Raw genomic sequence first — 224,418 nt, 5'->3', positions numbered from 1 at the left:
GGTGATCCGGGAGACCAATCCCGATTCCATGGCGGTTCTGGCCAAGGCCACAGGACGGCAACCGGGCAACCTGTCGCGCACCTTGAAGACGCTGTCGCGCTACGGGCTGGTGGAGCTTCAGCGCGAGAGGACCCACGTCAGGCCGGTCGTGAAGGCGACCGAGTTCAAGATCCTGGTCGCCGCTTGAGATCGCGTGCTCGCCTGTTTCGCAGAAGAGTCACTGCTGTACGGCGGGGCAGGGCGGAGTAGGAAGGGCAGCCGCATGCCAATCTTGGCTGCGCCGGGCGATCCGGCCCTGCCAGATCGTTCGCCGAGAGCTGTGTTCAAGTCAGCGGATCTCGATGGAGTCCCTCAATCGCACCGCTCGTGCGGCACCGTGGCGGTAAAAACATGGGCGAAAAGTCTTGCGGGACAATGATTTAGCGTGATTGATGTCGGCCCCTTTTGGGGTGCTTACCCGACCGGCACGGGCGGGCGCCGATAGCGCTGGCAGCCGTCATCGGAGTCGATAGATGTCGATAGATCTCGAAAGGTGAGTTTTCGCAGAACCGACCGGAAACCCGCGCCAATGCTGGTGCCTGACAGGTTGACGGTAAAAATGACGGTAAGAGTCTGCGAGGCAGGGGCAAGCACCTTACAAATCAACAGCTTAGAAGTCTCGTTGATGATTGAGTGGGAGTAACCCAAGTCATATGCAAAACGCTTGATTTTCTGTCGAGTTTTGCGTATGTTTTGGCATGGCTTCTCTCGAGTCCTACCTCGACGATCTGCTCGCCCGCGGCCGAGCCTACTTCTCCCGGGATGAGATAGCCGCAGCGCTTGGCCTGAACCCCTCGGCACTCGCGGCGGCGATCACCCGTTCGGTCAACAAGCGCCGCCTCGCGAACCCCAGGCACGGCTTCTATCTCATCCTGCGCCCTGAAGATCAGGTCGCCGGCGCGCCGGACCCGGTGAAGTGGATCGACCCGCTGATGAGACATCAGGGAGTCGACTACCGTATTTCGCTGCTGCGCGCGGCGGCGTTCCACGGCGCCTCGCACCAGGCCAGCATGGTCTTCCAGGTCGTCGTCCCGAGGCAGTTGCGCGACTTCGACCTCGGCCGCCATCGACTGCAGTTTCTGTATCAGGCGCCGACGATCTTCAGCCAGGTCAATCAACCGGCGTTGGTCGGACAGATGAAGAGCGACGCCGGCTTCGCCAACGTGGCTGGCATCGAGCTGACGCTGCTCGACTGCGTGCGCTACTTCCACAAGGCGGCGGGCATCAACGGCGTCGCACAGATCGTCAAGGACATTGGCGCCAAGGCCAGCCCGCGCTTGCTGCAGAAGGCTGCCGGCGCCTACGAGAACTCGGCGGTCCGTCGGCTTGGCTACCTGCTCGATCTCGCGGGACACGCGCGCCAGGCCGATGCGTTGCAAGGGTTCGTGAAACGTGCCAGGACGGCACTGCCGCTCGATCCGGCCGCGAGGCCGCTCGTGAAAGCCTTGGCAGGGGCCGCCGAGCGAAATCTACGGTGGCGGCTCCTGATCAATGAAGCGGTGGAGATCGCAGAGTGATTCCCACCGCCTTCCTGCAGGCGTGGAGTACGAAAGCGCCGTGGCCGGACGTGCGTCAGGTCGAGCAGGACCTGATCATCTGTCGCGCCCTGTGCGACCTGTTCAATGCGCCGACGTTGGCGGGGAAGATCGCATTCCGCGGCGGTACGGCGATCCACAAGCTGCTCCTCGAGCAACCGCTGCGCTACTCGGAAGACATCGATCTGGTCCAGACGCATCCCGAGCCCATCGGTGGCACGGTCGACGCGATACGCGCGGCGCTGTCGTGGCTCGGGAAATGCAGCCGGGAGCAGGCCGGGCACTCGATGCACCTGGTGTTCAAGTTCACGCCCGAGATCGATGCGCAGGCGACGCTCAAGCTGAAGGTCGAGATCAACACCCGGGAGCACAAGAGCTTGCTTGGCGTTCGACGGTATCCGTTTGCCGTGGAAAACGACTGGTACCGCGGAACGGCGGAGATCGGCTCCTTCGAGCCCGAGGAACTGTTCGGCACGAAGCTGCGCGCACTGCTGCAGCGGCGCAGGAACCGTGACCTGTTCGATCTGCACCAGGGGCTCGAACAGCTGCACCTGGACCCGCAGAAAGTCATCGCCTGCTTCGACCACTACCTGGCCCTCGAGGGCAAGCCGATCACGCGAGCGATGGCGGAGCAGCGCATGCTGGAGAAGTTGACCCGAAGCCTGACCGAAGACGTCGCGCCGATGCTCCCGGCGGGCGTGCACTGGACCAATGAGGATGCGATCCGGGCATTCGAGCGCGTCTGGACGGAGGTGATCGCGCGAATCAGCGGAGACGGATGGAAGCTCTCCGGTGAGGTCATCGCGGAACTGAGTGCAAAGCGGTATCCGGCGTTGCTCATGCCCCGAGATCGGCAACGGTCGCAATGAAGGCTTCCGTGCGACCGCTACCCAGCAAGGAATCGACTTCGGGGCCCGACTCCTTGGCCGTGCTGCAGGCGGAGAACCGGCGACTGATCGCGCTCCTGGAGGCAAACGGAATCGAGTGGCGTCTGACGCCTGAACCCGCAACGTCACCTCCGCGACCCGAATCGTCGCGACTCTCCACCGAGGCGAAAGTGGCACTCTTTCGCCGGCGGTTTCGGGGTCGCACGGACGTCTACCCTGTGCGCTGGGAGAGCAGGACGACCGGCCGGTCAGGTTACGCACCTGCCTGTGCGAACGAGTGGCGCGCTGGAGTTTGCGAGAAGCCACGAATCAAGTGCGGCGACTGCCCGAATCGCTCGTTGATCCCGCTTTCGGACGCTGCCATCTACGCCCACCTGGCCGGTGACCAGACGATCGGTGTCTACCCGCTGTTGGAGGACGACAGCTGTTACTTCCTCGCGATCGACTTCGACGAAGCCGAGTGGAGAAAGGATGTTTGAGCTTCCCCTCGAATTTCGTCTTCCAAGGGTCTTTGGATAGGATAGGCGAAATGGAGGTTGGGAATGTTCAAGGTACCGAAGCAGGAATTCACGGCGGAGTTCAAGGAACTGGCGGTCAAGCGGGTTCGCAGCGGCCAGGGGGTCGCGGTCGTGGCGCGCGACCTGGGGTTGGTCGAGCAGACGCTGCGAAACTGGGTGAAGGCGGCGAAGGCGGGGAAGCTCAATCCGCCGGGAGCCAAGGCGATTACGCCGGAGCAGATGGAGCTCTCGCGGGTGCGGGCCGAGAACGCGCGGCTGCGGATGGAGAATGAAATCCTAAAAAAAGCGACGGCGTACTTCGCGAAAGATGCACTGTGAAGTACGCCTGGATCGACACGCAACGGAAGAACTTTCCGCTGCCGACGATGTGCACCACGCTGACGGTGAGCATCAGCGGGTATCGGGCCTGGAAGGGTGGCGGCAGGCCGGATCGCACACGGCTGACCGATGGGCAACTGCTGGCGCTGCTGCGCAGCGTGCACGCGCAGTACAAGGCGGCCTACGGCTCGCCGCGGATGTATCGGGAGCTGCGGGAGCGCGGCTACCAGGTGAGCAAGGCGCGGGTCGAGCGGCTGATGCGGGAGCATGACCTGAGGGCGCGGCACAAGCGCCGGTTCAAGGCGACGACCGATTCCAGGCACGCGCTGCCGGTGGCGGACAACCTGCTGGCCCGGGAGTTTGCGCCGGCGTCGCCCAATCGGGTGTGGACGGCCGATCTGACGTACATCTGGACCGATGAGGGTTGGCTGTACCTGGCCGTGGTGCTCGATCTGTTCAACCGCGAGGTGGTCGGCTGGTCGATCAAGCCGCGGATGACGGCGGATATCGTGGTCGATGCACTGACGATGGCGTGGTTTCGCCGCAAGCCGGCGCCTGGATTGATGCATCACTCCGATAGGGGCAGCCAATACGCGAGCGGCGTGTTCCAGGACAAGCTGGTCGAGTTCGGCATGACCTGCTCGATGAGCCGCAAGGGGAACTGCTGGGACAACGCGCCGACCGAGAGCTTCTTCAACAGCTTGAAGAACGAGCGCGTGCATGGCACCCGGTACGCGACGCGCGAGGCGGCGATCGCCGATCTGTTCGACTACATCGAGGTGTTCTACAACCGCAGGCGCAAGCACTCGACGCTCGGCTATGTTTCGCCGGCGCGGTTCCTGGCCGGTTGGATCAGCAGTCAGCACGAGCAAGCCGTGGCAGCATGACCCCGTTCCCTTGGCGGACGAAAAACAGAGGGAAGCTCAGTTCGGGCCTTCGCCGGTTCGTGCACCGATCTCGGCGTACCGGTGGCGGTCGAGATTTCCCGCTCGGGAAACGGGGCGCACGCCTGGATCTTTTTCGCCAACCGCGTATCGGCCCGGGACGCCCGTCGGTTGGGCACGGCCATCATCAGTCACACCTGCGCGCGCACGCGGCAACTGGAACTCTCGTCTTACGATCGACTGTTTCCCAATCAGGACACCATGCCCAAGGGCGGCTTTGGCAATCTGATCGCCTTGCCGCTGCAGAAGAGGCCGCGGGAGAACGGCTTCACTGTGTTTGTCGACTCCGACCTGCGACCACACCCCGACCAGTGGGAGTTCCTGGCGTCGATCCAGCCGATGTCGCCGCACGACATCGAGCCGACGATCGTTCGGGCGACAGGTGGCGTGCATCCCCTCGACGTGACCTTCATCGACGATGAGGATCTGGCGACGCCGTGGAAGCGCACGTCGCCACCGCCTGCGAAGATTGCGGGCGCGATGCCGATGTCACTCACCGTGACCCTGGCGAACCTCCTCTACTTCGAGAAGGCTGGGCTCCCCCAGCCATTGGCCAACCGCCTGATCCGCCTCGCGGCGTTTCAGAACCCCGAGTTCTACCGGGCACAGGCCATGCGGCTGTCGGTGTGGGACAAGCCGCGGGTGATCGGTTGCGCCGAGAACTATCCCCGTCACATTGCACTGCCGCGCGGCTGCCTCGATGCCGCGCAGGACTTGCTGCGCCAAAACTCAATCCGCTGTGATCTGAGGGACGAGCGCAACGCCGGCGAGCCGATTGGTGCCCGTTTCGTCGGGACGCTTCGAGCTGATCAGGAAGCGGCTGCTGCCGCGATGCTCCATTACGACGTGGGCGTGCTGTGCGCCCCGACCGCATTCGGCAAGACCGTTACCGCTGCCGCGATGATCGCGCGCCGCGGCGTAAACACCCTGGTGCTGGTGCATCGAACCGAGCTGCTCAAGCAGTGGCAGGAGCGATTGCAGACGTTTCTTGGTGTGTGCGGGGACGTGGTCGGGACCCTCGGCGGCGGCAAGGCGAAGCCCACCGGCAAGATCGACATCGCGGTGATGCAGTCGCTGTCCCGCCAAGGCGAGGTCAAGGCCCTGGTTGAGAACTACGGCCACGTCATCGTGGACGAGTGCCACCACGTCGGCGCCGTGTCTTTCGACGCCATCCTGAAGCGATGCAAGGCCAAGTACGTGCTCGGCCTGACCGCCACGCCGATCCGGCGTGATGGTCAGCAGCCGATCATCTTCATGCAGTGTGGACCGATCCGGCACACGGCGGCGAGGCCTGTGGACGCTCCCCACGACCTGGAGGTGCTGCCTCGATCATGCTTTGCTCGAATCGATCTGTCGCCGGCGTCTGGGATTCAGGAGGTGTTTCGGCACCTCGCGAACGATCGGGCGCGGACAGCGGCAATCGCCGCAGAAATCAGGAATGCGTTCGATCAGGGCCGCAAGGTGCTGGTCCTGACCGAGCGCACTGAGCACCTCGACGCCATCCAGGTGGCGTTGGGTGCAGAGGCCCCGCAGCGTTTCGTTCTTCACGGACGGATGTCCAGGAAACAGCGCGCTACGCTCATCGCAGAACTCGATGCGCTGCCACCCGATGCGCCGCGTATTCTGCTCGCCACCGGCAAGCTCGTCGGCGAAGGATTCGACCATCCGCCCCTCGATACCCTGGTCCTGGCGATGCCCGTCTCGTGGAAGGGAACGTTGCAGCAGTACGCTGGCCGGTTGCATCGAGAGCACGCCGACAAGGCCAGCGTTCGGATCATCGACTTCGTGGACGCCGGGCACCCGGCTCTACTGCGAATGTGGGACAAGCGCCAGCGCGGCTACCGTACGATGAGCTATCGGATTGCCGAAGCGCAGACCGTCATGCAGGTCATGCCTCAATCGATACATCCGAACGCGCCTTGATTGATGCACCTGGCGGCAACACTCGGGACGCTCACGCCGACGCCGCTGGTTCCAAGGAGCGGGGCCACCGTGCGGTGGTCTGATTCCTAACGACGAGTTCCGCTTGACAGAACCTGTATTGCGGATCATCATGCAGCATGATTCGCTCGTTCGCGTGCGCCGATACCGAGGCCCTGTTTCATAGCCACTCGATAGCCCGCTTCCGCAACATCGAGCGCGTCGCTCGGCGAAAGCTGCTCCAGATCCACGCCGCCACCGAGCCATGCCTGCGAATCCCGCCGGGCAACCAGCTGGAGGCACTGAAGGGCGACCGCAGGGGCCAGCACAGCATTCGCATCAACGACCAGTGGCGGGTCTGTTTCGTCTGGAAGTCGGACGGAGCGCACAGCGTCGAGATCGTGGACTACCACTAGGAGTTCTAGAAATGCCCAAGTTGCTCGAGGAGATTCATCCCGGCGAGATCCTCCTAGAGGATTTCATGAAGCCCATGGGCATCAGCGCCCGTCAGCTTGCGGCGGACATCGACGTCTCGCCGAGCCGGATCAGCGAACTGGTGAATGGTCAGCGCCCCATCACGGCGGACACCGCGCTTCGGCTCGGGATCTTTTTCGGCATGGAGCCCAGGTTCTGGCTGAACCTGCAGTCCGAGTACGACATGCGGGTCGCAGACCGAGAATTGCGCGCGAAGCTCGCGCCGAGGATCCGCATCTTTCAGCCGACTGCGGCGTGACCGTCCGCGCGCGATACGGCGCGCAATCCGGAGGGTGGGAGCCGTCCCGCGTTCGCAACTAGTTCACTGAAACGGAAAAATCGGCGTGATATCGACGTCTGGGATTGTCGTACTTCCACTTGATGGGCCGAGCGTCCTTGTTGTACTGGCGGATGAATCGCATGATTTTCTTGTCGAGATCCTTGACGCTGGTGAACACGCCACGGGTGATGACACTGCGCTGGATGCGCGAGAACCAGTTCTCGACCTGGTTGAGCCACGACGAGTAGGTGGGCGTGTAGTGCATCTGCACATTCGGGTTGGCCTGCAGGAACGCACGCACCCGCTCGGTCTTGTGGCTGCTGACGTTATCGCAGATCACATGGATTTCCCGGTCGGCCGGTTGCGAAGCCTTGATCTCTTCGAGAAAGGTGACGAACTGCTCGCTGGTGTGGCGGGCGGCGGTCTTGCCGATCACCTCGCCGGTGCGGGTATTCAAGGCAGCGAACAGACTCAGCGTCCCATTGCGCTTGTACTCGAAGCCGTGACTCTCGGCGCGCCCCGGGGAGAGCGGCAGCATCCGGTCCTTGCGGTCGAGGGCCTGGATCGCCGTCTTCTCGTCGACGCTGAACACCGCCGCGTGCTCGGGCGGGTTGAGGTACAGGCCGATCACGTCGGCCGCCTTGGTCTCGAAATCCGGATCGTTGGACATCATGTGGCGGCGCAGCCGATGCGGACGCAGACCGTGCTTCTGCCAGATGCGCTGCACGCTCATGAAGCTGATGTCGCCCAACTCGGCCGCGAGCTTGCGGTTGCTCCAGTGCGTCGAGCCGTCGCGCGGCGTGCGCTTGAGGGTGTAGTTGAGCACTCGCGCCTCGATCTTCTCGGCCGGCTGGCGCGGCGCGCGTCCCGGGTAGTACGACACCAGTCCCGGCAACCCCTGTTCGGCATAGGCACGGGTCCAGCGGGTAATGAAGCCGTCGTTGCACGCCAGTTTGTCGCGGATGTCCACCCGTCGCTCTCCCGCCGACCACAACAAGATGCAGCGCGCCCGACGCACCACCGCCGCACTGCCGTGGCGCGAGCGCGTCAAAGATTGCAAATCCGCCCGATGTTCTTCGCTCAAAGTGATTCGTTCCATACCCCATCATGTGGGGACAATACATCCGATTTCAATGATTCAATGAACTAGGGCGCCTCCGTATCTTCACTGAACAGCAAATGTCGCGATCTCGTCGAATTTGAGATCCGGATTCGCCCTGCGTCAAGGCGACGAACGCTGCTTTGGCACGCCAACAGTGCCGATGTTGGCGTGCGAGCGTCGCGTTAACTGTGTGGGGCCGCCACGCACCGCGCGACAGCGCACGCCCGGAACGTCAAGCGCCCGCCTGCCGCTGCGCCGGTCCTGCGGCGGCCTGCAGATGTCGAGGCCGGGGCCAGCGTCAGGGATTCTCGCCGGCGGCGAGCCTGCGGTCGACGTCCGCGATCACCGCGGGAAGGTCGCGCAGGTCGTCGATCACGTAGTGGGCGCCGCTCTCGCGGATGAGCTTCTCCTTCGAGGCGCGCTCGCGCGCCTCGAGCTCGGCCGGGCTCATCTTCCGCACGGCGTCCCAACTGTCGGCGACGTAGTTGCTCCACTTGGACACGCCCACGCGCCAGCACAGCGGCGCTCCTTCGCCCGCTCCGGAAACCGTGTCGTCCACCTTGACGGTGCGGCGCATGGCGTTCTCGAGGTTGACGACGCCCATGCGTTCGAGGTTCTTGATCACCATGTAGGGCATCGGGCGCGGCATCTCGACATCGTCCCCGGCGCACGAGGTGTCCGGATGGAAGCCCTGCTTGCGCCCTCCCTCGAGGAGGATGTCGAGCATCGCTCGCGTGAACCCCGTGGTCACCCCGATCTTGATGTTCCGCTGCTGCAGGCCCCGCACCACCTCGGCGACACCCGGTAGCAGCTCGTGGTAGTTGCCCTTGCGCAGGAGATCGAGCTGCGTGGGTACGAAATCGGCGAACATCGCGTCGACGTCGCCCTGGTTCGGCTCGCGCCCGAATCGGGCCTTGAAGCGCTCGCGCACCGAGGGCGTTTCGGTGATCGCCTTGATGTGCAGGTCCTTGCGCAGGCCCATCGGCGCGCGCGCCTCGGTCATCGAGATCTCCAGGCCGTACTTCCTGAACACGGCGACGAACACGATCGCGGGCGCGTCGACGTACCGGTCCATCACCGTGCCCGAACAGTCCAGCATGACGTAGCCCACGCTGCGCTGCGTGTTGTCCTGGTCGAACTTCTGCTGTTGCGCCGCGGCGCGGCGGAGGTCGTCCGGCACGCGGCCGACCGGGGAGACGCGATCAATCAGCGATGCAGTCATTTCCAGCCCCTATGGGTTTCTCGAAGGAAGAGTCGCACTGTCGCGGTACGGAGACCGGCGATCGACGCGGCTTCGAGCACACTCTGTTGCCGGTTCAGGAGGCCATCGCTCCTGTGATCGTCGCCGAGAGCCTCGCGTCCTCGAACCGATACGGTATCACGGCCTCCGCGAATGCCCGCCGGAAATCGAGCGTCCTGTCGAGGAACGTTTCCCTGTCCTCGCACTGCACGAGGGTCGTCCTGGCAGCCTTGACGAACGCGGGCGCGCATTCAGGCATGCGCCGCGCCGGAGTCACCCAGCGGCGGCGACGGCCTTGATCTCGATGAGCAGGTTCGGTCGGGCCAGCGCGGCCACGCCGAGAATGGTCCACGTCGGGAAGTCGCGCGTGACGTAGCGCTCCTTGATTTCCCGGAACCGGGCCAGCTGCTCGTCGATGCGCACGTGGTACGACACCAGTTCGACCAGGTCATCGAAGCCCAGGCTCTCGTGTTCGAGGATCGCGCCCAGGCGCTTGAACGCCAGATCGATCTGCTCCTCGGCGGTGTCCGGCACCGTGCCGTCGGGACGAATGCCGACCTGGCCGGCGATGAAGACCAGACCCCCCGCCTTGACTGCGGGCGAATACTGGAAGAGGTCGAACACCTTGTTGCTGCCGAACGTGGGATCGTTCTCCGGCAGGCGAAGGCGTTGGATGTTGTTGGACATGATGGCCGGGACCTTTCAGGACTCGGAAAATCGACACAGGCGACGGACGCACCGGAGCCGGAGTCAGCGCAATGCGCGGAGCGGAGGACGCCGTACGCTCCGTTGGCCGGGTCAGGGCCTCCGCCGTTGACGGCCGGACGTCGTGCCATCCATCTGCGAGCCGGCTGACGATGGCAGCCTGACTCAGGTCCGGTGGCCTTCGGAAGCGCCGGGGCGGCTCCGATCCCGGCCGCCATGCGCATGCGCGGTTCGCGACGCGCGCGGATTGCCGCTCGACCCGGCGTTCGATCAGTAGCACCACGACCGCAGCCGCGAGCGTCCGGCGACCAACACCTCGAGTTCCGCCCGCGCGCCCTTCGGCGTGTCCGGGCTGCACCCCGGTTCGCTGAGCACGTACTCGGTATCGCCGTTGCGAAAGCGCCAGATGCGGTGGAAGCACGACCCGCTGCCTTCGCCGTCGGCCTTGCCGACGAGATCGAGCGCGGGCGGGTCGGGTGGCGCGTGCGGTCTGTTCCACGAGCGGTAGCGCGGGGCCGCGTCGTCCCGGCCGTCGATCACCACACGATGCTGGTCGGTGCTGCAGGCGACGCGCGGCTTCGGCGCAGTCTCGGCTCGCGCCTTCGCCGCCGCGCCGGCGGGCACGTTGACGGTGGTGACGCGAAACTGTCGGCCTCGCCCGACGTCGACCCGATCCACCCAGACTTCGCCGTCGCCGTACATCACGCCGCCGTCGGCCTTGCAGAACAGCGATTCGGACTCCTGCCGGGTGACGGCTGAGCGCACCGCCGGGTCGAACGCCTGCGCGAAGTGCGATTGCAATGCAGCGACGTTGTCGAGCGAGATCCGGCCGCCGTCCGCGTGGTTCACGCGCAGCGGAAAACGCACCAGCAGCGCGAGCGCCGCCGCGTCCTGGGCGTCGAGCGCGGTCTTCAAGGCGCGGTCGAAGCGCAGGAACTCGGCAGTGTCCGCGACTCCGAGGACGGCAAGGTCGCAGCCATCGCCGAGCCGGGTCTCGGCGCGCGCAGGCGACCCGGCGGCGGACGCGAGGAGCGCCAGCAGGATCGCGAGGCATCGTATGCGCATGGAACGCGTGCCTTCCGGAAGCGGCCGTGGCGATACTACAGGAAGGGCGTCCGTCGTTGCCCTCGAACCCGAGGGCGCCGCGCTCGAGGGTTCCCGCGCGATGCGCGGCGACGGCGGCGAGATCCTGCTTTGCGGCGTTCGATTCGCCGCACGCCGAACGGCGTGCTTCGCGGCTCGGCCGCCGCGAAACCTCCATCCAGCGCTGACCGGGCCGGGCGCGTCCGTCGGAAGGTGCCGGATGGCCCATTCCCGCCTTCGCACGACAACGCGACGACCGTGCGGCCGATCGGTCAGCGATCGGTGAGCGGGCGGCGCAACGCCCCCCGATCCGTCAGCGATTCGTTGGCCGCCGCCGATCAGGATGCGCGCCACGACGCCTGGTCCCTGGTATCCGGGGCAGGCAAGAGTCTCTCAGACCACGCTTCGAGGACGACGCCATGAACGCACTTGCCCTGCCTGCCATCCTGGCCTGCGCCGTGCTGCTCCCGCTGCACGCGCACGCCGACGCCGTGAACCCGCAACATGCCGCTGCCGAGCTTCGTCCGGCCGCGGCGCCATCCGCCGGAGCGTCTGCCGCGCAACCGCCCGCGCCCGGTGCGCAGGCCTCCGAGTCGCCGGCTGCGGCGTTCCAGCGGATGTTCGCCCATGCGCCGGCGAGGCCGTCGTCCCCGTTCGGCGCGCCCGTGGACCCGCTGACCCGTGCGTTCAACGATGCACTGTGGGATACGCCCGGCCCGATGATGGGACACGCATCGGTCCGGCTGAACCCGGGGCGCGGCACGCGTTGAGCGACGGGGCGCTCGTGGCCGGGCATCGGCCGTGTGCCGCTCCGGCGGACTACAAGCTGGACGCCGATCACACCTATGCCACGTTCGCCATCGACCACAACGGCGCCTCGATCAACCGCGGACGCTTCGGCGACGTGGCGGGCACCGTGCGCTTCGACAAGGAAGCGCGGACCGGAGCCATCGACATCACGGTGCAGGTGGCGAGCGTCTACAGCGGCTCGAAGGGCTTCGACGAGCATCTGCGCTCGGCCGATCTGTTCGACGTCGCGAAGCACCCCACGATGCGCTTCGTATCGGACCGGCTGGTGTTCGACGGCGAGCGCCTCGTCGAGGTGCCCGGCCAACTCACGCTGTTGGGTCGCACGCACCCGGTCACGCTGAAGGCGGCGCAGTTCCGCTGCTACCCCAACCAGCGCACGAAGACCGAAGCCTGCGGCGGTGACTTCGAGGCCGTGCTCGACCGCACGCAGTGGGGCATGGACTACCTGGTGAAGGCGGGCATGCCGAAGACGGTGCGCATCGGCGCCACGATCGAGGCCTTCAGGCAATGAGTCTGGCGAGGACCTGATTCCGTCGGATGTGCATGGCGCCGGAGGCCAGGCGTCAGGGGGCTGCGCAACATGCCGCGCGCCGCGGCAGTCAGCGCATCTGCAACCGTTCCTGATGGAATCGCGCGGCCGGCAGGTCGTGCGCGATCAGGTCCGCGCGCATCAAGCTCCTTTCGTCATGTAGCCCATCCAGGGCCAGTACGTCAGGCCGAAGACCACCAGCAGCGCGAACGCCGCCACGGTGATGACCGATCCGGTGCGCACGAAGTCGCGCGCCTCGAACGTGTCGGTGCCGTACGCGATCATGTTCTGCGGCGCGTTGACCGGCAGGATGAACCCGAAGCTGACGACGAACTGCAGCAGCATCGTCATCCCCACGGCGTTGATGCCCGGCGTCTCTACGCTGCCGAGCACGCTGATGACGATCGGGATCATCGTCGAGGCGAGCGCGGTCGCGCTGGCGAAGCCCAGGTGGATGACGATCAGGAACACCGACAGCAGCATGAGGATCGCGAAGGCGCTCGCCTGCTGAAGGCCGAGGTGCGTGACGATCAGGGTCGCGAGCCAGCCGGCGGCCTGCGTGCGCAGCAACGCGGTGCCGACGCTGATGCCGACCGCGAAGAGCACCACGGTGCCCCAGGGAAAGCCCTTCTGCGACGCCTTCCAGTCCATCACGCCGACGCGCGGCAGCAGCATCAGCGCGATGGCGGCGATCGTCGTGGACGAAGTGTCGAAGTCGTGCAGCACCTTCTCGGTCGACCAGAAGCCCAGCAGTACGAGCACCACCGTCAGGAGCTTCCACTCGCGCATCGTCATCGGCCCCAACGCGTCGAGCTGCTCGCGGATCGCCGCCCGGCCGCCGGCGATCTCGTCCATCTCGGGCTTCATCATCCGGGTCATGATGAAGTAGAGCGCAATCGTCAGCAGCGCAGAGAACGGCGCGCCGGCGACGAACCACTCGGTCCAGGTGATCGTGCCGCCGAACTGCTTCTCGACGAAGCCCACCGCGACCATGTTCTGCGCCGCCGCCGTCTTGATGCCGATGTTCCACACGCTCGCGGTCTGGGCCGCGGTGATGACGAGCAATCCGGCGAAGCGGCTGCGCCTGTCGACCTTGAAGGCGAGGATGAAGCCCATCATGATCGGCATCAGGCAGGCGACCCGCGCCGTCGTGCTCGGCACGACGAACGAGAGCAGCAGGCCGACCACCATCGCACCGATGACGATCTGGCCCGCACGCGCGTCGACTCGCGAGAGCACGACGAGCGCGATGCGCCGGTCGAGCCCGGTCGCGGTCATCGCCGCGGCGATGAAGCACGCCGCCGCCACCAGCGCGACTGCGCTGCTCGCGAAACCCGACAGCGCGAGGTTGAGCGCTGCACCCGATCCCATCGCTGGCCCGCCAGGCTTCGCGACGTCGGGCGCGAAGGCGAGGCCGAAGATCATCAACGCGCCGATGACGATTGCGCTCACCGCATAGTCGAGCGCCTCGGTCATCCAGACGATGACGGCGAAGGCCAGGATCGCCAGCATCACCTGGCCGGCGGGCGGCAGGCCGGATGCGGGAGGGAGCGCCATGATCGCGACCAACGCGACGACGGCGGCGACGAGTCCGGCGCGTTGCGCGAAGGACGCAGCAGGCGCGGCAGGGGGCACGGAATGGACGAGCGTGGTCATCGGGACTCCGGTTCAGTTGGAACCTGCTGTGCTCATGCTCGGGGCGGGCCGCCGTTCGAGGTGCGGCCCCACCCGTTCTTCGAACCATTCGATGAACGCCGACAGCCGACGCGAGCGCTACCTGCGGTGCGGATAGAGGAACGCGACGTCCACCGGCGCTGCGCGGGCGTCGGGCATCACCTCGACCAGTTCTCCCGCCTGCGGCATCGGCAGCACGCCGAACCGGGAAATCTGGATCATTCCCATCCCCGCGAGGCAGCACGCGATGTAGCCCTCGGCGTTGTTGCCGATCACCCGGCTCGGCACCGCGGTGGTGAGGATCCGGCTGGACACGAGCGTCTCCCAGAGGAGCTCGCGGTCCGTGGAAGTCGACGCGTATCCGACCGCCAGGTGACCTTTCGCGAGGTCGTCGATTCTTCATGCGTGTCGTGCTCGTGCAGGTAGGCGGGGTTCAGGCAGTTGATGAGCGCGAACCGTCCGATCGGGCGCAGCGCGAGGCCACGAACTTGCACGCTGCCGACCCGCACCGCGCAATCGACGCCTTCCTGCGCCGGGTCGATTGCGCGGTCGGTCGAGCCCAATCCGAGCACAAGCCGCGGATGACGTCGCATCACGGTGGGCCGCGAGGGTGCGATCAGGCGCCGGGCGATGCGGCTCGGTACGTCGACGTTGAGCCGCCCGGAAACCGGACGTTCCCGAGCCTGGAACAATTGATCGACGTCCCCGACATCGGAAAGGAGCGCGCGCAGGCGCTCGAGCAGCAGCGCGCCATCGGTAGTGAGGTGGACCGCCCGCGTCGTGCGATGCAGTAGTCGGGTGCCGACGCTCGTCTCGAGTTGCTGCACTGCCGCCGAAACGGATGCGCGCGGCAGTTCGAGTGCGTGCGCCGCGCGGATGAAGCTCCCCTTCTCGGCCACCTGCACGAAGACGCGGTACTGGTCGAGCTTGTCCATCGGATCGCATTGTGGACTGTTCCGCGCACTCCTGTGCGCAACGCGCGACCAGCCGGCGAACCCATCCGCGTCCAGGAAGGCGCGTTCCTCGGGCGTGGTGAGATGCCCCAGCAGCACGTTGCGGTGCGGGAAGCGGCCGAAGCGGCGGACGATTTCGCGGTGCCCGCGGGCGTGTGACATCCATGGCTCGCCCAGCGGTTCGTGCAGCCGCACCGACAGTTCCTGGTCGGACAGGTTCTCGGAGTGGGCGAACGGCAGCAGGAAGAACAGGCGCATCGATCCTTGGAGGTCAAGGGCGCGAGAAGTACCAGATCGCCATCGCCGCGACGGCTGCCGGCGCGACGAAGACGATGGCGAGGATCGGCAACTCCTCGCGCACGGTGTAGCCGGCGTGGCTCACGCCGACCCAGAGGTTGGTGACCGCGACAAGCAGCCAGGCCGGCAGGAACACCTTGCCGGCGAACGCGACCGCCTGCGCCGTGGCACCCCAGAGGTGCCCGAAGAGCAGGAACACGCCGAGCAGGAGCACGCCGCCGACGATAGTGAGGAGCATGTGCATGGAAGTTCCTCCGTCAACCGGAGCATACGCCGGATGCTCGCGATGCCCGGTCTACTTCGTCGTGTATCCGCCGTTGATCAGGATCGTCTGGCCGGTGGTCCACCAGCCGTCGGACACGAGGAAGCGGATGAACGGCACCACGTCCTCGATGTTGGTGAGGCCCGTCTTCGAGAACTTCGACCGCGCCGCCGCCGTCTTCTGGTAGGCGACGGCGTCCGCGCTCTCGGCCGGATAGAAGAATGGCCTGTCCATCGGACCCGGACCGACGGCGGTGGCCGAGATGCCGCGGTCGCCGAAATCCTTCGACGCGGCGCGCGCGCCTTGTTTCGCGAGGTCGCGTGCGATGAGTCTGCCGAGGTTCTTGGAGCCACCGGCGATGAGTACGGTCTTGCCCTTGATCGAATGGTCGGCCATCGGAGTCTCCGGGTAAAGGGACGAACCCGGAGTCCAGGGGGGGCCGCGCGCGATCAGCCGCCGCTGCCGGGATGGATCATCCAATGTGTGCGAACAATCCGCTGTGCGCCTGTGCCCCCGCTTGCCGAAGGTGGGACCCCAAGTCACCGACGGTTGCGATCCGCCCGGCAATACAGCGGAATGGCCTATGCTGGAGGGCGTTGGACGTTGGACTGAGGACAACGGACGAATCGAGGTGACCATGCAGTTCCCGCTCGAAGGCAGGCAGGTCGTCGTGACCGGCGGCGCCGGCGCGCTCGGAACAGTCGTCGTCGGGCGGCTGGTCGAGGCCGGCGCGACCTGCCACGTGCCGAGCCACGGCGCGCGCCGCGCGTCGGCAGGCGGCGGCGACGAGCGCATCCGGATCGTCGAAGGCGTCGACCTCGCCGACGAGGCATCGGTCGACCGCTTCTACGCCGCCGTGCCGTCGCTCTGGGCTTCGGTGCATCTCGCCGGTGGCTTCGCGATGGCGCCGTTCGCCGACACCACGCGCGCGGAAGTGCTGCGCATGTTCGAGACCAACGCGCTGACCGCGTTCCTCTGCTGCCGCGCGGCGGTGCGCGCGATGCGCAAGTCCGGCGAAGGAGGGCGCATCGTGAATGTCGCGGCGCGTCCGGGGCTCGATCCGCGGCAGGGCGCGCGCATGGCGGCCTACGCGACGAGCAAGGCCGCGGTGGTCGCGCTCACGCTCGCGCTCGCCGAGGAGGTGAAGGGCGAGCGCATTCTCGTCAACGCGATCGCGCCCTCGACGCTCGACACGCCGGCCAACCGGGAGGTGATGCCCGCCGCCGACCCGGCGAAGTGGCTCGCGCCCGAGGCGGCGGCGGAAGCGATCCTGCAGCTCGTCTCACCCGCCAACCGAGAGATCAGCGGCGCGGTGCTGCCGATGTACGCCCGCGCCTGACCGGCCGCGTCGCTCGGCGCGCCGGTTTCGAACCCGGCGCGCATGCGCAACCGCCGGAGGGAACCTCCGTCTCCGGCCTAGACCGAGACGGTCACGCGCAGATACGTCGCCGGGATCGACGTCGTGTCCTTGCGCGGGCTGCGGTTGTGCGCCTCGAACAGCCGCTCGAGCTCGCCCTGCAACTCCGCGGCGCGGCCCTTGCCGTCCGCGGCCTCGAACGCGTTCATCGTCGGTCCATAGTACCGGCGGAAGTCCGCGACGAGCGCCTTCGGCGACTGCGGCGAGTCGAAAGTCCAGGTTTCGCGCGAGAACGCGAACTTCTCCCTCGGTATGCCCGCGGCCGCGAAGCGCTCGACGACGTTGCCCTCGACGCCCCAGGTCATCGGGCTCACGAAGCCGTCCGGCGGCGGCGGCGAGTACGCCGAGCTGATCTTGAGGATCTGTGCGACGAGCGTCGGATCACCGGGGATCCAGTTGCCCATCACGATGCGCCCGCCCGGACGCGTCACGCGAACCATCGACTTCGCGACGTCGAACGGACGCGGCGCGAACATGGCTCCGAAGATCGAGACCACGACGTCGAACGACCGGTCTTCGAGCCCGGCGAGGTCGCAGGCGTCGCCTTGCTGGAAGCGGACGTTCGCGAGACCGGCCGCTTTGGCGCGCCGGTTGCCCGCCGCGACCAGGTTGTTCGCGATGTCGACGCCGAGCACGTCCGCGCCGAGCTTCGCCGCGGGCAGTGCGGTGGTGCCGTCGCCGCAGCCGAGGTCGAGGACCCTGTCCCCCTTCGAGATGCCGATGCCCTTGACGAGCGCGTCGCCGCTCTCGCGCATCGTCGACGCGATCCGCGTGAAGTCGCCCTTCTCCCACAGCGCCTGATTCGGATTCATGCTGTCCCTTTCGCGTGTCCCTGGTTGACGGAGGCGCGCACGATGAACGCGCGGCGGGCGAGCGTCAATCGTTTCGGGAGCCGGCGAGACAAATGAAACAGAACACGACGGGGAGTCCGCGCATTGTTTCGCGGCGGAGCGGCGTCAGGCGCAATGCCCCCGGGGTGCGCTGCGCGAAACACTCGGTCCGCGCGCGGCGTCAGGCGCTGGCTGCGAGCGCTCGCGCTTCGTCGAGCGCCTGCCGGTCGCGTCCGACCGTGGCGAAGGCGGTCGTCCTGCCATCCTTCACGTAGCGGAACGCGGCGTCGCGGGCATTGAGGTCGCCCTCGACCCGGATCTCGTCCCACGCGAGCGCGTGGCCGACGTAGCGGATCGTCACGTCGTGGTGCGCGCTCCAGAAGAACGGCACGTCGCGGTAGCGCTCGCGCGCGCCGAGCATGTTTCGCATCGCGACCTGACCCTGCCGCTCGGCGACCACCCAGTGTTCGACGCGCATCGTCTCGCCGCCGGGGCCGCCCGGCCAGCGGGCCACGTCGCCGGCGGCGTAGATGCCCGGATGGGACGTCTGCAGGTACTCGTTGACGACGATGCCGCGGTCCACGGCGAGGCCCGCGGCCTGGGCCAATGCGAGGCGCGGCTTCACGCCCACGCCTACGACGACCAAGTCGGCGGCGATCTCCTTGCCGTCGGCGAGCGTGACCGAACGCGCGCCGATCGAGGCGATCGACGTGCCCATGTGGAAGGTCTCGCCGTGACCCTCGTGCACGCGCCGGATGAAGTCGCCCAGATGCGCGCCCAGCACGCGCTCGAGCGGGTGCGCGTCGAGCGAGACGACGTGCAACCTGAGTCCCCGCGCCGAGAGCGCCGCGGCGACCTCGAGGCCGATGAAGCCCGAGCCCAGCACGACGGCCGACTTCGCTCCCGCGGCGCGCGCGATGATCGCGCGGCTGTCGGCGAGCGAGCGCAGCGTGAAGACATGCGGTGCGTCGGCGCCGGGTATGGGCAGGCGCACCGGCTCCGCGCCGGTCGCGAGGAGGAGGCGATGGAAGGGGTGGCGCGTGCCGTCGGCCATGACCACGGTGCGCGCGAGCGTGTCGATGCGGCTTGCGCTCGTGGACAGGCGCAGGTCGATGCGCTGCTCCGCGTAGTATTCGGGGGGCCGCAGCGGAATCCATTCCTCCGGCGCGCTGCCCGCGAGGTAATCCTTCGAGAGATTCGGGCGGTCGCAGGGGGCGTCGGACTCCGCGGACAGCACGGTGATCTGCCCTTGCCAGCCGCGCCGGCGCGCCATCTCCGCCGCGGCGAAGCCCGCTGCGCCGCCGCCGACGATCACGATGCGCGCAGGCTCTTCCGGAGCGAGCGCGTGCATCGGCCGGGGCGCGGGAGGGGCCTTTTCGCGCACGATGTACCGGTCTTCGTGACGCTCGACCTTCCAGCAGGCGATCGGATCGAACGCGGGCGCACCCAACGCCTCCCCGGTACGAAGCGAGAACGAAGCGTGGTGCCACGGGCAGCGCACGCACTCGCCTTCGATCGCGCCCTCATCGAGCGGCCCTCCGTAGTGGGTGCACGACGCACCGACCGCGAGCACCTCGCCGCCGACGCGCGCGAGCAGCACCGCCTCATCGCCGACGTGGCCGCGCAGCATCGGGCGGCCGCCGAAGTCGGCGAGCGTCACGCCGAGGGTGAAATCGGGGCCCGCGTCGGGACTGTCGTGAGAACTCATGGTCGTGCTCCGTCGCCTGCGCGCAGACGCCGGCAGCGTCGCGCCCGTTGGGTTCCCTGATCCCTCACGTCCCGCTCGCCAGTCCCTCCACCCGGCCCCGTTCCAGCACGCTCGCGACGATGCGGTCGCAGCGCTCGCCGTCGAACGAGAACGCTTCGCCGAGAGTCGCGTCCACCTCGCCCGCGAGTCCTTCGCGCAGCAGGCTGCGGGCGCGGAAATGGCGGCTGCGCACGGTGGCGTCGGGGATGGAGAGCGCCTGCGCGACGTCCTCGACGCTCATCTCCTCGACCTCGCGCAGTACGAACACGGTGCGGTACACCTCGGGCAGGAGGTCGATGCGCGACTCGATCAGCGCGCGCATCTGCGCGCGCATGGCGAGCGGTTCGGGACCGCGTTCAGGCGCGTCGGTGAGCGCCGACTGGACGTCGGGATCGGGAGAGGTCATGGCGGCCTCCAGTGGAATGACCTGCGCGCCGCTCCTGCGCAGGCGCCCCAGGGCCTGGTTGGCGGCGATGCGCACGAGCCAGGTCGAGAGCCGGCTCTGCGCACGGAACGTCCCGAGCGCACGCCAGGCATGGAGCCACGCCTCCTGCACCGCGTCCTCGGCCCGCGCGTCGTCCTTGAGGATGCTGCGCGCGGTGCGGAACAGGAGCCGGTTGTAGCGCCGCATCAAGAGCTCGAACGCGCGGCCATCGCGCGCGGTCGCGCGGGCGACGAGTTCGTCGTCGGAAGCGTTCGTCGACAGCGGCGCGGGCGCCGGCCGGGACACGGCGGTCATGGCTCCTGTCCTCCTGAGTCTGGTCCGATTGTCGCGCGTTCGACGGCCGCGTGCGAGAACACGCCCACTTACCCCTGCCCGCGCTTCATGAGCCCGAGGAACTCGCGCCGCAGGCTCGCGTCGGTGAGGAAGGCCCCGCGCATGACCGAGTTGGTCATCGCGGGCTCGGCGTCCTTCACGCCGCGCCAGTGCATGCAGAAGTGGTCGGCCTCCATGACGACCGCGAGGCCGTCGGGGCGCACGCGGCGCTCGAGTTCGTCGGCGAGCATCACGACCGCCTCCTCCTGGATCTGGGGCCGGCTCATCACCCAGTCGCACAGGCGCGCGTACTTCGACAGCCCGATCAGGTCGGAGTCCGCGTTCGGCAGCACGCCGATCCAGACCCGGCCCATGATCGGGCAGAAGTGGTGCGAACACGCGCTGCGCACCGTGATCGGGCCGACGATCATCAGTTCCTGCAGCTTCGCGGCATTCGGGAACGTGGTGACCGCCGGCGGCGCCTCGTAGCGTCCGCGGAACACCTCGTCGACGAACATCTTCGAGATCCGCCGCGCGGTCTCGGCGGTGTTGTGGTCGCTCCTCGTATCGATCACCAGCGCCTCGAGCACCTCGTGCATCCGCGCCTCCACTTCGCCGCGCAGCTCGTCGAGTTCGCCCGGACGCAGGAACGCGGCGATGTTGTCGTTGGCGTGGCAGCGCTGGCCGGCCTCCGCGATCCGCCTGCGGATGCGCTCGGAGGCGGGGCCGGCGAGGCTCGAACCTTCCCGGCGGAAGACCGGGGTGGCGACGTTGGCGATCATCTCGGGGCTCCTGACGTTGTGGTCATCGACGCATTCCCTGCGGGGGGCAGGGCGGCATCACGTCATCGACGGACCGCCGATCCCGGCACCAGACGGGTGGGGTCGGTGGAAGGAGGATGCTCATGACCATTGGATGCAGGAGTCGCCCGCTGCGTTTCCAGCCGATGCGCACGTTCCATTGCCAAGCGGGGCCGCGGTCCGTGTGCCGGGTCGTACCGTCGCCACCCGGGGCTTCGTCGACGTCTCATCGCGGAATACGCGGCGCGGGTCTTCGGTTAACCTTGTTCTCCACGCGGAATGACGCGCCGCGCGGCTTCCTCCGACGAACCTGCGGACGAGTCCGCCCATCCATGCTCCGCAACACGACGACGCAATGGGGTTGGGTCGCCAAGGGGTTCCACTGGGTCATGGCGGCCCTCATCCTCGTGCAGGTTCCGCTCGGCGTCGCGGCGAGGGCGTGGCGCGTGTCGCCGGCCAAGATCGAGCTCTTCTTCTGGCACAAGTCGCTCGGCGTGCTGCTGCTGGCGCTGATCACCCTGCGTCTGGTGTGGCGCATCGCCGACCCGGCACCGGCGCTGCCCGCGGAACTTCCGGCGTGGGAGCGCGCGGCCGCGCGCGCGAGCCACGCGCTCCTCTACGTCCTGCTCGTCCTGCTGCCGCTCACCGGCTGGGTGGTCAACGCCGCGGCGAACATCCCGTTTCGCGCCTTTCGCGTGTTGCCGCTGCCTGCGATCGTCGGGCCCGACGAAGCCCAGGCCGACGCGTTCGCCCGCGTGCATGTCGGACTCGCCATCGCGCTCGTCGTCGTGCTGGTCGTGCACGTCGCCGCGGCGCTGCGGCACCACGTCGTGCGGCGCAACGACGTCCTCGAACGCATGCTGCCCCGGTGGGGCAGGTCGCGATGAACGCTCGCCCATGGACGCTCCTCGTCGCGGCGATGGCGGTCGCAGCGTCCACCGGCGTCGCGCGCGCGGCCGAGTGGCGTAGCGATCCCGCGGCGAGCCGGCTCGCGATCGCCGCGACCTTCGAGGGCGCGAGCGTGCCGGGTGCCTTCCGCGCGTTCGACGTCCGGCTGCGGCTGGATCCCGCGAATCCGGCAGCGGGCAGCCTCGAAGCGACGATCCAGGTGGCGAGCGCCGACTTCGGCATCGCCGACGTGAACCGGGAGATCGTCAAGCGCGAGTGGTTCGACGCCCTCGCGCATCCGCAGGCGGTGTTCCGTTCGCGCGACCTCGCGCGCCTCGATGCCGACCGCTTCCGCGCGCGCGGAACGCTGACGCTGAAGGGCGTCGCCCGACCGGTCGAGTTTCCGTTCACCTTCGTCGTGCGTCCGGATGGCGCGGCGCTCGAAGGGGCGCTCGTGCTGCAGCGGGGCGCCTTCGGCATCGGCCAAGGCGAGTGGGCGGCGACGAACGTGATCGGCGCCGACGTCAAGGTGAACTTCGCCGTGAAGCTGGTGCCGATGCCATGAACCGGCGCCGGTTCATCCGCGCCGGGATGGCGGCGGCGGTGGCGGCGTTGCTCGCGGCCTGCGCGCCGGTCGCCACGCGGGAGCCGCCGGCGCGCGAAGCCGCGCTGCCGCCCGACTTCCCGGTTGAGTACTACCGCGCCGCCGCGGCGCGCGGCGAGCGCGTCCTCCGCATCGATACCGCGAACTCCCGTGTCGTCATCGAGGTGCGGCGCGAGGGATCGCTCGCGCATCTCGGCCACGACCACGTGGTCGCGAGCCGCGACGTCGCGGGCTACGTCCTCGCCGATGCAGGCCGCGCGGACCTCGCGATCCCGCTCGCGAAACTCACCGTCGACGAGCCCGAGCTTCGCACGGAAGCCGGCCTCGACACGCAACCGTCCGCGGCCGACATCGCCGGCACGCGACGCAACATGCTCGCGAGCGTGCTCGACGCCGAGCGCCACCCGTATGCGGTGATCCATGTGGTACGCGCCGAAGCGCGTTCGGACCGGCTCGCGGTGGCGATCACGCTCCACGGCGTGACGCAGCGCTTCGACGTTCCCGCCCGCATCGAGGCGGACGCCGGGGGGATCGTCGTGTCCGGCCGGCTCTCGTTCGACCAGAGCGCGTTTCGCATCGTGCCGTTCTCGGTCCTGGGCGGCGCCCTCGCGGTGCGCGACCGGCTCGACCTGCGGTTCCGGGTCCGGGCGGTCGTCGACGCCGATCTTCGCTGACCGGGCGGTTCGTCGACACGGTTCGCCTGCTGTCGCACAATGGGCGCATGACTCGCCGCAACCTGTCGTCGGGGGCGCCCTGGGAGCCGATCGTCGGCTACTCGCGCGCGGTGGTCGTCGGCGACCGGGTCTTCGTCTCCGGCACGACTGCGACCGACGGCCTCGGCGGCATCGTCGGCGCGGGCGACGCCTATGCGCAGGCGAAGCAGGCGATCGCGAACATCGCCGCGGCGCTGGCGCAGGCCGGCAGCGGCCTCGAAGACGTCGTGCGCACCCGCATCTACGTCGTCGACATCGCGCATTGGGAAGCCGTCGGCCGCGCGCACGGCGAGGCGTTTCGCGCGATCCGGCCGGCGGCGACGATGGTCGAGGTCTCGAAGCTCATCGCCCCCGAGCTCCTGGTCGAGATCGAGGCGGACGCGGTGATCGGCGCGGGGCGATGATCCCGTTGCATGCGTTCGAACGGCGCCGCCAGAGGCTCGCGCCGCCCCGGGTGTTCTGGAGGCGGTTCGGCATCTTCGCGGGCATCGCATCGTTCGCGATGCTGGTCTGGGTGGGCATCGGAACGGTCCTGTTCCACGCGGAGATCGAGCGGGGGAACTGGTACGACGCGTTGAGCAACGCCGCGCTCATCGCGTCCGGCATGGGTCCCGCCCCCGACCTCAGGGTGAGCACCGACCTGGGCAAGGTGCTCGAGTCGCTCTACGCGCTCTTCTCCGGCTTCGTGCTGCTCGCCGCGGCCGGAGTGGCGGCCTCGCCGATCGTCCATCGCGTGTTCCACCACTTCCATGTCGACGACACCGGCGACTGACGACGAGCGCTGGATGGGCGAGGCGCTCGCGCTCGCGCGCGCGGCCGGCGATCGCGGCGAGGTGCCGGTGGGCGCGATCGTCGTGCAGGACGGCGTCGTCGTCGGACGCGGCGGCAACGCGCCGATCGCGGCGTCCGACCCGACGGCGCACGCGGAGATCGCCGCGCTGCGCGACGCCGGGCGTGCGCTCGGCAATTACCGCCTGCCGGGATCGACGCTCTACGTGACCCTCGAGCCCTGCGCGATGTGCGCGGGGGCGATCATGCACGCGCGCGTCGCGCGCCTCGTGTTCGGCGCGCGCGACCCGAAGACCGGCGCCTGCGGATCGGTCGTCGATCTCTTCGCGGAGGCGCGGCTCAACCACCACGCGACCGCGACCGCCGGCGTGCGTGCCGACGAATGCGGGGCGCTCCTGTCCGCGTTCTTCGCCGCCCGCCGCTGACCGGCCGGACTTCGCTTCACGTTGCCGGCGTGTCCCCGCGCCATGTCAGAATCCGCCGATGCGTCCGCTCGACATCGGCGTCTACGCTCCGGCCGGCGCCGCGGCCGATCCCGCCGCCGTGACGCGCGGCGTCGAGCGCCTCGCTGCGCTCGGCCACCGCGTGGTCCTCGACGAAGGGGTGCTCCGCCGCCACACGAGGTTCGCGGGCACCGACGAAGAGCGCCTGGCCGCGATCGGACGCATCGCCGCGCGCGGCGACGTCGATGTCGCCGTCGCGCTGCGCGGCGGTTACGGCACGACGCGGCTCCTCCCCCGGCTCGACTTCGCGTCGCTCGCGCGCTCGGGCAAGCGCTGGCTCGGGCACTCGGACTTCACTGCGTTCCAGATGGCGGGACTCGCGCGCGCCGGCATGGTCAGCTATGCGGGACCCGCGTTCGCCTACGACTTCGGCGCGGCCGAGGCGAGCGAGTTCACGCTCTCCCATTGCTTCGGCCTGCTGGATGCGCGCAGCTACGAAGTGCGCTGCCCGCTCGACGGGCCCTCGCGCCTCGACACGGACGGCACGCTGTGGGGCGGCAACCTCGCGATGGTCGCCTCGCTCGCGGGGACGCCGTACCTGCCGTCGATCGACGGCGGGATCCTCTTCCTCGAGGACGTGGGCGAGCACCCGTATCGCCTCGAGCGCATGTTCCACCAGCTCGCGTACGCCGGCATCCTCGACCGCCAGAGCGCGGTGCTGCTCGGAGAATTCACCGAGTACGCGCTCGCGCCGCACGACCAGGGCTACGACCTCGCCGCCGCGGTCGCGCGCCTGCGCGCCATCACGCCGACGCCGGTCTTCACCGGCCTGCCGTTCGGCCACGTGCGCGACAAGCTGACGCTGCCGGTCGGCGGCCGCCTCGCGCTCGCGGTGCGCGACGGCGACGCACGGCTCGCGTTCCACGACTACGCGGTCGGCGCGCGATGAATCCCGGGTTCGCGGTGCGCCCCGCGGACTTCGAGCACGACGCCGAGGCGCTGCGCGAGATCCGCATCGCGGTGTTCTGCATCGAGCAGGACGTGCCCCCGGAACTCGAGTGGGACGGCGTCGATCCGCGCTGCGAGCACGCGCTCGCGGTCGACGCCGGCGGGCGCGCGATCGGCTGCGGAAGGCTCCTGCCCGACGGCCACATCGGCCGGATGGCGGTGCTGCGCGAGTGGCGCGGGCGCGGTGTCGGCGGCGCGCTGCTCGAGCACTTCGTCGCCCTGGCGCGCACGCGCGGGCACACGGTCGCGCGCCTGAACGCGCAGGTCCACGCGATCCCGTTCTATCGGGCGCACGGCTTCGCGGTCGAGGGTGACGAGTTCGAGGAGGCGGGCATTCCGCACCGCGCGATGGCGCGATCGCTCGGGTAGTTCAGGGCGCGACTCGGAAGCGTTCGTCGACTTCGCCCGCGGGCCTCCCCGCTTCGTCGAACTCGCGCTCGACGAAGCGGGCTTCGCCGTCGCGGCCCACGACGAACACGGTCGAGCAGCGGGTGCCGTAGCGCTCGCTCACGATGAACGGCGCGGAGAGCATGCGTTCGCGGTCGAGCGGCACGCCGGTCGACGGCAGTTCGCGATCCGGCGCCATGCTGCGGTCGGCCAGCGCGTCGAACAGCGGGTCGAGCGTCGCCGTACCCCGCGCCGACCAGTCCGCCATCGCGGCGCGGATGCGCCCGGTCTTGGGCCAGGGCGTGTCGAGCTGCGCGTTCGACAGCGCGTGGATGCCTCCGGTGAGCGCCAGCGGATCGCCGTGCCGGTTCGACTGCCACAGCGCGCGACGCGCGTCGCCGGTCACGAGGTTGTAGCCGTTGTAGCGCCCTCCCGCGGTGCCGAGGCCCGCGGCGTAGCGCTCGACCGCGGGGGCGGCGAGCGCGCCGGTGACGAGTTCGCCGCGCGAAACGGCGGCCGCCTCGCGCCGGCCCCCCTCGCGCACGTTGGTGACGAGCGCGAAGCGACCGTCCCGCCGCACGCCGAACCAAGCGCCGCCGGCTTCGAGGTCGCGCCCCGCGAACCATCCCTCGGTCCACCAGTGCGCGTGTTCGGCCGCGCGCGCGTGGAACTCGTCGCGGTTGGCGGCGATCGCGAGCGCGTAGCGCGGATGGGTGTCTAGGGCGAATGCGACGAGGCACATGACGGGTCGGCCGGCCGCGCTCAGGCGTCCGGGTCGAGCGCGCCGCAGGCGACGAAACGTTCGACGTGGCGTCCGCCGTCGGCGAACAGCACCGCGTCGTGCTGCGCGACCGCGAGGGCGAGCGCATGCTCGAACGACGGCGGATCGTCGACCGACTCGTAGATCTCCATCCAGGTCGACGGGTCGTCGGCGCGCTTCATCAGCCTGCCGACGATGCCGCAGTCCTCCGCGAGGTCGAGCATCATCGCGGTGACGGCGGCGCGCGCCTCGCAGGCGTCGCCGGCGACGCGGTACCAGACGTAGAACGTGGTCGTCATCGTCCTGCCGAGGCCGCGCGGACCGGAGCGCGGTCCGGTCAGAGCTTGACCCGCTTCGGTGCGCTGACCGGCAGGGCGTAGGGGAGCGGCAGGCGCCGCAGCGCGGGGCCGTCTCCCGAGCCGAGCCGGAGGTCCTGGTCGAGCGCGATCGTGTGGACGACGGCGATCAGGTCCGTGCCGCCTCCCGGAAGGGCGACCGCATCGACGACGAGGCCCACCCCCTGGTCGGTTCCGGCGAGCAGGATCCGCGTGTTGGGCTCGGGCAGCGACGCCTCGACATGGAACGGGTGCGCCCGCTCCTTCAACACGCCCAGGTAATGCATCCGCGCGATGATCTCCTGGCCCGGATAGCAACCTTTGGTGAAGCTCACCGCGCCGACCACGTCCCAGTTGGCGGTCTGCGCGATGTGTTTTTCCTGCGTCGCCTGTCGGACGTCGACCACGCCGGCGCGGATCGCGAGCCAGCGCCATGCCGACTCGTCGGCGGGGGCGGCGTGCGCTGCCAGCCGTTCGAACAGGGCGTCCGCGCGATCGCGCGCGACCGCGACGAGGACGCGCCCGTCGGGAAGCCCGATCGCCTCGCCGGCATCGAACGTCGCGACGGCAAGGGGCGCGACGTCGACGCCCAGGACCGTGCCGACGGCTTCCCGCGCCCGCGGCCCTCCGACGCCGAGAGCCGCCAGCGGCGGGGCGCCGAGGACGACCTTCGAACGGAGCACGTACATGGCGAGGCGCTTGCGGATCGCCTCCGCGACATCCGACGCCAGGGCGAACCGGTAGGCCGGTCCGACGGTGGGCCGCCACAGGAGGAGCGTGGCGAGCATTCTCCCCTTGGGCGTGTTGTAGGTCGCCCACAGGGATCGGCCCGGGTCGAGGGCCGCGACATCGTTCGAGAGCTGGCCCTGCAGGAAGGTCGTCGCGTCGGCGCCGCCGGCCTCGAGGATGCCGGTGCCCGGCAATGGGGTGACGAAGGCGCTGTCGCGGGCCGCCCGGAAGGCGGCGACGGGGTCGATCGGCGGACGGGGCATGGTCGGGATTCCGGGCAGGGTAGCGTAGGACGAACGCCGCAAAACCGTGCTAGAATATCAAGTTAGCTCGATCCGGGCCCGGGGGGTGACACGTTCCCCGGCGCCAGGACCGGGCAATCCGCGCGCCCGCGGGGTTCAGGGTGCCGGGAGGAAGCCTCCTTCCGGCCAGATTTGTCCCCGGGCGACGCTCTTCAACCCTGAGAACGAAGGAAACCGTCATGTCCGTCACGATGCGCCAGATGCTGGAGGCCGGGGTCCACTTCGGCCACCAGACCCGCTACTGGAACCCGAAGATGGCCGAGTACATCTTCGGCCACCGCAACAAGATCCACATCGTCAACCTCGAGCGCACGCTCGAGAAGTACGACGACGCGATGAAGTACGTGCGGCAGCTCGCCGCGAACAAGGGAACGATCCTCTTCGTCGGCACGAAGCGCCAGGCGCGCGACATCATCGCCGAGGAGGCGCGCCGCGCGTCGATGCCCTACGTCGACCAGCGCTGGCTCGGCGGCATGCTGACCAACTTCAAGACGGTCAAGCAGTCGATCAAGCGCCTGAAGGATCTCGAGCAGATGGCCGAGGACGGCACCTTCGACCGCATGAGCAAGCGCGAGGCCCTCGGGCACAAGCGCGAACTCGCGAAGCTCCAGCAGAGCCTGGGCGGCATCAAGGACATGAACGCGCTGCCCGACGCGATGTTCGTCATCGACGTCGGCTTCCACAAGATCGCGGTCACCGAGGCGAAGAAGCTCGGCGTGCCGGTCGTCGCGGTGGTCGACACCAACCACTCGCCGGACGGCATCGCGCACGTGATCCCGGGCAACGACGATTCGAGCCGCGCCATCCGGCTCTACGCGCGCGGCGTCGCCGACGCGGTGCTCGAGGGCCGCAGCACGGTGATCCGGGAGATCGTCGAGGGCGGCGATGAATTCGTCGAGGTCGCCGACGAGGCGGCGAAGGCCTGACCGGATGCACGAAGGGGGCCGCCGGCCCCCTTCCTTCGAGAACCCTCCCGGCCGGACGCCGGTCGGGAAGGCGGACACGATGCCCCCTCGGGCGTCGCGATCCGCGCAGAACGTGGAGCAGCAAGCATGGCGGAGATTGCCGCGAGCACCGTGATGGAACTGCGCAGCCGCACCGGGCTGGGCATGATGGAATGCAAGAAGGCGCTGGCCGAGACCGGCGGCGACCTCGCGAAGGCGGAGGAGTTGCTTCGCGTCCGGTCGGGCGCGAAGGCGTCGAAGGCCGCGTCGCGCATCGCCGCCGAAGGCGTGGTCGGCGCGTGGCTCGCCGCCGACGCGAAGTCCGGCGCCATGGTCGAGGTCAACTGCGAGACCGATTTCGTCGCGCGGAACGAGGACTTCGTCGCGTTCGCGCGGAAGCTCGCCGAACTCGTCGCCGGGCGGAACCCCGCGGACGTCGCGACGCTTTCGGCGCTCCCGCTCGACGGCGGCACGATCGAGACCGTGCGCCAGGCGCTGGTGCAGAAGATCGGCGAGAACATGACGATCCGGCGCTTCCGGCGCTTCCAGACCTCCGGGAGGCTCGCGAGCTACGTGCACGGCGGCGGGCGCATCGGCGTGCTGGTCGAGTTCGACGGCGGCGACGAGGCGCTCGGCAAGGACATCGCGATGCACATCGCGGCGTCGGGCGCGCCCGGCGCGATCCGGCCGGTCGCGGTGTCGCGGAACGACGTGCCCTCGGACCTGATCGCGAAGGAGCGCGCGATCTTCGCGCAGCAGGCGGCGGAATCGGGCAAGCCGGCGGAGATCGTCGCGAAGATGGTCGAGGGCCGGGTGGCGAAGTTCCTGTCCGAGGTGACGCTGCTCGGCCAGCCGTTCGTCAAGAATCCCGACGAGACGGTCGAGAAGGTCCTGAAGGCGAAGCAGGCGAGCGTCAGGGCGTTCGCGATGTTCGTCGTCGGCGAGGGGCTCGAGAAGAAGAAGGACGACTTCGCGGCCGAAGTGGCCGCGATGGCGAAGGCGTAGCGTCGCGATGGGACCGGATACCGGTCCCGTCGTCGAGTCCGGGACGGTTCGGCGCGCGGCCCGGGCGTTCGGATCGCGCGCCGGATCGGTTCCGCCCCGGAGACCTGCGATGACCCCGCCCACGCCTTCGACCGCGCCGCTCGCCGCGGTCACCTCCGCGGCGCCGTCGCCCGCGTACCGGCGCATCCTGCTCAAGCTCTCCGGTGAAGCGCTGATGGGCGACGACGCCTACGGCATCAACCGCGAGACCATCGACCGCATCGTCGCCGAGATCGGCGAGGTGCACGAACTCGGCGTGGCGATCGCGATCGTCATCGGCGGCGGCAACATCTTCCGCGGCGTCGCGCCCGGCGCTGCGGGCATGGACCGCGCGACCGCCGACTACATGGGCATGCTCGCGACGCTGATGAACGCGCTCGCGCTGCAGGACGCGCTGCAGCGCGCGGGCGTCGAGGCCCGGGTGCAGTCGGCGCTGCGCATCGACCAGGTCGCGGAGCCCTACATCCGCGGGCGCGCGCTGCGCCACCTCGAGGAGCGCAAGGTGGTGATCTTCGCGGCCGGCACCGGCAACCCGTTCTTCACGACCGACACCGCGGCGGCGCTGCGCGGACGCGAGATGGGCGTGGACATCGTGCTCAAGGCGACCAAGGTCGACGGCGTCTACACGGCGGACCCGAAGAAGGATCCGCAGGCGCGGCGCTACGCGGAGCTGACGTTCGACGAGGCGATCGTGAAGAACCTCAAGGTGATGGACGCGACCGCGCTGGCGCTGTGCCGCGACCAGGACATGCTGCTCAAGGTGTTCTCGATCTTCTCGCCGGGCGCGTTGAAGCGCGCCGTGATGGGCGAGGACGAGGGCACGCTCGTGCATTGCTGAACGACGGAGGCTGCCGATGATTGCGGAGATCAAGAAGGGCGCCGAGCAGAAGATGGCGAAGACGATCGAGTCGTTGAAGACGGACCTCGGCAAGGTGCGGACCGGACGCGCGCACGCCGGCCTGCTCGACCACGTGATGGTCGACTACTACGGCACGATGACCGCGGTCCCGAAGGTCGCCAACGTCCAGCTCGCCGACGCGCGCACGATCACCGTCCAGCCGTGGGAGAAGAAGCTCGTCCCGGCGATCGAGCGGGCGATCCGCGACTCCGACCTCGGGTTGAATCCCGCGACCTCCGGCGACCTGATCCGCGTGCCGATGCCCGCGCTGACCGAGGAGCGCCGTCGCGACCTGATCAAGGTCGTTCGGCACGAGGCCGAGAACGCCCGCGTCGCGGTGCGCAACGTCCGGCGCGAGGCGAACGAGCAGTTGAAGAAGCTCCTCAAGGACCACAAGGTCGCGGAAGACGACGAGCGCCATGCGCAGACCGACGTGCAGAAGCTCACCGACCGGTTCGTGGCCGAGATCGACAAGGTGCTGCACCAGAAGGAAGCGGACCTGATGGCGGTCTGAGCGCGGCCGCGCGCCTCCCGGACCGGCGAGGTGCGCGGCGCGTCCCGCGACCTGAACGACACGTGTTCACATCCTCCACGCGCGAGATCCCCGGGGACCGGGACATGCCGCGGCACGTCGCGATCATCATGGACGGCAACGGCCGCTGGGCGAAGAAGCGGATGCTGCCGCGCGTCGCCGGGCACAAGCGCGGCGTCGAGGCGGTGCGCGTCGTCGTGCGCGCGGCGGTCGAGCGGGGCATCGACTACCTGACGCTGTTCGCGTTCTCGAGCGAGAACTGGCGGCGCCCCGCGGACGAGGTCTCGATCCTGATGGAGCTGTTCCTGCGGGCGCTCGAAGTCGAGGTCGGCAAGCTGCACGAGAACGGCATCCGGTTGAAGGTCATCGGCGACACGGCGCGCTTCGACCACCGCATCCGCGCGCAGATCGCCGCGGGCGAACTGCTGACCGCGACGAACCCGCGGCTCACGCTCACGATCGCCGCCAACTACGGCGGCCGCTGGGACATCGCGCAGGCCGCGCGTGCGTACTACCGCCGGCATCCCGAGGCGCTGGCCGACGGCGCGCCGCTCGACGCCGACGCGATCGCGCCGTACCTCGCGCTCGCCTACGCGCCCGAGCCCGACCTCTTCATCCGCACCGGGGGCGAGCAGCGCGTCTCGAACTTCGTGCTGTGGCAACTCGCGTACTCCGAACTCTGGTTCACCGATCGCCTCTGGCCCGACTTCGACGCCGCCGCGCTCGACGAGGCGATCGCGTCGTACCGGACGCGCGAGCGCCGCTACGGCCGCACCAGCGAACAGCTCGACAGGCCGGCGGCGGCGGCGTCATGACGCCGCTCGCAACGCGCGTCGCGACGGCCGCCGTGCTCGTGCCTTCGGTGCTCGTGGCGCTCTTCGCGCTCACGCCGGTCCTGTGGGCCGGCGTGGCGCTCGCCGTGGTGTTCGCGGCCGCGCTCGAATGGGCGGGCCTCGCGCGTCTTTCGGGCGGGGTTCGCCTGGCGTACGCGGTCGCCGCCGCGGCGCTCGGCGCCACGCTCCTCGCCGCGGCGCCGCCGCTGCCGTCGACCGGCTGGCCCGACGGCATCCTCGTCGCGGTGTGCGGCGTCGCGACGCTCTTCTGGCTCGCGCTCGCGCTGCCGTGGGTCGTCCAGCGCTGGCCTGCGCGTTCGCGCGCGGCGCTCGCCGCCGCCGGCGTGGTCGTGCTGGGGGGCGTGTGGATCGCGCTGGTCGAACTCCAGGCGCGGTCGCCCTGGCTCGTACTCGCGGCGATGGCCATCGTCTGGATCGCGGACACCGCCGCCTATTTCACCGGCCGGGCGTTCGGACGGCGCAAGCTCGCGCCGCTCGTGAGTCCCGGCAAGACCTGGGAAGGCGTATGGGGTGCGCTCGCCGCGGTCGTCGTCTACGCGTTCGCGCTCGTGCCGTTCGCCCGAGCCGCGGGCTACGACGGGCCCACCGGTCCGATCGCGGTCGTCGCGTGGATCGCGCTCGTGCTCGCGCTGGCGCTCATGTCGGTGCTGGGCGATCTCTACGAGTCGTGGCTGAAGCGCGAGGCCGGCGTCAAGGACAGCGGCCGGCTCCTGCCCGGACACGGCGGCGTCCTCGACCGCGTCGATGCGTTGCTCGCCGCGATGCCGCCGGCGGCGCTCGCGGCGCACCGCTTCCTCGCGGGATGACGATGCAGCGACGCGTGAGCCTGCTCGGTGCGACCGGATCGATCGGCGATTCGGCGCTCGACGTCATCGCGCGCCATCCGGACCGCTATGCGGTCGAGGCGCTCGCGGCGCACCGCAACGCGGGCAGGATGGCGGCGCTGTGCCGCCGGTTTCGCCCCGCGCTCGCCGCGATGCTCGACCCGGACGCCGCGCGGACGCTCGGGCGCGACCTCGCCGGCGCGGGACTTCCCACCCGCGTGGTCGCGGGCGCGGAGGGGCTCCTGGAGGCCGCCGCCTCGCCGGCCGCCGACACGGTCCTCGCGGCGATCGTCGGGGCCGCCGGCATCGGGCCGACGCTCGCGGCCGCCCGGGCGGGCAAGCGGGTGCTCCTCGCGAACAAGGAGGCGCTCGTCGTCGGTGGCGGCGCGTTCATGCGCGCCGCGCGCGACGGCGGCGCGACGCTGCTGCCGATCGACAGCGAGCACAACGCGCTGTTCCAGTGCCTGCCCGCGGACTATGCCGGCGATCCGGCGCGCGCCGGCGTGCGGCGCCTCGTCCTGACGGCGTCGGGCGGACCGTTCCGCACCCGTCCGGTCGCGGAACTCGCGGGCGTCACGCCGGACGAGGCCTGCGCGCATCCGAACTGGCGCATGGGACGGAAGATCTCGGTCGACTCGGCGACGATGATGAACAAGGGCCTCGAGGTGATCGAGGCGCACTGGCTCTTCGGCGTGCCGATCGTCATGATCGACGTGGTCCTCCATCCGCAGAGCGTCGTGCATTCGCTCGTCGAGTACGTCGACGGCTCGGTGCTCGCGCAACTCGGGCACCCGGACATGCGCACGCCGATCGCGCAGGCGCTGGCGTGGCCGGAGCGCATCGAGAGCGGCGTGGCGAGGCTCGACCTCGCGCGGCTCGCTTCGCTCTCGTTCGAGGCCCCCGACCGCGCGCGCTTTCCCTGCCTCGGCCTCGCCTACGACGCGCTCGCCGCGGGAGGCACGGCGACGGTGGTGCTGAACGCGGCGAACGAGATCGCGGTGGCGGCGTTCCTCGCCGGGCGCGCGCCGTTCCCCGCGATCCACGCGACCTGCGCCGAGACGCTCGAACGCATGCCCGCGCGCACGGTGGCCGCCCTCGACGACGCGCTGGAGGCGGACGCCGCGGCCCGCGGCGTCGCGCGCGGGATCCTGAAGCTTCCCGCTGACGCCCCCGGCGTCGCGGTCACCGCATGATCGATCTCGCCTGGAAGATCGGCGCGTTCCTCGTGGTGCTCGGCGTGCTCGTCGTGTTCCACGAGTTCGGACACTTCGCGGTCGCTCGGCTCGCCGGAGTCAAGGTGCTGCGCTTCTCGGTGGGGTTCGGGCGCATCGTGTGGTCGCGGCGGCTCGGTCGCGAGCGCACCGAATGGGCGCTGTCGGCGATACCGCTCGGCGGCTACGTGAAGATGGCCGACGAACGGGAGGACGCGCTCTCGCCGGAGGATCTGCCGCGCGCCTTCAACCGCCAGAGCGTCGGCAAGCGGATCGCGATCGTCGCGGCGGGTCCGATCGCGAACCTCCTGCTCGCGGTCGCGATTTTCACCGCCACGTTCGTGGTCGGCGTTCCGGGCCAGATTCCGGTGCTCGCGCCGCCGGCGCCGGGCACCCCCGCCGCGGCGGCGGGATTCGCCGACCGGGACCGGGTCGTGGCGGTCGACGGCGAGAAGGTGGCGACGCTGCAGGACCTCCGTTGGCGCATCGTGAAGGCGCAGGGCCATGCCGCCGCGGACGTCGAGGTCGAACGCTCCGACGGCAGCCGCGCGACGCGTTCGCTCGCGCTCTCCTCGCTGTCGAACGCCGACTGGGAGAACCAACCGCTCGCGGCGCTCGGCCTGCGACCCGATCTCGGTGCTCCGATCGTCGACCAGGTCGCGCCGGGCAAGCCCGCCGAGGCGGCGGGCATGCGCGAGGGCGATCGCATCGTCGCGGTGGACGGCCGGGCGGCGCGCTCGCCGTCCGACGTGGCGTCGGCCACGCACGCGAAGCCGGGGGCGCCGGTGGTCTTCCGCATCGCGCGCGACGGCGCGGAGATCGATCTCGCCGTGGTGCCCGAGGCGCAGGAGCAGGGCGGGCGCCGCATCGGACTCGCGGGCCTGCGCCTCAAGGCGGATGCCTCCGCGGTCGCGAGCGTGACGACCACGGTGCGCTCGAATCCGGTCGAAGCCCTCGCCGCGGGCGTGCGCAAGACCTGGGAGTTGTCCGCGTTCACGCTGCGCATGCTCGGCCGGATGATCACCGGCGACGCGTCGCTCAGGAATCTGTCCGGACCGATCACGCTCGCCGACTACGCGGGCCAGTCGGCGCAGGCCGGCATGCTGACCTTCGTCGGCTACCTCGCGCTCATCAGCATCAGCCTCGGCGTGCTGAACCTCCTGCCCATCCCGCTCTTGGACGGCGGGCACTTGCTGTATTATCTCGCCGAAATCGTCCTGGGCCGACCGGTGTCCGACCGGGCCTTCGAGGTCGGGCAGCGCATCGGCATGGCGCTCCTCGCCGTGCTGATGACCCTCGCGCTCGTCAATGATGTCTCCCGTCTGTTCTGACCGCAGGGCCGTGTCCCGCATCGCCCGCTGGCTCGGCGCGGCGCTCGCGCTCGCCGCCGCGCTGGCGCCGCTCCCCTCGCGGGCCGCCGATCCGTTCGTCGTGCGCGACATCCGCGTCGAGGGCGTGCAGCGCACCGAGGCGGGCACGATCTTCAGCTACCTGCCGATCAAGGTCGGCGAGCGCGTCGACGACGAGAAGCTCTCGGCCGCGGTGAAGGCGCTCTACGCCACCGGATTCTTTCGCGATGTGCAACTCGAGCGCGAGGGCGACGTGCTGGTGGTGCTGGTGCAGGAGCGGCCGACGATCAGTTCGCTCACCTTCGTCGGCAACAAGGAGTTCGACACCGAGACGATACGCAAGGCGCTGAAGGACATCGGCCTCACCGAAGGCCGCATCTTCGACCGCTCGGCCCTCGACCGGGCCGAGCAGGAGCTGAAGCGCCAGTACATCTCGCGCGGCCTGTACGCGGCCAAGGTGCAGACGACGGTGACGCCGCAGGAACGCAACCGCGTCGCGATCAACTTCACCGTCGACGAAGGGTCGGCCTCGCGCATCGCGCGGATCAACATCATCGGCACCAAGGCGTTCACCGAGGCGCAGCTCAGGCACGAGATGCTGCTGACCACGCCCGGCTGGCTCACCTGGTACACGAAGAACGACCAGTACAGCCGGCAGAAGCTGCAGGGCGACCTCGAGGCGCTGCGCAACTTCTACCAGAACCGAGGCTACCTCGAGTTCGACATCACGTCGACGCAGGTGTCGATCTCGCCCGACAAGGAAGACATCTTCATCACCGTCAACATCAACGAGGGACCGCGCTACACGATCAGCGACGTGCGCCTCGGCGGCGACCTCGCCGTCGACGCGTCCGAGCTCCGCGGCCTCGTGGCGATCGCGCCCGGGGAGGTGTTCTCGCGCGAGAAGGTGCAGAAGACCACGAAGGCGATCTCGGACCGGCTCGGGGCCGAGGGCTACGCGTTCGCCAACGTGAACGCGGTGCCGGAGATCGACCGCGAGAAGGCGACCGCGGCGTTCACGATCTACGTCGACCCCGGCCGCCGCGTGTACGTCCGCCGCATCAACGTGAGCGGAAACTCCAAGACGCGCGACGAGGTCATCCGCCGCGAGGCGCGCCAGCTCGAGAGCGCCTGGTTCGACAGCGGCCGCATCGACCGCTCGAAGGTGCGGATGAAGCGGCTCGGATACTTCGACGACGTCAACGTCGAGACCCCGCCGGTGGCCGGCGCCACCGACCAGGTCGACGTCGAGTTCTCGGTGACCGAGAAGTCGACCGGCAACCTGCTCGCGGGCCTCGGATACTCGAACGCGGAAGGCCTCGTGTTCAGCGGCACGGTGTCGCAGCAGAACGTGTTCGGCTCGGGCAACGCGCTCGCGCTCAACGTCAACACGAGCAAGGTGAACCGAACCTACTCGATCGCGTTCACCGAGCCGTACTGGACGGTGAACGGGGTGTCGAGGACGCTGGAGGCGTACGTGCGCCGCCTCGACCCGACCTCGCTGTCGGTGTCCCAGTACGCCTCGGACACGATCGGCGCGGCCATCGGCTTCGGCATCCCGATCACCGAGACGGACACGGTCAACCTGGGCTTCCGGTTCGACCGCACCGAACTGACGCTGTTCCAGGACTCTCCGCCGGCGTACATCGACTTCGTCGACGAATTCGGCGCGACCACCAACGCGTTCGTGGCGACGCTGGGATGGGCGCGTGACACGCGCGACGACATTCTCTATCCTAACCAGGGTCGGCTGCAGAGCTTCCTGCTGGAACTGGGACTGCCGCCCGGCGATCTGTCGTACTACCGGGCGCAGTACGTGCAGCAGTGGTTCTGGCCGGTCTACCGGCCGTTCGTCCTGATGCTGCGCGGCGAACTGGGGTACGGCGACGGCTACCAGGGCAAGCCGCTTCCGTTCTTCAAGGCGTTCTACGCCGGCGGCGTCGGCTCGGTCCGGGGATTCGAGACGAGTTCGCTCGGGCCGCGCGACGTGTACGGCAACGTGCTCGGAGGCAAGCGCAAGATCGTGGGCAACGCCGAACTGTTCTATCCGCTGCTCGCCGGGCAACAGGCGGTGCGGCTGTCGGTGTTCGGCGACATGGGCCAGATCTACCTCGACGGCCTCCAGCCGGATTTCGAGTCGTTCCGCTTCTCGGCCGGCGTCGGCCTCGCCTGGAACTCGCCGATGGGGCCGCTCAAGTTCAGCTACGCGATTCCGTTGAACGAGGAGCCGGGCGACAAGATCCAGAAGTTCCAGTTCCAGATGGGCTCGGTGTTCTGACCCCGGGCGATCCCGTGCAGGAGACCCACGTGAAACGACCCTTCTTCCTCGTCGCGGCCATGCTGCTCGCGGCGGCTTCGGGCACCGCAGCGGCGCAAGGCGCGAGCGCGACGACGCCCGCGGCGTCCGCGTTCCGCATCGGCTTCGTCAACACCGAGCGGCTCTTCCGCGAGGCCGCTCCGGCCAAGCGCGCGCAGGCCAAGCTCGAGAAGGAGTTCGCGACGCGCGACGCCGAAGTCCAGAAGCTCACCAAGCAGACCCGCGACCTGCAGAGTTCGCTCGACAAGGACGGCGCCACGATGGCCGAGTCCGAGCGCCGCACGAAGGAACGGGACCTCGCCAACCTGTCCCGCGACCTGCAGCGCGCCCAGCGCGAGTTTCGCGAGGACCTGAACCTGCGGCGCAACGAGGAGCTCGCGCAGCTCCAGGAGCGCGCGAACAAGGTGATCCAGCAGATCGCCGAGACCGAGAAGTTCGACCTCATCCTGCAGGATCCGGTCGTCTATGCGAGCCAGCGCATCGACATCACCGAGAAGGTGATCAAGGCGCTCGCCGACAAGTAGCGCGGCCGTCCGCCTTCCCGCGCCGATGGCGCCGACCGATTCCCGCGACGGCATGACGCTCGCCGAACTCGCGCGGCGGACCGGAGCGTCGACCGAGGGCGACACCGCGGTCCGGGTGCATCGCGTCGGGACCCTCGAACGCGCGCAGGCCGGCGCGATCGCCTTCCTCGCCAATCCGCGTTACGCGCCGCAACTCGCCACGACGCGAGCCTCGGCGGTCATCGTGTCGCCCGCGGATGCCGGGCGGACCTCGCTGCCGAGGCTGGTGTCGGCGCAACCCTACCTCGTCTACGCGCGGGTCGCGGCCTTGCTGCACCCCGCCCGCGCCGCGCCTCCCGGCATCCACGGGAGCGCGGTCGTCGACGTCACGGCCTCGATCGGCGACGGCGTGTCGATCGGCCCGCACGTCACGGTGAACGCGCGCGCGATCCTGGGCGCGGAGGTCGCACTCGGGCCGGGCTGCGTCGTGGGCGAGGGCGCGAGCATCGGCGCGCGTTCCCGCCTCGGTGCCAACGTCGTCGTCGGCGACCGGTGCGTGATCGGCGAGGACGCGCTCGTCTACGCCGGGGCGGTGATCGGGGCCGACGGGTTCGGTCTCGCCGAGGACGGCGGGCGCTGGCTGCGGATTCCGCAGGTGGGCCGCGTCGTCGTCGGCGACCGGGTCGAGATCGGAGCGAACACGACCATCGACCGCGGCGCGATCGAGGACACGCTGATCGGCGACGACGTCAAGCTCGACAACCAGATCCAGATCGGGCACAACTGCGAGATCGGCGCGGGGACGGCGATCGCCGGTTGCGTCGGCATCGCCGGATCGACCCGGATCGGGAAGCGCTGCAGGATCGGCGGCGCCGCGATGATCTCCGGGCACCTCTCGATCCCCGACGGGACGACGCTCGGCGGGGCCGCCGTCGTGATGTCGTCGATCGTCTCGCCCGGCGCGTACAGCAGCGCGTTCCCGGTGGTGCCGTTCACCGAGTGGCAGCGCAACATGGCTCGGCTCCGCCAGCTCGACCATCTCGCCGAGCGCCTGATCCAAGTCGAGCGCGCGCTGCGCGCCCTTCGATCCGGCGACTGAAACGAAGGAATCATGGAAACGCTCGACATCCAGGCCATACGCGCGACGCTGCCGCACCGCTACCCGATGCTCCTCGTCGATCGGGTGCTCGAACTCGAGCCGGGCGTGCGCATCAGGGCGCTCAAGAACGTCACGATCAACGAGCCGTTCTTTCCCGGCCACTTCCCGCATTTCCCGGTGATGCCGGGCGTGCTGATCATCGAGGCGCTGGCCCAGGCTTGCGCGATCGTCGCCTACCGCGGGGATCCGGACGCCATGGGCGGAAGGAAGCTCTTCCTGTTCGCCGGCATCGACGAGGCGCGCTTCAAGCGCCAGGTCGTGCCGGGCGACGCGCTGATCCTCGAGTCGACGTTCCTCAAGGGGATGCGCGACGTCGGACGCTGGGCGGTGCGCGCGACCGTGGACGGGCAACTCGCCTGCGAGGCGACGCTCCTGTCCGCGCTTCGTCCGGTGCCGGGCGTCTGACGCCGCTTCGATGGCCCGTATCCACCCTGCGGCGCTGGTCGATCCGAAGGCGTCGCTCGACGCCGACGTCGAGGTCGGGCCGTACTCGGTGATCGGCGCCGCGGTGTCGATCGGCGCAGGGACGACGGTGGGTCCGCACGTCGTGATCGACGGCCGCACGACGATCGGGAGGCGGAACCGGATCTATCCGTTCGCGTCGGTCGGACTCGCCGCGCAGGATCGCAAGTACGGCGGCGAGCCGGTGTCGACGACGATCGGCGACGAGAACGTGATCCGCGAGTACGTCTCGATCCACGCCGGCACGGCGCAGGACCGTGCCGAGACGACGATCGGAGACGGCAACTGGTTCCTCGCCTACACGCACGTGGCGCACGACTGCGTGGTGGGCAACCGAACGACCTGGTCGAACAACGCGCAGGTCGCGGGGCACGTACGCGTCGACGACTGGGCCGTCCTCGGCGCCTACGCAGGCGTCCACCAGTTCTGTCGCGTCGGCGCCCACACGATGCTCGCCGCCGGCACCATCGTGCTGCAGGACGTGCCGCCCTACACGGTCGTGCAGGGCTACCCGGCGGTGCCCAAGGGCACCAACAACGAGGGTCTGCGGCGCCGCGGATTCTCGCCCGGGGAGATCCTCGCCGTGCGTCGCGCCTACAAGACGCTCTACCGCGAAGGGCGATCGCTCGAAGACGCGCGCGCGAAGCTCGCGCAGGACGCCGGCCGGGAGCCGGTGCTCGCGCCGCTCGTCGAGTTCCTCGCGGTGGCCGGGCGCGGCATCGTCCGCTGAGGCGTCCGGATGCATGATGCGCCGGGGGCTTCGGCGACGACCACCGTCGGCATCGTCGCGGGCGAAGCCTCCGGCGACGCGCTCGCGGCCACGCTGATCGTCGCGGCGCGCGCGCGCCATCCGGACCTGAGGTTCGTCGGCGTCGCGGGGCCGAAGATGGTGGCCGCCGGCTGCGAGCAGTGGGTGTCGACCGAGCGGCTCGCGGTGCGCGGCGTGACGGAGGTCGTCCGGCACCTTCCCTCGCTCGTCGCGCTGCGGCGGGAGCTCGCGGCCCGGTTCATCGCGGAGCAGGTCGGCGCATTCGTCGGCGTCGACGCGCCGGACTTCAACCTCGGGCTCGAGCGACGGTTGAAGGCGCGCGGCGTGCGCACGATCCATTTCGTCAGTCCATCGGTGTGGGCGTGGCGGCGCGGACGGATCGCGACGATCGGCCGCGCGGCCGATCGCGTGCTCGCGCTCTTCCCGTTCGAGCCGCCGCTCTACCGGGAGGCCGGAGTATCGGTGACCTACGTGGGCCATCCGATGGCCGCGCACGCGGCCTCCGACTGGAGCCGCCGGACGATGCGCGAGCGCCTGCGCCTGGGTCTCGCGAGTCCGGTGTTCGCGCTGCTTCCGGGAAGCCGTCTGTCCGAAGTCGAGATGCACGCGGCGGTGGTGATCGACGCCGCGCGCCGCATCGCGAAGTCGCGTCCGGACGCGCGCTTCCTCGTGCCGCTGGTCTCGCGCGCGACGCGCGAGGCGTTCGAGCAGGCGATCTGGCGCGAGGACGCCCGGGAGCTGCCGATGACGCTGCTCTACGGCCATGCGAACGACGCGTTGCGCGCCGCGGACGTGGGCATCGTCGCCTCCGGGACGGCGACGCTCGAGGCTGCGCTCGCTCGCTGCCCGCACGTCATCTTCTATCGCGTGTCGGCGATCACCGCGAGGCTCGTGCGGCCGAGGCTCCTCGTCCCATGGGTCGGCCTGCCGAACGTGCTCGCCGGCCGGTTCGTGGTGCCCGAACTCGTCCAGGAGGACGCGACCGGCGAGAATCTGGCAGTCGCCGCGCTCAACCTGTTCGACGACACCGTGGCGCGCCATGCGATCGAGGGCGTGTTCGCATCGTTCGCGCGGGAGCTCGCGGCCGATACCGGCGCGCTCGCCGCGGAGGCGCTGGCCGGCGAACTCGGTCGCTCCGGAGCTACGGCGTGAACGCGCAGCGCGCGCTCCTCGTCGCGGGCGTGGACGAAGCGGGACGTGGCCCGCTCGCCGGTCCGGTCGTGGCCGCGGCGGTCATTCTCGATGACGGGAGACCGGTCGCCGGTCTCGCCGACTCCAAGACGCTGTCGGCGCGGCGGCGGGCGGAGCTCGCCTCCGCGATCCGCGAGCGCGCCGCGGCATTCGCGGTCGCGCATGCCGAGGTGGAGGAGATCGACGCCGCCGACATCCTGCGCGCGACGATGCTCGCGATGCGCCGAGCGGTCGAGGCGCTCGCCGTCGCACCGCAGCAGGTGCTCGTCGACGGCAACCGCTGCCCCGAACTCGGGTGTCCGGCGCGCGCGATCGTCAAGGGCGACCGCGACGTGCCGGCGATCTCGGCGGCGTCGATCCTCGCGAAGACCGCGCGCGATGCGATGCTGGTCGAACTCGACGCGCGCTTCCCGCTCTACGGCTTCGCGCGCCACAAGGGCTACGGCACCCCCGAGCACCTCGCCGCACTCGCGCGCCATGGCCCCTGCGCCGCCCATCGCCGCAGCTTCGCGCCGGTCGCGCAGCGCGACCTCGCCTGGTAGCCCCGCAGGAGATCGGGCGCGGCGGCGCTATAATCGGGGGGCATCCGGGCGCGCCACGTCGGCGCGCTCCCGTACCGGAGACTCCCGATGATCCATTGCGTGCTGCACGATCCGCACGACTCGGTCGCCGTCGTCGTGGTCGAGAACCTGAAGGCCGGCACGAAGCTCACCGGCCTCATCCTCGACGACGACAGGACGATCGAACTCGACTGCATCCAGGACATCCCGATCGGCCACAAGGTCGCGCTGAAGGACCTCGCCGTCGGCGACACGGTGATCAAGTACGGCATCGACATCGGCAAGGTCGTGAAGCCGATCCGCAAGGGCGAGCACGCGCACGTGCACAACATCAAGACCAAGCGCTGGTGAGGGAGAGGCGATGAACACGACTTTCTGGGGCTACCGCCGCGAGAACGGCCGCGTCGGCGTCCGCAACCACGTCATCGTGCTGCCGGTCGACGACCTGTCGAACGCGGCGTGCGAAGCGGTGGCGAACAACGTCAAGGGCGTCCTCGCGATCCCGCACCCCTACGGCCGGCTGCAGTTCGGCGCCGACCTCGACCTGCATTTCCGCACGCTGATCGGGACCGGGTCGAATCCCAACGTCGCGGCGGTCGTCGTGATCGGCATCGAGGACGGCTGGGCGAAGAAGGTGGCCGACGGCATCGCGGCGACCGGCAAGCCGGTCTCGAGTTTCGGCATCGAGGGCCACGGCGACCACGACACGATCATGCGGGCGTCGAAGGCGGCCCGCGAACACCTGCAATGGGCGACCGAGAAGCACCGCGTCGAGTGCGAACTGCGGGAGCTGTGGGTCTCGACCAAGTGCGGCGAATCCGACACGACCTCGGGCTGCGGAGCGAACCCGACCGTCGGCGACGCGTTCGACAAGCTCTACGCCGCGGGCTGCACGCTCGTGTTCGGCGAGACCACCGAATTGACCGGCGGAGAGCAGATCGTCGCGGCGCGCTGCCGCGACGACAAGGTGCGTGCCGAGTTCATGCGCATGTTCGACCGCTACCAGCAGGTGGTCGAGCGCCACAAGACCTCCGATCTCTCCGAGTCGCAGCCGACCAAGGGCAACATCGCCGGCGGACTCACGACGATCGAGGAGAAGGCGCTCGGGAACATCCAGAAGATCGGACGCAAATGCGTCGTCGACGGGGTGCTCGACAAGGCCGAGGTGCCGACGCATCCCGGGCTGTGGTTCATGGACTCGAGTTCGGCGGCCGCGGAGATGGTCACGCTGTGCGCGGCCTCGGGATTCGTCGTTCACTTCTTCCCGACCGGGCAGGGCAACGTCATCGGCAACCCGATCCTGCCGGTGATCAAGATCTGCGCGAACCCGCGCACCGTCCGCCTGATGAGCGAGCACATCGACGTCGATACGTCCGGGCTGCTGCAGCGACAGATCACCATGTCGCAGGCCGGCGACCGTCTGATCGACATGATGTTCCGCACCGCGAACGGCCGATTCACGGCGGCGGAAGCGCTCGGGCACCGCGAGTTCGTGCTGACGCGGCTCTACGAGAGCGCGTAGCGTCCGCCCGCGCATGAACGACCGCCTCGATACCGCCCTGACGCTGCCCGATCTCGCCGCGATCCGCGCGGCGCACGCGCGCATCCGCGCGCACGTGCACCGTACGCCGGTCTTCACCTGCGCCGCGATCGACGCGGAGGCGGGCGCGAGGATCTGGTTCAAGGCGGAGAACCTGCAGCGGATCGGCGCGTTCAAGGCGCGTGGCGCGTCGAACGCCGTGTTCTCGCTCGCCGACGGCGTAGCGGCGCGGGGCGTGGTCACGCACTCGTCGGGCAACCACGGCGCGGCGATCGCCTACGCCGCCTCGCGGCGGGGCATCCCCGCCTGGGTCGTGATGCCGGAAGGCTCGGCGAAGGTGAAGCAGGCGAACGTCGCGCGCCTCGGCGCGACGATCCGGTTCTCCGGCATGGACGCGGCGTCGCGCGCGGCGGTGTGCGCGGAGGTCGAGCGCGAGACCGGCGCGACGATGATCCATCCGTTCGACCACGCTCATGTCATCGCGGGACAGGGCACCGCCGCGCTCGAACTCCTCGAGGATGTGCCGGACCTCGACGCCGTGATCGCGCCGGTCGGCGGGGGAGGGCTCCTCTCCGGCACGGCGATCGCCGCGAAGGGCATGAAGCCGGCCGTGCGCGTCTTCGGGGCGGAACCGGCGCACGCCGGCGACGCGACGCTCGCGTTTCGCAGCGGCAAGGTCGAACCGCTGCCGGCCGGCCTGTCGCCGACGATCGCCGACGGGCTGCGCACGCCGCTCGCGCCGCGCACGCTCGCCGCGATTCGCGCGAACGTCGACGGGGTCGAATCCTGCAGCGAGGAGGCGATCGTCCGTGCGATGCGCATCACCTGGGAGCGCGCCAAGCTCGTGATCGAGCCTTCGGCCGCCGTGCCGCTCGCCTGCCTGCTGGAGCGACGCTTCCCCATCTCCGGCATGCGTGTCGGCATCATCGTCTCCGGCGGCAACGTCGACCTCGAACGGCTGCCCTGGCAATGACCGGGCGGGCGCCTCGCCGCCCGCCACCTGTTACCTGTTACCTGTTACCTGTTACCTGTTACCTGTTACCTGTTGCCTGACGCATGGCGCTGCCGACCACTCCGTATCCGCGCTTCCACCTGGCGTTCCCGGTGACCGACCTCGCCGTGGCGCGCCGGTTCTACGGCGACTTCCTCGGGTGCGCCGAGGGGAGAAGCTCGGAGGACTGGGTCGACTTCGACTTCCATGGCCACCAGATCGTCGCGCACCGCGTGGCGGCCACCGACATGGCGGAGGCGACGAACCTCGTCGACGGCAAGGAGGTCCCGGTCCGTCACTTCGGCGTCGTCGTCGACCTCGCGACCTTCGACGCACTCGCGGCGAAGTTCCGGGCCGCGGGCGTGCGCTTCGTGATCGAGCCGCACCTGCGTTTCCGCGGCGAGGCGGGCGAGCAGGCGACGATGTTCTTCCTCGACCCGTTCGGCAACGCGCTCGAGTTCAAGGCGTTCGCCGACATGAACCGCCTCTTCGCGACCTGACCGGCCGCGAGCCGCCCGGCATGCGCATCGTCATCTCCGAATTCATGGACGCGGACGCCCTCGCGCGCCTCGCGGCGGTGCACGACACGCACCATGCGAGCGACCTCGTCGACCGGCCGGACGACCTCGCGGCGATGCTCGCCGATGCGGACGCGCTGATCGTGCGCAACCGCACCCAGGTGCGCGGAGCGCTGCTCGCGGCGGGTCGCAGGCTGCGCGTGGTCGGACGCCTGGGCGTCGGTCTCGACAACATCGACCTGCCGGCCTGCGCGGCGCGCGGCATCGAGGTCATCCCGGCCACCGGCGCGAACGCGCTCGCGGTGGCCGAGTACGTGATCGCGACCGCCATGATGTTGCTGCGCGGTGCCTACGCCTCGTCGGCGGAGGTCGCGGAGGGCCGCTGGCCGCGCGTGGCGCTGTCGTCCGGGCGCGAGATCGCCGGGAAGACGCTGGGACTCGTCGGCTTCGGCGACATCGGGCGGACGACCGCGCGGCTCGCCCGAGGCCTCGGCATGCGCATCGTCGGACACGACGCGATGCTCGCTCCCGGCGACCCCGCGTGGCGCGACGCGCACGCCGAGCCCCTGTCGCTCGACGCGTTGCTCGCGCGTGCCGACGTGGTGTCGCTGCACCTGCCGCTGACCGCGACGACGCGCGGCATGGTCGACGCGTCGCGCCTCGCGGCGATGCGGCCGGGCGCGATCCTCGTCAACACGTCGCGCGGCGGCATCGTGGACGAGGCGGCCCTCGCCGCCGCGTTGCGCTCGGGAAGCCTGGGCGGCGCCGCGCTCGACGTGTTCGCGCGCGAACCGTTGCCGGCCGGCTCGCCGCTCGCCGGCGCACCGCGGCTGCTGCTCACGCCGCACATCGCCGGGCTCACGGCGGAGTCCAACGCTCGCGTTTCGATGCTGATCGCCGAGCGCGTGCTCGCCGCACTCGCGCGGCGCTGACCATGCCGACCTTCGCCCCCGACGACCTGCTGGCGCTGGCGACGCGCGCGCTGGAGCGCGCCGGGGCGAACCCCGCGATGGCCGCAGCGACCGCCCGCGCCCTCGTCGACGCCGATCTGCAGGGCATCGCCTCGCACGGCGTCTCGCGCGTCGCCCAGTATGCCGCGCACCTGCGCAACGGCCGCGCGGACGGCAACGCGGTGCCGCAGGTCGTGCGCGAGCGCGGCGGGGCGTGCCTCGTCGACGCCGGTTGCGGACTCGCGTTCCCCGCCTGCGCGCTCGCGGTGGACGAAGCGATCGCGCGCGCACGCACGCACGGGGTTTCGTTCGCGGGCGTGACCAACAGCCACCATTTCGGCGTAGCCGCGCGTCACCTGATGCCGGTGGCCGCTGCGGGGATGGTGGGTCTCGCGTTCTCGAACTCGCCTTCGGCGATGCCGGCCGCGGGCGGTCGCCACGCGATCTTCGGAACCAATCCCGTCGCCGCGGTGTTTCCGCGCCGCGACGCACCGCCCTTGGTGATCGACCTGTCGCTCTCGGAAGTCGCGCGCGGCAAGCTGATGGTGGCCGCGCGCGACGGCAAGCCGATCCCGGAGGGCTGGGCGCTCGACCGCGACGGCCGCCCGACGACCGACCCGAAGGCGGGGCTCGAAGGCTCGATGCTGCCGATGGGCGGGGCGAAGGGCGCGATGCTCGCGCTCGTCGTCGAACTCCTCGTCACCGCGCTGACCGGCGCGGCGATCGGCTTCGAGGCGAGTTCGTTCTTCGTCGAGGAAGGCAATCGCCCCCGTCTCGGGCAGGCGTTTCTCGTCGTCGATCCCGGCGCGCTCGCGGGGAGCGAGGTCTACGCCGCGCGGGTCGAAGTCCTGGTGGCCGAGATGCTGCGCGATTCCGGAGTGCGACTGCCCGGTGCGCGCAGGACCGGACTCGCCGAACGCGCCGCCCGCGAAGGCATCGAAATCCCGCAGGCCCTCGCCGACCTGCTGCGGGCGTGAGGATCTCCGCGGGGCGCCTCGTGCGCCCGCCGCGGTGGTAGAGTGATGCCGGAACGGCCCCGCGCCGCACGCGCACCGGGGCCCTGACGAGGGAACGATGTCGTTCGCGTGGCCTTCGGTCCTCTGGCTGCTCCTGGCGGTGCCGGGCCTCATCGCCGTGTACCTGTGGCTCGGCCGCAGGCGCAAGCGGGTGTCGCTGCGCTACGCGAGCCTCGCCGCCGTGCGCGAGGCCGCCGGGCGCGCCCCGGGCTGGAAGCGCCACGTACCGCCCGTGCTCCTCCTCGTCGCCATCGTCGCGCTGGTGATCGCCGCCGCCCGTCCGGGTGCGCGGATCACGCTGCCCTCCGACCACCGGACGATCGTGCTCGCCATCGACGTGTCGCTGTCGATGCGCGCGAACGACATCGAGCCTTCGCGCATCGAGGCCGCGCAGGCCGCTGCCAAGGCGTTCGTCAAGGCGCAGCCGGGCGACGTGCGGCTCGCGTTGGTCTCGTTCGCGGGTTCCGCCGCCATCCTGCAGCCGCCCACGCGCAATCGCGACGACCTCGTCACCGCCATCGATCGCCTCGAACTCCAGCGTCACACGGCGATCGGCACCGGCATCCTGACCTCGCTCGTCGCGATCTTCCCCGAACAGGCCGACGAGTTGGCCGCGGCGAACGTCCCGAGCGGGGCGATGCGCGCGTTCAACGAGGCGCAGGGGCGCTCGCTCGACGAGAAGCCGGCGGCGCCGAAGTCCGCGTTCGTTCCGGTACGGCCCGGGTCGAACAAGTCGGCGGCGATCATCCTGCTCACCGACGGGCGGCGCACGACCGGCCCGGATCCGGTCGACGCGGCGCGCATGGCCGCCGACCGCGGCGTGCGCGTCTACACGGTGGGCTTCGGCACCGCCGAAGGGGCGTCGGTCAGCTTCGACGGATGGTCGATCTACATGCGCTTCGACGAGGAGGCGCTGAAGGCCATCGCGGAGGTGACGAAGGCGACGTACTTCCACGCGAAGTCGGCCGCCGACCTCACTCAGGTCTACGAGAACCTCAACGCCCAGTACGTGTTCGAGCGCGCGCACACCGAGATCTCGGCGCTGTTCGTCGCGCTCGCGGCGGTCCTCACCGTTACCGCGGCGGCGCTGTCGGTGCTCTGGTTCCAGCGGCTCGCCTGAGATCCAGCGGCCCTCCGGCTTCGCACGGCCGATCCTCGACGCTCCTGCGCGCCCGCGACCGCGCTCCCGGGGGATGGCCTCAGGTGCGGGCAGCGGCGATCGTCTCGCGCAGCGGCGCGAACAGGCCGGGCGCCGCCGCGATCACCTCGCTGCCGCGCAGGAACTCGGTTCCGCCGGCGAAGTCCCCGACACGACCGCCCGCCTCCTTGACGATGAGCGCGCCGGCGGCGATGTCGCCCGGCTTGAGGCTCGTGACGAAGAAGCCGTCGAGTCTCCCCGCAGCGAGGTAGGCGAGGTCGAGCGAACCGGCTCCGGATCGGCGCAGGCCCGCGCAGCGGGACATCACGGCGGTCAGCGTCGCGAGATAGGGCGCCGCCTTCGCACTGCGACGCTCCGGGAAATCGGTCGCGACCAGCGCATCCTCGAGCCGCGTGCACGCCGAGACGCGGATCGGCGTCCCGTTCAACTGTGCGCCCTTGCCGCGCACGGCGGTGAAGAGTTCCTCGTGCACCGGGTCGAGCACCGCCGCATGCGTGATCTCGGCGCCGTGCGCGAGGGCGATCGACACCGCGTAGTGCGGATAGCCGTGCGCGAAGTTCCGCCGGCCGTCGATCGGGTGGACGACCCACTGGTAGGGCGAGGGTTCGTGCCCCGCGGGCGGCGTTTCCGCGGCTTCGCCGAGAACGCGATGCTCGGGGAACGCCGCGCCGAGCGTGGCGACGATCGCCGCGCGGGTCTCGTCGCTCGCGGCCGACGCGATCTCGTCGTGTTCCTTCGAGAAGGTCGGGAGGCGCTTCAGATCGCGCGCGGCGTCGACGAGCACCGACGAGGCGCGCCGCGCGGCACGCACGGCCACCGCGAGCACCGGATCGCCGATCATCGGAAGGTCGGCCATCAGGGCTTCCCGGCCCCGAGCGCCTCCTGCTCCATGCGGAGGTAGGTGCCCCAGGCATTGATGCGATTGGCGGACTCGAAGGCGGGGAGCGCGCGGAAGCGCGACCAGTCGGTCCTCGAGTACGCCTCGTCGAACGGTTCGAAGTCGGCCACGGCGCGGCCCATCGCGTCGCGGAGGAAGGAGAGATAGTCGCGCGTGAGCACGAGGTCGCGCGCGACGTCGCGGGACGCCGCGCCGTGCCCGGGTACGACGACGCGCGGCTCCATCGGAATCAGGCGTTCGATCGCCGCGAGCCAGCGCTTCGAGTCGGCGTTGCCGACGAAGGGCAGCCGGCCGGCGAACAGCAGATCCCCCGCGTAGAGCACGCGGTCGCCCTCGACGAGCAGCATCAGGTCGTCGGGCGCGTGCGCACCGCTCATGTCGATGATTCGGAAGTCGAGCGTTCCCATGCGAAACGACGTGTCGCCGTCGACGAGGACGTCGGGCCGGACGAGTTCGGTCGAGTCGTCGACCCAGGGGAAGAGTTCGGCGCGCCGCTGGGCCAGGCGCTCGGCGGCGACCTCCGACGCGAGGTAGTCGAGCGAGCGGCGATGCGCCCAGATCTCCGCGCCGGCGTCCTTGAACGGCTTCAGCCCGTAGAAGTGGTCGGCGTGGTAGTGCGACACGATCACGCGACGGATCGGCTCGCGGGTGGTCTTGCGGATCGCCTCGATCATCGCGCGGCCGAGCGCGGGCGTGCCGAGCGCGTCGAGGACCACGACGCCGTCGCCGGTGACGACGAAGCCCGCGTTCGACATGAAGCCGCGGTTCGCCGCGCTCGCCGCGCCGGCCTCGCCCTGGAAATACCACTCGTGCGGGCCGACGCGGATCGGCGTCAGCGCGGGGGCATCGGATGCGTCGACGCGCGCAGCGCCCGAGAGCGCGACCAGGGCGGCGACGGCGAGCACGGCGCGGCGGAACCGGGACATGGCACGCAGGAGTGTAGCGCGCCTGTACGATTCACGCGCCAGTCGCGCCGTGCGTGTGCGTGGCCCCGGCGCCCGGCCCGTCCGGTCCGGCGCGCCGGCACCGAAGGTCGGTGAATCGGGCGTCGCGTTGCCGGAGCGGAGGCGCCGCAGTATAGTCGCCGTTCGCCGGCCGAACCCAGGACCGGTCCCGCCCTTTCGCAACGCCATCGAAGGAGGAGCACGTGGCCGTCACGATTTCGCTGACCGTCAACGGCAAGCCCGTCAACGCGACGGTCGACCCGAGGACGCTCGTCGTCGAGTTGCTTCGCAACCACCTCGGTCTCACCGGCACGCACGTCGGGTGCGACACCGCCCAGTGCGGCGCGTGCACGGTCCTCGTCGACGATCGCGCGGTGAAGGCCTGCAACCTGCTCGCCCTGCAGGTGGCGGGCGCGAAGGTCGTCACCATCGAGGGCATCGCCGCCGCCGACGGCACGATGCACCCGATGCAGGCGGCGTTCAAGGAGTGCCACGGCCTGCAGTGCGGCTTCTGCACGCCGGGCATGGTGATGAGCGCGATCGACCTGGTGAACCGGCACCCGAAGGCCACCGAGGCGAAGATCCGCGAGGAACTCGAGGGCAACCTGTGCCGCTGCACCGGCTACCACAACATCGTCAAGGCGGTGGCCCACGGCGCCGCCGCGATGGGAAAGTGAGGACGCCATGGGCGCGAACGAGCACGGCGTGATCGGCAAGTCGGTGAGGCGCAAGGAGGACGCGCGTTTCCTCACCGGGGCCGGCCAGTACACCGACGACGTCGTCCAGCCGAACCAGGCGCACGCGTTCTTCCTGCGTTCGCCGCACGCGCACGCGCGCATCCGGAAGATCGACACCGCGGAGGCGAAGGCCTCGCCCGGCGTGGTCGCGGTCTACACCGGCGCGGACCTGGAGGGCGTCAACGGGCTCCCCTGCGGCTGGCTCATCCACGACATCGACGGCACTCCGATGAAGGAGCCGCCGCATCCGGTGCTGGCGAAAGGCAAGGTGCGCTACGTGGGCGACCAGGTCGCGCTGGTGATCGCCGAGACCGTCACGCAGGCGAAGGACGCCGCCGAACGGATCGAAGTCGACTACGAGATCTTGCCGTCGGTCGTGAATCCGGTCGACGCGTTGAAGAAGGGTGCACCGCAGATCCACGACGAGGCGCCCGGCAACAAGTGCTACACCTGGGCGCTCGGGGACAAGGCGGCGGTCGACGCCGCGTTCGCGAAGGCGGCGCACGTCACGAAGCTCGACCTCGTCAACAACCGGCTCATTCCCAACGCGATCGAGCCGCGTGCCGCGGTCGCCTCGTACAGCCGCGCCGACGACGCCTACACGCTCTACGTCACGAGCCAGAATCCGCACGTCGAGCGCCTGCTGATGACCGCGTTCGTGCTGGGACTTCCCGAGCACAAGGTGCGCGTGATCGCCCCCGACGTCGGCGGTGGCTTCGGCTCGAAGATCTACCTGTACGCCGAAGAGACCGCGATGGTCTGGGCGTCGAAGCGCGTGAACCGTCCGATCAAGTGGGCGTGCGAGCGCAGCGAGTCGTTCCTCACCGACGCGCACGGCCGCGACCATGTGACCCATGCGGAACTCGCGCTCGACCGGGACGGCAAGTTCCTCGGACTGCGCGTGCACACCGTCGCCGCGATGGGCGCGTACCTCTCGACCTTCGCTTCCTGCATTCCGACGATCCTCTACGCGACGCTGCTCGCCGGGCAGTACACGACGCCGGTGATCTACGCGGAGGTGACCGCGGCGTTCACCAACACGTCGCCGGTCGACGCCTACCGCGGCGCCGGACGGCCGGAGGCGACCTACGTGGTCGAGCGCATCGTCCACCAGGCGGCGGTCGAGACCGGCATCGCGCAGGACGAGTTGCGGCGGCGGAATTTCATCCGCACGTTTCCCTACCAGACGCCGGTGGCGCTCCTCTACGACACCGGCGGCTACGACGCCTGCCTCGACGAGGCGAACCGCATGGCGGACGTGAAGGGTTTCGCCGCCCGCAGGGCCGAGTCCGCGAAGGCCGGGAAGTTGCGCGGCCTGGGCTATGCCTCGTACATCGAGGCCTGCGGCCTCGCCCCGTCGAACATCGCCGGCGCGCTCGGTGCGCGCGCGGGACTCTTCGAGGCAGGCGAGGTCCGGGTGCACCCGACCGGCAGTGTGACCGTGTTCACCGGATCGCACAGCCACGGGCAGGGCCACGAGACGACGTTCGCGCAGGTCGTCGCCTCGCGTCTCGGGATCCCGGTCGAGAACGTCGACATCGTGCACGGCGACACCGGGCGCGTGGTGTTCGGCATGGGCACCTACGGATCGCGTTCGCTCGCGGTCGGCGGCACGGCGATCGTGAAGGCGGTCGACAAGGTCATCGACAAGGGGAAGAAGATCGCGGCGCACCTGCTCGAGGCGGCCGAGACCGACATCGAGTTCAAGGACGGCAGGTTCACCGTCGCCGGCACCGACCGCAGCAAGGCGTTCGGCGAGGTCGCGCTCGCGGCGTACGTGCCGCACAACTACCCGCTCGACCGCCTGGAGCCGGGCCTGAACGAGACCGCGTTCTACGACCCGACCAACTTCACCTTCCCGGCGGGCACGCACGTCTGCGAGGTCGAGATCGACCCGGACACCGGCGTCGTGCGGGTCGTGCAGTTCTGCGCCTGCGACGACTTCGGCAACATCATCAATCCGATGATCGTCGAAGGCCAGGTGCACGGCGGGCTCGCGCAGGGCATCGGCCAGGCGCTGCTCGAGCAGTGCGTGTACGACCCGGCCTCGGGGCAGCTCCTGACCGGCACCTACATGGACTACGCGATGCCGCGCGCCGACGACCTGCCGTCGTTCAAGGTCGGCACGAAGGTGACGCCGTGCACGCACAACCCGCTGGGCGCCAAGGGTTGCGGCGAGGCGGGCGCGATCGGCGCACCCGCGGCGCTCATGAACGCCGTGATGGACGCGCTCCACGGCGTCGGCGTCCGGCATTTCGACATGCCGGCGACGCCGCACCGCGTGTGGCAGGCGATCCAATCCGCGAAACGGGCCTGACGGAGACGACCATGTACGCATTCGAACTGCACCACGCGAAGTCGGTCGCCGACGCTTCCGCCCTGCTCGCGAAGACCGGCGGCAAGGCGCTCGCCGGCGGCCAGAGCCTCGTCGCCGCGATGAAGCTGCGCCTCGCCCAGCCCGGCCACCTCGTCGACCTGTCGGGCATCGCCGAGCTGAAGGGCATCCGGAAGGAGGGCGATCACGTGACGATCGGCGCGATGACGCGTCACGCGGAGATCGCGTCCTCCGACGTCGTGAAGGGCGCGATTGCCGCACTGGCGTCGGTCGCGGAAGGCATCGGCGACCGCCAGGTCCGCAACATGGGCACGATCGGCGGGTCGCTCGCGAACAACGACCCGGCCGCCGACTGGCCGGCGGCGGTGCTCGGCCTCGGTGCGACCGTGGTCACGAACCGGCGCAAGATCGCCGCGGACGATTTCTTCAAGGGCATGTTCGAGACCGCGCTCGCCGATGGCGAGATCATCACCTCGGTGAACTTCCCGATCCCGAAAAAGGCCGCGTACGCGAAGTTTCCGAATCCCGCATCGCGGTTCGCGCTCGTCGGCGTGTTCGTCGCGCAGGCCGGGTCGGGCGTCCGCGTCGCGGTGACGGGCGCCGGGTCATCGGTGTTCCGCTGCAAGCCGCTCGAGGACGCGCTCGCGAAATCCTGGGGGGCGGCCGCGGCGAAAGCGGTCAAGGTGGATGCCGCCTCGCTCAACAGCGATCTCCACGGTTCGGCCGCCTATCGCGCGCATCTGGTCGCGGTGATGGCATCGCGGGCGGTCGAGGCGGCACGCTGACGACGACGCGATCGCGGATGTGGCATCCTCGGGGGCGACGCCCGTCGGGCGCCGCCCCCGCCGTTTCGACCGCCTGACGACGATTCCCCCTTCGCGATGAACGCGCCGCGCGCCCCGGTTCCGCCGCCCGCATCGGTCGATGCGACGCTCGACATGCTGGCGTCTCAGGACTACGTCGCCGACCGCCGGCTCGCCACAGCGGTCTACCTGTCGCTGAAGCTCGGCCGGCCGCTGTTCCTCGAAGGCGAGGCGGGCGTCGGCAAGACCGAGATCGCGAAGGTCCTCGCCGCGTCCCGGAACCGCAGGCTCGTTCGGCTGCAGTGCTACGAGGGCCTCGACACGGCGTCGGCGGTCTACGAGTGGAACTATCCGCGGCAGATGATCGAGATCCGGCTCGCGGAGGCGGGCGGACACGTGGTGCGCGACGACCTCGCCCACGACATCTTCACCTCGCGCTTCCTGCTGCGCCGGCCGATCCTCGAGGCGCTCGCGCCGCACGACGGCGTGGCGCCGGTGCTGCTGATCGACGAACTCGACCGCGCCGACGAGCCGTTCGAGGCCTACCTGCTCGAAGTGCTCGCCGAGTTCCAGGTGACCATTCCCGAACTCGGGGCGATCCGCGCCGCCGAGCCGCCGGCAGTCGTGATCACGTCGAACCGGACGCGCGAGATCCACGACGCGATCAAGCGCCGCTGCCTCTACCACTGGGTCGACTATCCCGACGCCTTGCGCGAACTCGAGATCGTCCGGCGCAAGTGTCCTCGGGCGCCGGAGTCGCTCGCGCGCGAGATCGTGGCGTTCACTCAGAAGCTCCGCGCGATGGACCTGTTCAAGTCGCCCGGCGTGGCCGAGACGCTCGACTGGGCGGAGGCGCTCGTCGCGCTCGACCGCATCGCCCTCGACCCCGCGGTGGTCGGCGACACCGTCGGCGTGCTGCTCAAGTACCAGGACGACGTCGGCGCGATCACGCCCGCGGTCGCCGCCCGGCTCGTCGCCGAGGTGCAGGAGGGCGGGATCCGGCTGTAGGCTCCAATCCGTTGCAGCGCGAAAATTCGCCTTCGGGCCCGCCGTGTGGATTCCGCGTGGGCGTTGCGCTACGCTTGGAGGTTCCCCGAGATCCCACGATGCGTTCCGGATTCGCCTCTGCCGTCGCCGCCGTCCTCGCCCTGCCGTTCGCCGCGTCGCTCGCGGCGGCGCAGGGCTTCAAGTTCGGCCAGCCCGACGACACCGACCGGCTCGAACGCGAGGCGCGCGAGGACCGCATCGCCGTGCAGTTGTCGACGCCCTGCCGCGCCGACCTCAAGAACAAGAAGATCATGGTCGTGATCGGCGAGGAGCGGAGCAACGGCTGGGTCTACTGGCATCAGCAGAACCATGGCCCGGTCTACGAGGCAATCAACCGCCGGCTCCGCGCGCTCGGCCTGCGCACCTTCACGCCCGAGGAGATCCGCCGCCAGATCGCGCAGGCGGAGGTCGAGGCGGCGATGCGCAACGATCCCGATGCCGCGCTCAACGCCTCGAAGCGCCTCGGGGCGAGCTTCGTGCTGCGCGGTCACGTGACCTCGCAAGCGACGCGCAATCCGATGATGGCGGTGAACCAGGTCGCGGTGAACCTGGATTTCACGCTGAACGGCAGCGACGGCCGGCCGGTGTCGCACGCGGAGGCGCACTCGGCCTCGTACGCCGGGGCGGACGTCGCGCGCATGGCGCTGACGCTCGTGAACGAGCAGGCCGACGAGATCGTCGCGCAGCTCTATGCCGACTACTGCCGCAAGGCGGGGATGGGCGCTCCCGCGAAGCCCGCGCCGAAGAAGCCCTGACCGGACGAACGAACCGCAGGAGAACCATGATGACGCTCATCGCCTCGATGTCGACGCTCGCCGCGATCGCCGCGGTCGCGCTCTCCGCCGCGCCCGCGGCCGCGCAGCCGAAGTTCGGCAATCCGTCCCCGACCGCCGGCAGCACGACCTCGCAGCAGGCGAACCAGTCCGCCGACCAGGCGCTCTACCAGTCGGTCGACTACGTGAACAAGAACAAGAAGGGGCCCGCGCTCGTCGTCATTCCCGGCGAGATCAAGAGCAACAACGCGACGTTCCTGCAGAAGTTCACCGCCAACAACATCGCCGACTACGGCGAGATCGAACTCGCAGCCGCCAACTTCCCGGTGCTCGAACGCACGAACCTCGGCGGCGCGCTGCGCGAGTTCGAACTCGCCTACAACCTGGGCGACCCCGACCAGGCACGCAAGTTCCTGCGGATGGGCAAGTTGAAGAGCACCAAGTACGTCGTCAAGTTCGACATCCTGAAGACCGAGCAGATCGCGCAGGCGCAGCAGGGTTTCGACGGCCGTGCGATCGGCGCCATCGCGTCGACGCTCGGTGCGTTCAGCGGTTCCTGGGGCGGTGCGCGGGCGGGCGCGGTCGGCGGCCAGGCGATCGGCTCGGTGCAGACGAACGAGGCGACGAGCGTGTGGATCATCGGCATGCGCTACAAGATCATCGACGCCGAGACGACCGAACAGGTCGCGACCGGCTACACCGAGGAGAAGATGGAACTCGGCGCGACCGGCACCTCGGTGCTCGGCGTGTCGCAGAGCCAGAAGGGCGGCGTCGGCCTCGACACGATGGTCCAGCGCCTCGTGCAGAAGTCGGTCTGGGAGATCGACTCGAAGTACAAATGACGTCCCCCCGAAGCGAACTGCGCGCCGCTCCGTTCGCCTCCCCCCGGGGGGCACGCGCGCCCTTGGGGCGGCCCTGCGGGCGCGCGATGACGTCCCCCCGAAGCGAACTGCGCGCTGCTGCGTTCGCCTCCCCCCGGGGGGCGAGCGGACATTGCAACGGGCGATAGGCGAGAAGGCGAAGGGGATGGCGGACATCGAGAACCTCAGGCGCTACGAAATCCGGCGCGAACTCGGACGCGGCGCGATGGGCGTGGTCTACGAGGCCTACGACCCGATGATCAAGCGCCGGGTCGCATTGAAGACGATCCGCGCCGACCGGCTCTCGCCCGACGAGGCCGCGACGATCGTCGCGCGCTTTCGGCGCGAAGCCGAGGCCGCGGGCCGCCTGCACCACCCGAACATCGTCTCGATCTTCGACTTCGGCGAGGACGGGGGAACCTCGTACATCGCGATGGAGTTCGTCGAGGGACGCGACCTGAAGGCCCGCTTCGACGCGGGCGAGCGGTTCTCGACCGCCGATGCCGTGGCGCTGACCGCGCAGGTCCTCGACGCGCTGCAGTACTCGCACGAGCACGGCGTGATCCATCGCGACATCAAGCCCGCCAACGTGTTCGTCCGCGAGGACGGCACGGTGAAGGTGGCCGACTTCGGCATCGCGCACCTCGAGTCGTCCTCGCTCACCCAGGCGGGGTCGGTGATGGGAACGCCGAGTTCGATGTCGCCCGAGCAGGTGCTCGGATTGCCGGTGGACGCGCGTACCGACGTGTTCTCGACCGGCGTGGTCCTCTACCAGTTCGTCACCGGCGAGCGCCCGTTCGGCGGTGCGCAGTCGACGACGACGATGCAGAAGGTGCTGAAGGAGGATCCGCTGCCTCCGACGACGCTCAACGTCCAGCTTCCGGACCTGATGGACGAGATCGTCCGCAAGGCGCTCGCGAAGAAGCCGGAGGATCGCTACGGATCCGCGGCGGAGTTCGCGAAGGCGTTGCGCGCGCTCGCGATGCCCGCGCCCGCCCGGAGCAAGGCGGCGAGCGCTGCGGCGCCGGCATTCGATGCGGAGGCGACGGTCGTGGCGTCGACGGTCGCGCGGGCGCCGTCGCCGAGGCCCGCGAGCCCACCCGCGCCGGAGGCGACCGTGGCCCCGACGCCGGCCTACGCGGCCCGCCCGTCGCTCGACGCGCCGACCACGACCGTGTCACGTCCGAAGTCGCAGCTTCCCGCCGTGCTGATCGTCGTCGGCGTCGCGGCGCTCGCGATCGCGGCGGGACTGTGGTGGTGGATGCAGAGCGTCGCGAGCCAGGCGGGGCGCCACGTGTCGTCGGACACGACGCAGGTGGCGTCCGTCGCGCCGCCGCCCGTTGCGGCGCCTGCCGCCGTGCCTTCGGCCGCACCGGCGCCCGGTCCGGTTCCCGTGACGCCCGCGCCCGCCGAACCCGGCACGCTGCTGATCGCCGCCGCAGGCTACGCGGACGCGAGCGACCCGCGCTACAAGTCCGATCCCGCGAAGCTCGCCGGCGACCTTCGGGCGGACGCGCGCGGCCAGCTCGTCGAGAAGGCGTTGGCGCTCCTCGTGGAGCCGACGTCGCTCGCCGCCAACTACGATGCGCTCAACGCGAAGCTCGTCGCGAAGAGCGGCGACTTCATCCGGACCGTCGTGCGCGAGAGCGAGCCGGTGGTGGGGGCGAGCGGCGTCGCCACGATGACCACCGAGGCCGTCGTCAACGTCAAGGCGGTGCAGAAGTCGCTCAACGCGATGACGCGGGACGAGCGGCTCGACGTGATCCGCGCGAACGGCGACCCGAAGGTGTCGATCGCGATCGCGGTGCGCGACGCGGAGCGGCCCGACCTGCCGCCGCAGCGCTCGCCGGTCGCCGAGAACCTGCTGGCCGAGCGCATCCGGTCGTTCGGCTTCCGCGTCGTCGACCCGGCGGCGGCCGACGTGTCGATCGCGGGCGAGGCCGCGGTGAAGCGCCTGTCGACGCGCCTCGAAGCCTCGGGCATCGTGGTCACCAAGTACGCGCTCTCGTCGTGGACGCTGAAGGCGCTCGACCGCACGACCGGCGAGGAGATCTACCACGCGACCGCGCTGCCGAAAGGCGCGGGAAGCTGGCCGAGCGAGGAGGAGGCGCTGAAGGCGATCGGCACCGGCGTCGCCGACGCGTTCTCGCGCGAGTTCTTCCTGCAGCACGCGAGCGCGACCGCGAAGCGCGTGACCCTGGTCATCGAGGGACTGCCGTCCGCCGACGTGGCCGCCAAGCTCGCGCGTGAGTTCATCGGATTGCCCGCGGTGATCTCGTCGGGCGCCCGCGCTGGCGCGCCCGCCGGGACGTTCGACCTCGAACTCTCCGGCGGCGGCGCGCCGGCCGATCTCGTCGCCTCCGGCGTGCTCGCGCCGTTGAACGCGAAGCTCGGCAAGGCGTGCTTCTTGTCCGGCGCGACCGCCGGCAGCGAGGTCCGCGTGCGCTTCGACGCGGCCTGCAACGATGCGGCGGTCGTAGGCCGCCTCGATACGAAGCCGCCGGCCGGCCTCTACGGCGCACCGGAGTCGCGCCAGCGCTCGGTGCTGCGCGACCCCGACGCGTTGCGGAAGCTCTCGATCTGACCTCGACTCCGACGCCCGGCGCCCCCGGCGCGCGCGCGCCCTTCGCGCCGCTGCAACCGAAGGGGCACCTCGCGGAGAACGTGCTGCACTTCGTGCGCGTGCTGCGCGCGACCGGCGTGCCGGTCGGGCCGGCGAAGACGATCGACGCCCTGGCCGCGGCCGAGGCGGTCGGGCTCGAGAACCGCAGCGACTTTCGCGAGGCGCTCGCCTCGGTGCTGTGCTCGCGGCGCGAGCACCTCGACCTGTTCGAGCAGGCGTTCGAGCTCTTCTGGCGCAACCCGAAGCTCCTCGAGAAGATGGCGGCGGCGCTGCTGCCGCAGGTCCAGGGGCGCACCGGCGAGGAGCAAGCGCCTCCCGACGTCCCCGCGCGACTCGCGGAGGCGCTGGCTCCGCCGCGCGAGGACGCGCCCGCGCGCGCGGGCGACGACGAGGTGACGCTCGACGCGGCGTTCACGTTCTCGCCGCGCGAGGTGCTGCAGCACCACGATTTCGCGACGATGACCGCCGGGGAACTCGGGCAGGTCCGGCGGATGATCGCGCGGCTGCGACTGCCGCTCCCCGAGGTCGCGTTGCGCCGGATGCGCCGCGACGACCGCGGCCGCCGCGTCGACCTTCGCGCCACGCTGCGGCGCATGGCCGGCGCGGCGGGGCGGGCGGCGCCGCTCGCGTTCCGCGCGCGCAGGCGCGCGCCGCCGCCGCTCGTCGTGCTCTGCGACATCTCCGGATCGATGGACCGCTACTCGCGGATGATGCTGCACTTCCTGCACGCGATCACCAACGATCGGCACCGCGTCCACGTGCTGCTGTTCGGCACGCGGCTCACCAACGTCACCCGGCACCTGAAGCACCGCGACGTCGACGTGGCGCTCGCGCGCGTGGCGGCGTCGGTCGAGGACTGGGCCGGAGGGACGCGCATCGGCGCATCGCTCGCCGAGTTCAACCGGCGCTGGTCGCGCCGGCTCCTCGGGCAGAACGCGGTCGTGCTCTTGATCAGCGACGGCCTGGACGCGGAGGCGGGCACCGGACTCGACGCCGAGATGGAGCGGCTCGCGAAGTCCTGCCGGCGGCTCGTCTGGCTGAATCCGCTGTTGCGCTACGCCGACTTCGAGGCGCGGCCGGCCGGCATACGCGCGATGCTGCCTTGGGTCGATGACTTCCTGCCGGTCCACAACCTCGCCTCGCTCGAAGCGCTCGCGGAGACGCTCACGCGGGGCGCGGAGGCGACGCGGGACGATCCCGGACGCCCGGTTGCCGGGCGGGGGCGTGGCAGGCGTGCCGCGGCCGGCCGGCCGGGTCAGCGGTCGAACGAGACCGGTGCGGTCAGCCCGACAGGTCGAAGGTGACCTGTCCGCGACCGGCCATCGCCACCCGTTCGAGGTCGGCGGTGGAACGTTCGTGGGCGCCGCGCAGCGTCAAGGCGGCGCCGCGTTCGGCCGCCTGCTGGGCGAGCGCGATTAGGTCGGCCAGCGGCAGCGAGGCATGGACGACGACTCCGGCGCCCAGTCGCAGCAGCGCCTGGGCGAGGCGGACGTCGCGGCTGCCCCGGCTGGCTTGGGCATCGCGGGGCGGCTGGGTGTCGGTATCGAGGCTCATGCGCTAAAGTTAGCACATTGCGTGCCCGGCGCCGGGCGCGGCCCTTGGGCGAATGAACGTGGACCTCTCGAGCAGCCGGCTCGTCCCGGCCCCTCCCTCCCGCGTCTGGGAAGCGTTGAACGACCCGGAGACCCTCAAGGCCTGCATTCCGGGCTGTGATTCCTTCGTCCGCGAGGCGGACGGAACCTGGGCGACGAGCGTGCTGGCCAAGGTCGGTCCGGTGTCCGCCCGATTCGGCGGGCGGATCGAACTCGCCGACGTGAACCCGCCGACCGGGTACACGCTCAAATTCCAGGGGCAGGGCGGAGCTGCCGGGTTCGCGAAGGGGGAGGCGAAGGTTGCGCTCGCCCCGGCCGACGGCGGCACGACGCTGAGCTACACGGCGTCGGCTCAAGTCGGCGGCAAGCTCGCGCAGGTGGGCTCGCGGCTGATCGACGGTGCGGCGGCGAAACTCGCGGACGACTTCTTCGCGCGGCTTTCCGAACGGCTCGGCCCGGCGTCCCCGGCCGCGCCGGAATCGGCAGCGCCGACGCTGCCCGCGCCCGCCGGTGGTGCGCGCTGGATTCGCTATGCGGCGCTCGCCGCGATCGTCGCGCTGCTCCTGTGGCTCGCGACCAAGGGGGGCTTTCGCTCCTGAAGGGAACCGTGATGGACAGCGTCGATCTCGAATGCCTGAAGAAGAGTGCCGAATGGGTGGAGGCGGGCCGTCGGGTGCTGCTCGTCACCGTCGTCAAGACCTGGGGGAGTTCGCCCCGGCCCCCGGGCGCGATGCTCGCGGTGCGCGATGACGGCCACGTGGTGGGCTCGGTGTCCGGCGGCTGCATCGAGGACGACCTGATCGACCGCGTGCGGCGCGAAGGCCTGACGACGCACAAGTGCGAGACGGTGACCTACGGCGTGTCGGCCGACGAGGCGCGGCGCTTCGGACTGCCCTGCGGCGGCACGATCCAGCTCGTGCTCGAGCCGCTCACGCGCGAGTCCGGCATCCTCGCGCTCTTGCGCGAGATCGAGGTCGGGCACCTGGTCGCGCGCAAGCTCGACCTCGCCTCGGGTTTCGCGACGCTGCATCCGGCGCGCGCGAACGACGGGCTCGCGTTCGACGGCAAGACGCTCGTGACGATTCACGGCCCGCGGTACCGGATGCTCGTGATCGGCGCCTCGCAGCTCTCGAAGTACCTCGCGACGATCGCGGTCGGACTCGACTACCAGGTGACGGTCTGCGATCCGCGCGAGGAGTACACCGAGACCTGGGACATCCCCGGCGTCACGCTGGTGCGCACGATGCCCGACGACACCGCGCGCGCGATGAACCTCGACGAGCGCTCGGCCGTGGTCGCGCTGACGCACGACCCGAAGCTCGACGACCTCGCGCTTCTGGAGGCGCTCAAATCGAATGCGTTCTACATCGGCGCGCTCGGCTCGCGCGCGAACAACGAGAAGCGCCGCGAGCGGCTGCACGAGTTCGACCTGACCGACGAGGAGATCGCCCGGCTGCACGGCCCGATCGGCCTGTTCATCGGCAGCCGCACGCCGCCCGAGATCGCGATCTCGATCCTCGCGGAGATCACGGCGGTGAAGAACGGCGTCCCGGAGGACGTGCGCATCAACGTCGCGATCGCGAAGGCGAGCCAGGCGAAGACGGCCGCCTGCGCGGTCGCCACCGGGGCCTGATCGACGGCGCACGAGGCGCGGGCACGGGCGGCCAGGCCCGTCCGAGGTGGCGGATCGCCTTCGTAATGCCGTTCGGGCCGGGATGCGACGCCGCTCGCCGTTCGGACGTCAGTGGAAGTCGCGCGAGCGCGTCGGCAGCGATCCCAGGAGCGGCGTGAGGTCGACCAACCGTCCCGCGATCAGATGCACGACCTCGCCCTCGCGCTCGACCTTGCCGTAGACCGCGAGGAGTCGTGAGCCCAGGAGTTCGCGGCGCTGGCGGTCCGCGAGGTCGCGCCAGACGATCACGTTGGTCGCGCCGGTCTCGTCCTCGAGCGTGACGAACACGACGCCGCTCTTCGTGTCGGGCCGCTGGCGGCCGATCACGATGCCCGCGGCGCGCGCGAGGCGGCCGTGCGGCGTGCGCCGGATCTCTTCCGAAGTCGAGAGCCGCCGCTTCGCGAGTTCGCGGCGCAGCAGGGCGGCGGGGTGGCGGCGCAGCGTGAGGCCGAGCCTGCGGTAGTCGGCGACGACGTCCTCGCCTTCGGTCGGCGCGGGCAGCGCGGGCGCCGCTTCGTCGAACGTGCCGCCGTCGAGGAGGGCGGGGAGCTTCTCGACGCCGGCGACCTCCCAGGTCGCGGCGTGGCGATGGCCGGCGAGCGAAGCGAGCGCGCCCGCGTCGGCGAGCGCCTCGAGGTCGCGGCGGTCGAGGCGTGCGCGGTGCGCGAGGTCGGCGACGCCGGCGAACGCGCGCGCCCGGCGCGCTTCCTCGATCCGCTGCGCGCCCGCCTGCGAGAGCCCGCTCACCATGCGCAGGCCGAGACGCAGCGCGGGGGAAGCACCGCTTTCCAGCGCACAGTCCCAGCCGCTCGCGGTGACGTCGGGACCGCGCACCTCGACGCCGTGGCGGCGCGCGTCGGCGACGAGCTGCGCGGGCGCGTAGAAGCCCATCGGCTGCGAGTTCAACAGCGACGCGGTGAACGCGGCCGGGTGGTAGCGCTTCAACCACGACGACACGTAGACGAGGAGCGCGAACGACGCCGAGTGCGATTCGGGGAAGCCGTACTCGCCGAAGCCCAGGATCTGCTGGTAGATCTGGCGCGCGAACGCCTCGCCGTAGCCGCGCTTGCCCATCCCCTCGACCAGCCGCTCCTCGAACTTCTCGAGGCCGCCCTTGCGCCGCCACGCGGCCATCGAGCGGCGGAGCTGGTCGGCTTCGCCCGGCGTGAAGCCCGCCGCGACGATCGCGAGCTGCATCACCTGCTCCTGGAAGATCGGCACGCCGAGCGTGCGCGCGAGCACTGCCTCGACCGCGGGGCTCGGGTAGGTCACCGGTTCCCTGCCCTGGCGGCGCTTGAGGTAGGGATGCACCATGCCGCCCTGGATCGGTCCGGGGCGCACGATCGCGACCTCGACCACGAGATCGTAGAAGCACGCGGGTTTGAGGCGCGGCAGCATCGACATCTGCGCGCGCGACTCGATCTGGAACACGCCGATCGTGTCGGCGCGCTGGATCATCGCGTAGACCTCGGGATCCTCGGCGGGGATGTCCTGCATGCGCCCGATGCCGGCCATGTCGAGCGAGCGCCGGATCGCCGAGAGCATGCCGAGCGCGAGGCAGTCGACCTTGAGGAGCCCCATCGCGTCGAGGTCGTCCTTGTCCCACTGGATGACGGTGCGGTCGGCCATCGCGGCGTTCTCGACCGGCACCATGCGCTCGATCTGCCCGCGCGCGATCACGAAGCCGCCGACGTGCTGCGAGAGGTGGCGCGGGAAGCCCATCAGCGCGCCGGTGAGCGCGACGAGGCGGCGCATCAGCGGGCTTTCCGGGTCGAAGCCCGCTTCGCGGAGGCGCTCGGCGTGGATCGCGCGGCCGTCCCACCACGCGAACACGCCGGCGAGCCGGTCGACCTCGGCGAGTCCGAGCCCCAGCGCGCGGCCGACGTCGCGCACCGCGCTCTTCGGACGGTAGGTGATGAGCGTCGCGGCGAGCGCCGCGCGGTCGCGGCCGTACTTCGCGTAGACGTACTGCATCACCTCCTCGCGCCGCTGGTGCTCGAAGTCGACGTCGATGTCGGGCGGCTCGTTGCGCTCGCGGCTGATGAAGCGCTCGAACAGCATCGACATGCGCGCGGGATCGACCTCGGTGATGCCGAGCGCGTAGCAGACCGCCGAGTTCGCCGCCGATCCGCGGCCCTGGCACAGGATGCCCTGCGAACGCGCGAACGCGACGATGTCGTGCACGGTGAGGAAGTAGGGCTCGTAGCGGAGCTCGGCGACGAGCGCGAGTTCGTGCTCGATCAGTTCGCGGACCTCGGGCGGGGCGGCGAGGCAGCGGAAGGTCGCGTCGCCGTGCAGCCATCCGCGCCCGGTGTCGGAGGTCGAATAGCGCCGCGCGAGGCCTTCCTCGACCAGCTTGCGCAGGTGCGAGACGGGTGTCTCGCCGGGCGGCACGACCTCGTCGGGATACTCGTAGCGGAGTTCATCGAGGGAGAACCGGCAGCGCTCCGCGACCGCGAGCGTTTCTTCGAGCAGCGCCGGCGGGTAGATCGTCGCGAGGCGTCCGCGCGAGCGCAGGTGGCGCTCGGCGTTGGAGAAGAGCGCATAGCCGCACTGCGCGACCGGCGTGCGCAGACGGATCGCGGTGAGCGTGTCCTGCAGCGCGCGCCGCGCGCGCGCGTGCATGTGGACGTCGCCCGCGGCGACGAGCGGCAGCCCGAACTCGCGCCCGACTGCTTCGAGCGCGGAGAGCCGCGCGTCGTCGCCCGCGCGCGCGAAGCGCTCGACCGCGAGCCACGCGCGGCCGGGGAACGTGTCGGCGATCCAGCGGATCAAGGGGGTCAGACTCGATTGATGATCAAAGGGGTCAGACTCGATTGATCGGCTTCGTCCGGAATGATGCGATCGGTCCTTGCAATCAATCGAGTCTGACCCCTTTGATCCGGCAATCAATCGAGTCTGACCCCTCTGATCTCCCCCGAACAGCAGCGCGAGGCAGCTCGATGCGAGCGCCTCGACGTCGCCGCGCGAGAGCCGGTAGCTGCCCTTGGCCGCCTGCCGCCGGCCCCGCGTGACGAGTTGCGCGAGGTCGCCGTAGCTCGCGCGGTCGGTCGCGTAGAGCGCGAGCCGCGTGCCGTCGTCGAGCGTGAACTCGCTGCCGACGATAAGCGCGATGCCCGCGTCCTTCGCCGCGAGATGCGCACGCACGATGCCGGCGAGCGAGCACTCGTCGGTGAGGGCGAGCGCCGCGTAGCCCAGTTGCGCGGCGCGCTCGACCAGCTCCTCCGGGTGCGACGCGCCGCGCAGGAAGCTGAAGTTCGAGACGCAGTGGAGTTCGGCGTAGCGGGGGAGCAGGTCGACCGGCATACCGAACGAATATACGGTATTCCGGTGAACGAGGGAAACTCCCGCTGAAACGTCCCGCGCTTGACGCGGCCGCGTGGCGGCCCCGACACTCTCGCTCCCTTCGTCCGCTGGCTTCCGTCATGCCCGACCTGCGCTTCGACCGCTTCCTCCGCTACGCCGACCTGACCGACGCCATCCAGGTCTTCGCCCGTGAGCACCCCGACCTGTGCAGTGTCGCCTCGATCGGCCGCAGCCATGAGGGCCGCGACCTGTGGCTCGTCACGCTCACCAACGCCAAGACCGGGCCGGCGAGCGAGAAGCCGGCGTACTGGGTCGACGGCAACATCCACGCGACCGAGGTCACGGCTTCGGTCGCGGCGCTCTACCTCGTCAATTCGCTGCTCTCGCGCTACGGCAAGGACCCCGACGTCACGCGCGCGCTCGACACCCGCGCGTTCTACGTGCTGCCGCGCATGAACCCCGACGGCGCCGAATGGGCGCTCGCCGACAGGCCGCGCTGGATCCGCTCGAGCACGCGCCCCTATCCGCACGACGAGGAGGACATCGAGGGGCTCTTCGTCGAGGACGTCGACGGCGACGGCCGCATCCTGCAGATGCGCATCCCCGACCCGAACGGCCTGTGGAAGGCGCACCCCGAGGATGCGCGCCTGATGATCCGGCGCGACCCGGTCGAGACCGGCGGCGCCTACTACCGGATCGTGCCGGAGGGCCGCTACGAGGGCTACGACGGCCACACGCTGCGGATGAAGAAGCGCAAGGAGGGCCTCGACCTCAACCGCAACTTCCCCGCGTCGTGGCGCCAGGAGTTCGACCAGCAGGGCAGCGGCCCCTATCCGGTGTCGGAGCCCGAGGTGCGCGCGGTCGTCGACTTCATCGTCAACCACCGCAACATCACCGGCGGCACGACCTTCCACACCTGGAGCGGCGTGCTGCTGCGCCCGTTCGAGCACCAGAGCGACGACGAGATGCACGCCGAGGACCTGTGGGTGTACCAGGCGGTCGGCAGGGAAGGGGAGAAGCGCACCGGCTATCCGGCGATCTCGGTCTACCACGAGTTCCGCTACCACCCGAAGAGCGTCATCAGCGGCACCTTCGACTGGCTCTACGAACATCTGGGCGCGTTCGTGTGGGTGGTCGAGGTGTGGTCGCCGATGCGCGAGGCGGGCATCGCGAACTACAAGTACATCGACTGGTTCCGCGACCACCCGCCCGAGGACGACCTGAAGCTCCTGCGCTGGAGCGACGAGAAGCTCGGTGGCGCGGCGCACCACGGCTGGCGCGCGTTCGACCACCCGGACCTGGGCCCCGTGGAGATCGGCGGCTGGGACCGCTTCCACGCGTTCTCGAATCCGCCGCCCGCGTTCCTCGAGCGCGAGGTCGCGCGCTTTCCCGACTGGATCGTCTGGCAGGCGCTCGCGTCACCCAAACTCGAACTCGTGCACGCGGGCGCGAAGCGCGTCGGCGACGACACCTGGAAGGTCGAGTTCGTCGTGCAGAACACCGGCTGGCTGCCCGCGTACGTCTCGAAGCGCGCGCTCGCTCAGAAGACCGTGCGCGGACTCGTCGCCGAGATCGCGCTGTCCGCCGGCGCGACGCTCGTCTCGGGCAAGTCGCGCGAGGAGCACGGGCAGCTCGAGGGCCGCGCGCACAAGCACACCGGCGTCTCGTTCTGGCCGGACACGGTCGTCACCGACGATCGCATGAAGCTCGAATGGGTCGTGCGCGCGAAGCCGGGCGCGAAGGTCGACCTCGTCGCGCGCCACGAGCGCGCGGGCACCGTTCGCGCGGGCGTCGTGCTGGCCTGACCCACGACGCAGGGCGATCGGTCGCGTCGTTTCGAACGCGAGGTGTCGGCCTGAAGGCCGACCTACCGCGGTGGAACGCGATGTCGGCCTGAAGGCCGACCCACAAACTCTCCCGTGGGTCGGGCTTCAGCCCGACGGGATCCGTGCCGATTCTCGGGGCCTTGCGTTGGCCTGAAGGCCGACCTACCGCGGTGGAACGCGATATCGGCCTGAAGGCCGACCCACAAACTCTCCCGTGGGTCGGGCTTCAGCCCGACGCAGTCGTCGCCGCTGAAAAGAAAAGCGCCGGGCGGAAACACCCGCCCGGCGTCCTTCTCCCCCTTGCCTCCGTCAGCGGCCCGGGCGCCGGCGCAGCGTCGCAACCGCGATCGAACCGAGCATCAGCGCCATCAGCAGGAGCCCCCACTCGCTCAACGTCGGGATCCGCGTGACCGGGATGACGGCCACGGACTCGTTCGCGTCGTTGCACGCGCCCGAGATCGCGGGGTTGTTGGCGTCGCCCGAGTAGCTCGCGATCCAGCGGTAGGTTCCGATCGCGTTGGGCGTGAACGACGGCGAAGCGTACGACCCGTTGCCGTTCACCGCGACGTTGCCGGACGTGAAGACCGGCGTGTTCGAGCAGGTCGCGTCGTTCGGACCGTAGAGCCGGAACATCAAGTTGCCCGTCGGATTGACACCGCCCGCAAGCGTCGCGGTGTCGTGGATCGGCGTTCCGAGCTGGACCGTCGACGCCGTCATGGTCACGAGCGTCAGGTCCGACTTCGTGAGCACCACCGATTCGCCCGGGTCGTTGCAGGTGCCGGCGACCGCCGCGTTGCCGTCATCGCCGCTGTAGCTCGCGATCCAGCGGTAGGTGCCCGCGGCCGACGGCGTGAACGACGGCGACGTGTAGATGCCGTTGCCGTTCACCGCCACCGGACTCGACGTGAAGACCGGCGAGTTGGCGCAGGTCGCATCGTCCGGACCGTAGAGCCGGAAGGTGATCGAGCCGGTCGGGTTGGTGCCGCCGGTGAGCGTCGCCTGGTCGGTGACGCTCGTCGGCCCGACCGTCCCGCCCGCGGAGGCGGTGGTCGCGATCGCGGGCGTCGCCTGGGTAACGACCGAGGACTCGCCCGGATCGTTGCACGCGCCGGCGACGGCGTTGTTGTTGGCATCGCCCGAGTAGCTCGCGATCCAGCGGTAGGTGCCCACCGCGGTCGGCGTGAACGCCGGTGCCGAGTTGTAGACCCCGTTGCCGTTGACCGCGACGGCGTTCGACGTGAACACCGGCGTCGCGCAGGCCGCGTCGTTCGGCCCGTAGGCGACGAAGGTGATCGACCCGGTCGGATTCACCCCGTCGGACAGCGTCGCCTGGTCGGAGATCGACGCGCCGAGCTTCACCGGACCCGCCGTGGCGGACGTGACGATCTTCGGTGCTCCCTTGCTGATGGTCACCGTCTCGCCGGTCGCGCCGCAGGTGCCGTCGACCGCGGAGTTGTTGGCGTCGCCCGAGTAGCTCGCGATCCAGTAGTAGTTCCCCGGCGCGGTCGGCGCGTACGCATTCGACGGCCCGTAGTTGCCGTTGCCGTTGACCGCGATCGCGTTCGACGTGAACACGAGGGTCGTGCACACCGGTGTCGCGCTCGGACCGTAGAGGCGGAAGGTGATCGATCCGGTCGGGCTCGAACCGCCGGACAGCGTGGCCGAGTCGGTGACTTGCGTGCCGACGGGTCCGCCGGCCGAGGCCGTCGTCGCGATGGTCGGGTTCGACTTGCCGATCGTCACCGTCTCGCCGGTCGCGCCGCAGGTGCCGTCGACTGCGGCGTTGTTGGCGTCGCCCGAGTAGCTCGCGATCCAATAGTAGTTTCCCGGCGCGGTCGGCGTGTACGGGTTCGACGGCCCGTAGTTGCCGTTGCCGTTGACCGCGACCGCGTTCGACGTGAACACGAGGTTGGTGCAGACCGGCGTCGCGCTCGGGCCGTAGAGGCGGAAGGTGATCGAGCCGGTCGGGCTCGAACCGCCGGACAGCGTGGCGGAGTCGGTGACCTGCGTGCCCAGCGAGCCGCCGGCCGACGCCGTGGTTGCGATCGTCGGCCGCGTCTTGTCGATCGTCACGGTCTCACCCGTGGCGCCGCAGGCGCCCACGGCCGGGTTGTTGTTGGTGTCGCCCGAGTAGCTCGCGATCCAGTAGTAGTTGCCCGCGGCGGTCGGTGTGAACGCGTTCGACGGCCCGTAGTTGCCGTTGCCGTTGACCGCGATCGCGTTCGACGTGAACACGAGGTTGGTGCAGACCGGCGTTGCGCTCGGGCCGTAGAGGCGGAAGGTGATCGTGCCGGTCGGATTCGAACCGCCGGACAGCGTGGCGGAATCGGTGACCTGCGTGCCCAGCGAGCCGCCGGCCGACGCCGTGGTCGCGATCGACGGCGACGACTTGGTGATCGTCACCGATTCGTTCGCGGCGCCGCACGCGCCGGTGACGCTGGCGTTGTTCGCATCGCCGGAGTAGGTGGCCCTCCAGCGATAGGTGCCCGCGACCGTCGGCTGGAACGAGCCCGACGGACCATAGTTGCCCGGGCCGTTGACCGTGATCGCCGGCGAAGTGTAGACGAGGTTGCCGGCGTTGCAGACGTTGGTCGCGCTCGGCCCGTAGAGGCGGAACACGAGGTTGCCGGTCATCGAGTAGCCACCGGTGAGCGTCGCCGAGTCGGTCACCGAGACGCCGATCACACCGCCTGCCGAAGCCGTCGTCGAGAGTCCCGGCGTCGCCTTGTTGACGATGACCGTCTCGTTCGCGTCGCCGCAGGCGCCGGACTTCGCATCGTTGTTCGCGTCGCCGCTGTAGCTCGCGATCCAGCGGTAGGTGCCGGGCGCCGTGGGCTGGAACGCGGGCGTCGACGGTCCGTAGCTGCCGTTGCCGTTCACCGTGATCGGGTTCGACGTGAACACGAGGTTGGCGCCGGCGCCGGCGTCGATGCAGGTATTGCCGGTGGCCGGGCCGTAGAGCTTGAACACGACCGTTCCGGTCGGGTTGTAGCCGCCGGTGAGGTTCGCGCTGTCCGTCACCGTCAGGCCGATCGTCGTGGAACTCGGTGAGGCGGTCGTCGAGAGGTTCGGCGTTGCGGGGCTCACGACGACCGACTCGTTCGGATCGTTGCACGCGCCCGCGATCGGATTGTTGTTCGCGTCGCCGCTGTAGGTCGCGATCCAGCGGTAGGTTCCGGGTGCTGTCGGCGAGAAATTGGCCGACGGATAGTTGCCGTTGCCGTTGACGGCCACCACCGAATTGAAGATCGGGGTGCTCGCGCAGGTCGCGTCGTTCGGGCCGTAGAGGTTGAAGGTGATCGTGCCGGTCGGGCTCGCGCCGTTCGAGAGCGTCGCGGTGTCGTGGATCGGATTGCCGAGCTTGACGGCGGGGGAGGCCATCGTGGTCAGCGACGGATTGCCGTTGGTCACGACCACCGATTCGCCGGAGTCGTTGCAGGCGCCGGAGACCGCGGCGTTGTTGGCGTCGCCGCTGTAGGACGCGATCCAGCGGTAGGTGCCGGGGAGCGTGGCGAAGTAGTTGGCCGACTGGTAGGCGCCGTTGCCGTTGACGGTCACCTGGGTCGTCGAGATCGCGGTCGCGCAGGTCGCGTCGTTCGGTCCGTAGAGCTTGAACGTGATCGTTCCGGTCGGATTGACGCCACCGGTGAGCGTGGCGGTGTCGTAGATGTTGCCGGGGGCGGCCAGCGTCGGCGACGCGGTGGTCGAGAGCCCGGGGGTCGTCGGATTGACCGTCACGATCGTGGTGCCGAAGCCCTGGCCGATCGACCCGTCGCTCGCTTCACCGTCCACCCGGGTTCCCGGACGCGTCTGGGCGCCGGGCAGGGGAACGCTGACGTCGACCGGCGACTCGAGCACGTCGAACGTGAAGTCGATGCGGCAGGACGCCGTGGCGGATCCCGCGACGCCCAGCACGATGTCGGCCGGGGGGACGAGCCAGACGCTGCCATCGGCCTCGCCCGTCGGCGTGACGGTGAACGACACGCCGGCGCAGGCGGTGCCCGCGGCGCCGGTCGCAGGGGAATCGATGCTGAAGACGCCGAGGTCGGGGGTCGTGCAGAACGGCGCAGCGTAGACGGTGCAGCTCGGGATCAGCCGGATCAGGTCCTTGTCGATCGTGAAGGTGAGACCGACGTCGGAGGTATTCGTGTACACGACGAAGCCGGCGGCGTTGGTCTGTCCCACCGTCAGCGGCGACTGGAAGTTCACCTGCGCGCCGATGCCGGCATCCGCCATCGCCGGCGCGCTCGCCGCGAACAGCATCGCGGCGGATGCGACTGTGGCGATACCGCGCGCGACGGCGGCGAATGCGGGGAAACGGCGGGACGAGACGGATCGGGACATGGGAACTCCGGGAAGAACGGCAACACGTGCGCAGGTGCCGGCGCTCGATTTCGAAACGATCAGGGAAGCCGAACACGCAGGTGGAAACCTGCGGCGAGGAAGGCCGTCGGGCGCGCCGATGTCACGCCCCGTTGCGGCTGCGGAAATGCGCGTTCCGGGCGGAACCCGCGATCGGGGTGACGATGGCGATGACACACGAGCCTCCGCGCCGCAGGGCGGCAAGACATGTCGACCGGCCGCTTGCACGGCCCGTAGCTCGCGCTCCGGTGCGGTGCCCGAAGCGTCACCTGTTGTCGCGTGTCCGTTGCAGCCGAAACCGCCCGCATCCGGACCGCATCCGCGTGCGCGAGGCTCGTGTTCCATTCGCCTCCGCGCCGCCGATTTGACGACGGTCATCCCTGCCAACGCAGCGGACGTTAGCACGTGATTCCGAGATCGCGCAGCCTCCACTCGTCGGTGCATTCGCGTGTCGCAACGCTTGTGTTGGACAGCTTCACCCGCGATGTGCGCATGGTCTTCGAACTGCGCGCGGATGCACGGATCGCTCATTCTGACTGGAGGGCGCATGTATCCATTCTCATGCGGTGGCGCTGCCGGTCGCCATCGAGCGAGTTCATGACAATGGGATGTACTGAACAGCGCTGTTGCAAATATTTCTCGTGCAACTTCACACCGGCCGTGGTAGGCGGGCGCGCGTGGGACGCTGTCCGTTCGCCGCGGCGGATGCAACGTTCTGACGGAGTCGACAGCCGCACGGTCCGCGCGGCGCTCGCGAGCCGCGACGGATGACGCGGGAAGCGGGACGGACTACGGCGCCGCGAGCGGCGGGTCGTCCATCGCACCGATCTGCTCGCGCAGTTCGAGAATGCGGTCCTGCCAGTAGCGCGTGGTGCCGAACCACGGGAACGCCGCCGGAAACGCGGGGTCGTCCCAGCGCTCCGCGATCCATGCGCAGTAGTGCAGGAGGCGCAGCGTGCGCAGCGCCTCGACCAGATGGAGTTCGCGGCGGTCGAACGCGTGGAACCGCTCGTAGCCCTCCAGCACCTTCGCCATCTGGTGCTCCATCGAGGCGCGGTCGCCGGCGAGAAGCATCCAGAGGTCCTGGACCGCGGGACCGGAGCGCGCGTCGTCGAAGTCGACGAAGTGGGGGCCGCGCATCGCGCCCGAGTCGATCCACAGCACGTTGCCCGGGTGCACGTCGCCGTGCAATCGCAGCGTCCGTACCGCGCCGGCGCGCGCGAACGCGCGCTCGACCCCATCGAGCGCGAGCGCGGACGCGGCGCTCCATGCCTCGCGCAGGTCGTCGGGCACGAAGCCGCCTTCGAGGAGGAAGCGGCGCGGCGCGGCGCCGAACGACTCCGAATCGAGCGCGGGACGGTGCGTGAATGCCCCGGCCGCGCCGACCGCGTGCAGGCGTCCGAGGAAACGCCCCAGCCATTCGAGCACGTCGTCACGGTCGAGTTCGGGCGCCCGCCCGCCGCACTTGTCGTAGACCGCGAACCGAAAGCCCCGATGCACGTGAAGCGTGCGGCCATCGATGTCGCGCGGCGGCACCGAGGGCACTTCCGCCTCGGCGAGCGCCTGGACGAAGGCGTGTTCCTCTCCGATCTGGGCGTCGGACCAGCGCCCCGGGCGGTAGAACTTGGCGACGACCGGCGGTCCGTCGTCGACCATCGCCTGGTAGACGCGATTCTCGTAGCTGCCGAGCGCGATCAGGCGGCCGTCGCCGCGCACGCCGACGACGTCGAGCGCGTCGAGCACGAGGTCGGGCGTGAGCGATGCGTAGGGGTGGGCGGGCGCGGCATCGGGCATCGAACGATCTTACGCGAGGGGAGCGGGCCGGACCGGAGGGAGGAGGCGCGCGAGGCGCCGGATCCCCTCGCGCGGCGGCGCGTCCTCCCGCATCGCAGCACCCGGCCGAAAAGATGGATAGCAAAGGTATCTTTGATCCGGGTCAAGGAACCGGCCCGCGTCCGGGCGAATGATCCAAATCGGTATCGCAATACCGATTTAGCCTCCGGAGGCGCCGACCATGTCCACCGCATCGCCGAAGTTCCACGACGCCGGGCTCGACGACATCCTCGAGCACTGCAACGACCTGCGCCAGTCGGGCGTCCCCGACGACGCCTCGCTCCCGACCGGCTACACCGGCACGCTCGGGCACTTCCCGGTGTACTTCCCCGAGGAACTCGCGCACGGCGTGGGCCTGCTGCCGGTCGGCGTGCTGGGCGGCGGCAACAAGCTCGAACTCAAGCACGCGGACGCCCACATGGGCTCGTTCGTGTGCTCGATCTGCCGGTCGACCACCGAACTCGGCCTGAACGGGTCGCTCGGCGGCCTGTCGGGCTTCGTCACGCACCCGATCTGCGACGCGGCGAAGCACTTGGGCGGCATCTGGGCGCGGAACTTTCCCGAGCAGCTCGCCCAGATCCTCTACCTGCCGCAGAACGTGAACACGCCGGGCGTGGTGCGCTTCATCGCGGCCGAATACCAGCGGCTGCGCGGCGAGCTCGAGAAGAAGGCCGGTCGTGAAGCCGACGACGAGCGCCTGCGCGAGAGCGTGCGGATCTACAACCGCAACCGCTCGCTCGTCCGCGAGCTCTACGCGATCCGGCGCGACGAGCCCTGGAAGCTCTCCTGCACCGAGTCCTGCCTCCTGACCCGCGCGCGCACCCGCATCCCGGCCGAGGAGCACAACGCGCTGCTCGAGCGCGCGATCCCGGCGATCCGCGCGCGGAAGCGAGCCGCGCAGGACAAGCCGCGCGTCGTGTTCGTCGGGGGCTTCTGCGAGCAGCCGCCGCTCGAGATGCTCGAGGCGATCGACGACAACTGCTACGTCGTCGACGACGACCTGCTCATCGGCCTGCGCTGGATCACCTCGGACGTCCCCGAGACCGGCGACCCGGTGCGCGCGCTCGCCGAGAGCTTCGTCGAGCGATCGGCGGCGAGCCCGGTCCAGCACGACGAACGCAAGACCAAGGAAGGCTACCTGATGGAGATGCTGCGGCAAAGCCGCGCCGACGCGGCGATCGTCACCGCAGCCAAGTTCTGCGAGCCGGGCCTGGACGAGCAGGTCGCGTGGTCGAAGCACCTCGATCAGGTCGGCGTGCCCTACCTCGTGCTCGAGTTCGAGGAAAAGATGACGTCGTTCGAGCAGATGGCGATGCAGCTCGAGACCTTCGCCGAGTCGCTCCTCTTCGCCACCGCCTGACCGGAGAATCGCCATGACCACCGCTGCCCTCCTGAAGCCGGCACCGACCTCGGCCGCGGAGTTCAACGCGCACCAGGCCGGCCAGCAGCTGATGAAGGACTGGTACGCCGACCTCGCCCAGGCGCGCGAGCGCGGCCAGAACGTCGCGAACGTGTTCGTGATGGGCAATGCGGTCGAGATCCTGCGGACCTTCGACTTCCAGCTCGTGTTCCCCGAAATCAACTCGCTGCAGACCGGCGTGCGCAAGGTCTCCGAGAGCTACCTGCGCGCGTCCGAGGACTACGGCTACTCGCCCGACGTGTGCTCGTACGTGAAGGCGGACGTCGGGCTGATCCTGCGCGAGCAGCAGCACCCGGCGGGGACGATCCCGAAGGCGGACATCGCGATCGCGTCGAACATGTGCAGCACGTTCATCAAGTGGGGCGAGATCTGGGAACGGATGCTGAAGACGCCCACGTTCGTGCTCGACCTGCCCGGGCAGCGCGCGGGCGCCTGGCAGGTGCGCCGCGGCGACGCGCAGCACATGGCCGACGCCCAGTGGGTCGAGGCGCAGTTCCGCGATCTGATCGAGCGCTGCGAGAAGATCACCGGGCGGCGCTTCGACCTCGATCGTCTGGCCGAAGTCGAGGACCGGGTGAACCGGATGGTGGCGCACTGGAACGCCGTGATGGCGCTCAACCGGAGCTGCCCGGCGCCGTACAACGCGATGCTCGACGGGCTCACCTACATCGGCATCATGAACGTCTACCGCGGCACCGAGGAGGGCGTCACGTTCATGCGCCGCCTCGAGGAGCAGCTGCGCGCGAAGGTCGCGCGCGGCGAGGGCCGGGTCCCGCAGGAACGCTTCCGGCTGCTGTTCTCGGGCACGCCGTGCTACGTGTCGATGCGCCGTCTGGTCGAGCTCTTCGAGAGCTGGGGCGGGGTGTTCGCCTACTCCGACTACCTGACCTTCGCCGCCGGCGGCATGGACGCGGGCGAGATGGTCTACGACACCTCGCGACCGCTCGAGAGCCTCGCCGAGATCACCGCGCTCGCCGCGCAACGGGGCCTGTCGAACCAGTTCTTCGCGCACGAGCGGCTCGCGCAGCAGATCCGCGACTACGACGTGGACGGGATCGTGTTCCACGGCATCAAGAGCTGCCGGTTCGTGTCCTCCGGCATGGCCGACACGCGCAACTACCTGAACCAGCGTCTCGGCATGCCGAGCCTGTACATCGAGTCCGACCTGATCGACCCGCGCTACTGGTCGGACGCGCAGATCAAGAACCGGGTGGACGCGTTCTTCGAGTCGCTGCAGCAGCGCGGCGGCGCGGGACCGGGAACGAAGGGGCACGCCGCCCCGGGAGAGGAGGCGCGGCCATGAAGTACACGGCAGGAGTCGACGTCGGATCCACGCAGACCAAGGCGGTCATCCTCGACGAGGACGGCAAGGTGGTCGGCCGTGCGCTCCTCGACATGGAGACCAGCATGGTGACGATCGCCCAGGACGCGTTCCGGGCGGCGCTCGCCGATGCGGGTCTCGAGGAGGCGCAGGTGGCGCGCGTCGCGAGTACCGGCTACGGCCGCTACAACGTCTCGTTCGGCCACGAGCAGGTGACCGAGATCAGCTGCCACGCGCGCGGCGCGGTGGCGCTCTTTCCCGGCACGCGGACGGTGATCGACATCGGCGGCCAGGACACCAAGGCGATCGCGGTGAAGCCGGACGGGCAGGTGGCGGACTTCACGATGAACGACAAGTGCGCCGCGGGCACCGGGCGCTTCCTCGGCGCGGCCTCCTACGCGCTCGAGATGCCGCTCTCCGAACTCGGGCCGCTCGCGCTCCGGTCGCAGAACCCCGTGCGCATCACCACGACCTGCACGGTGTTCGCTGAGTCCGAGATCATCAGCCACCTCGCCAAGGGCATCCTGCCCGAGGACGTGCTGATGGGCGTGCACCAGGCGATCACGAGTCGCTGCGTCTCGCTCGCGCGGCGCGTCGGCGTCCACGCGGAGGTGACGTTCACCGGCGGCGTCAGCCGCAACGTCGCCATGGTGGCCCTGGTCGAGAAGGCGGTGGGCATGAAGATCAACGTGAGCCCGGACGCGCACTTCTGCGGCGCGCTCGGCGCGGCGCTCGTCGCGCGCGAGCACGCGTTCGGCGGAGCCGGACGGACGGCCGAGGCGTTGGCATCGGAGGGCGCATGATCCACGTGGCCGGAATCGACGTCGGATCCACCTACACGAAGGCGATCGCCCTCGACGCCGACCGCAAGGTGGTCGGCACCGCGGTGCGCCGCACCGGGTTCAAGCTTGCACAAGCGTCCGAGGGCGTCTTCGACGACCTGATGAAGAACTGCGGGCTCGAGCGCTCGCAGGTGGTCTACGTCGGCGCCACCGGCTACGGCCGTTACACCGTGGCCTTCCGCCACGCGCAGATCACCGAGCTGACCGCGCACGCGCAGGCGGCGGTGCACCTCTTCCCCGGCACGCGCACCATCCTCGACATCGGCGGGCAGGACATCAAGGCGATCAAGGTCGACGGCGACGGGCGCGTGAAGGCGTTCCGCCTGAACGACAAGTGCGCGGCCGGCACCGGGGCGTTCCTCGAGAAGACCGCGCGCTACCTCGGCCTCGCCACCGAGGACATCGGACCCTACGCGATGCGGTCGACGTCGCCGAAGGCGATCAGCAGCGTGTGCGCGGTGTTCGCCGAGTCCGAGGTGATCAATCACCTGTCGAACGGCATCGCGGCCGAGGACATCATGATGGGCGCGATGGTGTCGCTCGGCGGGCGGGCGATCCAGCTGATGCGCCGCGTCGGCCTCGAGCCCGGCTACATGCTGACCGGCGGCATGACCCGCAACGAGGCGATGGTCTCGGCGCTCGAGACCGCGCTCGGCGAGCGCTTCCACGTCGCGCCGGGCGGGCTCGGACAGTTGAACGGCGCCTACGGGGCGGCCTACCTGGGGCTGCGGCGCGTGGAGAAACTGCTCGCCGACGGCAGGCCGATCCCGCCCACGGCGGCGGAACAGGGCGAGGCTCCGGCGACGGCCGTGCGCCGCTGGTCGGCGATGGCGGCGACGCGCAAGCGCTTCGAGCCCTGCCAGGACGGCGGATCGTGCACGGTCGTCGTGCATCGGCCCGCGGCGAAGGCCGCCGCGACCGCGTGACCCGGCCGCATCGCGCCCACGAACCCACGCGGCACCGGCGAACGGTGCGTCCCCCACGACAGGAGCGCCCGATGGAAACGATCACCGGCTACATGCAGCGCGACCACGAAGAGATCGACCGCATCCTCGAGCGTGCCCACGCGGCTGCCCGGGCGGGCGACGCAACGACGCTCGCGCGCGCAGCCCACGAGTTCGCCGAGCGACTCGAGCGGCACATCGAGATGGAGGAGCGCGTGCTCTTCCCTGCGTTCGAGGAGCGCACCGGGATGACCTCCGCGGGGCCGAGCGTGCAGATGCGCGAGGAGCACGTGCAGATGCAGGAGATCTTCCGGCAGCTCCGTTCGACGGCGGCCGCCCATGACGCCGCGGGGTTCCAGCGCGCCGCGCAGGCGCTCGTCGAGGTGCTCGTCCCGCACAACGCGAAGGAGGAACAGATGATGTATCCGATGCTCGACGACGCGATGGGCGCGGACGGTGCCTCGCTGCTGTCCGACGTGAAGGCGATGGCCGCCTGACCGGGTGCGCGGGTGCGTCGCGCGGCCGCGACCGCGCCGGGGTTCGGTCAGAGCAGCACGTCCTCGTCGCGGGCCATGAACCGGAACAGGATCACGATGGGCACGAGACTCACCGCGATCAGCACCGTGCCGACGACGGACGCGCTCGCGAAGTTGCCCTGCAGCACCTGCGCGAACACCTCGACCGGCAGCGTGCGCGTGGCGCCGCTGTAGAGGATCACCGTGGAGCTGAACTCGCGCGCGATGGTCGCGAAGGTGAGGAGCGCGCCCGACAGGAGTGCGGGCGTCACCATCGGGACGGTCACGCGCCAGAACGTGCGGCCCGGCGGAACGCCCAGGTTGACCGACGCTTCCTCGGCCTGCGTCCCGATCTGGCCCAGCATGCCGGCGACCGAACGGATCGAGTAGGGCAGGCGCCGGATGAAATAGGCTGCGACGAGGATCGCCACGGTCCCGCCGAGGTAGAACGGCTTGCCGCCGAAGGCGACGGCCATCGCGATCCCCATGACCACGCCCGCCACGGCGTACGGGACCATCGAGAACGCGTCGAGCGCGCCGACGAGGCGTCCCCGCCTGCGCGCCACGACGTAGCCGACGAGCGCGCCCGCCGCCACGCACAGGAGCGTGGACACGCCCGACAGCATCACCGTGTTGGCGAGCGCGTGCGGCAGACGCAGCGCGTTGGCGTAGCCCTCGAGCGTGAACTCGCCGGTGATCAGCGGCCCGCGGGCCTTCAGGAACGACGACACGACGATGGTCAAGATCGGGAGGCTCGCCGCGAGCACCAGCGCGTAGACGTAGAGCGTCGCGGCGACGCGGCCGCCGCGCGACAGGCTGCGGACGGCGAGCGGGCGCACCGTTTCCTGACCGTAGGAGCGCTTTTTCACCCAGGCGCGCTGCCACAGCAGTGCACCGACCGTGATCGCGAGCAGGATCAGCGACAGCGCGCTCGCGACCACCGGATTGCCGCCGTGCTCGTTGACGAACTCGGTGTAGATCTGGCTCGCGAGCACCCGAAAGCTCTCGCCGATGATCATCGGCGTGCCGAAGTCCGACAGCGAGGTCACGAACACGAGGAGCGCCCCGGTGGCGAGCGAAGGCACGATCAGCGGCGCGACGACCGTGAGCGCCACCGCCGACGGGCGCCGGCCGAGGTTGATCGCGGCGTCCTCGACGCTCTGGTCGACCGTCTTGAGCCCCGCGCTCACCATCAGGAACACGAACGGCAGCGCCTGCAGCGTGAACACCAGGACCACGCCGTTCACGCCGTAGATCGGCGGCAGGGCGAGCCCCAGTTGCGCGAGCCACCCGGTGATCACGCCGTTGCGTCCGAGGAGCAGGATCCACGCGTAGGCGCCGATGAACGGCGGCGAGACGAAGGTCAGCACGATGAGCGCGCGCAGCAGGAGCTTGCCCGGAATGTCGTGGCGGTTCACGAACCAGGCGAGCGGCGCGCCGAGGAGCGTGGCGAGCACCGTGGCGAGCGTGCTGACGACGAGGCTGTTGACGAGCGTCTCGTAGTAGTAGCGGCGGGTGAAGAACTCGCCGTAGGTCCGCAGCATCGTCGCCACGCCGCCGTCCTCGCCGGCGAGGCTCGCGGCGAACAGGCGCACGAGCGGGTAGACGAGCAGCAGCACGAATACGCCGAGCGCGCCGACGGTCACCGCGCTCCAGAAGTCGACGCGCGCCCGGCGCGGCGCGGCCGACGCGAGCGCGCCGGCGTCTCGGCTCACAGGTCCGCCTCGGCGTCCTGGCCGGGGAAGAGCATCACCCGGGACGGATCGACCGCGAGTTCGACCGACGCGCCTTCGCCGAGCGCACCGGCCATGCCGCTCGCGGACACCTGCGCGCAGACGAGGCGGTCGAGCCCGCAGTCCACGTCGTGGCGCACCTGCGAACCGAAGTAGGTGCGTGACCGGATCACGCCGCGAAGAGCGTGCTGGGTTCGCACGGCTCCTTCGGCCCCATCGGCCGCGGCGGTACGCGAGGCGTCCGGCGCGCGAGCACCGCCCGCCGTCGCGCGCACCGACACGTCCTGCGGTCGAAATCCCGCCCACACCTCGCCGCGCAGTTCCGCTCCGGTGCCCGCGGCCGCGAGACGCGCGCCATTGGCGAGCACGACTTCGCCGCGTTCCTGCACCCGCCCGCGCAGGAAGTTGCCCTCGCCGATGAACTCCGCGACGCGCAGCGCCGCCGGACGGGTGTACACCTCCTCCGGGCTCCCCACCTGCAAGATCGCGCCTCCACTCATCACCGCGATGCGATCGGAGAGGCAGAGCGCCTCCTCCTGGTCGTGGGTCACGTAGATCGTGGTGATGCCGAGGCGCCGCTGCAGCCGACGCAGGTCGTTACGCAGCCTCACGCGGAGCTTCGCGTCGAGGTTCGCGAGCGGCTCGTCCATCAAGAGCACGCGCGGGCGCACCGCGACCGCGCGCGCGATGACCACGCGCTGCTGCTGGCCGCCCGAGAGTTGCTTGGGCATGCGTTTCTCGAGGCCGGTCAGGTCGACCATCGCGAGCGTCTCCGCCACCCGGCGCTCGGCCTCCGGGCCGGTGACGCCGCGGTGGGCGAGCCCGTAGGCGACGTTGTGCCACACGTCGAGGTGTGGAAAGATCGCGTAGTTCTGGAACACCATGCCGGTGTCGCGGTGCCACGCCGGGAGGTCGTCGACTGCGACGCCGCCGATGCGGATCGTCCCCTGCGACTGCCGGCAGAAGCCCGCCACCGCACGGAGCAGCGTCGTTTTGCCGCAGCCCGACGGGCCGAGCAGCGTGAAGAACTCGCCGCCGGCGATGGCGAGCGTGGCATGGCGCACCGCCGCGACGTCGCCGAAATGGATGCTGACGGCCGAGAGCTCGACGCCGGCGGCCGCGGAAGGAGATCCCTTCATGAGCGCCGCGGCCCGTCAGCGCGTGGCGATCATGATCTCCTTCCAGCGGGCGAGCCATTCCTTCTGGTTCTTCTTGGCGTCGTCGATCGGGTAGGGCAGCACCTTGAGCTGCGAGACCGCGGGCATGCCTTCCGGATACTTGACCGTGGTGTTCGCCGGGCGGCGGCCGGTGAAGCGGTCGACGAGCGTCTGCTGCTGCGGCGTCGAGAGCACGAAATCGGCGAACTTGCGGGCGTTCACCGCGTTCGGGCCGTCCTTGATGAGGAAGAGACCGCCCGGCTGGAAGATCACGCCGTCGGAGGGGTAGACGATGCCGACCTTGCCGGTCTTCTGCACGCGGTAGGCGCCCTCCTCGTAGGCGACGCCGAGCGGCGCCTCGCCCTGCGCCACCGCGGTGAACGGCGCGCTCGAACTGTCGTCGATGATCATGTTCTTCGCGAGACTCTCGATCATCGCCCAGTCGCCGATCAGCTTCCAGTTGATCATCGCCGCGTACGACGAACTCGACGAAGACGGGTTGGCGAAGCGCACCTTCCCCTTCCACTTCGGGTCGGCGAGGTCGGCCCAGGTCTTCGGCGCCTCGGCTTCCGGCACGAGGTCCTTGTTGTAGACGATCACCATCGCGAACGCGTCGAACGGCGCGTTGTAGCCGGCCGGGTCGTGCAGCTCCTTGCTGATGTCCTTCAGCGCCGGCGAGTCGTACTTGACGAAGAGCTCCGGCGCGCTGCCGCCGGTGGTCGAGCTGCCGCCCCACAGGACGTCGCCGCGCGGGCGGTCCTTCTCGGCCTTGACGCGGCCGAGGAGGTCGCCGGTGCCGCCGGTGATGAGTTCGACCTTGACGCCCGGGTTCTCCTTCTCGAAGGCCTTGACGAAGGTGTCGACCATCTCGGTCGGATGCGACGCGTAGAGCACCAGCGCGTTGGTCGCGGCGGGCTTCGACGGGCTGCCGCTGTCCGAACAGCCGGCGACGAGGGCGAGGGCGGCGACGGCAGCCGCCGCCGAGCGGATTGCGCACTTCATGATCGTTCTCCCAGAGGCAAGCGAAGGCGGGTATCGCGGGGTTCCGTCGGCGTCCGTGGTCGTGCACGCGAAGCGCATGCGGTGCGCCGGGGATGCCCGATGGTACCTGCATTCGCCTTCGCTGCGGCGCCCCGCGGCGCATCGGGTATCGTGGCGGCATGGGCCGGGTCCGCGAGCACTGCCAATGAGACGCGCTCTCATCATCGGCTGCGGAGCCATCGGACGACTGGTGCTCGCGCGCCTTCGCGCTGATGCGTCGCTCCGCGTCACCCATGTGCTCGAGCGGGCGTCGCGGCGCGATGCGTTGCAGCGCTCGCTCGGCGATGCGGTCCGGGTGATCTCGGAATTGGACGAACTCGACGCGCCTCCCGACTGCGCGCTCGAATGCGCCGGGCACGCGGCGGTCCGCGAGGTCGTCGTGCCGCTGCTCGAGCGCGGCGTGAACGTGGCCATGGTGTCCGTCGGTGCGCTCGCGGAGGACGCTCTCGCCTCGCGCCTGGAGGCGGCGGCAACCGCGGGCCGGTCGCAGCTCACGCTGGCGGCGGGCGCGATCGGCGGCATCGACGCGATCGCCTCCGCGCGGCTCGCCGGCCTCGACGACGTGGTCTACACCGGGCGCAAGCCGCCGCTCGCCTGGCGCGGTACGCCGGCGGAGCAGGCGTTCGACCTCGCGGCGCTGGGAGCGGCGACGGTGGTCTTCGAGGGCAGCGCGCGGAAAGCGGCGGAGCGCTACCCGAAGAACGCGAACGTGGCGGCGACGGTGGCGCTCGCGGGCCTGGGCCTCGATCGCACGCAGGTGCGGCTGGTCGCCGACCCGGGCATCGAGCGCAACCTGCACCACGTCGTCGCGCGCGGCGCCTTCGGCGACCTGGAGGTGTCGATGGCCGGGCTGCCGCTGCCCGACAACGCGAAGACCTCGTCGCTCGCCGCCTATTCCGCGCTGCGCGCGCTCTCCAACTTCGGAGCCGCCGTGCGGTTCTGACGCGTGCTTCGCGCCGCCTTCCCCGACGCGGCACCCAGGTGATCGGTCAGGTAATCGACGAACGCACGCGCGCCGGGCGAGAGCGTGCGTCCGGCCCGGGTCACCAGCGTCGACGGGTGCGCCACGGCCGGATCGACGAGCGGCCGCCAGCAGACTGAACCGCTGCGCGCGAGCGCGGCGGCACGCTCGGGCAGGATCGCGACACCGAGCCCGGCCTCCACCAGCGCGACGGCGGTGCCCATGTAGCCGACTTCGAAGCGGGGCCGCTCGACGGCGACGCCCGCCGCCGCGAAGGCGTTGTCCACCAGCGGTCGGAACGCGCTCGACGGCGACATCGAGATGCGGGGGGCGAGGGCGAGCTCGCGCCAGGCGAGCCGGCGTTTCGCCGCCAGCGGAGAGGCCGCGGGCATCACGACACCGAGACGGTGCTCGAACAGCGTGACGAACGCGACGTCGGGAATCGACCGCTGGAAGGTGCCGATGCCGAGTTCCGCCGCGCCGTTGCGCACCTCCTCGAGGATGCCGTCGGTGAGGATGTCGTGCAGCTGCACGCGGACGAACGGGTGCAGCGCGGCGAACCCGGCGATCGCCCCGGGCAGGAACGTCGACGACGACATCGGCGACGCGGCGATCGAGACGAGCCCGCGACGCTTGTGGACGAGGTCGTGGGTGTCGGCCACGGCGTGGGCGACGTCGGCCAGGATGCGCTCGGCGCGAGCGAGGAACTCCTCGCCGCCGCGCGTCAACCCGACGCTTCGCGTCGTGCGGTCGAGAAGAACGAGACCCAGGCGCTCCTCGAGTTCCTTCACCAGCGCGCTCGTCGCCGACTGCGTCAGGTGGAGCGCCGCGGCCGCGCGCGTGAAACTCGCCTGACGGGCCACCAGGACGAACGCCTGCATCTGGCGCAGCGTGACCGTGGGCGGGGCATTCATCACAATAAGTGTTGAATTGAGAAAATGATTGCGTTTGCATTGTAAACCCCTCGCGCCTGTAATGGCAGGCGGGGCCCGGAGGCGGGGATCGGAGCGTGACGCGTGCGACAAGCTGCGGGGATGGCCGGCGTGCCGCTCGGTGAGCGGGAAGTCGCGGTGACGCCATCGCGCGACGGCATCGGCGCGCCGCTGCGGCGGGTCGAGGACGACGCGCTGTTGCGCGGCGCGGGCCGATTCGTCAGCGATCTCGCGCCCACCGGATGCCTGCATGCCGCATTCGTGCGGAGCCCCTGGGCGCGCGCGCGCCTGCGCTCGGTCGACACCTCGGCGGCCGAGCGGATGCCGGGCGTGCGGCTGGTGCTGACCGGCGCGAAGCTCGCGCAGCTGCCTCCGCTGCCGGTCAACCCGGTCATCGACGGCATCCGTCCGTTCGCGGTGCCGATCCTCGCGGTCGACCGCGTGAACCACGTCGGCGCCCCGGTGGCCCTCGTCGTCGCCGACGACGCCACGCTCGCCCGCGACGCCGCCGAAGCGGTCGCACTCGACTTCGAACCGCTCGATCCGGTGATCGACGTCGCGCATGCCCGCGATGGCGACGCGCTCCTCGCCGGTTGGCCCGACAACCTGGCGTTCGAGCGCCGCTGGGCGAGCGGCGACTTCGCGGCGGCGACTTCCTCGGGGGCGTGCACGGTCGAGGTGACGATCGCCTGTCCGCGCGTGGCGCCGCTCGCGCTCGAGCCGCGGGCGTTCGTCGCCGACGGCACGGGCGGCCGTCTCACCGTGTGGCTCCAGTGCCAGTCGCCGCACCGCGCGCGCGACCACCTCTCGGCCATCCTCCGCATTCCGAAGGAATCGGTGCGGACCATCGCACCGGACGTGGGCGGGGCGTTCGGCGGCCGCGCGTCCCTCTACCCCGAGGACGTGGCCGTCGCGCACGCGGCGCTCGCTCTCGCGCGGCCGGTGCGCTGGGTCGCCCTGCGCAACGAGGACATGATCGCCGCCTCGCACGGGCGCGGCGGTGTGCTTCGCGCGAGCGCGACGTTCGACGCGGACGGCCGGCTGCGCGCCCTCTCCGCCGAACTGGACTTCGCGCTCGGGAGCTGGGCCACGTTCAGCGCCGCCGTCCCGGCGATGAACGCCGGGCGTATCCTGCCCGGTCCCTACCGCGTCGACGCGGTGGACATCGTCGCGCGCGGCTACGTGACCAACACCGCGCCGGTCGGCATCTACCGGGGCGCGGGCCGCCCGGAAGCCGCGCTCGTCATGGAACGGCTGATGGACGCGGCTGGGCGTGAGCTCGCGCTCGACCCCGCCGAGATCCGCAGGCGCAACCTCATTTCCCGCGACGCGATGCCGTACCGCACGCCGACCGGCCAGGCGATCGATTCGGGCCGCTACGCGGATCTGCTCGCGTCCGCCCTCGAACGCGCGGACTACCACGGACTGCGCGAAGAGCAGCGACGGCGACGCGCGTCGGGCGAGATCGTCGGCGTCGGTCTCAACGTCTACGTCGAGCCCTGCGGCAGCGGTTTCGAGAGCGCGCGGGTCACCCTGCTGCCCGACGGACGCTTCCTCGTGGCGAGCGGCAGCAGCGCGCAGGGCCAGGGGCACCGTACCTCGTACGCGCAGGTGGCGTCAAGCGTCCTCGACGTGCCGGTCGACCGCATCGTGGTCGTCGAAGGCGACAGCGACACTTCGCCAGCGGGCATCGGCGCGGTGGCGAGCCGCAGCATGGCGATCGGCGGCAGTGCGGTGAAGCTCGCAGCCGAACGACTGAAGGCGAAGCTCGCGGAGCGCGCGTCCGCCGCCGGCGAGGCCGCGATCGGCGAAGCGATCTACACGGCGCCGGCGGAAGCGTGGAGCGCGGGCTGCTGCATCGCCGCGATGGCGATCGACCGCGACACCGGTGTGCCGACGCTGGAGCGGGTCGTGTGGGTCGACGACGCCGGCGTGGTCGTCAACCCGCTGCTCGCCGAAGGCCAGCTCGCCGGTGGCTTCGCGCAGGGCCTCGGCACCGCGCTGATGGAACGCATCCACTACGATGCGGACGGGCAGATCACGACCGGAACGCTGCTCGACTACGCGCTGCCGCGCGCCCGCGACGTGCCTCCGCTCGTGCTCGAGAGCCTGTCCAGCGCCACCGCGGCCAACGCGCTGGGCGCCAAGGGCATCGGCGAGTCCGGGTGCATCGCCGCGCCGGCGGCGATCCTCGGCGCGGCGCTCGATGCGCTCGCGCCGCATGGCGTGACCGACCTCTCCTTCCCGCTGACCAGCGAGGCGCTCTGGCGGGCACTCCATCCCGATTGCGAGGAACCGGCATGACGATGAACTACGCACGCGCGGACGCGAAGGCCTGGGCGCAGCAGCACCTGCGCGGCGTCTGGGCCGCGGTGCCGACGCCGTTTCGGGCCGACCTCGGCCTCGACGAGGCCGGCTGGCGGAAGAACCTGCGCCATTGGATCGTGGACCTCGAACTCGGCGGGTTCTTCGTCGGCGGCAAGCAGGGCGAGTTCTTCTCGATGTCGGTCGCCGAGCGCAAGCGCATCTTCGACATCGCGGTGGAGGAGACCGCGGCGCACGGCCATCGCAGCGGCACGATCCTGTCGTGCTCGGACCAGAACCTCGACACGGTGATCGACCTCGCCCGCCACGCGGAGGCGATCGGCGCCGATTACATCGTCGTGCACGCGCCGGTGCTGCACTTCGGCAAGGACGTCGACAGCACGGTCTACGAGTACTACCGCCACGTCGCGAGCCAGGTCGGCATCGGGATCGCGATGTGGAGCCACGAGGATTCGGGCTACCTGATGAGCCCGGAGCTCTGCGCGCGCATCGCGCGCGACATCCCGAACATCGTGGCGATCAAGTACAGCGTGCCGCGCGAGATGTACGCGCGGTTGACGCGGATGACGCGCGGCACGCTCATCGTCAGCACCTCGTCGGAAGCGGAGTGGCTGGACAACATCGTCGAGCTCGAATGGCAGGTCTACCTGTGCTCGATCCCGCCGATCCTGTTCCAGACGAAGGACGACCGGCGCATCAACGACTACACGCGGCTCGCGATGGCGGGCCGCATCGACGAGGCGCGCCGGGTTCGCGACAGCCTCGCGCCGGTGCGCGAATCGCTGCGCCGCGCGCTCCCGCCGGGCACCCCGCAAGCCTGCCAGAAGTACTGGCAGGAACTCCTCGGGCAGGTGGGCGGGCCGGTGCGCCGACCGCTCTTGCCGCTCACCGAGGACGACCGCGCGCGGGTGCGCGACGCCTTCGAGTCGAGCGGCCTCGCGGCGCCGGCGGCGCGTGACGCACGGGTGGCCGGATGATTCGGCGAGGAACGAGAATCAGGGTATCGACGGCGCCTCGCGGCCGCGTCGATGCGCTACAGTGGCACCGCCCGCGACCCGTGGAGCCGATCGCGTGCGCGGCATGAGATTCACGCACCCGGCGGACCGCATCCCCGCGCAAGACTTCCACCACGACAGGAGGCATCGAGCATGACCTTCACCCGTTCGCGCGTCCTCGCGCTCGCGTTTTCGGCCGTCGTCGCCGGCGTCGCGCACGCCGACGTCAAGATCGGCTTCCTCGGCACCTTCTCCGGCCCCGCCGCGGCGCTCGGGCAGGACCAGTACGACGGCTTCATGCTCGCGGTCGCGGAGAAGGGCGGCAAGCTCGGCGGCGTCGCCGTCGACATCGTCAAGGAGGACGACCAGCTCAAGCCCGATCTCGGCGTCCAGCTCATGGGCAAGCTCCTCGAGAAGGACAAGGTCGACATCGTCACCGGCGTCACGTTCTCGAACGTGATGATGGCGGTCGCGAAGCCGCTCGCCGCGTCCGACGTGCTCTTCGTCGGCTCCAACGCCGGGCCGGCGCCGCTCGCCGGCAAGCAGTGCAGCGCGAACTTCTTCTTCACTTCGTTCCAGAACGACAACCAGGCCGAAGTGCTGGGCAAGTTCGCGAACGACCGCGGGTTCAAGAAGATGATGCTGCTCGCCCCGAACTACCAGTCGGGCCGCGACCAGGTGGCGGGCTTCAAGCGCTACTTCAAGGGCGCCGTCGCCGCGGAGGTCTACACCCAGTTGAACCAGCCCGACTACTCCGCCGAGATCGCGCAGATCCAGGCGGCGCAGCCGGATGCGATCTTCGTGTTCTTCCCCGGCGGCATGGGCGTCAACTTCGTCAAGCAGATGAACCAGGCGGGGATGCTGCACAAGGTGCCGGTGCTCTCGGTGAGCACGGTCGACGGCACGACGCTGCCGGCGGTCAAGGACGCGGCGCTGGGCGTGCTGGCAGGCGCTCCGTGGGGACCGGACCTCGACAACCCGGCCAACAAGGCCTTCGTCGCCGCGTTCGAGCGGAAGCACCACCGCATCCCGTCGCAGTATGCGGCGCAGGGCTACAACGCCGCGCTGGCGATCGACGCCGCGCTCGCGAAGACGCGGGGGTCGACCGCCGACAAGGCGGCGCTGCGCAGTGCGATGCGCGCGGCCGACTTCCGCGCGGTGGTCGGGGGCTTCAAGTTCAGCACCAACGGCTTCCCGATCCAGGATCTGCACGTGTTCGAGGTCGCGAAGGACACGCAGGGACGCGTGTCGCTCAAACGGATCGCCACGCCGCTGCCGGCGCTGCACGACGCCTACGCGGCGGAATGTCCGTTGAAGTGACGATGGGTCGCGGCACGGCGCCCGGCGGACGCCGTGCCCGCGGCCGACGGGGGCGTGGCGCGATCCGCGCGCCGCGCCCCGGCGAAATCCTCCCTGCCCGCCGCCCGGCGCCGAGGTTCGTTCCGTGACTCCGGAGTTCCTGCTCACGCAACTCCTGAACGGGATCCAGTTCGGAGTGCTGCTGTTCCTGATGGCCGCCGGGCTGACGCTCGTGTTCGGCATCATGAGCTTCGTCAACCTCGCGCACGGGTCGCTCTACATGGCCGGCGCCTACGTCGCGGCGCTGACGGCCGCGCGCACCGGATCGTTCACGCTCGCGCTCGTCGCCGCGGTCGCCGGGTTGTTCGTGCTGGGGCTCCTGCTCGACCGGCTGGGATTCGCGGCGCTGCATCGGCGCGACCACCTCGACCAGGTGCTCGCGACCTTCGGCGTCGTGCTGTTCGCCAACGAGGCGGTGCGCATGCTGTTCGGGAACGCGCCGCTGTACATGGATGCGCCCGCCGCGCTCGCGCAGCCGGTGGTCATCGCCGGATTCAACTACCCGGCGTACCGGGGTTCCATCATCGTCGCGGGCCTGGCCGTGGCGATCGGCCTGCATGTCCTGATCGAGCGCACGCGCCTCGGCATGCTGATCCGGGCCGGCGCGAGCAACCGCAGGATGGTTTCCGCGCTGGGCGTCAACGTCGGCTGGCTCGCGCGTCTGGTCTTCGCGCTCGGCGCGGCGCTCGCCGGCCTCGCGGGCGCGATGGTGGGCCCGATCCTGTCGATCCAGCCGGGCATGGGCGAACCGGTGCTGATTCTCACGCTGGTGGTCATCGTGGTCGGCGGCATCGGTTCGATCCGCGGCGCGCTGTTCGGCGCGCTCGTCGTCGGCATCGTCGACACGCTGGGCCGCGGCGTGCTGCCCGGCCTGCTGCATCTCGTCCTGTCGCCGGCGCTCGCGTCCGCAGCGGGTCCGGCACTCGCGTCCGTCGGCGTCTACCTGCTGATGGCGGCGGTGCTGGCGTTCAAGCCCGACGGCCTGTTTCCGGTGCGACACGCGTGAATCCCGACGACCCCTCGTCGCCCGCATCCGGGCCGGCCGCCGCTCCACGACCGTCGCACTGGCCCGCCATCGCGACGGCGCTGCTCCTCGTCGCCGGACTCTCCGTGCCGCTGTATGCGACGGCGACCGGCGACACCTATCTCGTCACGCTGGCGAGCCGCATCCTCGTCTACGCGCTCGCCGCGCTCGGGCTCAACATCGCGCTCGGATTCGGCGGCATGGTGAGCTTCGGCCACTCGATGTACATCGGGCTCGGTGCCTACGCGGTACTGATCCTTTCCGGCAGCGGCGTCACCGAAGGCTGGCAGCAGCTCGCGGTCATCGCGGTGACGGTCGGCATCGTCGCGGCGATCGTCGGCGTCATCTCGCTGCGCACCCAGGGCATCGCGTTCATCATGATCACGCTCGCGTTCGCCCAGCTCTTCTTCTTCCTGTTCGTGAGCCTCAAGGTCTACGGCGGCGACGAGGGCATGTCGCTCGCGGCGCCGAGCGGTTTCGGCGGGCTGACCGGCTCCCGCCTCGGACTCTACTTCGCGCTCCTCGCGACGCTCGCGGCGGCGGTGTTCGGATCGCATCGACTCGTGCGTTCGCGTTTCGGACTGGTGCTGCGCGCCACCCGCATCAACGAGCGCCGCGTGCGCACGCTCGGCATCGCGACGCTGCCCTACCGGCTGGCGGCCTACGTGCTCTCCGCGCTGCTGTGCGCGCTGGCGGGCTTCTTCCTCGCCAACCTCACCGGCTTCGTTTCCCCCGCCTACCTGGCGTGGACCGTGTCCGGCGAGTTGATCGTGATGGTCGTGCTGGGCGGGGCGGGCACGGTGGTCGGTCCGGTCGCCGGCGCGATCGGACTGCTCGTGCTGGAGGAGGCACTGAAGTCGCTGACCGAGCACTGGATGGCGATCCTGGGGCCGCTGATCGTGGCGATGGTGCTGCTGCTGCGGCGCGGCCTGTGGAGCCTGCTGCCCGGCGGCGTGGACGACGACGCGAAGCGGGGGACGTGATGGCCGCGCCGCTCCTCGCCGTGCACGGCCTCGTCAAGCGATTCGGCGGACTGCTCGTGACCGACCATGTCGATCTCTCGCTCGCGGCGGGCGAGGTGCACGCGATCATCGGCCCCAACGGCGCGGGCAAGACCACGCTCATCAACCTGATCGCCGGCGAATGGCCGTGCGACGAGGGGCGCATCGAGTTCGGCGGGCGCGACGTGACCGCCTGGCCGGTGCATGCGCGGGCGCGCGCCGGACTCGGACGTTCCTTCCAGATTACCTCGATCATCCCGGAGTTCTCGGTGCTCGAGAACGTGCTCCTGGCGACGCAGGCGGTGCAGGGACACAGCTTCCGCTTCTGGCAGAGCGCCACGTCCGTGCGCTCGCTGCTGGAACCCGCGGAGCAGTGCCTCGCGCTCGTGGGACTGCTGCCGCAGCGCGACCGTGCCGCGGGACTGCTCGCCTACGGGCAGCAGCGCCAGCTCGAACTCGCGATGACGCTCGCGATCGAACCCTCGGTGCTCCTGCTCGACGAGCCGATGGCGGGGCTCGGTCCGGCGGAGACGCAATCGCTGATCGGCGTACTGCAGGAGATCCGGTCCCGCTACGCGATCCTCCTGGTCGAGCACGACATGCACGCGGTGTTCGCGCTCGCGGACCTCTGCAGCGTGCTGGTCTACGGCAAGGTGGTGTTCCGGGGCAGCCCGGACCAGGTGCGACGGAGCACCGTCGTGCGCGAGGCGTACCTCGGTGACGAGGAGATTCCGGCGTGAGCGCGCGGACGCCGCTCCTCGAGGTGTCGGCGATCGACGCCGGCTACGGCAAGAGCCAGGTCCTGTTCGGCATGTCGCTCGCCGTCGACGCCGGTTCGTGCACTTCGCTCCTCGGTCGCAACGGCATGGGCAAGTCGACCACGATCCATGCGCTGATGGGTCTCATCCGGCCCGCACGCGGCGAGGTGCGCTGGCGCGGGAAGCCGGTGGCAGGCCGGCCGCCGCACGCGATCGCGCGGCTGGGCATGGGGCTCGTTCCGGAGGGACGCCAGGTGTTCCCGAACCTGACGGTGCGCGAGAACCTGGTCGCGACCGCGTCGCTGCGCGGGACGACCCGGCCGCCGTGGACGCTCGAGCGCGTCTACGCGATGTTCCCGCGGCTCGCCGAGCGCAGCCGCAACTTCGGCAACCAGCTCTCGGGCGGCGAGCAGCAGATGCTCGCGATCGGTCGCGCGCTCATGACCAACCCGGAGCTCCTGATCCTCGATGAAGCGACCGAGGGGCTCGCGCCGCTGATCCGCCAGCAGATCTGGACCGCGCTCGCCGCGATCAAGGCCGAGGGCGTCGCGATCCTGCTGGTGGACAAGAACCTCGTGCCGCTGCTCGGGCTGGCGGACCGTCACTACGTGGTCGAGAAAGGGCGGGTGGTGTGGAACGGCAGTTCCGATGACCTCCGCGCGGACGCCACGGTGCTGCAACGCTACCTGTCGGTCGACGGCCCCGGGGAGCGCACCGGCGCCGCCGCGCCCGCCGTCCCGGCATCCGCGCGTGGCGATGCCACGGCGCCCCGGGGCGCGGTGACGGGCGACACCACCCTCCTCGAATCGCTCTACGCCGAGCACCGCTCGATCACGGCCGTGCTCGATACCGTCTCCGCGCTCGTGCGGAGCGCGGCGGAGGAGGGCGCGCCGTTCGAAGCGGCCTCGTTCCACGCGATGCTGCACTACCTCGAGATCTTCCCCGAGCGCCATCACCATCCGAAGGAGGAGGAGTTCCTCTTCCCCGCGATCCGCGCGCGCACCGCCGAGGCGAACGACGTGCTCGATCGCCTGCAGCGGCAGCACGGGGCGGGCGAGGAGGCGTTGCACGTGCTGCAGCAGAAGCTCGTCCGCGCCGAGCACGGCGGTGCCGCCGACCTGGCGTCGTTCGCCGAGGCGGCGCGCACGTTCGTCGAGCGCTATCGTGCGCATCTCGCCATCGAGGAGTCCGAACTGATGCCGATCGCGCGCCGCGCGCTCTCGCGCGTCGAGTGGGCGGAGATCGAGCGGCAGTTCCGCCGGCGCCCCGATCCGCTCGGCGACGCGGCGGTCGAGCCCGACATGCGAGCGCTGCTGCAGCGGATCACCTCGCTCGCCCCCGCGCCGCTCGGATTCGGCGGCCTGCCGCGTTGAACCGGATCCGCGCATTCGAACCCTGATCTCCGGGAGACACGACCCATGACGAAGCTCGACCTCCGGTTCGGCCGGCCGCTCAACTTCCAGCGCTGGATCGACGACCACGCGCACCTCCTGAAGCCGCCGGTCGGCAACCAGCAGGTGTGGCGGGACGCCGACTTCATCGTGACCGTGGTGGGCGGGCCGAACCAGCGCACCGACTTCCACGACGATCCGGCCGAGGAGTTCTTCCACCAGTTCAAGGGCAACGCGCACCTGATCCTCTGGGACCGCGGCCGCTACGAGAAGGTGGACCTGCACGAGGGCGACATCTTCCTGCTGCCCGCGCACGTGCTGCATTCGCCGCAGCGGCCCGAGCCGGACAGCCGCTGCCTCGTCATCGAGATGCAGCGCCCCGCGGGCGAGAAGGACGGCTTCCTGTGGGGTTGCGCTGCCTGCGGCGAGACGATCGTGCGCCACGACGTGCTGCTGCAGAGCATCGTCGACGACCTGCCGCCGCTCTACGAGCGGTTCTACGCGAGCAGCGAGGCGGAGCGGCGATGCCGCAACTGCGGCGAGGTCCATCCGGGCCGCGACTACCGCGCGTGGCACCGCAGGCGGGAGGCGGCGGGGGCCTGAACATCGCCCTAGGTGCGCTGTCACGCGAACCATCCGTGCAGCCACCAGTCGCCGTCGTCGGCGCCGCGGCGATGGTCGCGGAAGATCCACGCGCGCGCGCCCTGCGGCGTCTGCGCGACGTAGTAGTCGCGGCGCACGTCGTCGCCGTCCCACCAGCCCGACTCGATGCGCTCGGGACCGTCGTGGAGCGCCCAGGGCGCCGCCGCGAGCGCGTCGCCGATCGACATCGGATCAGCGAGGAGCCAGAGCGGACGCGGCGCGTCGGGAAGCGACGCCGGCGTGCCGGGCGCGGCTTCGGCCGCCTCGGACTGCGCGCGCTCGGGCCGGTGCTCGGCGTGCGTCGCGTAGCCGACGACCGCGCCGTCGCCGAGCCGCGCGCGCAGCCGGTCGACGAGCGGTACGAGCGGAGTGTCGGCGCCATCGCCGGGCAGGAGCCCTAGCGGCCGGCTCGCGAGCGGCGCGGTCGCGCGCGTCGCGAGCGCGAGCGCGTCGACCGGCGCCGGCAGCACGACGCGCGCGAGCCGCTCGTTCATCACCGCCGACAGGTGGCCCAGGGCGCGCGCCGGCGCGGCGAAGCGCAGATCGAGCGTCGTCGCGGGACGACCGGTGCGCGCGCGCTGCCAGGGCTCGTGGGCGAGCGCGAGTTCGGCGTCGAGCACGCCCAGGCCGCGCGCGAGGAGCCACGCGGCGAGGTCCTGCGCGAGGCGGTGCGCGGCGAAGCCGAGCGCGGCGGCGTCGTGCGCGGGCGCGGGCAGCGCGAGCTTTCCGGCGAACGACGGTGGCGGCGCGTAGGGCATGCGCGGGTCGGGGACGCGCGCGTGGGCGCGGTCGAGCGCGTCGACGAGCGCGGCGCCGAAGCGGCGCGCGAGGCCGTCGCGCGGCAGCGCCTGTGCCGCGCCGATCGTGCGCACGCCGGCGGCGGCGAGCGTGTCGAGCGAGCGCGGATCGAGGTCGAGCGCGGCGAGCGGGGCGTCGGCGAGCGCGGCGGGCAGGGCGCCGGGCGTCAGCACGGGGCTGTGCCGGCGCGTGCGCGCGAGCACGAGCGCGGCGAGCGGCGTCGGCGCGGCCGCGACGAGCGGCGCGTGACCCAGCGCCTCGATGCCGCGCGTCATCGCGGCGAGCAGGGGATCGAGGCCGCCGAAGAGCTTCAGGCTCCCGCCGATCTCCGCGAGTACCGCGCGCGGCGGCGCGAGGCTCGCCGTCGAGGTGAACGAGAGCGCGAAGGTCGCGACCGCCTCGAGCGCGCGCGCTTCCGCCGCGGGATCGCGGTCGCGCAGCGCGAGGTCGGGCGCGAGCGCGAGCGCGGCGGCGACCGGCGCTCCCCGCTTGACGCCGCGTTCGCGCGCGGCCGCGTTCGCCGCGACGACCTGCGGGCGCGAGCCGCCGCTCCCCACCGCGAAGGGCCGCCCCGCGGCGTCGGCGTCGAAGCCGCGCGCGTAGACCTCGAGCGGCAGGTCGGGAAAAAGAAGGCAGCCCCAGAGCATGGGTCGGCCGAGGGTGCGGGAAGGTCCCGCGCTACGACGCCGCCTGCCGCGCGTGCCGCATCGACGTCGTGCGAACGGCTTCGTGCGCGGCGACCGTGCGCGGGTCGGGCCGGCACGGCGGCGAGGGCAGCGGACGGGCGCGCACGACGATGCCCGGCGCGGCGACGCTGCGCGCCTCGAGGTCGAGGACGACCGGACGGGCGAGCGTGCCGCCGCGGCGTTTGAGCACGTGCACCGCGAGGCGCCCGCTGCGCTCGTCCGGCGCGAGGCCTAGGCGGAGCGGGGCGGACGCGGCGCCGCCGCGCTCGCCGGGACGGCGCCACAGCACGCCGAACGTGCGGCCGTCGCGCGCGGCGACCTGCAGCCGGCGCAGCACGCGCTCGTCGCGCGTCGACAGCCACGCGAAGGCCGCGCCGCACTCGGGCGCGCGCAGCGCCTGCTCGCAGGCCCACAGCGCTTCCTCGGGGCGCGCGCAGCGCACGACGTGGAAGCGCGTGAGGTCGATGCCCGCGGCGGCGAGCGCGGGTGCGCAGGGGCGGTACGGCGGCGCGATCCACACGAGATCGCGCCGCGCGCGCTGCAGCGACGCGAGCGCGGGCAGCGTCAGCGCGATCTCGCCGATGCCCTCGCGCGCGAGCAGCACTTCGGCGAGTCCCGCTCCCGGCCAGCCGCCGCCCGGCAGCACCGCGTCGAGCGGCGGGAAGCCGGTCGGCAGCGAGGCCGGCTCCGGCGCGCAGTCGCCGCCGCGCCAGATCGCCGGGTGGGCGAGGCGCGCGGCCAGCCGCGCGGCGGCGGAGGAAGCATCCGGCATCGGGAGCAGGCTCCTGCCCGGGGGTCCCGGCGCGTGCCGGACACCCGCGGGGTCACTGACCCATCGCCGCGAGACGCCGCGCGATCTCCTCGCCGGAGACGTCCTCGACGTGCGTGGCGATCGTCCAGTATTGAACGTCGAACGTCATCACGGCCAGTGCCGCGCGAACACCTCCGCGACGACCGGGTGCGCCTCGACGCGCGCGAGCGCGATGTGGAACGCGCTCCGCTGCTCCGCGAGGTGCTTGCGGGCGCCGGACCATTTCGAGACGACGGTGGCGAGGAGTTCGAGCGCGCCGGGCGTTTCGCGCGAGGCGAATTCCGCGCCGAACAGGTCGGCGAACGTCGACCAGGCCGCGTGGAGCCGCGCCCGCGCGCCGGCGCGCACGCGCTCGTGGGTCGCGGCATCGTCGGCGGGCAGCGTCCATCGTTCGGGATAGTCGATCACGCCGATCGCCGCGTAGCAGTTCGCGGCGACGTAGACGAGTCCGCGCAGCGCCCGAGCGCGGGCGGACGCCTGCTGCGGCAGGAGCCCGCTCTCCGGATGGGCGAGCCCGAGGTGGATCAGGATCGCGGCGCTCTCCGAGATCACCGTGCCGTCGGCCTGCACGAGCGTCGGAACCTGGCCCAGCGGGTTGACCGCCAGGAGATCGTCGTAGGCCGGGGTGCGATCCCAGGTCGCGGTCTCGACGAGCCGGAAGGGCAGTTTCGCGAGCGCGAGTGCCGCCTCGATCGCGGCGGATCCGGAGCCCTTGCTGCCGTAGAGGAGGGGGGTCGGCGTCATGTGCGGTGAGGTGTCGCGGGCGGGGTGTCAGGCGCGTGCCTGGCAGCGGGGAGCGCGCCGGGGAGCACGCGCTTGCGTTCGGCGGTGTAGTGCCACCAGGGCTTCGCGGGGCCGCCGTCGACGTAGCGCACGACGGCGATGAACGTGTCGAGCATGCACGGGTCGACGCGCGCGCGCGTCGCGCGGCACAGGTCGTGGTAGAGCATGTACGGATCGCGGCCGCGGATCTCGTCGGGCGTTCCGATGCCGAGGCGGCGGAAGTCGGCGGCGACCGCGCGGCCGACGTTCGGCAGGTCCTCGAGGCGCGGCGGCAGCGCGCGGGCGGCGGGGCGTTTCGCGGGCATGAGGATCCCGGGGTGTCCTGTTTCTGTAGAAATAGAACGCCGTGACAATTTCTGGAGAAACGGCCGCTCAGAACCCGCGTCCGGCGCGCACGAGCCCGACGCCGACGCCCTCGATCGAGAACGGCGCGGCCGCGAGGTCGACCGTGATCGGCACGAACGCCGCGTTCTCCGGCATGAGCACGACTTCCCGCCCGCGGCGCTTCAGGCGCTTGACGGTGACCTCGTCACCGAGGCGCGCGACGACGATCTGGCCGGAGCGCGCCTCCGCGGTCTTGTGGACCGCGAGGAGGTCGCCGTCGAGGATGCCCGCGTCCTGCATGGAGGCGCCGCGCACGCGCAGCAGGAAGTCGGCCGCGGGCGAGAACAGCGCGGGGTCGACGCGGTAGCGGCCCTCGATGTGCTCGGCCGCGAGGATCGGGTGGCCGGCGGCGACGCGGCCCACGAGCGGCAGCGTGCCCTGCACCGGCATCCCCGGAAAATCGCGCAGCCTCAAGCCGCGCGATGCTCCGGGCTTCAGTTCGATCGCGCCCTTCTTCGCGAGCGCCTGCAGGTGGTCCTCCGCCGAACTCGCGGTCGAGAAGCCCAGCCCCGCGGCGATCTCCGCGCGCGTGGGCGGCATGCCGGCCGTCTCGATGTGGGTGCGGATCCAGTCGAGGATCTGCTGCTGCCGCGCGGTGAGGCGCGGCAGTTCGGGCGCGGCGTCGCCGGCGAGGTGCGCGAACGGACGGCGGGCAGCGGGGCGGGGGAAGGGCATCGAAAAGCCGTATGGATATCCGGTTACCGTAAGTATAGACGGTGCCAGGCGCCCGTCAACCCCCGGCCCCGCCCGATTGCGTCGGGGTCGCGCGCCCGGCAAGAATCCGGTGCGATGCGATGCCCGTCCCGACCCGCGACGAGTCGATCGACGCCGCCGGTGCGCCGATGGCGGGCCGCGCTCGCCCTCGCGGCGCTCGCCTGCGCCGCGAACGCTTGTGCCGACCTGTGGGGCTACGTCGACGAGAGCGGCCAGGCGCATTTCGCGACCGAGCAACGCGATCCGCGTTACCGACTCTTCTTCAAGGGGCGCTCGAGCCTCGATCCGGTGCCGGCCCCGCCGCCCGGGTCTGCGCCCGCCGATCGCCTCGTCGGCGAGCCGCTGTGGCAGCGCGTCCACGGCCACCCGAACGTCGCACGCTTCGAGACGCTCGTGGCGCAAAGCGCGCGCGCGAACGGGCTCGACGCGGCGCTCGTGAAGGCGGTGATCGCGGTCGAGTCCGGCTACGATCCCGCCGTCGTGTCGGCGAAGGGCGCGGTCGGCCTGATGCAGGTGCTGCCCGACACCGGCGAGCGCTACGGCGTGACCGGCGACGCGACGCGCACGGTCGCCGACAAGCTCGGCGAGCCGGCGATCAACCTGCGCGTCGGCACGCGCTACCTGAAGGAACTCCTCGCGCGCTATGCCGGGGACCTCGAACGCGCGCTCGCCGCGTACAACGCGGGCGAAGGGATCGTCGACCGCTACGGCGGCATCCCGCCGTATCCCGAGACGCGGGAGTTCGTGCGCCTCGTGCTCCTGTTCCGCGATGCGTGGTTGCCGCCGCCTCCGCCACCGCCCGTTCCGTCGAAGCCGTCGCGGGTGACGATCGTCGCGCCCGGCGTGAAACGCTGACGCCCGCCCCGTCCCGAGGCAACCGGCGCGGCGGCGCCGGCGACGTGGCTCCGGTATGCTCGCGCGATCGCGTCATCGGGAGCCGCACGTGAAGGACACGCTGAAGGCCGGGCTCGGGCACGAACTGCGCTTCGTCGCGACCGAATCCAAGATGGTGCCGGCGCTCTATCCGGAGTCGGAGGACTTCCGGGCGATGCCGTCGGTGCTCGCGACCGGCTATCTCGTCGGCTTCCTCGAATGGTGCGCGCTGCTCCTCGCGAAGCCGCACCTCGATTGGCCGCGCGAGCAGACCGTCGGCACGCACGTGAACGTGAGCCACGAGGCGGCGACGCCGCCCGGCCTCGTGCTGACCGCGCGCGCGAAGCTCGTGCGCGTCGAGGGCCGGAAACTGTCGTTCGAAGTCGAGGCCGACGACGGCATCGACCTCATCGCGCGCGGCACGCACGAGCGCGTCGTGATCCTGCGCGAGCGGTTCGACGCGAGGGTCGCGGAGAAGGCGCGCAGGGGTCAGTTGACAGTTGACAGTTGGCAGTTGACAGTTGACAGTTGACAGTGGCGCCGGAGTCTCCGGTGGCCGCGCATCGAGCGCGGTTGCGAGGTTTGTGTCGGATCAGGATTCGGCCTGCAGCCGTCGCTCGCCAAGCTCTGCCATCCGCGATTCCGAACCGCGAGGCAGGAGCCAGTTGACGTTTGCAAGTTGGCTGCATGGCGGTGGCCGGTCCGTATCCATCCGTCGGACCCACGGGGCCCTCGCAACGGCGCTCGATGCGCCGCCACCGGAATCTCCGGCGCCACTGTCAACTGTCAACTGACTCCTGACCGACTTCGACCCACCGCCCGTTCGACGCGACGCAGGCCTCGATGAACGCCATCGTGTGCACGCCGTCCTCGATGCGCGGATAGACGAATGCCGGCACGCGCTCGCCGAGCGAGCGCGCCATCCGCTCCTGAGCGACCTCCGCGTAGATGTTCGCGAACGCCTCGCGCAGGCCCTCGGGGTGGCCGCGGGGCGCGCGCCCCAGCGCCGCAATCCCGGGAGGCAATCCGGCATCGCCGCGCCCCACGACGCGCGGGCCTTCGTTGTGCATCGCGACGCGCAAGTACGAGCATTCGCGGTGCGTCCACTCGAGCATGCCCTTCTCGCCGTAGACGCGAAGGCGGATGTCGTTCTCGCTTCCCGCCGCCGCCTGGAACGCGGTGAACGTTCCGGCGAGCCCGCCCTCGAAGCGCAGCAGCGCGGACACGGTGTCGACGACGCGGCGGCCCGGCACGACCGAGAGCACGTCGGCGCAGACGCTCGCGACGCGCCGGTTCACGACGAACGAAGCGAGATGCTGCGCGTGGCAGCCGATCGCGCTCATGACCAGCGCGAGGCCGCTTCGCGCGGGATCGAGGAGCCAGTCGAGACGCGCGTTGCGCGGACCGTCCTCGATCCGTGTCGCGAGTCCCGACTGGACGTACTCGACCTGAACGTAGCGCAGCGCGCCGAGCGCGCCTTCGCCCGCGAGATGGCGCGCGTAGCGGGTCATCGGGTAGGCCGCGTAGCCATGCGTGATCGCGACGAGCCGGCCGTGTCGCGTCGCGCGCGCCGCGAGGTCGCGCGCCTGCGCCGCGTCGTGCGTGACCGGCTTGTCGCAGACGACGTCGATGCCGGCGTCGAGCGCGGCCGCCGCGAGCGCGTGGTGCGTGTCGTTCGGCGTCATGATCGCGACCGCTTCGATCGGGTCGGCGCGAGCACGCTCCCGTTCGATCAGTTCGCCGATCGTGCCGTAGCAGCGCGCGTGGTCGAAGCCCAGCGCGGCGCCGGCCTCGCGCGAGCGCGCCGCGTCCGCGGAGAACACGCCGCCCGCGATGCGCCACCAGCCGTCGAGCTCCGCGGCGCTGCGGTGCATGTGGCCGATCCACGACGACGGTCCGCCGCCGAGGATCGCGAGGCGCAACGGGCGGCCGAAGCGCTCGCGCAGGCCGGCCACTCAGACTCCGCGCGACCAGTACTCGCAGAAGCGCTCGACGTTGCCGAACAGGTAGGCCTGATAGCCGCTCCAGCCTTCGTACTTCGGCAGCTTGACGCCCCGCATCGCCTCGTCGTTCAGGCACTTCCGGTCCGCGGCGAGCTGCTTCGCGGCGTTCGAGACGTCGACCAGGTAGTTGCGCAGCGCGCGCACGTCGTCCTTGGTGCCCAGCCGGTTGCCGGGTCCGGGATGTCCCGGGATCATCCGGTCCCACTCCATCGCGAGCACGCGGTCGATGCCCGCGAACCAGTCCGGGATGTAGCCGTCCGGCATGTCGCGGTACATCACGCCCTGGATCGGCAGCCAGTCGACCGCGTAGAGGATCCGCTCCTTCGGCAGCAGCATCACCAGCGTGTTGTCCGAGTGGTTGGCGCCGACCCACAGGAGGTCGACGCGCATGCCGCCGAGCAGGATCGAGCTGCCGCTGTCCTCGACGATCATGTCGGGCAGCACGACTTCGCGGTTCTGCAGCGCAGCGAGCCGCTGGTGCGCGTTGCGGTGCGCAACGACGATCGCTCCCTGGTCCTTGAAGATCTTCGCCCCGGTCGAATGATCGTAGTGGTGGTGGCTGTAGATCACGTACTTGACCGGCGCCTGCGTGATCTTGCGGATCTCCTCGAGGTACGCCGCGGGCGCCTTCGCGTCGGCGTATCCGACCGGATCGGTCACGATGACGCCCTCGGGCGTGACGACGAACATCGACAGGTAGCCGCCTGCGCGGAACACGTAGACGTTGTCGGCGATCTTCGCCGTCGAGTACGCAGGAGTGGGGGGGGTCTGGGCGAACGAGGCCGCGCCGAGCGCGAGCGCGGTGCACGCGACGAGCGCGCGCGTGAGGGACGTGAACATGTTCATCTCCGGGACACGGGTCGGGAACGCCCGGCGATCCTGCCTCGCGACGTGCAGGGCGGTCAACTGGTCGGCGTCGGGAGGGCGCCGACTTGACGCTGCCACGCGAATGGCGTCAACTGGGTTCCCGTCCGACGAACCGAGGAGCCGATCATGGCACGCAAGGCCACCGCACCCGCCGCGCCGAAGGCCGCCCCCCGCCGCAAGGCGAAGCACCGTCCGTCCGCGAAGAAGGCTCTGGGTGGCGGCACGGCGATGCCTCCGGGACTCGAGAGCGGCGACCTGTCGGGCGTCGTGAACCTGCTCACGCCCGAGCAGGCGATCGAGCTCTACAAGGCCAATGCGCGGATGGCGCTCGACGTCATCAACGCCGCGATCGACAACACGACGAAGCTCCGCAAGCTCCAGTTCGCCGGCGAGGAGGAGGCGCGCGCGTTCGGCAAGAAGGCGGCGCGATCCGCGGCCGAGGCGCGCGACGCGCAGTCGCTGATGGTCGCCGGCCAGGACGTCGCGCAGGAGGCGCTCGAGAAGTCGATGCGCTACTGGGGCGAGATGTTCGACCTCATCACCGAGATGCAGAAGCGCGTGTTCGCGCTGATCGAGGACCAGACCGAGGGCATGCCCGGCGTCCGGCAGGCGAAGGCCGCGATGGCGATGCTGCCGGACATGGCCCCGATGCAGAACGTGGTCGAGGCGATGAAGGGCGTCGTCGGTTCGGGCGGCAACGCGCTCGAACACATGCAGAAGGTCATCGGCGACTTCACGCGGATGACGCGGCGGTAGCGCGCCCGACGGCGCGTGGCGGGCCGGAGCTTGACCGAAGTCAAGCTCGCGATGCGCGGTCGTGCCGCTGCGCGCCTAGAATGTCCCGGACAGGGGCACCACGGAGCAATCGCCATCGAGACGCTGAAAGCCTGGCAGTGCGTCGGCTGCGGCCGTCTCGAGGGACCGCAGAACTGCATCGGCGTGTGCCGCGACCGGAAGGTCGAACTCGTCTACGCCTCGGAACTCGCCGAGGCGGAAGCGCGGACCGAAGCAGCGCGCGCCGAAACGGCCGCGTTGCGCGCTCTGCTCCTGAAGATCGCCAGCACGAAGCCGCGCGACGGCCAGTGGGAGAAATCCTGGCGCTCGTTCCAGGACGAGGCCCGCGCGTTGCTCGCGCGGCAGGCGAACGAGCCTGCGGCCGTCGTCGCCGCGACGGGCGGAGTCAGCGCGGGCGCGCCTGCCGGCGGCGACGCGATCCGCGCGCGCTGAACGCGCGCCATCCGCACGCGCGCCGGTTCCGGCGGGCGGTCACGCGGCTTCCGGTCCCGGATCGACGTCGACGGCCGCATAGCGCACGAGCCGCATCGCGAGGTCGGCGCGACCCTCGCACAGTTCATCGAGCCAGTCCGCGTAGCCCAGCAGGTTCGCGAGCGGAGCCTCCGCTTCGAGCGCGAACGGGCCGCCGTGGTCGTCGATGCGCAGCGTGCGGCCCTTCCTGCGGTCGAGATCGCGCAGGATGAGCGGCAGCAACCCCGACGGCCCCGAGGCGGTGATGCGCATCCACGGCTCGGAGAGCGTCGGCCGGTGCGAGTAGCGCACGCGCGGCGCGCCGACGACGACGGCTGCGCCGTGCCGTTCGACGATGCCGGCGACGAACGGACGCAGCGCGCCCTCCGACCGCGCGATGGCGCGCACCCCTTCGGCGTCCGCGATGAGCCACGCGTCCGCGAGACGCGCGGGGCGAGCGCGAGCCTCCTCGTGCAGCGCGGAGCGCGTGGACGCATCGCGGGCGCGGATCACCTGCTCGATCGGGCACTCGGGCAGGGCGAGCGGCACCACGCCGCGCGCGTACCCGGCCCCCGGCGACGCCGCGTCCATCGTGTCAGTGCGCATCGCCGACTCCACCGCGCGCGATGGCGACGATGGCGAGTTCGCGGATCGAGCGATCCGGAAGACTCGCGGGCACCCGCGTGCCGGCGCGACGGCCGAGCAGGGCGCGCGCCGCCGGGGCGAACACCGAGACGCGGGCGCGCGAGGGGTCGGCGCCGGCGGGGTGGACGAGCGTCACGGTCCGGCGCGTGCCGGAGGGCAGCTCGTCGTAGGTCACCGTCGTGCCCAGCGCCACGGTGTCGACGGCGAGCGTGCGGTCCGCTATGACGCGTGCGGCAGCGACGGTGTCGGCGATCACGTCGGCGGCGGCCTGCTCTGAAGCGTCCCGGGCGGGCCAGTCGGTCACGAGGGCGGCGAGCGCCGCGGCGTCACGGGAAGAAAGGGTCACATCGTGCAGGTCGAACACGGCAGCCTCCGGAAAGCGGTCATGCGTGAATGCGTGTCCACGCCGCGCGTGCGCGCGGGCGTGGGACGGCGGCGGTCAGCGCAGGATCCCGGCAACGGCGGCGACTCGGGACCTCGGGGAGGTCCGGGAGCGGCTCGCGGTTACCGGGCGCTCCCGAGGCAGGCGAGCGTGCCGCGATCGTGGCGGCGGAGGGCGGAGTACGACACGCGCGCGTGCGCGCACGACGACCGGCGAGCGGGGCTCGCGGTCGAGGCTTCGTGCGTGCGCGGCGTGCGGAAGTTCATGCCGGCATTATGGCGGCAATCGCACGAAAACTCAAGCGAAGCGCCGTGCTGACGGGGGTGGTTCGCGCATTGCACCGAAACCGGGTCGGAGACGCGATTCGACCAGCGCATCGTGTCGCGCGAATCGCGGCTCCGACCCCACTATAATCGCCCGGTGCCCACCCCGTTCGTCCTCGCCGTCGACGTCGGAGCCGGTTCGCTGCGCGCGGGACTCGTGGACATGCACGGACGCGTGCGCGCGGCGTCGGCGGTCCCGCTGTCCATTCGTGAACCGCGCCGCGGCTTCGCGGAGATCGACCCCGAGCACTGGTGGAGCGCGCTGCGCCGGACCTCCGCGGCAGCACTGCGCGGATTGCCCCGACGCGGTCGGGTGGTCGCGGTGTGTGTCTGCGGACTCACGCGCACGCAGGTGCTGCTCGACCGGCGGCGGCGTCCGTTGGGACCGGCGATCGCGTTTCGAGATGCGCGGGCCGCGGCGATCGCGCGCGAATTGCCCGGGACGACCGCATTCGATGCGGAGGCGCGCCTCGCATGGATCGAACGCCACCAGCCCGCGCGCCACGAGCGCATCGACCTGGTCGTCGAGCCGCGCGAGTTCCTGGCCGGCAGGCTGACCGGCAGGTTCGTGACCGGACTCGCGCCGTGGCAATGCGTCGGACCGGTGCGCGACGACGTGACGCCCGAGCTTCGCGAGGTTCCGGTCTTCGCGGGAGCGATGGACACCTGGGCCTCGGCAGTGGGCGCGGGTGCCGTGTTGCCCGGCGACGCGTACGACATCGCGGGGACCTCGGAGGCGATCGGACTTCTCACCGCGCGACCGGCGAGGGCCCCCGGCCTCGTGTCGCTGCCGTGGACCGAAGGCGCGCACCAGGTCGGCGGGCCGACGCAGGCGGGGGCGGACTGCGCCCTCTGGTGCCACGCGGCGTTTCGCGTCCGCGGGTCCTTCGAGGTCGCGCTCGCGCGCGTCGGACGCGGTCCGCTCCGCGCGGATGCGCCGGTGTTCCTGCCCTATCTCGCGGGCGAGCGCGCGCCGGTGTGGAACAGCGAAGTGCGCGGCGCGTTCCACGGCATCGGACGGGGGAGCGCGCCGGACGATTTCCTGTGGAGCGTGCTCGAAGGCGTGGCGCTGGCGGTGCGTGACGTGCTCGATGTCGCACAGGAAGGCAGCGGGACGCGGGCGCGAGAGCTGCGCGTGGCGGGCGGGGGCGCCCGATCCGATGCCTGGTGCCGTATCAAGGCGGACGTCACCGGATTGCCGGTGCTGCGCTCCGCCGAGCCGGAGACGGGCCTCGTCGGTGCGGCGGTCGCGGCCGCGGTCGGCCTCGGCCTCGCCGCGGACATTGCCGGCGCCGCGTCGGCGATGGTCACGCGCCTGCGTCGCTTCGAGCCGCGGCGCGCGCGCCACGACGCGCACACGGCGCGCTTCGCCCGCTACCGGCGGATCCGGCAGGCGGCGCTCGCGCTTGCCGCGAGCGCTCCGGCATGAGCTTTCGCCACGTCCTCGCCACCTGGGGTACCGCGTTCGCGGCGCTCGCGCTCTTCGCGTTCTTCTCGATCGCGGCGCCGAACTTCCTCGACCCGGTGAACCTGCTGAACGTGGGCAAGCACGTGAGCTTCCTCGCGATCCTCGCGATCGGGTTCTCGATCGCGTTCACGGCCGCCGAACTCGACCTGTCGTTCGCCGCGGTGTGCAGCCTGTGCGCGGTGGTGGCGGGCGGCCTCGTCTTCCATCAGGTCGCGCCCGCCCTCGCGGTGCTCGCCGCGCTCGCCGTGGGCCTTTGCGCCGGACTCGTGAACGGGTTCCTCGTCACCGCGATGCGCATCCCGTCGCTGATCGCGACGCTCGCCATGGCGTCGGTGGCCACCGGACTGGGTTTCGCGATCACCGGAGGCGTCGCCTTCGTGGGGCGCTGGGATCCCGCGTTCCTCGCGCTGGGGCGCGGGAGCGTGGCGGGCATCCCCGCGCTCATCCTGTGGCTGGCCGCGGTGGCGCTCTTCGTCGTCGTCGTGCAAAAGCAGACGCGGCTCGGCCTGCACCTCGTGTTCACCGGCGAGGCCGACGAGGCCGCGCGTCTCGCCGGGGTCAAGGTGCGACGGATGAAGGTGCTCGCGCTCGGGTTCTCCGGGGCGTGCGCGGGCCTCGTCGGCGTGCTGCTCGCCGCCACGCTCAACTCGGCGGCGCCGGACATGGGCAAGGACTACCTCCTGACCTCGATCGCCGCGGTGCTCCTCGGCATGACCATGTTCGAGCCCGGCCGCTGCAACGTGCCGGGCACGCTCACGGGCGCCGCGACCATCGGCATGCTCGGCAACGGGCTCGTGCTGATGGGCGCGCCGTACTACGTGCAGGACATCGCGCTCGGCTTTATCATCGTGGGTTCGGTGGCGCTGTCGGCGGCGGCGCTCAAGAAAGCCGCATTCGGAATCTAGGCAAGGAGACCGCACCATGTTGCGCATGTCGATCGTCGCATTGTTCGCGCTCGCCGCGGCCTCGTCCGCGAACGCCTTCAAGCTCGGCATCATCGCGTTCCAGATGTCGGCCGAGACGCACGCGCGCTGCTCCAATTCCGCTGCGGCGGAGGCGAAGAAGCTCGGCTGGACCGTGCAGCAGCTGAATTCCGAGGGAAGCCTCCCGAAGCACGCGGAGCAGATCGAGGCGATGATCCAGGCGAAGGTCGACGGCCTCATCCTGTGCATGGGCAAGCCGGTCGAGGCCGACGCGCAGTTCGCGGCGGTGAAGAAGGCCGGCATCCCGCTCGTCACCGTGGTCTCGGGCACGAGCCCGCATTCGCTGTTCGACATCCAGGTCAACGACTACGTGAACGGCGCGCAGGCGACGCTGTACATGCTGTCGAAGATGAACTACCGCGGCGAGATCCTCACCGCGCGCTTCGAGCAGAACGTCGCCTCGCGCATCCGCGGCAAGGAACTCGACGTCGTCCTGTCCGAGAACCCGGCGGTCAAGGTGCTCGGCAGCCACTCGATGGCGCGCACCGCGAGCTGGCGCGACGACGTGCGCAACGGCATGCAGGCGCTCATCCTGCAGAACAAGGGCAAGTTCCAGGGCGTGTGGGCGTCGTGGGACGGCCAGGCGTGGATCATCGACGACCTCCTGCGCGCGCAGGGCTACAAGAAGGGCGACGTGGTGATGGTGAGCGTCGACGGCGGACAGGAGTCGTACCGGCGCATCAAGGATCCGGACAGCCTGTTCACCGCGACGGTGGCGATTCCGTTCGAGTCCATGGGCGCGCAGGCGGTCGATGCGCTCAACCGGATCGTCGTGCAGAAGATCCCGAAGGAGAAGGTCGTGGGCGGCCCCTACCTGTGGGTCGATTCGGTGCTGGTCGACGCCTCCAACGTCGACAAGTTCCTCGCGAAGTAGGCAAGGGCCGCACGTGCACGCCGCCGCAGTGCCGCCGCCCGCGCCGGGAGCGGCGAGCGCGCATCGAAGCGGCGTCGCCGCCGCCGATGTCCTGATCCGGCTCCGGGGCATCCGCAAGCGCTACGGCGCGGTCGAGGCGCTGCGCGGCGTCGATCTCGACGTCCTGCGCGGCGAGGTGCTCGCGATCTGCGGCGACAACGGCGCCGGCAAGTCGAGCCTCATCCGCGTGGTCTCGGGGGCGCACGCGCAAGACGAGGGCGTCATCGAGCTCGAAGGCGCCGAAGTCCGCTTCACGTCGCCGCAGGCCGCGCTCGCCGCCGGCGTGGCGACGATCTATCAGGACCTCGCGCTCGCCCCGCGGCTTCCGATCTGGCAGAACCTGTTCATCGGCGCCGAACTGACGCGAAGGGTGGCAGGGCTGCCGCTCCTCGACAAGCGGCGGATGCGCGAGGACGCGCGCGGCTATCTCGCGCGCCTCAATGTGGCCATCGACGACACCGACCGGGCGGTCGACACGCTCTCCGGCGGCCAGCGCCAGGCGGTCGCCATCGCCCGCGCGCTGCGCTGGAGCGCGCGCCTCGTGATCATGGACGAGCCCACGGCAGCGCTCGGGGTCGCGGAGAGCCGGCAGGTGCTCGATCTCATCCGCGAGCTGAACCGCGGCGGAACCACCGTGATCCTCATCAGCCACAACATGGCCGAAGTCGTCGACGTCGCCACGCGCGTGGCGGTGCTGAAGGGCGGCCGCAAGGTGGCCGACCGACCCACCGGAGGCATGAGCGCCGACGATCTCGCGCACCTCGTCATGATGGGCCAGATGCCCGCGGGAACCCTGCAATGACCGACTGCACGTCCGAACTCGCGCGCGAGGCCGGCGCGCACATCGCCGCCGCGCGCGACGCATCGCTGCTCGCCCGCGCCACGCACGCGCGCGCCGAACTGATGCGTCACATGATGATGACGACGGCGAAATCGATGGGCGAGGCGAGGGAGCGATCGGTGCGCCTCGTCACCGACGAGTGGCTCGACGCCTGGGGGCGTACGCACGGCAACTATCCGTTCGTCGCGCAGATGGAGGCGCTCTCGGGCGCGTGCTACGACTGGCTGCACGCGAAGGACGCGGCGGCCGACGCGGCGGTACGCCGCGCCTTCGCGGCGCTCGACGCGGCGTGCGTGTCGCATGGCACGACGATCGCCGACGAGATGGCCTGGCGCTCCGGCTGCTCGCACCTGTGGTGGGGCGACGTCCGGCCCGCGCCCGATGCGCCGGAGTTCCGCGACCGCGCAAGGCGCCCGGCCGCGCTCTGGGAGCGCGGCTGCCCGCCGGAGTGCCTCGGGTAGCGCGCACCCCGGGCGTCGCCGCGCGGTCGCGCATCGACCGCCCGATGGATCAGCCGGCGCGTCGGCCCTGCGTCACTTCTTCGCCGCGTCTCCCGGGCGTGCGTCCTCGTACCACGCGACGAGCGCCGCGAGTTCGAGATCGCTGAACGGATTGCGGTACGCGGTGCTGCGATCGCCGCGCACGCCGAGGAGCAATCGCGCGGCGAACTCCTCGCGCGGCATCCGCTTCGCCTGCGCGCGGAGGTCGAGCGCCGGCAGCTTCGTGTCGGCTGCGGGGGCGTCGTGGCAGCCCGCGCAGACCTCGCGGTGGATCGCCGCGCCGACGGCGCGCTGCGCGGGCGTGGGACGGGTCGGCAGGAGAGCGCCCGCGTCGAACGGGTGGCGTTCGCGCAGGACAGCGAGCGCGGCGCGAAGCGCGCGCCAGTCGCTTCGTGCCCAACCGTCGCGCAGTACCGGCACGGTCCCAGGGTCGCCGCCGGCCCGGCGCAGCAGGAGCGGGAGCGAGGAGAGCGCCCCCGCGATCCGCTCGCGCAGTCCCGCCATCCGCAGCGGCGGCAATGCCGCCTCGTCGAGCAGGCGCACATCGCCCGCGAGGATCGTCAATTCGGCGGCGAGCCGCCGCTCGTGCTCGCCCTGCGCCGCGGCCTGGGGGACCCACGCCACCCAGGCCGCGAACGCGAGGACGAGACGCGCGCGCACCGGCTATTGCAGCTTCACCCTCTGTTCGACCGGGCCGCCCTTCAGCATCGTCCACTCGACCATCGACCCGTCGTACATCTTCGCCTTCTTGTTGCCGATGAGTTCGCTCGACACGAACCAGCCGACCGACGCCCAGTGCCCGGTGTTGCAGAAGTTGATCTGGTCGCCGCTCGTGGGCACGCTCGCGACCTTGTAGAGCTGATCGAGCTGCGACTTGTTGCGGAACTCGCCGCCGCCGTTGACGGTGAGCCACCCGTTGGGCAGGTTCTTCGCGCCCTCGATCGTCCCGCTCTCGGTCGCCTTCGGATGGCGGTTGATGCCGGCGAACTGGTCCTCCGGCCGGTTGTCGACGAGGAGAACGCCGGCCGCCTTCGCCTTCTTCACGTCGTCCATCGTGACGATCATGTCCTTGCGGACGGCGATCTTGAACGTCTTGGGCTCGATCTTCGCGGCGCCCGTCTGCAGCGGATTCTTCTTGTCCTTGGTCCACGCCGCCATGCCGCCGTCGAGCAGCGACACGTTGTCGTGGCCGAGCACCTTGAAGGTCCAGTAGACGCGCGTGCCGACGCCCATGTCGGTCGAGGACATGCCTGCCGGCACCAGCACGACGTGCGTGGCGTTGTCGATGCCGAGCTTGCCGATCATCTCGCCCAGCGGCTCGAGTTTCGCGGGCAGCATGTCGGGCACCTTGTCGCTCGCGCGCTCCTCGCGCCAGCCGTCCTTCGCGTAGTTGCTGTTGACCGCGCCGGGGATGTGGCCGCGGAGGAAGTCCGCGGGCGGCGCGAAGTCGATGAACACGATCCCGGGCTTGCCGAGGTTCGCCTTCACCCAGTCCACGTTCACCAGCGGGTCGGCGGCGGCCGCCGGCCGGGCGATCGTCATCATCGCGACGACGAGCCCGGCTACCACCGTGATCCATCCTGTCGCCCATCGTGTCTTCATCGCTTCGCTCCTCGTGTCAAAGGGAGATCGTGAGGTCCGACGCCAGGATCGCCGCGACGACGCGGTCCCAATCCGGGTCCTGCAGGTCCGGACGCCGAAGGTCGATCGTGACCACGTCGTGCGTGGACCCGAGGTGCCGCAGGGCAGCGGCCACGGTCTGGGCGTCCGGGAACAGACCGGTGTCGAGTTCGAGGATCTTCACAGGCTGAAGACCGCGTCGGCGCTCTCGAGCCGTCGTGCGAGAGCATTCGCGTCGAGGAGCGGCAGGTCGTCCGCCATGGCGGCGACGGTGGTCTCGGGCTCGATGCCGGTCAGTTCGAGGAGTTCGGCGCCGGCCGCGTTCTCCGCGGTTTCGTCGACCGGCCGGTCCATGATCACGAGGCCGACCGAATGACCGAGGATGGTGAGTCCTGCCGCAACGCGCATGGCTTCGGCGTGGTTGCGGCGCGCGAGCACCAGGAGCGCGCGCCCGCTCACAGGCTCACCACGCGGCGCGACTCGCCCGCGAGCGCGCTGTTGACCGTCTGGCTCCCGAGTTCGACCGGGCAGGGCTCGCCGCCGCGGAAGCGGTGCCAGGACTCCTCGCACACCACCGCGCGGGCGTCGCCGAGACCTGCGCGGAGATCCGGGTCGGCGAGTCCGCGCACGCCCTCGTGCGTGAAGAACGCGGCGAACGGGTGCCCGCCGCGCCGGCATGCGCGCGCGAGCGGCGCAAGCAGCCGCGCACCGCCTTCGGTCGCCACGTGGAACAGGATGTCGATCACGCGTGTCTCCTTCGGCCGGACCGGCGTCCCAGGGCGAACGCCGCGAGGGTCAACGCCAGCCCGATGACGAGCGCGATCTCGAGGCGGCGCGTATCGCTGGTCCCGATCGCGGGTTCGATGCCGGCGGAGGTCCCCGCGCGGTCCCGCGCGCTCTCCCGGTATCCGACCGCGTCCGCGGGAAGCGATCCATCGGTGGCCCACGCGGACCAGCCTTCGGCGTAGAGCCGGGCGCGGACACCGTGTCCCGCCACGAGCAGGGTCAGGTACGCGAGGCCTTCGTAGGCGTCGTGCGCGTAGGCGATCGGCGCAGCGCCGGACGACTCCGGCAGCAACGGGCGCGCGGATGCGGGATCGAGCGCAGCTCGAAGCCGGGCCGCCGGCAGGCTGATCGCGCCGGGAAGGTGGCCGGTGCGCACGGCGCGGGCGCTCTCGCCCCGGTATTCGCGGTCGCTGCGGCCGTCGAGCACCACGGGCCAGGGTCGCATCGCGACGAGTTCGCGCCGCAGGACCACGAGGCCGTCGCGCATCGGAGCCGTGTACACGGCTTCGCGAATCGAGGCACGCCCGCGTCCGGGGGCCGCGTTCGCGCCCGACGCGATCAGTCGCGACACCGGCTCCGTGAGCACGCGCACGTCGCGCTGGCCTGCGACATGGAGGATGCCCGCGACGAAGTCCCGCGCGACGGCGTCGTCGCCGACCACCAGTACGTGCTCGTCGCCGGTGAGTCCCGCGGTGCCGAGGAGCCAGAGCAGGTTGCGCTCGTCCGGCAGGCGGGACTGCGGCGCGATGAAGTCGGCGGACGGCAGGCAGCGCGCGCCTTCGAGGCTCTTCGCGCGGCATGCGTCCGCCGCGCGCGTGTCCGCGATCACGATCCCGACGTCCGCCGGGACGGCACGCACGTAGGAGAAATCGCCGCTCGCCGCGATCGCGACCGTGGAGACGAGGAACATGATGAGGAACGGCGCCAGCCGCACGATCAGCATCCTCCGAAGCGCTTCGCCGCCGGAGGGGCGCCTCCCGCCGAGTCGCCGGCCGGGGCGGGGGGATGCTCGAGGTAGTACCCGACGAGGTCGATGACCGACACGCGTCCGAACCCGCCGCCCAGTTCGACGTCGGGCAGCGTCTCCGCGGGCGCCGGGTGCCGGGTGGCTTCGAGGGCGGCGGGCGGAAGCGCGGCCCAGCGGAACCCCAACGCGCAGACGCCCAGCGCGACGACGAGCGCGCCGATGCAGAAGACGAGGCTCTCGCGATTCATGGCGTCACAGCGAGTCGCTGAAGAACGCGAGCGCCATCGCGCCGAACGCCACGAAGAACAGCACGAGGTACGCGATCGTCTGCAGGTCCATCATCGGCCCCCTCCCTTGAAGTGCTGCACCAGCCGTTCGAGCGCGATCGCCTCGCCGGTGCCCGGGTGGGCCACGGGCGGCGACAGCAGCGGCACGCCTTCGCGCGACACGCGCATGCCTTCCGGCGGCTTCACGTAGACGTACGCGAGGCCCGCGACGACGGCGATCGCCGACGCGGCGACGAACAAGCGCATGAGCAGGCGGATGATCATCGCGAAGTCCCGACGTTCAGTCCTTGCGGATGTAGACGCGCCAGCAGGCGGGGTCCTTGATCGTCTCGAGGTGCGTCGCGTTGAGTTCGTTGCACATCGGCGGCAGCGCCTCGACCGACGACGGGTTGTCGACGAGCACCTCGACCACGCCGCCCGGCGCGATCTCGCCGACGGCTTTCTTCGTCATCAGCTGCGGGCGCGGGCAGGAGTCTCCGCGGCAATCCACGCGGCGCGCGACCTCGATCCTGCGGCCGTCGCCGAGCACGGCCTCGCCGCCCGCGACCGCCTCCTCGACCTTCCTCTTCGATCCGAACAGACCCATGGCTCGCTCCTTCGCGACGGCGTCAGGCGCCCTGCGCCGAGGTTTCCCGCTGATGCTCGTCGTGCTTCTGCTGCTGCGCCCGCTCGCGGCGCAGGATCGTCCGGTAGATCGCGAGCAGCACGGCGAACTGGATCAGCCCGAAGAAGATGGCCGGGACGCCGAGCTTGTCCTGGAGCGTGCGCGCGTTCGCGAACCCGAGCTGGAGGGCGGGCAGGTTCGGCTGGCCGGTCATCGTCTGCGGCGCCGGCGGCCACCAGTTCCACGACCAGGCGAGCGAGAACAGGAACATCCCGACGAACGTGAACACCAGCGCCCAGAGGGCGCCGAGGTTGCCCTCGCCGGTCTTGACCCACGTCGAGACCGTGCAGGCGCCGGCGAGCACCATGCCGATCCCGAACAGGAACAGGCCGGCGAACGTGTTGAGCCCGACGTCGAATTCCATCGGATGGCCGGCGCCGAGGCTCATGAAGCCGGTGAACGCGACGGTGAGGATCATCATCGCCATCAGCATCGCCTTGGTGTTGCGGTAGGTCTTGAACATGATGGCGTCGCGCAGCGCCGCGGTGTTGCAGAAGCGCGAGCGCTGCATCAGGAGCCCCACGACCGAGCCGAACACGAACGCGACCAGGCACTCGACGACCGGTGTCATGAACGTCACCCCTCCAGGAGCTTCTTGTAGACGAGCGACCCGACCCAGGCCCCGGCGAGGATCCCCGAGATCGCCAGGTAGCCGCCCATGTTCATCTCCGGCAGCAGGCCGAAGAACGTCGACACGTTGCAGATGTACGCCATGCGGATCCCGATGCCCATCAGGAGCCCGCCGACGGTGATCATCAGCCACTCGGAGGCGCGGCGCGGCATGCGCAGGTAGAACTCCTTCGAGAGCAGCGCGCCGATGAACGCGCCGAACAGCATGCCGAGGCTGATGTAGATCTTCCAGTAGTCGGCGCGCGGCGGGAAGACGATGTTCCAGAACGGGATCCGCTCGAGGTCGTCGCCGACGACCGCCTTGGCCATGAGCCCGGTCATCATCGTCTCGCCGCCGCCGACGGTCCACGCGCCGAGCAGCAGGAACAGGAAGACGTCGAGCACGGCGATCGCGGCGAGCGCGAACACCGGATCGAGCGTCTTGCGGAAGAACTCCATGGCGTCTCCTCGCCCCCGGAGCGGCCGGTGCCCCGGGCGCCGTTTCGAGTATGCTGACGATTCTAGAAGGGTCGCCGTGGTCCGGGGTGGTATTTGTTGCCAACGCGCGGGGGGAGGGCGGGTGAAGATCTACACCGAGATCAACGACGTGCTGGACCACATGTTCAACGCCTGCACGACGTCGCAGCTGAGCGAGTTCATCCCCGAGAAGCGCGGCTTCCGGATCCACGGCCACAGCACGACGATCTGCCTCGAACGGGCCTTCTGGAACGTGCTGGACGACATGGCGAAGGAGTCGCGGCTCACGCTTCCGCGCCTGATCGAGCGGGTGCACGACGGATGCCTCGTCGCGAACGACAAGAACATCGCCTCGTGCCTGCGCGTGATCTGCCTCAAGTACCTGAACGTCTACAGCAGCGGCCCGGCCGCCCGAGCGGACCTGTCGCGGGTGGCGTAGCCGGGGCGAAGCGACCTACCCCTTGCGGAACGCGCGCCCGAACGCGAGCAGGAAGCGCAGCGTCTCCTGGTTCTCCGGCTGGCGCATGAGCGCCCAGACGCCGCCGAAGCCTCCGGTGGCGGCGGGTTCGCCCGCCATCGTCCGGTTGGCGGTCTCGAGCGCCCGAAGCGTGCGCTCGAGCACGTCGGAGAGCCGCTCGATCGAGCCGACCAGCCGGTCGAGCCCCGCGCGATTCAACCGGTCCATCATCGAGAGCGATTCCGCCACCGTGCCGGCGAGGCGAGACACCATCTCGTCGGTCAGCGAGTCCTGCGCGGCGCCGTAGGTGCGCGCGAGCTGCACGAGCCGTTCGAGGTCCCCGTTGGCGACGAGCTGCGAGATCGCGGGCAAGGCGCCGGCGACGCCCGAGCGATTCACCTTGTCGAGGAGATCGAGGCCTTCGGCCGCCGTGGCCGAGAGGCGGCCCACCATCTCGTCGGTCAGCGAGTCGCGCGCCGCGGCGACGATCCGCTCGAGTTCCATTGCCTGGGCGTCGTCCATGGCTGCCTCCTACAGAAGCCCGCGGGCGCTGGTCCAGTAGAGCTTGTTGTAGGCCATCTTGAACCAATGCACCGCCTTGGTGGGCGCCTTGGGATCGGGCGGCGTGGTGTAGTTGAACTGCGCGTAGGTGGCGCGGTCCTTGCCCACCTCGATGAAGCAGAACACCTTGCCGTCGTGCTCGCGCACCGGGCTGCCGAGCTTCACGATCGCGGCGATGTTCTCGCCGAGCGTCTCGGCCTGGTAGTGCACGGTCGAGCCCGCCTTGCTGATCGGTATGTTGGTCGTGTCGCCGATCACGTAGACGTTCTTGCGCCCCTCCATCGTGAGCTTCGCCTTGTCGGTCGGGATGAAGCCGCCGGCGCCGAGCTTGTTCGCCTCGATCACCTCCATGCCCTTGTGCGCCGGCACGGTGATGAGGAGGTCATAGCGCGCCTCGCCGCCTTCCTCGCTCCGCACGATCTGCTTGGCGCCGTCGACTTCCTTCATGTTGAAGAAGGTCTCGTAGGTGATGCCCAGGCGGTCCATCTCGGGAGCGGCCCACTTGGCGACGTTTTCCAGGCTGTGCACGCGCCCGACCGGGTAGGTGTAGTGCAACTCGACCTTGTCGCGGATCCCGCGATCCTTGAAGTAGTCGTGAAGCATGAACACGATTTCGAGCGGGGCCATCGGGCACTTGTGCGGCACGCCGACCGCGATCACCACGCGGCCGCCCTGGAAACCCTGCAACCGCTTGAACATCTTGAGCGCCGCGGCCTCGGTGTAGAAATTCTCGGCGTGTTCGGCGAGGCCGGGAATCATCACGGGCACCGCGCGCGAACCGGTGGCGATGACCAGGATGTCGTAGACGTGCGTCTTGCCTCCCTTGGTCTTGACCCGGTTGTGGTCGAGTTCGAAGGTCTCCACCGGATCGACCTGGAAGTCGATGCCCGGTTCGAGGAGGCTCGCCTGATCGCGGTAGAGCTCGTCGGGCGTCATGCGTCCGAGACAGAGATACAGGAGACCCGGCTGGTACATGTGCTTGTCCGACGCCGAGAGCATCGTGAGCTGCACCTTGCCCGCGCGCATCTCGGCGGCGAGCCGCCGCGCCAGGTTGTTGCCCAGGATCGTGCCGCCCATGCCGCCACCGACGATCAGGATCTTCATCTCGTCTCCTCCTCTATTTCGTCTTCTTCAGCGCGATGTGCCAGACGCCTGCTTCCTCCCGGCTGTCGATGAGTTCGTGGCCCACCTTGCGCACCCACTCGGGAATGTCGCTCGCCGACCCCTTGTCGGTCGACAGCACCTCGAATTCCTCGCCCACCTGGGCGAACTTCAGCCGGGCGATCAGTTCCATGAGCGGGCCCGGACAGAAGCTGCCGCGCGCGTCGATGACGACTCTCTCGGTCATTCAGAAACTCCACACCTGTGCGCCCTCGGCGTCGGCGAGGAAGCGGGTGAGTCCCAGGGGTTCCCCGAGCCAGGGCTCGAGTTCCGAGCGCTCGATGGCGAGCACGTCCATGGCCATCGAGCAGGGATGGACCTTCGCGTCGCCGAGATCGACCGCGCTCTGGAAGAGGCTCTTGAACCCCGGTGCGTTCTTGCCGGCGAGTTGCCGGCCGAACGACCCCTCCGCTTCCGGCGCGGAGGCGCCGCGACGGAAGTACTGCAGCGCGTTCATCGACAGGAACACGGTGACGGCGTTGCCGCTCACCGCGCCGACGGAAGCCATCATCGCCGCCATGTGCAACCGCTCGAGCGTTCCGGACACGACGACGATGCTGATCTTGCTCGTGGTCATGGCGCAGGTTCGAAGTGCGGACGGTTTCCTGGAAACTCGCGCGGACGAGGCGGTGCAGGTCGACGCACGGGCGCATCGCGATGCCGCCGCGCCGTGAACCTCGAGCGGGGCACTCGCGTCGATCGTACTCGGCCCGTCGCGCGACGGCAAGACCGCGTGGTTGACCCACGCGTCGCGCGCATGCAGCGACACGACGCGCATCGTCACGCGCTGCGAACAATCGGATTCGCAGGCATCGCAGCGGCACCCGATGCGCTGCCCGCAACATCACCGTCGCGCCTGTCCTTGGCCACCTGACGCCGCGAGTCGTTCGGATGCTTGATTCAGATCAAGTTCAGCGACGCCCATGTCGTCTGGCCGCCCCAGGAGAACCTCCCAACGGCGCTCGATGCGCCGCCACCGAAAACACCGCCGCTTCTGACCTCTGTCAACTGACTCCTGACTCCTGACCACGGCATCCCCCATTCGGGTAGCAGGGTCTTACCCGACTTGGTTATAGACCCCCCGAACGGAGCCGCGCCTAATGCGCGATATCCTGACGGGGTCCGGAGGTGCGCCTGGCATGTCCGGAGAACCCGCGGTCCGGTTCGGGGCTTCCCGGCGGCGCCGCTCGAGCCGAATCGAACGAGGAGACACGATCGTGACCACCATGCACCACGACAAGGAACTGGACGCCCGCGGCCTGTCCTGCCCGCTGCCGATCCTGAAGACGAAGAAGGCCCTGAACGACCTCGCCTCCGGCCAGGTGTTGAAGGTCGTCTCGACCGACCCGGGTTCGGTCAAGGACATGCAGGCGTTCTCGAACCAGACCGGCAACCCGCTCGTGTCGCAGGCCGAACAGGGGAAGGAGTACGTGTTCTTCCTGAAGAAGAAGTAGCAGGCGCGAGCGCGCGACGCCCCGGAATTCCCCGCCAGCGGAAGGACTGACATGGACGAGCCCCGCCCGAAGAAGATGGCCATCATCGCGAGCAAGGGCACGCTCGACATGGCGTATCCGCCGTTCATCCTCGCGACGACCGCCGCCGCGCTCGGCTGGGAAGTCAGGATCTTCTTCACCTTCTACGGCCTGCAGTTGCTGCGCAAGAGCCTGAAGCGCATCAAGATCAGCCCGCTCGCGAACCCGGCGATGCCGATGCCGGTGCCGATGCCCGTGCTCGTCAGCGCGATCCCGGGGATGCAGGACATGGCGACGGCGATGATGAAGCAGAAGATCAGGAAGCACGGCGTCGCCTCTCTCGAGGACCTGCGCAACCTGTGCCTCGAGTCGGGCGTCACGCTGATCGCCTGCCAGATGACGATCGACCTGTTCGAGTTCGAGCGGAGCGAGTTCATCGACGGCATCGACCTCGGGGGCGCGGCGACGTTCCTCGAGTTCGCCGGCGAGGCGGACGTCACGCTGTTCATCTGATGCAGGGAAGGACCGCAATCACCGGGAACGGGGGGAGACCATGAACGGATTCCGACTGACGACGTTGTGCCTCGCGCTCGCGGGCCTCGCGGTCGCGTCAGGGCCCGCGCGAGCCACCGACGGCTATTTCGCGCACGGCTACGGCATGAGATCGCTCGGCATGGGTGGTTCGGGCGTCGCCGTGGCGCAGGAACCGTTCGGCGGCGCGCTCAACCCCGGAGCGATGTCGTTCCTCGACTCCAGCATGTGGGAGGCGGGCCTCGTGTGGTTCAACCCGCAGCGCGACGCCTCGCGCAGCGGCTCGGGTCCGGCGAACATCGACGGGCAGAGCACCAGCGGCAGCGAGAATTTCTTCGTGCCGGAGATGGGAATCCACTGGCGCTACAGCCCGACCGTGGCGTTCGGCGTCACCGTGTTCGGCAACGGCGGCATGAACACCGACTACGGCGGCGGCGAGATTCCCGCGGCCTCCGCCTGCGCGTCGTTCAACCCGAATCCCGGTCCGTACAACCTGCTGTGCGGCAACGGCAAGCTCGGCGTCGACCTGATGCAACTGATGATCGCGCCGTACCTGTCCTGGCAGTTCACGCCGGGCCACTCGATCGGCGTCGCGCCGGTCGTCACCTACCAGCGCTTCGAGGCCGAGGGCGTCCAGGCGTTCGACAACCCGATGCTGTCGACGAGCCCGGGGAACGTGACCAACCGCGGCACCGACGACAGTTGGGGCATCGGCGTGCGCGTCGGCTACATGGGGCAGATCAACAAGTTCCTGTCGATCGGCGTCGCGTACGCGAGCAAGGTCGACATGGACGAGTTCGGCAAGTACCGCGGGCTGTTCGCGCAGTCGGGCGGATTCGACATCCCGTCGTCGCTCGTCGCCGGCTTCGCCGTCACGCCGGACGACCGCTGGACGATCGCGCTCGACTTCGAGCGGATCTGGTACAGCGACGTCGACTCGGTGCACAACCGCAGCGCGCTGATCCTCAACTGCGCCGGCGGCGACGCGGGCGCCTGCCTCGGCGGGAGCGGCGGCGCGGGCTTCGGCTGGCAGGACGTCGACGTCTGGAAGTTCGGCGTCCAGTACCGGCTGAACGACCGCTGGACGCTGCGCGGCGGCTACAACCACACGGACAACCCGATCCAGCCGCAGGACGTGACGTTCAACATCCTCGCCCCCGGCGTGATGAAGAGCCACTGGACGCTCGGCGCGACCTGGAAGATCGACGCGGTGTCCGAACTCACCGGCACGTTCATGTACGCGCCGCGCGAGGAGGTGACCGGCACGAGCCTGTTCGTGCCCTTCGGTGCGCCGCCGACCACGACCGAGACGATCGGCATGCGGCAGTACGAACTCGGCATCGGCTACCAGCGGCGGTTCTGAGCGCGGTTCAGCGGGCGGTTGGCAGTTGACAGTTGGCAGTGGCGGCGGAGTCTCCGGTGGCGGCGCGTCGAGCGCCGATGCCCGGTCCTCGAGGGGCGAGGCTAGAACCGGAACGCGTCCGAGGTCGAGAGGTCGTCGACTGAGCGCTCGCCGTCACCGGCGGTGAGGGCATCGACCACCTGGACGCAGGCGCGGCGCCAGTGCTCCGCTCCGGCCGCGGCCGTGTCGAGCAGCGCGTCGCCCCGGTCGCCGTCGAGCCAGGCGCGGTAGGCGAGGAGCGCGCGCGGAAAGAGTTCGCGGCGCATGCCGTCGAGGCCGGCGAACCACAGGTGCAGCGACGCCCGGGCGTCGCGCCGCACGAGTTCCGGCAAGGTCACGAGGCAGTCGGCGAGGTGGTCGCGCGCCGCGCGCATGACGATCGAGGTGCGGCGACGCTTCGCCTCGCTCAGCGAACGCTCCCACGCCGGTCCGAGCCAGGTCGCGGCCTCGCGCTCGCCCAGTTCGTGCAGGATGAGCGTCTCGGTCTCCGCATCGACCATGCGCTGCAACGCCGCGGCGGATCCGGCGTCGAAGCCGTGCGCGTCGAGCGCCGACTTGAGCGCGCCATCGCCACGCCGCACGCCCCAGGCCTCGGCCATGTCCCACAGCACGCGGGCGAGCGACTCGCGGCGGACGTAGATCGTGTCCCCCCGCGTCGCGGCCGGCGCGGCGTCGAGGTCGCGCGCATGCTCGCGGCCGGCGACCAGCACACGCGATCCGTGGCGCCGCTCGTTGCGCTCCAGCGCCGCGACGAAGAACTGCGGCTTGCCGAAGCGGCCGATCCCGGCGCCGTAGACGAGTCCCTCGGGCAGGAGCGTACGGTTCACCGCGTCGGCGTCCCAGGGATCGACGAGTTCGCCGCCGACGGGGAGCGGCCGGTAGTCCTCGCCCGCGAGCGTCTCCCACTCGGCTTCCCGCGCGGTGAGCCAGGCGCCGACTTCGTCGCGGGCGAGCGGCGCACCCTGCGCCATGCCCCGCTCCCAGCGGAAGTGCTCGCGCATCGCGAGCAGGTAGGTGCACATCGTCATCTCGCGTGCGTGGCGTGCGTCGGAGATCGCGCAGTTCCGGCGCACGGCGGCGACGAGTTCGGCGCGCGGCGGGCTCACCGGCCCTCCGGCGCGTGACGCCGCCGACCCTGCCAGCGGACCACCGCGGCGACGATGTCCGGCCACGGCAGGTCGGAGAGGCAGCCGTGCCTCGCGATCGCCCCCGCGACGAGCCGACGCACGTCGTCCTCGAGGACGCCTGCGCCCATGTGCAGCCCGGTGATGCCGCCGCACTGGAGCTTCGTCACGACGGCGTGCGGCGGCGGCGCGCCAGGGGGAAGCTTCAGCGCGAAGAGCGCGCGTTCGCGCAGCAAGCTCGCGAAGGAGGTGCAGTCCGCATGCGCGGCGGGCGACGCGCATCCGATCGCCTCGCGCTCGGCCAGCGCGACGCGCACCGAGGTCGCGCACCCGGCGCACCGCGACAGGAGCGCGGCCTCGAACATGCAGCGTCGTTCGACCGTGGCGAGTCGCGCTTCCCGGTAGGCCGCTTCGTCGACCACGTCGCACCGGCTCCGCTTTGCGACTACTCGTCGCCCTCGAGGCCGGGCCTGGGCGCGCGCTCTTGCGTGAGCAACGCCTCGGCGTCGGCGTCGGTCTCGGCGAACACGACCTTGACGGTCATGTCGGGCGGGAGGCCGGGGTCGACGCGAAGCGCCTTCGCGCGGACGGAGGCGTCCTTGAACGACGCGTACGCATCGACGCGGTCGAGCCCTCCGTAGCGATGGATGCGGTAGACGAAGTAGGGCAAGGGACGGTCTCCTTTGTGATCTCGCGCCATCACTCGACGTAGCGCTTGGCGGCGCGGCGGCGTCCGGGCAGGCTCTTCTGGATCACGACGCCCCGCACCGGCGCGAGGTCGGGAATCGCGACCGCGGGGGTGGCCGGGTCGAGCGCCCGAAGCTCCCATCCGGCCGTGGTCCGGGCGAGCTGGCGCAGCGTCCATCCGTCCGCGAGTTGCGCGACGACGAACGAGCCGTCGGTGGCGTGTCCCTCCGGCTCGACGACCACGATCTCGCCTTCCGAGAATTCGGGCGCCATGCTGTCGCCCAGCACCATCAGCACGAAAGGTTCGGCGGCGGAACAGTCGTCGGATTCCTCGCCCGCCACGGGCACGATCGGTATGCGCTTAGACGACGACATGGTGGTCACAGCACCAGCGCGCGCAGCCGCGCCGCGGGCACGCCGGCGTTCGCGAGTCTCGCGCAGGCCGCGTCGACGAACGCGACGGGTCCAGCGACATAGACGTCGTGCTTCGGCAGGTCGAGCGCTTCGGCCATGCGGGAGGCGAGGGCCTCGGCACCCTCGGCCGCGTCGGCGGCCTGGTGCGCTTCGTAGCGGAAGGCGTCGAACGCGGCCGCCCACGCGCGGCACTGGTTCGCGTGGTAGTGCCCGTCGGACCGGGTCGCCAGCCAGTCGAGCGACATCGCTGGCGCGGCGTCGACCGCGATCGCATGCTCGATCAGGCTCTTGATCGGGGCGTAGCCCGTGTCGCAGGCGACGAACGCGAGCGGCCGCCCGGTGTCCTCGGCGAGCACGAAATCGCCGGACGGCCCCCACAGCCGCAGCGCGTCGCCCGGCCGGAACGCACCGTCGAAGAACATCGTCGCAAGCGCATCGCGCGCATCGCGCGCCACGTGGAAGTGCAGGTTGCGATCGTCGCAGGGGCAACTCGCGATCGGCCAGGTCGCGTGCGCGTCCGTGTCCGCCGCGCCGCCGTAGAGCGTCGCGCTCTGGCCGGCGAGGAAGCGCAGCCGGCTGCCGCGCGGCGTCTGGACGTGGACCAGCAGCGTGTCGGGCGCGAGCGGCGCCACCGATCGCACGCGGACCTCGACCTCCTGCTCCGGGATCTCGGACGGACCCTGCGCTTCGAGCGTCTCGATCACGATCTCGCTCGACGCGGCCGAATGCGCGCACAGGAGCGTGTGACCCTGCAGGCGTTCGGCCTCCGACAGCGGGTAGTCGAAGGGCATCGTCTTCACGACTTCACCCGACACCACGCGCGCCTTGCACAGGCCGCAGGTTCCGTTGCCGCAGCCGTAGGCGAGCTTGAGTCCGGCCTTGAGTCCCGCCTGCAGCAGCGAATCGCGGCCCTCGACGAAGAACACGCGGCCGCTCGGCCGCACCGTGACCTCGGCCGACACGATCTTGAGCATGTCGTCCATGACGGTCAGCGCGTCGACCGGGCCGGTCGCGAGCACGCGCGCGAGGCCGAGGTCGAGTTCGGCGGCGAGTTCGGCGAGCGCGCCGGCCGGCGCCGCGCGGCCGAAACCCTCGATGCGCTCGCGCAGCGCCACGACGAGTTCGTGGTAGCGCGAAAGATGCGCGCGCGCATCCGCGAGTTCGCGGCTCTGGGCGAAGAGCCGCTGCGCGAGCACCTCCTGCGGCGGCAGCACGCGCTCCTGGACGCGCCGGCCGAACGCTTCCTCGCGGACCTTGGCGGTGCGCTCGAACGCGCCGGAGTCTTCCGGGCGCCAGTCCGGATAGAGCCGCGCGAGGGCGTCCAGCGAGACCAGGCCATCATTGGACGCGAGCCGTCCGTCGGCCACTTCGCGCTGCAGGACGCCGCGCGGCACGCCGATCAGGCGCGCCGCCCGCGACAACGTCACCCAAGGCGTCATCGTGCCTCCGCCGATCGAGCCCTCGACGGCGAGCATACCGCGGGTTCGCGCCGGCGCTTCGACGCGCGCGCCGCCCCGTTTCGAGCACCGCGGCGCGCGAGCGCCGCCGGTCCGTCGCGCGACCTGCCTGCGGGATCATCGCTTCGTTCCGTGGCCGCCGATGCCGTCGCCGGTCAGCGGGGCGACGCGGTCGTGGTAGCGCGCGCGGTAGATGAGGCGCGGCTGCCGCGGATCGTCGGTGAATCCCGAGCGGTCGTGCAGCACGTTGTTGCACAGGAGCCCCATGCCGGGCTCGAGCGTGATCCGGTGAATGAACGGCGACGGGGTCGCGAGCAACCGCTCCAGCGCGGCCACCGCCGCCCGCACGTCGGGATCGGCGTGCCACTTGATGCTGCGCGTGCGCGCCGTGTAGCGCATGTGCAGATGTCCGGTGCGCTCGTCGACCGAGAACACCGGCCCCGACTGCGCGGGCCGCGCGACGCCGTCCTCGTCCTGCCGCTCGGGGATCGTCATCGCGTCGGGACGCGAGAGCGCGCGCACGTGGGCGGGGTCCGCGTCGTGCAGGAGCAGGAACGCGATCTCCGGGTCCATCAACGCGTTCTCGCCGCCCTCGGCCGCCCGCGCGACGCAGTGGAGCACCATCGCGCGGATCGTGCGCTCCGCCGGATGGTAGTAGCCGTCGGTGTGCCAGCGGATCGGCCGGTTGGTGTAGGGGATGAACAGGGCGCGACCGCCGCCCTCCGCCACGGTCACCCGGCTGATGCCGTCGTCGTCGGCGAGCCAGTTGCGGTCCAGATGGACGAGTCCGCACTGCGCCGCGAGGAGCCGCGGCAGGTCCTTGTCGGCACTTCGGTCGCCTGTGGCGTAGACGGCCATGTTGGCGCGGCTGCAGCGAGCGAGCAGCGCGTCGCGCTCGCCGGGCGTGAGCGCGCGCGGATCGCGGACCTCGACCACGAGGTCGGCGATGTCGGACGGGTAGTGGGCGAGCTTCCGCTCCCGAAACGCGCGCCACCCGCATTCGTCGTCCAGCCGGAACGGGGAGGGCGCCGGAGCGCGATCCGGGGCGCTTCCGCGGGCGAGCGTCGTGGCAGGGCGCATGGCTATTCGCCTGTCGTGCCCGTGTTCCGGCGCGCTCGGCGCGGCGCCTCGCCGAGGAGCCCCGCCATCGCCTTCTGCAGCATCTCGACCGCCTCGGGCGCCTCGACCTCGATCACCTGCGAGACGGCCCAGCTGCGGTCGGAAGCCTCCGGCAGAGTGTCCGCGAGGACATGGCCGAAGCCGCGGATGAAGCCGTAGTCGGGTCCGGCGTCGGTGAAGCCGCAATCGGCGTAGTCGGCGAAGCGTTCGTTGACGAGCGCGATGAAGCGCGCCTTGCATTCCGCGGCGTTCGCGCCGAGCAGATCGGCTTGGTTGCCGGCGAGCGTCTCGCCCGCGCGGTTGGCCGTCGCGGTCGTGAACGCCTCGCGCCAGTGGGCGTCGCGGTGGCCGTACGCGATGCGGTCGGCCGCGGCCACGAGGAACGCGAGGAACTCGGACAGGAACGCGAAGTACGCAGGGCCCGGCGGCAGGTCGTAGCCGGCGGCGCGCATGTTCTTGAGCGCGTTCTGCGCGACCCTCCAGACGATGAACGCCGCCGCGCCCGCGATCTCGGGCGCGTTCTTCGTCGCGTCCTCGCGGAACCACTGGCTCTTGATGCGGATCGCCAAGGCGGGTCAATCCTTCGCTTCCGCGATCCGGCGCCGACCTTGCACCGTGCGTCGACCCGGGGGCGCGGCCGGTGCGTCAGGGCTTGCGGAGGTAGAACGCATGCTCGCCCGCGCCGAGTTCCTCGGTGCGCCGCAGTTCGAATCCCGTCACCCGTGCCCAGTCGGTCACGTCGGCCACGACGCCGGGACAGTTGCTGACGAGCTTCAGCGTCTCGCCCGAGCGCATCCCGTTGAGGAGCTTCTTCGCCTCGACGATGGGCCCCGGGCAGACCGCGCCACGCAGGTCGAGCACCGCGTTCGCCTCGGGGGTCCCGGCGCGTCCGCGGCGGATGTAGTAGCCATGTCCGCGATCGGGCAGCTTCTCGGTCCGGGCGATGTGGTTGTCGGTGTGGCGCGACCACGCGAAGAGATCGTCGTGGGTGCCGGGACAGTCCGACAGGAGCAGCAGCACCTCGCCCGTCTGCATCGCGTCGATCAGCCGTTTCGCGCCGAGGAGCGGCGCGGGACAACTGGTCCCGCGCATGTCCAGCGTCATCGTCGGCTTGAGGTCGTTCGGCTTCGCGGCTTGGGTGGTCATGGTGTCTCTCCAGCCCGGCGCCGCGCAAGGCCGCGCCGGGCTCTTCCGTGGCCGCCGCCTCGCGGCAGGCCGGTCATCGTCACGCCCGCTCAGTCCCCGAGCGCGATGGCCTTGTGCGGCACGAAGATGCCACATCCGAGGTGACGGTGCGGTCCGATGCCTTCGCTCTGGATCCTGAGCGAATCCTCCGGCGCGAGGCCGTGCAGCGCCAGGCCGAACGCGGAGCGCACGCCCCCGCCGACCCCGAGTGCGCGCGCGCGGCCCGCAATGCACTTGCAACGCACTCCGGAGGTCGCGAGCCAACCGGAGACCTCGTCCTCGAAGGCCCGTTCGTCTTTCGCATCGCTCGAAACCCGGGCGGCGTAGAGGGTCGAACTCGGCGTCAGTTCGCGCGCCGCACCGCGCCCGGTGGTGAGCCCCGCCCCGACCGGGAGCCGGCGGCCGGCGAGCGCGAGGCTCGCCTCCGCCCGGTGTCCGGGCACTCGAAGCAGGAGGCGTGCGCGGCGAGCCACGAGCACCAGGCCCTGCGAGGTGGGCGCGGTCTTCAGCGGGTGGATACCCGCGGCCGGCTCCTGCGTCAGCCACGGCAGCCATTCCTCCACCGAGCGCGCGAGCGCCTCGGCGTGGTCGGACGGCAGGCTCGTGCCTTCCAACCCGAACACGACGTCGACGCCCGGCAGAGCCGCTTCATGCGCGGCCATGTCGATCCTCCGGGGTATCGGCGGGGACGGCGCCTTGTTGGCTGTCCGCCCAGCGCACCATGGCCTCGCCCCATCGCCGCGCGGTCGCGGGGTCCACGTCGAAGATCGTGAAGCGGGTTCGCTCGCGCACGCGAATCCGCAGGAGCGCCATCCCGCCGGCGTCATGGACCCATTGCTGCAGTTCGATCTCCTGGCCGCCCAGCGGCACCGTGAAGCGGTCGAGGCTCGTGACATCGGGCATGCGCGGACCCTGGGAATGACGCCCGATGGGCTGCGAAACGGCGCTGCGCGTCGCGGCCCGTCGTCCGTCGACGCCGCCCGCGTCGTTGCACCTGCCGCCGGGGCTGCGGACGTGCCATTGGGCGAGTTTCCCCTGCCGTCCGTCCATAGCCATGGCGAAGTATGGACCCCTACCCATCCGGGTAGTTTCCAGATTCCTCCTTTCGGCTTATTCAGGGATAGCCGGCCGGAGCAGTGGCGGCGGCGACCGGCCGTCCGTAGCATGGCGGACGATCCGGCGCCCGTGCAGTGTCGCGTGGCCGTACAAGCGAGGAGGCGAGAACATGGCAAAGCCGATGCACCCCACCCCGAATCTCGACGCGCTGGAGCCCGGCCCGTGGCCGAGCTTCGTGACCGGATTGAAGCGGCTCGCGCAGGACAAGGACTACGTGGTCGACCTGCTCGGCCAGCTCGAGCACTCGTACGTCACCCGCAAGGGGTACTGGAAGGGCGGCACCGTCGGCGTGTACGGCTACGGCGGCGGCGTGATCCCCCGGTTCACCGAGGCGAAGGACGAGACCGGCAAGCCGATGTTTCCCGCCGCGGCCGAGTTCCACACGCTGCGCGTGATGCCGCCGGCCGGGATGCACTACAACACCGACGTGCTGCGCAAGATGGCCGACATCTGGGAGCAGCACGGCTCGGGGCTCATCGCGTTCCACGGCCAGTCCGGCGACATCATGTTCCAGGGCGCGACCAGCGAGAACGTGCAGCCGGCCTTCGACGCGATCAACGAACTCGGCTTCGACCTCGGCGGCGCCGGTCCCGCGGTGCGGACCGCGATGTCCTGCGTCGGAGCGGCCCGCTGCGAGCAGTCCTGCTACGACGAGGCGCGCGCCCACCGTGCGGTGATCAATACCTTCCTCGACGACATCCACCGGCCGTCGCTGCCCTACAAGTTCAAGTTCAAGTTCAGCGGCTGCCCGAACGACTGCATGAACTCGATCCAGCGCGCCGACATGGCGATCATCGGCACCTGGCGCGACAACATCCGCACCGACGAGGCGCTCGCGCGCAAGTGGTTCGCGAAGCACGGCATGAACGAACTCGTGAACGACGTCGTCGCGCGCTGCCCGACCAAGACCATCCGCCTGAAGGAAATCAGGGACCTGAAGCCGGGCGACTCGGTGTCGACCGTCGCCGTGTCCGACACGCACGGCCTCGAGATCGAGAACCGCGATTGCGTGCGCTGCATGCACTGCATCAACGTGATGACCGGGGCGCTCGCTCCCGGCAAGGACAAGGGCGCGACGATCCTCGTGGGCGGCAAGCGCACGCTGAAGATCGGCGACCTCATGGGGACGGTCGTCGTGCCGTTCATGAAGCTCGAGACCGACGAGGATCGCGAGAAGCTGATCGAGCTCGGCCAGAAGATCATCGACTTCTTCGCCGAGAACGCGCTCGAGCACGAGCGCACCGGCGAGATGATCGAGCGGATCGGCATCGTCAACTTCCTCGAGGCGGTCGACATCCCGATCGACCCGAACATGGTGAGCGCGCCGCGCACCAACCCCTACGTCCGCACCGACGGCTGGGACGAGGAGGTCGCGAAGATGAAGGCGTCGAAGAAGGTCGCGTGAGGAGAGCCCCATGGCACAACCGCAGATGAGACGCGCGATCGAGAGCGGCGTCCCCGACAACCAGCAGTTCCTGCACCCGCTGCTCAAGAAGAACTACGGCGACTGGAAGTACCACGACCGGCCGCGCCCGGGCGTGCTGCACCACGTCGCGCACTCGGGCGACGAAGTGTGGAGCGTGCGCGCCGGCACCCAGCGGCAGATGGACGTCCACACGATCCGCAAGCTCTGCGACATCGCCGATCGGTTCGCCGAGAGCCACGTGCGGTTCACCATCCGGTCGAACATCGAGTTCATGGTGTCCTCGGAGGCGAAGGTCGCCCCGCTGGTGGCCGAGCTCGAGCGGAACGGCTTCCCGGTCGGCGGCACCGGCAACTCGGTGTCGATGATCGCGCACACGCAGGGCTGGCTGCACTGCGACATCCCGGGCACCGACGCCTCGGGCGCGGTCAAGGCGCTGATGGACGAGCTGATCGACGAGTTCCGGCGCGAGGAGATGCCCAACCGCGTCCACCTGTCCACGTCGTGCTGCGAGATCAACTGCGGCGGCCAGGCCGACATCGCGATCATCATCCAGCACACGAAGCCGCCGAAGATCAACCACGATCTCGTGGCGAACGTCTGCGAGCGCCCGGCCGTCGTCGCCCGCTGCCCGGTCGCCGCGATCCGTCCGGCGCTCGTCAACGGCAAGCCCTCGCTCGAGGTCGACGAGAAGAAGTGCATCTGCTGCGGCGCGTGCTACCCGCCGTGCCCGCCGATGCAGATCAACGATCCCGAGCACTCGAAGTTCGCGATCTGGGTCGGGGGCAAGAACAGCAACGCACGGGCGAAGCCGACGTTCATGAAGATGGTCGCCGCGGGAATTCCCAACAACCCGCCGCGCTGGCCCGAGGTCTCCGAGATCGTGAAGAAGATCCTCTACACCTACAAGGACGACGCGCGGCCGTGGGAGCGGCTGTCCGACTGGGTCGAGCGCATCGGCTGGCCGCGGTTCTTCGAGAAGACCGGGCTCCCGTTCACCAAGTATCTGATCGACGACTGGCGCGGCGCGCGCGTGAACCTGAACGCGTCGGCCCACATCCGGTTCTGACCGCGGGGCCCGCGCATGAAGTTCGGCATCCTCGTCAACGAAGGCCCGTACCAGCACCAGGCCGGCGACTCCGCCTACCAGTTCTGCCAGGCAGCCCTCGCGAAGGGGCACGAGATCCACCGCGTGTTCTTCTACCACGACGGCGTGAACAACGCGTCGCGGCTGACCGAGCCGCCGCAGGACGACCGCAACATCGTCTCGCGCTGGTCGAAGCTCGCCGCCGAGCACGGCATCGACCTCGTCGTCTGCGTCGCGGCCGCGCTCCGCCGGGGCATCCGGGACGAGAACCTCGCGCCGGGGTTCCGGATCTCGGGGCTCGGGCAGCTCGTCGAGTCGGGCATCCAGTCGGACCGGATGGTGGTCTTCGGTGATTAGCGCCGGGGCGCGAGACCGTCCGGAGCGACGGGCCGTCCGCGGCGGCCCGCGCCACCGCCAGCGTCGTTCCGCGAGGGTCCCGTCATGACCGAAGGCGTCGCCAAGAAGTTCATGTTCGTCAACCGCAGCGCGCCCTACGGCACGATCTACGCGCTCGAATCGCTGGAGGTCGTGCTGATCTCGGCGGCGTTCGACCAGGACGTGTCGCTGGCGTTCGTCGACGACGGCGTCTGGCAGTTGAAGCGCGGCCAGCAGACCAAGGGGATCGGGATCAAGAACTTCTCGCCCACCTACCGCGCGCTCGAAGGCTACGACGTCGAGAAGCTCTACGTCGAGCGCGAGTCGCTCGAGGCGCGCGGGCTCGCCGAAGAAGACCTGATCGTCGAGGTGACCGTGCTGTCGTCGGCCGAGATGGGCAAGCTGATGGACGAGCAGGACGTCGTCCTCTCGTTCTGATCCGGAGGATCGCGTGCTCCACATCGTCAACAAGTCGCCGCTCGAGCGCCCGTCGCTCGAGGCGTGCCTGCGGATCGCGGAGCCGGGCGCGATCCTGCTGATCGAGGACGCCGTCTACGCCGCCGCGCGCGGCGGCGCGGCGGCTGCGCGCATCGCCGAAGCGGCGAAGCGCCACAAGGTCTACGTGCTGCTGCCCGACGCCGAGGCGCGCGCCGTGGCCGACCGGCTGGTCGACGGCGTCGCGACCGTCGACTACGGCGGCTTCGTCGATCTCGTCGTCGAACATCGGAACTGCCAATCCTGGCTTTGAGCCTTACGCACCGACTTCCCCCCGCACCCGCAAGAAGGAGAGCGCCATGCCCATGATCGAAGTGAACGGCAAGAGCTACGAGACCGACGAGGAGGGCTATCTCGTCAACCTCGCCGACTGGAGCGAGGACGTCGCGAACCACATCGCGGCGACCGAGAACGTCGACATGTCGCAAAACCACTGGGAGGTCGTCAACTTCCTGCGCAAGTACTACGACGAATACCAGGTCGCGCCGGCGGTCCGCGTGCTGACCAAGGCGATCGGCAAGCAGCTCGGACCCGAGAAGGGCAACAGCGCCTACCTGTACGAGCTGTTCCCGTACGGCCCGGCGAAGCAGGCGTGCAAGATCGCCGGCCTGCCGAAGCCGACCGGTTGCGTCTGACGCGGCCGGGAGGCGCCACCGCGCGCGGGTCGACGACCGCCGACCTCCGGTGCCGATGACGGCCACGTTCCTCGCCATCCTGCTTTCCGTCGCCGCTGTGGTGTTCGTGGCCGGCGTCGGGACGCGCGTGTGGGATTACGCACGCACGCCGGCGCCGCTCAAGATCCCGACCACGCCGGCGCCGGTCACCCGCGGCGGCGTGGCGCTGCGGATGCTGCGCGAGGTGGTGCTGTTCGAGAGCCTGTTCCGCGGCAATCTGTGGACCTGGATGTTCGGCTGGCTCTTTCACGCCGGCCTCGCGCTCGTGCTGCTGCGGCACCTGCGCTACTTCGTCGAGCCGGTTCCGGCATGGGTGGCGTTCATCCAGCCGTACGGCACCTGGGCCGGCGTCGCGATGGCGGCCGGGCTCGCCGGACTGTGGGCGCGGCGTTTCCTCGTGCCGCGCGTGCGCTACATCTCGACGCCGTCCGACCACCTGATGCTCGCGCTGCTGCTGGCGATCGCGCTCTCGGGACTCGCGATGACCTTCGTCGTGCACACCGACATCGTCGCGGTCAAGGCGTTCGCGCTCGGTCTCGTCCGGTTCGACTGGCAGGCGCTCCCCGGCGACCCGCTGATCGCGCTGCACCTCGCGCTCGTCGCGCTGCTCCTCCTCGTCTTCCCGTTCTCGAAGCTGCTGCACGCGCCCGGCGTGTTCTTCTCGCCGACGCGCAATCAGGTCGACGACCCGCGCGAGCGGCGCCACCTCGCGCCGTGGGCGGCGCGGCTCGACGCGGACCGCTAGCGATGGCCGCCGACGTCAAGGCCCCGCCGCTGCGGCCGTTTCCGGTGTCGCCCGAACTCGCGCCCGGCGCGATGGCCTCGTCGAAGCCGTACGCCGCGACCGCGAAGATGCAGGAGGCGATCGGCTACCCGGGCGAACTCGGCGAAGGGTGGCAGGAGCGCGCGCTGGGCAAGATGGGCGAACTCCTCGGGAAGTACCGCTCGCTCAAGGTGTACCTCGACGCGTGCGTGCACTGCGGAGCGTGCACCGACAAGTGCCACTACTTCCTCGGCACCGGCGATCCGCTCAACATGCCGGTCGCGCGGCAGGACCTGATGCGCAGCGTCTACCGGCGCCACTTCACGCTCGCCGGGAAGCTCTTCCCCCGGCTGGTGGGGGCGCGCGAGCTCACGAAGGACGTGTTCGACCAGTGGTACGCGTACTACAACCAGTGCTCCGAGTGCCGGCGCTGCTCGGTGTTCTGTCCCTACGGCATCGACACCGCCGAGATCACGATGGCCGGCAAGGAGATCATGGACGCGGCCGGTGTCGGCCAGAAGTACACCAACGAGATCATCGGCAAGGTCCACCGGATCGGCAACAACCTGGGCCTGCCCGGGCCCGCGCTCGCCGACACGCTCGAAGGTCTCGAGGAGGACGTGAAGGAGGAGAGCGGCGCCGACGTGCGTTTCCCGCTCGACCAGAAGGGCGCCGAGGTCCTGCTCGTCACGCCGTCGGCCGACTTCTTCGCAGAGCCGCACGTCGAGAGCCTGATCGGCTACGCGAAGGTCTTCCACGCGGCCGGCATCTCGTGGACGCTGTCGTCGCACGCTTCCGAGGCCGGCAACTTCGGACTGTTCATCGGCAGCTACGAGCAGCTTCGCACGATCGCGCTGCGCATCCGCGAGGCGGCGCTCGAGCTCGGGGTCAAGCGCATCGTGGTGGGCGAGTGCGGCCACGCGTGGCGCGTCGCCTACAGCATGTGGAACACGCTCGCGGGCATCGGCGCGGGTGGCGACGACGACTTCGCGGGCAAGCTCCAGCGCCAGCTCGACCCGCGCTACAAGCAGCCGATGCACATCTGCGAAGTCACGCACGATCTGATCTCGCACGGGGCGCTCACGCTCGACCGCGAGGCGAACGACCACCGCGTCGTCACCTTCCACGACTCGTGCAATGTCGCGCGCGCCTCGCGGATGGGCGACGCTCCGGGCGGCCAGTTCGAGATCCCGCGCGCGATCATCCGCGCGGTCGCGAATCACTACGTCGAGATGGCGCCCGGGACGACGCACGACGCGACCTTCTGCTGCGGCGGCGGCGGCGGACTCCTGACCGACGAACTCCTCGACCTGCGGGTCAAGGGCGCGCTCCCGCGCATGGAGGCGCTGCGGCAGGTGGCCGACGGACGGAGCGTCAATTTCATGGCGACGATCTGCGCGATCTGCAAGGCGCAGTTCACCAAGGTACTCCCGTACTACGGATTCAAGATGGGCATGGTCGGCGGTGTGCACCAGCTGGTGAGCACGGCCATCCGGCTCGGCGCGAAAGCGTAGGCCGGCAGCATCGATCGGAGGAAAGGCAGATGTCGAATCCCACCGCACCGCAGGAAACGAAGCTCTCGTTCCGCCGCTTTCGCGACGGCGAGTCGAACTGGGAGAGCTTCCGGGACAAGATCTTCCAGGCGAGCTGGACCCACAAGTGTCCGACCTACATCCAGTCGACGCCGCCCTGCCAGGGGAGTTGTCCGTCGGGAGAGGACATCCGCGGTTACCTCAACATCGTGCGGGGGATCGAGAAGCCGCCGATGGGCGCGGACGGCAAGCCCGCCATGTCGTGGCAGGAGTACGCGTGGCGGAGGTTGACCGACGCCAATCCGTTCCCGTCGGTGATGGGGCGCGTCTGCCCGGCGCCCTGCGAGACCGGATGCAACCGCAACGAGGTCGAGGACCACGTCGGGATCAACTCGGTCGAACATTTCCTCGGCGACTGGGCGAGCGCCAACCACATGGCCTACCGCGCGCCGGCGCAGTCGTCCGGCAAGAAAGTCGCGGTCATCGGCGGCGGTCCGGCGGGGCTCTCGTGCGCCTACCAGTTGCGGCGGAAGGGCCACGCGGTCACGATCTTCGACGAGCACGAGCACCTGGGCGGGATGATGCGCTACGGCATCCCGGGCTTCCGGACGCCGCGCGAGGTGCTCGACGCCGAGATCGGGCGCATCCTCGACCTCGGCGTCGAGACGCGGCTTCGCTGCCGCGTCGGCACCGACGTGACGATGGACCAGATCCGCGCGGAATTCGACGCGGTGTTCCTCGGCATGGGCGCTCAGTCCGGCCGCCCGTTGCCGGCGCCGGGAGGCGATGCGCCGAACGTCGTGACGGCGACCGCGTTCCTCAAGGCGTTCAACGACGGGCGCCTGCGGCACGTCGGCAAGCGGGTCGTCGTGATCGGCGGAGGCGACACCTCGATCGACGTCGCGACGGTGGCCCGGCGCCTCGGGCACATCGCCAACGCCAAGCCGACCGACTTCCCCGAACTGCAGATCGCGGGCCACCTCGCGCACGACGTCGCCGAAGTGTCGGCGAAGCAGGGCGCGGAGGTCGTGCTGACCAGCGTGTTCGGTGTCGACAAGATGCAGGCGAACAAGCACGAGATCGAGCAGGCGCTCGCCGAGGGGATCGCGATTCGCGGCGGACTCGCGCCGGTGTCGGTCGTGAAGGACGCGTCCGGCCGCGCGATCGCGCTCAAGGTCGCGCGCTGCGAGGCGAAGTTCGCCGGCGGGAAGCTCGAGATCAGGAACCTCGAAGGCACCGAGGAGGACATCCCGGCCGACCTGATCGTCTCGGCGATCGGCCAGGCGGTCGATTTCACCGGTCTCGCCGAGTTCGACAGCGGCAAGGGCAACGTCGCCGCCGACCGCAACTACCAGGTCGCCGGCAAGCCGGGCACGTTCGCGGGAGGCGACGTGATTCGGCCGCACCTCCTCACCACCGCCATCGGCCACGGCGCGATCGCCGCCGAGGGCATCGACCGGTTCTTGCGCGGCGAGGACCAGGAGAAGCGGCCGAAGGTCGACGTCCACGCGTTCGACCTCAAGCGGAAAATGGTCGAGCGCGGGCTCGCGTTCTCGGAGGCGACGGAGCCGATGCACGGCACCGACCGGTCGAACGTGGGGATCCACAACTACGACAATCGCTCCGACCGCTACGTGATCCCGCACGACGAGTTGTTCCTCGGGCACTTCACCTACACGCCGCGGAACCGCCGCGCGATCACGACGCTGACCAGGGAGAGCGCGCTCGGCAACTTCGAGGAGCGGCTCGCCGCGCTCACCGAGGCCGAGGTCGTCGCGGAAGCCAAGCGCTGCATGAGCTGCGGCCAGTGCTTCGAATGCGACAACTGCGTCGTCTATTGCCCGCAGACCGCCGTGGCGCGCGTGCCGAAGAAGGAGGCGACGATGGGCCGCTACGTCTACACCGACTACGACAAGTGCATCGGCTGCCATATCTGCAAGGACGTGTGCCCCACCGGCTACATCCAGATGGGCCTGGGCGAGTAGCGGGCATGGCGGGCGTTCGGGCAGGACGCGGTGCGCTGTGGCGCGGCGTGGCGAAGGCCGCGGCGGTCGCCGCGTTCGCCGGCGCTGCGCTCGCCGCCGACGCTCCGGCCACGCGCGTCCCGATGCCCGGCGTGTCCGCGCCGGCGGAGGGCAAGTGCGTCGAGGACACCGCGTTCATGCGCCGCAACCACATGCGGCTCCTCGTCCACCAGCGCGATCGCACCGTCCACGAAGGCATCCGGACCGAGCGGCACAGTCTCGCGAACTGCGTGTCCTGCCACGCGAGCCGCGAGGCCGGGCGCGTCACCGGCAGCAAGGAGGCGTTCTGCGAAGGCTGCCACCGGTACGCCGCGGTCAGGCTCGACTGCTTCGAGTGTCATGCCGACCGGCCCTCACGCACCGCGAGCGCGGCGGCGAATCCCGGAGGGCCGAAGTGATCGGCGTGGACGAGAAGCGCCGGAAGATCCTCGCGTGGGGCGCCGCGATGGCCGGCGTGACGCTCGCGCCGGGGGTCACGCTGTTCGATCTCGCGCACGGCCGCGCGCCGGACGAGCCCGCATCGTCGAAGGTCCGCTGGGGGATGCTCGTCGACCTCAACCGCTGCGCGTCCGACTGCGACGCCTGCGTGACCGCGTGCGACCGGGAGAACGGATTGCCCTCGGAGAAGACCGCGACCTCCGCACAGTGGATCCGCAAGGTCGAACTGAAGGACCTTCGCGGCGCGACGCGCTCGGTGCCGGTGATGTGCCAGCATTGCGCCGATCCGCCCTGCGTCGACGTCTGCCCGACCGGCGCCTCGTTCAAGCGCGCGGACGGCATCGTGCTGGTCGACCGCCACACCTGCATCGGCTGCCGCTACTGCATGATGGCGTGTCCGTACAAGGCGCGCTCGTTCGTGCACGAGCCGGTCACCGGCCAGCGCCCGGAGGTGCCGCGCGGCAAGGGCTGCGTCGAGTCGTGCACGCTGTGCGTCCACCGCATCGACCGTGGCGGTATCCCGGCCTGCGTCGAGGCTTGCGAGGCTACCGGCCACGAGGCGATCCTGTTCGGCGACCTGAACGATCCGCACAGCGAGATCGCGAAGCGCGTCGCCACGTATCCGACGACGGCGCTGCGCGCCGACCTCAAGCTCGATCCGGGCGTCCGCTACCAGGGCCTGTGAGGAGCGCGACGCGATGAGCCGGGCTGCCTTCTCGCGCTTCGAGACCCGCGGCTACTGGCTGCTGGTACTGGTCGGAGGTGCGGTCGCGCTCGCCGGGTTCCTCGCGGCGCACGCGATGGAGACCGAGGGCCACGTCATCACCGGCATGGACAACCAGGTGGTGTGGGGCATGCCGCACGTGTTCGCGATCTTCATGATCGTCGCCGCGTCCGGAGTGCTGAACGTCGCCTCGGTCGGATCGGTGTTCGGTCACGCGGTGTACAAGGCCCGCGCGCCGCTCTCGGGTCTCCTGTGCATCGCGCTCCTCGCCGGCGGTCTCTTCGTGCTGATGCTCGACCTCGGCCGTCCCGAGCGCGTCGTCGTCGCCGCCACGCACTACAACTTCCGCTCGGTGTTCGCGTGGAACGTGTTCCTCTACTCGGGCATGTTCGCCATCGTCGCGGTCTACCTGTGGACGCTGATGGAACGCAGGCTGGCGCCGTGGTCGAAGCCGGTCGGCATCGCCGCGTTCGTCTGGCGCATCGTGCTGACGTCGGGCACCGGCTCGATCTTCGCCTTCCTGGTCGCGCGGCAGGCGTACGGCACGGCGCTCCTGATCCCGCTGTTCCTCGCCATGTCGTTCGCGTGGGGGCTCGCCGTGTTCCTGGTGGTCCAGGCGACGATGTACGCGTGGAACGGTCTCTCGCTGCCCGCCGAGGCGGCGCGCCGCATGCGCCATCTGCTCGCGCTCTTCGTCGTGACCGTGGGCTTCCTCGTCGCGGCCTGCCACCTCGTGAACGGTTACTTCGCGAAGAACCTCGCGTTCGAGCGCTTCATCCTCGTCGACGGCGGCGTCTACCCGGCGCTGTTCTGGGCCGTCTACGTCGTCGCGGGAAGCGTGGTTCCGCTCGCGCTCCTCTGGCGGAGCGGGGCCACGACGCGCGACACCGTCGCGGCGGCGCTGCTCGTGATCGCCGGCGCGTTCGCGCTGCTCTACGTGTTCATCGTCGGCGGCCAGGCCTGGCCGCTCGAGATCTTCCCCGGCTACCGCACGTCGAGCACGTTCGGCGACGGCGCGATCGCGCACTACGCGCCGCGTGGGCCCGAGATCCTGCTGGGCTTCGGCGGGCTCGCCGTCGCGTTTCTCGTCACCGTCGTCGGCGTGCGCGTGCTGCGCTTCCTGCCGCAGGACGACTTCCCCGTGGCGCCCTCGACGGCGCCCGCCGGCCGGTGAACGCGAGCGGTCCGATCCGGTTCCTGGTCTCGGCGGCGCACAAGTCGTCGGGCAAGACCACCGTCAGCGCCGGCCTCGCCGCGGCGCTGACCGCTCGCGGCAAGGTGGTGCAGACGTTCAAGAAGGGTCCGGATTTCATCGATCCGATGTGGCTCACCGCGGCGTCAGGCCGGCGCTGCCGCAATCTCGACCCGTGGCTCTCGCCCGACGACGAGATCGTCGAGGCCTTCCGCCGGCACTCGGCGGGCGCGGACGTCGCGCTGGTCGAGGGCAACAAGGGGCTCTACGACGGCCTCGCGCTCGACGGCAGCAACAGCAACGCGGCGCTCGCGAAGACGCTCGGTTTGCCGGTCGTGCTCGTCATCGACGCGCGCGGCATGACGCGCGGCATCGCGCCGCTGATATTGGGTTACCAGGCGTTCGACCGCGACATCGCGATCGTCGGCGTGATCCTGAACAACCTCGGCGGCAGCCGGCACGAGGCGAAGCTCCGGGCGGTGATCGAGCACTACACCGATGTCTCGGTGGTCGGCGCGCTGCACCACGATCCGCGCCTGACGATTCCCGAACGCCATCTCGGCCTCGAGCCGGGCAACGAGGCGGACGACGTGCCCCGGCGCGTCGCCGGCCTGGGCGAGGCGGTCGGACGGCAGGTCGATCTCGAAGCGCTCCTGTCGCGGGCCGCCGTGGCGGGCCCCCTGCGCGCGCCGGAGGCTCCTGCATTCCCGCGCATGGCGCGCGAGAGCGCCGCCGCGCCGGAAGTGAGGATCGCGATCGCGCAGGACCGCGCGTTCGGCTTCTACTACGCCGACGACCTCGACGCGCTCCGCGCCGCCGGCGCGACGATCGTGCCGTTCGACACGCTCGCGGACGCCGACCTCCCGCCCTCCGACGCGCTCGTCATCGGCGGGGGCTTTCCCGAGCGTCACGCGCTCGCGCTCGAGGCGAACGCGGCGCTGCGCCAGCGCATCCGCGGCGCGATCGAGGCGGGACTGCCGGTCTACGCCGAGTGCGGCGGCCTCATGTACCTCGCCCGATCGATCACTTCGGAGGGACGGACCTGCCGCATGGTCGGGGCCATCCCGGGCGATGTCGTGATGCGCGACCGGCCAGTGGGCCGCGGGTACGTCGTGCTCGAGGAGTCCTCCGACTTCCCGTGGCCCCTCGGGGGCGGCGGCCGCACCGTGCGCGCGCACGAATTCCATTTCGCCTCGCTCGAGAACCTGTCGCCGGAGGTCCGCTGCGCCTACCGCGTGGTGCGCGGCCACGGCATCGACGGCGAGCGCGACGGCGTCGTCGTCGGCAACGTGCTCGCGTCGTTCTCGCACCTGCGCTCGACGCCCGATCGCGACTGGGCCGCGCGGTTCGTCGCGTTCGTGCGCGCGAGCGGTTACCGGCGGGACCCAGGCACCGCCCGCTTCGCGCCGCCACGCGGGCGCGAGGCGCTGATCGATTGACCGGGGCGCGCTGCCCCCTTGCATGGAGACTGGAACGCCATGAAGCACGCCCGCGCCACGGCCCCCGCCGCCGCCACCGACCACTTCGTCGAGGTCGACGGCAGGCGCATCGCGATCGACAGCGAGGGTTATCTCCTCGACCGGTCGCAGTGGAGCCCCGAGTTCGCACGCGCGCTCGCCCGGCGGGAAGGGCTCGAACTCACTCCCGCGCACTGGCAGGTGATCGAGTTCCTGCGCGACTACGAGGCGGAGCACGGCGTGCAACCGCAGGTCCGCGTGATGATCAAGGTGTTCACCGCGCGCTGGGGCGCGGAACGCGGATCGAACATGCATCTGCACGAGATGTTCCCGCGCGGCGGGCCGCAGAAGCAGGGCAATCGCCTGGCGGGCCTCCTGCGCACCAAGGGCGAGCATTGATGCCCGTGATCACGCGGCGGGGCGCGGGCGAATCCGTTTCGAGGTACCGCCACCCGCGGCGGGAGGAACGATGATCACCGTCACCCCGAGCGCGGCCCGGCAGATCAGGATCGCGGCGACGAAGGCCGATGCCGACGAACTCGGACTGCGCATCGCCGCGCGCCGGGACGAGCAGGGTGCGCTGCACTACGCGATGGGTTTCGACGAGTCGCGCGAAGGCGACGTCGTCGTTCCGTCGGAGGGCATCGCGCTCGTGGTCGCCCTGAACCAGCGCGACCTGCTCGAAGGCATGACCCTCGATTACGTCGAGTACGAGGCGGGAGATTTCCGCTTCATCTTCATCAATCCGAACGATGCGTCCGGTCCGGAAGACGGCAGCCGTGGCCATGGCTGAGGGCAACCGACCGGCGCGCAAGCGCCGACGTTCCGCGAAACACGCGAGCGGGTCCCGCGCCGAGACGGCCTTGCCGGCCGCGGCTCGGCCCGACGGACCGAGAGCGACGGATTTCGCGTTGGCGACGCGTGCCGCAACGCCGAAGGCCCGGGGCCCCGCCGGCGAGGTCTACCTCGTCGGAGCCGGGCCCGGCGATCCCGAGTTGCTGACGCTGCGGGCGCTGAAGCTGATGCAGCGCTCGGAAGTCGCCCTCTACGACCACCTGATCTCGGACGGGGTGCTCGCGCTCTTGCCGCCGTCCACCGAGCGCGTGTACGTGGGCAAGGAGCGCGGCAACCACACGATGCGGCAGGAGGAGATCAACGCGCTCCTCGTCGCTCTCGCGCAGCAAGGTCGGCGCGTGCTGCGGTTGAAGGGCGGCGACCCGTTCACGTTCGGCCGCGGCGGCGAGGAGATCGACAGCCTCGCGGCCCATCGGATCCGGTTCGAGGTGGTGCCGGGCATCACCGCGGCGCTCGGGGTGGCCGCCTACGCGGGCATCCCGCTCACCCACCGCGACCATGCTCAGGCGTGCCTGTTCGTGACCGGACACCTGAAGGACGGCACGATGGATCTCGACTGGACGGCGCTCGCACGCCCGCGCCAGACGATCGTCGTCTACATGGGCCTGACCGCGCTCCCCGCGCTGTGCGAGCGCCTGGTCGAGCACGGCCTGCCGGCGTCGACGCCGGCCGCCGTGGTCCAGCAGGGCACCACGCGCGATCAGCGCGTCGTGACCGGGACGCTCGCGACGCTCGCGGAAGACACCGCGCGCGCGAAGCTCCGGGCGCCGACGCTCGTCATCGTCGGCAGCGTCGTGAAGCTGCGCGACCGGCTGAACTGGTTTCGCGCCGATGCGCGTACACGCTGACCACCGCCGGTGCGGGACACGTGGCGGGCACGTGTCGGGCACCGGGGCGTCAACCGGACGCCTGGTGCGACGGGTCGGCCTGCTCGGAAGCCACCCGGTGTTCGACCGCGAACACCGCGGCCTCGACGCGCGAGGTGAGCCCGAGCTTCGACAGGATGTGGCGCACGTGCAGCTTGACGGTGTCGTGACTGATCGACAGCGCCTGCGCGATCGCCTTGTTGCTCTTGCCCGACGACAGGTGCTGCAGGATCTCGCGCTCGCGCTCGGTCAACTGCCGGATGTAGCCCTCGCGCGAGCGGGGCTTCGTCTCCCCCGGCAGCAGCATGTCCACCAGCTTCACCGCCATCGTCGGGGCGACGACGACCTCGCCCCGGGCGGTGCGCCGGATCGCGTCGACCACGTCGTCGGGATCCATGTCCTTCAACAGGTAGCCGCGGACGCCGGCGCGGAACGCGCGTGCGAGGTCGTCCTGCGAGTCGCTCATCGTCAGCACGACGACCGGCGTCTCGATGCCCTGCTCGCGCATGAGCGCGAGCAGCCGGAAGCCGTCGACCGGGGCCATGCGCAGGTCCATGATCGCGAGATCCGGCTTCGTGGTCGAAAGCAGGCGCACGGCATCGTCCGCCGTGCCCGCGGTTCCGAACACCCTGATCCCCGCGCGCTGCTCGAGGAGTTCGGCGAGCCCCCGGCGGCACAGGCTATGGTCGTCGATCAGGACGACACTGATCGGTTCGGTCACGTCCGACTCTCCTCCAGGTTCACGGCCGTCGCCGGCGCGCGCCCGACCTGCTCGGGCAAGGGGCGCCCGGCCCGGGTTTCCGTCGCGAGGAACGGTGGCATCGGCAGCACCGGGCTCGTCGCGGGGAAGGTCAGCCGGACGCGCGTGCCGCGCACCGGCGCCGGTTCGATCGACACCGCGCCGCCCAGCCGGAGGGCACGCTCGCGCATGATGTCGATGCCGTAATGGCCGCGCTCGTCCACTGTCGCAGGTGTCCCGGGCAGGCCCACGCCGTCGTCGTCGATGACGATCGCGTAGCCGCCCGCCACGCGGTCCAACGTCATGGTCGCGTGACGCGCGTGCGCGTGCCGGGTCACGTTGGCGAGGGCCTCCTGCACGATGTGGAACACGTCGACCTCGCGCTCGGGCGCGATCCGGAACCCGGACACGCGGTTCACGAACGACAGCTCGACCCCGGTGCGGTCGTCAAACCCCGCCGCCAGGGTGCCCAGCGCGTGGACGAGCCCTTGCGGATCGATCCGGCTGCGGAAGCTCGTGATCAGCTCGCGCACGCGCTCGTGCGCGTTGGAGAGCGAGTCGTCGATGTCGGCCCAGTACTTGAACGCGCGCAGTTCGTCGTGCTGGCGGATCGCGTCGGACAGGAGGCGCATCCTCATCCGCATGTAGGTCAGCCCCTGCGCGATCGCGTCGTGAACCTCGCCGGCCATCCACTGCCGTTCGTGCATGAGCCGCGCGCGAAGCACCTCGTCGGCCAGGCGCGCTTTCTCGAGCGAGATGCCGATGAGGTCACCGGCCGCCTGCAGCATCGCGGGCATGCCGGCCGGGAGTTCGCACGGTGCGTCGAAGACCAGGTCGAGCATGCCGACCTGCGCTCCCGCGTGGTGCAGCGGGACCACGAGGACGTGACGGCAGACCGATTCGAGTCGCCGTGCCGGGAGCCGCTCGTCGTGGCCGCAGAGTGCCTCGCGAACGCAGGCGCTCGTCGGGTCGGAGGATTCAGCGCAGCGGCCGCACCAGTGCGCGAGCACGCCCTGGCCCGCGGACGTCCCCGGACGTTGCCCGGTCACGACGATCGGCACCATGCCGGTGGCGTCGGTCTTCGACACCCGGATCGCGCCACCCGCGGCCCCGGCGAAGTGGACCACCGCGTCGAGCATCGGGGCGATCGCGTCCAGGAGCGTGGTGTCGGCCTCGACGCCCGAGTCGCCTCCCGGCACCGGCAGACCCTTCGGGGCACTTCCCGGCGGGGTGCCTGGAGCTGCCCGATCGAACCTCCCCCGATGCGCGTCGAATTGCGTTTCCGCCATCCCGTTGTCTCCTGCGTCCCCGTGATCGCGCGTCCGGACGAGCGCGCTGCGCGGCCTCGAACTCCGAGGTTCCCGCGGGACGACGCTCCAACACTAGCACGGTCCGAGCCCTTGGAGTCGCGAGGGCTCGAGCGCCCCGGTCCACGACCCCCGTGGCCGGACGTCGGTCGGCGCGCTCGCCCGCGACCGGCGTGCCCGCTTTTCCCGAAAGGGCGCCACGACGGACGAGATGCGTCCGCTCCGGGGAAAGTCAAGGCGCGCTCCACGTCGACTATGATCGGGTCTTCCTGCCCGCACGCGTGCCGCGCGGGCATTCGCATTCCAACGAAACGGCCGCCGCCGCGGGAACCGCGGCGCCCCGGCCTCGCGCAGGGAGGAAGTGTCGATGTCTCTGGTTGACCCCCACGGGGGCCGCGGCCTGTGTCCGCGGCTCCTGACCGGCGAGGCGCTCGCCGCGGAACGTGCGAAGGCGGCGTCGCTGCCGAAACTGACGGTCAGCTCGCGCGAGAAGGGCGATCTCGTGATGCTCGGCATCGGCGGGTTCACGCCACTCGACGGGTTCATGACGCGCGCCGATTGGCAGGGCGTGTGCGACCGCATGACGACGGCGGATGGCCTGTTCTGGCCGATCCCGATCACGCTCTCGGCCGATGCCGCGTTCGCCGGCGCGATCGACGTCGGGCAGGAGATCGCGCTCGTCGATCCCGACGACGGAGCGCCGCTGGCGACGATGCGCATCGCCGAGAAGTACGCGATCGACAAGGCGCACGAATGCACGGCGGTCTTCCGCACGACCGATGCCGAGCATCCGGGCGTGGCGATGGTGATGGCGCAGCCGGAGGTGAACCTCGCCGGCCCGGTCAAGGTGCTGTCGACCGGCGGGTTCGCGGAAGCCTATCCGGAATTGTTCATGACGCCCGCGCAGACGCGCGCGCTCTTCGAGTCGCTCGGCTGGAAGTCGATCGCCGCGTTCCAGACGCGCAATCCGATGCACCGGTCGCACGAGTACCTCGCCAAGATCGCGATCGAGATCTGCGACGGCCTCCTCGTGCATTCGCTGCTGGGCGCGCTCAAGCCCGGGGACATCCCGGCCGCCGTGCGGACCAGGGCGATCGCCGTGCTCGCCGACCGCTACTTCGTGAAGAAGACCGTCGTGCAGGCGGGTTATCCGCTCGACATGCGCTACGCCGGGCCGCGGGAAGCGCTGCTGCACGCGGTGTTCCGGCAGAACTACGGCTGCTCGTACCTGGTCGTCGGCCGGGACCACGCGGGCGTGGGCAAGTACTACGGGCCGTTCGACGCGCACCGCATCTTCGACGAGGTGCAAGACGGTGCATTGCAGATCCGTCCGCTGAAGATCGACGTCGCGTTCTGGTGCTACGAGTGCGGCGGCATGGCCTCCGGGCGCACCTGCCCGCACGGCGATGCGGACCGGCTGCAGGTCTCCGGCACGCAACTGCGCAAGTGGATGTCCGAGGGCCAGCCGGTTCCCCCCGAGTTCAGCCGGCCCGAGGTGGTCGAGGTGCTGCGCGAATACTACGCCGGACTCGCCGCGTCGGCGTCCGCGGGATCGGTGCCGTCCGCGCATGCGGCGCGACGGATTTCCTGAACGGTGAGGCCGGTGGCCCGCCGCACGACACGGCGGTACCGCTCCCTCACCACCGCCGGGAAACGGGGCCGCCGGCCGGGAGTGCGCTTGCGACGGGCGTCAGCCGTGGCGGATTTCGAAGGTCAGCGACGCGAGATCGCCGAGCATCCACGTGGCCGGGGCGCCGAGCCCGGCCACGGTGCCGGGATTGACGAACCAGGTCCTGCCGCCGGCGATGTTCGGCTGCTCGACGATCAGCGCCTCGTGCGAGTGCCCGCAGCAGACGACGTCGTAGTCGCCGGTGCAGGCGAGGGCGCGGCCGTAGTGCGGGTAATGCGTCGCGAAGATTCGGCGGCCGGCGAGATTCAGGTCGGCGTCGGCGCCGTGGTAGGTGAGTTGGCCCTGCGATGCCGCGGCGATGCGGCAGAGCATCGGGATGTCGCCCAGGTTGTTGCCGTGGACGAGATGCACCGGCAGGCCGAGTTCGAGCATCGGCCGCAGCGTGTTGCCGCCGATGAGGTCGCCGCAGTGGATCACGACCTCGGCGCCCTCGGCCTTCGCGATGGCGACGGCCTCCGCGAGCCGGGGCGCGCGGTCGTGGCTGTCCGACACGATGCAGACCTTCATGCGGCACCGCCCGCGGCGTGGTCGGAACAACCGATCGGGTCGGACCTGCGGTGGCGGTGCACGGGCGCGAACAGGGCGAACATGGGCGTGGACGAGGTGCGAGGGCGCCTGCATTGTGCACCAATCCCGCGCGGCGGCGTCGATCGCCGGATCGTCGTCGGCGTGAACGGAATCGTCGCTTCCGTCCTGCTGTGCGTCGCCGCGCCGGCGTTCGCCGCATCCGGCACTGCCGACGCCGCGTGGTGGGTGTGGCCGCTCGCGCTCTTCGTCGTGTGCTTCCTGCTCGGCATCGTGGCCGTGCCCGCGGGCGTCGGCGGCGGCGTGCTGTTCGTGCCGATCGTCTCCGGCTTCTTTCCGTTCCACATCGACTTCGTGCGCGGCGCGGGGCTCCTCGTGGCGCTCGCGAGCGCGTTGGCCGCGGGGCCCAACCTGCTGCGCGCCGGGCTCGCCGACCTGCGTCTCGCGCTCCCGCTCGCGCTCCTGGCATCCGCGAGTTCGATCGCCGGCGCGATGATCGGCCTCGCGATGCCGGCGCAGGTGGTGCAAGTCTCGCTGGGCCTGACGATCCTCGCGATCGTCGCGCTGATGGCGACGGCGAAGAAGTCGGAACTGCCGGACGTTCCCGCACCCGATCGGTTGTCCGCGGCGCTCGCGATCCACGGCGTCTACCGCGACGCCGCGAACGGGAGCGTCGTGCGCTGGCAGGTGCATCGCACGCCGGCGGGGCTCGTGCTGTTCACCGGCATCGGCGTGCTGGCGGGCATGTTCGGACTGGGCGCCGGCTGGGCCAACGTCCCGGTGCTCAATCTCGTGATGGGCGCTCCGCTCAAGGTCTCGGCCGGCACGTCGGGATTCATCCTGTCGCTGGTGGACTCGGCGGCGGCATGGGTGTATCTGAACGAGGGCGCGGTGCTCGCGGTGGTGGCCGTGCCGTCGGTGATCGGCATGATGCTGGGTGCGCGCATCGGCGCGAGGCTCCTCACGGTGATGCGGCCCGTCGTCGTGCGCAGGCTCGTGCTGGGTCTGCTGCTGTTCGCCGGCGGCAGGGCGCTGCTGAAGGGGTTCGGCATCTGAACGCGCGCCGCCCGGCGTTCCGGCGGGCGTCGTGCATGCGACGGCGGGTCTTGAGGTGAACGGAGGAAGCGATGGCCGATGCGACAACAAACGAGACCGCCGCGCCGCGCTCCGAGCAACTGCGCTACGCGCGCGTCCTCGACCTGTCGACCAGGGCGGGATTCTTCGTGCTCGTCGCGGGGTTCGTGATGCACATGCTGGGCTGGCTGGAATCACACGTCCCGGTCGAGACGTTGCCGCGCGTGTGGGGCCTGCCGCTCGCCGAGTACATCGCGCGCACCGATACCCCGACCGGCTGGGCCTGGTTCGCGCACCTGCACAAGGGCGAGTTCGCCGGACTCGCCGGTATCGCCGTGCTGGCCGGCTGCTCGGGCCTGTGCCTCGCGGCGGTGGTCCCGCTCTACGCCCGCCGGGGCGATCGCGCGTACGCGTTCTTCTGCACCGCGGTGATCCTCGTACTGCTGCTGGCCGGCTCCGGGATACTCACGGCGCGGCACTGACGGGACCGCCATGCCGCTCGCCTGCGCGCGCCCGCTCCTCGCGACCGAGCACACGGAATTCGACGCCGGTGCGGAACGCATCGCGCTCGATCTCGCGCGGGCGCGAGGCGTGTCGCTGGCGGTCGTCGTGCCCATCGTCAGCAACAGCGAACTCGAAGCGATCGCGCCCGGACTCGTCGCGCGCGGGGAGTCGCAGGTGCGCGAACGTCTCTCCGCGCTGGAGGCCGAAGCCACCCGCCAGCGGGTGATGCTCGACATCCGGGTGCGGCGCGGCGAGGAGCCGTGGCGGGAGATCGTCGCCGAAGCGAAGGCTCGCGACGCGGATCTGATCGTGATCCGTCGCCGCGGCAAAGTGAGCTTCCTCGCCAACCTCCTGGTCGGCGGCATGGTCGGCAAGGTCGGGACGTCCGCGCCCTGCGACGTGCTGATGGTGCCGCGTGCGGCGTCGCTGTGGAGGACGCGCGTGCTCGCCGGCGTCGACGGCACGCGCGCTGGAGCCGCGGTGGCGCGCGCGGCCGCGCAGGCGGCCGTGGCCGCCGGATTGCCGTTGACCGTGGTGTCGGTCGCGGCGCACGACACGCCGGCCGATCGCGCGGCCGCGGAGGCCGCGGTGTCGGCGGCGGTGGCGGTCGCCTCGGGCGAGGGGGCCGCCGTCGAAGGCCGTGTCGCGGTGGGCAAGCCCGCGGAGGCGATCGTGTCGCTGGCGTCGGCGGCGGGAGCGGACCTCCTCGTCGTCGGCCGCAGCGACCCGTCGGCGCACGACCGCCTGCATTTTGGCAGCACGGCCGAACGGGTCGTCGGGCTCGCGGCCGGAGCGGTGCTCGTCGTGACGACCTGAGCGACCCGCGGCTGACCCCCTCGCTGCGCCCGGAGCCTTTGCGCGGCCCTGCGCCGACCAGCGCGTCGGCGCGCTACCAGTACGCGTGCAGGCGCTGCCGCTCGACCCGATGCGGGAATTCGGTGAGCGGCCGGTCGCCCTTCGCGATGCAGCGGCCGCTCGCGATGTCGAACGCCCACTGGTGCTTCGGGCAGGTGAGCGTCGTGCCGGCGAGCGCGAGGTGCGGGATGTTCGTCGCCTCGTGCGGGCAGAGGCTGTCGTAGACCTTGACGAGGTCTCCATCGCGGTGCACGAAGAGGCCGCGTCCGTCGCATTCGAGGCGCGTCGTGCCGGCCTTGACGGCGCCGATCGGCGCGATGTCGTGCCAACGCGCGGCCTCGGGGGCGGGGGCTCTCGCGAGGCGGAATTCCGGCAGGTCCATCGCGAGGATCACGTCGACCGCCCAGACGATCTTCGCGAGTCCGAGCGCCGGGAACGCGATCAGCAGCGCGTCGAGGATCTCCTCGGCCGTCGCGCCCTCGCGCAACGCGCGCTTCAGGTACTGGCGCAGCCCCTTCTCGGTCTGGGCGTGCACCTTGGTGATGACCGAGATCAGGTTGCGCGTCTTCGGGTCGAGGCGCGAGCCGGCGTCCTTCATGAACGCGAAATACGCGCCCATCGCGTCCGGGCGGGCCTGCATCAGGTAGGTCAGCGCGTCGCTCATCGTCGTGGAGGTGGGCCCTGGAGTGGTCGAGTATACAAACGGCTGCAGTCCGCAGGCCGGTGGTTCGAGGTCGAGCCCATGCGATCGGGACGCCCGCTCCCGCGTTCCGTGGTCGAGCCCGCGCTAGACTTCGACGTGGCGCACGCCTGCGTGCCCCGGCGACGCGCCCGCCACGACCGTGAAGCACGCGCCCTCCCGCATGTCCGAATGCCCTCCGCACGCATCGCCCGCACCGTCGAGCGACCCGCTCCCGGGTCCGGAGCGGCCATGGATCCTCGCCGCGCTGATGATGACGATGATGCTGGCGGCGATGGACACGACCATCGTGTCCACCGCCATCCCGCAGATCGTCGGCGACCTCGGCGGATTCGCGCTGTTCGGCTGGGTCTTCTCGATCTACCTGCTCGCGCAGACGGTCACCATTCCGATCTACGGCAAGCTCGCCGACATGCTCGGACGCAAGCCGGTGCTGATGGTCGGGATGGCCATCTTCCTCGCCGGCTCCGCCGCGTCGGCGCTGTCGTGGAACATGCCCGCGCTCGTGGTGTTTCGCGGCCTGCAGGGCCTGGGCGCCGGCGCGATCCTCGCGACCGTCTACACGCTGGCGGGCGACCTCTACTCGGTGCGCGAGCGGGCGGCGATCGAGGGCTGGCTCTCCAGCATGTGGGCGGTGGCCGCGATCGTCGGACCGCTCCTGGGCGGCGCGTTCGCCGAGTATCTGTCGTGGCGCTGGATCTTCCTCGTCAACCTGCCGGTGGGCGCCGTGGCGCTGCTGCTGCTCGCGCGGTACCTGCACGAGCACGCGCCGCGCCAGCGTCATCGCATCGACTACGCCGGCGCGACCCTCATGCTCCTCGCGGGGAGCGCCGTGATCTTCGCGCTGCTGCAGAGCGGGCAGGCGTGGCCCTGGTGGTCGGAGGCGAGCCTCGCCGCGTGGTCGATCGCAGTGCTCCTGGTCGTCGCCACCGTCGCCGTCGAACGGCGCGCGGCGGAACCCATCGTGCCCGGATGGCTGTGGCGCCGCCGGACGCTCGCCTGCGCCAATCTCTCGATGGTCGGGATGGGGATCGTCATGATGGGTCCGAGCACCTACCTGCCGACCTACGGCCAGTCGGTGCTGGGCCTCGGCCCGATCGCCGCGGGCTTCGTGCTCGCGACGATGAGTCTGGGCTGGCCGACGGCGTCCGCGCTTTCCGGAAGGCTCTACCTGCGGATCGGATTTCGCGACACCGCGCTCTGCGGCGCGGTCCTTGTGCTCGCTGCCACCGCAGGGTTCCTCGCGCTTCCCTATCCGGGCAACGTCTGGCTGGTCACGCTCGACCAGGTCGTGCTGGGCGCCGGATTCGGGCTCCTGTCGACGTCGATGCTCGTCGGGGTGCAGTCGACCGTCACGTGGCGCGATCGTGGCGTCGTGACCGGAACCAACGTGTTCGCGCGCTATCTGGGCGGGAGCCTCGGCGCGGCGCTGTGCGGCGCGATCTTCAACGGCGCGATCGCGCGCGAACTGGAGCGCGCGCCATCGGCGTTGCACGGACAACTGCCGCAGCGGATAGACGCCGTGGTCGAGACGCTGCAGCGCCACGAGGCGGCGGGCGCGGCCGCAGCGTACCTGCGCCAGGCCATCCACGCGGCCACGCATCAGGTCTACGTCGGCCTTGCGGTGGTCGCCGTCGCCACGCTCGCGGTCGTGCTGTGGACGCCGCGCACGTTCGCGCCGGCGCACGAAGGCGCGGCGCCCGCGGCGAACCGTCCGCCTTCGTCCTGACGCGCGAACACCGCGCGGCCTCGCGCGATCGCATGGTGCCCGGGGCAGGACTCGAACCTGCACGGCTTGCGCCCGCGGATTTTAAGTCCGCCGTGTCTACCGTTCCACCACCCGGGCGTCGGCGCGACGCGCCGATGCGCGATGCGGCCGGTCAGATCGCCTTGACGCCGATCGTCCTGCGCTCGGGACGTAAATGCGGCGCCGGTTCCTCGCCGCCCCAGGTGGCGCGCACGTAGTTCACTGAAACGGAAGAATCGGCGTGATATCGACGTCTGGAATTGTCGTACTTCCACTTGATGGGCCGAGCGTCCTTGTTGTACTGGCGGATGAATCGCATGATTTTCTTGTCGAGATCCTTGACGCTGGTGAACACGCCACGGGTGATGACACTGCGCTGGATGCGCGAGAACCAGTTCTCGACCTGGTTGAGCCACGACGAGTAGGTGGGCGTGTAGTGCATCTGCACATTCGGGTTGGCCTGCAGGAACGCACGCACCCGCTCGGTCTTGTGGCTGCTGACGTTATCGCAGATCACATGGATTTCCCGGTCGGCCGGTTGCGAAGCCTTGATCTCTTCGAGAAAGGTGACGAACTGCTCGCTGGTGTGGCGGGCGGCGGTCTTGCCGATCACCTCGCCGGTGCGGGTATTCAAGGCAGCGAACAGACTCAGCGTCCCATTGCGCTTGTACTCGAAGCCGTGACTCTCGGCGCGCCCCGGGGAGAGCGGCAGCATCCGGTCCTTGCGGTCGAGGGCCTGGATCGCCGTCTTCTCGTCGACGCTGAACACCGCCGCGTGCTCGGGCGGGTTGAGGTACAGGCCGATCACGTCGGCCGCCTTGGTCTCGAAATCCGGATCGTTGGACATCATGTGGCGGCGCAGCCGATGCGGACGCAGACCGTGCTTCTGCCAGATGCGCTGCACGCTCATGAAGCTGATGTCGCCCAACTCGGCCGCGAGCTTGCGGTTGCTCCAGTGCGTCGAGCCGTCGCGCGGCGTGCGCTTGAGGGTGTAGTTGAGCACTCGCGCCTCGATCTTCTCGGCCGGCTGGCGCGGCGCGCGTCCCGGGTAGTACGACACCAGTCCCGGCAACCCCTGTTCGGCATAGGCACGGGTCCAGCGGGTAATGAAGCCGTCGTTGCACGCCAGTTTGTCGCGGATGTCCACCCGTCGCTCTCCCGCCGACCACAACAAGATGCAGCGCGCCCGACGCACCACCGCCGCACTGCCGTGGCGCGAGCGCGTCAAAGATTGCAAATCCGCCCGATGTTCTTCGCTCAAAGTGATTCGTTCCATACCCCATCATGTGGGGACAATACATCCGATTTCAATGATTCAATGAAGTAGTCGGCGACGATCGTGCCGAACTCCTCGGCGATGCGCTCGCCCTTGAGCGTGACGGTCTTCTGGCCGTCGACGTACACCGGCGCGACCGGCGTCTCGCCGGTGCCGGGCAGGCTGATGCCGACGTTGGCGAGCTTCGACTCGCCGGGACCGTTGACGACGCAGCCCATCACGGCGACGGTCATCGTCTCGACGCCCGGGTAGCGTTCCCGCCAGTCGGGCATCTGCGCGCGGAGCCACGACTGGATCGACTGCGCGAGTTCCTGGAACACGACGCTCGTCGTGCGGCCGCAGCCGGGACAGGCCGACACCAGCGGCGCGAACGAGCGCAGTCCCATCGTCTGCAGGATCTCCTGCGCGACGACGACCTCGCGCGTGCGGTCGCCGTTGGGTTCGGGCGTGAGCGAGACGCGGATGGTGTCGCCGATGCCCTGTTGCAGCAGCACCGCGAGCGCCGCGGTCGACGCGACGATGCCCTTGCTGCCCATCCCGGCCTCGGTGAGGCCGAGGTGGATCGGGTAGTCGCAGCGGCGCGCGAGGTCGCCGGTTACCTCGATCAGGTCCTGCACCGCGCTCACCTTGCAGGAGAGGACGATGCGGTCGCCGGGAAGGCCGATCGACTCGGCCAGCGCGGCACTCTTGAGCGCCGAAGTCACGAGCGCCTCGCGCATCACGGCGGCTGCGTCGCGCGGTGTCGCGCTGGCCGCGTTCTCGTCCATCAGCGCGGCGAGCAGCTCCTGGTCGAGGCTCCCCCAGTTGACGCCGATGCGCACCGGCTTGCCGTGCTCGATCGCGCGCTCGATCATCGTCGCGAACTGCGTGTCGTGGCGCTGCCCCTTGCCGACGTTGCCGGGATTGATGCGGTACTTCGCGAGCGCCTGGGCGCAGGCGCGGTTCGAGAGGAGCTTGTGGCCGTTGAAATGGAAGTCGCCGACGAGCGGCACCTTGCAGCCCATCGCGTCGAGGCGGTCGCGAATCGCCGGGACCGCCTCGGCGGCCTCGGCCGTATCGACCGTCACGCGCACGAGTTCGGAGCCCGCGTCGGCGAGCGCCTTCACCTGCGCGGCGGTCGCCGCGGCGTCGGCCGTGTCGGTGTTGGTCATCGACTGGACGACGATCGGCGCGCCGCCGCCGATCGCGACGCCGCCGACGCGCACGGTGCGCGTGCGGCGATGAACGATACCGGGCCTGCTGCCTCCGCTCATGCGTGGATGGGTCGTCGCGATGTCCGGTGTTCGGGGCGGCGGCGAATTCTAGCATCGCGCCTCGCAGCCGCCCGGACGGCAGCAATCCCCTGTCGTCCGCATGGTCAGGCTCGCGGGCATGTTGCTGCAAGCCGTCGGGCTGGAGTCCAGCCCGACGACAGGGAACAGGAGTCAGAGGACAGAAGACAGAGGACAGTCGCGCCTGCGATTCCGGTGGCGGTGCATCGAGCGCCGGGAAGCTTCTTTCGTGGGTCGGCCTTGTGGGTCGGCCTTCAGGCCGACGCATTTCTTCTGCATCGCCACGGACCCCGTCGGGCTGAAGCCCGACCCACCACCCCCACGTAGGTCGGCCTTCAGGCCGACGCGGTTGCAGCGAAATGTACGTGTCGGGCTGAAGCCCGACCCACAGAGGCTGAAGCCCGACCCACAGAGGCTGAAGCCCGACCCATAGAGGCTGAAGCCCGACCCATAGAGGCTGAAGCCCGACCCACAGGCAGGGTGCGATTCAGCGCTTGACGAAGTCGATCACGATCGCGCCCGGCTCGCGCTGCCGATATTCGATCGAGACGCGCTCGCCGTAGCGCGCCGCGAGCTGGTCGAGGAGCGGCAGCGGATCGTGGTCGTTGACGAAGCGCATCGTCTCGCCCGGGTGCAGGGCGTCGAGCGCTCCGAAGATCGCCGCGTGGCGGAAGCGCTTGGCGATCGCGCGCGCGTCGAACGGGTAGATCGCGTCGGGCGACAGGTGCAGGTGCGGGGCTTGGCTCATCGAGTCCTCGTCTATGGGAAGGGGGCGGCCGCGGGCCGCCGGTTCAGGAACGGCTGGTCCAGTAATTCTCGAAACTCATCTGGCCGGGGGCATTGCGCCGCGTCGGCCGGAATCCGCGCGCGGACAGGCGCTGGCGCATCGCCTGCGCGAGCGCCGGATTGCCGCAGGTCATCACGCGCGCGTGTTCGGCCTCGATTTTCGCGCCGGCGGCATCCTCCAGTCTTCCGTCGTCGAGGAGGTCTGGAATCCGCGACGCGAGCGCGGTGGCTCCCGGTTCGCGCGTGACCACCGGAACGAAGGTGAGTTTCGCGGGTCCGGGCGCGGACGCAGGATCCCGCTCGTAGCTTGCGACTTCGTCCGCCGGAACGAGTTCAACCGCGGTGCGCACGCTCAGCACGACGACGATGCGCTCGAACGCGCGCCATACGTCGGGGTCCTGCAGGATCGACAGGAACGGCGCGATGCCGGTGCCGCTCGCGACGAGCCACAGGTCGCGTCCCGGCGCGAGCGCATCGACGGTGAGGAAGCCGAAGCTCGCGCGCTCCACCTGCGCGGCGTCGCCCGTCGCCGCGCGCGCGGCGAGCGCCGAGAAGGCGCCGCCGGGGACGAGCGTGCACAGGAAGTCGAGGTGCGCCGCGCTCGCCGCGGACGCGATCGACAGCGGGCGCACGACCATGCCGTCTGCTCCCGCGAGTCCGACGCGCGCGTAGTGGCCGGGCGTGAAGCGAAACGATGCGCTCCTCGACAGTCGCAGCGACACGAGCGCGTCGGTCCAGCGGCGGACCGCGAGGACCGTTTCGCGCGTCGCGCGCGCCGCCCCGGAGGGCGCGGCGGGGCGTTCGGGCAGCGTCAGTGGTTGCACTGGCAGCCGCGGGGCTCCGCCACCGCGGTCGGAGCCGCACCGGCCTTCCCGATCGCGACGCGCCAGACCTCCGGGCCCTGCTCGAGGTACTCCCAGGTGAACTCGGCGGTCGACTCGGCCTTGAACTGGTAGTAGAGCGGTTTCGGATCGTGGTCGTTGACGAGCACGAGCATCTCGCCCGGCGCGAGGGCGTCGAAGGTCCTGAAGATGAGCGGATGGCGCTCGCGCGGGATGATCGAGCGGACGTCGAGCGTCGGGGTCGTGGCGGTCGTGGTCATGGCAGGCTCCGGTGAGGGGCCGGCGGGCGGGGCGCCCACGCGGACCTTGGAACAGGTAGAATGGATACACCTTCAGTGTACCGCCGCGCCACATTTGAAGCAATATTCTTGATGCATCTTAACCGCCGATGCGCCTGACCGGATTCTCCGACTACACGCTCCGGGTGCTGATGTACCTCGCGCTCGACCGTGACCGCCTCGCGACGATCCCCGAGATCGCCGCGGCCTACGGCATCTCGCGCAACCACCTGATGAAGGTGGTCCAGCACCTCGGACAGACCGGCACGGTCGAGACCGTCCGCGGCAAGGGGGGCGGGCTGCGCCTGGCGCGACCGCCCGCGTCGATCCGGATCGGCGAAGTCGTTCGGGCCGCCGAGGGCGACGTCCCGATCGTCGAGTGCCTCTCGGACGACGAGGGCACCTGCGCGATCGCCCCGGTGTGCCGGCTGCGCCGGGTGCTCGTCGACGGCTTCGACGCGCTCTACGAGCACCTCGACCGCACCACGCTCGCCGACCTGGTCGGCAGCGGGCGGCCGCTCGCGAACGTGCTGAAAGGTCCTGTCCGACCCGCTGCCGTTCGCGTCGCCGCGTCGCGCCGCTGACGCGCTCGGCACTCCTCCCGGACCGGCGCGCCGCCGGATCCGGTACCCCGTCGTACACTGCGGGCCATGTCGCTCGTCGTCCTGCTCGCGCTCCCGTTCGCCGGGAGCGTCCTGGCCGCGCTGTTGCCCACGCACGCGCGGACGCTCGCCGCGAGCTTCGCCGGACTGGTCGCGCTCGCCTGCGCGGCGGGCGTGGCGGTCCTCTTCCCGGAAGTGCGCGCCGGGGGCGTGGTTCGCGAGTCGTTCGCCTGGATGCCCGGCGCAGGCGTCGCGTTCACCGTTCGGATCGACGGCTTCGCGTGGATGTTCGCGCTGCTCGTGACCGGTATCGGCGCGCTGGTGGCGCTCTACGCGCGTTACTACATGTCACCCGCCGATCCGGTGCCGCGCTTCTTCGCGCTGTTCCTCGCCTTCATGGGCGCGATGCTCGGCGTCGTGCTCGCGGGCGACCTCGTGATGCTCGCGTTCTTCTGGGAGCTCACGAGCCTCGTGTCGTTCCTGCTGATCGGCTACTGGCACCACCGCGCCGACGCGCGCCGGGGCGCGCGCATGGCGCTCGTGGTCACCGGCACCGGCGGGCTCTGCCTGCTGGCGGGCGTCCTCGTCCTCGGCCGCATCGTCGGCAGCTACGACCTCGACGCGGTGCTCGCCGCGGGCGAACGCATCCGCGCGCACGACCTCTATCCGGTGGCGCTCGTCCTCGTGCTCGCGGGCGCGCTCAGCAAGAGCGCGCAGTTCCCGTTCCACTTCTGGCTGCCTCGCGCGATGGCCGCGCCGACGCCGGTCTCGGCCTACCTGCACTCTGCGACGATGGTGAAGGCGGGCGTGTTCCTGCTGGCGCGGCTGTGGCCCGCGCTCGCCGGGACCGAGGCGTGGTTCTGGATCGTTGCCGGCGCCGGCGCGTGCACGCTCCTCCTGTGCGCGTACTTCGCGATGTTCGAGCACGATCTCAAGGGCCTGCTCGCCTACTCGACGCTGTCGCACCTCGGGCTCATCACGCTGCTCCTCGGCCTCAACAGTCCGCTCGCGGCGGTGGCGGCCGTGTTCCACGTGATGAACCACGCGACGTTCAAGGCGTCACTGTTCATGGCGGCGGGCATCGTCGACCACGAGACCGGCACGCGCGACCTGCGCCGACTCTCGGGCCTCTACCGGGTGATGCCGATCACCGGGACGCTAGCACTGGTGGCGAGCGCGGCGATGGCGGGGGTGCCGCTCCTCAATGGCTTCCTGTCGAAGGAGATGTTCTTCGCCGAGACGCTCTTCCTCTCCGCCCATCCCGGCGTCGAGTGGGCGCTGCCGGTGATCGCGACGCTGGCCGGCGCGTTCGCCGTCGTCTACGCGTTGCGCTTCTCGGTCGACGTGTTCTTCGGAGCGCCGGCGCACGACCTGCCGCGCGAGCCGCACGAGCCGGTGCGCTGGATGCGCCTGCCGATCGAACTGCTGGTCCTGGCCTGCCTCGTCGTCGGCATCGCGCCCGGGTGGTCGGTCGGGCCCGTGCTCGCCGCGGCGGCGGCGCCGGTGGTCGGCGGCGCGCTGCCCGGGTACAGCCTCGCGCTGTGGCACGGGTTCAATGCGCCGCTCGCGATGAGCGTCGTCGCGATGATCGTCGGCATCCTCGTGTGGCGCCGGCTCGGCCCGCGCTTGCGTCGCGGGGCGATCGAACCTGCTCCGCTGCTCGGTCGTTTCGACGGAGCGCGCGCGTTTCGCGCGGCGATGGCCGCGGTGCCTCGCGCCGCTCGCGTCGTGCTCCGGTGGACCGGGACCGCGCGGCTGCAGGCGCAACTCGCGTGGGTCGTCGTCGTCGCCATCGCCGTCGTGGCGACGGCGTTCGTCGGACAGGCGTTCGACTGGGGCGATCGGCCGCGCGTGCCCGCCGAACCGGCGTTCGCGCTGATGTGGGCGGTCGGCATCGCGTGCGCGCTCGGCGCCGCGGTGCAGGCGAAGTTCCACCGGCTCGCGGCGCTGATGCTGGTGGCTGGCGCGGGCCTCGTCACCTGCATCACCTTCGCGTGGTTCTCGGCGCCCGACCTCGCGCTCACCCAGCTCGCGGTCGAGGCGGTGACGACCGTGCTGTTCCTGCTGGGACTGCGCTGGCTGCCGCAGCGTCTGCCGCGGCCCGGAGACAGGCGGACGTTCGGGACGCACCTGCGCCACGTCCGCGACTTCATGATCGCGCTCACGTCGGGCGCGGGACTCGCCGCGCTCGCCTATGCGATGCTGACGCGGACCTCGCCGCAGAGCATCTCGCCGTTCTACCTTCAGAACGCGCTCCCCGGCGGCGGCGGCACGAACGTCGTCAACGTGATCCTGGTCGACTTCCGGGCGTTCGACACGATGGGCGAGATCACGGTGCTCGCGGCGGTCGCGCTGACCGTGTACGCGCTGCTGCGCCGCTTCCGGCCGCCGCGCGAGAGCGCCGCGCTGCCCAGGCAGCAGGACCTGCCGGCCGATCTCGCCACCGATCTCGCCTCGACGCGGGAGGCGCGCGACATGGCGGTGGGCTACCTGATCGTGCCCTCGGTGCTGGTGCGGCTCGTGTTGCCGATCGCCGTCGTGGTCGCCGTGCACCTGTTCATGCGCGGGCACAACCAGCCCGGCGGCGGGTTCGTCGCGGGGCTGGTGGTCGCCATCGCGCTGATCGCGCAGTACATGGTGGCGGGCACGCGCTGGGTCGAGGCGCGGATGAACCCGCACCCGGCCAGATGGATCGCCGGCGGGCTCGCGATCGTGGTCGCGACCGGCGCGGGCGCCTTCGCGCTCGGCTATCCGTTCCTCACCACCCACTCCCCGCACTTCGACCTGCCGTGGCTGGGCGAGGTCCACGTGCCCTCGGCGCTCTTCTTCGACCTCGGCGTGTTCGCGACGGTGATCGGCGCGGTGCTGCTCGTGCTGATCGCGCTCGCGCACCAGTCGATTCGCGCGCCGGCGCGATCCGGCGACGCGGCGGGGCCGCGCTGATGGAGATCGTCGTCTCGCTCGCGATCGGCACGCTCGGCGGAGCGGGCGTCTGGCTCGTCCTGCGGCCGCGCACCTTCCAGGTCCTGCTCGGACTCGCGCTTCTCTCCTACGCGGTCAACCTGTTCATCTTTTCGATGGGGAGCCTCTCGATCGACGCCGAGCCGATCGCGGTCGCCGGGCGCGCCGCGGACCTGTGGCACTACACCGATCCGCTGCCGCAGGCGCTCGTGCTGACCGCGATCGTGATCGGCTTCGCGATGACGGCGCTGTTCCTCGTCGTGCTGCTCGCGCTGCGCGGCTACGCCGGGTCCGACCACGTCGACGGTACGCGCGACGAGACGGCTACGGACGAGGAGGGCCGATGAGCGGGGCCGCCGCGCATCTCGTCGTCGCCCCGATCCTGATACCGCTGGCGGCCGCGGCGCTCATGGTGGCGCTGCGCGAGCGCCGTCGCATCGATCGTGCGCTGGTGAGCGTCGTCGCGTCCGCCGCGTCGTTCGCGGTGGCGATCGCGCTCGCCGTCGCGGTCGATCGCGACGGCGCGATCGCGGTCTACCTGCCGTCGAACTGGCCGGTACCCTTCGGCATCGCGCTCGCGGTCGACCGGCTCTCCGCGCTGATGCTGGCGCTCGCCTCGTTCCTCGGACTCGCGTCGTCGGTCTACGCGAGCGCGCGATGGCAGCGTGCCGGCGTGCACTTCCAGCCGCTGTTCCAGCTCCTGCTGATGGGACTCCACGGCGCGTTCCTGACCGCCGATCTCTTCAACCTGTTCGTGTTCTTCGAGGTGATGCTCGCCGCGTCCTACGGACTCTTGCTGCACGGCTCGGGGCCGGGCCGGGTGCGCGCCGGATTGCACTACCTCGCGATCAACCTCGTCGGCTCGACGCTGTTCCTCGTCGGCGTCGCGATGCTCTACGGCGTGACCGGCACGCTCAACTTCGCCGACATGGCGGTCGAGTTCTCGGCCGTTCCGGTGCCGGACCGCGGCCTGCTCCACGCCGGCGCGGCGGTCCTCGCGGTCGCGTTCCTGGTGAAGGCCGCGATGTGGCCGCTGGGCTTCTGGCTCGTCCCGGCGTACGCGGTGGCGAGTCCGCCGGCCGCGGCGGCGTTCGCGATCATGACCAAGGTCGGCATCTACGCGCTGCTGCGCTTCGGCTCGCTGCTCCACGCGGGACCCGAGGTGCAGCTCGACCGCTTCCTCGCGGCGACGCTCCTCGCCGGCGGGCTCGCCACCCTCGCGTTCGCGACCCTCGGGATGCTGGCGTCGCAGCGGCTCGCGAAGCTCGCCTCGTTCGCGATCGTGGGTTCGTCGGGAACCTTGCTCGCGGCGGCCGGATTCGGCGAACCCGCGGTCACCGCCGCGGCGCTCTTCTACCTCGCGGTTTCGACGCTGGCGGCGGGCGCGCTCTTCCTGCTGGTGGAGTCGGTGGAGCGTAGCGATGTGCCGGAGACCGAAGCCGATCTCGTCGACGAGGCCTCCACGTTGCCGTTCGCGCTCGACCGCCTCGAGATTCCGGCCGGCGTCAACCTCGACGACGACGAGGAGGCGCTCGTCGGGAAGGTGTTCCCGCCCACCGCCGTGTTCGTCGGTCTCGCGTTCATGGCGAGCGCGCTCCTCGTGGCCGGACTGCCGCCGCTCGCGGGCTTCCTCGCGAAGGTGGCGATGCTCGGTGCGGTCCTCGGAGGCGGCGCGCTCGCGGAATCGAGCCTGCCCGGCGCGACCTGGATGTTCCTGACGCTCGTGATCGTTTCCGGACTCGCCGCGATGCTCGCGCTCGCCCGCACCGGCATTCGTCACCTCTGGGCGGCCTCCGGCCGGGGCGCGCCGCAGGTCCGCGTCGTCGAGGGCCTGCCGATCGCGCTCCTCGTCGCCGCGGGCCTCACCGCCGCGATCGCCGCGGGTCCGGCGATGCGCTTCGCGGGCGACACCGCCGCGTCGATCCACGACGCCACCGGCTACATCGAAGCCGTCCTGTCGGCCCGCGTCGTCGGAGGAGCGCCGCGATGAGACGGCTCCTTCCCGCGCCGCTCCTCTCGGTGGCACTCGTGGCGCTCTGGCTCGTGCTCAATCCGCCGCTTTCGCCCGCGACCGTCGCGATGGCGGTGCTCGTGGCGCTGGTCGTGCCGATCGTCACCGCGCCGCTGCGCCCGGTCCGCGCGCGCATCCGCCGCCCGCTCGTCGTGACGAAGCTCGTCCTGCGCGTCGGACTCGACATCCTGGTGTCGAACGTGCAGGTGGCGCGCGCGCTCCTGCGACGCGAAGGTCCGAGGAGCGGCTTCGCCACCATTCCGCTCGAGCTTTCCGACCCCTCGGGCCTCGCGGCGCTCGCGATCATCACGACCGGCGTGCCGGGCACCGTGTGGATCGAACTCGCGCGCGACCGCCGCACCGTTCGCCTGCACGTGTTCGAACTCGACGACCACGCCGCGTTCGTCCGCGACTACAAGGAGCGCTACGAGCGCCCGCTCCGGGAGATCTTCGAATGAGCCCGATCCTCGCCGGCGCGATCGACATCGCGCTCGCCTGCTACGCGCTCGCGATGGCGATCGCGCTCGTGCGCCTGCTGCGCGGCCCCTCGGCCGAGGACCGCGTGCTCGCGCTCGACTTCATCGTCGTCGCCGGGATGCTCGCGCTCCTCACCGTCGGCATCCGCCACCAGAGCGGCATGGTGTTCGAGGCCGCGCTCCTGATCGCGCTCACCGGATTCGTCACCTCGGCGGCGCTCGCCAAGTTCCTGCTGCGCGGCGAGGTGATCGAGTGAGCGGCGTGCCGGCCTGGGTCGAATGGGTGACCGCCGCGCTGGTCGTGGCGAGCGGGCTCGCCACCGTCGTGGCGTCGTTGGGGGTCGTGCGGCTCGCATCGTTCTTCGACCGGATGCATCCGCCCGCGCTCGCGAGCTCGTTCGGCACCTGGGCGGTGGTCGCCGCCTCGATCGTCTACTTCTCGGCGCTCGAAGGCGTTCCCGTCCTCCACGCGTGGGTGATCCCGATCCTCCTCGCCATCACGGTGCCGGTCACGACGGTGCTCGTCGCCCGCACCGCGATCTTCCGCCGGCGCCGCCGCGGAGCGGATCTCCCGCCGCCGCTCTCCGGCTGACGACGGGTAAAATGCGTCCGGACGGAGGATTCCACGGCCACGGCGCACGCCGCGAACCGGCCGGCGGATGAACCTGCAGGACCGGGCGCCGGGTCGGCGCCTTCGCGGGAGACTTGGAATGTCGCAGGCGAGGAAGGTGCTGAGCATGGGCGCGTCGTACGGCTCGTTGCTCGCGATCAAGTTGCTGGCCGCGGGACACGACGTGACGCTCGCGTGCACGCCCGCAGGCGCTGCCGCGTTCAACGCGAACGGAGCGCGGGTGCGCATGCCGATGCGCGACGGCGCGGAATCGTTCGAGATCGACTCGCGCACGCTCCCGGGCCGGTTGTCGGCGGCGAAGCCGGACGACGTCCGGCTCGAAGGCTTCGACCTCGTCGTGCTCGCGATGCAGGAGCCGCAGTACCGGCTGCCGGGCGTGCGCGAACTGCTGCAGGCGGTGGCGAAGGCGCGCATTCCCTGCATGTCGATCATGAACATGCCGCCGCCGCCGTTCCTCCGGCGCATTCCCGGCGTGCCGGTCGATGCCCTGCGCAAGTGCTACGCCGATTTCGACGCGTGGCAGGCGTTCGATCCGGCGAAGATGACGCTGTGCAGTCCGGACCCGCAGGCGTTTCGTCCGCCGGGCGAGCCGCCCAACGTGCTGCAGGTGCGCCTCGCCACCAACTTCAAGGCAGCGCGCTTCGGCTCGGACGCCGACACCGCGATGCTGCGCGAACTCGAGGCCGGCATCGAGGCCGCGCGCTTCGACACGCCGGACGGCCGCGTCGAACTCCCGGTGAAGCTCAAGGTCCACGAGTCGCTGTTCGTGCCCATCGCGAAGTGGAGCATGCTGCTCGCGGGCAACTATCGATGCGTCGGCGCCGACGGCATGCGTCCGATCCGCGACGCGGTACACGGCGACCTCGACGCATCGCGCGCCGTGTACGAGTGGGTGGCACGGCTCGCGATCGACCTCGGCGCGGCCGCAGGGGACCTCGTGCCGTTCGACAAGTACGCGAACGCCGCCCGGTCGCTCGCGAGTCCGTCGTCGGTCGCGCGCGCTCTCGCCGAGGGCGCCACCGCGATCGAGCGGGTCGACCGGCTCGTGCAGGCGATCGGCGCCGCGCGCGGGCAACGCTCGGCCGCGGTGGACGCGATCGTCGCGAACGTCGATCGCTGGCTCGAGACGAACCGGCGCCGGGCCACGGCCGAGACGGTGTGATCCTGCGAGCCCGCGCCGGTCAGGCGGGGGGGCGTCGCCGTCGTGTAACCGGATGAGGACCTCGCCGTGTGCGCCCGATGAGTGACGTGCGCGATCTCTCGCGCGATGGAGGCGCTGCGGCCGGGGCGGGCCGGACCGCGTGGGTGCTGTTCGCGGTGCTGTTCGTGCTGATGGTGCAGAACTTCGTCGACCGGCAGATCGTCGTGTCGATGTTCCCGCACCTCGAGGGCGAGTTCGCGCTCTCCGATCGCGAACTCGGAGGACTCGTGTCGATCGTCGCCGTGGCGATCGCGATCTTCACGGTCCCGATCGCCGTCGTCGCGGACCGATACGGCCGGCTGCATGCCATCATCTCGATGGCGCTCGTCTGGAGCGCAGCGACCGTCGCGTGCGCCTTTGCGGGGACGGCGACGCAACTCGCCGCCACGAGAGCGGTCGTCGGCATCGGCGAGGCGGCGTTCGGCGCGGTGGGCGCCGCGATCCTCGCCTCGGTATTTCCCGAGCGATTCCGGAGCACCGTGCTCGCCGGCTTCCTGTCGGCGGCGCTCGTGGGGTCCGTGCTGGGCGTGGCGCTGGGCGGGATCCTCGCCGAGCGCTGGGGCTGGCGCATCGCGTTCGCCGCGGTCGGCGTGCCGGGCGTCGTCATCGCGCTCGCGCTCATCGCGACCACCCGCGACGGCCTGGGCATCCGCCGGGTCACGACCACCGAGGTGACGTTTCGCGAGATCGTGGCCGGACTCCGGCGGCCGCGCTCGCTGGCCATCGCCTGTGTCGCCAGCGGATTGCAGCTCGTGACCGTGTCGGCGGTCTACGCGTGGCTTCCGAGCCACTTTCACCGGGCATGGGGCATGGCCCCCGCCCAGGCCGGAACGCGCGCGGCGCTCGTGGTGCTCGCGGCCGGTGTCGGCGCTCTGCTGTGGGGAGCGCTGGCCGATCGGCTCGACCGACGCGTGACCGGCGCGCGGTTGAAGGTGCCCGCGGTCCTGGCGCTCGCCACGGCAGTCGTGCTCTCCAGCGCATTCGCGGCGACGTCACCGGGTTCGTTGCAATTCGCGCTGATCCTCGCGGGCGCAACGCTCATGACATGCAACATCGGTACCGCGAGCGCCGCGGTGATCGACGTCGTGCCCGCGTCGCTTCGCGCGAGCGCGGCATCGGTGCTCGCGCTCGTGCACAACCTCGTCGGCCTCGCCGTGGGGCCGCTCGCCGCCGGCTGGATTTCCGATCGCCACGGCCTCGGTGCGGCGCTCGCGATCGTGCCGATCGCGAGCGTGTTCGCGGCCGTTGGTTTCGCCGTCGCGGCGCGTACGTATCCGGGCGATCGCGTTCGGGCGGGGACGGTCCTGACTGCGACCCGCGCGTAGATCGGTCTCGAACGGATCGGGCGCATTCGTCGTGTCCGCGCGATTCCGCAGGCCGGACGGGACGCCACGTTCGTGGGCCGGACGATCGGAATTCGCCAGTGCCGTCGCAGCCGTTGTCCGGTGTCGTGAACTGCGAGGACGGCTGGGGTGCACAATGGACAGGATGACCCTCGGCCGCGCCGCGCGCCGACCCGGAGGTGCGATCCGCCGGTCAGCAAGGGCGTGACCTGCGAACGTCGACCAGACCAGCTCATGGATATCCCCGCCAGCCTCGCCCGAAGCCAGGATCTCGCCAACAAGGTCGCGGTCGTCTACCAGAAGCGCGCCCAGGTCGCCCTGGACGCGTTTGCCGACGAACTCCGGAAGGCCTGGAGCGCCCCTTCGGTCGCGCAGCTCGCCGCGAGTCCCGCGGCGCCGGCGGCCCTGTGGTCGGACTGGCATGCGTATCTGGTCGACGCCACGCAGCGCTCGATCCTGTTCTGGGACACGCTGCGCGAGCGCGGCAACGCATTCATCGAACACACGCGGGCGGGACTGCCGCCCGTGCTGCACTTCGACTACGAGACGATCGTCGATGGCCGCGCGCTTCGAAAACCGGTCAACTACGCGCTGGTCCGCATCGTGCCGCCCGAGGGCGTCGAAGTCGATCCGGAGAAGCGACCCTACGTCATCATCGATCCGCGCGCGGGCCACGGGCCGGGCATAGGCGGCTTCAAGGACGATTCGCAGGTCGGGGTCGCGCTTCGCGCCGGTCATCCGGTCTATTTCGTGATCTTCTTCCGCGATCCGGAGCCCGGGCAGACGCTCCTCGACGTGTGCGAAGCGGAGAAGGCGTTCGTGCGCGAAGTTCGTGCGCGCCATCCGCGCAGCGACAAGCCGGCGATCGTGGGCAACTGCCAGGGCGGCTGGGCCGCGATGATGCTCGCGGCGTCCGATGCGGAGGACACCGGGCCGATCGTCATCAACGGTGCGCCGATGTCCTACTGGGGCGGCGCATGGCAGGAAGGCGAGGGCGACAACCCGATGCGCTACGCGGGCGGGCTCCTCGGCGGCACCTGGCTCGCGTCGCTCACGAGCGACCTGGGCGACGGCGTGTTCGACGGTGCGCACCTCGTGCAGAACTTCGAGAACCTGAACCCCGCCAACACGTTCTGGGACAAGTACTACCACCTGTACTCGCGCGTCGACACCGAGGCGCCGCGCTTCCTCGAGTTCGAGCGCTGGTGGGGCGGGTTCTACCTGATGAACCGCGAGGAGATCGAGTGGATCACGCGCAATCTCTTCGTCGGCAACAAGCTCTGGCGCGGGGAGACGCGCTCGGGTGCAGGACAGTCGTTCGACCTGCGCGACATCCGTTCGCCGATCGTGCTGTTCGCCTCGCTGGGCGACAACATCACGCCACCGCAGCAGGCGTTCAACTGGGTCGCCGACGTCTACGGCTCGACCGAGGAGATCAAGGCGCGCGGGCAGGTCATCGTCGGCCTGATGCACCGTGACGTCGGACACCTCGGCATATTCGTGTCCGGCCGTGTCGCGACGAAGGAACACGCGCAGATCGTCACCGTGCTCGAATCGATCGAGGCGCTGCCGCCGGGATTGTGGGGCATGTCGATCGACGAGTCGCGCGGGGACGATGGCGAGGTCGCCTATGCCGTGCGCTTCGTCGAACACCGGCTCGAAGACCTGGTCGGGAAGCTCAACCGCTTCGATCGTGCCGACGAGAAGCCGTTCGAGGCGGTGAACGCGATCTCGGAGTTCAACCAGCGCGCATACGAGCTCTTCATGCAGCCGTTGATCCGGGCGACGTCGAACGTCTTCACCGCGAAGCTCGCACGGCAGTTCCACCCGTTGCGCTTCCAGCGCTGGCTCGTGTCGGATCTCAATCCCTGGGTGCGTTGGCTCGGCCCGGCAGCGGGACTCGTGCGCGAGCGGCGGGAGCCGGCGGCGAAGGACAACGCGCTCACCGCGATCGAGCAGGCTGCGTCGTCGTCGATCAGCGCCTCGCTCGAATTCACCCGGGCGATGCGCGACGCGGCGAGCGAGGCTGCGTTCTTCCAGACCTACGGCAACGTCTTCTCGCTGCAGGCCGGCGAGCGGGCAGCGCGCGATGTCCCGGCGCTCGCGGCGGAGGCCCGCGACCTGCCGTTCGTGCAGGAAGCGCTCGCGACGATGGCCGAAGGGGGCTACCCGGAGGCGGTCGCCCGGGTCGGCGCGCTGCTCGCACGGAAGGGCCAGCCGATGCTGCTGTCGTGGCTCCAGGCGCGCCGCGCGATCGCCGCCGACTACGCCGATCTCCTGCCCCGGGTCCCGCCCGACCAGTGGCGGCGCATCCGCGGGGAGCAGGAGATCATCGTGCGCCACGAGCCCGATCGTGCCCTCGCGTCGCTCCCGTCGCTCCTCGCCGTCCCGGCGGACCGCGCACGCCTCGTGACGCTGCTGCGGAAGCTCGCCGCGGACGAGCGCATCCGCAGGGCGAAGCCCACCGACGAGGAGCGCGGGGTGGTCGAACAGATCGGCGCCGTGCTCGACGTTGCCCCGACCCGTCGCCGCGCGCGAACGCGACCGGTCAAGGCGAAGGCCCGCAACCGCGCCTCGCGCAGGACGCCGTGAAGCGATGACCCGCCCGCACGAGAAGTACGAGCGTTTGATCGCGGCCTGCCGCGAGTTGCCCGCCACGGCGACGGCGGTCGCGCATCCCTGCGACACGAGCTCCCTCGCCGGCGCGGTCGATGCGGCGAGGCTCGGCCTGATCGCGCCGATACTCGTCGGCCCGACGGCGCGCATCGAAGCCGCGGCGAAGGCCGGCGCCATCGACATCACGGGCATCCCGATCGTCGATGCGCCGTACAGCGAGGCATCGGCCGCGAAGGCGGTCGAGCTCGTGCGCGAGGGTCGGGCGCAGGCGCTGATGAAGGGCAGCCTCCACACCGACGAGCTGATGGCGGCGGTCGTGCGGCGCGAGACCGGGCTTCGCACCGCCCGCCGCGTGAGCCACTGCTTCGTCATGGACGTGCCGTCCTACGCCGAGACGCTCGTGGTCACCGACGCCGCCGTCAACATCGCGCCCACGATGGAGGACAAGGTCGACATCATCCAGAACGCGATCGACCTCGCGCACGCGCTGCGGTTCGCGGAGGTCCGGGTCGCCATCCTGTCGGCGATGGAGACGGTCAATCCGAAAGTCCCCTCGACCGTCGAGGCCGCCGCGCTGTGCAAGATGGCCGACCGGGGCCAGATCACCGGAGCGATCGTCGACGGACCGCTCGCACTCGACAACGCCATCAGCCTCGAATCGGTGCGCATCAAGCGGATCGACTCGCCGGTCGCCGGTCGCGCGAACGTCCTTGTGGTGCCGGACCTCGAGGCGGGCAACATGCTGGCGAAGAGCCTCTCGTTCCTCGCCGGCGCCGATGCGGCCGGGATCGTGCTGGGCGCACGCGTGCCGGTCATCCTCACGAGCCGCGCGGACTCGGTGACCACGCGCCTCGCGTCTTGCGCGGTCGCGGGCCTGGTCGCGCACGCGCGGCGCGAAACCGCGGGCCGGGCGGTCGCCTGATCTCCTCGATGGCCAGGCGCATCCACCGCCGACGGGTGCGAATCGCCGGAGGAGCGTCGTGATTCCGCCGGCGGCAGGCAGGGTGCTCGACGGCCGCAAGGCGCTGGTCGTCGGCATCGCCAACGACCAGTCGATCGCGTGGGGGTGTGCGAAGGCGTTCCGCGAATCGGGGGCGGACCTCGCGATCACCTACCTCAACCTGAAAGCGCGGCCGCACGTCGAGCCGCTCGCCCGCGAACTGGACGCACCGATCTTCCTGCCGCTCGACGTGAGCGTGAACGGCGCGCTGGAATCGGTGTTCGACGCGGTGGCGAAGACCTGGGGCCGTCTCGACATTCTCGTGCACTCGATCGCGTTTGCGCCGAAGGAAGACCTGCAAGGCGGACTCCTCGCGTGCTCCGCGGAGGGTTTCGCCCGTGCGATGGACGTCTCCTGCCATTCGTTCGTTCGCATGGCGAAGCTGGCGGCGCCGCTGATGTCCGAGGGCGGGACGATGTTCGCGATGAGCTACCACGGTGCGAACAAGGTCGTGCCGACCTACAGCGTGATGGGTCCGGTCAAGGCGGCGCTCGAGGCGTGCTGCCGCTACCTCGCGTTCGAGCTGGGGGGACAGGGCATCCGCGTGCACGCGGTGTCGCCGGGGCCGCTCGAGACGCGCGCCGCCTCGGGCCTCAAGGACTTCGACCAATTGCTCCACGAGGCGGCGCAACGCGCGCCGATCGGCGAACGGGTCGACATCATGGACGTCGGCTACACCTGCGCGTTCCTGGCCTCGCCCTACGCGCGACGCCTGTCCGGCGCGACGCTCTACGTGGACGGCGGCGTCAACATCATGGCGTGACCATGAACCAGCCGCCGCGAACACGTCACCCGTTGGAACGCGGATCCGGTCCGCCGAGGCCATCGCGGGACGCTGGCCCGCGGTGCGGCGTGCCGCACTGAACCCCAACCGACTATCCTCTGGAGAGAATGCATGATGGCCAGATCGAAGAAGGCGCCGACGGACGAAAACGCGTCGCGTCAGGGCAAGCGCAGTGCGAAGGGGAGTGCGGGTGGAGCGCGCTCGAAAGCCGCGCCGTCCCGCGGAAAGCGCGGTGCGGGCGGACCCGCGGCCGCGCCGCACGAGCCGCTGTCCGGCAAGAGCTACGCGAAGGCGATGAAGAAGCTCCACGTCGAACTCGTGCGCCTGCAGGAGTGGGTCAAGCACCGGGGCCTCGAGGTCTGCATCGTGTTCGAGGGCCGGGACGGCGCCGGCAAGGGCGGCACGATCAAGGCGATCACCGAGCGGGTGAGCCCGCGCGTGTTCCGCGTGGTCGCGCTGCCGGCGCCGACCGAACGCGAGAAATCGCAGATGTACGTGCAGCGCTACATCCGGCACCTTCCGGCGGCGGGCGAAGTCGTCATCTTCGACCGGAGCTGGTACAACCGCGCGGGCGTCGAGCGCGTGATGGGCTTCTGCACCGAGGACCAGGCGCAGCGGTTCCTCGCCGGCGTCCCGCTGGTCGAGCGCGCGATCGTCGACTCGGGCGTCATCCTGCTCAAGTACTGGCTCGAAGTCTCGGCCGACGAACAGACGCGGCGCCTCGAGGACCGGATCGACGACGGCCGCAAGATCTGGAAGCTGTCGCCGATGGACATCAAGTCCTACGACCGCTGGGACGACTACACGGTGGCGCGCGACGAGATGTTCGCGGCGACCGACTCGTCGTGGGCGCCGTGGTTCGTCGTGCGCTCCGACGACAAGCGGCGCGCCCGCCTCAACGCGATCACCCATATCCTGGGCCGCATTCCCTACGAGGACGTGCCGCGCGAGAAGCCGAAGCTGCCGAAGCGGCGGAAGGCCGGCAAGGTCCGCGCGTCGAACTATCCGTTCAAGTTCATTCCCGAGCCGTACTGAGCGCCGCTTCGCCGTCAGCGACGATGTCGCTGAGCGACAGCCGCCGGTCGATCTCGCCGAGCGACGGTTCGCCCAGCCGGCGGCACAGGTCGCGCACCGACCCGCGCGGATTCACGATGCGCAGGGACACGCCGCGCGCAGCGAGTTCATGGCCGAAGGTCGCGAGCGCGCGCACGCCGGCGATGTCGACGACCGGCGTGCTCGAGAGGTCCCAGGCGACGCGCCGCAGTTCCGGTCCGTAGCCGGCGACGCGCGCACGCAGGCGGTCGAGGACGTGATCGGCGTTGAAATAGAGCAGCGCGGATTCGACGCGCACGATCAGCGTGCCGGGCACCGCCTCGTTGCCGGGGTTGCGTTCGAGGTCCGAGAACCGCCGCGTACCGGGGATGCGCCCGAGCGAGGCGACGTGCGGTTGCGCGACACCGCGGATGATGAGGAGCATCGACACGATCGCGGCGAGCAGCACGCCCTTCAGGATGCCCAGCACGAGCACGCCGGTGAACGCGAGCGCCGCGATCGCGAACTCGGTCCGGCTCAACGCCCAGATCGACCTCAACGCCGGCACGTCGATCAGGCCCTTGATCGCGACCAGCACGATGGCGGCGAGCACGACGTCCGGCAGGTTTCGCAGCAATCCGGTCAGGAACAAGAGGCACATCGCGATCGCGACCGACGCGAAGACGAGCGCGAGCGGCGATCGCGCGCCCGCCTGGTCGTTCACCGACGACTGGGAGAGTCCGCCCGCGACCGGGTAGCCCTGGAACGCGGAGGCGGCGAGATTCGCCGCGCCCAGCGCGAAGAGTTCCTGCCTCGGTTCGATCGCATCGCCGTGACGCTGCGCGATCGCCCGCGCGGCGGAAACGCCTTCGATGTAGGCGAGCAGGAAGCACGCGAGCGCGAGCGTTTCGACGCCTTCGATGTCCGAGAGCGAGCGCGACGGCCACGTGAACGGGGGCAGGCCCTCCGGAAGCAGGCCGACGGTCTTGAAGCCGAGGTCCGCCAGCGGCGTGACGGTCAGCGCGACGATCGAGGCGACCACCACGGCGAGCGCCACAGGACGCGACGGCATGACGCGCTCGCCGGCCACGAGCAACGCGATCGCGACCAATCCGAATGCGAGCACGGCCGGGTTCATCGCGGGCAGTTGCCCGACGAGCGTCGACGCCCGGTCGAAGAATCCCTGCCCGCCGCCCGGCACTCCGAAGAGCTTGGGGAGCTGCGTCATCGCGATCGACAACGCCGCGCCGGCCTTGAAGCCGGTCAACACGGTTTCGCTGACGAAGCTCACGAGCGACGAGAGCTTCAATGCCCAGGCGATGAAGCTCACCGCGGCGCAGAGGAGCGCGGCGAGCGATGCGATCGCGAGGAATCGGCCGGGATCGCCCGCGGCCATGCCGGCGATCGACGAGCCGACGAGGAGCGAGATGGCCGACGTCGGCCCGATCGCGAGCTGACGCGAGGATCCGAACAGCGCGTAGGCGAAGCCGCCAGCGAGATAGCAATAGACGCCGTGCTGCGGCGGCAGTCCTGCGAGCGTCGCGTAGGCGAGCGACACCGGGATCGCGTACGCCGCGAGCGTGACGCCCGCGATCGCGTCGAATCTGAGCGACGACCACCGGTAGCCTGCCGCCCAAGGTACGAGCACTCCCGCCATCTCCCTCGGATCAATCGGACTCGCCCGAGCGCCACGGCAGCGCGATCCGGACGTCCGGTCCGTCGATCCTGACCTCGAAACGTTCGGTACGCAAGCCGGGCACGCCTTCCACCGCGCCGGTCGCGAGGTCGTACACCCAACCGCACCCCGCGCAGATCGCGAGCCCGCGGACCTGCGCACCGGCGCCGAGCGATCCGCTGCAACGCAAGCACTGGTCTTCGAGCGCGTGAACGACACCATCGACCGCGAACAGCGCGATGGCGACGCCGTCGCGTCGCACGACGGTGGCACGCTGTCGCTCCAGCGCGGCGCGGCGGACAACCGGAACGTAGGAATCGGAGACTCGACGTCGCATGCGGGCGTCCGGCAGATGGCCTGCTGCCGGGACGTCGTCAAGGGTGCGTCGGACCGCACGAGCCGTCCTCGCAGTTCTGGACCGGAGGTACGCATCGCACATTGCCGCTTCGTGTACAATGCGCGCGCCCGGCCGGGCCGGGGGGCAGGCGGCATGTGCCTCGGGCCCACGGCGGCGGAATGTCGCGAGGCAGCAGGAATCCCGGGGCGGCAGGCAGAGCGCGCATGACGAACATCATTGGCGGAACGCTGGAAGGGGGGACGCAGCGGATCGGGGCGTTCGCTCGTCTGCCGGACCTCGTCCGGCAGCTCGGTGCCGATCCGGGTACGCTCCTCGCCGAATCCGGACTGGCCGCCAACGCGCTCGAGGATCCGGAGGCCACCGCGCCGTACGCGTCGGTGTGCGCCTTGCTTGCGCGGATCGCCGACCGAACCGCCTGTCCGCATCTGGGTCTTCTGGTCGGCCGGATGTGGCAGCTATCCGAACTGGGGGTGCTGGGCGAGGCCGTCCGGAACTCGCGAACCGTGGGCGACGCGCTGCGCACGCTCGCCGTCCATCAGCACCTGAACAGCGGCGGCGGTCTCGTCTTCACCACGGAGGACGCAGGCGTCGCCGAACTGGGGTACGCGATCTACCATCCGCGGGTCGAAGGCGCCTCGCTGTACCTCGATGCGGTCCTCACGTCAGGCAGCAACTACCTGCGGGAGTTGATGGGGCCATCGTGCACGCCGACCGAAGTGCTGTTCGCCCATCCGAAACCGCCCGATCCGGCGCCCTACCGCGCGGTGTTCCGCGTCACGCCGCGATTCGAGTCGGAAAGCACGGTGCTGCGCTTTCCGGCGGCGTGGCTGGCGCGTCCGGTGATCGGGGCCGATCCGGCGAAGCTCGCCGGCGCGATGTCGCGCATCGATCGGGCCGGACGCGGGGCGCTGCTGCAACAGGTCACGCGCGCGGTGCGGATCCTGATGCTCTCCGGCGAGATCTCCGGAGCGGCAGCGGCACAGGCGCTCGCCATGCATCGGCGCACGCTCAACCGGCGGCTGAAGGCGCAGGGCACGACGTTCCAGGAAGTGCTCGACCGGGTCCGCGCGGAGGCTGCGTGCCAACTCCTCGAAGGCACGCGGACTTCCCTCGACGACATCGCCGCGACGCTGGGTTACGCGAGCGTGAGCGCGTTCATGCGCGCGTTCCGGCGCTGGACCGGTGTCGCGCCCGGTCAATGGCGCCGGGGCACGCGAAGGGACAGCATCAGGCCATGAGCTTGACGATCACCGTGCCCCAGGTCGTCAGCAGGATGTGCCCGATGGCCACGGTGCCCGAATAGCCCAGCACCGCGATCGGACTCCCCGAACGCTCCTGCACCGCGGCGAGTCCGGCGGTCATCGTCTGCGCGCCCGCGATGCCACCGAGCAGCAGCACGGGATCGAGTTTCAGCACATAGCGACCGAAGTACAGGCCGACGAGGAGCGGCAGCGACGTGACCACGATGCCGCCGAAGAACAGCCCCACGCCCGACTGGCGCAGCGCCTCGACGAAATGCGGGCCCGCCGAGAGTCCGATCATCGAGACGAACGCCGCGAGGCCGATCGAGATCATGAACTGCACCGCGCCCTCGGGGATGCGTCCGAACATCGGTCGCACGGAGTGCAGGTAGCCGGTGAGGAGTCCCGCGAGCAGCGTGCCGACGCTCGTGCCCATCGCGATGCGCATCGACCCGACCGGCAGGACCAGCAGGGCGCCGAACAATGCGCCGGCGACGATGCCGAGCGACAGGACCACGAAGTCGGTGTGGTCGCTCGGGAAGAGTGTTTCGCCGACCATCGCCGCGGCGCGCACGACCGCGGGCTCCGGTCCCGTCAGGCGAACGACGTCGCCCCGTTCGACGACGGTGCCCGGGGCGACCGGGATCGCCTGTCCGCCCCGCGTGATGCCGCGCAGGAACACCGATCGCACGGCGAGTCCCGATTGCGCGATGTCCGCGAGCGTCCGGCCCGCGATCTCCCGCGAAGTCACGAACACGTCGTAGGAGGCCATCGGGATGTCGAGCGCCTCGCGATCGTCCACTTCGTCGGCACCGGAGCCCGACACGATCTCCGCCAGGAACTCGCGCGGCGCCGAGACGGCGATCGTGTCGCCGGGCTCGAGCCGCGTGTCGAGTGCTACCGGAACGACCTGCCCCGCGCGCCTCAGGCGCTCGACGAACACCCGCCTGCCGGGAACGAGGGCCTCGACTTCCGCCACGGTCCGGCCCGCCACCGGTCCTTCGGGCCGGATGCGATACGCGCGCAGCTCGAACGGCCGCCACGCCGATGCGACGCCGGGCTTGTCGCGCTCGATGCCGATCGCCTTCTCGGCAGCCTCGGCACCGGATGCGAGGTCGAGGCCGAGCAGGCGGGGTCCCACGACGCTGCAGAAGACGATGACGCCGAGCGCGCCGAACACGTAGCAGACCGCGTCCGCCACGGCGACGTGCGAAGCGAGCCGCGCTCGTTCGGCCTCGGGGAGCGGCAGCGCGTTGATCGCCTCGATCGCGGTGCCGATCGCGGGCGATTCGGTCAGCGCGCCGGACAGGAGGCCGGCCGAGAGGCCCACGTCGAGACCGAGGAACCGCGAGACGGCCCAGGCGGCCAGGAGTCCCGTCACCGACATCGTGACGGCGAGGAGCGCCCAGCGCAGGCCGTCGCCCTTCATCGCCGTGAAGAATTTCGGTCCGACCGAGTACCCGATGGCGAACAGGAAGAGCAGGAACAAGAGCGACTTCGCGGTCGACGACACCGGCACTTCGACGACCGCGCCCAGGATCATGCCAACCAGCAGTGAACCGGTGACCGGCCCGAGGCCGAAGCCCTTCACCTTGAAGCCGCCGACGAAGTAGCCGAGCCCCATCACGAGGAACACGGCGAGCTCCGGGTACTTCGTGATCGTCGCGGTGAACCAGACCATCGCGTGCTCCGAGGGTAGCTTCGGCGCGTGACTGTCGCCGTGTCGGGCCGGCGCTACTTCGACGCCGCCCTGGCCTTCTTCTTCGTCCCGCCCGCGCCCTTGCCGCCGTCGCGCTTCGACGCCTCGTAGGCGCGCCGGTAACCGCGTGCGATCGCTCGGACCGCACGTCCGATGTCATCGTACACATGGTCGTCGAGGTTGGCGAACGAGATGCGGACCGACCAGTCGGGGGCAGCGAAACCGCTGCCGTTGAGCAGCACGATGCCGTGGTCCTCCGCGAGGCGGAAGACGATGTCGAGCGGGTGGATGTTCTTCTTCATCCACGCGACGATGTCCTCGCCCAGGTGCTTGCGCGCCCAGAACTCGAAGTCGATCAGGCCGTAGTAGTAGTCGAAGTGCTCGTTCGGGGGCACGTCGAGGTCCAGTCCCTCGAGCGTCGCCTCGACGCGCTTCTTGACGATGCCGATGCAGGCCTTCTGGTAGTGCTTCTTCTCGTCCATCAGCTCGGCGAGCGAGAAGAGCGACATCATCACCTGCTGCGGCAGCGACAGGCCCGCGGTGTGATTCAGCGCCACGTCGCGGCTGTCGGCGACGATGCGGTCGATGAACGCGAGCTTGCGGGGCTCGAGCGTGAGGCCGCCGTAGCGCTTGTCGAGCGCCTTCTTGATCGGCTCCGGGTGCCGGGCGATCATCTCGTCGAGGATGTTGTCCTCGTGCACGGCGATCGTTCCGAGCCGCCATCCGGTGCATCCGAAGTACTTGCTGTACGAATAGACGCCGATGGTGTTCTTCGGGAACTCGCCCATCAACGAGCGGAAGCCGGGCACGAAGGTGCCGTAGACGTCGTCGGTCAGCAGGATCAGGTCCGGACGCTTCCTGAGGATCGCGCCGATCTTCTTGATCGTCGCATCGTCGATCGCCACGGCGTACGGGTTCCCCGGATTGACGATGAAGAACGCCTTGATCTTCGGATCGAGGAGCTTCTTCAGCTCGGCGTCGGGATACTGGAACCGGTTCTCCTGCTTCGCGTGCACCTCGACGAAATGGAGGTCGTAGTCTTCGAGGTGCGCCATCTCGATGTACGGCGTGAAGATCGGCACGCCGAGCGCGATCGTGTCGCCGGGATTGAGGAGGCGGTTGCTCTTCAGCGACTTGAAGATGTAGCACATGGCGGCGGTGCCGCCTTCGACCGCGTACAGCTTGAACCTGCCCTTCGGCCGCGGCTGCCCGCACATCGCCCACTGCAGGTATTCGTGGACGATCGCCTCGTTGTGCACGAGCATCCGGTCGGGCACCGGATAGTGGTCGCCGATGATGGAATCGACGAGCTCGTGGACGAACTTGTCGGCATCGAACGCGAACTTCTTCACGGCCCAAGGCACCATCGCCTGCAGGAACGGGGCGCCCGGCATCTCGTGGTGCTTCTCGAGCCAGGCGTGGAGTCTCCCCGCGATCCCGGCGGCCTTGGGCATGCCGCCCACGCCCGGGGGCAGGTCGAGCACCCGCTTGCTCTCGGTCACCGCGAACTGACCGAGCAGGAAGAACGCCTCGCGCGGCTCCGTCGCCACCCAGTTGGGATTGCCGCGCCCCGCGTTCAGGTAGGAGGTGGACGATTCGAGCGCGGCCTTCGAGGCGACCTTCTGCAGGAAGTCCTTGATCTCGAACGGGCCGAGCTTCTCGAATTGCTTCAGCGTCAGGTCATCCATTCCGATCTCCGTGGGATGTCGTTGCGCGGACCGCGATGCCTCAGGACAGCAGCATGATGACGATCATGCCCCAGATCGTCAGCAGCGTATTGCCCACGGCGTAGGTCACGGTGTAGCCGAGCGCCGGTATCTGGCTCTTGGCCTGGTCGCAGACCAGGCCCAGCGACGCCGTGGTGGTACGCGAGCCGGAGATGATGCCGAGGTTCAAGGCGTCGTGGAACTTGAACACGTACTTGGCCACGAACATGCCGAGGACGAGGGGAATCGTGGTGGCGGCGACGCCCCACAGGAACAGGCCCACGCCCTGCGTCTTGAGCCCGTTCACGAAGCCCGGGCCGGCGGAAATGCCCACGATGGCGATGAAGATGTTGAGACCCACCGAGTTCATGAACCACACCGTCGGCGTGGGGATGCGTCCGAAGGTCGGCCGCACCGAGCGCAGCCAGCCGCCGATGATGCCGGCGATGAGCGCGCCGCCCGCGGTCGACAGCGTGAGCGGGACGCCTGCCACCTTGAACATCAGCGCGCCGATGAGTCCGCCGACGACGATGAACGCGCCGACGAAGGCCATGTCGGTCATGTCCGTCGGGCGATCCGCCACGCCGAGCATCTTCGTCGCGGAGGCGACGTCCTGCGTGCGACCCACGAGCGTCAGGAGGTCGCCCCGATTCACTTCGGTGGATGCCATGATCGGGATGTCCGTCGCGGTCGCGCCGCGCGTGATCTTGCGCAGGAACACGCCGTGCGCCTCCGGGCGGGCCGCGAGGTCGGCGAGCGTCTTGCCGTCGACCGCCTTGTTCGTCACCAGCACGTCGACGCCCTCGACCGGCACGGCGAGGAGTTCCCGGTCGTCGACCTCTTCGGCGCTCTGGAGCACCTTCACCAGCGTCTCGCGGTCGCCGGCGACGGCGACGACGTCGCCCGGCTTCAGGACGAGGTCCGCGGTGGCTTCGAGGATCTGTCCTTCGCGGCGGACGCGCAGGATGAAGAGGCGCGTTCCGCTCACCAGGCCCTCGGCTTCCTGGACGCGCATCCCGGCGGCCTTGCCGCCCGGCTGCACGCGGTAGGCGCGGATGACGCGCTGGTACCACCCCGAACCCGGCCCGCCGATCGCCTTCTTGCCGCCGCCGAACTTCTCCTCGTAGTCCTTGCACGCCGCGACGAGATCGATGCGGAGGAGCTTGGGCCCGATGATCGCGATCACCACCGCCGATCCCATGGTGCCGAACATGTAGGTAACGGCGTAGGCGATCGGCATGGCGTCGAGCATCGCCTTCGTCTGGTCGGCTGCGAGGCCCAGCCGGTTGATCGCGTCGGTGGAGAGCCCCATTGCCGCGGAGATCGTCTGGGAACCGGAGTACAGCCCTGCGGCGTAGCCCAGGTCGTAGCCGGCGATCTTGGCGATGACCACGCAGACGACCAGGCTGAACACGCACTGGACCACCGAGAATATCGCCTGCGGCAGGCCGGAACTCGCGATCCCGCGCACGAACTGCGGCCCGACGCCGTAGCCGACCGCGAACAGGAACATGAGGAACGAGAACGCCTTGAGGGGCTGGCTGATCGTGATGCCGATCTGACCGATCACGACGCCGGCGATCAGGGTTGCGGTCACCGCCCCGAGCCCGATGCCCTTGAACGTGAACTTGCCGAAGTAATACCCCAGCGCGAGCGTCAGGAAGATCGCGATCTCGGGATACTGTTTGAGCGTTTCGAACAGCCACTGGACCATCGTGTCCTCCTGGGTTTGCGTCCAATCTCGTCGCGATCAGCGTCCGTCGCCCCCGCGGCGCCTGGCCGCGAGCGTTTCGGGCTTCAGCAATTCGAATCCCCTGGCGGCGTTGAAGCCGTGGATCTCCTTCACGTCGAGCTTGCGCATGAAGGCGATCGTCTCCCGGGTGATCACCTGGCCCGGCACCAGGATCGGGAAGCCGGGCGGGTAGGGGATGACGAACTTCGCCGAGACGAGCTCGGGCCCGTTCTTCAGCCGCTCGTCGATCTTCGGATCGTGGAGCTTCAGGTACTCGCACGAGGCCGCGTCGTAGGCCATGTAGTAGGCCGCGCGCATGTGCCCCTCCGAGGTCGCGCTCTTCGGGTTGTCGCGGAACGCGTCGTGGAAGCGGCTGAAGTTCGGCAGATCGGGCACGTCCTCGACGAGCGCCTTGACCCGTGCCGCGAAGGCCGCGCGCTCGGCCTCGCCGCCTTCGGCGAGCCGCTTGTCGATCCCGCGCGAGAGGTCCGCGAGCGCCTTGACGAGGTGCGCCATGTCGCTCTTCGTGTTGTTGATGTTGATCTGGACCAGCACGCTGTTGCGCGAGGTCTTGTTGATCTGGATGTCGTACTCGCTCGCGAGCAGGCCCTTGAACTGCGAGCCGTCGAGCCCGGCGTGGCCGCACAGGAGCGTGATGCGCGTCGGGTCGAGGAAGAACTCGTCGTCCCGCAGCGCGCGCGCGGTGTCCGCGATGGTCCAGCCCGGCGCGCCGTAGTCGCGCATGCCGGAGGCGCGGAATTCGTCCGGGATCATCTCGGCGGGTGTCGCGGTGCGGAAATACTTCGAGATCAGCGGGTGGGCGTTGATCTCGCGGCGGATCTCGATCGCGAGCTGGATCGCACGCTGCACGAGTTCGTAGCCTTCGAGTTCCATCTGGCGGCGCGCGAGGTCGAGCGTCGCGATGATCTGCAGGTTGGGCGAGGTCGAGGTGTGGGTGAAGAACGCCTCCTTGAAGGCGGCCTCGACGCGGTGGAAGTCCTGGTCCGCGACGACGATGATCGACCCCTGCCGCAGCGCCGACATCGACTTGTGCACCGAGTCGCTCTCGTAGACGCGGACGCGCACCTTGTCCGGATCCGGCAGCAGATGCTCGTCGAGGAGCTTCGGGTTCTTCGGGTCGATCTCGCCGTGCGCGGCCTTGAACTTCGCGTAACGCTCGCGGTAGGCGGGGTCGCGCATCATCGAGCGGAGCTTCGCCGCGGCGCCCATCGCGGTGCGCCCGCGCAGGAACGGCGAGAAGCGCGCGTAGCCGAACCAGGCCTCGTCCCACAGGAAGATCAGGTCGGGCTTGATCGCGAGGCACTCGAGCATCGTCCGCTCGACGTTCGCGACGTGGCCGTCGAACGTGCAGTTGGTCAGCACCAGCATCTTCGCGCGGTCGAGCTTGCCCTCCGCCTTGAGCTTCAGCAGCGCCTCCTTGATCGGCCGGATCGCGAGGCTGCCGTACATCGAGTACTGCGTGAGCGGGAACGCGTCGATGTAGAGCGGCTGCGCCCCGGCCAGCACGATGCCGTAGTGGTGCGACTTGTGGCAGTCGCGGTCGATCAGGACGATGTCGCCGGTCGTCAGGAGCGCCTGGTGGACGATCTTGTTGGAGGTCGACGTGCCGTTGGTCACGAAGAACGACCGGTCGCCGCCGAGCGCGCGCGCCGCCTTCTCCTGCGCGACCTTGATGTTGCCGGTGGGCTCGAGCAGGCTGTCGAGGCCGCCGGTCGTCGCGCTCGATTCGGCGAGGAACAGGTTCGCCCCGTAGAACTCGCCCATGTCGCGGATCCAGTTCGACTTGAAGATCGACTTCCCGCGCGCGATCGGCAACGCGTGGAAGGTGCCGATCGGACGCGCCGCGTAGTCCTTGAGATTGTCGAAGTAGGGCGTGGCGTAGCGGTCCTTGATGCCGTCCTGGATCGACAGGTGGATTTCCATCGGCTCCTCGACGCCGTAGAAGACGCGCCGGAGTCCGCCGGCGTCCTCGCTGCCCGCGAGCCGCGCGATGTCGTGGTCGGTCACGAGGAAGAGGTCGAGTTCCGGGCGCACGACGTGCAGCACGCGGGCGAGCGAGGCGCCGAGATCGGTGCCGATGCCGGGCGCCGCCGGCAGGTGCGGGGCGATGAGTTCACGCAGCGACGGCGACGCGTAGCGGGACGGGTATCCGAAGCCGTCGAGAATGACGACCGACTGGAGGTTGTAGTTGAAGATCACGGCGAGCACCGCGTCTTCGTAGCTCCCCACGACCACCGGCTCGTAGACGAACGCGTCCTCGTCGCGCCGCAGCTTGCGGAACGTCTCGCGGAGTCCGGGCCAGGTGGAGCGTTCTCCGGCCGAGACGATCAGCACCTCGAAGTACGGTCGGCGCGCGCGCGAGGTTCCGACCGACGGCGGCAACACGTCCAGGCCTTCGGCCTCGCCTTCGTCGTCGGCGGACCATGCTCCCGCATCGTCCCGGTACGCGTTGGTCATCAGCGCGGTCCCGATGCGCGCGACGAGGCGCGCGAACCCGGTCGCGTCTCCCTCGGCGAGGCGTTCCTGGACCCGTGCCATCAGTTGCGGGCCCGGATAGCCGTTCACGTCCTCGAGCGGAGCGAGTTCGGCGAGGAGGCGGGCGGCGTCCTCGCGTGCGGCGCCGGTGCCCGACGCCAGCGCCTTCGCTGCGCGTCCGAGCATGCGCCAGCGATCGACCCGCGCCTCGGAGGCGGAGAAGAACTGGTGCAATGTGGGCGGGGTGCTGGCGGAGGCGTTGGGACTGGACTTCGAGGCGCTCATCGGACGATCTCCCTGCGCGCGGGGCGCCCCCGCGCCGTTGCGACGGGTTCGGCTGGCCTTCGCGTGGCGAGCATCGTCGGACCACGCCGGTCGGGCGTCCTCGCAGAACTGGACAGTGTCCGCCGGCGCCGATCGCGTGTCGGCTTGAGCGTGGTGCCGCTGCCGGCGAACAACGCGAGGGAAGCGTTGTCCTGAAGTGCAAGGACGCCGGGCGAGGCGCATCGTCATGATCAAGGATGGAATCGCCCGCCCGCTGCCCGGTTCGTCGGGTTCGGCGCGACGCGCGACCACCTTTCGTACGATGGACACACAGGAGGTCCGGATGAAACGCATGCTCGCCGCCTCGATCGCACTGACCTTCGGGTTGGGCGCATGGGCCCAGGCGCCTGCCCCGACTGCGGACGATGCCGCCGCCAAGAAGGCGGCGGATCGCAAGGCCAAGCAGGAGATGGTGCAGGGCACGACCCAAAAGGCCACTACGCAGTTTTCCGCAGCGCCCAATCGGGGTCCGGCGCCCCCGAGCCAGCAAGCCGCGAAGCCGACGACCGCGGAACGCCAGGAGATCAATCAGGCCGTCAACAAGCAGATCGGCGCTTCGCAGATCGGCCCGTCGGCCGGTGCGGCCGCGAAGAAGGTGCCGAAGGACGCGCCCAAGGCGGCCAAGCCGGACCTCTCGGACCCGAAGATCCGCGAAGCGATGGAGAAGCAGAAGCCGTAGCCGGCTCCTCCGGGGGCACGGACGAGCGTCCGTGGTTCCGGAGGGTCGTTGCGTTTCCGTCACGCCCGTCCGTCCGGACGGGACGGGCGCGGCTATAATCCCGCCTCTTCCGGCCCCGGGCGTCGCGATGGCGCATTCGTTCCTGCCCCTGCGACCCGCACGATGACGACGCAAAGACGCGGACTGTCCGCCGATCCGTCCGATGCGCGCTGCGCGCGCGCCTGCGCGCGGGTCGGCGCGCTCACGGTGGCCGCGATGGCCCACCCGGCGCAAGCCTCGTTCCTGAGCGGCGAGGCGCTCGACACCGCCGCCGACGTCATCGCCTGGGTGGCGTTGATCCTCGTGCCGGTCATCGCGATCGTCGTGTTCTGGGTCGTCCACGTGATGCCCGAGAAGATCGCGCACAAGAGGCATCATCCACAGACCGCGGCGATCCAGACGCTGTGCCTGCTGTCGCTCGTGTTCGGCGGCCTGCTGTGGCCGTTCGCGTGGCTGTGGGCCTACACCCGCCCGGTGATGCACCGGATGGCCTACGGGACCGACCTGCACGAGGACTTCTTCGTCGAGCAGGGCGAACGCGCCCGCGAGGGCAAGCTCCTGCGCGACGACCTCGCGCACCTGCGGCGCGAACTCGACGCGATGCACGAGCGCGGCGCGCTGCCGCCGAAGCTCGCGAAGCTGCGCGAGGATCTGGACGAACTGTCGGCGCAGGCGAGCGCGGAGGGCCAAGGCAAGCCGGCCGCGGAAGGCGCAGGCGCGTAATGGAAGTCCTGCTGCTCGCGATCTATTCGGCGGTCGTCTGGTTCGTCTTCATCAAGATGAAGTGGCTGCCGTGGAACACCGGCACCCAGGTCATCGTCGTCATCATCCCGATCGTCGCGCTGACCGCGTTGATCCTCGCGCTCAACGTCGTCGCGCCGTCGTCCGCGGACGTGCGCGTCATCAAGTACGTGATCAACGTCGTGCCGCAGGTGCGCGGCCGCGTGATCGACGTGCCGGTCGAGCCGAACCGGCCGGTGAAGAAGGGGGACGTGCTGTTCCGCATCGACCCGACGCCCTACGAACTCGCGGTGCGGGCGCTCGAAGCGAAGCTCGCCAACACCTCCGCGACCGCGCGCGAACTGGACGAGCAGCTCGCGCAGGCGACCGGCCGGATCGCCGAGACGCGCGGAGCCATCGAGTCCGCGGAGGCGAAGCGGCGCGAGGTGGCCTCGCGGCTCGAACTCGCGCAGAAGCGCGTCGTGCAGTACCGCGAGCTGGTGTCGACCGGCGCGGGCGACCGCTTCGCGCTCGAGCGCGCGGAAACGGACCGGGCTGAAGCGGAGGCCGCGATGGCGACCGCGCAGGCCGCGATCGTCCAGGCGAGCGCGTCGGAGGTGCAGGCGGTCGCGGCGGAACGCCAGGTGCGCCAGCGGATGAGCGGCAAGGTCGGCGCCGAGTACGCGCCGGTCGCGCAGATCCGCGCCGAACTCGAGAACGCGCGCTGGGAGCTGTCGCAAACGACGGTGACCGCGCCGGCGAACGGCTACGCGATCAACGTGCAGCTTCGGCCCGGGGCATTCACGACCGCGTTCCCGATCACCCCGGCGATGACCTTCGTCGAGGACACCTATCAGATCATCGCGCTGTTCGGCCAGAACGAACTGCACCAGGTCGCGCCCGGCAACGAAGCCGAGTTCACCATCCGCACCTATCCGGGCCACATCTTCAAGGCGAAGGTCGATTCGATCGTCTGGGCGCAGGGGCAGGGGCAGATCGCGAACTCGACGCAGCTGCCGACGACGACGTTCGGCCCGATGCCGGCCGGGCGCTTCCCGGTCAAGCTCACCGTCGATCCGCGCGACGCAGGCACGTTCCTTCCTGCCGGCGCCGTCGGCAACGGCGCGATCTACACCGAGCACGGCGAGATGATCCAGATCGTGCGCCGGGTGATCCTGCGCGTCGGCGCCAAGCTCGACTACCTCGTCCTCAAGCTGCACTGACGCGATGGCGCGAAGCCGGAGGCTGCCGCTCGTCCTGGCCGCGCTCGCGCTCGCCGGTTGCGCGCTGGAATCGCCTCCGAAGCCGGACGAGATTCGCGCGACGGCGCTGCCGAACGTCGCGGTGCCCGGCGCGTACACGGCGCAGGGCGGCGCGCCGGGAACGGTGCGCGACGACTGGGTCGCGTCGTTCGGTGACGCCGGGCTCGACGCGCTCGTGCGCGAGGCACTCGCCTACAACACAGACCTGCGCGTCGCGGCGGCGCGTGTCGAGCAGTCCGCGGCCTACGCGAAGCTCGCCGGTGCCGCGATCTATCCGGCGGTCAACCTGCTCGCCCACGGCGGCGGCAAGATGGGCGGCGACGGGTCCGGCCTCTCCGGCGTGGGCCTCTTCGTGAGCTGGGAACTCGACCTGTGGGGGCGCGTGCGCTCGCAGGCGGCCTCCGGCGCCGCGCAGTACGAGGCCACCGTCGCCGATGCCGAGTACGCACGCCAGTCGATCGCGGCGACGGTCGCGAAGGACTGGATCCTCGCGATCGAGGCGAAGTTGCAGCGCGACCTCGCCGAGGAAATCGCGCAGGCCGCGCGTCGCGCAGCCGCGCTGGCGCGCGACCGGCAGCGCGTGGGCATCGGCGACGCCTACGATGTCGCGCTCGCCGACGCGACCGTCGATGCGGCGACCGACGCCGCGCGACGGCTCGCGCTCGCGCAGGAGCAGGCTGAGCGCGCGCTCGAAACGGTCGTGGGCCGCTACCCGGCGGCAGCAATCGACTTGCGCTCGACGCTGCCGGCGATGCCCGGCCCTGTTCCCGTCGGCCTGCCTTCTGAACTCCTGGAGCGCCGTCCCGACGTGATCGCCGCCGAGCGGCGCGTCGCCTCGGCCTTCCACGCGGTCGGCGAGGCGAAGGCGGCGCGATTGCCGAAGATTTCGCTCACCGCGAGCGTCTCCAGCGTCTCGTCGAGCCTGTTCGTGCTCCAGAACCACTCGAATCCGGTGTGGAGCCTCGGCGCCAACCTCGTCGCGCCGATCTTCAACGGCTATGCGCTCGAGGCGCAGGTCGACATCCGCACCGCCGAGCAGAAGGTCGCGGTCGCCGAGTACGGCCGCGTCGGCGCGCGGGCGTTCGGCGAGGTCGAGAACGCGCTGTCGGCCGGCTTCGCGGCCGACGAACGCGAGGCCATCCTCGCGCGCGCGGTCGAGAGCAACGCCCGGGCGCTCGAACTCGCGAAGGATCGCTATCGCGTCGGCTCGGGCGATCTCCGCGCCGTGCTGCAGCAGGGCGTCGCGCTCGGTGCCGCGCGCGCGCAGGAACTCCGCATGGCGAGCGAGCGGCGCGTGCAGCGGGTGAACGTCTACCTGGCGCTGGGCGGCGGGTTCGGTCCCGCACCCGTGGCGGATGGCGCTGGCGGGACGAGTCCGCTCGCGTCGGGCACGTCGCGCGACGCGCGCCGTTGATCGCGCGCACGCGGGCGCCCGCGCTTCGTGCGACGAGGCGGGGCGCTGGCGTCGGGATCGTGCATCCGCGGAGCGCGTTCGTTCGGGCGGGGTGATACCCTCGGCCCATGACTTCCGCTCCTTCCGTCACGATCGTCGGCGCCGGCGTCGTCGGCCTCGCCTGCGCCTCGCACCTGCAACGGCGCGGCCATGCGGTAACACTGGTCGACCCCGAGCCTCCGGGCTCGCAGTGCTCGTTCGGCAATGCCGGGATGCTGTCGCGCGCGTCCTGCGTGCCGGTCGGCCTGCCGGGCACCACGAAGAAGGTGCCCGGCTGGCTCCTCGATCCCGCCGGTCCGCTCGTCATCCGGCCATCGTACCTTCCCAGAATCGCGCCGTGGCTGTGGCGCTTCTGGCGCTCGTCGTCGATGGCGCGCGTGCAGGAGATCGCGAACGCGCTGCACGCGCTCCTCGATCCCACGGTGGTCAAGTGGCGCGTGCTCGCGCAGTGGGCCGGCGTGCCCGACCTCGTGCGGCAGGACGGCTATGCGATCGCCTACCGCTCGGAGCAGGCCTACCTCGGCGACGAACTCGGCCGCCGCCTGCGGCGCGAGCGCGGCGTGCGCATCGACGTGCTCGAAGGTGCGGAGGTGCGCGCGTTCGATCCCGCGCTGTCGCCTTCGATCACCCATCTCGCGGTCCTGCCGGAGCAGGGGCACGTCACGAACCCGCTGCGACTGTCGCAGGCGCTCGCGGCACGACTCGCCTCGGGCGGCGCGCGGTTCGTGCAGGCGCGCGTGCGCGGATTCGACCTTGTCGACGGTCGGGTGACGCGCGTCCTGACCGACGGCGAGCCGATCGAGGCGCAGGCGGTCGTGGTCGCAGCCGGCGCGCGCTCGAAGCCGCTCGCCGCGGAACTGGGCGCGAACGTGCCGCTCGAGACCGAGCGCGGCTACCATGTCACGCTCTCGCGGCCGACGGTCGTGCCGCGCATTCCGGTCTGCGACGGCGGTGCGAAGTGGTTCGCGACACCGATGGAGATGGGCCTGCGCGTGGCTGGCACGGTGGAACTCGCGGGCCTCGATGCGGCGCCCGACTGGGCTCGCGCCGACCACATGCTCGACGGCATCCGCAAGCTCGTGCCGGGACTCGCCTTCGGCGAGGCGGAGCGCTGGATGGGCCACCGGCCGTCGATGCCCGACTCGCTGCCGGTGATCGGACGCGCGCCGCGCGCGGCGAACGCGTACCTCGCGTTCGGACACGGCCACATCGGGCTCTCGGGTGGAGCCCCGACCGGCGAGATCATCGCGGCGCTGGTCGCGGGCGAGCAGCCGCACGTCGATCCCGCACCCTACGACGCGGCGCGCTTCGCTTGATGGCTGTCTGCCTTCGCGTGTAGGTCCGGCTTGAGCCGGACGCCTTTCGCTTCGAATCGACGAACCCCGTCAGACTGAAGTCTGACCTACGAGGAGCGCGCGCGTCGCGGGCCGCCCGTGGGTCCGGCTTCAGTAAGCCGGACGCCTTTCGCGTCGCCGTGACGAACCCCGTCAGACTGAAGTCTGACCTACGAGGAACGCGCGCGTCGCGGGCCGCCCGTGGGTCCGGCTTCAGTAACCGGACGCCTTTCGCGTCGCCGTGACGAACTCCGTCAGACTGAAGTCTGACCTACGAGGAACGCGCGCGTCGCGGGCCGCCCGTGGGTCCGACTTGAGCCGGACGCCTTTCGTGTCGGTTCCACGAGGGCGCGTCAGCGGTACTGCGCGGCGACCGCCGCACGCACCTGCGCGCGCAACGGTTCGATGCCGAAGGGCTCGAGCAGCTTGCCGTTGATGTAGAACGTCGGCGTCTGGGTGAGCTTCAGCGCCTTGGCGTCGGCGATGTCCTGCTCGAGGGCCTTCGTGATCTCCGGCCGCTCCATGTCGCGCTTCAGGCGCGCGAGATCGATCCCGGGCACGCCGCCCAGCACCGCGAGGACCTGATCGGGCAGCGCCGCGTGTCCGCGCGTCCACTGGTCCTGCTTCGCGAACAGCGCGTCGAGCGCGGGCCAGAAGCGGTCCTGCAGCCGCGCGGCCTCGAGCGCCTTCACGACGAAGTCGGAGCCGCGATGGAACGGCGCGTACCGCACCCACAGCCGCACGCGCCCCGGATGCTCGTCGAGGATCTGTTTCACGACCGGCGCGAACGCGCGGCAGCCTTCGCACGCCGGATCGAGCACCTCGACCAGATGCACGCGCGCGTTCGCCGGACCGAGCGTCGGGCTGGTCGGACGGATGAGCGGCGGGGCGGGCGCGGTCGAGGCGACCTGCGCGTGCGTGCTGGCGGTGGACAGGACGAACGTGGCTGCGGCCAGCGCTGCTGTTGCGAGTCGGGGAATCATCTGCGAAGGTCGTCGGAAGCCGAAGCGGCTGGAAGTGTATATCGAGCCCCGCCTGTTTCAGCACGCCGTTGGCGCCGTGCCTGGACTCGATCTTCGCGTCGACCGGGAACCGCTTGCCGGAGATCGGACTGAACCAGATGTCGTGATCGCCGTTGCCGCACCGTTCGAACCGGCAACCCGCCGCGCCAAGGATGTCCTCGAGCGGGCCGGCGAAGCCTCCCACGCCATGCGTGAGGGACGGGGATGGATGGGATCACCGAGCGAATGTCGAAGCGAAGTCCCACACTGTCCGGGAATCCATTGGCGTCAAGAAGCTCGGGAATCATGAGTTGCAGCTTCGGGACGAGGGCGTCAAGGGACTCCGCCGCGGTCGTCAGGCCCGGTACATCGTCGCTGGTCGCGACCCAGACCTTCGCCTCATCGTCCCATGACGCACGGACGATCAACCGGACGCTCATTCCATTCCTCCGAAAATCGGCAGCTCAGGCTTCCACCGTCGGCAATGTCCGGGCCCGACCCGGGACTGTCAAGCGGGCCTGCCGGCCTGCTGCCGTCGTTTTCCGGCGGGCACGGTCAGCGCGTGATACCGGTGGCGAGCGCGACCTCGCGCGCCGAGTTCTCGGAGTTCTCGACGGTCGTCACCTTGCGCTACCCGCCGTCGAGACGGCAGCTTGACCGTCCGTATTCGATCGAATACACTTGGCGGGTGTACCAGGTCAGGCAAACCGACCGATTCCGGGAATGGCTTGCCGGCGTTGACGACCGACTGACGCGGATACGCCTCGGCCGTCGATTGGAGAAGGTGCAGCGTGGCTCCCTGGGTGACGTTGCGCCTGTCGGCGAAGGCGTATTCGAGCTGCGCGAGGATTTCGGTCCCGGGTGGCGCATGTACTTCGTCCGGCGTGGCCGTGTCCTCATCGTCATGCTCGGCGGCGGCACCAAGCGCACACAGGGCCGCGACATCGCGGCGGCGAAGCGGCTCGCCGCGAAACTCGAGGATTGAAGCATGGGCAAGCGAACGAAGGTTTCCACGCTGCGCGAATTCGACATGGCCGAATTGCTCGACAGCGACGCCGCCGTCGCGGACTACATCAACATCGTGCTCGCCGAAGACGACCAGGCCGCGCTCGCCGAGGCATTGGGCACGGTGGCACGTGCGCGCGGCATGACCGCGATCGCGGAGGGTGCGGGCATCGGCCGCGAGGCGCTGTACAAGGCGCTGCGCCCCGGTGCCGATCCACGCTTCGACACGATCCGGCGCGTCTGCGCTGCATTGGGCGTGCGCCTGATCGCCGTGCCGACGACGTAGTCGGCAGGGAAAGCCGCCACGCCCGAGCGGGGTCACCTGGTCGCGCTGGCGGTGGCTCGACCTACGCGACGACCCGCGGGCGCGGATGTGCGACGGCATACGATTCTCCCGAGAATTGGCGGAGACTCGCATAGCCACCTCATGGTGCACGCTGCATTGGCGGGATTGTCTGGAGGACCGGGCCGTCCTGCGACGGCAGGGCGACTGCCCTTGCTACCGCCGACGCGACCGCTTCGCCCAGGCTGCGCGCCCCGGCGATGTTCAGGTGCACGTCGTCGTAGTAGGTGGCGGTCGTATGCGGCAGCAGCGCGTCGGCGTCGACGCACACGAGCTTCTTTTCCTCGCACAGCCGCAACGTGACTACGTTGTAGCGCGCCAGCGCCCGCATCATCACGGGAGCCGAGTAGTACTGCGGGGCGGGGGGTTCACCGAAGACGCTGCGGTCCTTGGCGCCGAACCACAGAAGTCTCTCGTCCTCGTCTGGCATTGGATCGCGGTAGAGCGATCCCTGCGTTACCAGCACCAGGCGGATGCCCAGCGGGAGCACGATGCCCGCAATGCGGCGAAGATTGTCGTCGAACGCGGTCAGACACGGCGCGATGTCGGGGTCGGTGTCGACCTTCGGCGCGCCCTCGCGCCTCGCGCGCAGCACGCGATAGTAGGACGCCTGCCGGTCCTGCACGATCGACGCGGACGCCTCGGCGGTGTGTCTGCGTGAAGCGAAGCGCTCGAGCACACGATCGAGTACCGCCTGCAAACGCAGCCCGCGCCCTGCGTTCGGAGGATTGACCTCGGAAAAGATGCGGTGACCGTACGCGTCCCAGGCATCGCGCCAGCGAAATCGGAAAGCGGTATCGATGAGTTCCTGCTTGTCGCCCGATACGCACATCGTCAGGTCGTTGATGCCGGCCTGAATCACGATCACGTCGGGCTTGATGTCGTCCACGTAGGCGAGGGCCTGCGACACGTGCGCGAAGCTCGTGAGTCCGGACTTGCCGGCATTGCCGACCCAGACTGGACGCCCGAGGCGCTGCGTCAGCGCTCCTTCCATGACCGCGGTCCAGGCATCGCGGTCATCGAGATAGAGCGCTTCCGTCGTGCTGCCACCGATCGCCAGGACGCGCAAGATGCCGGGGTCCGGGATCGGCGCGCCGCGCAAACCCGCGGCATTGGTCGTGAACCGGCTCTCGGCGTACTCGACGCCGGGCATGACGCCAGGCTCCGGCCGGAAGATCGTCACGCGCGACGGTGGATGCAGGAGGTGCCGCACCTCGGTCGGCCCGGGGACCGCTACGCGCAGCGTCGCCTCCACGAGGGCCACGGTCGCGAAGAACGCGACTGCCGCGGTCACGACCTCGGCGCGCCGTCGCCGCCACAGGATCACGGCGAGTGCGAACGCCGCGCCGAGGGCGAGCAGCGCCCATGCGACGCTGCGCCAGCGCTTCGGCCGGTCGGGGATGCCCAGGCGGACGGCATCGTCGCTCAGGGAGTTCCTCCAAATCGCATCGGGCGTGCTCGCGCGGATGCGCCCGAGGAACGCACGTGCCTCGTCGCGCCGGCCGGCACGCTCCAGCGCGATGACGATCAGGTGGTCGCGCGACGCGCGCCGCGCGGTGTTCGGGTCGGCAACGCGCGACGCGAGGAGGATGCGCGCGGCATCGTCGGGCCGGTCGAGGTCGAGGAGCAAGCGCGCGGCATCGTCGGGCCGGTCGAGGTCGAGGAGCAAGCGCGCGGCCTCGCCGTTCACGTAGTCGACCGAGACCGTGTTGCCGCCGCGCCGGTACGCCTCCGATAGGTCGGAGTACAGGCGCAGCGCCTCGACCCGGTCACCCGCGTCGGCCGTCGCCTTGGCGCGGTCGATTCTCGACCGCAGTTCGTCGCCGCCCTGCGCGAGCGCGCAGGACGCGAGCGCGGCGACGATCAGCGCGATCGCGACCGACGCGAATTCAGAATATCGTGTAGATGAACGGCGCAATCGCCGACCCCTGACCCAGCACGAGGAGCGCGCCGAGCAGCACGAGCACCACCACGATGGGCACGAGCCAGAACTTCTTGCGCACGCGCAGGAACGCCCAGAGGTCCTTCAAGAGGTCCCACATCAGAACGGTCTCTCCATGTCCTCGACCGCGCGTTCGATCGACGGCTGTCGGTAGGAAGGCTCGGGCGATTTCGCGCGCCGCATCGGGTCGCGCCCGAGGAGGCGCATGACGAAGCCCACGGGCAGCACGACGAGATAGAACACGGCCGCGAGCAGGATGCGGGTGTTGATCCAGCCCAGCACCGCGCCGACCGCCATCCACGCGCGGTGTACCGGCGCGAGGAGCGAGGGCGCGAAACCGGCCGGCAGCGTGAGCGCGACGGCGACGATCCACGGCCACAGCGGCCACGCCCGCCCGAAGATGGCCGGCAGCAGCAGCCCGAAGATCCCGGCGACCATCGCGGCGGTCACGAAGCCGAACTTGCGCAGTTCGGTGGGCGAGGGGGCTATGGCGGGCGCGGTCATCGTCAGTCGGGCGCGAAATCCTGCTTCGGATAGCGCGCGCGCAGCGCAGAAGGTTGCGCGTCCTTGAGCACCAGCACGTTCTCGATCGCGAGCGCGTCCATCTCGGTGCCCATGAAGCAGCGGTACGCGTCCTCCGGCGTGCACACGATCGGCTCGCCGCGTACGTTGAACGACGTGTTGATGAGCACGGGGCACCCGGTGCGCCGTTCGAACGCCTCGATCAGCGCGTGGAACCGCGGGTTGGTGTCGGCATGGACGGTTTGCACGCGCGCCGAGTGGTCGACGTGGGTGATCGCCGGCAGTTTCGAGCGCTGGCGCTTCAATCGCGCGAGTCCGGTCAGCCCCGAGTCATCGACGAGCAGCCGATGCCGCTCGCCGACCGGCGCGACGAGCAGCATGTACGGGCTCGCGCGGTCGAGGTCGAACCAATCGCCCACCGCCTCGGCCTTGACCGCCGGAGCGAACGGGCGGAACGACTCGCGGTACTTGATCTTGAGGTTCAGCACCGATTGCATCGCGGGACTGCGCGGGTCGCCCAGGATCGAGCGGCCGCCGAGGGCGCGCGGGCCGAACTCCATGCGCCCCTGGAACCAACCGACCACCTTGCCGTCGGCGAGGAGCGCGGCGACGCGTTCGATCAACGCGTCGCCTTCGTTCGATTCATGAGGCGCGCCGAGCCGGTCGAGCGCAGCGCGCACTTCGGACGTCGTGTACGCGGGGCCGAGGTACGCGCCACGCATCGCGTCGGGGAGGGAGGGCCGACGCTCGCGGCCGGCGTATTCGTAGTACGCGGCGAGGGCGGCGCCGACGGCGCCGCCGGCGTCACCCGCGGCCGGCTGGATCCAAAGGTCGCGGTAGCCGGACTCGCGCAGCACGCGTCCGTTGGCGACGCAGTTGAGCGCGACGCCGCCGGCGAGGCAGAGGTGCTCGACGTCGAGTTCGCGTCTCACCGTGCGCGCGAGGCGCAGCACGGTCTCCTCGGTGACGACCTGGATCGAGCGCGCGATGTCCATGTCGCGCTGCGTCGGCGAGGTGTCGGGATGGCGGGGGGGGGCGCCGAAGAGCGCGTCGAACTTCGCATTGGTCATGCGCAGGCCGGTCGCGTAGTCGAAGTAGCTCATGTCGAGCCGGAACGTGCCATCGTCCTTGAGGTCGATCAGGTGGTCGCGGATCGCGTCGACATACCTGGGCTCGCCGTAGGGCGCGAGACCCATCAGCTTGTACTCGCCGCTGTTCACGCGGAAACCTGTGTAATAGGTGAACGCCGAGTACAGCAGGCCGAGCGAATGGGGAAAGTCGATCTGCCATCGGGGATGGAGCCGATGCTCCTCGCCCAACCACACCGACGTGGTCGCCCATTCGCCGACGCCGTCGAGGCACAGCACGCCTGCGCGCTCGAACGGGCTCGGGAAGAACGCGGATGCCGCATGCGATTGGTGGTGCTCGGCGAAGAGCAGCGGCGGGAGTCGCCGCTCGTCGACGCTGCCCAGCGCGGCGAACTCGCGGCGCAGCGTCGCCTTGAGGTACAGCTTGTCCTTGAGCCACACCGGCATGCTCATCAGGAACGAGCGAAAGCCTCGCGGCACGTTCGCGAGGTAGGTCTCGAGCAGTCGCTCGAACTTGAGGAGCGGCTTGTCGTAGAAGACGATCCGGTCGATGTCGCCGAGTCGCGCGGCTGCCTCGCCGAGACAATACGCGATCGCGTTCGTCGGGAACCCGGCGTCGTGCTTCTTGCGCGTGAACCGTTCTTCCTGCGCGGCCGCGACAATGCGGCCGTCGTCGATCAGCGCTGCGGCGCTGTCGTGGTAGTAGGCGGAGAGGCCAAGGATCTTCATCAGGTACTTCGCGGGAACTCAGTCGACGGTGGCAGACATGACCTTAGATCCATTCCCGGAATCGACCGAGTACGTTGGTTGCCAGATTCGAATGTCTCCGGCAGTTCGCGAATCGAGTCACGGCGGGTTGCAGCGTGCGGGAGTAAGTCAGGTTCCAAGACTGACGTCAATGTAGGCTACACGCTAGCTCCATTGAGTCGCATTGGGTAGATAGCGAACGGATTGAAGGTAGGGAAATCGAAGAGTACGATGAAGTTCCGATACAACATGTAGTGTACACTCTGTCGCCAGCGAAAACAGGGGCAACGTTAGGAGAGCGCCATGGCAATCAACACAGCCTCAAACGTCGGTGGAGGACGAGAAGTCTACAAGCAGCTAACTCTCGGAAACACGAACATCGAACATCGGACTTTGACGGAAGGAAATGGCGTAACCCTCACCCAGAACTCGACTGACGTGAATATCAAGGTGAACCAGGGTTACTCATTCGCCATGACGGGACAGAACAAGTTTCTGTACAACACCGCGGAAGCTCCTAACCCCGGAGATGCGAGCCCACTGAACAAGTACTCCGTGGTTGTCTCGCGAACCGCGGCGTCTGGCGGCACTGCAAATACCCAGCAGTCCGCGCTGATTGTGAAGGAGCAAAACCAGAATGGAAATCAATCCTTCGAGTGGCTGCAACTCAACTACCTAGTGTTGTGTCGCCGAAGTCATGTTAACGCCCACGACGTACGGCCTTGCGAATGATCGCCGCGGGGGACTTTGTCCACACGAATGGTGTCGGGTGCTCATTCCAATGCGCGATGTAGTTGCCGATATGCCGGACAAGGTCCTTGACGGAAGCGAAGGAGCCGCGGCGTACGGACTTGCGGGTCAGGATGCCGAACCATGCCTCGACCATGTTGAGCCAGGAGGCCCCGGTCGGGGTGAAGTGGAAGCAGACGTTAGGGTGCTTCTCCAGCCAATCGCGTACGTCGGGGGTCGAGTGGGTGGAGGAGTTGTCCAGAATCACGTGCAGTTCGTCCGCGATAGCGCCGGCTCACACCCTTGAGGACGCAGGAAATCAGCGCCGGTGTGGCGTTCGGAGCATTCGCCGAGGACCCGCCCGACGCAACTTCGAGGGCAGCGTAGAGGCTGGTGAGGCCGTGGCGATGGTAATCGTGGGTCTGCCGGCCGGCAGATTGGGCCAAGGGCAGCAATGGCTGAGTCCGCTCGAGCGCCTGGATCTGGGTCTTCTCATCGACGCTGAGCACCACGGCGTTGGTTGGCGGATTGAGGTAGAGGCCAACCACATCGCGGATCTTGGCTTCGGCCTGCGGATCGGTCGTGAACTTGAAGGTTTCGACCCGATGGGGCTGCAGCGCATGGGCTTGCCAGATTCGATGCACCGTGGCATGGGAAACGCCGACCCGTTCGGCGATCTCCCGGGTGCTCCAGTGCGTCAGACCCTTGGGGCGCCTGAGCGTCAGCGCGACGATGCGCGCTCGCTTGGCCTCGGTGAGTTGCGGCGGGCGACCCGAACGCGGACGGTCAATCAATCCGGTCAGCCCGTCCTCGACGAAGCGGCGGCGAATCCGGCTGATCTGCACCGACGTGTAGCCGGTACGCCGCGCCACCTCGGCTCCCGTTGTTTCGTCGGCCAAGAGCAATACGGCTCGCGCCCGGCGACTCGGTCCGGCAGGGCCCGCCGACGATCGCTGCAGGCGCTCCAGTTCCGCTCTGTCAGATGCCGTCAATTCGATCCGCCGCGCATGATTGGCCATGGACCTTGCCTCCGCAAGTGCATATGACCAATAATAACATTATTTACGTGACGAAACACTAGATGACTACGCGGATGCGGGGGAGAATGTCTGCTACTACGCAAAAGCCTACAAGCATGGCCAAGCGCCAATCTGGGGAGCGGTCTTTGAGGTAAGGAACTACGGCACTCACAACGCCTCGGCGATGTACGGTGTTGAGATCTCGCTCCAGTCGAATGGCACATCAAGTGCAGGTGCGCACCAAGGCTGTGAGCTTCCCCTCGAATTTCGTCTTCCAAGGGTCTTTGGATAGGATAGGCGAAATGGAGGCTGGGAATGTTCAAGGTACCGAAGCAGGAGTTCACGGCGGAGTTCAAGGAACTGGCGGTCAAGCGGGTTCGCAGCGGCCAGGGGGTCGCGGTCGTGGCGCGCGACCTGGGTTTGGTCGAGCAGACGCTGCGAAACTGGGTGAAGGCGGCGAAGGCGGGGAAGCTCAATCCGCCGGGAGCCAAGGCGATTACGCCGGAGCAGATGGAGCTCTCGCGGGTGCGGGCCGAGAACGCGCGGCTGCGGATGGAGAATGAAATCCTAAAAAAAGCGACGGCGTACTTCGCGAAAGATGCACTGTGAAGTACGCCTGATCGACACGCAACGGAAGAACTTTCCGCTGCCGACGATGTGCACCACGCTGACGGTGAGCATCAGCGGGTATCGGGCCTGGAAGGGTGGCGGCAGGCCGGATCGCACACGGCTGACCGATGGGCAACTGCTGGTGCTGCGCAGCGTGCACGCGCAGTACAAGGCGGCCTACGGCTCGCCGCGGATGTATCAGGAGCTGCGGAGCGCGCTACCAGGTGAGCAAGGCGCGGGTCGAGCGGCTGATGCGGAGCATGACCTGAGGGCGCGGCACAGCGCCGGTTCAAGGCGACGACCGATTCCAGGCACGCTGCCGGTGGCGGACAACCTGCTGGCCGGAGTTTGCGCCGGCGTCGCCCAATCAGGTGTGGACGGCCGATCTGACGTACATCTGGACCGATGAGGGTTGGCTGTACCTGGCCGTGGTGCTCGATCTGTTCAACCGCGAGGTGGTCGGCTGGTCGATCAAGCCGCGGATGACGGCGGATATCGTGGTCGATGCACTGACGATGGCGTGGTTTCGCCGCAAGCCGGCGCCTGGATTGATGCATCACTCCGATAGGGGCAGCCAATACGCGAGCGGCGTGTTCCAGGACAAGCTGGTCGAGTTCGGCATGACCTGCTCGATGAGCCGCAAGGGAACTGCTGGGACAACGCGCCGACCGAGGCTTCTTCAACAGCTTGAAGAACGAGCGCGTGCATGGCACCCGGTACGCGACGCGCGAGGCGGCGATCGCCGATCTGTTCGACTACATCGAGGTGTTCTACAACCGCAGGCGCAAGCACTCGACGCTCGGCTATGTTTCGCCGGCGCGGTTCCTGGCCGGTTGGATCAGCAGTCAGCACGAGCAAGCCGTGGCAGCATGACCCCGTTCCCTTGGCGGACGAAAAACAGAGGGAAGCTCACTGCGCCATCTTCTTTGGAGCAAAGGATACCGGTACGTCCTCGGAACAGGAATGCGGAGTAAACGTCGCGCCAGTATTTGGGCATGACGCAACCGCGAAACTACGCTACGGCTACGTTACGCAAGGCAAGGTCTACGAAAGCTTTTCGTCAGCTGCTACCGGAACAAAGGGCTTCTCGTGCTACGGTTCGTACAGTACCGCAGCCATTGATCTGAGTGGAACATCGAATACACACGTCGGTCTGCTCTTGGGCAAGGGACAAACCATCAAGTTCCTGAGCGGGACAGGCAACGGTTCAGCAGATACCTGGTACCCGGGCGCCTTCACGCCGACCTTCGTCGGGGCATTGGCGGTAATGGTGGATGGGACAACGCTCTACGTCCCGGTCTGCTCAAACCACCCGTAGTCTCGGACGCAGTAGGCGCGAATATCGCATTGGTGCGGCACTTGGCGACTCTGAAGATTGCCTCGAATCATCATGCAGATTCGTCGTCAGTTTTGCACCAAGCCAACCATTCTCTAGTTGCGCTTGGGCCCCCTGCGGACGCGAATCTGGAGGCGGGGCTCGGAATCGAACCGGCGTAGACGGCTTTGCAGGCCGCCGCATGACCATATTCATCAAGCAGGTACGTCAGAGTGGCGCCCGGTCTGACACTCCTGGTAACCACAACGATTTCGATGACAGGGAATTGCGAGCGGATTCATCGATAGACCTCTCGTCGGTGGCCCACGCGGACCACGAGCACCAACAACAAGGCATCTTGAAGATCACAGATAATCCGATAGTCGCCGACGCGGTACTTCCAATAGCTACCCGCAACCGGTCCTTTCAACGCCGCTCCGAGCTTTCGCGGGTCGTCACCATGCTCGACGCGCTCAGCGAGAAACCGCAAGACTCTGTCTCGCCCCGACGCGTCGAGCTTCGTCAGGTCCTTCTGCGCACCTTTGACGAACTCAACGCGCCACGCCATGGCGCGTCAGCATCTCGTCCAGCGTCGCGTTCTCTGCAGGATCGTTTGCGCGCATGCGTCGCTCGGCCAGATAAAAGTCCTCGAGGTCGGTGATGTGCTCTTCAATCGCTTGCTTGATATAGAAGGTTTTCGACCGGCCAGTCTTGCTCGCGAGTTTTTCGAGTCGCGCATCCAACTCGACAGGTAGCCGAATTGACGTGGTCATGGGATCTCCCCCTGGTGCGATACATGTATCGCATATCGTACTCGACTGTCGGACGCACTGCAACTGCGATATCCAGAACGACAAGTGATCGCGAAGCACGTGAAAACGCATCGCGAGATATGGAGGCGGGGGTCGGAATCGAACCGGCGTAGACGGCTTTGCAGGCCGCTGCATGACCACTCTGCCACCCCGCCCGGGGTGAGGCCGCCGCTCGGCGCGACGAGGTCAAACGAAAAGGGAGAGCTGGCTAGATTGCGACCGGCTCTCCCTCTTGAATCTGGAGCGGGAAAGGAGTCTCGAACTCCCGACCTCAACCTTGGCAAGGTTGCGCTCTACCAACTGAGCTATTCCCGCGTGACACAGCCTTGAATTATAGCGTGTTTCTTCAGGTTGTCAAAATCGGCGGGTCCGGAAGGTGCCTCCCGGCTAGGCCAGGACCGATGCGATGGCCGCGGCGACCTTGTCGACGTTCTTGGTGTTGAGCGCCGCCACGCAGATCCGGCCGGTGTCGACCGCGTAGACCGCGTGCTCGGAGCGCAGCCGCTCGACCTGGGCTTTCGTAAGGCCGGAGTAGGAGAACATGCCGCGCTGGCGCAGCATGAACGAGAAGTCCGAGCCCGGCACGCGGGCGTGCAGTTTCTCGACCAGGAGCTTCCGCATCGCCTTGATGCGATCGCGCATGCCGGCGAGTTCGGACTCCCAGAGCTTGCGGAGTTCCGGCGTCGTGAGCACGTTCGCGACGATCCTGCCGCCGTGCGTCGGCGGGTTCGAGTAGTTGGCGCGCACGACGCGCTTCAACTGCGAGAGCGCGCGTCCGGCCTCGTCGCGGCTCGCGGTGACGAGCGTCACGGCGCCGACGCGTTCGCCGTAGAGCGAGAACGATTTCGAGAACGAGCTCGCGACGAGGAGCGGGCCCGGCGTCGCGGCGAAGCGGCGCAGCACCGATCCGTCGGCGTCGATGCCGTCGCCGAATCCCTGGTAGGCGAGGTCGAGGAAGGGAATGAGCCCGCGGCCGCGCACGGTGGCGACGATGCGTTCCCACTGCTCGGGTGTGGGATCCGCGCCGGTCGGATTGTGGCAGCAGGTGTGCAGGACGACGATGTGTCCCTCGGGCGCGCGCGCGAGCGCGCCGATCATGGCGTCGAAGTCGAGCCCGCGCGTGGGCGCGTGGTAGTACGGATAGGCGTGGACGGTGAAGCCCGCGGCCTCGAACAGCGCGCGGTGGTTCTCCCACGACGGATCGCTGATCCACACCTGCGCGCCGGGCGCGAAGCGGCGCAGGAAATCGGCGCCTACCCGGAGCCCGCCGGTGCCGCCGAGCGCCTGGACGGTGCACGCGCGGCCGGACGACACGATCTCGCTGTCCGCGCCGAACAGGAGCGCCTGCACCGCCTTGTCGTACGCCGCGAGGCCGTCGATCGGCAGGTAGCCGCGCGGCATCGCCTGCGCCGTCAGGTCGGCTTCGGCGCGCTTGACGCACTCGAGCAGCGGCACCTTGCCGTTCTCGTCGGTGTAGACGCCGACGCCGAGGTTGACCTTGTCGGCGCGGGTGTCGGCCTGGAAGGCCTCGGTGATGCCGAGGATCGGGTCGCGCGGCGCCATGTCGACGGCGCCGAGGAAGGACGGAGAGTGCGGAGCGTTCATTGGGGCGGCGTGCGGCGGCAGGGGGACTGCTATTCTACCGCGCCCGCCGGGGCGAGCGCCGCGCGCGACGCCGGACCGAGGGGACGGGCAGTTGGCGATCGCGATCCATGGCACGAGGCAACCGCATCCGCGTCGAGTCTCCGAAGCTGCCGCCCGCGACGGCGCTGCGCGTGTTCGCGCGGGTGTGGCGCGTCCTCACGCCCTATCGCGGGCGCGCCGCGATCGCGGCGATCGCGCTCCTGGTGGCCGCCGGCGGCACGCTAGCGCTCGGCCAGGGCGTGAAGTTCGTGATCGACCGCGGGATCCTCGCCGGGAATCCGGCGGAACTCGATCGAACGCTCGCCTGGACGCTCGCCGTCATCGTCGTGATCGCGCTCGCGACCTTTCTCCGGTTCTACAGCGTGACCTGGCTGGGCGAGCGGGTGACCTCCGACCTGCGGCGCGAGGTCTTCTCGCACCTCCTCACGCTGCCGCCGGGATGGTTCGAGATCTCACGGACCGGCGAAGTGATCGCGCGCGTCCTGAGCGACACGGCGAAGCTCGAATCGGTCGTCGGCTGGTCGGTGTCGATGGCGATCCGCAACCTGCTGTTCGTCCTCGGCGGACTCGTGATGCTCGCGCTCACCAGTCCCAAGCTCACGCTGTTCGTGCTCGTCGGCGTGCCGCTGACCGTGGCGCCGATCATCGTGTTCGGACGCCGCGTTCGCCGGTTCTCGCGGGTGAGCCAGGACCGGCTGGCCGAGGTCGGCGCCTACGTCGACGAGGCGTTCCACGAGATCCGGACGGTGCAGGCGTACGGGCACGAGGACGCGGACCGGCGGCAGTTCGGGCAACGGGTCGAGGACGCATTTCGCGCCGCGCGCGAGCAGATACGCCAGCGTGCCGTGCTGATCGCCTCGGTGATCCTGCTCGTGTTCGGCGCCATCGGCATCATCATGTGGGTCGGCGGGCACGACGTGCTCGCAGGGCGCATGACCGCGGGCGAACTCTCGGCGTTCGTGTTCTACGCGGTGATCGTGGCGAGTTCGGTGGGCTCGCTGAGCGAGGGGATCGGGGAGTTGCAGCGCGCGGCGGGCGCCACCGAGCGGTTGTTCGACCTCCTCACGGTGCGCCCTGACATCGCCGCGCCGGCGCACGCGGTATCGATGCCGGTTCCATCGCGCGGCGAAGTAGATCTACGCGATGTGACGTTCCACTATCCGTCGCGAGCCGACACTTCCGCGCTGGAGCGATTCTCGCTGTCCGTGCAGCGGGGCGAACGCGTGGCGCTGGTCGGGCCTTCGGGGGCGGGCAAGTCGACCGTGTTCCAGCTCCTGCTGCGCTTCTACGATCCGCAGGAAGGTGAGGTCCGGGTCGATGGTGTCGACCTGCGCGAGGCCGATCCGGCGGCGGTCCGGCAGCGGATCGCCGTGGTGCCGCAGGATGCCGTGATCTTCGCGACGAGCGTGCTCGAGAACGTGCGCTACGGCCGGCCCGAGGCGACCGACGCCGAGGTGCGGGCCGCGTGCGATGCGGCATACGCGTCCGAGTTCATCGAGCGCCTCCCGGATCGGTACGGCGCGTGGCTGGGTGAACGCGGCGTGCGCCTGTCCGGCGGGCAGCGGCAACGCATCGCGATCGCGCGCGCCGTGCTCGCCGACCGGCCGATCCTGCTGCTCGACGAGGCGACCAGCGCGCTGGACGCCGAGAGCGAGCGCATGGTGCAGCTCGCACTCGAACGCCTGATGGCGCAACGCACGACGCTCGTCATCGCGCATCGACTCGCGACCGTACGCCACGCCGACCGCATCGTCGTGATGGACCGGGGCCGCGCGATCGCCTCGGGCACGCACGACGCGCTGGTGCGCGACAATCCGCTCTACGCGCGGCTCGCCGAGCTGCAGTTCGCCGCCGCCTGACCGCGCGCATCGACGAACCCGACGACCACCTCGAGTCCGCGCCCCTGCGGACCTTCGCCGAGCGTGACCCGCGCGCCATGGCGCTCGGCGATGCGCTTGACGATCGCGAGGCCGAGACCGCTGCCCGGTGCATCGGTCCGCCCGCCGCGGGCGAAGCGCTCGAACATCGTCGCGCGCTCGCCTTCCGGGATGCCGGGCCCGTCGTCGCGGACCACCAGCGCGGGCGCGCCGTCACGGCGCTCGACCAGCACGTCGACGTGCCCGCCGGAGGGCACGTAGCGGATCGCGTTGTCGACGAGGTTCGAGGCGAGCGTGGCGAGCGCATGCGCGTCGCCGTCGACCTCGATCGCTTCCAGGTGCTCGGCGCCGAGGTCCACGTCCTTCGCGGCCGCGATGCCGGCCTGCTGCTCGACCACGCTCCGCGCGAGCGCCGCGAGGTCGACGCGCGCCAGGGGCGTGGTATCCGCCGCGTCGTCCTCGCGCGCGAGCGAGAGCAGCTGCTCGACCACCCGCGTCGCGCGGCGCAGGCCGCCCTTCATCGCGGCGAGCGCGGCGGCGCGCTCCGGTTCGCCGTGCGCGCGTTCGGCGAGTTCCGCCTGCAGGTGCACGGCGGCGAGCGGCGTGCGCAACTCGTGCGCGGCGTCGGCGACGAACGCCTTCTGCGCGTCGAGCGTCGCGTCGAGGCGCGCGAGCAGGCCGTTCAGCGCGGCGACGAGCGGCTCGACCTCGGAGGGCCAGGCGCCTTCGACCGGGCGCAGGCCGCGCGGGCTGCGCTCGCCGACCGCGGCCGCGAGGCGGTCGAGCGGCTTCATCGCCCGGGCGATCGCGAACCACAGCAACAGGCCGATCAGCGGCGCCGCCACGAGCCAGGGCAGGATCGTCGACCACGCGAGGCTCGCGGCGAGCTGGTCGCGCAGCGCGAGCGGCTGGGCGACCTGGACGAGTTCGCCGCCCGCGAGCACGCTGTACACGCGCCACGGCCCGCCCTGCGCGTGCACGGTGGAGAACCCCGGCGCGCGGCGGTCCGGCACCTCGCGCGTGCCCTGCGAGCGGAACACCTGCACGCCGTCGCGGTTCCACACCTGCACGACGAGCGGCGCGTCGACGCCGCCGACCGACGGCCCGCCCGGCGCGACGGACAATGGCATGCCGGTGACCGACGCGGCGAGCTGGGTGAGCTGGACGTCGAAGAGCGCGCTCGCCTCGTCGCGCGCGCGCAGGTACGTGGCGACCGTTGCGACGACGAGCGCGAGCGCGAGCCCGCCGGCGAGCGGGACGAGGAGGGCGCTACGGATCGACCTCACGGACGTCTCTTCGCCGCGATCATCCAGCCCAGTCCGCGCACGTTGCGGATCAGGCCTTCGGGCAGCTTGCGGCGCAGACCCGAGAGGTGCACCTCGACCGCGTTGCTCTCGACCGCGTCCTTCCAGCCGTAGAGGCGTTCCTCGAGCTGCGCGCGCGACAGGATCGCGCCGGGGCGGGCGGAGAGCGTTTCCAGCAGCGCGTACTCGCGCGCGGACAACGCGACCGGCTCGCCGTGGACGCGCACCTCGCGCGTCGACGGATCGATCGACACCTCGCCGAGTTCGATCGTCGGCGCGGCGCGCCCCGACGCACGGCGCGCGACCGCGCGGAGCCGCGCCGCGAGCTCGGCCAGCTCGAACGGTTTCGCGAGGTAGTCGTCGGCACCCGCGTCGAGCCCGGCCACGCGGTCGGACAGCGCGTCGCGTGCGGTGAGGACGAGCACCGGACGCTGGTCGCCGCGCCGGCGCATCGCGGAGAGCACGTGGAGGCCGTCCTTGCGCGGGAGGCCCAGGTCGAGCAGCACCGCCTCGTGGACGTTCTCGGCGAGCGCGAGTTCGGCCGCCGCGCCGTCGCGCACCCAGTCGACGGCGAACCCCTCCTGCGCGAGCCCCTGGCGGACGCCCGCGCCGATCATCGGGTCGTCCTCGGCGAAGAGCAGGCGCATCAGTCCTTCGGCTCGAACGCGAGCGCCGCCGAGTTCATGCAGTAGCGCGTGCCCGCCGGTTGCGGGCCGTCGTCGAACACGTGACCCAGGTGCGCGTCGCACGCGGCGCACAGCACTTCGGTGCGGCGCATGCCGAGCGTCAGGTCGGGCACGGTGCGCACGCTCGAGTCACGCTCGGGCGCGGTGAACGACGGCCAGCCGCAGCCCGAGTCGAACTTGGCGTCCGACGAGAAGAGCTTCGCGCCGCAGCACACGCACGCGTACTCGCCGTTCGCGTGCTGATTCCAGTACGCGCCGGTGAACGCGCGCTCGGTGCCCTTCTCGCGGGTGATCCGGTACTGCTCGGGGGAGAGCAGCGCCCGCCACTCGGCGTCGGTCTTCTTCGCAGATTCGCTCATCGTCGTCTCCGTGACCGGTCGGCGGGCTCGCGCCTCCGGGATGCGCTATAGTGGCGTTCTTTCGCCGCAACCTTACACCCGAACGCCTTGGAGTCCCGCAACGCCGTTTCGTTCCGACGCGATGCGAAGGTGATCGGTCTCGTCGGCAGTGCGCACGCGCTGTCGCACTACTTCCAGCTCGTGCTGCCGCCGCTTTTCCCGCTCTTGCGCGACGAGTTCGGCGTGTCGTGGTCGCTCCTCGGCATGATCGTGGGCACCTTCTACGTCGCCTCGGGCGTCTCGCAGTTCCTCTCCGGGTTCGCGGTCGACCGCTTCGGCGCGCGCCCGGTGATGTTCGCGGGCCTCGCGCTCCTGGCCGGCGGCACCGTGCTCGCAGGCTTCGCTCCCGGCATCGGGTGGCTGTTCGTGTTCGCCGCGCTGATGGGCGTCGGCAACGGGGTGTTCCATCCGGTCGACTTCGCGATCCTCAACGCCAACGTCGCGACGAAGCGGCTCGGCCACGCCTACTCGGTCCACGGGATCGGCGGTTCGCTCGGCTACGCCGCCTCGCCGATCGTGACCTTCGCGCTCGCGAGCGCGATCGGCTGGCGCCCGACGCTCGTCGCGACCGGGATCGCGGGCCTCGTCGCGCTCGGCGTACTCGCGACGCAGCGCGCCGAACTCTCGAGCCGCGTCGCCCACGGCGTCTCGATGTCGCACGCGGGCGCGGCGAGCCTGTTCCGCCAGCCCGCGATCCTCGCGTGCTTCGCCTACTTCGCGCTCGTGACGGCGAGCGCCACCGGCCTGCAGACGTTCTCGCCGGCGGTCCTGAACGTCGCGTTCGACGTTCCGCTCGCCCTCGCGACCTCGGCGGTGACCGCGTTCCTGCTCGGCGGCGCGGCGGGCATCGTCGCCGGCGGCTTCCTCGCGGTGCGCACGACGCGCCACGATCGCGTCGCGGCCGTCGGGCTCGCGCTCGGCGCGGCGCTGCTGCTGACCACGGTGGTCGCTCCGCCGACCTTCGCGACGGTGCTCCCGCTCTTCGCGGCGATCGGGATCGTGACCGGCGCGACCGGCCCGTCGCGCGACATGATCGTGCGCAACGCGACGCCCGAAGGCGCGACCGGCCGGGTCTACGGCTTCGTCTACTCGGCGCTCGACGTCGGCGCGACGATCGGGCCGATCTGGTTCGGCTTCATGCTCGACCACGCGCTGGGCCAGACGGTGTTCGCCGGCGCCGCCGCGTGCTTCGTGGTCGCGATCGCGACCGTGCTGCAGGTGCGGCGCGCCGGCGCGGTGCGGGCGGCATAGCGGCGTGGACCTGGGCATCGCCGGCAGGCGCGCGCTGGTGTGCGCGGCGAGCAGGGGGCTCGGACGGGGCTGCGCCGAAGCGCTCGCCCGCGAGGGCGTCGAGGTCACGATCTGCGCGCGCACCGAAGCCGACGTGAAGCGCGCCGCCGACGAGATCGGCGCCGCCACCGGAGGGCGCGTGGGCTTCGTCGCCTGTGACATCACCACGCCCGCGGGCCGTGCCGCCGCGCTAGCCGCGTGTCCGTCGCCGGACATCCTGGTCAACAACGCGGGCGGCCCGCCGCCCGGCGACTTCCGGAGTTTCGACCGCGACGCGTGGATCCGCGCGATCGACGCCAACATGCTCTCGCCGATCGAACTCATCCGCGCGACGATCGACGGCATGATCGCACGGCGCTTCGGCCGGATCGTCAACATCACCTCGTCCGCGGTGAAGGCGCCGATCGACATCCTCGGCCTGTCGAACGGCGCGCGCAGCGGGCTCACCGGATTCGTGGCCGGGCTCGCGCGCAAGGTCGTGCGCGACGGCGTGACGATCAACAACCTGCTGCCGGGGCAGTTCGACACCGACCGGCTGCGCGTCACCTACGAGGGCCGGGCGAAGGCCTCGGGCCGGCCGATCGACGAGGTGATGGCGGCCGGCGCCGCCGCGGTGCCGGCCGGACGCTTCGGCACCGCCGCGGAGTTCGGATCGGTGTGCGCGTTCCTGTGCAGCGTGCACGCGGGCTACCTCGCCGGCCAGAACGTGCTGGTCGACGGCGGCAACTATCCCGGGACGTTCTGACCGGCCGCGGCGCGCGTGTCATGCACGCGCCCGATGTTCAACCTGCGACGCATGGAAGACCCGACATGATCGACCTCTACTACTGGACCACGCCCAACGGCCACAAGATCACGATCTTCCTCGAGGAGACCGGACTGCCTTACCGTCTCGTCCCGGTCGACATCTCGAAGGGCGAGCAGTTCGACCCGGCGTTCCTCGAGGTCTCGCCCAACAACCGGATCCCGGCGATCGTCGACCACGCGCCTCCCGACGGCGGCGGCCCGCTGTCGCTGATGGAATCGGGCGCGATCCTGCTCTACCTCGCCGGCAAGACCGGCCGCTACTATCCCGCCGACCTGCGCGGGCGCTGCGAGGTGTCGCAGTGGCTGTTCTGGCAGATGGCGGGACTCGGTCCGATGGCCGGCCAGAACCACCACTTCGTGCAGTACGCGCCGGAGCAGATCCCCTACGCGATCGACCGCTACGTGAAGGAGACCGGGCGGCTGTACGCGGTGCTGAACAAGCGCCTCGCCGACCGCGCGTTCATCGCGCACGACTACTCGATCGCCGACATGGCCTGCTATCCGTGGGTGCTGCCCGAGCGACAGCGCCAGGACATCGAGGACTTCCCGCACCTCAAACGCTGGAAGGCCGAGATCGGCGAGCGCCCCGCGGTCAGGCGCGCCTACGCGATCGCGAAGGAGATCAACACGACACCCGCGATTGCCGACGAGAAGGCGCGCGCGGTGCTGTTCGGGCAGGACCGCACCACGGTGAAGTGACGCGGACCGGGCGCGCGCCCGGTCGTCAGCGAAACACCCAGAGACGGTACGCGGCGTAATTCGCGAAGGTCATCACGACGGTCGCCGCCACCTGCGCCGGCCAGGTCGGGATGCCGAGCGCGAGGCCGGCCCAGAGCAGGGCCGCGTTCGCCAGCGCCTGCACGGCGAGTGCGACCGCGAAGCGCACTCCTGCGTGCGCGACCGGCAGCGTCGGGTCGAACACGTGCCGGTAGGCGAGCGTGAAGCGGACGATGGCGCCGGCGACGAATCCGACCGTCGAGGCCGGCACGGGAGCGAGCCCGAGGGCGATCATGGCCGCCATCGTTCCGTAGTGCGCGGCGACAGCGGCGAATCCCGTGACGACATGCAGCACGAACCGCCGGGCTTCGGCGAGGAGCGCGGGCGGGTTCACCGAACGGTGCGCCGGGCGGCGACGTTGCGGAACCGCGCGGGCACGTGGAAGCCGGTGCGCGCGAGCGCGCCCTGCAGCGAGACGCCGAGCACGCCGACTCCGTAGCGCACCGAGCGCGCGAAGCCGATCGAACTCGCGTCCGCGAAATAGCGCGTCGGCACGGAAATCTCGCCGACGCGGTGGCCGCCGACGATGGCCTGCGCGAGGAGTTCGTTGTCGAACACGAAGTCGTCCGAGTTCTCCGCCCAGGGCAGCGCCTCGAGCAGCGCGCGCGAGTAGGCGCGATAGCCGCTGTGGTACTCGGACATCTTCGCGCCGAGCAGCAGGTTCTGCGCGAGGGTGAGCGCGCGGTTCGCCGCGTACTTCCACCACGGCATGCCGCCCGCCAGCGCGCCGCCTCCGAGGATGCGCGAGCCCAGGACGAATTCGTAGACGCCCGAGGTCACCATCCCGGCCATCGCGGTGACGAGACGCGGATCGTACTGGTAGTCCGGGTGCACCATGACGACGACGTCGGCGCCGCGCTCGAGCGCCTCCCGGTAGCAGGTCTTCTGGTTGGCGCCGTAGCCGCGGTTCATCGGGTGCAGCAGCACGGTGAGCCCGAGCGAGCGCGCGATCGCGACCGTGTCGTCGTCGCTCGCGTCGTCGACGAGCACGATGTCGTCGACGACGTCCTTCGGCAGGTCGCGCATGGTCGCCTCGAGCGTGCGCCCGGCCCGGAACGCGGGCATCACGACCACGATGCGCCTTCCGTCGAGCATCGCCTCAGGCGCCCCGGACCCGGAAGACGACGAGGGTCCCGTCCTCGTAGACGGGTGCGCCGAACCGCGCGCGCAACGCGCCTTCGCAGTGCGCGGTGTCGTCGCCGACGCGCAGGTGGCGGTTTCCCTCCCGAGGCAGCCAGGGCTTCTGCCAGGCGACGTAGTCGATCGGGAACGACGCGAGCGCCCGCTCGTCCGAGAGGCGCACCGCGTTCGCGAAGGCGAGCCCGGGCAGGTCGGGCAGTTCGCCGTAGCGGCGGTCGACGCACAGGCCGGTGACCCACCCGGGCACCACGCGCTGGTGGGACACGCGCTCCCAGAGCGCGCCACCCCAGTCGTAGCTCTCGAACGCGAACGGCGCCGCGGCGACGACGATCGAGCCGCGCGGCCGGGACGCGAGCGACGCCCAGAACGGCGACATCGGGATCGCGCGCTCAGCGGCGAGCGCGGTGTTGTGGCGCTCGCGGAAATCGTAGAGGGAACTGATGCCCAGGCGGTGGGTCGAGGGATGCACGCTCCATTCGGGCAACGGGCCGGTGGCGGCGGCGGCGCCGGCGAAGAGCGAGGCGGTGAACGCGGCGCCGACCGCACCCGCGTGCCTCCAGCGCCATCGGACGACGAGGCGGCGCCCGATCGCCACGGCTCCGGCGGCCATCGAGAGCGCGAGGAGCGGCGCAAAGGCCAACAGGTAGCGTGCGAACACCATCGGCGTCTCGGCCCACTCGGGCCGCGCGAGGGCGATCGCGGCCGCGGTGACGAGGAGGCCGAGCGTTCCGGTGCGGGCTTCGGGAAGCGCGCGCCACACCGCGGGCGCGCCGATGGCGCCGAGCGCGAACGCGGCGAGCGCGACCGGCGTCGATCCGGTGCCGACCCACAGGTGGAACGCGCCGCGCAGCGTGTTCGGGCCGAGCGCCTCGAAGCCGCTCTTGCCGGTGATCGCCTGCGCCTGTGCGGCGAGCGGCGGACCGAGCGCGACGGCGATCAGGATCGCCGTCGGCAGCGCGATCGCGACGAGCGCGCGCCATCGCTCGCGGCGCCGATCGGCGCTCCGCGCGGTCGCCCAGGCCGCCCACGCGAGCGGCGCGAGCACGAACGGAGCGATCACCATGTGCATCCAGGTCGTGAAGGCCGCGGCGATCGCGTAGAAGACGCCGGCGCCGCGGTGGCCATCCCAATAGCGCGCGAATGCGCGGTGCGCGGCCCAGCCGAGCAGCAGGGTGATGGCGTAGGGCCGCGCGGTCTGGCTGAACGCGACGAGGAGCGGCGAAATCGCGAGGAAGAGGGCGAAGGCGAGCGCCGCGTCACGGCCGACGCGGGGCGCGACCGCGAGCGGGAAGCAGACGAGCGTCGCGAGTCCGCACAGCATCATCGGGGCGCGCATCGCGGTTTCCGACAGGCCGATCGTGTGCAACAGCACCCAGTCGTAGAGCCCGAGCGGAATGCCGTAGTCGGCCTGGCCCAGTTCGACGACGAGCGCGGCCGGACCGTGGCGCAGCACCTGGTGCACCGCGTGCCACTCGTCGTCGAGCAGCACCTGCGCGGTGAACTGGTCGAGGCGCAGCAACGCGCCCAGCGCGACGATCGCGACGAAGAGCGCGAGCGACGCGCCCCGGAAGCTTCCGGGAGCCGCGGAGAGCGACGTCGCCCCGCGTGTCGACTCCGTGAGCATCCGGTGCCGTCAGCTTCGGGGTGCGGGCGCGAGCGGGATGACGCCTTCGACCTGCCGGGCGGCGGCCGCCTCGACCGCCGCTTCGAGCGCCGGGTCGACGTCGAAGCCGATGTCGCCGTCCTCCACCGGCGCTCCGGTGGCGCGAAGCGAGGCGAAGTCGAACAGGCGGCGGTCCATCAAGTGCGACGGCACCGCCCGCGCGAGCGCGTTGAAGATCGATTCGATGCGGCCGGGCTCCTTCTTCTCCCAGTCGCGCAGCATCGCCGCGATCTGCTTGCGCTGCAGGTGCTCCTGCGAGCCGCACAGCTCGCAGGGAATGATCGGGAACGCCTGGAGGCGCGCGTACTGCGCGAGGTCGCGCTCGCGGACGTAGGCCAATGGCCGGACCACGACGTGCTTCCCGTCGTCGGAGACGAGCTTCGGCGGCATCGTCTTCAGCTTGGCGCCGAAGAAGAGATTGAGGAAGAACGTGGCGAGCAGGTCGTCGCGATGGTGTCCGAGCGCGATCTTCGTCGCGCCGAGCTCCGACGCGACGCGGTAGAGGACGCCCCGGCGCAGCCGCGAGCACAGCGAGCACATCGTCCCGCCCTCGGGAATCACGCGCTTGACGACGCTGTAGGTGTCCTGCTCGGCGATGCGGAACGGAATCCCGCGCGATTCGAGGTAGCGCGGCAGCACGTCGGCGGGGAAGCCCGGCTGCTTCTGGTCGAGGTTGACCGCGATCACCTCGAAGCGCACCGGCGCGCGATGCTTCAGCATCCACAGCACGTCGAGGAGCCCGTGGCTGTCCTTGCCGCCGGACAGGCAGACCATCACGCGGTCGCCGTCCTCGATCATCGCGTAGTCGGAGATCGCCTCGCCGGCGAGGCGACACAGGCGCTTGCGGAGCTTGTTCGCCTCGAACGCGGCGCGACGTGAATCGCGCGCGGGACCCGTCGGCGCGTCCGCAGGAGAAGGAGGGGCGGCGGGGATGGCGTCCACGGACGCGATTCTACCGTGCGGGTCCCGGCCGTCCTTCGGGCCGAGGGCGCGCCAGCCTCGAGGCTCGGCACGCGCGACGTGTCGCCGCGTCAGTCGCGCTGGAACGCGACCTCGACGACGGTGGTGCGCGAGGCTTCGCCGGGAGGATAGGTCCAGCGGCCGAGTGCGCTGCGGACGGCGCGGTCGAACACGCGGCGCGGTTGCGCTTCGAGGATCTCGACGTCGGTCACCTTGCCGGATGCATCGATCGAGAGCCGCGCGCGCACCGTGCCCCGATCGATCCCCTGCGCGAGCGCGTCGCGCGGAAACATCGGCGCCTCGCGCGTGACCGGTTCGAGTCTCCCGCTCGCAGCCTTTGCCGGAAGCATCGACGGAGCCGCACTGGCGATCGGCGCCGGCGCCGGCGGGGGTGCCGTGAGGGAACCGGTTCGCGTGACGGGCGCGGCCGCGGGGGGAGCGGCCGGGATCGCGGATTCGGACCGCGCTGGAACCGGGGCTTGCGGCGATGCGGGCAACGTCGCCGGCGGAGGGGAGCTTGCCGGATCGGTCGCCGGCACCGGCGCCGGCAATGGCGACGGCATTGCCGGAGGCAGCGAGGGTGTGGCGCGGGCGGCGGGCGCCGGATCCGGGGCAGCGACGATCCGCGGGCCGGAGACCGGGTTCTCCACACGGGTCGTTGCAAGCAACGGGGCCGGCTTCTCCGGGGCGTGCGCCTCCGACGCCATGCCGGGCGGTGCGGGCCGCGGAGGGCTGGTCGCCCGAATCGCCGGCGGCGGTTCGGCAGCAGGGGACGGCGCCAACGCCGTGCTGGTTCCGGCGACGATGCTCGGGCGGTCCTGGACGCTGACGCCGGCGTCGACCGTCCGTGGTGCGACCGGGGCAGGGACGGGAGGGGCTGGCTTCGGAGCCGGCGGGGGCGTGGGCAGCGCAGGAGAGACGGCCTCGCGGGTCGGGAGGGAGAACCACCACGCGACCATGCCGGCGATGCACAGCGTCAGGAACCCCAGCAGGATCGCTCTGCCGAGTCGCACGCGCCTGCCCAGGATCACGCGCGATTCGGGCGCGGGGCCGGACGTCGTGGCCCCGAGACCTGGCTGGGCAGGAACCCAGGGTCGTGATGGCTCCTGGCCGGTCGGGGCGGGCAACGGCATCGTCGCGGGTGCAACCTTCGACGGAGCCTTGACCGGCTTCGAGGGACCGTGCAGCGCGACCAAGCCGTGCTCCGACAGGCGGCCGAGGTCCTTTTCCAGCCGGTCGGGCAGGACGCCGGGGCGGGTCATCAGTTCCTCGAGCGGCGCCGGACGCTCGAGCAGCGACAGCAGGCGACGCTGGGCGATCGCGAGTCCGTGGCGGGGCGCCGCCAGTTCGGCGTCGCCGGCGGCGGTGCGTGCGCAGAGCGTGGACGGGTCGAGGGGCATGGCTCGCGGGGGGCACGTTCGGGAGTATCGAGCAATCGACGTGCCACGCGCGTTCGGCGATTCGGCTAACATCGGCCGGCAGCTCCCGGGAGTGGCGCGACGCGCTTGCGACAGGAGAGGGGACGTGCAGACGATCGTCATCGCGAATCCGAAGGGCGGCAGCGGCAAGACGACGCTCGCCACCAACGTCGCGGGCTGGCTCGCGGGCAAGCGCCAGCGGGTGGCACTCGACGACCGCGATCCGCAACAGTCGGCGAGCGGCTGGCTCGCGCGGCGCCCCGCGCTGTTCCCGCCGATCGCGCCGCTCGACCCCGACATGCGGCGCAAGGACGCGAAGGCGCTCGACCTGCAGTGGCGCGTCGTCGACACGCCGGCGGGCCTCCACGGCGACGATCTGCGCGATGCCGCGCGCGACGCCGACCTGATGCTCGTGCCGCTCGCGCCTTCCGCCTACGACATGGTCGCGGCCGAACGCTTCCTCGCGACGGTCGCCGAATCGAAGGCGGTGCGCGCGCGAGCGCTGCCGGTCGGCATCGTGGCGATGCGCGTCGATCCGCGCACGCACAGCGCGGCCGAACTCGACGACTTCCTCGCCGGTTTCGACTTTCCGGTGGTGGCGCACCTGCGCCAGACGCAGGTCTACGTCTGGTGCGCGCGCGACGGCGCGTCGGTGTTCGACCTGCCGCGTTCGCGCGCGGAGCAGGACTGGGAGCAATGGAAACCGCTCACGCGCTGGATCGCGAAGCACGCCGCGGTGCGCGGTTGAGTCGCCCGGCCCGCCGCCGCGGGCGCGCGATGGACCGCTGAAACGAGAACGGCCGGCGCGCGTCGCCGCGGCCGGCCGTCGTCGCAACGAACGACGCGTTACTTCTTCGCGGCGTCCTTCGCGGCCTGCACCGCGGCGTCCGCCGCAGCCTTCGCGTCGGTCGCCGCCTGCGTCGTCGCCTGGGCGGCGTTGCCCGCCGCGGTCGTCGCCGCATCCGCGGCCTTCGAGGCTTCGGCCTTCGCCTTTTCGGCCGCTTCCTGGGTTGCCTTGGCGGCGGCATCCGCCGTGGCCTTCGCGGCGGCTGCGGTGGCTTCCGCCGCCTTCGCAGCTTCCGCCTTGGCCTTCTCGGCGGCCTGCTGCGAACTCTCGCCGCACGCGGCCACCGACGCCGCCATCGCCAGCGCGGTCAGCGTGGCCATCGTACGAAGTTTCATGTCCTGCTCCTTGGATGTGTTCGTGGGGTCTGCCGCGGCGCGTGGGCGCAAGGGCCGGCAGGCCTCCATTATACGCCATGGGATGGTGCGGCGCAGCATGAACTCAGGTTTCCCCCGGGTGGCGCATCACGCCGAACCGCGCGCTGGCGAGGGTCGCGCCTGCGGCGCAGGCGAGCGTCGCCATCAACGGAATCGGCGTGCCGTCATACGACGCGCCGATCCAGGTGCCGACGGCGACGGCGACGGCCATCACCAGCGCACCGAACAATCCGGCGGCCGCACCCGCACGCTCGGCGAACGACGCGGTCGCACCCGATTGCGCGCAGGGGAACACGATGCCGTGTCCGAAGAAGTAGCCGACCGCGGGCACGAGCACCGCTGCGACATGGTGGACGCCGGCGAGCGAGAGCGCCGCGCCGGTCGCGCCCGACGCGGCCGCGATCGACGCGCCGATGAGGATGGTCCGTGGCGGGCCGTTTCGTGTCAGCAGACGTCGGCACGCGATCGTGCCGCCGAGGTAGCCGGCGACGGCGACCGCGAAGCACGCGCCGAACCATCCGGGAGGCACGCCGAGTCCGCGGATCAGCACGAACGACGAGCCGGAGATGAACGCGAAGAGCCCTCCGTAGCTCGCCGCACCCGCCGCCGTGTGGGCGAGGAACACCGGCGATCGCGCGATCGCGACGTAGCCCGCGATCACCCGGCGCGGGACGAGCGCGTGGAGGTCCGGGCGTTCGAGCGTCTCGGGCAACACGCGCGCCGTGATCGCCAGCAGCGTTGCGCCGACCGCGGCGATGAAGACGAAGGCGCCGCGGAATCCGAACGCGACCTCGAGCAGGCTGCCGATGATCGGGCCCGCCATCGCGAAGATCGCGAGGAGCGACGACGCGTGCGCCAGAACGCGCGCGCCGGCGGCGGGCGCGAACGCGTCGCGCACGATCGCGCGTCCGACCACGACGACGGCGCAGCAGCCCACCGCCTGAGCGAAGCGCGCCACGATCAGCACCGTCATGCCTGGACTCAGCGCGCAGGCGAGGCTCGCCGCGACGAAGAGGGCCAGTGCGCCGACGAGGAGCGGCCGGCGGCCGTAGCGGTCGGTCATCGGACCGGCGACGAGTTGCATCGCGCCGAACCCGCCCATGAACAGCGACAGCGTGAGCTGCACGGTCGAGGCGGGCGCGTCGAAGCGCGCCGCGAGGCCGGGCAGCGAGGCGAGGTAGAGATCGGTCGAGATCGGCTGCAGCGTCAGGTACAGGCCGACGAGGACGGTGATCCCGGCCTCGGTGAGCCTTGCGCCGCCGCGCGCCGCGACGCTCAACGCTGCCGCCCCGAATGACTCGCGCGCACGCGCTCCTGCCACGCGAGCGCGACGCCGGAGGCGACGATCACCGCCATGCCGGTGAACGACCAGCCGTCGGGGAACTGGTCGAACACCAGGAAGCCGTAGAGAGTCGCCCAGACGATCTGCAGGTAGCCGAACGGCGCGAGCAGCGACGCCGGCGCCCGCAGGAACGCTCGCGTCAGCAGCGCGTGACCGGAGCCCGCGAAGACGCCGAGCAGCGCGAACAGTCCGGCGCTCGTCCACGACCACGCGGTCGGGATCGCCACGAACGGGAGGAGCGGAGTGAGCGCGATCGTCCCGACGAGCGCGCTGTAGAAGAGTGTCGTGTACGGGCTGTCGCCGGGAAGCCTGCGCGTCAGCATCGCGTAGAACGCGTTGCAGGTCGCCGACACGAACAGCAGCAGTGCCGCCGGATGCAGAACCGCCGAACCTGGGCGCAGCAGCAGGAGCACGCCGGCGAAACCGACGAGCGCCGCCGCGACGCGCGCCCGTCCGGGACGTTCGCCCAGGATCCAGGGCGACAGGAACACGACGACGACCGGCGCGAGCGACGAGATCGCCGAGCCTTCGGCGAGCGGCAGGTAGCGCAGCGCGCCGAAGAACGACAGCGTCGCGGCGAGCAGCATCGCCGAGCGCAGGAGTTGCATCCGCAGGTTGCGCGTACGCCAGAAACCGGGTCCCACGCGGTGGCGCGCGTAGGGCGTCACTGCCGCCATCTGCCCGGCGTAGCGGGCCCAGACGACGACGAGGAGCGCGTGATCGCGCACCAGGAACTTGGCGATCGTGTCGAGCGTGGTGAAGCAGAGTCCCGCGCCGAGGAAGAGCGGCAGCGCCCGGCGGAGCGGGTGGTCGACGGCGGTCAGGGGCGAGGTCCTCGCGGCGAGGGCGCGGGCCTCGTCGCCACGTTGGAAGTAAGGGTTGGAGTCCGGGAACGCCGCGAGGCACCGCGCCGGCCGCGTGCGCGAACGCGGCCGGCGCGGTGGCGCGGGCGCGGGCCGGGGCGCGGCCCGCCGGGCGGTCAGGCCGCCTGCGCCATCAGCTCCCGCAGCACGAACGGCAGGATGCCGCCGTGCAGGAAGTAGTCGACCTCGATCGGCGTGTCGATCCGGCACAGGAGCTTCACTTCGTTCGTCGTGCCGTCGGCGCGGTGGATCACGAGCGTCACGTCCTGCTGCGGACGGAGGTTCGCGAGTCCGGTGATGTCGAAGGTCTCGGCGCCGGTGATGCGAAGCGAGGCCGCGTCCTCGCCGGCCTTGAACTGCAGCGGCAGCACGCCCATCCCCACGAGATTGCTGCGGTGGATGCGCTCGAAGCTCTTCGCGACGACCGCCTTGACGCCGAGGAGCTGCGTGCCCTTCGCCGCCCAGTCGCGCGAACTGCCGGTGCCGTACTCCTCGCCGCCGAACACGATCGTCGGCGTGCCCGCCGCGACGTACTTCATCGCCGCGTCGTAGATCGGCATCTTGGCGCCGCCCGGCTGGTAGAGCGTGACGCCGCCTTCCTCGCGCGTCCCGTCGGCCTTCGGCGGCAGCATCAGGTTCTTGATGCGGACGTTGGCGAAGGTGCCGCGCATCATCACTTCGTGGTTGCCGCGCCGCGCGCCGTAGCTGTTGAAGTCGGGCACCGAGACGTCGTGCTCCTGCAGGTACAGGCCCGCCGGCGAGGTCGCCTTGATCGAGCCGGCCGGCGAGATGTGGTCGGTCGTCACCGAGTCGCCGAAGATGCCGAGCGCGCGGGCGCCGCGGATCGCGTCGGCGCCGCGCGCGGGCGGCTTCACGGCGAAGCCGTCGAAGAACGGCGGCTTCGCGATGTAGGTCGAGCCCGGCCAGTCGTAGACCTGACCTTTCGCGCCCGACACCTCCTTCCACAGCGGATTCGCATTGCCGAGATCGCCGTAGAGCCGGCGGAACGCCTCCGGATCGCGCGCCCAGGGCATCACGGCCGCGATATCGTGCGACGACGGCCAGACGTCCTTGAGCATCACCGGCTTGCCGTCGCTGCCTGCTCCGAGCGGCTCGTGCGCGAGGTCCTTCAGGACCGTGCCGGCGATCGCATAGGCGACGACGAGCGGCGGGGAGGCGAGGAAGTTCGCCTTGAGGTTCGGGTGGATGCGCGCCTCGAAGTTGCGGTTGCCGGAGAGCACCGCCGCGCAGACGAGATCGTTCGCGACGATCGCCTCGTTGAACGAGGGGCGAAGGTCGCCGGCGTTGCCGATGCAGGTCGTGCAGCCGTAGGCCGCGACGTCGAAGCCGAGCTTCGCGAGGTAGGGAAGGAGCCCGGCCTTGGTCAGGTACTCGGTGACCACGCGCGAACCCGGCGCGAGCGAGGTCTTGATGTGCGGCTTCACCGTGAGCCCCTTCTCGACCGCCTTCTTCGCGAGGAGCCCGGCGGCGAGCAGCACGCCCGGATTCGAGGTGTTGGTGCACGAGGTGATCGCGGCGATCAGCACGTCGCCGTGGCCGAGGTCGACGCCGTCGCTCGTCTTCACGCGCCGCGCGAGCTCGTCGGGCTTCTTCGCGAAGCCGTTCTCCGCGACCGGCTTCGAGAACAGCGACGCGAAGGTCGACTTGAGCGCCGGCATCTCGATGCGGTCCTGCGGGCGCTTCGGGCCCGCGAGCGAGGGCTTGATCGACGCGAGGTCGAGCGTGACCACCTTGGAGTAGTCGATCTCGCCGGCCTTCGGGATGCCCCACAGGCCCTGCGCCTTGAAGTACGACTCGAAGCGGTCGATCTCGGCGTCGGTGCGGCCGGTGGCGCGCAGGTAGTCGACCGTCGCAGCGTCGACCGGGAAGAAGCCCATCGTGGCGCCGTACTCGGGCGCCATGTTGCCGAGCGTCGCGCGGTCGGGCACCGAGAGCGACGCGGTGCCCTCGCCGAAGAACTCGACGAACTTGCCGACCACCTTCTCCTTGCGCAGCAGCTCGGTGACGGTCAGCACGAGGTCGGTGGCGGTGATGCCCTCGCCGAGGCGGCCCTTCAACTCGACGCCGACGACGTCCGGCGTCAGGAAGTAGACCGGCTGGCCCAGCATGCCGGCCTCGGCCTCGATCCCGCCGACGCCCCAGGCGACGACGCCGATGCCGTTGATCATCGTGGTGTGGCTGTCGGTGCCGACCAGCGTGTCCGGGTAGGTGACGCCGTCCTTCACGTGCACGCCGCGCGCGAGGTACTCGAGGTTGACCTGGTGGACGATGCCGATGCCCGGGGGCACGACCTTGAAGGTGTCGAACGCCTGCATCCCCCACTTCATGAACTGGTAGCGCTCGGCGTTGCGCTTGAATTCCAGCTTCATGTTGAGATCGAGGGCGTCCTTGCTGCCGTAGTAGTCGACCATGACCGAGTGGTCGACGACGAGGTCGACCGGCACCAGCGGCTCGATCGTCTTCGGATCGCGCCCGAGGTCGTGCGCGACGTTGCGCATCGCGGCGAGGTCGGCGAGCAGCGGCACGCCGGTGAAGTCCTGCAGCACCACGCGGGCGACGACGAACGGGATCTCGTCGACACGCTCGGCCGACGGCTTCCAGTTCGCGAGCCGGCGCACGTGCTCCTCGGTCACCTTCCTGCCGTCGCAGTTCCGGAGCACGCTCTCGAGCACGAGCCGGATCGACACCGGCAGGCGGGAGATCTTCGCGACGCCGGCGGCTTCGAGGGCCGGCAGCGAATAGAGCGTGCCGCTGCCGCCGGCGGCGAGCGGAAAGGTCTTGCGGGCGCGGAACGGGTCGGGCTTCGACATGGTCGGTCTTCCGGGAGTCGCGGCCGCGCTACTTCTTCGGCGCCGGCGCGAGGTTGTGGAGGTTGATCGTCTGGCCGCCCGGCGTCGTGATGTCGCCGGGCTTCTGTCCGGGCTTGCAGGGGCCCACGTGGCGCGCCTCGACCTTCGTCGTGGCCTCCCGGATGCCCATGAACGGCGGGTCGTAGGTCGACGAGCCCTCGATCGTGTAGGCGCTGTCGCCGGCGAGCGTCATCGTGGAGCGCGCCACCATGCGCGAATCGCCGAGCTTGCAGACGGCTTCGCTGACATAGCGGTTCCCGCTGTGCTTGACGTCGAACTTGCTGCACATGTCGTCCATCATGCCCTGCGAGAATCGGTACATCGTGCGCGCGGTCGCGTCGTCGATGCACATCGTCGTGCGCATCGGCGGGTCGTCCTTCTTCTGGGTCGAGGCGCGCGAACTCACCTCCCAGAGGCCGGGCCTGAGCTTCGGGTAGTCCTGCGCGGCGGCCGACGCGGAGGCGACGAGCGCGAGGGCGACGAGCGCGGTCAGCTTGAGCGTCACGGGCGAACCATCAGGTCGACGTACTCGTGGACCGGCATCGCCTCGAGCTTCTGCTGGTCGAGGCTCGCGTCGAGGATCGCGGCGATCTGCTTCGCCGGGAACACGCGGGCGAGGTTCAGCTTGAACTTCTCGACGAGGAGCGGAATGCCGTCCTTGCGCCGGCGCTTGTGGCCGATCGGATACTCGACGACGACCTCGCGGAGCTTCGTGCCGTCCTTCAGTTCGACGGTGAGCGCGTTGGCGATCGAGCGCTTGTCCGGGTCGTGGTAGTCCTTCGTGAAGCGCGGATCCTCGACGCAGACGATCTTCGCGCGCAGCGCGTCGATGCGCGGATCGGCGGCGACGCGGTCCTCGTAGTCGGCGGCGGTCAGCCGGCCGAAGATGAGCGGCACCGCGACCATGTACTGGATGCAGTGGTCGCGGTCGGCCGGGTTGTCGAGCGGGCCCTTCTTGTCGATGATCCGGATGCACGCCTCGTGCGTGCGGATCGTGACCTTCTTCACGTCGTCGGCCGACTTGCCGAGCAGCGCGAGTTCCGCGTGGAGCGTCATCGCCGCCTCGACCGCGGTCTGCGAGTGGAACTCGGCCGGGTAGCTGATCTTGAACAGCACGTTCTCCATCACGTAGCTCGCGTAGGGCCGCTGGAACCGGAACGGCTGCCCCCTGAACGAGACGTCGTAGAAGCCCCAGGTCTTCGCGGTCAGCACCGACGGATAGCCCATCTCGCCGGTCTTCGCGACGAGCGCGAGCCGCACCGCGCGCGAGGTCGCGTCGCCCGCGGCCCAGCTCTTGCGCGATCCGGTGTTGGGCGCGTGCCGGTAGGTGCGCAGCGCCTGGCCGTCTACGAACGCGAGCGACACCGCGTTGATGATCTCGTCGCGCGTGAGCCCCATCATCGCGGCGACCACCGCGGTCGAGGCGACCTTCACCAGCACGACGTGGTCGAGGCCGACCTTGTTGAACGAGTTCTCGAGCGCGATGCAACCCTGGATCTCGTGCGCCCGGATCATCGCGGTCAGCACGTCGCGCATCGTGAGCGGCTTCCGGCCGGCGGCCACCGCGTTGCGCGACAGCCAGTCGGCGGTCATCAGGATGCCGCCCAGGTTGTCGGACGGGTGGCCCCACTCGGCCGCGAGCCACGTGTCGTTGAAGTCGAGCCAGCGGACCATCGCGCCCAGGTTGAACGCCGCCTGCACCGGGTCCAACTGGTGCGGCGTGCCGGGAACCTTCGCGCCGTTCGGGACCACGGTGCCCGGCACGATCGGGCCGAGGAGCTTGGTGCAGGCCGGGTACTCGAGCGCCTCGAAACCGCAGCCGAGCGTGTCGATCAGGCAGTACCGGGCGGTCTCGTAGGCGAGGTCGCTCCTGATCTTCTTCTTCGTGACGTAGTCGACGATGTCGACCAGCACCTGGTCGGGCTTCGGGCGGACGTTGCTGATGGTGGCGGACATGCGCGGCGGGAGTCAGGAGTCAGAAGACAGAGGACAGAGGACAGAGGACAGAGGACAGAGGACAGAGGACAGAGGACAGAGGACAGAAGGCGGGATCAGCCTTCGCGGCAGTGGGTGAGCAGTACCGCGCGATCGGAGAGGCGCGACATCGCGCCTTCGCGGCCCTTGATCCGCCATTCGAGGTCGGCGTCGCGGCTGACGTAGCGGGCGCCCGATCCGGACGCGGCCTGCGACATCAGGACGGTCGAGCCGTTCCACGACACGCGCGCGGGCGGCTCGTGCGCCGCCGCGAACGGCGCCGGGTAGCCGACGGCCAGCCAGTCGCCGCCGTCGCACTGGTAGAGCACGACGAAGGCGCTCGCGTGCGGATTGGCGTTCAACGCCAGCGCGGGGAGGGGCGCTGCGGCGGCGCAGGCGGCGAGGACGAGGGCGAACGGTCGCAGCGGGCTCATGGACGTTCTCCAATCGGGACGAAGGGCCGGTCGTCCGGGCCGGTGTAGTTCGCGGACGGGCGGATGATCTTGCCGTCGTTGCGCTGCTCGATCACGTGCGCCGACCATCCGGTCGTGCGCGCCATCACGAAGAGCGGCGTGAACATGGCGGTCGGCACGCCCATCATGTGGTAGCTCACGGCCGAGTACCAGTCGAGGTTCGGGAACATGCGCTTCGCGTCCCACATCACCGTTTCCAGGCGATCGGCGATGCGGAAGAGCTTGGTGTTGCGCGACGCCTCCGAGAGCCGGCGCGCGACTTCCTTGATGACCTTGTTGCGCGGATCGGCGATCGTGTAGACCGGGTGGCCGAAGCCGATGATGACCTGCTTCGCCTCGACGCGCCGCCGCACGTCGGCCTCCGCCTCGTCGGGAGTGACGTAGCGGTTCTGCACGTCGAACGCGACCTCGTTCGCGCCGCCGTGCTTCGGGCCGCGCAGCGCGCCGATCGCGCCGGTGATGCACGAATAGAGGTCCGAGCCGGTCCCGGCGATGACGCGTGCCGCGAAGGTCGAGGCGTTGAACTCGTGCTCGGCGTACAGATTGAGCGAGGTGTGCATCGCCTTCACCCACGACTCGGGCGGCTTCGTGCCGTGCAAAAGGTGCAGGAAATGGCCGCCTACCGAGTCGTCGTCGGTCTCGACCTCGACGCGCCGCCCGTTGTGCGACCAGTGGTACCAGTAGAGCAGCATCGAGCCGAACGAGGCGACCAGCCGGTCGGCGATGTCGCGGGCGCCCGGATCGTGGTGGTCGTCCTTCTCCGGCAGCGTGCAGCCTAGCGCCGAGCAGCCGGTCCTCATCACGTCCATCGGATGCGCGCCGGCGGGCAGGGCCTCGAGCACCGCGCGCACCGGCGTCGGCAGTCCGCGCAGCGACCGGAGCTTGCGCTTGTAGCTCTCCAGTTCCGCCCGGTTGGGGAGGTTGCCGTGGATGAGGAGCCAGGCGATCTCCTCGAACTCGCTCGTGTCGGCGATGTCGAGGATGTCGTAGCCGCGGTACGAGAGGTCGTTGCCCGCGCGCCCGACCGTGCAGAGCGCGGTGTTGCCGGCCGGCACGCCGGAGAGCGCGACCGATTTCTTGGGTTTCGGAGTGACGGCGACTTCGCTCATGGGGATCGTGGGTCGAGGTTCAGCCCGACGGGTTGTCGTTCCATCGGGCAGGGTGTCGGCCTGAAGGCCGACCTACGAAGGGCGCGCGTCGGGCTGAAGGCCGACCTACGAAGGGCGCGCGTCGGCCTGAAGGCCGACCCACCGAGGGCGCGCGTCGGGCTGAAGCCCGACCCACCGAGGGCGCGCGTCGGCCTGAAGGCCGACCCACGACCGCTCGCCGTAGGTCGGGCTTCAGCCCGACGGAACGGGGCCCGCGCGCCGGGTCGCAACGGCAAGCGCTCATCGCCCCGCCTTCGCCGCGAACAGCGCGTCGAGCTTGTGCTCGTAGTCGTGGTAGCCGAGGTATTCGTAGAGCTCCGCGCGTGTCTGCATCGTGTCGACGACGGCGCGCTGCGTGCCGTCGGCGCGCAGGTGGCGGTAGACGTCGAGCGCGGCCTTGTTCATCGCGCGGAAGGCCGACAGCGGGTAGAGCGCGATCGCGACGCCCGCGCCCGCGAGTTCCTCGACGGTGAAGAGCGGCGTCGCGCCGAACTCGGTGATGTTGGCGAGCACCGGCACCTTCACCGCGTCGACGAACCGGCGGTACATCGCGAGTTCGGTCATCGCCTCGGGGAAGATCATGTCGGCGCCGGCCTCGACGCAGGCGCAGGCGCGGTCGATCGCCGCTTCGAGGCCCTCGACCGCGAGCGCGTCGGTGCGCGCCATGATGCCGAACGACGGGTCGGTGCGGGCGTCGACCGCCGCCTTCACGCGATCGGCCATCTCCTCCTTCGCGACGATCGCCTTGCCGGGCCGGTGGCCGCAGCGCTTCGCCCCGACCTGGTCCTCGATGTGCATCGCCGCGGCGCCGGCCTTCTCGAGCGAGCGGACGGTGCGCGCGATGTTGAACGCGGAGGCTCCGAAGCCGGTGTCGACGTCGACGAGGAGCGGGAGCGCGCAGACGTCGGTGATGCGGCGAACGTCGACCAGCACGTCGTCGAGGTTCGAGATGCCGAGGTCGGGCATCCCGAGCGATCCGGCCGCCACCCCGCCGCCGGACAGGTAGAGCGCGCGAAAGCCGCTCTTCTGCGCGAGGATCGCGTGGTACGCGCAGATCGCGCCGGGCACCTGCAACGGCGCCTCGTCGCGCATCGCCTCTTTCCATCGGCGCCCGGGGCTCATGCCGCGACCTGTCCGTCCACCGTCAGCCGAGGAGCGAGGCCACGCCCGCGCGCTCCTCCTCCAGTTCCTTCAGCGTCAGGTTCATGCGTTCGCGCGAGAACTCGTCGATCGGGAGGTCGCCGACGAGGGTGTACGCGCCGTTCGCCGTCGTGACCGGGAAGCCGTAGATCACGTCCTTCGGGATGCCGTAGCTGCCGTCCGAGGGGATGCCCATCGTCACCCACTTGCCGTGCGACCCGAGCACCCAGTCGCGCACGTGGTCGATCGCCGCGTTGGCGGCGCTCGCCGCGGAGGACAGGCCGCGGGCATCGATGATCGCCGCGCCGCGCTTCTGCACCGTGGGGATGAAGTCCTTCTCCAGCCAGGCCTGGTCCTTGATCAGGTCCCAGACTTTCCTGCCCTCGCACTCGGCCTGAAACAGGTCCGGGTACTGGGTGGCGGAGTGGTTGCCCCAGATGGTGACCCTGGTAATGCCGCCCACCGGGCGCTTGACCCTGGCGGCGGCCTGGGAGATGGCGCGGTTGTGATCCAGACGCATCATCGCGGTGAAATTGGCGGGCGCGAGTCCGGGCGCCATCTTCATCGCGATGTACGCATTGGTGTTCGCCGGATTGCCCACCACCAGCACCTTGACCCCGCGACTGGCCGATGCGTCCAGTGCACGCCCCTGTCCGACGAAGATCTTGGCGTTCTCCATCAGGAGGTCCTTGCGTTCCATGCCTGGGCCGCGGGGCCGCGCGCCGACCAGAAGGGCGATGTCGGCGTCCCTGAATGCCACCTTGGCATCGTCGGTGGCGACCATGCCTGCCAGCAGCGGAAAGGCGCAGTCGTCCAGTTCCATCATCACGCCTGTCAGGGCCTTCTGCGCCTTCTCGTTTGGGATCTCCAGGAGCTGGAGGATCACCGGCTGGTCGGCGCCGAGCATCTCTCCGGCGGCGATCCGGAACAGGAGGCTGTAGCCGATCTGGCCGGCGGCGCCGGTGACTGCTACGCGGACAGGTGCTTTCATCGTATGGGCTCCGCAGTTCGACGGATGACTGGAACGGCCGTACCGGCCGCGGCGCGGGCAAGGCGGCCAGCACCAAAAAACGGCGCATCATAGCCACGCGGCCGGGAGCGTGTCAAACCGGTCTTATGTCTTATATAAGATATCTTAACTGGACGCGACGCACGCATTGTGCTAAAAATCGCCGGCCTCATGAAAACAGCCGCACTCCCACGCCAGCAGCCGCCGGGCAAATCGCCCGCATTCCAGCCGCTGTACCGGCAGATCAAGGC

Annotated in this window: 224 protein-coding genes, 3 tRNA genes and 8 pseudogenes (1 of these 235 only partly in view); 128 read left to right on the top strand and 107 right to left on the bottom strand. The window is 70.1% G+C overall.

From position 1 onward, the window contains the following. The 8 genes and pseudogenes from HS109_18875 to HS109_18840 all read left to right on the top strand — a co-directional run. Positions 1-187 carry the 3' portion of a transcriptional regulator gene (locus HS109_18875; GenBank protein ID MBE7524429.1) on the top strand. The gene continues 167 nt to the left of window position 1, outside the view, so only the last 187 of its 354 coding nucleotides appear in the window; the start codon falls outside the window, past its left edge; the stop codon is at positions 185-187. A 550-nt stretch (positions 188-737) separates the two neighbouring features. Then, positions 738-1,556, top strand: coding sequence for a type IV toxin-antitoxin system AbiEi family antitoxin domain-containing protein (locus HS109_18870; GenBank protein ID MBE7524428.1), 819 nt, complete (start codon positions 738-740; stop codon positions 1,554-1,556). Beyond that, the gene (locus HS109_18865; protein MBE7524427.1) at positions 1,553-2,443 is read left to right on the top strand and encodes a nucleotidyl transferase AbiEii/AbiGii toxin family protein; all 891 of its coding nucleotides are present in this window, start codon (positions 1,553-1,555) and stop codon (positions 2,441-2,443) included. Before HS109_18870 ends, HS109_18865 begins: the two co-directional genes overlap by 4 nt. A gap of 53 nt (positions 2,444-2,496) precedes the next feature. Continuing rightward, positions 2,497-2,934 (top strand): annotated as a pseudogene (locus HS109_18860) (DEAD/DEAH box helicase). Between the two features lie 69 nt (positions 2,935-3,003). Then, positions 3,004-4,184, top strand: a protein-coding gene (locus HS109_18855) for an IS3 family transposase (protein ID MBE7524426.1) whose coding sequence is annotated in 2 segments (ribosomal slippage) — positions 3,004-3,256 and positions 3,256-4,184 — 1,182 coding nt in all. Because the reading frame shifts where the segments join, the coding sequence is not laid out codon by codon here. A gap of 42 nt (positions 4,185-4,226) precedes the next feature. Beyond that, positions 4,227-6,164: pseudogene (locus HS109_18850) on the top strand (DEAD/DEAH box helicase family protein). 137 nt (positions 6,165-6,301) lie between these two features. Continuing rightward, the gene (locus tag HS109_18845) at positions 6,302-6,577 is read left to right on the top strand and encodes a type II toxin-antitoxin system RelE/ParE family toxin (GenBank protein MBE7524425.1); all 276 of its coding nucleotides are present in this window, start codon (positions 6,302-6,304) and stop codon (positions 6,575-6,577) included. An 11-nt stretch (positions 6,578-6,588) separates the two neighbouring features. Then, positions 6,589-6,894, top strand: coding sequence for a HigA family addiction module antidote protein (locus tag HS109_18840; protein ID MBE7524424.1), 306 nt, complete (start codon positions 6,589-6,591; stop codon positions 6,892-6,894). A gap of 58 nt (positions 6,895-6,952) precedes the next feature. Here the strand turns inward: HS109_18840 and HS109_18835 are convergent, their stop codons facing one another. The 5 genes from HS109_18835 to HS109_18815 form a co-directional block, all read right to left on the bottom strand. Further along, the gene (locus HS109_18835; protein ID MBE7524423.1) at positions 6,953-8,014 is read right to left on the bottom strand and encodes an IS630 family transposase; all 1,062 of its coding nucleotides are present in this window, start codon (positions 8,012-8,014) and stop codon (positions 6,953-6,955) included. 301 nt (positions 8,015-8,315) lie between these two features. Next, positions 8,316-9,239, bottom strand: coding sequence for a phosphonoacetaldehyde hydrolase (locus tag HS109_18830; protein MBE7524422.1), 924 nt, complete (start codon positions 9,237-9,239; stop codon positions 8,316-8,318). A gap of 94 nt (positions 9,240-9,333) precedes the next feature. After that, entirely contained in the window at positions 9,334-9,516 is a 183-nt protein-coding gene (locus HS109_18825; protein ID MBE7524421.1) for a hypothetical protein, read from the bottom strand. 14 nt (positions 9,517-9,530) lie between these two features. Beyond that, on the bottom strand, positions 9,531-9,944 hold the full coding sequence (locus tag HS109_18820; GenBank protein ID MBE7524420.1) for a RidA family protein: 414 nt from the start codon (positions 9,942-9,944) through the stop codon (positions 9,531-9,533). A 288-nt stretch (positions 9,945-10,232) separates the two neighbouring features. Beyond that, positions 10,233-11,027 carry a hypothetical protein gene (locus tag HS109_18815; protein MBE7524419.1) on the bottom strand — a complete coding sequence of 265 codons (795 nt, stop codon included), beginning with the start codon at positions 11,025-11,027 and terminating at the stop codon, positions 10,233-10,235. Positions 11,028-11,388: 361 nt separating this feature from the next. Here HS109_18815 and HS109_18810 point away from each other — a divergent pair, with 361 nt between their 5' ends. After that, a complete protein-coding gene (locus HS109_18810; protein MBE7524418.1) occupies positions 11,389-12,366 on the top strand; it encodes a YceI family protein in 978 nt (325 codons plus the stop codon). 159 nt (positions 12,367-12,525) lie between these two features. On the opposite strand, the gene HS109_18805 is transcribed toward HS109_18810, so the two are convergent. The 5 genes and pseudogenes from HS109_18805 to HS109_18785 all read right to left on the bottom strand — a co-directional run bounded on the left by HS109_18805 (position 12,526) and on the right by HS109_18785 (position 15,966). Then, positions 12,526-14,040, bottom strand: coding sequence for a DASS family sodium-coupled anion symporter (locus HS109_18805; protein ID MBE7524417.1), 1,515 nt, complete (start codon positions 14,038-14,040; stop codon positions 12,526-12,528). A 117-nt stretch (positions 14,041-14,157) separates the two neighbouring features. Continuing rightward, positions 14,158-14,993 (bottom strand): annotated as a pseudogene (locus tag HS109_18800) (LysR family transcriptional regulator). Between the two features lie 51 nt (positions 14,994-15,044). Next, positions 15,045-15,269: pseudogene (locus HS109_18795) on the bottom strand (DUF924 family protein). 13 nt (positions 15,270-15,282) lie between these two features. Beyond that, entirely contained in the window at positions 15,283-15,552 is a 270-nt protein-coding gene (locus tag HS109_18790; GenBank protein ID MBE7524416.1) for a hypothetical protein, read from the bottom strand. Positions 15,553-15,603: 51 nt separating this feature from the next. Further along, positions 15,604-15,966, bottom strand: coding sequence for an SDR family oxidoreductase (locus HS109_18785; GenBank protein ID MBE7524415.1), 363 nt, complete (start codon positions 15,964-15,966; stop codon positions 15,604-15,606). Positions 15,967-16,207: 241 nt separating this feature from the next. Between HS109_18785 and HS109_18780 the strand changes: the two genes are divergently transcribed. Beyond that, on the top strand, positions 16,208-16,909 hold the full coding sequence (locus HS109_18780) for an SDR family NAD(P)-dependent oxidoreductase (protein ID MBE7524414.1): 702 nt from the start codon (positions 16,208-16,210) through the stop codon (positions 16,907-16,909). A 77-nt stretch (positions 16,910-16,986) separates the two neighbouring features. On the opposite strand, the gene HS109_18775 is transcribed toward HS109_18780, so the two are convergent. From HS109_18775 to HS109_18760, 4 genes are all read right to left on the bottom strand, one after another. After that, positions 16,987-17,799, bottom strand: coding sequence for a class I SAM-dependent methyltransferase (locus tag HS109_18775; protein ID MBE7524413.1), 813 nt, complete (start codon positions 17,797-17,799; stop codon positions 16,987-16,989). Between the two features lie 199 nt (positions 17,800-17,998). Beyond that, positions 17,999-19,525: an FAD-dependent oxidoreductase gene (locus tag HS109_18770; protein ID MBE7524412.1), complete on the bottom strand. Its 1,527-nt coding sequence runs from the start codon at positions 19,523-19,525 to the stop codon at positions 17,999-18,001. A 64-nt stretch (positions 19,526-19,589) separates the two neighbouring features. Beyond that, positions 19,590-20,303 carry an RNA polymerase sigma factor gene (locus HS109_18765; protein ID MBE7524411.1) on the bottom strand — a complete coding sequence of 238 codons (714 nt, stop codon included), beginning with the start codon at positions 20,301-20,303 and terminating at the stop codon, positions 19,590-19,592. Positions 20,304-20,371: 68 nt separating this feature from the next. Then, entirely contained in the window at positions 20,372-21,103 is a 732-nt protein-coding gene (locus tag HS109_18760; protein ID MBE7524410.1) for a GTP cyclohydrolase I, read from the bottom strand. 350 nt (positions 21,104-21,453) lie between these two features. Here HS109_18760 and HS109_18755 point away from each other — a divergent pair, with 350 nt between their 5' ends. The 8 genes from HS109_18755 to HS109_18720 are packed head-to-tail and all read left to right on the top strand — an operon-like array spanning position 21,454 to position 25,935. Beyond that, the gene (locus tag HS109_18755) at positions 21,454-22,008 is read left to right on the top strand and encodes a cytochrome b/b6 domain-containing protein (GenBank protein MBE7524409.1); all 555 of its coding nucleotides are present in this window, start codon (positions 21,454-21,456) and stop codon (positions 22,006-22,008) included. Continuing rightward, positions 22,005-22,574, top strand: a complete 570-nt coding sequence (locus tag HS109_18750; GenBank protein MBE7524408.1) for a YceI family protein — start codon at positions 22,005-22,007, stop codon at positions 22,572-22,574. The genes HS109_18755 and HS109_18750 overlap by 4 nt, the downstream gene beginning before the upstream one ends. Before the next feature lie 26 nt (positions 22,575-22,600). Next, a complete protein-coding gene (locus HS109_18745) occupies positions 22,601-23,287 on the top strand; it encodes a YceI family protein (GenBank protein ID MBE7524407.1) in 687 nt (228 codons plus the stop codon). 47 nt (positions 23,288-23,334) lie between these two features. Beyond that, positions 23,335-23,730: a RidA family protein gene (locus tag HS109_18740; GenBank protein ID MBE7524406.1), complete on the top strand. Its 396-nt coding sequence runs from the start codon at positions 23,335-23,337 to the stop codon at positions 23,728-23,730. Continuing rightward, positions 23,727-24,098 carry a hypothetical protein gene (locus HS109_18735; protein ID MBE7524405.1) on the top strand — a complete coding sequence of 124 codons (372 nt, stop codon included), beginning with the start codon at positions 23,727-23,729 and terminating at the stop codon, positions 24,096-24,098. The genes HS109_18740 and HS109_18735 overlap by 4 nt, the downstream gene beginning before the upstream one ends. Continuing rightward, positions 24,076-24,540, top strand: a complete 465-nt coding sequence (gene tadA, locus HS109_18730; protein MBE7524404.1) for a tRNA adenosine(34) deaminase TadA — start codon at positions 24,076-24,078, stop codon at positions 24,538-24,540. The genes HS109_18735 and tadA overlap by 23 nt, the downstream gene beginning before the upstream one ends. A gap of 58 nt (positions 24,541-24,598) precedes the next feature. Continuing rightward, positions 24,599-25,507 (top strand): LD-carboxypeptidase, encoded by a 909-nt coding sequence (locus tag HS109_18725; GenBank protein MBE7524403.1) that lies wholly within the window; start codon positions 24,599-24,601, stop codon positions 25,505-25,507. Then, positions 25,504-25,935 (top strand): GNAT family N-acetyltransferase, encoded by a 432-nt coding sequence (locus HS109_18720; GenBank protein MBE7524402.1) that lies wholly within the window; start codon positions 25,504-25,506, stop codon positions 25,933-25,935. The genes HS109_18725 and HS109_18720 overlap by 4 nt, the downstream gene beginning before the upstream one ends. 1 nt (position 25,936) lies before the next feature. Here the strand turns inward: HS109_18720 and HS109_18715 are convergent, their stop codons facing one another. The 3 genes from HS109_18715 to HS109_18705 are packed head-to-tail and all read right to left on the bottom strand — an operon-like array spanning position 25,937 to position 28,040. Further along, positions 25,937-26,695 (bottom strand): NRDE family protein, encoded by a 759-nt coding sequence (locus HS109_18715; protein ID MBE7524401.1) that lies wholly within the window; start codon positions 26,693-26,695, stop codon positions 25,937-25,939. Positions 26,696-26,715: 20 nt separating this feature from the next. Then, positions 26,716-27,012, bottom strand: a complete 297-nt coding sequence (locus tag HS109_18710) for a DUF4936 family protein (protein MBE7524400.1) — start codon at positions 27,010-27,012, stop codon at positions 26,716-26,718. 38 nt (positions 27,013-27,050) lie between these two features. Further along, positions 27,051-28,040 carry a folate-binding protein YgfZ gene (locus HS109_18705; GenBank protein ID MBE7524399.1) on the bottom strand — a complete coding sequence of 330 codons (990 nt, stop codon included), beginning with the start codon at positions 28,038-28,040 and terminating at the stop codon, positions 27,051-27,053. Between the two features lie 218 nt (positions 28,041-28,258). Between HS109_18705 and rpsB the strand changes: the two genes are divergently transcribed. The 22 genes from rpsB (at position 28,259) to HS109_18595 (ending at position 48,831) form a co-directional block, all read left to right on the top strand. After that, positions 28,259-29,005 carry a 30S ribosomal protein S2 gene (rpsB, locus tag HS109_18700; GenBank protein ID MBE7524398.1) on the top strand — a complete coding sequence of 249 codons (747 nt, stop codon included), beginning with the start codon at positions 28,259-28,261 and terminating at the stop codon, positions 29,003-29,005. A gap of 126 nt (positions 29,006-29,131) precedes the next feature. Next, positions 29,132-30,028, top strand: a complete 897-nt coding sequence (locus HS109_18695; protein ID MBE7524397.1) for an elongation factor Ts — start codon at positions 29,132-29,134, stop codon at positions 30,026-30,028. Positions 30,029-30,137: 109 nt separating this feature from the next. Continuing rightward, complete coding sequence (locus HS109_18690) at positions 30,138-30,905, top strand: UMP kinase (GenBank protein MBE7524396.1); 768 nt, start codon at positions 30,138-30,140, stop codon at positions 30,903-30,905. Between the two features lie 16 nt (positions 30,906-30,921). Beyond that, complete coding sequence (gene frr, locus HS109_18685; GenBank protein MBE7524395.1) at positions 30,922-31,479, top strand: ribosome recycling factor; 558 nt, start codon at positions 30,922-30,924, stop codon at positions 31,477-31,479. Between the two features lie 104 nt (positions 31,480-31,583). Beyond that, a complete protein-coding gene (gene uppS, locus HS109_18680) occupies positions 31,584-32,312 on the top strand; it encodes a di-trans,poly-cis-decaprenylcistransferase (GenBank protein ID MBE7524394.1) in 729 nt (242 codons plus the stop codon). Next, on the top strand, positions 32,309-33,157 hold the full coding sequence (locus HS109_18675; GenBank protein MBE7524393.1) for a phosphatidate cytidylyltransferase: 849 nt from the start codon (positions 32,309-32,311) through the stop codon (positions 33,155-33,157). The genes uppS and HS109_18675 overlap by 4 nt, the downstream gene beginning before the upstream one ends. A gap of 2 nt (positions 33,158-33,159) precedes the next feature. After that, positions 33,160-34,368 (top strand): 1-deoxy-D-xylulose-5-phosphate reductoisomerase, encoded by a 1,209-nt coding sequence (locus HS109_18670; protein ID MBE7524392.1) that lies wholly within the window; start codon positions 33,160-33,162, stop codon positions 34,366-34,368. Beyond that, positions 34,365-35,717 (top strand): RIP metalloprotease RseP, encoded by a 1,353-nt coding sequence (gene rseP / locus HS109_18665; GenBank protein MBE7524391.1) that lies wholly within the window; start codon positions 34,365-34,367, stop codon positions 35,715-35,717. Before HS109_18670 ends, rseP begins: the two co-directional genes overlap by 4 nt. Next, positions 35,698-38,013: an outer membrane protein assembly factor BamA gene (gene bamA, locus HS109_18660; protein MBE7524390.1), complete on the top strand. Its 2,316-nt coding sequence runs from the start codon at positions 35,698-35,700 to the stop codon at positions 38,011-38,013. Before rseP ends, bamA begins: the two co-directional genes overlap by 20 nt. Positions 38,014-38,072: 59 nt before the next feature. After that, positions 38,073-38,576 carry an OmpH family outer membrane protein gene (locus tag HS109_18655; GenBank protein ID MBE7524389.1) on the top strand — a complete coding sequence of 168 codons (504 nt, stop codon included), beginning with the start codon at positions 38,073-38,075 and terminating at the stop codon, positions 38,574-38,576. 52 nt (positions 38,577-38,628) lie between these two features. Further along, on the top strand, positions 38,629-39,654 hold the full coding sequence (gene lpxD, locus HS109_18650; GenBank protein ID MBE7524388.1) for a UDP-3-O-(3-hydroxymyristoyl)glucosamine N-acyltransferase: 1,026 nt from the start codon (positions 38,629-38,631) through the stop codon (positions 39,652-39,654). Positions 39,655-39,666: 12 nt separating this feature from the next. After that, positions 39,667-40,119, top strand: coding sequence for a 3-hydroxyacyl-ACP dehydratase FabZ (gene fabZ / locus HS109_18645; protein MBE7524387.1), 453 nt, complete (start codon positions 39,667-39,669; stop codon positions 40,117-40,119). A gap of 10 nt (positions 40,120-40,129) precedes the next feature. After that, on the top strand, positions 40,130-40,906 hold the full coding sequence (gene lpxA, locus HS109_18640; protein ID MBE7524386.1) for an acyl-ACP--UDP-N-acetylglucosamine O-acyltransferase: 777 nt from the start codon (positions 40,130-40,132) through the stop codon (positions 40,904-40,906). A 9-nt stretch (positions 40,907-40,915) separates the two neighbouring features. Further along, positions 40,916-42,097 (top strand): lipid-A-disaccharide synthase, encoded by a 1,182-nt coding sequence (gene lpxB / locus HS109_18635; protein MBE7524385.1) that lies wholly within the window; start codon positions 40,916-40,918, stop codon positions 42,095-42,097. Further along, positions 42,094-42,678 carry a ribonuclease HII gene (rnhB, locus tag HS109_18630; protein MBE7524384.1) on the top strand — a complete coding sequence of 195 codons (585 nt, stop codon included), beginning with the start codon at positions 42,094-42,096 and terminating at the stop codon, positions 42,676-42,678. Before lpxB ends, rnhB begins: the two co-directional genes overlap by 4 nt. 87 nt (positions 42,679-42,765) lie before the next feature. Next, on the top strand, positions 42,766-43,047 hold the full coding sequence (locus HS109_18625) for a UxaA family hydrolase (GenBank protein MBE7524383.1): 282 nt from the start codon (positions 42,766-42,768) through the stop codon (positions 43,045-43,047). A 10-nt stretch (positions 43,048-43,057) separates the two neighbouring features. Continuing rightward, positions 43,058-44,218, top strand: coding sequence for a UxaA family hydrolase (locus tag HS109_18620; GenBank protein ID MBE7524382.1), 1,161 nt, complete (start codon positions 43,058-43,060; stop codon positions 44,216-44,218). 13 nt (positions 44,219-44,231) lie between these two features. Next, on the top strand, positions 44,232-45,209 hold the full coding sequence (locus HS109_18615) for a pyridoxal-phosphate dependent enzyme (protein ID MBE7524381.1): 978 nt from the start codon (positions 44,232-44,234) through the stop codon (positions 45,207-45,209). Positions 45,210-45,292: 83 nt separating this feature from the next. After that, entirely contained in the window at positions 45,293-45,727 is a 435-nt protein-coding gene (locus HS109_18610; GenBank protein MBE7524380.1) for a VOC family protein, read from the top strand. A gap of 20 nt (positions 45,728-45,747) precedes the next feature. Further along, entirely contained in the window at positions 45,748-46,677 is a 930-nt protein-coding gene (locus HS109_18605; protein ID MBE7524379.1) for a hydroxyacid dehydrogenase, read from the top strand. A gap of 2 nt (positions 46,678-46,679) precedes the next feature. Continuing rightward, positions 46,680-47,672, top strand: a complete 993-nt coding sequence (locus HS109_18600) for an Ldh family oxidoreductase (GenBank protein MBE7524378.1) — start codon at positions 46,680-46,682, stop codon at positions 47,670-47,672. 97 nt (positions 47,673-47,769) lie between these two features. After that, positions 47,770-48,831, top strand: coding sequence for a VWA domain-containing protein (locus HS109_18595; protein ID MBE7524377.1), 1,062 nt, complete (start codon positions 47,770-47,772; stop codon positions 48,829-48,831). A gap of 79 nt (positions 48,832-48,910) precedes the next feature. Here the strand turns inward: HS109_18595 and HS109_18590 are convergent, their stop codons facing one another. Beyond that, positions 48,911-49,726 carry an inositol monophosphatase gene (locus HS109_18590; GenBank protein MBE7524376.1) on the bottom strand — a complete coding sequence of 272 codons (816 nt, stop codon included), beginning with the start codon at positions 49,724-49,726 and terminating at the stop codon, positions 48,911-48,913. After that, positions 49,726-50,694, bottom strand: a complete 969-nt coding sequence (locus tag HS109_18585; GenBank protein ID MBE7524375.1) for an MBL fold metallo-hydrolase — start codon at positions 50,692-50,694, stop codon at positions 49,726-49,728. The genes HS109_18590 and HS109_18585 overlap by 1 nt, the downstream gene beginning before the upstream one ends. Before the next feature lie 221 nt (positions 50,695-50,915). On the opposite strand from HS109_18585, the gene HS109_18580 reads away from it, so the two are divergent. From HS109_18580 to HS109_18545, 8 genes are all read left to right on the top strand, one after another. After that, a complete protein-coding gene (locus HS109_18580; protein MBE7524374.1) occupies positions 50,916-51,389 on the top strand; it encodes a (2Fe-2S)-binding protein in 474 nt (157 codons plus the stop codon). Between the two features lie 7 nt (positions 51,390-51,396). After that, positions 51,397-53,766, top strand: coding sequence for a xanthine dehydrogenase family protein molybdopterin-binding subunit (locus tag HS109_18575; GenBank protein MBE7524373.1), 2,370 nt, complete (start codon positions 51,397-51,399; stop codon positions 53,764-53,766). A gap of 11 nt (positions 53,767-53,777) precedes the next feature. Next, the gene (locus HS109_18570; protein ID MBE7524372.1) at positions 53,778-54,569 is read left to right on the top strand and encodes a xanthine dehydrogenase family protein subunit M; all 792 of its coding nucleotides are present in this window, start codon (positions 53,778-53,780) and stop codon (positions 54,567-54,569) included. Between the two features lie 96 nt (positions 54,570-54,665). Beyond that, positions 54,666-55,595: a MoxR family ATPase gene (locus tag HS109_18565; GenBank protein ID MBE7524371.1), complete on the top strand. Its 930-nt coding sequence runs from the start codon at positions 54,666-54,668 to the stop codon at positions 55,593-55,595. A 98-nt stretch (positions 55,596-55,693) separates the two neighbouring features. Then, positions 55,694-56,389 (top strand): DUF2066 domain-containing protein, encoded by a 696-nt coding sequence (locus tag HS109_18560; GenBank protein ID MBE7524370.1) that lies wholly within the window; start codon positions 55,694-55,696, stop codon positions 56,387-56,389. A 47-nt stretch (positions 56,390-56,436) separates the two neighbouring features. Continuing rightward, positions 56,437-57,249, top strand: a complete 813-nt coding sequence (locus tag HS109_18555) for a hypothetical protein (GenBank protein ID MBE7524369.1) — start codon at positions 56,437-56,439, stop codon at positions 57,247-57,249. A gap of 184 nt (positions 57,250-57,433) precedes the next feature. After that, on the top strand, positions 57,434-59,851 hold the full coding sequence (locus tag HS109_18550) for a serine/threonine protein kinase (protein ID MBE7524368.1): 2,418 nt from the start codon (positions 57,434-57,436) through the stop codon (positions 59,849-59,851). Positions 59,852-59,901: 50 nt separating this feature from the next. Further along, positions 59,902-61,194: a VWA domain-containing protein gene (locus tag HS109_18545; protein ID MBE7524367.1), complete on the top strand. Its 1,293-nt coding sequence runs from the start codon at positions 59,902-59,904 to the stop codon at positions 61,192-61,194. Here the strand turns inward: HS109_18545 and HS109_18540 are convergent. After that, positions 61,172-61,444 carry a hypothetical protein gene (locus tag HS109_18540; protein ID MBE7524366.1) on the bottom strand — a complete coding sequence of 91 codons (273 nt, stop codon included), beginning with the start codon at positions 61,442-61,444 and terminating at the stop codon, positions 61,172-61,174. The two genes, HS109_18545 and HS109_18540, sit on opposite strands and share 23 nt — an antisense overlap. Before the next feature lie 52 nt (positions 61,445-61,496). On the opposite strand from HS109_18540, the gene HS109_18535 reads away from it, so the two are divergent. Together HS109_18535 and HS109_18530 are read left to right on the top strand one after the other, a co-directional pair. Then, positions 61,497-62,081 (top strand): carbon monoxide dehydrogenase subunit G, encoded by a 585-nt coding sequence (locus HS109_18535; GenBank protein MBE7524365.1) that lies wholly within the window; start codon positions 61,497-61,499, stop codon positions 62,079-62,081. A gap of 11 nt (positions 62,082-62,092) precedes the next feature. After that, a complete protein-coding gene (locus tag HS109_18530; GenBank protein ID MBE7524364.1) occupies positions 62,093-63,115 on the top strand; it encodes an XdhC family protein in 1,023 nt (340 codons plus the stop codon). 108 nt (positions 63,116-63,223) lie between these two features. On the opposite strand, the gene HS109_18525 is transcribed toward HS109_18530, so the two are convergent. Continuing rightward, entirely contained in the window at positions 63,224-66,460 is a 3,237-nt protein-coding gene (locus HS109_18525) for an error-prone DNA polymerase (GenBank protein ID MBE7524363.1), read from the bottom strand. Between the two features lie 119 nt (positions 66,461-66,579). On the opposite strand from HS109_18525, the gene HS109_18520 reads away from it, so the two are divergent. Further along, positions 66,580-68,265 (top strand): carboxypeptidase, encoded by a 1,686-nt coding sequence (locus HS109_18520; protein ID MBE7524362.1) that lies wholly within the window; start codon positions 66,580-66,582, stop codon positions 68,263-68,265. Between the two features lie 330 nt (positions 68,266-68,595). Here HS109_18520 and HS109_18515 read toward each other — a convergent pair whose 3' ends face one another. Both HS109_18515 and HS109_18510 read right to left on the bottom strand, forming a co-directional pair. Further along, positions 68,596-72,630 (bottom strand): IPTL-CTERM sorting domain-containing protein, encoded by a 4,035-nt coding sequence (locus HS109_18515; protein ID MBE7524361.1) that lies wholly within the window; start codon positions 72,628-72,630, stop codon positions 68,596-68,598. An 807-nt stretch (positions 72,631-73,437) separates the two neighbouring features. After that, the gene (locus HS109_18510; GenBank protein MBE7524360.1) at positions 73,438-74,442 is read right to left on the bottom strand and encodes a serine/threonine protein kinase; all 1,005 of its coding nucleotides are present in this window, start codon (positions 74,440-74,442) and stop codon (positions 73,438-73,440) included. Positions 74,443-74,662: 220 nt separating this feature from the next. Between HS109_18510 and HS109_18505 the strand changes: the two genes are divergently transcribed. From HS109_18505 to HS109_18485, 5 genes are all read left to right on the top strand, one after another. Continuing rightward, a complete protein-coding gene (locus HS109_18505) occupies positions 74,663-75,841 on the top strand; it encodes a 2-hydroxyacyl-CoA dehydratase (protein MBE7524359.1) in 1,179 nt (392 codons plus the stop codon). A gap of 13 nt (positions 75,842-75,854) precedes the next feature. Further along, positions 75,855-77,204: a 2-hydroxyacyl-CoA dehydratase gene (locus HS109_18500; protein MBE7524358.1), complete on the top strand. Its 1,350-nt coding sequence runs from the start codon at positions 75,855-75,857 to the stop codon at positions 77,202-77,204. After that, positions 77,201-78,025, top strand: a complete 825-nt coding sequence (locus HS109_18495; GenBank protein MBE7524357.1) for a 2-hydroxyglutaryl-CoA dehydratase — start codon at positions 77,201-77,203, stop codon at positions 78,023-78,025. The genes HS109_18500 and HS109_18495 overlap by 4 nt, the downstream gene beginning before the upstream one ends. Beyond that, positions 78,022-78,990, top strand: a complete 969-nt coding sequence (locus HS109_18490) for a 2-hydroxyglutaryl-CoA dehydratase (protein MBE7524356.1) — start codon at positions 78,022-78,024, stop codon at positions 78,988-78,990. The genes HS109_18495 and HS109_18490 overlap by 4 nt, the downstream gene beginning before the upstream one ends. 71 nt (positions 78,991-79,061) lie before the next feature. After that, complete coding sequence (locus tag HS109_18485; protein ID MBE7524355.1) at positions 79,062-79,505, top strand: hemerythrin domain-containing protein; 444 nt, start codon at positions 79,062-79,064, stop codon at positions 79,503-79,505. A 47-nt stretch (positions 79,506-79,552) separates the two neighbouring features. Here HS109_18485 and HS109_18480 read toward each other — a convergent pair whose 3' ends face one another. The 3 genes from HS109_18480 to HS109_18470 are packed head-to-tail and all read right to left on the bottom strand — an operon-like array spanning position 79,553 to position 83,415. Continuing rightward, positions 79,553-81,238, bottom strand: coding sequence for an iron ABC transporter permease (locus tag HS109_18480; GenBank protein ID MBE7524354.1), 1,686 nt, complete (start codon positions 81,236-81,238; stop codon positions 79,553-79,555). After that, the gene (locus HS109_18475; protein MBE7524353.1) at positions 81,235-82,395 is read right to left on the bottom strand and encodes an ABC transporter ATP-binding protein; all 1,161 of its coding nucleotides are present in this window, start codon (positions 82,393-82,395) and stop codon (positions 81,235-81,237) included. The genes HS109_18480 and HS109_18475 overlap by 4 nt, the downstream gene beginning before the upstream one ends. A 15-nt stretch (positions 82,396-82,410) precedes the next feature. Beyond that, positions 82,411-83,415, bottom strand: coding sequence for an extracellular solute-binding protein (locus tag HS109_18470; protein ID MBE7524352.1), 1,005 nt, complete (start codon positions 83,413-83,415; stop codon positions 82,411-82,413). A gap of 184 nt (positions 83,416-83,599) precedes the next feature. On the opposite strand from HS109_18470, the gene HS109_18465 reads away from it, so the two are divergent. Beyond that, positions 83,600-84,397, top strand: a complete 798-nt coding sequence (locus HS109_18465; protein ID MBE7524351.1) for an aspartate dehydrogenase — start codon at positions 83,600-83,602, stop codon at positions 84,395-84,397. Here HS109_18465 and HS109_18460 read toward each other — a convergent pair. Continuing rightward, positions 84,346-85,329 carry a LysR family transcriptional regulator gene (locus tag HS109_18460; protein ID MBE7524350.1) on the bottom strand — a complete coding sequence of 328 codons (984 nt, stop codon included), beginning with the start codon at positions 85,327-85,329 and terminating at the stop codon, positions 84,346-84,348. The genes HS109_18465 and HS109_18460 overlap by 52 nt on opposite strands. Before the next feature lie 120 nt (positions 85,330-85,449). On the opposite strand from HS109_18460, the gene HS109_18455 reads away from it, so the two are divergent. The 8 genes from HS109_18455 to HS109_18420 all read left to right on the top strand — a co-directional run bounded on the left by HS109_18455 (position 85,450) and on the right by HS109_18420 (position 94,803). Next, the gene (locus HS109_18455; protein ID MBE7524349.1) at positions 85,450-87,651 is read left to right on the top strand and encodes a xanthine dehydrogenase family protein; all 2,202 of its coding nucleotides are present in this window, start codon (positions 85,450-85,452) and stop codon (positions 87,649-87,651) included. A 2-nt stretch (positions 87,652-87,653) separates the two neighbouring features. After that, positions 87,654-88,649 (top strand): dihydrodipicolinate synthase family protein, encoded by a 996-nt coding sequence (locus HS109_18450; protein ID MBE7524348.1) that lies wholly within the window; start codon positions 87,654-87,656, stop codon positions 88,647-88,649. A gap of 171 nt (positions 88,650-88,820) precedes the next feature. Continuing rightward, positions 88,821-89,987 (top strand): ABC transporter substrate-binding protein, encoded by a 1,167-nt coding sequence (locus tag HS109_18445; protein MBE7524347.1) that lies wholly within the window; start codon positions 88,821-88,823, stop codon positions 89,985-89,987. 124 nt (positions 89,988-90,111) lie between these two features. Continuing rightward, the gene (locus tag HS109_18440) at positions 90,112-91,032 is read left to right on the top strand and encodes a branched-chain amino acid ABC transporter permease (protein ID MBE7524346.1); all 921 of its coding nucleotides are present in this window, start codon (positions 90,112-90,114) and stop codon (positions 91,030-91,032) included. Next, the gene (locus HS109_18435) at positions 91,029-92,033 is read left to right on the top strand and encodes a branched-chain amino acid ABC transporter permease (GenBank protein ID MBE7524345.1); all 1,005 of its coding nucleotides are present in this window, start codon (positions 91,029-91,031) and stop codon (positions 92,031-92,033) included. Before HS109_18440 ends, HS109_18435 begins: the two co-directional genes overlap by 4 nt. Beyond that, the gene (locus tag HS109_18430) at positions 92,033-92,791 is read left to right on the top strand and encodes an ABC transporter ATP-binding protein (protein ID MBE7524344.1); all 759 of its coding nucleotides are present in this window, start codon (positions 92,033-92,035) and stop codon (positions 92,789-92,791) included. The genes HS109_18435 and HS109_18430 overlap by 1 nt, the downstream gene beginning before the upstream one ends. Next, a complete protein-coding gene (locus HS109_18425; GenBank protein MBE7524343.1) occupies positions 92,788-94,182 on the top strand; it encodes an ATP-binding cassette domain-containing protein in 1,395 nt (464 codons plus the stop codon). The genes HS109_18430 and HS109_18425 overlap by 4 nt, the downstream gene beginning before the upstream one ends. Before the next feature lie 45 nt (positions 94,183-94,227). Further along, complete coding sequence (locus tag HS109_18420) at positions 94,228-94,803, top strand: 3-hydroxyanthranilate 3,4-dioxygenase (GenBank protein MBE7524342.1); 576 nt, start codon at positions 94,228-94,230, stop codon at positions 94,801-94,803. A 20-nt stretch (positions 94,804-94,823) separates the two neighbouring features. Here the strand turns inward: HS109_18420 and HS109_18415 are convergent, their stop codons facing one another. The 5 genes from HS109_18415 to lexA all read right to left on the bottom strand — a co-directional run bounded on the left by HS109_18415 (position 94,824) and on the right by lexA (position 98,913). Next, entirely contained in the window at positions 94,824-96,287 is a 1,464-nt protein-coding gene (locus tag HS109_18415; protein MBE7524341.1) for a DNA polymerase Y family protein, read from the bottom strand. 31 nt (positions 96,288-96,318) lie between these two features. After that, complete coding sequence (gene imuA, locus HS109_18410; protein ID MBE7524340.1) at positions 96,319-97,098, bottom strand: translesion DNA synthesis-associated protein ImuA; 780 nt, start codon at positions 97,096-97,098, stop codon at positions 96,319-96,321. Between the two features lie 147 nt (positions 97,099-97,245). Then, entirely contained in the window at positions 97,246-97,881 is a 636-nt protein-coding gene (locus tag HS109_18405; protein ID MBE7524339.1) for a glutathione S-transferase, read from the bottom strand. Further along, the gene (locus tag HS109_18400) at positions 97,878-98,225 is read right to left on the bottom strand and encodes a mitomycin resistance protein (GenBank protein MBE7524338.1); all 348 of its coding nucleotides are present in this window, start codon (positions 98,223-98,225) and stop codon (positions 97,878-97,880) included. Before HS109_18400 ends, HS109_18405 begins: the two co-directional genes overlap by 4 nt. A gap of 67 nt (positions 98,226-98,292) precedes the next feature. Beyond that, positions 98,293-98,913, bottom strand: coding sequence for a transcriptional repressor LexA (gene lexA / locus HS109_18395; protein MBE7524337.1), 621 nt, complete (start codon positions 98,911-98,913; stop codon positions 98,293-98,295). Positions 98,914-99,138: 225 nt separating this feature from the next. Between lexA and HS109_18390 the strand changes: the two genes are divergently transcribed. Together HS109_18390 and HS109_18385 are read left to right on the top strand one after the other, a co-directional pair. Then, the gene (locus HS109_18390; protein ID MBE7524336.1) at positions 99,139-99,873 is read left to right on the top strand and encodes a lytic transglycosylase domain-containing protein; all 735 of its coding nucleotides are present in this window, start codon (positions 99,139-99,141) and stop codon (positions 99,871-99,873) included. 88 nt (positions 99,874-99,961) lie between these two features. Beyond that, positions 99,962-100,423, top strand: coding sequence for a thioesterase family protein (locus tag HS109_18385; GenBank protein MBE7524335.1), 462 nt, complete (start codon positions 99,962-99,964; stop codon positions 100,421-100,423). A gap of 247 nt (positions 100,424-100,670) precedes the next feature. Here the strand turns inward: HS109_18385 and HS109_18380 are convergent, their stop codons facing one another. Both HS109_18380 and HS109_18375 read right to left on the bottom strand, forming a co-directional pair. Further along, on the bottom strand, positions 100,671-101,846 hold the full coding sequence (locus tag HS109_18380) for a Gfo/Idh/MocA family oxidoreductase (GenBank protein MBE7524334.1): 1,176 nt from the start codon (positions 101,844-101,846) through the stop codon (positions 100,671-100,673). Next, positions 101,847-102,734, bottom strand: coding sequence for an MBL fold metallo-hydrolase (locus tag HS109_18375; protein ID MBE7524333.1), 888 nt, complete (start codon positions 102,732-102,734; stop codon positions 101,847-101,849). It abuts the gene before it with no gap. Positions 102,735-102,887: 153 nt separating this feature from the next. Here HS109_18375 and HS109_18370 point away from each other — a divergent pair, with 153 nt between their 5' ends. Together HS109_18370 and HS109_18365 are read left to right on the top strand one after the other, a co-directional pair. Next, positions 102,888-103,517 (top strand): phasin family protein, encoded by a 630-nt coding sequence (locus HS109_18370; protein ID MBE7524332.1) that lies wholly within the window; start codon positions 102,888-102,890, stop codon positions 103,515-103,517. A gap of 30 nt (positions 103,518-103,547) precedes the next feature. Next, the gene (locus tag HS109_18365; protein MBE7524331.1) at positions 103,548-103,988 is read left to right on the top strand and encodes a hypothetical protein; all 441 of its coding nucleotides are present in this window, start codon (positions 103,548-103,550) and stop codon (positions 103,986-103,988) included. Positions 103,989-104,027: 39 nt separating this feature from the next. On the opposite strand, the gene HS109_18360 is transcribed toward HS109_18365, so the two are convergent. Together HS109_18360 and HS109_18355 are read right to left on the bottom strand one after the other, a co-directional pair. Then, complete coding sequence (locus tag HS109_18360) at positions 104,028-104,612, bottom strand: hypothetical protein (GenBank protein ID MBE7524330.1); 585 nt, start codon at positions 104,610-104,612, stop codon at positions 104,028-104,030. After that, on the bottom strand, positions 104,602-105,015 hold the full coding sequence (locus tag HS109_18355) for a GreA/GreB family elongation factor (protein MBE7524329.1): 414 nt from the start codon (positions 105,013-105,015) through the stop codon (positions 104,602-104,604). The genes HS109_18360 and HS109_18355 overlap by 11 nt, the downstream gene beginning before the upstream one ends. Before the next feature lie 438 nt (positions 105,016-105,453). Here HS109_18355 and HS109_18350 point away from each other — a divergent pair, with 438 nt between their 5' ends. The 5 genes from HS109_18350 to HS109_18330 are packed head-to-tail and all read left to right on the top strand — an operon-like array spanning position 105,454 to position 110,022. Continuing rightward, a complete protein-coding gene (locus HS109_18350; GenBank protein ID MBE7524328.1) occupies positions 105,454-106,785 on the top strand; it encodes a hypothetical protein in 1,332 nt (443 codons plus the stop codon). Continuing rightward, the gene (locus HS109_18345; GenBank protein MBE7524327.1) at positions 106,782-107,729 is read left to right on the top strand and encodes an ABC transporter permease; all 948 of its coding nucleotides are present in this window, start codon (positions 106,782-106,784) and stop codon (positions 107,727-107,729) included. The genes HS109_18350 and HS109_18345 overlap by 4 nt, the downstream gene beginning before the upstream one ends. Before the next feature lie 16 nt (positions 107,730-107,745). Next, positions 107,746-108,681: a sugar ABC transporter substrate-binding protein gene (locus HS109_18340; protein MBE7524326.1), complete on the top strand. Its 936-nt coding sequence runs from the start codon at positions 107,746-107,748 to the stop codon at positions 108,679-108,681. 13 nt (positions 108,682-108,694) lie between these two features. After that, positions 108,695-109,522 carry a sugar ABC transporter ATP-binding protein gene (locus tag HS109_18335; GenBank protein MBE7524325.1) on the top strand — a complete coding sequence of 276 codons (828 nt, stop codon included), beginning with the start codon at positions 108,695-108,697 and terminating at the stop codon, positions 109,520-109,522. Beyond that, positions 109,519-110,022: a hypothetical protein gene (locus HS109_18330; protein MBE7524324.1), complete on the top strand. Its 504-nt coding sequence runs from the start codon at positions 109,519-109,521 to the stop codon at positions 110,020-110,022. The genes HS109_18335 and HS109_18330 overlap by 4 nt, the downstream gene beginning before the upstream one ends. A gap of 72 nt (positions 110,023-110,094) precedes the next feature. Here HS109_18330 and HS109_18325 read toward each other — a convergent pair whose 3' ends face one another. From HS109_18325 to HS109_18275, 11 genes are all read right to left on the bottom strand, one after another. Beyond that, a complete protein-coding gene (locus HS109_18325) occupies positions 110,095-110,721 on the bottom strand; it encodes a hypothetical protein (protein ID MBE7524323.1) in 627 nt (208 codons plus the stop codon). Between the two features lie 3 nt (positions 110,722-110,724). Continuing rightward, positions 110,725-111,663: a sulfurtransferase gene (locus HS109_18320; protein MBE7524322.1), complete on the bottom strand. Its 939-nt coding sequence runs from the start codon at positions 111,661-111,663 to the stop codon at positions 110,725-110,727. Positions 111,664-111,679: 16 nt separating this feature from the next. Next, on the bottom strand, positions 111,680-111,865 hold the full coding sequence (locus HS109_18315; GenBank protein ID MBE7524321.1) for a hypothetical protein: 186 nt from the start codon (positions 111,863-111,865) through the stop codon (positions 111,680-111,682). Then, a complete protein-coding gene (locus HS109_18310) occupies positions 111,862-112,140 on the bottom strand; it encodes a hypothetical protein (protein MBE7524320.1) in 279 nt (92 codons plus the stop codon). Before HS109_18310 ends, HS109_18315 begins: the two co-directional genes overlap by 4 nt. Further along, positions 112,137-112,427, bottom strand: coding sequence for a hypothetical protein (locus HS109_18305; protein MBE7524319.1), 291 nt, complete (start codon positions 112,425-112,427; stop codon positions 112,137-112,139). Before HS109_18305 ends, HS109_18310 begins: the two co-directional genes overlap by 4 nt. Next, a complete protein-coding gene (locus tag HS109_18300; protein ID MBE7524318.1) occupies positions 112,424-113,410 on the bottom strand; it encodes a hypothetical protein in 987 nt (328 codons plus the stop codon). The genes HS109_18305 and HS109_18300 overlap by 4 nt, the downstream gene beginning before the upstream one ends. Then, the gene (locus tag HS109_18295) at positions 113,404-113,682 is read right to left on the bottom strand and encodes a hypothetical protein (protein ID MBE7524317.1); all 279 of its coding nucleotides are present in this window, start codon (positions 113,680-113,682) and stop codon (positions 113,404-113,406) included. Before HS109_18295 ends, HS109_18300 begins: the two co-directional genes overlap by 7 nt. A gap of 90 nt (positions 113,683-113,772) precedes the next feature. Beyond that, positions 113,773-113,985 (bottom strand): hypothetical protein, encoded by a 213-nt coding sequence (locus HS109_18290; GenBank protein MBE7524316.1) that lies wholly within the window; start codon positions 113,983-113,985, stop codon positions 113,773-113,775. Between the two features lie 16 nt (positions 113,986-114,001). Next, positions 114,002-114,307 carry a sulfurtransferase TusA family protein gene (locus HS109_18285; GenBank protein MBE7524315.1) on the bottom strand — a complete coding sequence of 102 codons (306 nt, stop codon included), beginning with the start codon at positions 114,305-114,307 and terminating at the stop codon, positions 114,002-114,004. A 22-nt stretch (positions 114,308-114,329) separates the two neighbouring features. Further along, a complete protein-coding gene (locus tag HS109_18280; GenBank protein MBE7524314.1) occupies positions 114,330-114,965 on the bottom strand; it encodes a YeeE/YedE family protein in 636 nt (211 codons plus the stop codon). Next, positions 114,962-115,453, bottom strand: a complete 492-nt coding sequence (locus HS109_18275; GenBank protein MBE7524313.1) for a YeeE/YedE family protein — start codon at positions 115,451-115,453, stop codon at positions 114,962-114,964. The genes HS109_18280 and HS109_18275 overlap by 4 nt, the downstream gene beginning before the upstream one ends. Before the next feature lie 121 nt (positions 115,454-115,574). On the opposite strand from HS109_18275, the gene HS109_18270 reads away from it, so the two are divergent. Further along, positions 115,575-115,910 (top strand): ribbon-helix-helix domain-containing protein, encoded by a 336-nt coding sequence (locus HS109_18270; GenBank protein ID MBE7524312.1) that lies wholly within the window; start codon positions 115,575-115,577, stop codon positions 115,908-115,910. Positions 115,911-115,925: 15 nt separating this feature from the next. Here the strand turns inward: HS109_18270 and HS109_18265 are convergent, their stop codons facing one another. From HS109_18265 to HS109_18250, 4 genes are read right to left on the bottom strand one after another with little or no spacing between them, the layout of a single operon-like run. Then, positions 115,926-116,450, bottom strand: coding sequence for a DUF1641 domain-containing protein (locus HS109_18265; protein ID MBE7524311.1), 525 nt, complete (start codon positions 116,448-116,450; stop codon positions 115,926-115,928). A gap of 9 nt (positions 116,451-116,459) precedes the next feature. Then, positions 116,460-117,593, bottom strand: a complete 1,134-nt coding sequence (locus HS109_18260) for an NAD(P)/FAD-dependent oxidoreductase (GenBank protein ID MBE7524310.1) — start codon at positions 117,591-117,593, stop codon at positions 116,460-116,462. A 13-nt stretch (positions 117,594-117,606) separates the two neighbouring features. Then, a complete protein-coding gene (locus HS109_18255) occupies positions 117,607-117,837 on the bottom strand; it encodes a sulfurtransferase TusA family protein (GenBank protein MBE7524309.1) in 231 nt (76 codons plus the stop codon). Continuing rightward, complete coding sequence (locus tag HS109_18250; protein MBE7524308.1) at positions 117,838-118,227, bottom strand: DsrE family protein; 390 nt, start codon at positions 118,225-118,227, stop codon at positions 117,838-117,840. A 649-nt stretch (positions 118,228-118,876) separates the two neighbouring features. On the opposite strand from HS109_18250, the gene HS109_18245 reads away from it, so the two are divergent. Genes HS109_18245 through HS109_18235 form a run of 3 tightly spaced genes read left to right on the top strand, consistent with a single transcriptional unit; the run spans position 118,877 to position 121,016 of the window. Then, a complete protein-coding gene (locus HS109_18245; GenBank protein MBE7524307.1) occupies positions 118,877-119,104 on the top strand; it encodes a sulfurtransferase TusA family protein in 228 nt (75 codons plus the stop codon). A 51-nt stretch (positions 119,105-119,155) separates the two neighbouring features. Next, on the top strand, positions 119,156-119,635 hold the full coding sequence (locus HS109_18240) for a DsrE/DsrF/DrsH-like family protein (protein MBE7524306.1): 480 nt from the start codon (positions 119,156-119,158) through the stop codon (positions 119,633-119,635). Positions 119,636-119,675: 40 nt separating this feature from the next. Beyond that, complete coding sequence (locus HS109_18235; GenBank protein MBE7524305.1) at positions 119,676-121,016, top strand: outer membrane protein transport protein; 1,341 nt, start codon at positions 119,676-119,678, stop codon at positions 121,014-121,016. Positions 121,017-121,117: 101 nt separating this feature from the next. On the opposite strand, the gene HS109_18230 is transcribed toward HS109_18235, so the two are convergent. The 10 genes from HS109_18230 to HS109_18185 form a co-directional block, all read right to left on the bottom strand. Then, on the bottom strand, positions 121,118-122,161 hold the full coding sequence (locus HS109_18230; protein ID MBE7524304.1) for a hypothetical protein: 1,044 nt from the start codon (positions 122,159-122,161) through the stop codon (positions 121,118-121,120). Further along, positions 122,158-122,601 carry a hypothetical protein gene (locus HS109_18225; GenBank protein MBE7524303.1) on the bottom strand — a complete coding sequence of 148 codons (444 nt, stop codon included), beginning with the start codon at positions 122,599-122,601 and terminating at the stop codon, positions 122,158-122,160. The genes HS109_18230 and HS109_18225 overlap by 4 nt, the downstream gene beginning before the upstream one ends. A gap of 23 nt (positions 122,602-122,624) precedes the next feature. Beyond that, a complete protein-coding gene (locus tag HS109_18220) occupies positions 122,625-122,849 on the bottom strand; it encodes a hypothetical protein (GenBank protein ID MBE7524302.1) in 225 nt (74 codons plus the stop codon). 29 nt (positions 122,850-122,878) lie between these two features. Then, positions 122,879-123,241: a S24 family peptidase gene (locus HS109_18215; protein MBE7524301.1), complete on the bottom strand. Its 363-nt coding sequence runs from the start codon at positions 123,239-123,241 to the stop codon at positions 122,879-122,881. Positions 123,242-123,246: 5 nt separating this feature from the next. Next, positions 123,247-124,755: a 2Fe-2S iron-sulfur cluster binding domain-containing protein gene (locus tag HS109_18210; GenBank protein MBE7524300.1), complete on the bottom strand. Its 1,509-nt coding sequence runs from the start codon at positions 124,753-124,755 to the stop codon at positions 123,247-123,249. A gap of 99 nt (positions 124,756-124,854) precedes the next feature. After that, a complete protein-coding gene (locus HS109_18205; protein ID MBE7524299.1) occupies positions 124,855-125,817 on the bottom strand; it encodes a TauD/TfdA family dioxygenase in 963 nt (320 codons plus the stop codon). Between the two features lie 2 nt (positions 125,818-125,819). Further along, positions 125,820-126,425, bottom strand: coding sequence for a hypothetical protein (locus HS109_18200; GenBank protein ID MBE7524298.1), 606 nt, complete (start codon positions 126,423-126,425; stop codon positions 125,820-125,822). Positions 126,426-126,501: 76 nt separating this feature from the next. Beyond that, complete coding sequence (locus tag HS109_18195) at positions 126,502-127,002, bottom strand: sulfurtransferase TusA family protein (protein MBE7524297.1); 501 nt, start codon at positions 127,000-127,002, stop codon at positions 126,502-126,504. Between the two features lie 89 nt (positions 127,003-127,091). Then, positions 127,092-127,703: a type I-MYXAN CRISPR-associated protein Cas6/Cmx6 gene (cas6, locus tag HS109_18190; GenBank protein MBE7524296.1), complete on the bottom strand. Its 612-nt coding sequence runs from the start codon at positions 127,701-127,703 to the stop codon at positions 127,092-127,094. After that, positions 127,690-127,944: a hypothetical protein gene (locus HS109_18185; protein MBE7524295.1), complete on the bottom strand. Its 255-nt coding sequence runs from the start codon at positions 127,942-127,944 to the stop codon at positions 127,690-127,692. Before HS109_18185 ends, cas6 begins: the two co-directional genes overlap by 14 nt. 322 nt (positions 127,945-128,266) lie before the next feature. Between HS109_18185 and dsrA the strand changes: the two genes are divergently transcribed. From dsrA to cobA, 16 genes are all read left to right on the top strand, one after another. Beyond that, positions 128,267-129,562, top strand: coding sequence for a dissimilatory-type sulfite reductase subunit alpha (gene dsrA / locus HS109_18180; protein MBE7524294.1), 1,296 nt, complete (start codon positions 128,267-128,269; stop codon positions 129,560-129,562). A gap of 10 nt (positions 129,563-129,572) precedes the next feature. Beyond that, the gene (gene dsrB, locus HS109_18175; GenBank protein ID MBE7524293.1) at positions 129,573-130,649 is read left to right on the top strand and encodes a dissimilatory-type sulfite reductase subunit beta; all 1,077 of its coding nucleotides are present in this window, start codon (positions 129,573-129,575) and stop codon (positions 130,647-130,649) included. A gap of 15 nt (positions 130,650-130,664) precedes the next feature. Beyond that, a complete protein-coding gene (gene tusD / locus HS109_18170) occupies positions 130,665-131,024 on the top strand; it encodes a sulfurtransferase complex subunit TusD (GenBank protein ID MBE7524292.1) in 360 nt (119 codons plus the stop codon). Positions 131,025-131,108: 84 nt separating this feature from the next. Then, positions 131,109-131,480: a sulfurtransferase complex subunit TusC gene (gene tusC / locus HS109_18165; GenBank protein ID MBE7524291.1), complete on the top strand. Its 372-nt coding sequence runs from the start codon at positions 131,109-131,111 to the stop codon at positions 131,478-131,480. A gap of 13 nt (positions 131,481-131,493) precedes the next feature. After that, the gene (dsrH, locus tag HS109_18160; GenBank protein MBE7524290.1) at positions 131,494-131,790 is read left to right on the top strand and encodes a sulfurtransferase complex subunit TusB; all 297 of its coding nucleotides are present in this window, start codon (positions 131,494-131,496) and stop codon (positions 131,788-131,790) included. 46 nt (positions 131,791-131,836) lie between these two features. Next, positions 131,837-132,172, top strand: a complete 336-nt coding sequence (locus HS109_18155; protein MBE7524289.1) for a TusE/DsrC/DsvC family sulfur relay protein — start codon at positions 131,837-131,839, stop codon at positions 132,170-132,172. Positions 132,173-132,227: 55 nt separating this feature from the next. Beyond that, a complete protein-coding gene (locus tag HS109_18150; GenBank protein MBE7524288.1) occupies positions 132,228-132,956 on the top strand; it encodes a respiratory nitrate reductase subunit gamma in 729 nt (242 codons plus the stop codon). A gap of 2 nt (positions 132,957-132,958) precedes the next feature. Further along, positions 132,959-134,488 carry a (Fe-S)-binding protein gene (locus HS109_18145; protein ID MBE7524287.1) on the top strand — a complete coding sequence of 510 codons (1,530 nt, stop codon included), beginning with the start codon at positions 132,959-132,961 and terminating at the stop codon, positions 134,486-134,488. A gap of 29 nt (positions 134,489-134,517) precedes the next feature. Continuing rightward, positions 134,518-136,491, top strand: a complete 1,974-nt coding sequence (locus tag HS109_18140) for an NAD(P)-binding protein (protein ID MBE7524286.1) — start codon at positions 134,518-134,520, stop codon at positions 136,489-136,491. Positions 136,492-136,496: 5 nt separating this feature from the next. After that, positions 136,497-136,928: a hypothetical protein gene (locus tag HS109_18135; protein MBE7524285.1), complete on the top strand. Its 432-nt coding sequence runs from the start codon at positions 136,497-136,499 to the stop codon at positions 136,926-136,928. Positions 136,929-136,975: 47 nt separating this feature from the next. After that, on the top strand, positions 136,976-137,653 hold the full coding sequence (locus HS109_18130; GenBank protein MBE7524284.1) for a 4Fe-4S dicluster domain-containing protein: 678 nt from the start codon (positions 136,976-136,978) through the stop codon (positions 137,651-137,653). A gap of 13 nt (positions 137,654-137,666) precedes the next feature. After that, entirely contained in the window at positions 137,667-138,866 is a 1,200-nt protein-coding gene (gene nrfD, locus HS109_18125; protein MBE7524283.1) for a polysulfide reductase NrfD, read from the top strand. 14 nt (positions 138,867-138,880) lie between these two features. Next, on the top strand, positions 138,881-140,323 hold the full coding sequence (locus HS109_18120) for a cobyrinate a,c-diamide synthase (protein ID MBE7524282.1): 1,443 nt from the start codon (positions 138,881-138,883) through the stop codon (positions 140,321-140,323). 39 nt (positions 140,324-140,362) lie between these two features. After that, complete coding sequence (locus HS109_18115) at positions 140,363-140,740, top strand: TusE/DsrC/DsvC family sulfur relay protein (protein MBE7524281.1); 378 nt, start codon at positions 140,363-140,365, stop codon at positions 140,738-140,740. Between the two features lie 70 nt (positions 140,741-140,810). Continuing rightward, a complete protein-coding gene (locus HS109_18110) occupies positions 140,811-141,134 on the top strand; it encodes a hypothetical protein (protein ID MBE7524280.1) in 324 nt (107 codons plus the stop codon). Beyond that, a complete protein-coding gene (gene cobA, locus HS109_18105) occupies positions 141,094-142,044 on the top strand; it encodes a uroporphyrinogen-III C-methyltransferase (GenBank protein ID MBE7524279.1) in 951 nt (316 codons plus the stop codon). Before HS109_18110 ends, cobA begins: the two co-directional genes overlap by 41 nt. Positions 142,045-142,093: 49 nt before the next feature. Here the strand turns inward: cobA and HS109_18100 are convergent, their stop codons facing one another. Then, a complete protein-coding gene (locus HS109_18100; GenBank protein MBE7524278.1) occupies positions 142,094-142,783 on the bottom strand; it encodes a response regulator in 690 nt (229 codons plus the stop codon). Beyond that, positions 142,780-144,000: a hypothetical protein gene (locus HS109_18095; protein MBE7524277.1), complete on the bottom strand. Its 1,221-nt coding sequence runs from the start codon at positions 143,998-144,000 to the stop codon at positions 142,780-142,782. The genes HS109_18100 and HS109_18095 overlap by 4 nt, the downstream gene beginning before the upstream one ends. 475 nt (positions 144,001-144,475) lie before the next feature. Between HS109_18095 and sat the strand changes: the two genes are divergently transcribed. Then, positions 144,476-145,699 (top strand): sulfate adenylyltransferase, encoded by a 1,224-nt coding sequence (gene sat / locus HS109_18090; GenBank protein MBE7524276.1) that lies wholly within the window; start codon positions 144,476-144,478, stop codon positions 145,697-145,699. Positions 145,700-145,798: 99 nt separating this feature from the next. On the opposite strand, the gene HS109_18085 is transcribed toward sat, so the two are convergent. Continuing rightward, positions 145,799-146,305, bottom strand: a complete 507-nt coding sequence (locus HS109_18085; protein ID MBE7524275.1) for a metallophosphoesterase family protein — start codon at positions 146,303-146,305, stop codon at positions 145,799-145,801. 81 nt (positions 146,306-146,386) lie between these two features. Between HS109_18085 and HS109_18080 the strand changes: the two genes are divergently transcribed. From HS109_18080 to HS109_18070, 3 genes are all read left to right on the top strand, one after another. Next, positions 146,387-147,379, top strand: a complete 993-nt coding sequence (locus HS109_18080; protein ID MBE7524274.1) for a sulfite exporter TauE/SafE family protein — start codon at positions 146,387-146,389, stop codon at positions 147,377-147,379. Between the two features lie 71 nt (positions 147,380-147,450). After that, entirely contained in the window at positions 147,451-147,879 is a 429-nt protein-coding gene (locus HS109_18075; GenBank protein ID MBE7524273.1) for a hypothetical protein, read from the top strand. A 10-nt stretch (positions 147,880-147,889) separates the two neighbouring features. Further along, a complete protein-coding gene (locus tag HS109_18070; protein MBE7524272.1) occupies positions 147,890-148,717 on the top strand; it encodes a universal stress protein in 828 nt (275 codons plus the stop codon). 73 nt (positions 148,718-148,790) lie between these two features. Here HS109_18070 and HS109_18065 read toward each other — a convergent pair whose 3' ends face one another. Next, entirely contained in the window at positions 148,791-149,420 is a 630-nt protein-coding gene (locus HS109_18065; protein ID MBE7524271.1) for a carboxymuconolactone decarboxylase family protein, read from the bottom strand. A gap of 199 nt (positions 149,421-149,619) precedes the next feature. Here HS109_18065 and HS109_18060 point away from each other — a divergent pair, with 199 nt between their 5' ends. Further along, the gene (locus tag HS109_18060) at positions 149,620-151,185 is read left to right on the top strand and encodes an MFS transporter (protein MBE7524270.1); all 1,566 of its coding nucleotides are present in this window, start codon (positions 149,620-149,622) and stop codon (positions 151,183-151,185) included. 33 nt (positions 151,186-151,218) lie between these two features. On the opposite strand, the gene HS109_18055 is transcribed toward HS109_18060, so the two are convergent. From HS109_18055 to HS109_18030, 6 genes and pseudogenes are all read right to left on the bottom strand, one after another. After that, positions 151,219-151,302: transfer RNA gene (locus HS109_18055), tRNA-Leu, on the bottom strand. A 160-nt stretch (positions 151,303-151,462) separates the two neighbouring features. Next, positions 151,463-152,479: pseudogene (locus HS109_18050) on the bottom strand (IS630 family transposase). Next, a complete protein-coding gene (gene ispG, locus HS109_18045; GenBank protein ID MBE7524269.1) occupies positions 152,461-153,732 on the bottom strand; it encodes a flavodoxin-dependent (E)-4-hydroxy-3-methylbut-2-enyl-diphosphate synthase in 1,272 nt (423 codons plus the stop codon). Before ispG ends, HS109_18050 begins: the two are co-directional and overlap by 19 nt. Positions 153,733-154,237: 505 nt before the next feature. Next, the gene (locus HS109_18040; protein ID MBE7524268.1) at positions 154,238-154,498 is read right to left on the bottom strand and encodes a DUF2249 domain-containing protein; all 261 of its coding nucleotides are present in this window, start codon (positions 154,496-154,498) and stop codon (positions 154,238-154,240) included. Between the two features lie 43 nt (positions 154,499-154,541). Further along, a complete protein-coding gene (locus HS109_18035) occupies positions 154,542-155,360 on the bottom strand; it encodes a ferredoxin--NADP reductase (protein ID MBE7524267.1) in 819 nt (272 codons plus the stop codon). After that, a complete protein-coding gene (locus HS109_18030) occupies positions 155,348-155,638 on the bottom strand; it encodes a DUF2249 domain-containing protein (protein ID MBE7524266.1) in 291 nt (96 codons plus the stop codon). Before HS109_18030 ends, HS109_18035 begins: the two co-directional genes overlap by 13 nt. Before the next feature lie 128 nt (positions 155,639-155,766). Between HS109_18030 and HS109_18025 the strand changes: the two genes are divergently transcribed. From HS109_18025 to ppk2, 13 genes are all read left to right on the top strand, one after another. Next, complete coding sequence (locus HS109_18025) at positions 155,767-156,240, top strand: Rrf2 family transcriptional regulator (GenBank protein MBE7524265.1); 474 nt, start codon at positions 155,767-155,769, stop codon at positions 156,238-156,240. 66 nt (positions 156,241-156,306) lie between these two features. Continuing rightward, on the top strand, positions 156,307-159,201 hold the full coding sequence (locus HS109_18020) for a monovalent cation/H+ antiporter subunit A (protein ID MBE7524264.1): 2,895 nt from the start codon (positions 156,307-156,309) through the stop codon (positions 159,199-159,201). Continuing rightward, the gene (locus HS109_18015) at positions 159,201-159,566 is read left to right on the top strand and encodes a Na+/H+ antiporter subunit C (GenBank protein MBE7524263.1); all 366 of its coding nucleotides are present in this window, start codon (positions 159,201-159,203) and stop codon (positions 159,564-159,566) included. The genes HS109_18020 and HS109_18015 overlap by 1 nt, the downstream gene beginning before the upstream one ends. Then, positions 159,563-161,209, top strand: coding sequence for a monovalent cation/H+ antiporter subunit D (locus HS109_18010; protein MBE7524262.1), 1,647 nt, complete (start codon positions 159,563-159,565; stop codon positions 161,207-161,209). The genes HS109_18015 and HS109_18010 overlap by 4 nt, the downstream gene beginning before the upstream one ends. Beyond that, positions 161,206-161,688 (top strand): Na+/H+ antiporter subunit E, encoded by a 483-nt coding sequence (locus tag HS109_18005; GenBank protein ID MBE7524261.1) that lies wholly within the window; start codon positions 161,206-161,208, stop codon positions 161,686-161,688. Before HS109_18010 ends, HS109_18005 begins: the two co-directional genes overlap by 4 nt. Next, positions 161,685-161,963, top strand: coding sequence for a K+/H+ antiporter subunit F (locus HS109_18000; protein ID MBE7524260.1), 279 nt, complete (start codon positions 161,685-161,687; stop codon positions 161,961-161,963). Before HS109_18005 ends, HS109_18000 begins: the two co-directional genes overlap by 4 nt. Next, on the top strand, positions 161,960-162,298 hold the full coding sequence (locus HS109_17995) for a Na+/H+ antiporter subunit G (GenBank protein ID MBE7524259.1): 339 nt from the start codon (positions 161,960-161,962) through the stop codon (positions 162,296-162,298). Before HS109_18000 ends, HS109_17995 begins: the two co-directional genes overlap by 4 nt. A 118-nt stretch (positions 162,299-162,416) precedes the next feature. Continuing rightward, positions 162,417-163,499: a hypothetical protein gene (locus tag HS109_17990; protein MBE7524258.1), complete on the top strand. Its 1,083-nt coding sequence runs from the start codon at positions 162,417-162,419 to the stop codon at positions 163,497-163,499. Between the two features lie 77 nt (positions 163,500-163,576). Beyond that, a complete protein-coding gene (locus HS109_17985) occupies positions 163,577-164,863 on the top strand; it encodes an MFS transporter (GenBank protein ID MBE7524257.1) in 1,287 nt (428 codons plus the stop codon). Positions 164,864-165,115: 252 nt separating this feature from the next. Continuing rightward, positions 165,116-167,473, top strand: coding sequence for a DUF3141 domain-containing protein (locus HS109_17980; GenBank protein MBE7524256.1), 2,358 nt, complete (start codon positions 165,116-165,118; stop codon positions 167,471-167,473). Between the two features lie 4 nt (positions 167,474-167,477). Beyond that, positions 167,478-168,419 carry a phosphate acetyltransferase gene (locus HS109_17975; GenBank protein ID MBE7524255.1) on the top strand — a complete coding sequence of 314 codons (942 nt, stop codon included), beginning with the start codon at positions 167,478-167,480 and terminating at the stop codon, positions 168,417-168,419. A gap of 61 nt (positions 168,420-168,480) precedes the next feature. Next, a complete protein-coding gene (gene fabI, locus HS109_17970; GenBank protein ID MBE7524254.1) occupies positions 168,481-169,260 on the top strand; it encodes an enoyl-ACP reductase FabI in 780 nt (259 codons plus the stop codon). 135 nt (positions 169,261-169,395) lie between these two features. Next, a complete protein-coding gene (gene ppk2, locus HS109_17965) occupies positions 169,396-170,316 on the top strand; it encodes a polyphosphate kinase 2 (GenBank protein MBE7524253.1) in 921 nt (306 codons plus the stop codon). Here the strand turns inward: ppk2 and HS109_17960 are convergent. Further along, positions 170,297-171,970, bottom strand: a complete 1,674-nt coding sequence (locus HS109_17960) for a SulP family inorganic anion transporter (protein ID MBE7524252.1) — start codon at positions 171,968-171,970, stop codon at positions 170,297-170,299. The genes ppk2 and HS109_17960 overlap by 20 nt on opposite strands. 10 nt (positions 171,971-171,980) lie before the next feature. Further along, entirely contained in the window at positions 171,981-172,427 is a 447-nt protein-coding gene (locus HS109_17955) for a Rieske 2Fe-2S domain-containing protein (protein MBE7524251.1), read from the bottom strand. A 122-nt stretch (positions 172,428-172,549) separates the two neighbouring features. Between HS109_17955 and HS109_17950 the strand changes: the two genes are divergently transcribed. Next, positions 172,550-173,584: an AraC family transcriptional regulator gene (locus tag HS109_17950; GenBank protein MBE7524250.1), complete on the top strand. Its 1,035-nt coding sequence runs from the start codon at positions 172,550-172,552 to the stop codon at positions 173,582-173,584. Here the strand turns inward: HS109_17950 and HS109_17945 are convergent. The 4 genes from HS109_17945 to HS109_17930 are packed head-to-tail and all read right to left on the bottom strand — an operon-like array spanning position 173,574 to position 181,505. Next, on the bottom strand, positions 173,574-175,268 hold the full coding sequence (locus tag HS109_17945; GenBank protein ID MBE7524249.1) for an aspartate-alanine antiporter: 1,695 nt from the start codon (positions 175,266-175,268) through the stop codon (positions 173,574-173,576). The two genes, HS109_17950 and HS109_17945, sit on opposite strands and share 11 nt — an antisense overlap. Before the next feature lie 53 nt (positions 175,269-175,321). Next, positions 175,322-176,974 (bottom strand): bifunctional aspartate transaminase/aspartate 4-decarboxylase, encoded by a 1,653-nt coding sequence (locus HS109_17940; GenBank protein ID MBE7524248.1) that lies wholly within the window; start codon positions 176,972-176,974, stop codon positions 175,322-175,324. A 40-nt stretch (positions 176,975-177,014) separates the two neighbouring features. Continuing rightward, a complete protein-coding gene (gene aspT, locus HS109_17935) occupies positions 177,015-178,706 on the bottom strand; it encodes an aspartate-alanine antiporter (GenBank protein MBE7524247.1) in 1,692 nt (563 codons plus the stop codon). A gap of 36 nt (positions 178,707-178,742) precedes the next feature. After that, positions 178,743-181,505, bottom strand: a complete 2,763-nt coding sequence (locus tag HS109_17930; protein MBE7524246.1) for a decarboxylase — start codon at positions 181,503-181,505, stop codon at positions 178,743-178,745. A gap of 322 nt (positions 181,506-181,827) precedes the next feature. Between HS109_17930 and HS109_17925 the strand changes: the two genes are divergently transcribed. The 5 genes from HS109_17925 (at position 181,828) to HS109_17905 (ending at position 187,013) form a co-directional block, all read left to right on the top strand. Next, the gene (locus tag HS109_17925) at positions 181,828-182,223 is read left to right on the top strand and encodes a hypothetical protein (GenBank protein MBE7524245.1); all 396 of its coding nucleotides are present in this window, start codon (positions 181,828-181,830) and stop codon (positions 182,221-182,223) included. A gap of 255 nt (positions 182,224-182,478) precedes the next feature. Then, the gene (locus tag HS109_17920; protein ID MBE7524244.1) at positions 182,479-182,985 is read left to right on the top strand and encodes a DUF3302 domain-containing protein; all 507 of its coding nucleotides are present in this window, start codon (positions 182,479-182,481) and stop codon (positions 182,983-182,985) included. Then, on the top strand, positions 182,985-184,205 hold the full coding sequence (locus HS109_17915; protein ID MBE7524243.1) for an HlyD family secretion protein: 1,221 nt from the start codon (positions 182,985-182,987) through the stop codon (positions 184,203-184,205). The genes HS109_17920 and HS109_17915 overlap by 1 nt, the downstream gene beginning before the upstream one ends. A 4-nt stretch (positions 184,206-184,209) precedes the next feature. Continuing rightward, a complete protein-coding gene (locus HS109_17910; GenBank protein MBE7524242.1) occupies positions 184,210-185,658 on the top strand; it encodes a TolC family protein in 1,449 nt (482 codons plus the stop codon). Positions 185,659-185,765: 107 nt separating this feature from the next. After that, positions 185,766-187,013, top strand: a complete 1,248-nt coding sequence (locus HS109_17905; protein MBE7524241.1) for an FAD-dependent oxidoreductase — start codon at positions 185,766-185,768, stop codon at positions 187,011-187,013. Positions 187,014-187,384: 371 nt separating this feature from the next. Here HS109_17905 and HS109_17900 read toward each other — a convergent pair whose 3' ends face one another. Beyond that, positions 187,385-188,014 (bottom strand): thioredoxin domain-containing protein, encoded by a 630-nt coding sequence (locus HS109_17900; GenBank protein MBE7524240.1) that lies wholly within the window; start codon positions 188,012-188,014, stop codon positions 187,385-187,387. A 263-nt stretch (positions 188,015-188,277) separates the two neighbouring features. Continuing rightward, positions 188,278-188,472 (bottom strand): annotated as a pseudogene (locus HS109_17895) (DUF1902 domain-containing protein). A 44-nt stretch (positions 188,473-188,516) separates the two neighbouring features. Here HS109_17895 and HS109_17890 point away from each other — a divergent pair. After that, complete coding sequence (locus HS109_17890; protein MBE7524239.1) at positions 188,517-189,017, top strand: hypothetical protein; 501 nt, start codon at positions 188,517-188,519, stop codon at positions 189,015-189,017. A 3-nt stretch (positions 189,018-189,020) separates the two neighbouring features. Beyond that, positions 189,021-189,323 (top strand): putative addiction module antidote protein, encoded by a 303-nt coding sequence (locus tag HS109_17885; protein ID MBE7524238.1) that lies wholly within the window; start codon positions 189,021-189,023, stop codon positions 189,321-189,323. Between the two features lie 139 nt (positions 189,324-189,462). Here the strand turns inward: HS109_17885 and HS109_17880 are convergent, their stop codons facing one another. The 4 genes from HS109_17880 to HS109_17865 form a co-directional block, all read right to left on the bottom strand. Then, the gene (locus tag HS109_17880; GenBank protein ID MBE7524237.1) at positions 189,463-191,049 is read right to left on the bottom strand and encodes an SGNH/GDSL hydrolase family protein; all 1,587 of its coding nucleotides are present in this window, start codon (positions 191,047-191,049) and stop codon (positions 189,463-189,465) included. Positions 191,050-191,269: 220 nt separating this feature from the next. Further along, positions 191,270-191,422 carry a hypothetical protein gene (locus tag HS109_17875; GenBank protein MBE7524236.1) on the bottom strand — a complete coding sequence of 51 codons (153 nt, stop codon included), beginning with the start codon at positions 191,420-191,422 and terminating at the stop codon, positions 191,270-191,272. Continuing rightward, positions 191,422-191,826, bottom strand: a complete 405-nt coding sequence (locus HS109_17870) for a sxtJ (GenBank protein ID MBE7524235.1) — start codon at positions 191,824-191,826, stop codon at positions 191,422-191,424. Before HS109_17870 ends, HS109_17875 begins: the two co-directional genes overlap by 1 nt. A gap of 2 nt (positions 191,827-191,828) precedes the next feature. Beyond that, the gene (locus tag HS109_17865; GenBank protein MBE7524234.1) at positions 191,829-193,661 is read right to left on the bottom strand and encodes a carbamoyltransferase; all 1,833 of its coding nucleotides are present in this window, start codon (positions 193,659-193,661) and stop codon (positions 191,829-191,831) included. Positions 193,662-193,982: 321 nt separating this feature from the next. Between HS109_17865 and HS109_17860 the strand changes: the two genes are divergently transcribed. Beyond that, positions 193,983-194,411, top strand: coding sequence for a hypothetical protein (locus HS109_17860; protein ID MBE7524233.1), 429 nt, complete (start codon positions 193,983-193,985; stop codon positions 194,409-194,411). Here the strand turns inward: HS109_17860 and HS109_17855 are convergent. Next, positions 194,380-195,427 (bottom strand): annotated as a pseudogene (locus tag HS109_17855) (IS630 family transposase). The gene HS109_17860 and the pseudogene HS109_17855 sit on opposite strands and share 32 nt — an antisense overlap. Before the next feature lie 315 nt (positions 195,428-195,742). On the opposite strand from HS109_17855, the pseudogene HS109_17850 reads away from it, so the two are divergent. Both HS109_17850 and HS109_17845 read left to right on the top strand, forming a co-directional pair. Continuing rightward, positions 195,743-196,909: pseudogene (locus HS109_17850) on the top strand (IS3 family transposase). Between the two features lie 10 nt (positions 196,910-196,919). Further along, complete coding sequence (locus HS109_17845; GenBank protein ID MBE7524232.1) at positions 196,920-197,354, top strand: hypothetical protein; 435 nt, start codon at positions 196,920-196,922, stop codon at positions 197,352-197,354. Between the two features lie 295 nt (positions 197,355-197,649). On the opposite strand, the gene HS109_17840 is transcribed toward HS109_17845, so the two are convergent. The 5 genes from HS109_17840 to HS109_17820 form a co-directional block, all read right to left on the bottom strand. Beyond that, positions 197,650-197,919, bottom strand: a complete 270-nt coding sequence (locus HS109_17840; GenBank protein MBE7524231.1) for a type II toxin-antitoxin system RelE/ParE family toxin — start codon at positions 197,917-197,919, stop codon at positions 197,650-197,652. Next, positions 197,903-198,124: a TraY domain-containing protein gene (locus tag HS109_17835; GenBank protein MBE7524230.1), complete on the bottom strand. Its 222-nt coding sequence runs from the start codon at positions 198,122-198,124 to the stop codon at positions 197,903-197,905. The genes HS109_17840 and HS109_17835 overlap by 17 nt, the downstream gene beginning before the upstream one ends. Positions 198,125-198,244: 120 nt before the next feature. Beyond that, a tRNA-Cys gene (locus HS109_17830) sits at positions 198,245-198,318 on the bottom strand. 84 nt (positions 198,319-198,402) lie between these two features. Continuing rightward, positions 198,403-198,478: transfer RNA gene (locus tag HS109_17825), tRNA-Gly, on the bottom strand. Between the two features lie 72 nt (positions 198,479-198,550). Further along, positions 198,551-199,768, bottom strand: coding sequence for an aspartate/tyrosine/aromatic aminotransferase (locus tag HS109_17820; protein ID MBE7524229.1), 1,218 nt, complete (start codon positions 199,766-199,768; stop codon positions 198,551-198,553). Positions 199,769-199,875: 107 nt separating this feature from the next. Between HS109_17820 and HS109_17815 the strand changes: the two genes are divergently transcribed. Next, positions 199,876-201,666, top strand: a complete 1,791-nt coding sequence (locus HS109_17815) for an ATP-binding cassette domain-containing protein (protein MBE7524228.1) — start codon at positions 199,876-199,878, stop codon at positions 201,664-201,666. On the opposite strand, the gene HS109_17810 is transcribed toward HS109_17815, so the two are convergent. Genes HS109_17810 through msrB form a run of 3 tightly spaced genes read right to left on the bottom strand, consistent with a single transcriptional unit; the run spans position 201,627 to position 204,033 of the window. Beyond that, positions 201,627-202,970 (bottom strand): sensor histidine kinase N-terminal domain-containing protein, encoded by a 1,344-nt coding sequence (locus HS109_17810; protein MBE7524227.1) that lies wholly within the window; start codon positions 202,968-202,970, stop codon positions 201,627-201,629. The two genes, HS109_17815 and HS109_17810, sit on opposite strands and share 40 nt — an antisense overlap. Continuing rightward, complete coding sequence (locus tag HS109_17805; GenBank protein ID MBE7524226.1) at positions 202,967-203,635, bottom strand: response regulator transcription factor; 669 nt, start codon at positions 203,633-203,635, stop codon at positions 202,967-202,969. Before HS109_17805 ends, HS109_17810 begins: the two co-directional genes overlap by 4 nt. Continuing rightward, on the bottom strand, positions 203,635-204,033 hold the full coding sequence (gene msrB, locus HS109_17800; GenBank protein MBE7524225.1) for a peptide-methionine (R)-S-oxide reductase MsrB: 399 nt from the start codon (positions 204,031-204,033) through the stop codon (positions 203,635-203,637). Before msrB ends, HS109_17805 begins: the two co-directional genes overlap by 1 nt. Before the next feature lie 129 nt (positions 204,034-204,162). On the opposite strand from msrB, the gene HS109_17795 reads away from it, so the two are divergent. From HS109_17795 to HS109_17785, 3 genes are all read left to right on the top strand, one after another. Next, a complete protein-coding gene (locus tag HS109_17795; protein ID MBE7524224.1) occupies positions 204,163-205,323 on the top strand; it encodes an MFS transporter in 1,161 nt (386 codons plus the stop codon). Positions 205,324-205,327: 4 nt separating this feature from the next. After that, positions 205,328-206,107, top strand: coding sequence for an SDR family oxidoreductase (locus HS109_17790; GenBank protein ID MBE7524223.1), 780 nt, complete (start codon positions 205,328-205,330; stop codon positions 206,105-206,107). 65 nt (positions 206,108-206,172) lie between these two features. After that, positions 206,173-206,868, top strand: coding sequence for a glutathione S-transferase N-terminal domain-containing protein (locus HS109_17785; protein ID MBE7524222.1), 696 nt, complete (start codon positions 206,173-206,175; stop codon positions 206,866-206,868). 25 nt (positions 206,869-206,893) lie between these two features. Here HS109_17785 and HS109_17780 read toward each other — a convergent pair whose 3' ends face one another. The 5 genes from HS109_17780 to HS109_17760 all read right to left on the bottom strand — a co-directional run bounded on the left by HS109_17780 (position 206,894) and on the right by HS109_17760 (position 211,059). Continuing rightward, positions 206,894-207,280 carry a GtrA family protein gene (locus HS109_17780; protein MBE7524221.1) on the bottom strand — a complete coding sequence of 129 codons (387 nt, stop codon included), beginning with the start codon at positions 207,278-207,280 and terminating at the stop codon, positions 206,894-206,896. After that, positions 207,277-208,041, bottom strand: a complete 765-nt coding sequence (locus tag HS109_17775) for a glycosyltransferase family 2 protein (GenBank protein ID MBE7524220.1) — start codon at positions 208,039-208,041, stop codon at positions 207,277-207,279. Before HS109_17775 ends, HS109_17780 begins: the two co-directional genes overlap by 4 nt. Before the next feature lie 4 nt (positions 208,042-208,045). After that, on the bottom strand, positions 208,046-209,710 hold the full coding sequence (locus tag HS109_17770) for a glycosyltransferase family 39 protein (protein MBE7524219.1): 1,665 nt from the start codon (positions 209,708-209,710) through the stop codon (positions 208,046-208,048). Between the two features lie 9 nt (positions 209,711-209,719). Then, positions 209,720-210,691: a tRNA 2-thiocytidine(32) synthetase TtcA gene (ttcA, locus tag HS109_17765; GenBank protein MBE7524218.1), complete on the bottom strand. Its 972-nt coding sequence runs from the start codon at positions 210,689-210,691 to the stop codon at positions 209,720-209,722. 89 nt (positions 210,692-210,780) lie between these two features. After that, positions 210,781-211,059, bottom strand: a complete 279-nt coding sequence (locus HS109_17760; GenBank protein ID MBE7524217.1) for a TonB family protein — start codon at positions 211,057-211,059, stop codon at positions 210,781-210,783. A 1,174-nt stretch (positions 211,060-212,233) separates the two neighbouring features. Between HS109_17760 and HS109_17755 the strand changes: the two genes are divergently transcribed. Continuing rightward, the gene (locus HS109_17755; protein MBE7524216.1) at positions 212,234-212,875 is read left to right on the top strand and encodes a ParA family protein; all 642 of its coding nucleotides are present in this window, start codon (positions 212,234-212,236) and stop codon (positions 212,873-212,875) included. Positions 212,876-212,973: 98 nt separating this feature from the next. Here the strand turns inward: HS109_17755 and HS109_17750 are convergent, their stop codons facing one another. The 10 genes from HS109_17750 to HS109_17705 form a co-directional block, all read right to left on the bottom strand. Further along, on the bottom strand, positions 212,974-213,408 hold the full coding sequence (locus HS109_17750) for a hypothetical protein (GenBank protein MBE7524215.1): 435 nt from the start codon (positions 213,406-213,408) through the stop codon (positions 212,974-212,976). Positions 213,409-213,412: 4 nt separating this feature from the next. Beyond that, positions 213,413-214,627 (bottom strand): Bcr/CflA family efflux MFS transporter, encoded by a 1,215-nt coding sequence (locus HS109_17745; GenBank protein MBE7524214.1) that lies wholly within the window; start codon positions 214,625-214,627, stop codon positions 213,413-213,415. Then, on the bottom strand, positions 214,624-215,763 hold the full coding sequence (locus HS109_17740; protein ID MBE7524213.1) for a DMT family transporter: 1,140 nt from the start codon (positions 215,761-215,763) through the stop codon (positions 214,624-214,626). The genes HS109_17745 and HS109_17740 overlap by 4 nt, the downstream gene beginning before the upstream one ends. Then, complete coding sequence (acnA, locus tag HS109_17735) at positions 215,670-218,384, bottom strand: aconitate hydratase AcnA (GenBank protein ID MBE7524212.1); 2,715 nt, start codon at positions 218,382-218,384, stop codon at positions 215,670-215,672. Before acnA ends, HS109_17740 begins: the two co-directional genes overlap by 94 nt. 28 nt (positions 218,385-218,412) lie before the next feature. After that, positions 218,413-218,928: a DUF3617 family protein gene (locus HS109_17730; GenBank protein MBE7524211.1), complete on the bottom strand. Its 516-nt coding sequence runs from the start codon at positions 218,926-218,928 to the stop codon at positions 218,413-218,415. Next, on the bottom strand, positions 218,925-220,379 hold the full coding sequence (locus tag HS109_17725) for a bifunctional 2-methylcitrate dehydratase/aconitate hydratase (GenBank protein ID MBE7524210.1): 1,455 nt from the start codon (positions 220,377-220,379) through the stop codon (positions 218,925-218,927). Before HS109_17725 ends, HS109_17730 begins: the two co-directional genes overlap by 4 nt. Before the next feature lie 95 nt (positions 220,380-220,474). Then, on the bottom strand, positions 220,475-220,831 hold the full coding sequence (locus HS109_17720; protein MBE7524209.1) for an MliC family protein: 357 nt from the start codon (positions 220,829-220,831) through the stop codon (positions 220,475-220,477). Further along, the gene (gene prpC, locus HS109_17715) at positions 220,828-221,979 is read right to left on the bottom strand and encodes a 2-methylcitrate synthase (protein ID MBE7524208.1); all 1,152 of its coding nucleotides are present in this window, start codon (positions 221,977-221,979) and stop codon (positions 220,828-220,830) included. Before prpC ends, HS109_17720 begins: the two co-directional genes overlap by 4 nt. 279 nt (positions 221,980-222,258) lie before the next feature. Next, complete coding sequence (gene prpB, locus HS109_17710; protein ID MBE7524207.1) at positions 222,259-223,140, bottom strand: methylisocitrate lyase; 882 nt, start codon at positions 223,138-223,140, stop codon at positions 222,259-222,261. Positions 223,141-223,162: 22 nt separating this feature from the next. Then, positions 223,163-224,149, bottom strand: coding sequence for a malate dehydrogenase (locus tag HS109_17705; GenBank protein MBE7524206.1), 987 nt, complete (start codon positions 224,147-224,149; stop codon positions 223,163-223,165). Positions 224,150-224,418 lie beyond the last annotated feature (269 nt).

This window comes from Burkholderiales bacterium, assembly GCA_015075645.1.
Lineage (GTDB): Bacteria > Pseudomonadota > Gammaproteobacteria > Burkholderiales > Casimicrobiaceae > VBCG01.
The sequence above is the reverse complement of the archived record's forward strand: the minus strand, read 5'-3'. Positions and strand labels throughout refer to the sequence as shown.

What these genes read in the sequence shown, in the direction of transcription:
- HS109_18870 (MBE7524428.1), top strand. Translation starts at nt 738, where the DNA reads ATGGCTTCTCTCGAGTCCTACCTCGACGATCTGCTCGCCCGCGGCCGA.
- HS109_18845 (MBE7524425.1), top strand. Translation starts at nt 6,302, where the DNA reads ATGATTCGCTCGTTCGCGTGCGCCGATACCGAGGCCCTGTTTCATAGC.
- HS109_18840 (MBE7524424.1), top strand. Translation starts at nt 6,589, where the DNA reads ATGCCCAAGTTGCTCGAGGAGATTCATCCCGGCGAGATCCTCCTAGAG.
- HS109_18835 (MBE7524423.1), bottom strand. Translation starts at nt 8,014, where the DNA reads ATGGAACGAATCACTTTGAGCGAAGAACATCGGGCGGATTTGCAATCT.
- HS109_18830 (MBE7524422.1), bottom strand. Translation starts at nt 9,239, where the DNA reads ATGACTGCATCGCTGATTGATCGCGTCTCCCCGGTCGGCCGCGTGCCG.
- HS109_18825 (MBE7524421.1), bottom strand. Translation starts at nt 9,516, where the DNA reads ATGCCTGAATGCGCGCCCGCGTTCGTCAAGGCTGCCAGGACGACCCTC.
- HS109_18820 (MBE7524420.1), bottom strand. Translation starts at nt 9,944, where the DNA reads ATGTCCAACAACATCCAACGCCTTCGCCTGCCGGAGAACGATCCCACG.
- HS109_18815 (MBE7524419.1), bottom strand. Translation starts at nt 11,027, where the DNA reads ATGCGCATACGATGCCTCGCGATCCTGCTGGCGCTCCTCGCGTCCGCC.
- HS109_18810 (MBE7524418.1), top strand. Translation starts at nt 11,389, where the DNA reads ATGCGCGCCACGACGCCTGGTCCCTGGTATCCGGGGCAGGCAAGAGTC.
- HS109_18805 (MBE7524417.1), bottom strand. Translation starts at nt 14,040, where the DNA reads ATGACCACGCTCGTCCATTCCGTGCCCCCTGCCGCGCCTGCTGCGTCC.
- HS109_18790 (MBE7524416.1), bottom strand. Translation starts at nt 15,552, where the DNA reads ATGCACATGCTCCTCACTATCGTCGGCGGCGTGCTCCTGCTCGGCGTG.
- HS109_18785 (MBE7524415.1), bottom strand. Translation starts at nt 15,966, where the DNA reads ATGGCCGACCATTCGATCAAGGGCAAGACCGTACTCATCGCCGGTGGC.
- HS109_18780 (MBE7524414.1), top strand. Translation starts at nt 16,208, where the DNA reads ATGCAGTTCCCGCTCGAAGGCAGGCAGGTCGTCGTGACCGGCGGCGCC.
- HS109_18775 (MBE7524413.1), bottom strand. Translation starts at nt 17,799, where the DNA reads ATGAATCCGAATCAGGCGCTGTGGGAGAAGGGCGACTTCACGCGGATC.
- HS109_18770 (MBE7524412.1), bottom strand. Translation starts at nt 19,525, where the DNA reads ATGAGTTCTCACGACAGTCCCGACGCGGGCCCCGATTTCACCCTCGGC.
- HS109_18765 (MBE7524411.1), bottom strand. Translation starts at nt 20,303, where the DNA reads ATGACCGCCGTGTCCCGGCCGGCGCCCGCGCCGCTGTCGACGAACGCT.
- HS109_18760 (MBE7524410.1), bottom strand. Translation starts at nt 21,103, where the DNA reads ATGATCGCCAACGTCGCCACCCCGGTCTTCCGCCGGGAAGGTTCGAGC.
- HS109_18755 (MBE7524409.1), top strand. Translation starts at nt 21,454, where the DNA reads ATGCTCCGCAACACGACGACGCAATGGGGTTGGGTCGCCAAGGGGTTC.
- HS109_18750 (MBE7524408.1), top strand. Translation starts at nt 22,005, where the DNA reads ATGAACGCTCGCCCATGGACGCTCCTCGTCGCGGCGATGGCGGTCGCA.
- HS109_18745 (MBE7524407.1), top strand. Translation starts at nt 22,601, where the DNA reads ATGGCGGCGGCGGTGGCGGCGTTGCTCGCGGCCTGCGCGCCGGTCGCC.
- HS109_18740 (MBE7524406.1), top strand. Translation starts at nt 23,335, where the DNA reads ATGACTCGCCGCAACCTGTCGTCGGGGGCGCCCTGGGAGCCGATCGTC.
- HS109_18735 (MBE7524405.1), top strand. Translation starts at nt 23,727, where the DNA reads ATGATCCCGTTGCATGCGTTCGAACGGCGCCGCCAGAGGCTCGCGCCG.
- tadA (MBE7524404.1), top strand. Translation starts at nt 24,076, where the DNA reads ATGTCGACGACACCGGCGACTGACGACGAGCGCTGGATGGGCGAGGCG.
- HS109_18725 (MBE7524403.1), top strand. Translation starts at nt 24,599, where the DNA reads ATGCGTCCGCTCGACATCGGCGTCTACGCTCCGGCCGGCGCCGCGGCC.
- HS109_18720 (MBE7524402.1), top strand. Translation starts at nt 25,504, where the DNA reads ATGAATCCCGGGTTCGCGGTGCGCCCCGCGGACTTCGAGCACGACGCC.
- HS109_18715 (MBE7524401.1), bottom strand. Translation starts at nt 26,695, where the DNA reads ATGTGCCTCGTCGCATTCGCCCTAGACACCCATCCGCGCTACGCGCTC.
- HS109_18710 (MBE7524400.1), bottom strand. Translation starts at nt 27,012, where the DNA reads ATGACGACCACGTTCTACGTCTGGTACCGCGTCGCCGGCGACGCCTGC.
- HS109_18705 (MBE7524399.1), bottom strand. Translation starts at nt 28,040, where the DNA reads ATGCCCCGTCCGCCGATCGACCCCGTCGCCGCCTTCCGGGCGGCCCGC.
- rpsB (MBE7524398.1), top strand. Translation starts at nt 28,259, where the DNA reads ATGTCCGTCACGATGCGCCAGATGCTGGAGGCCGGGGTCCACTTCGGC.
- HS109_18695 (MBE7524397.1), top strand. Translation starts at nt 29,132, where the DNA reads ATGGCGGAGATTGCCGCGAGCACCGTGATGGAACTGCGCAGCCGCACC.
- HS109_18690 (MBE7524396.1), top strand. Translation starts at nt 30,138, where the DNA reads ATGACCCCGCCCACGCCTTCGACCGCGCCGCTCGCCGCGGTCACCTCC.
- frr (MBE7524395.1), top strand. Translation starts at nt 30,922, where the DNA reads ATGATTGCGGAGATCAAGAAGGGCGCCGAGCAGAAGATGGCGAAGACG.
- uppS (MBE7524394.1), top strand. Translation starts at nt 31,584, where the DNA reads ATGCCGCGGCACGTCGCGATCATCATGGACGGCAACGGCCGCTGGGCG.
- HS109_18675 (MBE7524393.1), top strand. Translation starts at nt 32,309, where the DNA reads ATGACGCCGCTCGCAACGCGCGTCGCGACGGCCGCCGTGCTCGTGCCT.
- HS109_18670 (MBE7524392.1), top strand. Translation starts at nt 33,160, where the DNA reads ATGCAGCGACGCGTGAGCCTGCTCGGTGCGACCGGATCGATCGGCGAT.
- rseP (MBE7524391.1), top strand. Translation starts at nt 34,365, where the DNA reads ATGATCGATCTCGCCTGGAAGATCGGCGCGTTCCTCGTGGTGCTCGGC.
- bamA (MBE7524390.1), top strand. Translation starts at nt 35,698, where the DNA reads ATGTCTCCCGTCTGTTCTGACCGCAGGGCCGTGTCCCGCATCGCCCGC.
- HS109_18655 (MBE7524389.1), top strand. Translation starts at nt 38,073, where the DNA reads ATGCTGCTCGCGGCGGCTTCGGGCACCGCAGCGGCGCAAGGCGCGAGC.
- lpxD (MBE7524388.1), top strand. Translation starts at nt 38,629, where the DNA reads ATGACGCTCGCCGAACTCGCGCGGCGGACCGGAGCGTCGACCGAGGGC.
- fabZ (MBE7524387.1), top strand. Translation starts at nt 39,667, where the DNA reads ATGGAAACGCTCGACATCCAGGCCATACGCGCGACGCTGCCGCACCGC.
- lpxA (MBE7524386.1), top strand. Translation starts at nt 40,130, where the DNA reads ATGGCCCGTATCCACCCTGCGGCGCTGGTCGATCCGAAGGCGTCGCTC.
- lpxB (MBE7524385.1), top strand. Translation starts at nt 40,916, where the DNA reads ATGCATGATGCGCCGGGGGCTTCGGCGACGACCACCGTCGGCATCGTC.
- HS109_18625 (MBE7524383.1), top strand. Translation starts at nt 42,766, where the DNA reads ATGATCCATTGCGTGCTGCACGATCCGCACGACTCGGTCGCCGTCGTC.
- HS109_18620 (MBE7524382.1), top strand. Translation starts at nt 43,058, where the DNA reads ATGAACACGACTTTCTGGGGCTACCGCCGCGAGAACGGCCGCGTCGGC.
- HS109_18615 (MBE7524381.1), top strand. Translation starts at nt 44,232, where the DNA reads ATGAACGACCGCCTCGATACCGCCCTGACGCTGCCCGATCTCGCCGCG.
- HS109_18610 (MBE7524380.1), top strand. Translation starts at nt 45,293, where the DNA reads ATGGCGCTGCCGACCACTCCGTATCCGCGCTTCCACCTGGCGTTCCCG.
- HS109_18605 (MBE7524379.1), top strand. Translation starts at nt 45,748, where the DNA reads ATGCGCATCGTCATCTCCGAATTCATGGACGCGGACGCCCTCGCGCGC.
- HS109_18600 (MBE7524378.1), top strand. Translation starts at nt 46,680, where the DNA reads ATGCCGACCTTCGCCCCCGACGACCTGCTGGCGCTGGCGACGCGCGCG.
- HS109_18595 (MBE7524377.1), top strand. Translation starts at nt 47,770, where the DNA reads ATGTCGTTCGCGTGGCCTTCGGTCCTCTGGCTGCTCCTGGCGGTGCCG.
- HS109_18590 (MBE7524376.1), bottom strand. Translation starts at nt 49,726, where the DNA reads ATGGCCGACCTTCCGATGATCGGCGATCCGGTGCTCGCGGTGGCCGTG.
- HS109_18585 (MBE7524375.1), bottom strand. Translation starts at nt 50,694, where the DNA reads ATGTCCCGGTTCCGCCGCGCCGTGCTCGCCGTCGCCGCCCTGGTCGCG.
- HS109_18575 (MBE7524373.1), top strand. Translation starts at nt 51,397, where the DNA reads ATGGGCGCGAACGAGCACGGCGTGATCGGCAAGTCGGTGAGGCGCAAG.
- HS109_18570 (MBE7524372.1), top strand. Translation starts at nt 53,778, where the DNA reads ATGTACGCATTCGAACTGCACCACGCGAAGTCGGTCGCCGACGCTTCC.
- HS109_18565 (MBE7524371.1), top strand. Translation starts at nt 54,666, where the DNA reads ATGAACGCGCCGCGCGCCCCGGTTCCGCCGCCCGCATCGGTCGATGCG.
- HS109_18560 (MBE7524370.1), top strand. Translation starts at nt 55,694, where the DNA reads ATGCGTTCCGGATTCGCCTCTGCCGTCGCCGCCGTCCTCGCCCTGCCG.
- HS109_18555 (MBE7524369.1), top strand. Translation starts at nt 56,437, where the DNA reads ATGTCGACGCTCGCCGCGATCGCCGCGGTCGCGCTCTCCGCCGCGCCC.
- HS109_18550 (MBE7524368.1), top strand. Translation starts at nt 57,434, where the DNA reads ATGGCGGACATCGAGAACCTCAGGCGCTACGAAATCCGGCGCGAACTC.
- HS109_18540 (MBE7524366.1), bottom strand. Translation starts at nt 61,444, where the DNA reads ATGAGCCTCGATACCGACACCCAGCCGCCCCGCGATGCCCAAGCCAGC.
- HS109_18535 (MBE7524365.1), top strand. Translation starts at nt 61,497, where the DNA reads ATGAACGTGGACCTCTCGAGCAGCCGGCTCGTCCCGGCCCCTCCCTCC.
- HS109_18530 (MBE7524364.1), top strand. Translation starts at nt 62,093, where the DNA reads ATGGACAGCGTCGATCTCGAATGCCTGAAGAAGAGTGCCGAATGGGTG.
- HS109_18525 (MBE7524363.1), bottom strand. Translation starts at nt 66,460, where the DNA reads ATGCCGGTCGACCTGCTCCCCCGCTACGCCGAACTCCACTGCGTCTCG.
- HS109_18520 (MBE7524362.1), top strand. Translation starts at nt 66,580, where the DNA reads ATGCCCGACCTGCGCTTCGACCGCTTCCTCCGCTACGCCGACCTGACC.
- HS109_18515 (MBE7524361.1), bottom strand. Translation starts at nt 72,630, where the DNA reads ATGTCCCGATCCGTCTCGTCCCGCCGTTTCCCCGCATTCGCCGCCGTC.
- HS109_18510 (MBE7524360.1), bottom strand. Translation starts at nt 74,442, where the DNA reads ATGCCCGATGCCGCGCCCGCCCACCCCTACGCATCGCTCACGCCCGAC.
- HS109_18505 (MBE7524359.1), top strand. Translation starts at nt 74,663, where the DNA reads ATGTCCACCGCATCGCCGAAGTTCCACGACGCCGGGCTCGACGACATC.
- HS109_18500 (MBE7524358.1), top strand. Translation starts at nt 75,855, where the DNA reads ATGACCACCGCTGCCCTCCTGAAGCCGGCACCGACCTCGGCCGCGGAG.
- HS109_18495 (MBE7524357.1), top strand. Translation starts at nt 77,201, where the DNA reads ATGAAGTACACGGCAGGAGTCGACGTCGGATCCACGCAGACCAAGGCG.
- HS109_18490 (MBE7524356.1), top strand. Translation starts at nt 78,022, where the DNA reads ATGATCCACGTGGCCGGAATCGACGTCGGATCCACCTACACGAAGGCG.
- HS109_18485 (MBE7524355.1), top strand. Translation starts at nt 79,062, where the DNA reads ATGGAAACGATCACCGGCTACATGCAGCGCGACCACGAAGAGATCGAC.
- HS109_18475 (MBE7524353.1), bottom strand. Translation starts at nt 82,395, where the DNA reads ATGAAGGGATCTCCTTCCGCGGCCGCCGGCGTCGAGCTCTCGGCCGTC.
- HS109_18470 (MBE7524352.1), bottom strand. Translation starts at nt 83,415, where the DNA reads ATGAAGTGCGCAATCCGCTCGGCGGCGGCTGCCGTCGCCGCCCTCGCC.
- HS109_18465 (MBE7524351.1), top strand. Translation starts at nt 83,600, where the DNA reads ATGAGACGCGCTCTCATCATCGGCTGCGGAGCCATCGGACGACTGGTG.
- HS109_18460 (MBE7524350.1), bottom strand. Translation starts at nt 85,329, where the DNA reads ATGAATGCCCCGCCCACGGTCACGCTGCGCCAGATGCAGGCGTTCGTC.
- HS109_18455 (MBE7524349.1), top strand. Translation starts at nt 85,450, where the DNA reads ATGGCCGGCGTGCCGCTCGGTGAGCGGGAAGTCGCGGTGACGCCATCG.
- HS109_18450 (MBE7524348.1), top strand. Translation starts at nt 87,654, where the DNA reads ATGAACTACGCACGCGCGGACGCGAAGGCCTGGGCGCAGCAGCACCTG.
- HS109_18445 (MBE7524347.1), top strand. Translation starts at nt 88,821, where the DNA reads ATGACCTTCACCCGTTCGCGCGTCCTCGCGCTCGCGTTTTCGGCCGTC.
- HS109_18430 (MBE7524344.1), top strand. Translation starts at nt 92,033, where the DNA reads ATGGCCGCGCCGCTCCTCGCCGTGCACGGCCTCGTCAAGCGATTCGGC.
- HS109_18420 (MBE7524342.1), top strand. Translation starts at nt 94,228, where the DNA reads ATGACGAAGCTCGACCTCCGGTTCGGCCGGCCGCTCAACTTCCAGCGC.
- HS109_18415 (MBE7524341.1), bottom strand. Translation starts at nt 96,287, where the DNA reads ATGCTCTGGGGCTGCCTTCTTTTTCCCGACCTGCCGCTCGAGGTCTAC.
- imuA (MBE7524340.1), bottom strand. Translation starts at nt 97,098, where the DNA reads ATGCCGGATGCTTCCTCCGCCGCCGCGCGGCTGGCCGCGCGCCTCGCC.
- HS109_18405 (MBE7524339.1), bottom strand. Translation starts at nt 97,881, where the DNA reads ATGACGCCGACCCCCCTCCTCTACGGCAGCAAGGGCTCCGGATCCGCC.
- HS109_18400 (MBE7524338.1), bottom strand. Translation starts at nt 98,225, where the DNA reads ATGCCCGCGAAACGCCCCGCCGCCCGCGCGCTGCCGCCGCGCCTCGAG.
- HS109_18375 (MBE7524333.1), bottom strand. Translation starts at nt 102,734, where the DNA reads ATGTTCACGTCCCTCACGCGCGCGCTCGTCGCGTGCACCGCGCTCGCG.
- HS109_18370 (MBE7524332.1), top strand. Translation starts at nt 102,888, where the DNA reads ATGGCACGCAAGGCCACCGCACCCGCCGCGCCGAAGGCCGCCCCCCGC.
- HS109_18360 (MBE7524330.1), bottom strand. Translation starts at nt 104,612, where the DNA reads ATGCGCACTGACACGATGGACGCGGCGTCGCCGGGGGCCGGGTACGCG.
- HS109_18345 (MBE7524327.1), top strand. Translation starts at nt 106,782, where the DNA reads ATGAGCTTTCGCCACGTCCTCGCCACCTGGGGTACCGCGTTCGCGGCG.
- HS109_18340 (MBE7524326.1), top strand. Translation starts at nt 107,746, where the DNA reads ATGTTGCGCATGTCGATCGTCGCATTGTTCGCGCTCGCCGCGGCCTCG.
- HS109_18330 (MBE7524324.1), top strand. Translation starts at nt 109,519, where the DNA reads ATGACCGACTGCACGTCCGAACTCGCGCGCGAGGCCGGCGCGCACATC.
- HS109_18320 (MBE7524322.1), bottom strand. Translation starts at nt 111,663, where the DNA reads ATGAAGACACGATGGGCGACAGGATGGATCACGGTGGTAGCCGGGCTC.
- HS109_18300 (MBE7524318.1), bottom strand. Translation starts at nt 113,410, where the DNA reads ATGCTGATCGTGCGGCTGGCGCCGTTCCTCATCATGTTCCTCGTCTCC.
- HS109_18295 (MBE7524317.1), bottom strand. Translation starts at nt 113,682, where the DNA reads ATGAATCGCGAGAGCCTCGTCTTCTGCATCGGCGCGCTCGTCGTCGCG.
- HS109_18290 (MBE7524316.1), bottom strand. Translation starts at nt 113,985, where the DNA reads ATGATCATCCGCCTGCTCATGCGCTTGTTCGTCGCCGCGTCGGCGATC.
- HS109_18285 (MBE7524315.1), bottom strand. Translation starts at nt 114,307, where the DNA reads ATGGGTCTGTTCGGATCGAAGAGGAAGGTCGAGGAGGCGGTCGCGGGC.
- HS109_18275 (MBE7524313.1), bottom strand. Translation starts at nt 115,453, where the DNA reads ATGGAGTTCTTCCGCAAGACGCTCGATCCGGTGTTCGCGCTCGCCGCG.
- HS109_18265 (MBE7524311.1), bottom strand. Translation starts at nt 116,450, where the DNA reads ATGGACGACGCCCAGGCAATGGAACTCGAGCGGATCGTCGCCGCGGCG.
- HS109_18260 (MBE7524310.1), bottom strand. Translation starts at nt 117,593, where the DNA reads ATGAAGATCCTGATCGTCGGTGGCGGCATGGGCGGCACGATCCTGGGC.
- HS109_18255 (MBE7524309.1), bottom strand. Translation starts at nt 117,837, where the DNA reads ATGACCGAGAGAGTCGTCATCGACGCGCGCGGCAGCTTCTGTCCGGGC.
- HS109_18250 (MBE7524308.1), bottom strand. Translation starts at nt 118,227, where the DNA reads ATGACCACGAGCAAGATCAGCATCGTCGTCGTGTCCGGAACGCTCGAG.
- HS109_18245 (MBE7524307.1), top strand. Translation starts at nt 118,877, where the DNA reads ATGCACCACGACAAGGAACTGGACGCCCGCGGCCTGTCCTGCCCGCTG.
- HS109_18240 (MBE7524306.1), top strand. Translation starts at nt 119,156, where the DNA reads ATGGACGAGCCCCGCCCGAAGAAGATGGCCATCATCGCGAGCAAGGGC.
- HS109_18235 (MBE7524305.1), top strand. Translation starts at nt 119,676, where the DNA reads ATGAACGGATTCCGACTGACGACGTTGTGCCTCGCGCTCGCGGGCCTC.
- HS109_18215 (MBE7524301.1), bottom strand. Translation starts at nt 123,241, where the DNA reads ATGTCGTCGTCTAAGCGCATACCGATCGTGCCCGTGGCGGGCGAGGAA.
- HS109_18210 (MBE7524300.1), bottom strand. Translation starts at nt 124,755, where the DNA reads ATGCTCGCCGTCGAGGGCTCGATCGGCGGAGGCACGATGACGCCTTGG.
- HS109_18205 (MBE7524299.1), bottom strand. Translation starts at nt 125,817, where the DNA reads ATGCGCCCTGCCACGACGCTCGCCCGCGGAAGCGCCCCGGATCGCGCT.
- HS109_18195 (MBE7524297.1), bottom strand. Translation starts at nt 127,002, where the DNA reads ATGACCACCCAAGCCGCGAAGCCGAACGACCTCAAGCCGACGATGACG.
- cas6 (MBE7524296.1), bottom strand. Translation starts at nt 127,703, where the DNA reads ATGGCCGCGCATGAAGCGGCTCTGCCGGGCGTCGACGTCGTGTTCGGG.
- HS109_18185 (MBE7524295.1), bottom strand. Translation starts at nt 127,944, where the DNA reads ATGCCCGATGTCACGAGCCTCGACCGCTTCACGGTGCCGCTGGGCGGC.
- dsrA (MBE7524294.1), top strand. Translation starts at nt 128,267, where the DNA reads ATGGCAAAGCCGATGCACCCCACCCCGAATCTCGACGCGCTGGAGCCC.
- dsrB (MBE7524293.1), top strand. Translation starts at nt 129,573, where the DNA reads ATGGCACAACCGCAGATGAGACGCGCGATCGAGAGCGGCGTCCCCGAC.
- tusD (MBE7524292.1), top strand. Translation starts at nt 130,665, where the DNA reads ATGAAGTTCGGCATCCTCGTCAACGAAGGCCCGTACCAGCACCAGGCC.
- tusC (MBE7524291.1), top strand. Translation starts at nt 131,109, where the DNA reads ATGACCGAAGGCGTCGCCAAGAAGTTCATGTTCGTCAACCGCAGCGCG.
- HS109_18155 (MBE7524289.1), top strand. Translation starts at nt 131,837, where the DNA reads ATGCCCATGATCGAAGTGAACGGCAAGAGCTACGAGACCGACGAGGAG.
- HS109_18150 (MBE7524288.1), top strand. Translation starts at nt 132,228, where the DNA reads ATGACGGCCACGTTCCTCGCCATCCTGCTTTCCGTCGCCGCTGTGGTG.
- HS109_18145 (MBE7524287.1), top strand. Translation starts at nt 132,959, where the DNA reads ATGGCCGCCGACGTCAAGGCCCCGCCGCTGCGGCCGTTTCCGGTGTCG.
- HS109_18140 (MBE7524286.1), top strand. Translation starts at nt 134,518, where the DNA reads ATGTCGAATCCCACCGCACCGCAGGAAACGAAGCTCTCGTTCCGCCGC.
- HS109_18135 (MBE7524285.1), top strand. Translation starts at nt 136,497, where the DNA reads ATGGCGGGCGTTCGGGCAGGACGCGGTGCGCTGTGGCGCGGCGTGGCG.
- HS109_18130 (MBE7524284.1), top strand. Translation starts at nt 136,976, where the DNA reads ATGGCCGGCGTGACGCTCGCGCCGGGGGTCACGCTGTTCGATCTCGCG.
- nrfD (MBE7524283.1), top strand. Translation starts at nt 137,667, where the DNA reads ATGAGCCGGGCTGCCTTCTCGCGCTTCGAGACCCGCGGCTACTGGCTG.
- HS109_18115 (MBE7524281.1), top strand. Translation starts at nt 140,363, where the DNA reads ATGAAGCACGCCCGCGCCACGGCCCCCGCCGCCGCCACCGACCACTTC.
- HS109_18110 (MBE7524280.1), top strand. Translation starts at nt 140,811, where the DNA reads ATGATCACCGTCACCCCGAGCGCGGCCCGGCAGATCAGGATCGCGGCG.
- cobA (MBE7524279.1), top strand. Translation starts at nt 141,094, where the DNA reads ATGCGTCCGGTCCGGAAGACGGCAGCCGTGGCCATGGCTGAGGGCAAC.
- sat (MBE7524276.1), top strand. Translation starts at nt 144,476, where the DNA reads ATGTCTCTGGTTGACCCCCACGGGGGCCGCGGCCTGTGTCCGCGGCTC.
- HS109_18085 (MBE7524275.1), bottom strand. Translation starts at nt 146,305, where the DNA reads ATGAAGGTCTGCATCGTGTCGGACAGCCACGACCGCGCGCCCCGGCTC.
- HS109_18080 (MBE7524274.1), top strand. Translation starts at nt 146,387, where the DNA reads ATGGGCGTGGACGAGGTGCGAGGGCGCCTGCATTGTGCACCAATCCCG.
- HS109_18075 (MBE7524273.1), top strand. Translation starts at nt 147,451, where the DNA reads ATGGCCGATGCGACAACAAACGAGACCGCCGCGCCGCGCTCCGAGCAA.
- HS109_18070 (MBE7524272.1), top strand. Translation starts at nt 147,890, where the DNA reads ATGCCGCTCGCCTGCGCGCGCCCGCTCCTCGCGACCGAGCACACGGAA.
- HS109_18065 (MBE7524271.1), bottom strand. Translation starts at nt 149,420, where the DNA reads ATGAGCGACGCGCTGACCTACCTGATGCAGGCCCGCCCGGACGCGATG.
- HS109_18060 (MBE7524270.1), top strand. Translation starts at nt 149,620, where the DNA reads ATGTCCGAATGCCCTCCGCACGCATCGCCCGCACCGTCGAGCGACCCG.
- ispG (MBE7524269.1), bottom strand. Translation starts at nt 153,732, where the DNA reads ATGAGCGGAGGCAGCAGGCCCGGTATCGTTCATCGCCGCACGCGCACC.
- HS109_18040 (MBE7524268.1), bottom strand. Translation starts at nt 154,498, where the DNA reads ATGAGCCAAGCCCCGCACCTGCACCTGTCGCCCGACGCGATCTACCCG.
- HS109_18030 (MBE7524266.1), bottom strand. Translation starts at nt 155,638, where the DNA reads ATGACCACGACCGCCACGACCCCGACGCTCGACGTCCGCTCGATCATC.
- HS109_18025 (MBE7524265.1), top strand. Translation starts at nt 155,767, where the DNA reads ATGCGCCTGACCGGATTCTCCGACTACACGCTCCGGGTGCTGATGTAC.
- HS109_18020 (MBE7524264.1), top strand. Translation starts at nt 156,307, where the DNA reads ATGTCGCTCGTCGTCCTGCTCGCGCTCCCGTTCGCCGGGAGCGTCCTG.
- HS109_18015 (MBE7524263.1), top strand. Translation starts at nt 159,201, where the DNA reads ATGGAGATCGTCGTCTCGCTCGCGATCGGCACGCTCGGCGGAGCGGGC.
- HS109_18010 (MBE7524262.1), top strand. Translation starts at nt 159,563, where the DNA reads ATGAGCGGGGCCGCCGCGCATCTCGTCGTCGCCCCGATCCTGATACCG.
- HS109_18005 (MBE7524261.1), top strand. Translation starts at nt 161,206, where the DNA reads ATGAGACGGCTCCTTCCCGCGCCGCTCCTCTCGGTGGCACTCGTGGCG.
- HS109_18000 (MBE7524260.1), top strand. Translation starts at nt 161,685, where the DNA reads ATGAGCCCGATCCTCGCCGGCGCGATCGACATCGCGCTCGCCTGCTAC.
- HS109_17990 (MBE7524258.1), top strand. Translation starts at nt 162,417, where the DNA reads ATGTCGCAGGCGAGGAAGGTGCTGAGCATGGGCGCGTCGTACGGCTCG.
- HS109_17985 (MBE7524257.1), top strand. Translation starts at nt 163,577, where the DNA reads ATGAGTGACGTGCGCGATCTCTCGCGCGATGGAGGCGCTGCGGCCGGG.
- HS109_17980 (MBE7524256.1), top strand. Translation starts at nt 165,116, where the DNA reads ATGGATATCCCCGCCAGCCTCGCCCGAAGCCAGGATCTCGCCAACAAG.
- HS109_17975 (MBE7524255.1), top strand. Translation starts at nt 167,478, where the DNA reads ATGACCCGCCCGCACGAGAAGTACGAGCGTTTGATCGCGGCCTGCCGC.
- ppk2 (MBE7524253.1), top strand. Translation starts at nt 169,396, where the DNA reads ATGGCCAGATCGAAGAAGGCGCCGACGGACGAAAACGCGTCGCGTCAG.
- HS109_17960 (MBE7524252.1), bottom strand. Translation starts at nt 171,970, where the DNA reads ATGGCGGGAGTGCTCGTACCTTGGGCGGCAGGCTACCGGTGGTCGTCG.
- HS109_17955 (MBE7524251.1), bottom strand. Translation starts at nt 172,427, where the DNA reads ATGTGCGATGCGTACCTCCGGTCCAGAACTGCGAGGACGGCTCGTGCG.
- HS109_17950 (MBE7524250.1), top strand. Translation starts at nt 172,550, where the DNA reads ATGACGAACATCATTGGCGGAACGCTGGAAGGGGGGACGCAGCGGATC.
- HS109_17945 (MBE7524249.1), bottom strand. Translation starts at nt 175,268, where the DNA reads ATGGTCTGGTTCACCGCGACGATCACGAAGTACCCGGAGCTCGCCGTG.
- HS109_17940 (MBE7524248.1), bottom strand. Translation starts at nt 176,974, where the DNA reads ATGGATGACCTGACGCTGAAGCAATTCGAGAAGCTCGGCCCGTTCGAG.
- aspT (MBE7524247.1), bottom strand. Translation starts at nt 178,706, where the DNA reads ATGGTCCAGTGGCTGTTCGAAACGCTCAAACAGTATCCCGAGATCGCG.
- HS109_17930 (MBE7524246.1), bottom strand. Translation starts at nt 181,505, where the DNA reads ATGAGCGCCTCGAAGTCCAGTCCCAACGCCTCCGCCAGCACCCCGCCC.
- HS109_17925 (MBE7524245.1), top strand. Translation starts at nt 181,828, where the DNA reads ATGAAACGCATGCTCGCCGCCTCGATCGCACTGACCTTCGGGTTGGGC.
- HS109_17920 (MBE7524244.1), top strand. Translation starts at nt 182,479, where the DNA reads ATGGCCCACCCGGCGCAAGCCTCGTTCCTGAGCGGCGAGGCGCTCGAC.
- HS109_17915 (MBE7524243.1), top strand. Translation starts at nt 182,985, where the DNA reads ATGGAAGTCCTGCTGCTCGCGATCTATTCGGCGGTCGTCTGGTTCGTC.
- HS109_17910 (MBE7524242.1), top strand. Translation starts at nt 184,210, where the DNA reads ATGGCGCGAAGCCGGAGGCTGCCGCTCGTCCTGGCCGCGCTCGCGCTC.
- HS109_17905 (MBE7524241.1), top strand. Translation starts at nt 185,766, where the DNA reads ATGACTTCCGCTCCTTCCGTCACGATCGTCGGCGCCGGCGTCGTCGGC.
- HS109_17900 (MBE7524240.1), bottom strand. Translation starts at nt 188,014, where the DNA reads ATGATTCCCCGACTCGCAACAGCAGCGCTGGCCGCAGCCACGTTCGTC.
- HS109_17890 (MBE7524239.1), top strand. Translation starts at nt 188,517, where the DNA reads ATGTCCGGGCCCGACCCGGGACTGTCAAGCGGGCCTGCCGGCCTGCTG.
- HS109_17885 (MBE7524238.1), top strand. Translation starts at nt 189,021, where the DNA reads ATGGGCAAGCGAACGAAGGTTTCCACGCTGCGCGAATTCGACATGGCC.
- HS109_17875 (MBE7524236.1), bottom strand. Translation starts at nt 191,422, where the DNA reads ATGTGGGACCTCTTGAAGGACCTCTGGGCGTTCCTGCGCGTGCGCAAG.
- HS109_17870 (MBE7524235.1), bottom strand. Translation starts at nt 191,826, where the DNA reads ATGACCGCGCCCGCCATAGCCCCCTCGCCCACCGAACTGCGCAAGTTC.
- HS109_17865 (MBE7524234.1), bottom strand. Translation starts at nt 193,661, where the DNA reads ATGAAGATCCTTGGCCTCTCCGCCTACTACCACGACAGCGCCGCAGCG.
- HS109_17860 (MBE7524233.1), top strand. Translation starts at nt 193,983, where the DNA reads ATGGCAATCAACACAGCCTCAAACGTCGGTGGAGGACGAGAAGTCTAC.
- HS109_17840 (MBE7524231.1), bottom strand. Translation starts at nt 197,919, where the DNA reads ATGGCGTGGCGCGTTGAGTTCGTCAAAGGTGCGCAGAAGGACCTGACG.
- HS109_17835 (MBE7524230.1), bottom strand. Translation starts at nt 198,124, where the DNA reads ATGACCACGTCAATTCGGCTACCTGTCGAGTTGGATGCGCGACTCGAA.
- HS109_17820 (MBE7524229.1), bottom strand. Translation starts at nt 199,768, where the DNA reads ATGAACGCTCCGCACTCTCCGTCCTTCCTCGGCGCCGTCGACATGGCG.
- HS109_17815 (MBE7524228.1), top strand. Translation starts at nt 199,876, where the DNA reads ATGGCACGAGGCAACCGCATCCGCGTCGAGTCTCCGAAGCTGCCGCCC.
- HS109_17805 (MBE7524226.1), bottom strand. Translation starts at nt 203,635, where the DNA reads ATGCGCCTGCTCTTCGCCGAGGACGACCCGATGATCGGCGCGGGCGTC.
- msrB (MBE7524225.1), bottom strand. Translation starts at nt 204,033, where the DNA reads ATGAGCGAATCTGCGAAGAAGACCGACGCCGAGTGGCGGGCGCTGCTC.
- HS109_17785 (MBE7524222.1), top strand. Translation starts at nt 206,173, where the DNA reads ATGATCGACCTCTACTACTGGACCACGCCCAACGGCCACAAGATCACG.
- HS109_17775 (MBE7524220.1), bottom strand. Translation starts at nt 208,041, where the DNA reads ATGCTCGACGGAAGGCGCATCGTGGTCGTGATGCCCGCGTTCCGGGCC.
- HS109_17770 (MBE7524219.1), bottom strand. Translation starts at nt 209,710, where the DNA reads ATGCTCACGGAGTCGACACGCGGGGCGACGTCGCTCTCCGCGGCTCCC.
- HS109_17760 (MBE7524217.1), bottom strand. Translation starts at nt 211,059, where the DNA reads ATGCTTCCGGCAAAGGCTGCGAGCGGGAGACTCGAACCGGTCACGCGC.
- HS109_17750 (MBE7524215.1), bottom strand. Translation starts at nt 213,408, where the DNA reads ATGCTGCGCCGCACCATCCCATGGCGTATAATGGAGGCCTGCCGGCCC.
- acnA (MBE7524212.1), bottom strand. Translation starts at nt 218,384, where the DNA reads ATGTCGAAGCCCGACCCGTTCCGCGCCCGCAAGACCTTTCCGCTCGCC.
- HS109_17725 (MBE7524210.1), bottom strand. Translation starts at nt 220,379, where the DNA reads ATGTCCGCCACCATCAGCAACGTCCGCCCGAAGCCCGACCAGGTGCTG.
- HS109_17720 (MBE7524209.1), bottom strand. Translation starts at nt 220,831, where the DNA reads ATGAGCCCGCTGCGACCGTTCGCCCTCGTCCTCGCCGCCTGCGCCGCC.
- prpC (MBE7524208.1), bottom strand. Translation starts at nt 221,979, where the DNA reads ATGAGCGAAGTCGCCGTCACTCCGAAACCCAAGAAATCGGTCGCGCTC.
- prpB (MBE7524207.1), bottom strand. Translation starts at nt 223,140, where the DNA reads ATGAGCCCCGGGCGCCGATGGAAAGAGGCGATGCGCGACGAGGCGCCG.
- HS109_17705 (MBE7524206.1), bottom strand. Translation starts at nt 224,149, where the DNA reads ATGAAAGCACCTGTCCGCGTAGCAGTCACCGGCGCCGCCGGCCAGATC.